The organism is Paenibacillus sp. BAC0078, from assembly GCF_054483875.1.
The window spans coordinates 1-230686 of sequence record NZ_JBTLRW010000009.1 but is presented as its reverse complement, the minus strand read 5'-3'; the positions used below and the strand labels follow the sequence as shown (position 1 = coordinate 230686).

Genomic DNA, 230686 nt, shown 5'->3' with positions numbered 1-230686 from the left:
GGCAAGGCCTTTTTCCGGGATCAGGTCCAGGAAGGTCTTGAGTACCCCTGTGTAAGATGCCTTGTATACCGGGCTGACCACAATTACTGCGTCGGCTTCGGCCACAAGGCCGTTAGCCTTAACGATGGCTTCGCTCTCGAAGCGGGTATGAATCAAGTCCTCCGCAGGCAGCTCCGCCACATTAATCCGATCTACCTCAAAACCATGCCCACGCAAATCGGCCTCCACATATTCAATAACCGCATTAACCCGGGAGACCAGGGATGGTGTTCCGTTGATGACAACTATTTTGGCCATTTTCTCCACCTCTTCCGTTCGTTATAATAAGGATCTGCCGCTATTCCGGGTGCAAACCCTTCAAATTTTAAGATAATCCTATCAGATTACAAGGAATATTGTCAAACCTTTAAAGCCTTGCGCAGGGCTCTTTCCTGAGCTATAATAAGCGGCAACACTACATCCCGATCAGGCCAATGACCGGCATCCAACCGTGAGGCGTCTGCGACCGGAGCAATTCACTTGTTCCCTAAGTTTACCGGGTTTCGCCCGTTACCGCGAAGACCAAAGAGGACCTTATCCTGCTGTGAAGCCAGGGGATTCGGTCAACCTGGGTGGCACCGCGAGCTGACGCTCCTCGTCCCATGGATGAGGGCGTTTTTTGTATTTTTTTAGACCAAAAGGAGCGAAGCGGCATGCTGGACATGAACTGGATCAGGGGAAATGAGGAAATCGTAAGAAATACGGCCAAGTGGAAAAGGGTAATCTTTCCGCTGGATGAGCTGCTGGAATGGGACGACAAACGGCGGGAGCTGCGGCGGGAGACCGAGCAGCAAAGAACGGAGAGAAACAGGCTGACCAAGGAGATCGAGCGTCTGCTGCGCCAGGGTGATGTCCCGGCTGGAGAAGCCGCCAAGGAGCAGGTGCGCGAGATTAACGGCAGGCTGACGAAGCTGGAGGCAGAGCTGGCTGAGGCGGAGCAGCACTGCGGCGAGCTGCTGCTTCTCGCGCCGAACCCGGTGTCGGCGGACACGCCCATCGGGGCCGATGACAGCGAGAACGTGGAGCTGCGGCGGACCGGCAGCCTGCCGGACTTTGGCTTCACACCGCGCGACCATGTGGAGCTCGGCGAGCTTCACGACATCATTGATATTCCGCGCGGGGTCAAAGCCGGAGGACCGCGCAGCTACGTGCTGAAGGGCGCGGGACTGTATCTGCACCTCGCCGTGCAGCGGCTGGCGCTAGATGTGCTGACAGAGCGCGGCTTCACCGTGATGGACGTGCCGGTTATTGTCCGCCCGGAGGCGCTGGAGCGGACCGGATTTTTCCCCGGCGGGATGGATCAGACCTATGAGCTGAACGGAGAAAAGCGCTGGCTGGCCGGAACCTCGGAGGTATCGCTCGTCTCCTTGTACAGCGACGAGATCGTTGATGCTGAAGCGCCGCTGCGGCTCGCCGGGATGTCGGCCTGCTTCCGCCGCGAGGTCGGCTCGGCGGGACGCGATGTGCGCGGCCTGTACCGGGTGCACCAGTTCTCGAAGATCGAACAGGTCGTGATCTGCAAGAATGATCCGGCAGAATCGGAGCAGATGCTGCAGGAGATTCTGGCGAATGCCGAGGATATCCTGCAGCTGCTGGAGCTGCCCTACCGCGTAGTGGCTGTGTGCAGCGGCGACATGTCGCTGAAGACGCACAAGCAATACGACATTGAGACCTGGATGCCGAGCAGAGGCGCATACGGCGAGACCCATTCGGCTTCGAATCTGCATGATTTCCAGGCCCGCCGCTCCGGCATCCGCTTCCGTGACGAGAACGGGCGCCTGCAATATTGCCACACCCTCAACAATACCGCAGTCGCCACACCGCGGATTCTGATTCCGCTGCTGGAGAACCATCAGCAGGAGGACGGTTCGATTTATATTCCAAAGGCGCTGCGCAAATATTTGGATGGGCAGGAGGTTCTTCCTGCAACGCTTCCGGTCAGGGATTAGAGAAGCTGACGTACATTGTACAATGCAAATAGACGGTTCCCGGAGCGCATATACGCGCTTTAGGAAACCGTCTTTTTTATGCAATCTGGCTATCTATTCCAGTGGCACTGTAACCTCAAACTCAGGAATAAACTCCTTGTCCACATAGCCCTCGGCATCAATACCGAGAATTTTGTAGGTCCGAATGGTCACTTGGTTGACCGGCTGTTGCAGTGGCTCGAATAAAGCATCCGTGGTTAGAACGTTTCCGCCTGTAGCGCTTAGCCCGACGCCTCCACTCAGCTCTTTCAATTGATTTCCTCGGTCGTCCACTATTTCAAACCCCATCGCAGGCAGCTTCTCATTGATTTTTTGCCCCTCCGGCAGCTCAATCCGTGTCGTGATACTGCTTGTAACGGGTGTGAGCTCCACCTTCTCAAGTGTAAAGAGCATTCCGCTATACTCACGGGTAATCGGCTCCGCGATAAGGTTGTTGACGGTTTTCTTTTCAACTGGAAGTGTAATGTGAAAAGGCTCCGAAATCCCGTCCACATGAACCGTCAGCAGCAGCTCGAACTTATCCGGCAAGGCCCGTCCCCCTTGACTGCGCATATCGGAGAATTGGACGATTCTTGAGCCTTCATCCTTTCCTTTTAAAGTAAATACTCCCGGGGCGCTTCCTCCGCCTGTCAGTCCATAAGCATGCAGGTCTTCACCATTAATTGAGACCTTAATGTCGCCCAAGAGGTCGCCGAGCTCTTGCATCAGGAACTTCTCCTCTGTGGTCTGGCGCTCAAGTCCAAGCGAGACCCGGACTCCGTCGAACAATACTTCAGGCACGGTCAGCGTCAATCCTTCGTGGCTATCGCTTTGATTCGGTGTCAGCGCCAGTCCCTTCTCATCCGCCGTCCGCAGCCCCAGATCCCCGGCAAGCTCAAAGATGGAGCCCAGCACGGGAATTCGCTCTATGGATGCCGCCAGTGTAGGCGAGATGAAGCCGACACTCAGAAAAGACAAGCATAGTATCAGTACGGAAGCCACGATTACAGCAGCCCATCGTCTTCTTCGTGGTGCCCTGTTGTTCCGCCCCTTTGCCTCAAACCGCTTCATAGTACGTTCCACCAGTTCCACTTCCACGGGAGTATCGCGGATCAATCTGCCAATGTGCTCTAGCCGTTCATCCCCTATTGTTGTACGGTTTTCCAATGAGCTTCCCTCCGTTCTCTTTCTGTCTGCCCAGCTTTTTGCGCAGCCGCTCGTATTTCTTGCGCACGGTAGCCGGGTTCATATCCATGGCAGCAGCGATATCGTCAAAGGTGTAATCCTCCAGCGCCCGCAGCAGCAAAATCTGCCGCTCCTCCATGCTGAGCTGCTCCAGCAGCCCATGCACCAGCTCGGTATATCCAAGGCCGGTTGCGGCAGGCTCTGAGTACTGCTGATGTCTTTTGTACAGTGCCAGGAGCCGGAAGCCCTTGCTCCTCTTTTTCATAAGGTCCAGGCAGTGGTTCCGCGCAATCCGGTACAGCCAGGCTGAAATAGACACCTTTTCCGTAAAACGGCCAATGTTCTCAAGCGCCTTAATAAAAATATCCTGCGCCGCGTCCTCCGCCTCCTCCTGACTGCCGAGCAGATAATAGCAGTACAGATAAACCGGTCTCTGAAAATGCCGGATCACCTGGGTGTAGGACTGCACATCGCCCCGCTGGACCTGCTCCACTATTAAGTTCAGTTCTGTTCCGGTGATTCCCCCGGAGGCTACCGCTTTATCCACAAGCCCCCTCCTTTCCCGCCTATATAACTGAAAAACACAGCGGTTTGTGACAGCAAGGCGCAAAATTATTTTCTTTTGAAGAAAATGTTCTATTTAATTGATATCTAAATTTAGTTCGTATATAATATAACAAAATATTAGTTCTATATTTATAGAACAAAAATTCGAGTTCAATACATAAAAATCACACTATATAAGTTGAACTTAAAAAAATCATAAAAAAGGTAGGAGTGCGGAGGGGAAGTTTGGAACTGGAGGAGCGGTAGCGACCGCCTGAGAGCTTTCCGTAGGAAAGCTGGCATCGTAAGCATAAGCTGTCTGCGGATTTCCACCGCGAAGAGCGGTATAAATCAAGAAATCTGCAGGCGGGCAGCGGCCGGAAGTCCAAACATTCCCCGCAGTTACGACCAGTACCCTAATATGAAAATCTAAAGTTCAACTTATATCGGAAATGAGGAGTTCGCATGAATTATAAGGTAGAAGTGGATTTTGCCCCGATGTATGAATGTTTTAGCAGCCTGGCCGCTTTTCTCGGGAAGCAGAATCACAATGCTCTGGAATCAGGAAAGCTCTGGGTCCGGGAGGTGCAGAAGAAGCTCACACCGGCTCATCTTCAGCAGATGCAGCAGTTCTCCAAGGATAACGGGGATTTCACACTCACGCCCTACATTTGGAGCTGCCCGGGGGAACGTTCCGTATCTGGCTTCCTGGATTGGTATGATGGCTTATCCCCGGGAGATCTGTATGAGATAAAAGCCCGTTTCGGGTCAACGGTGCCCTCCAATCTGGCCGAGCTGCGCAGCCGCGCTTCTGAAATTCTGCGGGAGTGGGATGAACGGTACTTCAGCGGAATAAATCCCGCTATCCTCGAAGGGCTGAAACAGGAAGCCGAGTTCCGGCGGACCACGCTGAACGGTGCCAATGGTATGGAGGTCTACGAGCAGGCGACGGAGGGGATGCGGTTTAGCCCCGGGGAACAAATGAAACAGATCATATTAATCCCGCAATATCATGCCCGTCCGCTGGTCACTTCCACTCTCTACGATGAATTTGTGTTCACCAGCTACTCCTGCGATGTGCTTCCACCGGAGGAAGGGCGTCCGGCTCCCGCACTGCTCCGGCTGACCCGGGCACTGTCGGATGAGACCCGGCTGTACATTCTCCGCCTGCTTGCGGACAAACAATTGAGCTTCACCGAAATTGTCCGGCAGGTCGGCCTGTCCAAAAGTACAATCCACTACCATCTCATCGCGCTGCGGGCGGCTGGGCTGGTTATTGTCCACAGCAACGGCAAAAGCGCGGCGTACAGCCTGCGTCTGGAAGCGCTGAATGGACTGCCGCAGCGAATGGCTGATTATTTAGAGAGCTGAACGGTCCACGAAAAGGAGTGAACACCCTATGCTGAAACGCAGCTATTATGGTCTGCTGTCAACGATTTCCCTAAGCGCCTTTGGAGATGCCTTCGGCCTGCTGGCAATGGAGTGGCTGGCCTATGAGCTGACCGGCTCCAAGCTGGTCATGGGGGCGCTGGCGCTCAGCTCCGGCATCCCGGAGCTGCTGCTGCGCCTGCTTGGCTCGCCGCTGTCCGACCGGCTGCCCCGCGTGCGGTTCATGGCCTGCCTGGCCGCTATCCGGCTGCTGGCCATCGCGCTCCCGCTGGGCATGGGCCTCGCCGGCCAGCTCCAGCTCTGGCATTTATTCGCCGCAGCGGGGCTTAGCGGCGCTTGCGCCGCGCTGTTCATGCCGACGGCGATGGCCGTTATCCCCGGTGTCGCCGACAGCCGGAAGCTGGTGCGCGCCTTCGCTGTCATCGACGGCTGCAAAGGTGCGGCGGCGCTGCTTGGGCCTGCGCTGGCCGGCGTATTGACCGCTGCCAGCGGGTCGCTTCCGGCCCTTGGCGTCAATATGCTCTGCTACATTGCCGCTATCGCCACGCTGCTGTGCCTGCCGAAGCAGCCCAAGCCGGCTGCCGCCACAAGCAGAAGCAGCTTCTCCATTTCCGGCTACATACGTGAAATTGCCGAAGGCTTCACCTTCTATAAGCAGTTTCCGGCTATGCTTATGATTATGCTTATGGCTTCGGTCAGCAACCTAAGCTCCATCGCCGTCTGGACGATGATGGTCCCTTATGTGCGCGAAGTGCTCCACCGGAATGCGGCGGCTATGGGTACGCTGACCACAGCTTCGGCACTCGGAACGCTGGTTGGGCTTGGGGTGATCTCTCTGCTGGGCGAGATTACACATAGACGTCTGGTAATGCTGGGCAGTCTGGGAACCATAGGTGTCATTACATCCATATGGGGACTGATCCCAAGCTTTCCCTTTGCTCTTGCTGCTGTATTTGTATCCGGCGCTCTGGGCCCTTTCTTCGGCTCGTTAAGCTCCTCCCTGCACGGCCGTCTGGTTCCTGCGAGCCTTCAGGGGCGGGTGAACTCCATCCGTTTTCTAATTGGCGGCAGCCTGCAGCCCTTTGGCGCTTTTATCGGAGGGGCGGTTGCCGAGGCCTATGGTGTGCCTGCATTGTTCCTTGCCGCCGGACTGCTCCCGGCGTTATGCGCCGCAGCGGCATTGCTGCTTCCCGGTCTCCGGATGCTCGATGGCGATCTTGCCGCGCTTGAAGCCAGACATCTGAAGAGCAGTAGGCCGGCATCTGCAGTGCAAAACATGCTAGCGAAATAGCAGCAAACCGCTGACCAGAGGGGATTTTGCAGCGAATATTGGTCAAGCCGCACAGCACAAAAACAGGCGATGCCGGTATTCCCGGAGCATCGCCTGCAGGCTGAAGTTATTCTTTTAGCTAATTCTCAAGATTCCATCCAAGCCTCGTCGTCCTCGTAATGGCTCGTATCCCCGTGGAGCAGAATCTCCACCTTGCCGTCGGTAAATTCGAGCTTGCACAGACAGGTAGGATAAATATAAGGCAGCTCCCACAGCTTGTTCATGACTCTCTCTTCGAAGTAGGCCATCAGCACTTTGATCACTACCGTATGCGTAACAATCAGGATATTCTGCCCCTCATGCTCCTCCACGATTTCCCCCAGCTTATCGAGCGCACGCTTCTGCACTCCGGTAAAGGTCTCGCTGCCCTCAACGCTGAATTTCTCCGGGTCCTGCCAGAAATAGCGGTGCTGCTCCGGGTCCTGTGTCTGAATCTCCGCCGAGTCGCGCCCTTCCCAATGCCCCATGCTGATCTCCTTGAACTCGTCACAGGGAATCAGCGGCACATTCCGCTCCCCGCGGACAAGCTCTGCCGTCCGCTGCGCCCGGGGACTAGAGCTTGTATAAATGACATCAAGATGTTCCTGCCGCAGCCCCTTGTTCAGCCACTTCGCCTGCAGCACACCAAGCGGCGTAAGCGCCGAATCGAGATGCCCCTGCATCCGGTTCTGCACATTCCACTCTGTCTGTCCATGCCGTGTCAAAAAAACCGTTGTTGTAGCCATATCCATCCACCCCTTTTTTATAACAAACACGATCCGATTCTCAAAGCTACAGCCGGTTCCGTCCCAGCCACTTCACAGCATAATCCACAATCTCACGCTGCGGGATGAGCTCAGCTGCGGCTGCGGCGATAGTTCCATATGTAATCCGTCCCGTCTCTTGTCCAAACTCTTCACCAATCCTGGCAAAATCGTCCGAGTTCCAGTTGCAGTCCTTGAACTCCACCCATTGTCTGACGCCACCCGCCAGCATCGGCGCTCCCGCGATGACCTCCTGCTTCCCGGCATACTCCGCCCGGTATTCAGCCAAATGCAGCGAAGTATTGTTGTAATTGTCTACCCCAAGCAGCAGCACGCTGCCATTCAGCTCATAGATTCGGGCCAAGGGAGACCGTTCACCCAGACCATACTCCAGCGCATGGCCGTCAATAATCACATCCCGGTGCTTGCCCCATGCTGCAAAAGAGTGAATCGGATGGCTGCTGCGCCTAACACCCTTTTGCTTGCGGAAGGTGTCGGGAATAATCCCCATTCCCCGCAGCAGCGTAAGGTCCGGGTCGTAGGCCGGCATCTGCTCCCGGATGCTCTGCCACCATGACTCCGGCACCGGCGGATTACTCCAGCCCGACGGATCGGTCAGATCGGAAGAGTGGGTCGGCATCACGAGCGTTCCCTCTTCCCCAAGCACCTGCTCCAGCGCAAGAATAACGGCAACCGGCCCGCCAGCCACCCACTGGCCCAGCGATTTAAAGGATGAATGCAGCAGTAGCGTCATGCCCTCCTGCACACCCAGGCTCCGAAAATCTGCCGCCAGCGTCTCTACAGTAATTAATTCTCCTTGTATCTCTTCCATTCAACACTCCACCTTCACATTTGCCTAGCCCAGCCCAGTCCAACTTTGCACGCCGAACCTTGCGTTTTCTTCGATTGTTTACTTAATTAGGTGGAATTTGGGCAACTAATTCTTCTTATAACAAAGGTAATCCGGGTTTAGGTGGAATGAATCCATTTACATTTTCAAGAATCGCTGAAATATAGCCAAAAGGCGCTTCTACCGGAATTTTAAGTGACCTTTTTCCACCTAATTCGTAAAATGGCCTGAAAGTTAATAAATTAGTTGTACTTTTTCCCACTAACTAAAAGTAAGTCCAGAGTCAGAGGCGACCCCGGGCAGCGGCGCTGCCTGTGAGCCAAAGAGCCAGGCGGTGGCACTATCTGCCGCATAGGCCAGATGCTAACGCTACTTGCCGAGCCATAGGCCGGGCGGCGGCGCTGCCTATTAACCATTGAGCCAGGCGGTAGCACTATCTGCCGCATAGGCCAGATGCTGACGCTGCTTGCCGAGCCACAGGCCGGGCGGCGGCGCTGCCTATTAACCATTGAGCCAGGCGGTAGCACTATCTGCCGCATAGGCCAGATGCTGACGCTGCTTGCCGAGCCACAGGCCAGGCCGCGTCTGGTCTAGCCACGGAACCAGACGGCAGCTCCATACGCAAAACCCACAGGCCAAACTGTGGCGCTGCCTACTAACCGCAAGCCAGTAGGCAGCGCCACAAGCCGGTCTGTCAAGCTTCCCCACCTCTCCTCGGATGCTTGAACGCTTCCCGCCGCATCGCCCTGCCCATCGTCACCTCAGCGACGCATACTCGCAGCCAGCAGCAGCGCCCTCCCACGCTCCGGCCTACGATTCCTTATCCCCCACATTCCCGGAATACCGCTCCAGCAGGAGCTTGGCGCGGTATTCGCCGGGCGCGATGCCCTCCAGCTCCTTGAACACACGGGTGAACTGCTTGCTAGTCTCGAAGCCGACTGCTTCGGAGACGCCGGCCAGCTTGATCCGGTTCTCGGAGAGCAGCGATTTGGCGTGGCGGATGCGGACTCTTTTGAGATACAGCACAAAGCTCTCTCCAGTGTAGGCCTTGAAGGCCTCACTGAAATAAGAATAATTCAGCGACACATGGTTGCTCACCATCGCCATATTCAGTTGGCGGGCATAGTTCGCCTCGATGTAAGCCAGCGCTTCCTCCATATCGGCATGCTCGGTGTGGGCCGATCTAATTCCTATAATATAATCGTTCACTGTGATGAGCAAATGCTCAAGTGTCCGGTAATAGTCGTGGAAATGGCGGAAATTATACAGATTGCCTACCGTCCGGTACAGCTTCAACACTTCTACAGAGGCCTCCCCGTGCAAGCGGAACACCTCATCCAGCACCCGTTCGTTCATGCTCCGGCCCACACTCTCCACATACGCCAGATCCAAATGCTGCAGCTGATCGAGCTGAAAAATCGTCCCGAGTAAGCTCTTAATCTCCTTCTCGCGGTCTGTGCCCAGCATGTTCAGCAGCTTGCGCAGCTCCTCCTCCGGCGCAGGGAACTGCAGCCGCCCTTCCCGCAGATCCGCGTAGTCCATGAAGCTGGCCTGCGGCGGAAGGAAGGTATACTGCAGCGCCCGGCAGGCTTCCCGGTACCCGGTGTGGAAGTCTGCCGGATTCCGGGCTTCGCAGCCGATGCCGATCAGCAGCCCCTCCAGCTCCCGCGAAGCAGCCAGCCCGGCCAGCTCCCTGAAATCGTCCCTGCTCCTTCCGACCAGCACCAGCTTCCCTTCCCAGTCCGTCAGAATCTCCGCGAACCGTTCCTTCAGCGGGCCGCTCAGCCGTTCCACCACCCCCTGCACTTCCGCAGGCTTCATTCGCGAGCCGTCGTTATAATAGAAATTCAGCACCCCTACTGTAAAAGGAACCGGCAGCCGCTTCAGCTCCTCCTGCTGCTCCGGGGAAGGCTGAACAGCCTCCTGCAGCAGCAATCCGCGCAGACGGGTAGTGCGCAGCTCCCTGCGGTAGCCTTCCGCCTCCTCCGCACGCTTGCGTGAGCTCGACTCCTGCTCCCGCCACTCCCGCCCAATCTGCTCCAGAATCCCGAACAGCTCCTCGCGGCGGATCGGCTTCAGCAGATAGTCCTTCACGCGGTAACGGATGGCGCTTTTCGCATATTCGAAATCATCGTAGCCGCTCAGGATTACAACGGCCGGCCCCTCACCGCCTGGCCCCGCTTCAGCGGACAGACGCTCCAGCAGCGTAATCCCATCCATGACCGGCATGCGGATATCGGTAATAATAATATCCCTGCGTTCCTGCCGGTAGAGCGCGAGCGCCTCCTCCCCGTTCCCCGCAAGCGCGATGCTGTATACGGACGGGTATTCCCGTTCAATCATGGCCCGCAGGCCATGGCGGATCATTTTTTCATCATCAATTATCAGCAGCTTCTTCATGTCTGTCGATCCCCTGTCAAAAGAACTTTAGGCAGCGTCATTAACACCGTCGTCCACTTCCCCACTTCACTCCGCACCTCCAGCCCGTAGGCCCCGCCGTAGAAGAGCTGCAGCCGCTGATGCACATTGCGCAGTCCGATGCCTCCTCCTCTGTAGCCGCCTGCTGCAAATCCGGAGGCATCCGCACCCGGCTCCTCTTTGGCATAGATAGATTCATGCAGCTCCGATAGCCGCTCTGGTGTTAGCCCGCAGCCATTATCGCGGATCGCGATTAAGATATCTCCCTCCGCCTCCGAAATCCGGATGGCAATGCTCCGCTCGGCAAGCTCTTCCGCTCCGGTGGACCAGGCGTGCTTCACACTGTTCTCCACAATCGGCTGCAGCGACATCTTCAGCACTTCAAGCTCCAGATAAGGGGCGTCAATTCCCAGCTCCAGCATAACCGGATGCTCAAACCGGATATTCATCACTTCAATGTAATTTTCGATATGGCGGATTTCATCCCGCAGCTTCACATACTCGCCGGACCATTTGAAGTTATAGCGCATCATGCCGCCAAGCGAGGTCAGTGCATCGGAGATAGCCCGCTGATTCTCAATTTCCGCCAGCATTTTAATATTCTCCAGCGTGTTATAAAGGAAATGGGCATCAATCTGGTTATGCAGTGTCCGAAGTTCAGCCTCCTTGGAGAGCGCCTGCTTATGTACCGCCTGGGCCACCAGTGTATTAATCGTATTCATCAGCTTGGAGAAATGATGCGCCAGCTCGCCAACCTCCCCGCCCCCGCGGATGCTGATGCTTGTGTACGCTTCTCCCCTGCGGGCTTTTTTCATCGTTTCCGTCAAGCGGCGCAGATTCTTCAGAATGAAGGCATTCAGCACATAGGCAATCGCCGTAACCAGAAAGATAAAGCCGATATTAAGTCCGATAATCAGATTGCGGGTATGCGAAATACGCTCCATGACACTGTCCATTGACACCACGTTCAGCAGCGATGCTCCGATCTGTTCCAGCGGGGTATGAATCAGCAGAAAGGATTTGCCGTTCTCCTTGTAGTGGACATCCCACTCCCCGGTCTCCGCGTACTTCTGCAGGCGCTTCGAAATCGCTCCGGTCAGCTTCGGATGGGCCTGCACGAAAGAGTTATCCGGGCGGGTAAATAACTGTACCCCATCACCCGTAATGAACATTTGCGACTGGTTGTCGCGCACATCGGTGTAGGTCTTCGGCGTGAAGCTGCTGAGCAGCATATCGACCTGAAGCATTCCGACATGATGCCCGGCAGGAATACTGATCTCCCGCAGCAAAGAGACCTTTGGCTGTCCCTCGGGGGGATTGCCGGAATACCGTTGCATAAGATCAGGATCATCACTCTGAAAGGACCACAGCTCCTGCCCCTTCAGCTCCAAGGCCTTTTGAAACCACGGCTCCATGGATACCCGGTCCTCCCGGAAAATAATCGGCCAGATCTCATGCACATTCCTGCTGCCCGAGTAGAGCCGCAAATGCTCAATATTCGGGTTGTTGATCTGAATGCGGTTCATGTTCACAAAGGTCGTTGTATTAAAATCTATCAATTCGCTAAGCGACGGGTCGCTCTCATTCACCAGATAATTCTGCACCGCCTTGTCGGAATACGCCATCTGCGCTGCCCGCTCCATAGCTTCGATTTGATTGAGGATATGCAGCTTCTCCATCTGCAGCACATAGCTGTTCTTGTCCACGGCATCCCGGACATACGTATTGTTGATCGCCCTGTAGGAATAGACGGACACCAGCAGACAGGGGCCCAGAATGATAAAAATATAAGCCGCCACCAGCCGGCTCTGCAGCGATCTCCGCCCCCACCAGTAACAGAATGAATTCCATAATGCGCTTGCCCGTTCGTGTATACTCACTTTTTGCACCCTGCACCTCACCTGAACGGCTAATTAAAAAAGACAATAACCCAAAAGCCCGCAGCTAGCGGGCAATTGGGTCCTTCGGCAAATTCACATGCCAAGCTTCTTCTTATTCTCTTCATATTTCTTCTGGCGGTAGTCGTCAAAGGTCTTCTGGCCTTCTTTTTCCTTCTTCGCCAGGTAGTCGCTCCAGAGCTTATCGAATTCGGCATCGGAGGATGCCATCAGCAGCTTCGGCATTGTTTTGCCGCGCAGATTCTTCAGCTTCGTGGCGATAATGCCCTCCGGCGAGTTGCCTGTAGGATCAATCTGCTGGAATTCCGAGGTATTGACGGCTTTACCGCGGGTCCAATCTTCGAGCTGTTTGAACGGCTCAACCGATTTGGGAGCCCACTGGTCGGTGATATTCGTATTTTGCAGCATCCAGAAGGTGAAGGACGAGCCGTATTTCTTGTCAAATGCCGAACGGTCCTTGTTCATCAGATCAAAGGCTTCAGGAAGAAACTGGTCTTTACCGTCAATTGTATCATAGCTGACTCCTTTTTCGCCGAGGAAAAGATCCTTGTTCCCTTCCTCACTGTTCAGGTAGCTGAGGAATTTAATGGCGCGCGCTTTATCCTTGACATCCTTGGAGATCAGCGTTACCGTCCAGCCGGAAATTCCGGGGCCGTTCAGGGCCGGAGGGTCCAGCTTGGTGTTGGCGGGTCCGTCAACCGCGATATAGGTCTGTTCAGGATTCTTTTGGAAGATCGTACCGAGCTGGGAAGCGAAGTCCGTCCGTTGATAGAGCATCGCGAAGTAGCGGCCCTGAGCGATCTTTTCTTCCATTTGAGCCCGTTTGTCGATAAAAATATCCTTGGCCAGCAGTCCATCCTGATTGGCCTGGCGGAGCGTCTTCATCCAGCGCACATACTCTGGGTCCGTTTCGCGGTCATAGACCTTGCCGTCCTTCTCCCACGGGATGTTCAAGAAGTTCTGAATATAGCCTTCAAGGGAGTCGTTGCCATTCTCGGTGAACTCATGCAGACCCAGCGGAATCAGCGGCTGGCCGTTAATCTCCGGGAATTTCTCTTTTGCCATTTTCAGCGCGTTCAGGAAGCCTTCCGGTGTGCGCATATCCGGGCTGCCAATGGCTTCATAGATATCCTTACGGACGACAAAGGTCTGGTTGGAGACGTAGTTCGCTCCGTATTTTTTATAGTCAGCAGGTGAAGAAGAAGAGTTCGGATAGCCGTACACATTACCGTCCGGCTGCGTGTACCAGCCCAGCTTGTCGGCATCGGACACCTTGAAGAAGTATGGATCATATTCTTCGGCCAGCTTGTTCAGCGGCAGCACCAGCTCGCCTTCGATCATTTTCTTAATGGCGTCTTCCCAGTAGCCCAGCGTAATGAAGTCGGGCAGCTTGCCGGAGGCGATCAGCGTGTTGAGCTTCTCATTCTCGTTCCCTGCCGGGACGATGAAGTTGATGTTTACGCCCGTTTTTTTCGTTACATATTGAGAGGTTGGATCTACGCCCCATTTATTCGGGAACCAGGCAAAGTTCAGATACCAGTCAAACGTAATCGGTGAGGTGTCGCTTTTCCAGCCCGGCTCATCCGCTGAAACTGCAGCTTTTGTCGGTTCTGCCGATGCTGTGGCAGTCTCCGCTGCGTTCGTTCCGCTCCCCGTATTATCCTTGGCATTGGTTCCGGCGTTATTGCCGCTTGAACAGCCCGCAACCGTGAATGCCAGTATCAGCCCCAAGAGCAGCACCATTGTTTTCGGCTTACGTTTCATGCCCATGCTTATTTACCCCTTTTCTAAGATTGTAGATTATAAGCTCAACTCCATAACCCATATGTAGGGCGCCGGAGGAGTTATTCTTGCTTCAGCCCTTGATCGAGCCGATCATCATGCCCTTCACGAAATAGCGCTGCAGGAACGGATAGACGAACACAATCGGCAGTGTGGTAACGACCATTGTTGCCAGCTTGATCGACTGCGAAGTTACGCTTTTGGTAACACTGCTGCCCTGCACGGCTACCATCATCTGGTTGGAGCTGGACTGCGCCACGACCCTGAACAGGTAAGTCTGAATCGGCTGCAGATCCGGATTATTGATATAGATGATGCCGGCAAAATAATCATTCCACTGATACACGCCATGAAAAAGAGCAATCGTAGCAATGACCGGCATAGATACCGGAAGCACAACCCGCAGGAAGATGGACCAGTCGTTCGCTCCGTCAATGCGCGCCGCCTCCTCCAGCCCCTCGGGAATCTCCCGGAAGAAGGTCATGAAGATAATCAGATCGAAAAAGCTGAACATCACCGGAATGATGTAGACCAGAAAATTATCCAAGAGGTGCAGGTCCCTGTTCAGCAGGAACGTCGGGATGAGTCCACCGTTGAAGAACAGCGTGATGGTACCGAGCAGGATATACAATTTACCGCCAATCAGCCCTTTGCGTGATAGTGCATAGGCCACCATCGCTGTGAAAAACACATGTACCGCCACACCCAGCACGGTTTTGGCTACCGTAATGCCCATAGCCTGCATAATGCCGGGACTCGCGAACACTGCGTCGAAATTCTTCAGGCTGAACACGCGCGGCCACCAGTAAATTCCGCCGAGCATCGCATCATTCCCGTCATTGAAGGCGTTGATCAGCACATACCAGATCGGGTACAGCGTCAGGAAGCAGACACACAGCATAATCAGATTGTTGGCGATATCGAACAGGGCTTCGCCTTTGGTTTTGCGTTTGAGAGCAAACATGAATCATTCCTCCTTGTCCTAGAACAGCGACGTATCGTTGATTTTTTTGGATACCTGATTGGCAATCAGCAGCAGAATCAGCGCAATGACCGCCTTGATCAGAGTGACCGCCGCAGAGTAGGAGAAGCGGTTCGAGACAATCCCTGTATAGTAGATGTAATAGTCAATTACGTTGCTGGCGCTGTCGTTAAGCGAATTGCGGAGCACCAGAATCTGGTCGAAGTTGGAGTTCAGCACACCGCTGACCGCCAGAATGAACAGGATGCTGATCGTCGATTTAATCGCCGGCAGGGTGACGAACCACATTTTCTGGAACCGTCCGGCCCCGTCTATCGTCGCGGCTTCATACATTTCGGGGGATACCCCGGAGATTGCCGCCAGGTAGATAATCGCTGACCAGCCAAGCTCCTTCCAAATATCCGAGGAAATGACAATCGTCCAGAAATAGCTCGGCTCTGCAAGATAAGTAATCGGCTGGTCAATCAGATGGAGCGACAGCAGAATGTTGTTGATGATCCCGACATCGGCCAGCCAGGTGGCGAGAATTCCGCCCAGCACGACCCAGGAGAGAAAATGCGGCAGATACGAAATGGTCTGGATCGCCTTCTTGTACCTGAGCGAACGGACCTCATTTAGAAAAAGCGCGAAAATAATCGGCAGCGGGAACCCGATCAGCAGCTTGATCAAGCTGATGCCCAGCGTATTCTTGATAACGTTGACCAGGTCCTCATCATCGAGGAACTCCCTGAAATGCTCAAGCCCCACCCAGGGCGCTTCGGCAATCGACTTCACGATGTTATATTCCTTGAAGGAAATGATCAGCCCGTACATCGGAATGTAGTTGAAAATAATCATCCAGACCACGCCGAGCAGCGCCATTATCTGCAGGTGACGCTGGGCCAGCAGTCTCCTCCACAGTGTGTTTTTCGGACCTGAACCGGTTTCGATTTGTGGCGGCAGCAGCGGCTTCATCGCCGGGCTTGCACCGGCGCTTCGTTTGTTCTCCATCTTATGGACCTCCAGGTTTTAAGTGAAGCGCTTACAGCTTCATGTATTTATTGTATAGGCTTTTGGGGGTGGGTGTAAGGGCTGGGATTTCGTATTTGGGGGCTGATTTTTCGGCTATATCGTTTGAAGCAAAGTGCAGCTGGATCGGTGAATACCGTGACTTCGGGGAATGTTTGGACTTCCGGCCGCTGTTATGTTTGGATTTCTCTGATTGGAACCGCTGATTGCGGTAGAAATCCAAACATAAAGGCGAACGCTGGCGCTCCTCCAGTTCCAAACTTCCCCTTCGCCACTCCCACCTTTCAGGGTGGACTTTAAATTCAAAAGATATAGAAAATCAGGCGGGAGCAGGAAAAAAGGGAGGCCTGTTCAGCCTCCCTTTCCGTGCCGCCTCTATCAGGAGTGACTTGGTCTCGGCATACCTCGCCCGACCTTGCTGCTCTCGTCACAAATTGTCTCGCGCCGAACCCGACTGACCGTTTGCCACCTAATTCCATGGCGTAAACTTACCTGCTCACCTAGGCCACAAGTTGTCTCACGCCAAACACGACTAACCACCTGCTGCCTAATTGTCTAGCGTAAATTTACCTGCTTGCCCAAGCAACAAATTGACTCGCGCCAAACTTGCCTCCTCTCCCTGCCACAAATAGATTCATGCTGAACTTCTTGCCCATGGAGAGGCAGCATTCTTTCGCACGCAGCATTTGGCATATCCAGTTTCAGCATGACCCAAGCTCTGAAGTGGAAAAAGTACCACTAATTCTGGGGTTGTTGCTACAATAACGCTTTTAGTTGGAAAAACTCCCACTAATCTGACCGAATGAAGCCGCAAACCCCGATTTCACTAAAAATAGGTGGACAAATTCCAATATAGCTCCATGCAAGCGGAGATTTCGGCAGAATAGTTGGAGAAATTCCACCAAAATCTCTGACCTTGCACATTGTATTCCATTGCGGGCAGCGGGTATAGAAGCGAACTGACTGCTCCTATTCCAGAGCCGCCCGGATTTCGGCGATATCTCCCCGGCGCAGCGCCTCGGCCTCTTCGCCGCGCAGTAGCGCTCCGGAAATCCGGCTTACGGTTCCGTCACGGTAGGCCAGCGTCATGCTCCGGATCACGGCCCTGTCTGGGCCATAGGTATTCAGGTGCCGGGGGTTGTAATATGTTACCTTGGTGTTTCCCAGTAAGGTGAACGTTACATTCCCCTGCTCGTCAAACAGCCAGCCCGGCAGCGCCGGGGCAAGCGACAATGCAAGCTCGCCGCCTGCTACCGAGAAGATGCGGCTTCCGGCCATCATCGTCCGCCACATACTCAGGAACTCAGCAGTGGAGCCGCTCAGTCTGGCTACGAACCCTCTGCCATGTGTCCCGGGGTCAGGATTGCCGCCGGTGGAGATGAAAGAGGAGTTCTCCAGCGTGCTGCGCCCGTATACCGCCGGATCGAGGAAGGGAATGAGCGAGGTCTTCATCTCACTGTAGAATTCATCGTATAGTCCGGCCTTCAGCAGCTCCAGCAAATATTTGTAGGACATGTGCAGGAAGTTCGACTCCCGCTCCTGCCAGCCCGGCGTGAACGCACGTATCCGTCCGATTTCATTGGACTCCTGCTCCAGCGAGACCGATGTGCGGTACATTGAGGTGACCGGATCATACAGCTCTGTTTGCTTGATCCGGTTATAGATTTGCCGGGCCATGACCGGACTGTCCAGCGTCTTCAGCCAGCGGGTCGGCCCCTCCAGGAAATAAGGCAGGGCATAGGCCTCGAATTCCTCCACTACCGCCTTAGGCAGACCGTAACCGCTTATCACCGGATTGCCCGCCTCATCTGTAACCGCCTGAAAACGCGTCGCCTCAAACCGGAAATAGGTTGGAACCAGACCGCCGCCCATCTCTACCGCCCGTTCGATGCCTGAGTCGATTTTGCGCAGGAATTTGCCAAGTGCCTCACGGATGAAGGCAAAAGTTACTGTACATTGCTCTCCGGTGATGCCAAAGCGGATGCTCTCCCGGTAAGCTTCACGCGCCGAGGCTACGGTATCCCAGTATCCGAACTGGGTCATCTCCCCTGCCAGCACAGCCGTTACAGCGGAATGCACCTGCTCAAGCAGCAGGGACATTTCTGCAGGGAGCTCTGCAGCGCTGGTGCTGTTCTCTTCACTCTCCAGTACCTTCAGCATAAAGACGATCATCCGCTTCAGTTCAAATGTCTCGCTCATCCCTGAACCGAATAATCCCGGCAGGCCGTTCATGGCGTCATTCCAGCCCGGCTTGTTGCCCTCCATCTCCACCCCCATGCCGTAAGGGTCCAGTGTGGCGAATTTGTTCAAGGCCAGGGACAGCAGCTTCACGAACAGGCTGGTGCGGTAAATCTCCCCATGTCCGCCTTCGGTGCGGAGCCAGCAAGTCTCCGAAGCCTTCCGCTTCAAGCGGTGCAGCTTCTCCTCATCCTCCAGAAGCGCGCCGTATTGCCGGACCTTGCCGCCGCTAAGCACGTATTTCTCGCTGCGCGGCAACACGTAGGCCGGGCTGTCGTAGAAGGCATAGGTTGCATCACCGAACAGCAGCTCCTGCCTGCGGTCAGGATACACATCCAGATAACCCTCCACCAGATCGAGGTTATAGGTCCAGTGGTCGGACCAGAAGCCTTCGCCGAAAGCAGCTTCAAAATTCTGCTGCGACAGCGCCAGCACACCGCCAAGGAATTCCTCCTCGCTCACCCTCAGGGAGACATTGTGATCGCCGATGTAATTAATCAGGCGTCCCGGTGTGAAGCGGGCGGTGCAAAGCTTGCCAAGCTCCTCCTGATGATCCGCCGCAGCTTCAGCGATCCACTCTGCAAGCCTCTGTTTCTGGTCCGGCAGAATCTCGAAGCTGGTGCCCTGCACACTCAGCGGATTATAGCCGTCCGCCTGAATCAAGCTGTAGAACATCTTGATATTGAAGCTGCCGACCCGGGGATGGAAAAACACATCATTCCGCCGGTTCTGATTCATATCGCGAAAATTCCCGTTGCCCTGCGAATAGTATTCCGGGGCCAGCGAGAAAAAGTTATAGTCCCGCTCCATGTCGCCATGCTTGCGCGAGAACAGATGCACAACAAATCCATCTCCCCCGTTGTCGAAGACAAAAGGATATCCGCCGCGCAGGAGGTTGTCGAGATAGGACTGCCGGCAGTAGGCATCGAACAGCGGTGAGGACGTCCGGGTGGCAATATCCGCTGTCAGCTCTTCCGTCAGCTTCGCTGCCTCCTGCATTTTGGCGGTAATATATTCATCGCGGCAGAGCTCCGCCGCCCTCCGGTTAATTCTGCCGATATCGCTGACATGCCCGATGATCGTGTTCAGGATCAGCCTGCCTCCCGGTGCAAGCGTCTGCTCTGTACCGCTGAAGCCGCAGGGAACCTTGTTGACCGGATACTGCGGCTGTGCGAGCAATTCTGCAAGCTCCAATTCAGCGAAACGCTCCGGGTAGGCCAGCGAAGTATTACCACCGAATACCGTCTCGAAATCCACAATCGGCGAAAGCCTATCCCCCTCTGCAGTGAAGGACAAATAGAAATGGCCGTTCATGATTTCACTAATCTGGGCATCATCATTCGTACTGGAGCGCAGCTTGTAGAACGGGATTCCGTTCTCCAGATTGTAGACCTCCATCCAGCTCCGCAGCAGGTTGCCCATCTCCTTGTATCCGCTGTTCGCTACGCCGTAAGGCAGAATCTCCGGCAGACCGTCCAGCAGTTCAAGCTCAAGCTCCCCGCCGCTGGTATTCTCCAGCTCCACCCGCCGGACCAATGCCGCATAATCGTCATTCGGAAGATTGAAATAATGCACGGTTGTCTTCAGTCCGATCCCCGTATGGGACTCCTCAATAGTCAGCCCGTTTGGCAGGATCGTCATCGTCCGCTTCACTGCGGAATCAGGCCGTGCCGACTGGAACGGCTCATAGATATCCGCCAGCCCTTTGATCTTCATGAAGGTGCGGAAGCCGGACGAGGCCACGTTTTTGTAAGAAATGTTCGCTGGTGCAAACTCCATGATTGGTGAGTTTTTGTCGCGTACCCCGAAGCTGCATACCCCCTGGCCCCGATTGACATAAAAGGTCCACATCGGAATGCCCTTCATTCCGGCAAGTCCGGGCAGAAAGCTGGCGAACGGCTTGCCCTCATGAAACTGCTCCATCACAAATGCACCTGAATTAAAATAATAATTGCCCATATAATAGCCTCCTCATAATTAAAATCGAAACCGGTTTCGATTTTATCAAAAAAAATTTGCGCCTCCCAGACGGACTCATGTATTCCCGCCCGGCGGCGCGCAGGATTCGCGCACGACCACTTCCACAGGAAGCGTCAGCTTCTCCTTTTTCTCCCGATTGCCGTCAATCGAAGCCAGCAGAATCTCCGCAGCCCGTGTGCCAAGCAGCTCCGTATCCTGCCGAACTGTTGTCAACGCCGGCGTAACGTACCCGGCAAGCTCAATGTCGTCATAGCCCATCACCGAAATATCGCCCGGTACGGAGAGCCCTTTGTCTTTGGCGGCCATTATCGCTCCCAGCGCCAGCAAGTCCCCCGCAGCGAATACGGCGGTTGGACGCTCCGGCAGCTCAAGCAGCTGCACCATCGCGCCATAACCTCCCTCGCGGGAATAAAAAGCGCCCTCGACGATGTAATCCTCCCGGACCTCAAGCCCCCGCTGCTTCATTGCCGCTGCATAGCCCAGCTCCCGCTGGCTTCCCGGATAGGTGTGCCCGCCCCCCGAAATATGGGCAATTCTATGGTGCCCCAAGGAGGCCAGATACTCTACCGCCTGCTGCGCTCCTCCCACGTTATCCGAGCAGACCGTATGCGACTCTGCCGTATCATAGTCCAGAATTACTGTGGGAATGTCACTCTCCAGCAGCTCCCGGAAATACGGGTCCTCATAATCCGACAAGAACACAACGACTCCATCCACACCGCGAATCCGGCAATTTTCCAAATATCCGCTTTGCTTGCCGCCGACATCCTTCGAAATAAACATCAGGGCGTAACCCTTGGCCACAGCAACCTGCTTGAAGCTCTCAATAACTGCGCTGAAAAAGGGATGGCGGATGCCCACTCCTGAGCCTTCGACAAACAGCACACCGATCGTCCATGATTTCTTGGTGGTCAATGTACGGGCATGCGCATTCGGCAAATATCCCATCTCTTGAGCTGTCCGCAGAATCTCCTGGCGTGTCTTCTCCCGGACGTCGGAGTAGTTATTGAACGCTTTGGATACCGTGGTTGGAGAGTAGCCGGTTTTTTTGGCAATATCATAAATCGTTGTCAATCCGGTTCCCTCCCGCTGGCCAAAATGTAAGCCCTTTATTGTTCACTGCCATTCTAACGCCTTTGCACTCGGCCGTCCAGCATAAAATATCTCTGCACCGAAGGCAGCAGCGTAACAATCTGTATCAGCATTCCAAGGCTCATATAGCAAATATGGATCAAAGAAACGGCGTTCAGCATATACGTCTGGACCATGATCCAAATGATCTGCCCGAAGCCGATGTACAGGGAGAGGGACCACGCGCTATGCAGGGTTTTGAACGGAGTCAGTGCAGACGCCCATGTCCACTGCGGTTTCTTGATCAGGCCATACAGCACCAGCAAGGGCAGCAAGCCAAAGATCACCAGCAGCAGCAAGCCCGGGATTGCAAAATTCACAAAAGGAGATCTTTCCAGTATAGAAGCTGGCATTCCGATCATTTCTCCGCTGGGATCAGCCAGCAGCGTCAGCCCTCCCCCTATCGCTCCAAGCCCCAAAAAAGCCTGAAGAATATACAAACAAATGACGGCCCCCGGCCTCTTCTTATGTTTCTCCATCCTGCTCCCCCATTTTCGAAAAAGATAGCTTGGAGCGTCCCATGATCCGCATCCGTAAGCCTCGTAAGTAAAGTTTACAGGTTTCCCCGCCTGCCTGCCAAGACAGATGTCACAAATTAGGAGACAAGCTGCTTATTCCGGCCGCTGTGTGAACCCCTGCGCTTTGCGCTATACTAAAGTTACCAATAAAAAGAAGGGAATGGACTGGCGTGCTGCATGCGTCCTTCCAAATATGCTTATGACCGATACCAATCTGCCATTATCCAAACAATGCGCTTACTGCAAGCAATATAAACCGCTCACCGAATTCCGCAGACGCACGGGCAAGCGCTCCAAGGGCCAGTCGCGCCGGGGCGCCTGCCGGGAATGCCGCAGGCTGCGCGAGGCCGGGAATGCCCAGATGCAGGTGCAAGTAAAAGGGGCCCCGGCCCTCAAGGAAGCCAAGACGCCCCATACCTCATCCGGGAGCAAGGGTAAGACGCGTCCGCGCGCAGCCGATCCCCGCCCGAAGGCTCCGCAGCTGCGGGGACCAAAGCCTGATCCCCAGGATGCCTCGGCCCTGGTTCCATCCGCCAAAGGTATGATTCTGATGCGCGGCCACAGCGACAAGGGCCGCCGCTGGCATCAGGAAATTGATCTTGAGCTTGCGGTGACGCTCGTCAAAGAGCATGCCGCCCTGGTGGTGAACCGCCGGACGATCCGCCGCATTTACAGCAACAAGGATTTCCGGGCCTACATTCTAACCAGGGACAATTACACCTGCCACTTCTGCGGCCTGTACGGCGATACCATCGACCATCTGCTGCCGCGCGCCAAAGGCGGCCACACCACGCCGGACAATTGCGTCTGCGCCTGCAGCCTGTGCAACCAGACCAAGGCTGATCAATATGTGGAGGAGTTTATGGGGCGGTAGCGCCAAGAAACGGAACATTAGTGATCAAACATATGGCTCAACCTAACAATAGTAGTTGACTGAGGGAGTGGAAAGTGCAATTTTCGTGCCAGTACCGGAACAAGTCGGGAAAAAGCAATGAATATCAAAATAGTGGGAAAATCGCCCTCTATTCTGCGAAGGAACAGGTCTCATAGGAAAATTGAGGGAAACCGTCCCCCTATATTTGGACGGTAGCCCTTCCCGTGATAAATTGGGCATTTATACAGGGAGGAATTCCCCTTAACTCGTGGGTAATGGGGATTTCATGCGGAGTAGCGGGTCTTATTCCTCTTATTTTTATCAGGCCTGCCACAGTGAGCCGGGAGTTATGTATTCCGGGCCCTACATCAGCAAAAGCGCTCCCGCCTCAGAGATACGCTGTTCAAATGAACAGCGGCCTGGGCTGGGAGCGCTTTGTAGAGCTCACGTAATATTCTTGACCCGGCCGACCTGGCCGTCTGTCAGCCGCACCTTGATTCCGTGCGGATGGCGGGGCGAGTTGGTCAGAATATCTTTGACTACGCCGTGTGTAAGTTTGCCTGTAGCCTGATCCTGCTTCAGCACAATATCCACCTCAAGTCCGGGGCGGATATCTGCTCTAATTTGGCCGTTCATGATGTTCTCCCCTTTCATGAGTTATAATAGAGCTACATTTACGGATAAGGATGGGACAGCAATGGCCTTCGGAATTAAGAGAGAAGAATTAACCCGCTGGAAGCAGGCGGTCTCCGCAGGCGAGATCGCTTTCCTGACACATTATTGGCTGGACCCGCGTTTCCCGGGGATGACCACAGTAACCAAAGTCGGCTGCAGCGATCTCTCCCGGCTGAGAAGCTGGTGCGAGCAGAACGGGCTGCCGGCCCAGTATATTCATAACCGCGAGCCTTTCCCGCACTTTGATCTTATGGGAACGAAGCAGCAGGAAATTCTCCGGCAGGAAGAGCAATGGGAGCAGCTCGAAAGGTTTCATATGCTCTGATCTAGCAGACACGGCTGCGCCGTCCTTAAAACGGTAATCGTGGGGGCCTCGGACTACTTGGTGTTCCGCAGCTCCTTCATAATCTTCCGCCCGGTAGGGGTCTGGGCCAAGCCGCCTCCTGCCGTCTCGCGGTGCTTCTCCGGCATAGCGGAGCCGACCTCCAGCATAACCTTGATCACCTCATCGGACGGGATTACACTGCGTACTCCGGCCATTGCCATATCTGCGGCGGCGAGCGCAGTAACAGCACCGAAGCCGTTGCGCACAATGCAGGGAATTTCCACAAGCCCGCCTACAGGATCACAGATCAGCCCAAGGGTATTTTTGAGCGCAAGCCCAACGGCATGAACCGCCTGCGCCGGTGTTCCGCCGCGCAGCTCGGTCAGTGCTCCCGCTGCCATCCCGATGGCCGAGCCCACCTCAGCCTGGCAGCCGCCCTCCGCCCCGGATACAAACGAATTATTGGCAATCACATAACCTATCGCACCGGCAGCGAACAGACCGGATACCATATAATCATCATCCCAGCCGAAACGCTCCTGGCAGCTTAGGAAGACACCGGGGATAATTCCGCAGGAGCCTGCCGTCGGCGTAGCAATGATGCGGCCCATTGAGGCGTTGACCTCCGAGACAGCCAGAGCATACGCCATGGCCTGGCCGGCAGGTCCGCCAAGACAAGGCTCATCCGCCGTGTTATAGGCAGCAACCCGCTGGGCGTCAAGACCTGTCAGACCGCTGCGCGAGGTGGTATTCTCCGTCATGCCGCGGTGTACCGCCTCTTTCATAACGCCATAATACTGGCTCATCGTAGCGAATTCCTGCTCCTTGGACCGCCCGGATTCTTCGCTCTGCTCCTCCAGCATAAGTTCGCCGATGGTAAGTCCCCGTTCTTCACATAATACAGCCAGCTGGCTTAACGTTTGAAAATTCATCTTGTGCTTTCCTTCCCTTTCTGTTCTCGCCCATTCTCATTCAAATCCACGATTTTTACCGATTTCACGGCCGGTAAGGCCATCAGGTCCCGAAGCAGCTCCGGCTTCGCCGGCTCGTCCAGCTCCAGCACCGTCAGGGCAGCGCCGCTGCGGTTCTTGCGGTCAAGCGACATATGCCCGATATTAAGCTCTCCTTTGCGCATCACATCCGTTACACTGGCAAGCACCCCAAGATAGTCCATGTGCTGAATCAGCACTGTCGGATACATGCCTGTGAGCTTCACCCCGAAGCCGTCAATATCAACGATTTCAATATTTCCGCCGCCGATGGATGTGCCTGTAAGCGTCAGCTCCGTGCCTGTCTCCGCGCCGACAAGACGCAGTCGGACCGTATTGGGATGGGGGAACAGGCCCGTTCCCTGCCCGAAGGAAATATTCATCCCGGCTTCGGCAGCAAGCTGGATGGAATCGGGCAGACGGCGATCATCCGTAGCGAAGTCCAGCAGTCCCCCGGCAATCGCCCGGTCCGTGCCATGCCCTTGATACGTAGCGGCAAAGGAGCCAAAGAAGGTCACCTCAGCTTCACGCGGCTGCTCACCCAGCACCTGCCGGGCCGCTCTGCCAATCCGCGCTGCGCCCGCTGTATGCGAACTTGAAGGCCCGACCATAGCCGGGCCAATAATTGAGAATACATCTTTAAACCGCATTGTTCAGGTCTCCCGCTATCAAAATTCAAAATTCTACAATATATTCTTCCTGTATATTATACAGCAGCAGCATAAAAGCTACACCGTGACATCAGTTGTTACCTACTACCAGGACTATCGCTTACGAAATGAACTAAAAACAGGGAAAACCGTAAGGAAGGCTGGTTCAATCAGAAATAACGGCAGGATATGCCGTTGTTGGAGCAAGATTGGACCGTTCAATCAGAATTAACGGCAGAAATGCTGTTGTTGGAGCGTGACGGGGTGAGTTAAGTAAGGAAGTTCCACCTCAGCTACCCGGCAAGTAGGGTGAACACGTCCAAAGCCATTTATTCCTGAAACTTTGAGTGCAGGGTTTAAAAAAATCCGTATGCGATTACCCTGTACCTAGTGCCTTCCAGCGTATTAGCAGGTATCCTGAGAAAACAGGACGATGCCATCCCGCTCCTGCCAGCCGGTGCCTGCCCAGAAGCTGCGGCCGAGACCGTTGTCCTCTATGACCATCAAATGGCATTTCATAATCCCGGACTCCCGCAGCTTCTGCAGACAAAGGGATACCAGTTTCCGTCCGACTCCCTTGCCGCGGCTGTCTTCACTGACGGCCACATGATACATGTACCCTCTGCGCCCATCATGGCCACACATCGCAGTGCCGGCAATTGTGCCGTCCTCATTCTCGCAAATCTGGCTCATCCCGGGATTGCGCTCCAGATAGCGGACAATCTCTTCCCGGGAATCTGCGGAGCTGAGGCCCATTCCCGCCGTATTCTCCCATAACCGATAAGCGGCTTCGTAATCATTGGCAATCATTGGTCTGTAGTTCATCTTCTACTCCTTTTCTATTATGTTCATATGTATGGATAAGCTCTTCTGCAGACGGCTTCCAGCTCTGCCGGGGGCAGCCCGGCCAAGAGCAGCAACGCTTCATAAGGATCACCCGCAAGTCCCAGTAGCTTGGCAAAAGCAGGCTCCGTCTTCATTCCTTTGCTCTTCAGCAAGATCACCTCTTGGCGGAAGCCCGGTCCCAGCAGATTCAATATCCGATCCTCCACCAAAAGGTGTACATATCCGTTCTGCTTTTCTGTGGCCAAAGGCTGACCAAACAGCTCTACCGGCCAGCCGCCCGCCACAAAATTGACTTTGGTGCGGAGGAATCCCCGAACCGTCCGGGTCACCGCGCTATAACCTTTCCAGTGTCCGAAGAATCGGCTGGCTTCTGCGCTAAACCGCCCGGAGTCATGGACCTCACAAATGATATCCAGATCGCTGCCCTCCACCTGAATTCCCAAGGGAACCGTTCCGACCAGCAGCGGGTGATATTCCTCCAGCAGCTCCATAATGCGCAGCTCCCGCAGCAGATGGCAGACCTCTCTTTGCACCTCCGTTCCCCGTTCCAAATAGTCCAGAGTCTGCAGCTTGTCCAAATTCAGCATGCCGGCCCCTCCTTCATCTAACTTAGTCCTTGGGCCATATGATGGCTTACGGACAACTGGCTGCGCACGCTTTTCTGGGCGGATGCATAAAAATATACCGAATGGCCGATGCACACAAGCAACATCGCCCAATGAGCCTTATATCCCTATATGTCACGGGAGCCTGTATTCAGGTCAACAATCCCTGAAAGGATGTAAAACCCATGAACAAACACAAAGAGTACGACCTTCCGTCCGTCAGGCTAAACGCAGGCATGTACGCATTAACCAAGCTGTCCGCCGCCGGACTGACCTTTATGCTGGTGTCCCTGCTGACGCTGGGAATCCCGCATACGGATGGCGTACCCGAGGGCTGGCCGACATCGGTGCCCTATGCCATTTATGCCTACGGCTTGCCGATGGCACTGGTGGCGGATGCGCTCCTGCGCATATTCCGCTCCTCTTCTCTCGTCCCGGCCCTGGTCGTGTACGCCGCCGCCGGTTATGGTGCTGGCCTGTGGCTGGCTTCGGAGCAAGGCGGCGATGCCCTGAGCTCTGGCATCGCCGGGATCTGTGTGCTGCTCCTTTTCCGGCTCGCGCAGTTGGCCGGTGAACGCCTGCCGCTCCTGCTTCCCGTGTTCGCTTTGTTCGTCCCGCTGCTCTGCCTGGTGCTGTTCTGAGCTGCGCTCAGAGCGCTTCAATAATGTCCCCGGCGATCACAGCCGATGGATCATGCCGCAAGCGGGCGGCGCGTTCCCCGGCCAGACCGTGCAGATATACACCAAAAGCCGCTGCCTGTGCAGCATTCAGCCCTTGCGCGAGCAGCCCGGCAATGATCCCGGTCAGCACATCGCCCGCGCCGCCGGTGCCCATGCCCGGATGGCCCGTGATGTTCACATAAGCCTCGCCTTCCGGCGTTGCAATCACGGTATGCGCTCCCTTCAGTACAAGGGTCACCCCGTGCTTGCAGGCATAATCCAGCGCCAGACCAATTCTGTCCCGCTGCACCTCAGCCGTGGAAATCCCCGCCAGACGGGACATTTCCCCCGGGTGAGGCGTCAGGATGACCGGATGGCGTCGGCTGGCCCAAGCGGTGTAGCCGCTGTCTGCCAGAATGTTCAGGGCATCGGCATCAATGACAAGCGGCGCTTCGATGCCTTCCCATAACATGCGCAGCCATTCCTGGTCGCCCTCGAACCGGCCAAGGCCGGGGCCGATTGCGGCAACGTCCCGGCTGGCACTCAGCCGCAGCACTTCTGCGGCAGTGCCGGCGCTCCATGTGCCGCTCTCTTCCCCAACTGCTGCCAGCATCAGCTCCGGGGCCGCGCCTATGACATAGGGCAGCAGCTTATCCGGCAGTGCCCAGGTCACAAGTCCGCAGCCGCCGCGCAGCGCGGCGCGGGAGGCGAGCAGGCCTGCTCCGCTCATGCTTAAGGTTCCTGCGGCCAGCAGGACATGCCCGTAGGTACCCTTGTGGCCCTCGGGCGAACGGCGGCGTGACACGTCTACCATAAGACGTGTCCGCAGCACTTCCGGCGTCAGCAGGCTGGCCGGGACGCCGCTCTCCCGCGCCAAAGCAGCCGGGATGCCGATGGAGCGGACCACCACACGCCCGGCACACGCCGCGCCGGGGTACTGCACCAGCCCGCGTTTGAGAAACGCGAGGCACACCGTCACCGCCGCATGAACGCAAGGCTCATGCGTCCGGCCCGTGTCCGCATCCAGCCCGCTCGGGATGTCTGCGGACACAATCGGTTTGCCGCTGCCGTTCGCGGCGGCAATCAGCTCCGCATAGGCACCGCGCGGGGCTCCCGCGCTGCCGGTGCCAAGCAGTGCATCCACGATGCCACTGCATGCGGCAAAGTCCACCCGGTCCCGCCCGTAGACCAGGGCGGGCAGGCCCATCGCTGCAGCGGCGTCCCGCTGCAGCGCAGCTTCGCCGGCCAGCGACTCCGGCGCGGCCGCGTACACCAGCGTGACGGCGATGCCCGCCTCACGCAGGTACCTGGCGGCGGCGAGGCCGTCGCCGCCGTTGTTGCCTTTGCCGGCGAGGACGAGCCAATGCTCGGCGCCGGCATGCTCCAGGGTCAGCGCGGCATCGCCGCTGACCGAGAACAGCGCACCGTGCTCCCCGGTGCGCCCATTCCCGGCGCGGTGCCAGCAATCCGCGCCCGCCTCCAGAGCATCTCCAGCTCTATCCGCACCAGCAGTGCTTCCTGCCCCCAGAGCTACTCCAGCTCTATCCACGCCCCCCACATACCAACCATCCGCACCAGCCAGGCTTCCTGCCCCCAGAGCTGCTCCGGCTCCACCAGCCCGGAAACCTCCCGCCGTATGCCCAAGGCCCGCGGAACCTCCCGCCACCCCACGCCCCCGCTCACGGCAAAAGCGGACGATCTCCTCAGCAATCGCCCGTCCGGCATTCTCCATCAGCGCAACCGCCGGGATGCCCAGCCGCCCGATTGTCTCGCGGTCCAGCTCCCGCATTTGCTCCGCAGTAACCAAATACATATAGACCCATCCCCTTTCCGCCGTTACAGACGATTATATCCGCCGGGCCGGCTCCGGAAATTTGGATACCTTCTTTTTCCATAGGACTGCGGCGTGTACAAGCTGTACCCGGCTCCACAACCAACGTATCCGCCCGTAAATTGTCATCGGCAATGCCGGTGGAGAGCAGAGCTTGACCCGGGTTCACTAAAACGGCAACACGATTAAATCACTCTTGGGTGCTCTCGTCAACACCCGGCTCTTCTCGGCTCCGACCAGAACATCATCCTCAATCCGCACTCCGCCAATGCCCGGCAAGTAAAGCCCCGGCTCAACCGTCATGATTGTATTCTCAACAAACGCATATTCCGCACGATAGCTGATATAAGGCGCTTCATGGATATCCAGCCCGATGCTGTGGCCGGCGCCGTGATTGAACAGGTCATTTACATTTTCCCTTATGAAGGGACTGCGGATAATCGAATCCAGCTCTTTGCTTATCATACCGTGACGAATGGCGTTTAAGCCCGCCAGCTCCGCTTCCAGCACCAAATAATATATTTCTTCAAGACGCGGATGGGGCTGGCCTACCGCAATTGTTCTGGTTATATCTGAAGCATACCCTTGGAAGGTTGCGCCATAATCCAGGATGACCATATCTCCCTGTTCGATGACTTTATCACTTGCCTCACCATGAGGATAAGAGGAACGGATACCCGATGCAACAATGGTTTCGAAGGAGGTCTTCTCCGATCCCTTCTGCTTCATGAAATACTCCATTTCGGCAGCCACCTGCTTCTCTGAAAGGCCCGGACGGATGAAATTTAGAATGTGTATTAACGTCTGATCAACGATTTTCACCGCCTCTATGGTCTTGCGGATTTCATCCTCGTCCTTTACAGCGCGGAACTCCTCTACCCAGCCATCTGCTGTTCTGGCCTTCACCTGAACCAGAGCTTTGAAATGCTCTCCATCGCTGTAGCTCAAATGTCCCCCTTCAAATCCAACCTCTTGAATGTTGTGTTTGCGGATAATTTCCGCCGCTTCATCCAATAGGGATTGTTTCCAGCATGCAATCTGAATCAGGTCGCTCAGCTCCTCGCGGGCCTGCTCCACATAACGGCTGTCCGTAATAAAATAGATTTCATTTTCTGTAAGCAGCAAAGCTGAATCTTCTCCTGTGAACTCGCATAAATAGCGGACATTTTTCGGATTACTCACATACAGGGCCGGAAGGTGCTCATCTGACATCTTTTTCAACAAACGTTCAATCCGCTTCATCTTGCATTACTCTCCTTTTCCATAACAGAAGGGAGGAATGTATTACTCCCTCCCAACGTCTTGTCATATAGAATTTATATAGTCTTTATATATAAATGATAGTGCTCATGGTTCAGTTCAGCAAGCGGAGCAAATTCAAGCTTCAGAGCTTTATAGACAAAGCGGTTGGAGTCTGCAACCCGCTCAAATTGCCCAGCAATATCTCCTTCATGGACCGGCAGTTCATAGTACTCCTTCTGAGGTGACACAGCAGCAAGGATATAAGGGCCGAAGGCTACCGAAGCAAGGTCGGCTTTATCCGGCGTATATTCCAAACGCAGCTCTGGGCTGAACTTGATGTTCACTTTATCGCCCTTGCTCCATTTCCGGGACAGCACGATATATCCGTTTTCTTCAGCAGCATGAACTTCTGTACCGTTCACATAAGCCAATACTTTTCCCTGATGCCAATAAGGCTTGCGGATTCTCAGGCTGGTTCTCGCCAGTGTCTCAATGTTAAGCTCCAGCTCACCGGTGAACACTTCAGGGACAGATTGCACCAACTGCAGCCCCTTCCCGGCATCCTCCAGAACAGACGAAACAAACAAATTGACATATAAGGAATCCGCGTCTTCGAAGAAAATCGCTTCACCATACTTGAAGTGGTTCTCCAGTCCCGTCCCATGACAGCAGGAGTTCTCCTCATCGAACCCTTTTTGCCCGCCTGGAAGGGTCGGCATAAAGTAGGTGCTGGCGCCCAGGCATTCATGATCCGTGGAAGAAAGAATATGGTTGAGCATGGTCCGCTCGTAATAATCCATATACTTTACATCCTTCTCATACATATATAGCTGCTTTGTCAGCTTCAGCATATTGTAAGAGGCACAGGTTTCAGCCGTATGATCTGTAAGATGTGCGCCTATTTTGTGCGGCTGCTTGAACATTTCCCCTTCGCCGGTTCCGCCAATCGAGTAGATATGCGCATTCACAACCGATTCCCAGAAGAACCTGGAGAGCTCATAATATTTATCTTCTCTTGTAGCTTCGAAGATTTTGAAGGCTCCGACGATTTGCGGGATGTGCTGATTGGCATGCATCGCGCCCAGAGCGTCCACCTGCTGCGTCATCGGAAAGAACAAGCGGTCATTATCGAACAGCTTTGCCGCAAGAATATGATGTTCCTTATGGGTATAAGTAAAGAGCTCGGCCAGGGATTCATTGATGCCGCCGTATTCTCCGGCAATATACATGCTCCACATTTTCTTCAATTGCCCCTGCGGCAGCGCGCTTAAGCGGTTGTAGACCCAGTCTCCCAGCTTGTCGGCGATGGTCAGCGCCAGTCCGATGCCCGCAATGTTATAGCCGTCCAATAGACCGGCCAAAATTTTGTGCAGGGTATAATACGGAGCCCAGATTTCCGGATAACGTGTATATACCTCCAGTAGATCAAACTGCTCTTCAGAATACGCGCTGATAAATCCGTAATGGTAACGTTCATCCGCCTCAAAGGCCAACTGCACCTTGTTCAGCTCTTCAATCATGTAGTTCAATTTTGTGTAGATCTGCACATTGCCGGTTGAGGCATAGCATAAAGCCAGGGCAGAGAGGTAGTGCCCGGTGGTATGCCCTTTCAGCAAGCTGTCCTCCGAGTCCCAGCCGATCATTGCTGGAGCATTCAACGTGTCCAGACCGGCGGCTTTCCTGAAATTGTAGAGCATTTGGTCATCGTCAACCGTAAGCAGAAACTCCAGTCTCCGGTCCTGGGCAGTTTTGAGCAAGGAAGAGCCTGCCAGATGCGCATTTTTCATCGGGACAGCATTCAACTGCTGCTTTTTATCGCTCAATTTCGGGGTGCTGTTCTCTACCAAGATAACGGCCTCAACCTCATAGATGGTATCCGTCAGATTGCCAAGCGCCCTTTGCTCCCCGATATCGGCATAATTTCGTGTGTCGCCCCCGCGCCATGTCACGGAATGGGCCAGCACATCCCCGCTTACGGTTTGAATGGAGACAACGGAAGGCAGATGAAATTCCTTGTTCACTTCCCGCCGGATGTATACCGGAAAAATCTTTTCAACCTGGATTTTATTTTTCTCCTCCAGTATCTTCACTTCAAAAATCTTTTTCAGACTCGCTTCTCCGTAGCTGAAGGTGGCGGTCACCGGAATGACCCGGTCCCCTTTTCCATACTCAGGCTGGTGCACCTTCCCGGAACCGTTAATCCAGCGGTCATCCTTCGAGACCCAGGTAATTTGCGAACCATTTTTGCCTTCGGTCGGCAAGGTGATATCAAACTCTACGGTTTTGAGATTTCCAAGATGCAAGGCCTCAATGTCCCTTTGGACAATTTCCAGATCAGTCAATGTATTCGACATTTGCTTTCCTCCTAGGCTTACTTTTTTAATCGCTTTCACATAATCCATGTTACAAGAAATAAAATTTACTGTCGGTAGTTGAAAAAAAGAATAGGTGGATTATAGTTACTATATGGCAATTTCGATTTATGGGAGGAGCTTAAGCTATGTACTTCGTTGATAAGGAATTTTCGGGGCAAGCAACCCTCATTTCTGCCGGAACTTTTCTTACAGATCGGCCTTGGATTCATAAAGAAAGGATCATCGACAGCTATGAAATCATCAGTCCTATAGACTCCACCCTGTACATTGATTGCAACAATATCCCCTACGCTATTGAATCCGGCGAGATTCTTGTCATTCCTCCACACACGCTTCACCGGGGGCTCAAATATTGTGAGGGCCGGATCAAATTTCACTGGCTGCACTTCGCAGCAAGCAATCTGCAGCTCAGGACTGAAGAGGATGTCCTCCAGGACATTAACGACAATAATCTGGATGAGATGATTGTTCTGCCTGTATACACCAACAAAATCGACTCCAAACGCTTCCACATCATGTTCAATCAGCTGCTCGATCTGTACCAGAAGAATAAAAGAAAAAACTACTTGAATGCTTATTTGACCTGTCTTCTACACGAATTGACCTCGGAAATCATGGACTATCTTATCCAGAAGGAATTTAACGGCAACCGGCTGCAGCCAATCCAGGACTGGATCAGAATCCACGCCTTTGAGGATATTACGCTTGAACACATTGCCGATCATTTCAAATACAACAAAAACTACTTGTCCAGAATTTATAAGAAAAATACGGGAATCGGCATTTCGGAGCAGATTATCAAATTCAGGCTGAAGCACGCGAAAGAGCTGTTGACCGAGACCGACCTAAGCATTAACGAAATCGCCTCGGAAGCCGGATATGAGGACTCGAAATATTTCATGCGTTTGTTCAAAAAATATGAGAGCGTCACGCCCACCGAGTATCGAAAAACCTTTTTTTACAAGCATTTTAATAAAAAATAATTGGATGCCGCATAGTCCACCTTAAGTTAGGTTTGCGCTACCGTTTTTCAAAGGAATTGATGCTATTCTAAAAGTAAGCGGTTTCCGCAAAACAACCTTACAGGGGGATTCTATGACAGAGCATGCCGAGCTAAAAATTTCAGCCGTCCGATTTATTGATCTCCAAAAAATCGAAATTTATTGGAATGCCGATGCAGAAGGGGCCAATGATCCGCGGTCTTTTTCAGTGGAGCTTAATGGAGTGAGCCAGCCGCTGTGCAATAACGATGATCCGGAGGCCTGGGATACCCGATGTGTGTACGAGAAGACTAAGCGCAGAACCACCCTAAGTCTGCAAAACCCTATACAGTTTAGCGATTTGGGTAAAGTTACGCTGTCGGTCGTTGGGCCTGTCCGCAGTGTGCAGGGGAACCAGCCATCGCTTCATCCCTTCTATCCTATTAAGAATCTGGAACACTTCTATACCCGGTTCACCCGTACTACATCAGGAATTCTGATTAAATCCTCGGCCCTTGTTGACTATGCTGTACATGAGAAGGCGTGTGCGATGATTGAAATCATGTTATGCAAAAGACCTGAGATCGCGGAGAAGATGGTGGAGCATCACGCCGCTCTGGCTATTTATGGATTGCAGGAAGATGCCTATGACATACCGGAGCATCGCGGCGGAACGGATTTCCTGCAATATCCCGTAGAGGGCTTCGGCGGAACGACAACCATCCCCGTGACTTCGGTATCGGAAAAGAATGTTATGCGTTATGTGGAAGGGCCCTCTCAGACCAAATATAAAAATGAATCCATTGTGGCCCATGAATTCGGGCATGCCGTCCATCTGATCGGGATTAATAATCTGGAGGACCAGACACTAGCCAAGCAGCTTGTTGCTGCCTATGAAAGCGCTGCCTCGAATAACCTTTGGCCCGGAACCTATGCCATCTCGAATTACGAGGAATACTTCGCAACGCTAACGGCCATCTGGTTTAACGTTATGGCTGAAAGCAGCGACGGTACCTGGGATGGCGTCCGTGGCCCGGTCAATACCCGTGAGGAATTGAAAGCGTATGATCCTGTAGGATATGCCTTTTTTGAGTCGATTTATCCTGACCGCACCTTCCCTGACCCCTGGAGCAGCACACCGAATAATTTCCCCGTTCCAGTGGCCTGAGCGATCTACACAAACAACCCCCGAACCTTCAGTTGGTGAAGGTCCGGGGGTTGTTTGGTTGGCACTGCTGTTATTCGGCTTCCAGTATGAATAATCTGGACAGGAAATCTCCCCGCGGGACTTTGGAATGATAGTCGCCGGAAGTGCTGTCATTCAGCAGGATTCCAATTTTCATCCATTCATCGCCATAGCCGGAACGCTCGTAATTATTTTCGGTTATGCGGTACTTCTTGCCTTGATCCAGCCCGGCGAGTCTCAATCGCGTATACCCGCCGTTTACTGCAGTAAGTGTCCGGTAATACCCCACAATTCCGCGGTTTTTATCCTTGGACAACACCATCCATGCAGTTATATTCCCGTCAAACGGACTAGCCAGCCGGTAGAATGTGCCCTGATGAATAAGCTCCCGGTTCGCTTTCATAAATTGGACTTGCTCCCGGACCATCTTCTCTTCAGCCTCCGAAAGCAGACTCAGGTCCAGCTCATAGCCAAAGGTTCCAAAATACGCTACATCCCCCCTTGTGGCAAGCGAGGTGCTGCGGTTGGTTTGATGGTTAGGGACCGCTGACACATGGGAGCCCATGCTGCCAAGCGGATAGATCATAGAAGTCCCGTATTGGATTTTTAGCCGCTCGACGGCGTCCGTATCATCTGAAATCCAGCCCTGCGGACAGAAATACAGCATGCCCGGATCAAACCTTCCTCCGCCGCTGGCGCAGGATTCAAACAGCACCTCCGGGAATTTTCCAGTCAGACGCCCGAACAGCTCATACAAGCCCAAGATATACTGATGATACACCTTCCCTTGATAATCGCTGTCTCTCCCGGCAGAAAACACCTCTGACATGGAGCGGTTCATATCCCATTTCACGTAGGAAATATCCGACTCGGACAGTATCTTGCTGATGGTAGCATCCAAATAATCAATAACTTCAGCTTTCGTCAAATCCAGCACGTATTGATTTCTGCCCGGGCTCATGGAACGGTAAGGAACCGACATAATCCAATCGCTGTGCTTCTGGTACAGCTCGCTTTCTTTACTGATCATCTCCGGTTCAAACCAAAGGCCGAATTTCAGGCCCATGTCCGTTATTTTGCGGGCCAGACCGGAAATTCCGTTCGGTAATTTATCCGTATTGGGATGCCAGTCCCCGAGCGAAGTCGTATCTGTATTGCGCTTGCCGAACCATCCGTCATCCAGAACAAATAATTCAATTCCCAGTTTGGCGGCTGAATGCGCAATTTCCACAATTTTCTCTTCATTAAAATTCATATAAGTGGCTTCCCAGTTATTAATCAGAATGGGACGGGGCCGGTCCCTCCAGAAGCCCCGCACCAATCGGGTCCGGTAGATCTCATGGAAGGTCTGGCTCATAGGGTTCAGCCCTTTATCCGAATACACCATGACCGCTTCAGGGGTCTGGAAACCCTCGCCCGGCAGCAAACTCCAATCGAAGCCATTCGGGTGAATCCCCATCATCACACGCGTAACATCATACGTATCCGCCTCCACTTGAGCCAGGAAATTGCCGCTGTAGATCAGACTGAGTCCGATAGCTTCTCCGAGAAACTCCGTCGTTTCCTTCCGCTTCAAGCCGATAAAAGGATTATAATTATGGCTGCTGTGTCCCCGCAGGCTATAGATGCTCTGGATGCCGCAATGCAGCGGATGGGTCTGAATATGCCGCTCCCTTCCCCATGCGCCGGTTAAATTGATCATTTCATAATCCTGATCCGGAAGGTCCAGATTCAGGCTCATGGCAGATTCAAGCCGGATCGTCTGCTGTCCCAGGTTGCTTATCTTTATATTTCTGGTCAGGACAGGCAAGCTGTTATAGAGGGTGTACTGCAATTCCACTTGGCAGCCCAGCCATTTATCCAGCAAAAAAACACGGAGGGTCTGTGCTTCATCCTCTTTCTCGACATAAGTCGCCGGCAGTCCTTCAAGATAAGGCTTGCCGGGGACAATCTCATGACTCACGTACTCCAGACAGGTTGTATGGCTGCCATCCTCCTGAAGAATATGCAGTCCGCAGGTTCGCAGATCGCCTGCTCCATATACAGAAATCTCTTGTTTGACCTGCTCAAGCGAAAATTTCGCGTTGCCCTCGAAAACACAGGGAGACATATCGCGGAAGCCCAGCTCCAGAAGATGCGAGAAGTCCTCGCGGTCGCGGATTCTTTTGCCATAATATAAATGTCCCGGCTGATGATTCGGCATGATGCAAAAAATATAACTGATCTCATCATTATACAAGTGGAATTGTCTCGTTGTTTCATGAAATATTATTGGCATGACCTTAAACTCCTTTTGTTCAAATATAAGAATTTATATGTTTCACACTATAAATTATCCTTATATTTCTCGCTGAAACGGATACCGTCCTTATAAGGACGGCTTAGCCGTTTCCACTTGTTATACCATATCCTTCTCGATATTTTTCGAAAACACAAAGATGAACAAGGCCGTAATCAGCAGAAGCGCGGTCATAATAGGGAACAGATTCACTTGCTCATCCGCCGTCTGATAGAAGTTGAACAGAATCAAGGCAATCCCGTTCCCGATCGTGCCCGCTTGCCCCCAAGCTGTCTGCATCTGGGTATCATAAGCGTCAGGCGACAATTTGGCTACAAGCGATGAACCGATTGGCCAGACCAGATTATCCGAGAACGTAAGAAACAGGTAGTAGAACACCATCCAGAGCAAGCTATACGGTGCCGAGTCCTTGAACATAATAATCGGAATGGTCAGCAGGCCGTAGCCAAGAGCGGAGAAGAGAATACCCCAGCCGTACTTATAGGTTGTTCGGATGTTCGTTGCACGGGTTTTGGTCCAGAGCCACACAAATACAGGTGCCAGCGCTAACCCTAGAACAGTATAGATGGTTCCCACCGATCCAGGGGCAAGTTCAAATCCAAAGATATTGCGGTTAATTTTCTGGTCTATAAAAATAGCCACCGTCGAGGTCAGCATGGTTCCGCACAGCGCCATTACGATTTGAGCCGAGAACAGCTTCAGGAAAGGCTTCATTCTTCGTCTGTCCGTTGTCGTCAAGTCTTTTTTGCTCATAAGATTGGTCAAGAAGACTATCGGAATAATAAAGGTCGCCGAAGTAATGATGTTTAGTACTCCCTGGAAGGACATTACTTTGGTCAGGACCAATGCTACAATTGTGCCGATAAAAACAACCATAATGGACACAAACCGGATGAATAATTTAGCGAATTCCCCCTCTTCAAGCGGCTTGACCGGCTTCTCACCCAGGGTGCCAAAATACTTGTGCTGCGTAACAAAAATAACGGCGCCATACAGAAAAGCGGCAATGGCAGCGATCAGAAAGCCGATATGGTAGTTTTTCATACCAATTTGTCCGACCAGCACCGGAGCCACAAGACCGGCAATATTATTCGCAATGCCATGAATGGTAAATGCAGCATCACGTCTGCCGTTATCGGATTTGCGGTACAATTGGCCTGTCAGTGAAGCGTTGCTCGCACCCATGATTGGAAGCGCCATCAAAAATAGGGCGATTAACGCAAAAATTCTTCCCTGGGTCAGCGAAAAAGCCGGAATAGCCAGAATCCCAAATGCCGTCCCTTTTACTATATTCCCTATAATCAAGGCTTTCCGCATCCCCAATACGCGGTCCGCCAGCCAGCTTCCTAGAATCCCAAAGATGGAATTGCACGCAGCCATCGCCGTAATCATGGAGGCAGCCTGACCTTCTGTGAAGCCTAATCCTTTCGTATACGGAGTATAGAGATAGAAAATTAAAATCGCATACAAAGCTCCCCATGCAAAGGAGTTGAAAAAATTACCTGCTGCCAGCGCCCCTACCCCTCTTGGATGCCCCAAAAATTTCTTGTCGTCAAGCACTTCCTCTGGATTCATAGCGATTCCTTCTTTCATCAGTATTTCTGTTCAAGTTTTCCCTTTAAAATATATCAGATAACCTTTTCTAAAACGGTAGCGAAAAGTTGGGATAGGTGGACATTTGTTACCTAGTACATTTTGGTTATATGAACAGAAAACAAAAAAGAGCCGACCCTAATTTAAAGGATCGGCTAAAATAATTTTTTTGCTTTATCTATGACCTCAGACAGCGGTGATCCAGAGCCATTTACATCGGGAAAAACCTTTGATATTTCCAAACAGTTCTCTTAGTTACTTTTTCAAATCCTAACTTTTCGATAAAACCATCGCACTCTTCACCACTTCAGCTAATTCATAAGATTTTAATTTTCCTCCTAATTCAAGTGTATTTTCCTTTTGTTTTATATATCCTTTCTCACCTCAGTTGTAGGTGTAACCATGTAGCCTCCATCATTTTTCCAATGAAGTCGCACAACTTTTTTGTCAGTCACTGCTTTAGCATAACCTTTAATATTTAAATGTTTTTCAATTACTGATACTTTAGGGTATTCACTATCAGTTTTCCGGGAATAACAAAGTTCAACCCCGTTTCTTAAAGCATCTTGAAGTTGTTGAATTGAATATAGACTTTTAAATAATCTCAGCAGTTACATTCTGCTCTTCCCATGTAACATGAGGTATTATAAGTATATCTTCTTGTTTATTTATATAGACTGTTACAATCTTGTAATCAAAGACCATCAGTTATTCCACTCCTATTCCACAATCTTTACAATTACTTGTACGCCTTGTTTGGACGCTTGGTCAATTGCCTTGTGAAGTTCTCGCTTGAGATTTAGTCAGTTGCACAGGAGGTAAGGCTAACTCTAGAATTCTTTTCGTGCTAGAACTAACATCGACCGAAATACCGTTCCAAAATGTGTCGGTAAAACCCTCTAATTTATCAATATATCCCATAACGTATCATCTGCCGAACTAATCATTTCAATGATAAGGTAGCGCAATGACTTATCGCTTCTAAGCGATTAAATCCATCTGGATCACCTTCTAAAGCGCACTCAAGCCGATGCACCGTAGAATCTTTAACGGTGCTTTGATCTAGTCGTTGTGGTGGGACATGAACGGATTCGCTCAGTTCACTTCATCCATGTACGTATTAGCGGCCTGATTGCTCTTAATAGGGTTAAGTTCGTTTAGGATATGCCACCCGATTCATTCAGCACTCGGTGGGGCTAAAAAAAGAAAAACCACATGGAGTATTAGCTCACATGTGGTTAAAATACACTCGATCAATATTGAGTTTAATATTTATGCTTTTGCACGCAGAGGATAGAACATTATTCAAGACGTTCAGCAACTTCTACTGCTTCGGCTATAAAATCACGAATTTCCTTGATTGATTTTGTTGTTTTGCAGAATATCGGATTTAACCAATCATCTATTTTCACAACAACCAGTTTAAAACAACCTTCTTCCAAATCGAATTCAGGATACCAACCCAAGTCTAGAACATTAACATTCTTATAACGAACTTGAAGAATATCCTCTTTGAACGACCAAATTTGTTCAGCATATGATATATTATCCACAAAATCGAAGTCGTTCAAAATTACCGTTCCTGTTTTGAAATCAAACTTTTCCAACAGTTCCCCCCCTAATCTTTTAGCAAGTTTTTATACTCTTGCTCCGTTATTGGATGGCCATGTATTTCCATAGAATCTGCTGACAGTTCTATTCGCATATAGACAGTATCCTTACCCTTAGTGGCCCCAATAACTTCATCAAATTTCATTACTTTCCATGTTTTACCATTAGTTGTAGGAGTACCATATTCCCATGCATACCTCTCCAGAGCTTCTATATCAATATCAGTTTTATACATAGCATTGCCATGCTTTGTTGTATCTCTTATATCACTCCAGCTCATTTTTTTATAACCTTTAATACTTTTAAAATCATGTTTTGCATAATTTATCCATTTTATTTCTGAACTAACAGCCGCTGAGATTACTTTTCCTTCCTTCATAATGTTGACAAACATTTTACCAGCAACGCTTTCAACTTTTCCTAAAGGAGTAATACCAATCAAGGCAAGGGCAATATCTAATCGGCTTGCGTTAGGATCGCGTAAAGTATTTATGTTATCAATTATAAGAAAATTCAATGCCAACCCTACAGGTCCACTCCAACCTTTCCACGGATCTGTTGCTGAGTTCGCGTCACCTGCAAAACCTGAAAATCCAGCTCCCCAAGCATGCTCATGCCCCGTCGGATCACTATAAATTAACGGATTATTAACAACATAAGTATATAGATTCTGACTCAGCGGATTATCAATCTTGCCTTCAACCGTATCCTAGTTTATAAAGCGGAGCTTTGAATAAAGAAGGTGGCAACGGAGAAAGCACTCCCAATTACCACCCATTCTATCATCCTGCTTGCCGTACAGGTGTATTTGGCATCACGTATGCTGACTTTTTCTTCATCATGGCGTAGATGATATTTACCAGCTTCCTCATTAAGCAAACAACCGCTTGTTGTTTTGTTTTACCCTCTGCAATCTTTTGCTCATAATAAGAATGAAAATAGGCATTCTTTGGTTCTCCCTTGGTACGTGTGACACCAATCTGACGAATCGCAAGGCTCTTGATAATATCATGTAATTCCCGATTACCTTGCTTACTCTTACAATTTCGAAACTTATTACCTGAACCTACGATGACTGGTGCAATGCCAGCAAATCGGGCAAGTTTGTCGGAGGATGGGAATCGGTGGATATCACCAATCTCTGCTACAAGCTGTGCTGCCGTGACCACATCTATCCCTGTCATGGATTCAAGCTGGAAACCAAGTTGCTTCATCAAATGTCCAATCTTATCCTCAACCCTAGCCAGTTCCTTCTGAAAAAAACGGGCAGATTTCACTTGACTCACGACTACTTCATCCCTTGAATCCTGAAAATCTCGATACGTATCTCCATCGCTGTCAATGAGAGTAAGAATTTGATTTGCCTTCTTATGGGATAATCCATTGTGGCTGTACTTTCGCAAGAATGCAGCAAGAGCTTCCTCCAAAACTTCTTTCAGCTTATACGGTGAAGGGTAGGCTTCCCAGAAGGCGAGTGCCGTTTTCCCCTCCACTTCAGAGAAGAATTTTTTATAACTGGGATAGGAATAGCTAATTTGCTGATGCAGCTTCTTTACCGTTTCCGTTAAACTCTTAGCCAACCATCTTCGCTGGGTCACAAGCTGACTAATCGCCCAATATAGATCAATGGGCTTGGCATCTGGTAGGCGCTCCAGCTCGTCTCTGAGTACCTTGGCAACGCATTCCGCATCCCAGCTATCCGACTTCTGAACGGTCACATGGCTCTGTCTTCTGGCGTTGGCGAGTTTTGCGTTCACTTCCTTCACCCAGCAATGATTGTCCTTGAGATAAACGGCGAGTCCTCTGCCATAACCTCCAACATCCTCCAGCCCATAGACCACGGACAAGCCCTTCTTGGTGTACTTCTTCAATTCCTTGAGCAGCAAAGGAAAGGCAGACGGCTTGTTATCGAATTTAATTTCTCCTAGCTTCTTACTCCAACAGTCAATAATGACGGCTGTATGATGTTGTTTATGCAGGTCAACCCCTACATAGATCAGATTCTGCTGTTCTATCATGCTTCTATTACTCCCTTTATATTTGAATTGTTACTAATGGATTCGATTCATTGCGGTCAAGAATCTTTGCTGCTGCCCTCATCGCTTGCTCTGTATGTATCCAGCCCATTAGTAACCACTCAAACGAGTGGCGAAAACATCGTGGATAAACAAGTTTGCATCCTCAGTTCGAGCGGTCAATGCCGCAAAGATACGTTAGCAATCTCTTATTTACCTCAATGCTTAGAAAGCTGTTTGTTTTAATAGTCCAGCAACGTGTGACTTCTCCAGACGTACATAAAGCAGGTCTAGCCGCAGTTCTTCCGTGTACTCGTGAATCTTGTCTATGATTTTCTCCGCTGTCGGCAAGTCAATCTCCGCAGCTTGTTCAAGTGTGAATTGGAAAATGGCATTCTCATAAGCCGTGGTCGTTCGGAGACTGCTAAGAAGCTGATCTTCTTGCTCTACCAGTAACTCGTACTTTTCTTGTAATATCGTCACAAGCACATTCCCCCATAATTTAGGATGGCTTGATGTTTACCGTCTGCTTCAATCTGTCCGTAGCGATATGTTCCTTGGTAAAATGCTTTACGGTCTAGGATTCGTTTCACCTGTACTTTAGTGAACTTCTTTCCTTGTTCCGTAGTGAATCCTTCTTCATTTAACTTCTCGGCTAAAGCCGACAATGACCATTCAGGGTATTGCTCTTTCAAGTCAAATAACCGCTGAACCGTAGATGCTTTCTGTTCGTCAATAAGGATTTGCTTTGATCCCCGTTTCCCTTTGTAACCAAAAGGAATACCCCCACCTGCAAACTTACCTTCGGAAGCTTTTTTGTTTCGTCCTCGTCCAAGCTTCATGGCAATTTCCAAGCGTTGGTAAGCGTCCAATAACTCCATCAAACCGTTAATCAGGAAGTCAGATGGGTCTTTCTTAAAAATGCTATAGGTCGGTTGTTCAATACTCCGAATGTCGATACTGCGCTTTTTCAGTTCCCGATGGACAAGGACTTTGACAATATCACTTCTCCATAATCTGCTTGTGTTCAGGACAACAACGTAGTCTACCTTCTGACTCGACACATAGGTCAGCATGTCTTGGAAGCCCTCTCGTTCGACTTCTAAGGCTTCCTCGTCCACTTTCGCCCCACTGATGCCCTCGTCTGTAAAGACGTGAACCAGATGCCATCCCTGCTGCTCACAGTACGACTGAATCTCGTCTTGCTGGTAGGACAAGCTGTAGCCATCCTTCACCTGACCTTGTGTACTGACCCGTACATAGCCTATGACATTCATGTTTAAACCTCCATCGTTACAGGAATTGTAATTAGTGTAACTCTTAACAGTTCCACACTATGATTATATAACCTTTAAGAGTTACATTCAATGATTTTCCAGACAAGTTCATGATATACTCTTTCTATATTTAGCTGCTGGAATGATGGAGGAAGACATGAAGATAAAAATCCGATTGAAAGATATATTAGATCAGCGTGGAATGTCACAAAGACAACTTGCCCGACAGATGAACTTACGTCCAAGTACAATCAATCATCTCTGTTCCGATTCAGTAGACAGAGTCTATATCCGAACGCTGGAAGTGATATGCGACGCACTAGACATCTCCATTCATGAATTGATTGTTGAAGATTCAGAATCATAAGGTGTCTAAATGCAAGTTGGGTCGGGCGCTGGATGTGCTACGGCCTATTCCTCAACAAGAATCTTGGTTTTTGATGTAAACCACCCCCGGGAATTTTCCTATCGTAATGATGAACATTTCCCGGAAGGTAGGGGTTGAAATCTCTTTATTTTCAAGTACAATAGAGACTATGTTATTTTTATTTCATCCAGCATGTTGGACTTTTTATCGTTATCGGCAAAATAACGTGTCCGTCGGTGAGGATGTGTCTTCTAGCTATTTATAGCAAGGCGACTTAAGCAGTCCCCTTTGGGGATTGCAATTTTTTTTGCCATGGTCTTGCGATTGGCATACGTAGATGATGTATAAAGCTGCCTTAATGCAGGCTCATCAAACATGCTTTGCAACATTTGGAAACCAAGAACAGTTTCTATCTTGGATATGTTCTCTCTGTTTTCCATTAGCCAAGACAACTCCATATCGCTGACTTCCTCTGGATACTCAATCAGTGCAAGCGTCTTCTCAATTGTATAGTCAAAGAATGGTTTTCGGAGTAATTCCACTGCTTTCCTCGTTGGCGAGAACTTTCTCAGATCATTGTCGCTAGGTCGGACTTCTAGTCGCAGTATACCTTTAGAACGTTCAATAATCTCGGTTGATTCTTCTTCCTTCCGGGTCTGCTTATGCTTATCATAAAACATAATTCTGCTGCTATTGTTCCGATATTCAACGGTCTGATCTTGGTTATAAGCAATAGTGTTCTTGTAGGCAAGTTTCTGCCTGCTGAACATCCGTACATACTCACTGACCTTCTTGCCCACTTGAAAATTACAACAGACATCACATCTACTTAAAGTCCAGTCAGAGTGTGGAATATAAACATCAAAGAGATGGAGTAGCCTTTCTTGCAGCCTATCAAAGAACAAGGGAATGTCTGCTTCTGTGAGAATAGTAACGTTGTCTCCGTATAGAAACTTTAGTATGGATACTTGTACTGTGAGTGTTTGGCTGCTCTCGATATACTTCATGAATGGCAGCTTGTCATCGTAAATCTTATAGCTTGTGTTCAATGCACCTGTTTCTTTACTATAGAACGTAGTCGAATTAGCGTTGTATTGAATCAATGTATCTGGTTCAATAGGAATAGGTCTTGCTTTCAGTATGATAGTGTCAAACATAAGGAACCTTCTTTCATTTCTTGTAGTCTAAAATATTGGATGTGATTGGAGATGTTATAAGAACGAGAACCCACAACGGAGTCGGGCTATTGTTCAACTCGTGTCTATCTTTTTCATTGTATTCACCACCTATTAAGGTTTAATTCCAGTTTCCTCGAACAGCTTGTCGAGCTTCTCAAAGAACTGTTTTTGTTCGTATTTCGCATAATCTGGATGTACTCCCCATTCGTTATCTCGGTGAACGAGATAATATAAGACCAATTCCAATGCTATCTTTTTATTACGATTCCGTTCTTGAACAACCGTAACGACGTCTTCCAAAAGGTTGAAATTTTTGCTTTCATTGATCTGATCAACATTCAGCAGGGAACTTACCCGTTCGATCAATCTTTCTCTTTTCTGTCCTGCTTGAACAAACTCAAGAAGGCTAAAATGCTGTGAATAGTGCTGTGTTGTAGTATATTCGTTTCCTTCATCATCAACATTTGTAACCTCAATTTCCTCATGCTCATCTGTTTTGGTTAAGTAAACCATCAGGATTTCCGACTTTTCTGATGGAAGCAACTCCTTCTGGAACAAGGTTTGATCCTCTATCCCGAATAAATCAGACAACTGCTCAAGACGTGGTTCAGGTATCTTACGTCTTTCTTTGATCCAATCTTGAAATGTTTGTTTGGAAACCCCAATTGCTTCTGCTACCGATTTGTACTCCATGTGAAACGTGTCTGCTATAAATTGTAATCCGATCATCTCACTCACCGCCATACTTAGTATGCCTTACTAGTTTGATTATATCTTGACATACCCAGAATGTCAAAACTTTTTTCCCAAAGAAAAAACCACATGGAGTTTTTAACTGCCATGTGGTTCTATCTGAATTAATCGGACACACATTTAATTTTCCATTTTAACCAATAAAAACAAATCCCCATCTTGGTCTAAAATAAGCTCTCCCTTATCAGTGTAATAAGTAATATTTCCATTGCCATAATAAAAGTTCTCATATTTTTCATCCTCATATAGGCTTATTTCTTTTAGGGTTTGAGGGTTTAAATCTGTACCCATAGTGCTTTCTTTTATCCAATCAATATCAGATAAAAAGCTTTCATCAGAACTTTTGCTCACTTTGTAGAAAATAGGCTTTTCTTCAGCTTCATTACCAAATTTAATAGAATCTGAAGTAAATACAATTTCTGTTCCAATTAACCCTTTAATATCTTGTTCATCATTTTTCGAACCACCAACTCCATATGCATAAATACTGTCAATCTTCCATTTTCCTATCAACGTTTCCATTAGTTCAGAGTTCGAATCACTAGGAACTACAGAAGTATTAGTTATATCTGTAGCTGGAGGTACAGTCTGTGCAATATTCCCATTTTCTGTTCCGCATGCTGTAATCAAAAGTACATTTAAAATTAAAATAACAACCATTGATGAATATCTCATTTTATCACCACTTAATTTAGTTTAAAAACCCTTGGGAAGCACTCTGTTGTAATTTCTAGTATAATCACCATTTACAAAAATTTCCCATTCGTCATATCTACGCATATATAATCCTGGCAGCTTCTTCCCACTGCCCTTTACCCATAAAAGCATTTCATTTTTAAATTCATTTTGAAATTTAGAAGATGAAAAATTCCCTTCTTTCAGCATTTTTCCTGGATCACGATTTAAAAAATCACCTCCATTAAATTTCCAACTAACAAGAGCATCAAACTGTTGCTGTGTAAAAACTATACCATTGCGGTCTGCCCAGTCATTTATATAATTCTCGGCTTTGTTCTGAATATCCGACTTCAATAAAGATAGTGCTTGCTCTTCGGTAATTCCTTTAAGTAATTTTTCCTCTCCAGGTTGAATTACATGCCCATAACCTATCGTCTTTATATTTCTCTCTTTTTCTTCCTTGGTTGCATAATACCATTGCCCAGAGAAAGTTTCATATGTTTTAAGAAACTCAACTAGTTTGTCACTCGCATGCATGTCTGTGCTAACTACGTAACCCTGAACTACTGCTGGCTGGCTTGGGTCATCTTTAAACGTATAATGTCCAGTGGGGTCTGTATAAATCAACGGATTATTATGCACATACGTATACAAATTCTGACTCAGCGGATTATCAATCTGCCCCTCATACGTATCCTCATTTAAAAACCGCCCGATACTTGGATCATAATACCGCGCTCGCAGATAGTAAAATCCAGTTTCGGTATCATACACTTCTCCCGTGTACTTGAAGGAGTTCGAGGTTCCTTCCACCTGACTAGTAATGTTCCCCCACTCATCATAGGTGTAATTGTTAATTACCTCTCCGCTGGTATCTACAATTTGCACCACATCTCCGTGACCATTATACAGGTAATAATAGTCCTTGGATGCCTTTTTGTCCTTCTTCACCAGCACCCGGTCTCCACGGACAAAGTTCGCTTGTTCGACGAACATGCCGCCCACGATCTTTTCTTCCGATAAGACTTGCCCATTCAAATTGTAGTTGACCTGTGTCTGTGTATTGCCATTCATTTTCATGTACCGCATACCATCGGCATAATATTGGAAGCTGGTCGTACTGCCTCCTTTAGTGACCGAGGTCAAGGTATTCTGCAAATCATAGGTGTAGCTTGTATCTACCCTGTCCAGAATCACATTACTTGTATCTGATAAAGTCTGCCGATTGCCTCGCACGTCGTAAGTATACGTTGTTTTCCCACCATCAGGACGCGTAATCAACACCAGGCGGTTTAGCGCATCGTAGCCATAGCTTGTTGTTTGTGCCGTGTTGCTGCCTTTGCGCAACTCGCTTACCGTAACTCGATTGCCATTGTTGTCATAACCATAGCTGTAGCTCGAAAGAACAGAAGTCCCCTTCGTATTACTCATACTCTCGATCCAGCCTAGCGCTTTGTTATAGGTGTATTCTGTCTTCAGTATACTGTTATCTGTGAGCGGCGGGTACGTTATCGACCTCACCAGATTGTTCGCCAAATAGCTGTACTGCACGTTGGCAGAAGTAGCGCCTGTGACCGTGGAACTCCCGTTGGTTTGTACTTTGTCCAGTCGTTGCTTATTATACTGGTAATTTGTATAGAAGCCCAAATAGCTGTCGTTGATTTGTGTCATCCGTCCCAGTACATCTCTCTGATTCCCGATGGACGCCGAGTGATTACCGGCGACTGAGTAGGTCGAGCGCACTTGGCCTAAGCTATCCATCACTTGCGTTTGGGTGGCGGTCACCTGGTTATTTGTGAGGGTTTGAATAACCTGGTTTCGCGGATTATCCTTGCCGAAAATCACATTCGTTTCCTGCGTTTGCGCCACATTGTTGATTGCCCCGCTGATCGTGCTCTTTTTCAGTTGGCCGCTTTCGTCATACGAATACCCGAATCTACTACCATTACGATCTGTTTTAGCTGCCAGTTGGCCTAAGTTGTTGTAGGTGTAGCTTTCATAATTCAAGGCACCGTCTTGCTTCGCAGTCAGAAGACCCCACTCGTTATATGTTTTGCTATTCAGCGTTTGCGGGGTGCCACCCTTAGCTTGAATGGTTACCTTCGTGATCTGCCCGTTGCCGTCATAGGTATAGTTGGTCGTCTGGTCCAACGCATCTTTTACCGCAGCTAACCGATTTAACCCATCGTATACAAATGAGGTAGTGACCCTATCTTCATTGAAGTTATTCTTCGGGTCCGTGTACCCGGTCACCTTGCCGGTGCTATTGTACCGGTACGACTCGCTAATCGGTTGATTCCGGTTCGGCCAATCCTTATAGGTTAGGCTCGAGATTCTGTTCCCCCAAGGATCATAACGATCTTCCACATAGTTCAGTTTCTCACCGGTGGTTCCGTCCTGAATATAGCTGGTATTCAAGCGCGCTTTCAGGGAATAATCACTGATGTAGAGGTCTCCATTGGCCGTGGTCGCCCGGTTCTGTCTACCCCAAGCATCATAGCCTATAGAAAGTGTATTCCCTGCCGGATCAATCGAGTACACCGGACGCCCTAACTCATCATAATGGTATTGCGTAAAGACCCATCCCACAGTATCATCAAAGTGCTCTTCCAACAGAGCGAGTCCCAGCCCGTTATACAGTACATTGGCATAGGTTTTAACTACACTGTTATTGGACAGGTTCGTGATGGTGCGAATGGAATCGACTTTTAAGACCTCTATTCCTGCATTGATGGAATCAAAGTTACCTGAGGACTGATTATAGTAGTTGTAATCGGTCACGTCACTATATCTTTCCCCGTTGGCATTGGTTCGGACAGGATGCGTTTCTTTTGTTAGACGGCCTATGGCATCATAGGCATAGGTTGTTGCATGATGATTCCCATCACTCTTTTCTATTACTCTCCCCGTACCCATATCATAGGCTGTCGATATTTTGACGGTCTGCTGATTGCCTTGCCCGATATTCGAATAGGCTTCTTCTATCGTTGGATAGGCATACAACGTTTCCTCTCCGTAGGTCACGACAGACTTGGCAACCGTTTTCCCGCCAGCTTGCTTCTCTGAGATGACTTTATACGGTCGATTAGTTCCATCTGGTGCATTCTGATACGTGAAGCTTGTCATTTCCCCCACCGCATTTGTAGCTGTCTGCACACGTCCTTGTGCGGTATAGGTGTAGCTCTCCGAAAGAGCTGATGAATCATTTTCGCTGGCATACCATGATTTCGAACTCAGCAAACGATAAATAGGCTCATAGGTAAAGGTCGTAGTGTTCCTCGCCTTCAGCGTGGGATTATTTCGCTGGCTGTCCGTAAGTGGACGAGTGACTGTCGTGACATTTCCCCATTCATCATAACTGGTTTCTGTGTACAACTTGTTCGCCGTGTTATCGGTGTCCCCAGGCCCATACTCCCAAGTCTCCGTTGCTGTGGGCAACTGAATAATCACGGAGTGGAATACCGTATTTTTTTCCACCTTCTTTTCACCGTTCGCTGCTTGGCTCACTGCCGACAGGAATTGCCCTTTGCCATTAAAGGTTCGAGTGACACTTAAATTGTCAGCAACGTTATGCATAACGCTGGAATAGGTGTGCGACGCCGGGACTAAATTGGGTCCATAATACGTTGTGTAGCCGTCATAGCTACCAGTGTAGCTGTAGGTTGTTTCGTTGAATCTTCCGCTATACACACCCGATTTAAGCACTTGGTCATATCTTGTTTTGACAATGGGAGTATCAATGCTTCCATAGGGACCCATGTTTCGTGCTTGATACCCCATCTCATAGACCGTACGGGAATGTGGATATTCAATCGAAGATAGCAATTCGTTTCCAGCTTCATCGCTGAAATTCTGTCTGATATCCAGCTTTTCCGGCTTGAATTTGGTGTTATATACATAATCTCCACGAACATAATTGAACTTAAGTTTTTCCCCGTTTTGTAATGTGATGTATTTGAGCTCCGGTGAGGTTCTTTCTTCCCAGGCTCCATAAAATTTATCCTCACCGTCAATGAATCCCAAATATTTTTTATACCAATACCCTACTCTAGCACGAGTATATACTACCTTCTGACTAACCGTTTTGTTCAGATCTTTTACTGTAATCGTCAAATTCTCATCTGGAAGGTCCTTATTGGCTTCAGCTTTCCTAGAATTAATCCAGTCATAATTAAAATCAATGACTCGCCCGACACTGTCAATAATCTGGGTTATCAAATGTTTGGATTGCCAATTATCCGTATGCCAATACAATCCATATTTAAAAGTAATGGTGTTTCCGAAACGATCCACTATACCTAATAGACCAGGCTCTCCAAAATATTCTCTTTTTCCATCCGCATATTCAACATATATTGTAGACAAATAATCTCCGTTGCTGAACGAACCATTATCTAGAAAAATACGTTTGTCCTTGCCTTTGTAATCATAAAATCCTCCCTCCAATCCATGGATCGCATCCGTGTAATATCTATATGTGCCGCCTTCCCCATCATGATAATAGTCGGAAGTAATAGAGGGGAACCGGAAACTCCACCCTGTACCCAAATCGTATTGAACGTTACGGTTTAGATTAGGGATATTAGAATCACTAATGAATTCGGAATCGTTGGAATTGTACATAACGCCAATGTTCAAATCAAGTCCATCTCTTCCGGGCAAACTGATCTGCGTATCCTTCCAAGTCAAAGTGCCGGAAGCGGGATCTACGCTTTCACTGCTTAGGCTCCGGTCAGAATATTGCGGTTTACCGACTTGGTTAATGGCTTCCATTTTAAAATCGTCAATCACACTGGTAATTGCCATGTCCAGCGTCGATACACTTTTCGTGGAAAGAGCAGCAAAGGAAGAAATTGGGTTGATAATAAGATCTTCCAGCTTCGAGTATACGTTATCCGTTACCCCGTAAGCTTCCTCCGTAACGCTGGTGGAGCCACCTTTCGCCTTCAGGTTCTGCCGAAGTTCATCCCAGCTTAATCCTCTTTTCGTATAGAGCGCTAGCAGTTCGAAGGGATCAAGACCGGTTTCAGCACTTAAATAAGCAATTTCGTAGATATCTTCGATTTTTGCGCCTCGGATCATCAGCTCACGAATATCCTTTTTACTAAGGAGCGGCTCAGCAACGGCTCTTTTCATTTTCAGGCTTGCTTTTGCATATTTAGCCTTGATCGCATTAATACGTGCTTGTTCGCTATCTTCAGTGGAAAGGCGTGTCGAATAAGCTGCGGCCTCTTCGGGGGTAAGTATCAGACCATCCGGCAACTGGCTCTTAGCTTCCGAATAAACGACTTTAGGAACCGAAGACATATTCGGTGTCGGTGTAGGCACTGGTTCCAACGCTTTCTGTACAGTGTTCGGATTCCACGGCGTAGGTGACGGTTGTACCACATCTTTTGGTTTAACATCTGTCTTTCCGGTCGTTAACGCTTTACTAGTATCCGTTGCAGCCAATACATTCACCGCGTAGTCCGGTGTAAGTAGACATAATATTAAGAGAATGAGGACGAGCTTATAGGCTGTTTGTTTCAGCTTCAAAAAAATCTCTCCTTAGGATTGGTTTGAAATTACGTCCATCAAAAAACATGAAGCCTGATAAACCGAATATGGACGGGCCTTTATTCTATAACGCTAACACCTAACAACATCCCAATAGTCCTGCTGTTCTCGTATGCATCATATGAATAAACATGAGTGTTGTAAGCACCGGTCTCATTGTTTGTTTGTAATATGGTATACAAATTCTCCAGCTTGTACTGGTTAGCCGTTCTCCCTCAATCCACGGGTTTTCCAGGTCATCCTGATCACTTCTAATACCATCAATCCACTCAATGTCATCATGATCTTTGCGCCTATATAATTTCGGAATCTCCGGATCAAGAGACCTCCCCTTTCCTTATATGCTCTAGTAGTTGATTATTCTTAATAGATTTCCATTTTTATCGTAAACATACTCGCTAATGATTTTATGGGACTCTTTGATTTGAATATATTTCAGTCTTCCGTTCGAATACACATATTCCAATGGAAGAACAAAGTTAACCACCAGCGCTTTGGAGGTGTAGTTCCCTTCTCCGGCAACTGGTTCAACCTCGACTCTAATAGTATGCTGCGAGGGAGGGGTTGCTTTTACATATAAATAATTTGTTTTCCCGTCAACAACTCCAAGCTGCTTATTCCCTTCCCAGATTATATATCGCTTCACATTGCCGCTGTCCAATGGCGCTTGCCAGTAAATATTGAATCCATCAGCATTAGCATAGGTCCACGTCAGATTTTCTGGAGTTAAGGAGTCCCTTGAGCTTGCTGCAATGAGACGGGTATGAAAGATGCCACGGGTTTGCAGCTTAAGGTAATAAGTTTTTCCTGCTACCAAATTGACCTTCAGCCTTGAGAAGGTGGTATTATTATAATTGTCATTCTCCGCTATCAGGCTAGTAGCTGCAGCATTACTGTACAATTGCAGGATTGTATCACTTTTTGCCGTATCGGTTCCATTGTAAGCTGAAGTCCAAAATACATAATTGTCAGTTTGTTTAGGGGTAAACGAAAAATTGCATATTGAGTAGGTTGGTTTTGAGAGGTCATACGGAGTGTTGGGTTCCAGTACTTGTTTATCTGCATCAAGAAGGGTAGCGGTGACTCTCGCATTTACAACATCTCCACCAAACCCCTTAATAATAATATAGTAGTTTTCTCCTCCATTCATTGTCATTGTAATCGTTGAATACCGTATGTCGTTAGGTGCATCATCATCATTTTCAGCGAGAAGCACATACCTCTCTGTGTAGACCTCCAACACCGTATCGGCTTCTGTTGGAGTCTTTACACCTTTATAATAGGTGGTAAATATTCTGTATGTGCCATTCGTTGGCGCGGTAAACTCAAGACCAGCCCCCCAAGAGTTATCTGTCGTCACATCTGAAGGAGCGTTTAGGATAAGGTCCGCCTCATGTCTGTTAATAATCTCAACTCTCATATGCAGGGGCTGATCAGGATATAGAGGCTCCAGCTTAATGTAGTAGGTTTTCCCGCTCTCCAATTCATAAGATAACTCGTCCTCCCATTGATCCAACGACTGTTTCAATGCTGCATCCTGATATAAGGTAATGCTGGCTCCTCCACCATAAGAAGTTAAACCACCGTATCCCAGGGTATTTATGGTGTATTCATACGTGCGGGCAGGGGTAAATTTAAAGACTTGAAATTGGTTTTTGTTCAAACTGATATCAATAGGCATATCAAGTGACACAATAGGAACTTTAGTCGCATTAGAAATAATTGGATAATCCACATTGAAATATATTGTGTATGTGACCCCTTGGGTCATGCTTACGGTTTCAATTGTTTTGTTGCCTTCATATGCACTATTGCCGTAAATGTATTGCTGACCATCCCATATATCCGCACCTACTGTATCGCCTATAACGGAGGAATATGTAAATTGATAGATACCCGTTTCTTCCGGAGTAAAAGTAATGTCCGAATAAGAAATGATCGTTTGATCAACCTTTAAAACAGTGGAAACAGGGTAGTCTCCATAATTTGTAAGATTGGCCACTGCAGTTTTCTTGTTTTGCACTTTATTTATGCTTACGGAATTGTCGAACTCTGATATGGCAGATTCATATTTCGAAAGCAATGTTGTAAACTTACTATCTTCTGATGTGAGTATACGGGCATTATCTGATTGTATTCTGGTCGAACCTTTTTCAGGGACTCCCGGCAGGCTGAATAACTTGATACTTTGTAGATACAAATCATAATATTTGGCATGAATCTTTTTTGATAGTTCGATGTTGCCTTCTCTATACGCTTTTTCGCTTAGATATTTTAATTTATCTCCCAAAATTAGCACCTGATCTGCTGCATTTTTGGCATCGCTTTCATCACCTGCGGACTGAACGGATCGGGGGAGTTCATCAGCTATTGCCTCCAATGGAGAAAGTAGCAATACTATAACGAACATAATAGTAGCTAAAAAAGCAGATTTTTTCATATTTTCTCCTTAATTACTTTCACAAATATGAGATGTAAGGATTTAAAACAACTAGTCCTCGATCTTACCTCCTAAAAAAATACTTTCCAAAATTCCGAGAAAACTATCGCCTCCTTAAACTCTATTTTTTTGATTAGTTGAACAACATTAATATTGGATTAAAATTATAAATAATGATTCATTTGTTTATATATTCCATGTAAACATATAAATTATTTTGTCTAAACACATTTTCAATGCTTCACTTCAATCGCTTCTTCTCGATCTTTCTAACGGCACAGAAAAAGAATACGATCTCGCCATTGCTGAAGTTAATACATTCCTAACCTGGTATGATGCCCGTGATGCTGGTGGAGGTCCAGGTATGTATGCAATTGATAAACACACGAACAATAAAGGCCCATTCAGCAAACGTAAAGAAGATTATGTTGTGTTCGACAAAATATTGACCTTCGAAATGTTTTAGCCTCCCGATAATTTAGAATATTCCTCTCCAATCTCTGGAAACAGAATTTGAACTGTACATTCCACAAGAGTTTCAAAAAGTGCCCATAGATAATAATCATTTGGTTTCCCTCTTAACAAATTACAACCCTTGCCCAGTTCACTGTTTCTACTAATCTCCAGTATTGACCATTGGAATATTATAGAATAATATTACATCTATACAACAAAATTATAATTATTGGAATTCAGTTAGGTGGTGTCTACATGGTCCCTACTACAGCCACGATTCGCGATTCATTAGCGATGTATCTTTCGCAGCAGGGGATGTCCATTCATCAATTTGCCGGACAGGTCGGTATTAATTCAGGAACGCTCAGCCGGATACTTAAGGGTCAGCAGCCGATTGCCATGAATCATCTGGAGCGGATTACCAAGGGGATGGGTTTGCCGGAGGACCATTTCTACAGCTTATACGTGGACGAATGCTTCTACTATTCGTCACCCACTTGGCGGCGTTTGCGGCCTTTTCTTTTGCGTTCAGCCGCATTAGGCCGTCTCGATTGCGTTGAACAGGTCGTTCAGAATCTGCTTGAGAATCTGACCTATGCCCCCATGCTGTTCGAAGTGGCGGAGGGACTGTTTCAGGACGGACTATGGCAGGCTGCAGGGTTACTATATAAGAATGTAAGCGCTAGTGAGAAGTATCAGAATTCGGAGCGGCTGGCAGTATGCCAATACCGCCTATTTAAAATTGCCTTGGGTGACGATCAGAGCATTAATTCGCGAGAGGCAATTCTCTTTGAGTGTTACATAGATCGGCTAGATGAGGCTGATCAATTAGATGGAATAATAGACCTGCTGAATGTCTATTATTCCTTGCAGCAGTGGCCTAAGGTGGATGAGCTGGCACAGAAGATGCTACGGCTCGCTAGACTCCGTTATAATTTCCAACGCCAGTCGAACCGTAAACAAGACAATGGAAAAGTGTCTCGAAGACCACTATATCACTATATTCTAAACGCCAATCTTTTCCTCTCAAGTATCTGTATGGAATACGGAGACTATAAATCTGCAATAGAGCGTGTGCCCCTTTATATGGACGGAAGCTGGATACAGGAAGACGATGAAGAAGCCCAACGGACATTATCCCAGTTTCGGGAGTGGGGTACGGCGAACATCTATTTGTATCGCGTACTCGATGGACAATTGGAAGCGCTGGCTGATTATGTGGAATATATCGCAACACAACCGGACGAGATATTTACGGCTGTGTACCATATTATCAAATCGGCTAACCGGTATGACTGGAATGTTGATCACATTCTGGAACGTTTCTCTGCCTACATCCCCTATCGGACCTATAGATCGGAATTTGGTGAATACAATCAGCAGATTATGGCAGACAAACACGCCAGATTTCTTGCTGAACTGGCCGCCTATTACTTACATAATAAACGAAATGAAGGAATTAGCTTCGTACTACAAAGTTTGGAATCATCTGCTATGATTAACAATGAGAGTATAGCGATCACTTGTGCTGATCTGTTTGAACAATATCGTTATGCAGCAACAGAGAAAGAAAAGGATAGATACAAACTTCTGATCAGAGAGGTGCGGAATTCGAATGCTAAGAAAAGTCATCAAGCTTTTAGTTTTATGTAGTTTGTTGTCTGTAATTGTTCTTCCTACAGGAAACATTGAAATCGTAGCAGATAATAACACTCAATCGTTAATCCAAACCATGTCACATGGTATCGGTGGTAGTTGAATCTCTTCTACCGTTCGGTAATGAATTCCAAGTGTGGCAAGGACGATCTGAGCTTCTCTTTTCACTTCCACACTATCCACCTTCGTCTTCACCGAAAATCCAATGACTAACCAATCGACGTTCTCGATTATTTTCGAGAGCGTTTTTCATTTCCTGTCATTTATGAACAGAACAAATTCGTCCTTCCGATAATAGAAATCAAATGAAACTTATCCCCAACTTTATGCACACCTTATCCACAATAGACGAAAATTATAATTTCCTAACCAGCAAAAAAGCAGCGAGTCTAAGATAAGACTCACTGCTTCTCCTTTAATAGATTTTTGAAGATCAATAACCCACTGTGAACCTAGCCCGGCTGAAGTTCCCTTCTTCCAGCTCATCAATGACAGCCACGGCAAAATCCTCGACGCTGATGCTGCTCTCCCCGTTCTCATCCACAACCAGCCGGTCCAGGCCGATGCGGAACTGCCCGGTCCGGCGGCCAGACCGGATAACGGCAGGCGGACTGATGTACGTGTAATCAAGATCAGAGCCCCGGTAAATTTCATAGGCATGTCCGTGCGCTGCGGCCAGCGGCCGGAATTTCTCGGGGAAATCCGGCGTATCCATCAGCCACTCGCCCGACTCCGTCTTCAAGCTGCCTGCTCCGCCAACAACGAGCAGCCGCGCAAGTCCTGCTTCCTGCAGTCCTTCCAGCAGACTCTCTGCCGCGCGGAGCAGGTCATCCTCCCTTCCGGCAGCCGGCCCGAACGCGCTGATTACCTCTTCATGCCCGCGCACAGCCGCCGCTACCTGCGCCGGGTCCAGAATATCGGCGGTTGCGACCTGCAGTCGCTCATGCTGGAGCTGCAGTGAAGCCGGATTGCGGACCACTGCGGTGACCTCATGTTTTCTTTTTAACGCTTCCTGTACAATAGCTCTGCCAATCGTTCCCGTAGCTCCAAACACTACAACATCCATATTTAATCCCTCACTTTTTATATGTACACATGGACTTCCTCAATTAACGCGGCAGGAACATTCCCTGCGAATTGGGCATTACCGGCTGGAAGCCATACTGCGCATAGAGTCTGGAGGCTTCGCCGTCAGCAATAAGACTGACATAAGCTCTCTCCGCCACCGTATCCAGGAAGCTCCTGATTTCCCGCATAATGATCTTCCCCAGCCCGCGCCCTTGGCAGGAAGGCTTAACGGCGATATCCGTCACCTGAAAGAAGCAGCCTCCATCCCCGATTACGCGTCCCATGCCTACAAGCAAGCCCTCTTCGTAAAGCGTCACCGCAAAAGATGACCTGGGCAGCCCGATTTCTGCTCCTTCGGCACTCATCGGACTCAGCCCGGCCTCCTCCCGCAGCGCCAAATACTGCTCTACCGTCGGCCGTTCATGGCGGATCTCCAGCTTATCTATCATTTCCTCATCCCTTCTCCCTCAGTATCTCCAGCCGTCTTGCTTGTATTAACTGTTACCAATATATATGACCACACCTTGCCAAGCAAGGATCGCCCCGGCATTGCCCGGCGTATATTGGAATTGGAACATTATCTGCTGCCAGACGTACAACAACTTAGAGATATCGACAATATTATACTGAAGGGTTGGGTGAAGTACACATGTCTCCAATAGGAAAGCTGTTCAAGTGGGGAACCTTTGCTTATGAGGCTTTTCTCGCAATCCCGTTTCTCGGGGGAGCCTTTGTTGTAGCCAATGCGTGGGTACCGCTGGGTGTGGCCTTCCTGCTGCACATCGTTGCGGTCGTAATATTGATAGGGGAACGCGGGCGTGTCATCGGTAATATTGTCGGGATCATCACCTCGGTAGTCGCTTTAATTCCAGTGGTCGGCTGGATTATGCATACTCTTACTGCGATCATATTGCTTGTAGAGGGATTGGCCGATTCGCGGCGCAGACCGCGCTACTAGAAGGGATGCATAGGCTGCATACCAGGTGGTACAAAAGAAAGAGACCTTCAAACGAAAACGAATGAAGGTCTTCTTTATGCAAAAAAGAACTATTTATATAAGCGGCAATACGCTTCATCCCCGTCCCGCAGAACGGACATCGGTCCGCCGGCTGCCGGCCTCTCCGCTATAGCGTGCATTTGCAGTGCTGTTCTCAAAGCGTTTGCGCTCCGTCCGCTCCATCTGTACAATTTGTCCTTCATGTACGACGATGTGGAGGGAACCAAATTCCATATTGTCCAGAAGCTCCGCAATCCGTGTAAGCCATACCTCATCCACCTTCAGTGGCTTAGCCATTCTCCAGCCTCCCTTTCCCCGGACAGGGGATGATCTACACCTGAATTCCGCAATCACCAACCTGTATACTATGATTTAAAATAGCACGGAAGTAAAAGGGCTGTCAATGCGCATTTTTGCGTGTTAGCCAGCTTTTCAAGAGCATCGTAACCAAAGCCAGCAGAAGCAGCAGTGAGGCCACAGCGAAGGAAGCGGAAAACTGATATTCGTTGTACAAAATCTCAACATGCAGCGGCAGCGTGTTCGTCTCTCCGCGAATGTGCCCGGAGACTACAGACACCGCGCCGAACTCTCCCATCGCCCGCGCATTGCACAGAATGATTCCGTACAGCAGGCCCCATTTGATATTAGGCAGCGTTACGCGCCAGAAAATCTGCCAGCCATGCGCACCGAGCGTTACCGCCGCTTCCTCCTCCTGCGTGCCCTGATCCTCCATCAGCGGAATCAACTCGCGGGCAACAAACGGGAAGGTCACGAACAAGGTGGCGAGCACAATGCCCGGAAGGGCAAAGACAATCTTGATGTCATGGTCGCTCAGCCAGGACCCGAACCAGCCGTTCGAGCCGAACACAAGCACGAAGATCAAGCCCCCGATGACCGGAGATACGGCAAAGGGCAAATCAATCAGCGTAATAAGAAACCCTTTCCCGCGAAAACGGAACTTGGTCACCGCCCAGGCCGCCATCACCCCGAACAGCGTATTCAGCGGTACGGTGACCGCTGCGACCAAAAGCGTCAGCCGGAGGGCGGAAGCAGCATCAGGGTCAGTCAATGCGGCCAAAAAAACATCCCAGCCCTTCTTCAGCGCCTCCGTCAGCACGACGAGCAGCGGCAGGGCAATCAGCCAGAACAGCACCAGCCCGGCGGCGGCGATCAGCACCCATTTAACGGCCTTCGATTCGGTCGTCGCGGGTGAAGCCTCACTCTTCTGCGGCCTGGGAGCAAACATCGGGACAGTACCCGCCATGATTTTCCCTCCTAAAAGTTGTGTAAGCATCTGCTCCCTTGATTTACTTCGAACAAAACTCGCTTCGGAAGCATTCGCTAAAATTTAAGGACTGACTTAGCTGTACTTCATACAACTAAAAGGATATCAATGGAAGCTAAAACAGTTTTAGATGTACTTCTTACATCTAAAAATCTATAATTCCGGTAAAAGTAAGCCATCCGCCATTTTTAAGTGTACACACTACAATTAGCGCGAAAAATACGGTCTGACGCATCCTTTTAATTGCAGCAAATACAACCATACTGTTCGAGCTACGCTACCCTTACCGGGAAGCCTTGCGGGCCCAGCGCTGCAGCGTGTTGATGACAAGCAGAAGCAGAAAAGAGATCAGCAGAAGCAGCAGCGCCACCGCAGTAGCCCCGGCATAGTCGAACTGCTCCAGCTTGGACATGATGAGCAGCGGAGCGATTTCTGTCCGCATCGGCATGTTGCCGGAGATGAACACAACGGAGCCATATTCCCCGATGCCCCGGGCGAACGCCAGCGCGAAGCCGGTAAGCAGCGGGGGAATCAGCTCGGGAAGCACAATGCTGCGGAAGGTCCTGAGCCTTCCCGCACCCAGCGTGGCCGCAGCTTCCTCCATGTTGCGGTCCAGCTCCTCCAGCACGGGCTGAACGGTGCGGACCACAAAGGGGATGCCAATGAACATCAGCGCAAGTGTTATGCCGAGCGGTGTGAAGGCAATCTTGAGCCCCAGCGGCTCCAGCAGGGAACCGATCCAGCCATTCTGGGAATAGAGCGCCGTCAGGGAGACACCCGCTACAGCCGTCGGCAGGGCAAACGGGAGGTCAATCAGAGCGTCAAATACCCTTTTACCCGGAAACTCATAACGCACCAGCACCCAGGCCAGCAGCAGCCCCAGAAATGCATCCGCCAAAGCAGCCGCTGCCGCTGTGCTCAGGCTGACACGGTAGGAGGCCAACACCCGCGTATCCGTAGCGATATCCCAGAATTTGGCCCAGCTAAGTCCTGTCGAATTGAACAGCAGCGCCGACAGCGGCAGCAGCACAACAAGACTCAGATACAACACACTGTAACCCATCGTAAGCCCAAAGCCCGGCAGCACCCTGCGCCGCCGCACCGCAGCCGTAGTGGTGACACTCATTGATCATTCATCCCTTTCCCGCCTTCGGCCTATAGGCCGATCAGCTTCCCTGCACGGTTCTGCTTGCCCTATTCCTTCCGTGTCCTCTTACGAGCTGGCATTATTTAGCCCCAGGCACATAAATCTTGTCGAAGATTCCGCCGTCGTTGAAATGCTTCTCCTGCGCTTCTTTCCAGGTTCCGAATTTATCTGCGAGTGTGAACAGCTTGATGTCCGGGAATTTATCCTTGTATTGCTGCTTCACACTGTCCAGCGTTGGACGGTAGTAGTTCTCCGCAGCGATTTTTTGTCCCTCTTCCGTGTACAGATATTTCAGATAAGCCTCCGCAACCTCGCGTGTTCCTCTTTTATCCACAACTTTATCGACCACAGCAACCGGCGGTTCGGCCAGAATGCTCTCGGATGGGTTGACGATCTCGAATTTGTCCGGTCCCAGCTCCTTGATGGACAGATAGGCCTCATTCTCCCAGGCGATCAGCACATCGCCGATTCCACGCTCCACAAAGGTCGTCGTTGCTCCGCGCGCCCCGGTATCCAGCACCGGCACATGCTTGAACAGCTCCTGCACAAATTCCTGCGCCTTGGCTTCATCATTGTTGTTGTGGTCAAGCGCATAACCCCAGGCTGCCAGGTAGTTCCAGCGGGCACCGCCGGAGGTTTTCGGATTTGGAGTGATGACCTCTACGCCCTCTTTTAACAGATCCGGCCAGTCCTTGATGCCTTTCGGGTTGCCTTTGCGCACAAGGAACACAATGGTCGATGTGTACGGCGAGCTGTTATGCTCAAATTTGCTTTCCCAGCCTTCATTGATCAGCCCCTTATTCTTCAAAGCATCAATGTCGTAACCAAGAGCAAGCGTCACAACGTCGGCCTCCAGCCCCTCTTGCACCGCACGGCTTTGTGCGCCGGAACCGCCGTGGGATTGCTTAATCGTTACCTTCTGGCCAGTTTCTTTCTCCCAATAGGCAGAGAACGCCTTGTTATAATTCTCGTACAGCTCGCGTGTGGGGTCATAGGATACGTTCAGCAGCTCTACCGGATCTTTAGCCGGGGCCTTCGTGGCTTCGGCGGTTGCCGCCGCATTGCTTGCTTTCGGTGCATCCGTGGCTGTTGCCGCTCCATTGCCTGCATTGCTGTTGTTTCCGCAAGCTGTAAGCCCTGCCGTCAGCATTAATGTGAACCCGGCGATAAGCCCCTTCTTGATCCCTTTTTTCATCACACACCACTCCCCTTGTTTTCTCTTATTTCATCCATGATTTCAAAAAAATGACGGAGGAATGCCCCCTATGGCAGGTCAAACCGGTCCTTGGACACGTGTCTGCGAGCCTGATGCGGGCGTTCCTCCGTCTGTACGGTAAGAACTTTTATTTAATTATTCCTACCCGTTTAGTAGGTTTATACAGACATAATACTGAAAGCTCTCCTCACTGTCAAATCTTTTTTTCAAAATAAAAGAAAGTCGCGGACGCCTAGCCCAAGGGCTATGGCAGACTGCGCTCCATCACCATCCATGGTTATCAGAAACTGCTCGTAAGAGGGTGAGAACATACGGACGCTTCGTGGAATATTTTAGGTAGATTTGTCCATTGAAAAATGGTACATTATTTTGGCGCGCAAGTCGGGATTTACGTTTAGGCTCATATTATTTTATTGGGAGATGGTACAGGCATGGACAAGAATTCTGCTTATAGAACAAACGTTATAGGTGCTGGCGAGGTTGGCAGCGCTATCACGGTCGACATGGACAAGAGCTCTATACATAAAACAAACAGCATCTTCTGGGATACAAAAGGAAATGACGTCTTAGGAGCAATCGCGCTTCCTTTATATGGAGCATTTGTCTCCGAAGAAAAATGTCAGCTTTTTGGCGATGTCTCTGGAAAAAAGGTGCTGGAAATCGGCTGTGGAAGCGGTCAATCCTTGCAATATCTGGGGGAACGCCAAGCATCTGAACTATGGGGTACAGATATATCAGAAAAACAAATCGAAAAGACCACACAGCTTCTGACATCGAACGGTCTTTCCGCACAATTGATCTGTTCTCCCATGGAAGAAGAATGCGGGATACCGGAGGATTATTTTGACTTCGTGTATTCGGTTTATGCCATAGGCTGGACCACCGACCTTGAAGGGACTTTTAGCCGGATCGCTTCTTACCTGAAAAAAGACGGCGCCTTTATTTTCAGTTGGTCTCACCCTATTCACAAATGTGTTGTTGCTGAAAATGATATACTTGCTTTTAAAAAATGTTATTTTGACGAATCCTGGTATTCAGTATCACTTGGTGACAGTACGCTAACCTTATCGGACCGTAAACTATCAACCTATGTAAATGCGCTCTCAAAAGCGGGATTTGTAATTGAGCAAATGATTGAGCAATCTGATGATGAAATTATGCAATCGTGGGACGATAACAGTGATTTTGCAAAAAAAGCAAAGATGCTTCCTGTAACTTTTGTAATCAAAGCAAGAAAACTATAGTATCCGTTAGCCCAATAGCTGCCAATAATAATTTTTCCTTTTGTTTTCTTTCCACAATAAAACCTCTCTTTAGAAGCTATCACATCTAGGTTTGCTTCTATAAAGAGAGGTTTTAATCTTTTAACCAGCTTATAGTTGTTTCGAGGGCTCTGTCCAGATCATGTGATGCTTCAATTATGGCTGGCTCCAAATTACTCAGCCATTCGGAATATTCTAGACTTGTTGCCCTGGATGGATCCTTCCTCAGCTTCTTACATCTCTTCAAATTCTCTTTCCATCCACCACTAAGATGTAAAAGCCCCCAATCTGCTGCTTGGCTTTTAGACAGGATAACACCTTCCTGCCACCAAGCTATAAATTTGGAAGCTAACAGAAGCCAGTCAACGGAATGTAGGCTATTCCCCTTGCCAAACTTCCGCATGCACTTGGCGTAATCCTTAAAAAAGCTAATAAACTCTTCCCTTGAGTATGATGGAATGTTGGCTAAATGGGACTCACCATACAATAAGATACTCTGCTCCTTGATCGTGTACAGGGTGAACAGGTCTAATTGATTTTCCGTCCAGACGGATTCGCGCTTTGTTCCCCACCACAAGCCACTGCCCGTTTCCCCACTCAGCATATTAATCGTAAGAAAGGCACCCTCAAGCATATCGGTGTGGAGGCTTGGGATCTGTCCATCGACGGATCTTCTAAGGAGGGATGATCTATAATTGGATCTTTGTTTGTTTAAAAGTTCGATTTCATTTTGGCTAAGGTCCTCTCCAATTACGACGAGAAAATCCAAATCCCCGTATCCCGGGGATAAATCATTGTGGATGGCCGAACCATAAAGGTAAATGCTTCGCAACTTTCTATTAAGAATGGCTCGGATATCATCAACAAATATGGACAAGGTTCGCTCAAGTGTTTCGTCTTCAAACGATTGGATCAACATTAAGATCACTCCATCTGCTGTATGAATCCGTGGCAGCCTGTTCTTGGAATTATGTAGGTATAGTTTCCCTTTAGCGTAAAGCGATGTGCTTTTTTTATAATACTCAATAATTGAAGCATGTGGAATTTCGCCTATCTCTCCTACCAAGGTACGAAAAGGGTAATCCTGCCCGCTAGCGCTACCGATTCATGCCGGCAGCCGGGCTATAACTTTAACAAGCTAGCTTTGATTCATGAACATAATTGTGGAAATGCCAAATTTCCGATGCGGATCAGGCACTTTTAACATGCCGATATCGACTAAATGTTTGATTACGAAGGCACGTATTGTTCCCGACGCCATGCAGTTCTGTGACCAGTAACGCACATATTTATGCGCATGATCTGGTTGTCCATCGAGTTTCACATGATAAACAGCTTGATCCAATTTCGAGGCAGCTTCTTTGATTCGTTCGGACGGTTGCGGAATCGCCGAATGCAGGCGTTCTCCTGTTTGCTTATCCTTGCAATAAACAATGTTAACTTCAAGCTCAGATTCCTTTCGCAGCAAATATTGTTTGTCGAAAAGACGGCGGTAAGTGTCAATGTTCACATCGTTTTGCGGTAAATCTCCATTGATCACATGCATCAGACTGATGAAATCCGAACTCAGATTGTCTCGCCAACTGCCCTGTCTGCCGCACCACCACGTATCGACCTGCCATGTCTTTAGTGCATGCACATCGGAATCCCGATTCATATCACCACAATAATAATATTGTTTAAGATCAAAACTGACGTCAAACTCTCTGTGGATCGTTGCATGAGCGGCGTAATGGCCGCCATCTTTGCGGCTGACGGAAACCTCTTCATGGCTAACCCTATTGAGCTCTTTGAAGCTCAACTGATTACCAGCATAAGGAATGAGGCTCCACAACAGTAGATTGACATCGCCACCTGGAATGTAGACACCCGTCTCTTGGAACACTTCACCCATTGAAAAAAACGCTTTGAAATAATGCTCTACAGCAATCTCCGCATATTCTTTGAACAATGGGTACAGTACCTCGCTTTTCATTGGAGACGGATCTTCAATGTACATATTGGTACGATACTTTCCACCCGGTAGTTTATCCATGAACCCGTATTCTTCCAGTGATTCAATTTCATCCTCGATATATACAGGTGAAATGCCCAGTTCTTCGGCGATTCCATTAACCGTGAGCGGCTTGTGGTAAGCTGAGAAAGCGATATTTTGTCTGATCGCCGTCGCTAAAAAATCAGCGGTGTCGCCTTTGCTTCCAGGGGATCCACTATGCCCGAAACCTGTCATGCGGATCGGATCGATGCCGAGATTACCCATTGATCGAATTCTGTTCATCTTTTGTTTCAGCTCCTTTTTCGCTTCGAATAAGTGCCATTTGACCGTGCCGCTAGAAAGACCCATCTCAGCCGCGATTTCGCTGATTTTCATTCCACCGTAATAGTACTTGACAACGATTTCCCGTTGCTGGTGAGACAAAAAAGCAATTTCCCGCCGCAATGCACCAGCCGTTTCTTGACGGATGATCTCGTCGAAGCCCTCGTCTCTGGACACCATCTCATTGCCATCAATCGGCATCTGGTTGGAAGCTTTCACTTTCTCGCCTATGAATTTCGCCCACACATAATGCGCAATCTTAAAGACGTAGCTGTTCAGATCCAGTAACTCTGTCTTTTTGAGAAGCGCTTGGTATACTTCCAGCGTAATTCTTCCCGCCAGCTCCTCGGCTTCGGCGATTTTTCCCGTTTTATTCAAAGCAAAGCCATATAGCGGTTTGATGTAATCCTTGATGACACGGTCAGCATATTGTTTATTCATATTCAAAAAGCTCCTTCTTATCGGACGGCACTCAAATATATACTGCAGCGAAAACGAAAAAGGTTGGGTAGTTCAGGAAATTTTTTTGTTGGACGCATCCTTGTAACGACTATGTATCTAATAACTTCCTGAATTATTGATGGAGTTACAACTCGTTATTTCTCCCAAAGCTCAACCAGTCGGCCTTCAGGATCTTCAATCCAAATAAACTTTCCAAATTCACTAATCTCTTTGTTCTTTGCAAGAGGTACACCAATCTGTTCAAGATGCTTAATAGTCTCGTCTAGATTATATACTTCGAAATTCAACATCACTTGTTGCTCCGTTGGAAAATAATTGTCATCCTCGGCAAAGAATGAAAGGATAGTCTCATTTCCTGCTTGGGGTTTTATCACAGTCCCATTCCAATTATCTATTTCAATCTCCAACACTTCACTGTACCATTTTTTTATAACTTCAAGGTTCTTAGTTCTCCAAAATATTCCTCCGAAACCTTTTATCATAGTCTCTAACTCCTGTCTGTCATTAAATTTGAGTTCCTTTTTCAAATATCCTGCCCATTAACCTAACAACACAACGTTAGTCTATTACTTAATTTACCCAGTCCACAACTTAATTTTTAGTCTAGCCAGCAAATGACGGCTGTTCCTGCAAGAACCACTTGTTATTAAGCCCGTAAAGTAATATTATTGCTTCATCTTATAGGTTAAGAAGAAATAACTGTAAATGTCAGGGGAACAACGATCATGGGAATGGAACTGGGGGAACTGGAGTACGCTCCCGCGCCGCAGCGTCGAAGGCTGCATAAGCGCATCCTGGGAGTGCTCGCAAGGCGCATCCGGGAAACGTACCGATATGACACACAGATATGGAGGACGGCGCTCTCCGGTCCTTGGATATTATGCTTTTTGGCTTTTACAGCAGTCGTTCTGGGCATCCCGACCGGATTCGGAACAGCCGCAGATATCCTCCTGGCTACCGTAGCCGCGACCATCGTGCTGGCGCTCGCCGGCAATATTCTGGCCGTATTACTGTCCTTAATAGGAATACGTATCCCGCGCCTGTATGCAGGCTCTTTATTGACCGCTCTCGGCATCATTCTATTTATCTTGTATTACGCCGATTTGGAGCTTGAAGCGGCAGCGGCTGTAGCCGTGCTCGCCGCCGTGCTTGGAGGGCTTGGCGGACTGGCGGTTGGACTTCTGCGCAGCCGCCGGGTTGCGTCAGGACTGCTGCTAGCGGCACTCGTCATTGCTTCTCCGCTTGCTTACTCAATCCAAGGCAATGGCGACTCAGCGCCGGAAGGGCTTGCAGACAGCGGAAAAACAACCTCCATACACGCCGCGAATCCCGGAGAACCGGGAGACTACGCCTATTACAGCTTTACTTACGGCAGCGGCCAGGATCTGCATCGTAAAGAGTACAGGTCTGGAGCAAGCCTTCTTTCTTCTGCGGTAGATGCTTCCGCCTACATTACAAGCTGGCCCAAGCTGCGAACCGTATTCTGGGGCTTCGATTATAGTGCGCTTCCTTTAAATGCCCGTGTCTGGATGCCGGAAGGAGATGGCCCCTATCCGCTTGTGCTAATGGTGCATGGCAATCATATGATGGAGGACTATTCAGAGGGCGGTTATGCCTACCTGGGCGAACAGCTCGCCAGCCGGGGATTTATTGCCGTCTCCCTGGATGAGAACTTTCTGAACTATTCGGCCTGGTCCGGCATCCCGGACAACGACTTCAAGGTGCGAACCTGGATGATTCTGAAGCATCTGCAGCAGATTAGCTTATTCGCGGAGCAATCCGGCAGCCCGTTCTACCAGAAGGTTGATTATGCCCGAACCGCCCTGCTGGGCCACAGCCGCGGCGGGCAAGCCGTCGCTATGGCCGCCGATGCCGGACGCTGGTTCAAGAACGACCCCGCGCTTGCCGTAACCAAGCAATTCCACATCACCTCAGTCATCGCCCTTGCCCCTACGGATAAGGCCATTGATGATCAGCAGGCCCGTCTGGTTGACGTCAATTACCTGACCCTGCAGGGTGCGCGCGATGGCGATGTGCATGACTTTTACGGCGACCGACAGTATATCCGTTCTACCTATACAAGCGGTACATCCGCGTTTAAAAGCTCTCTGTATATCGCAGACGCCAATCACAGCCAGTTCAACACCGATTGGGGACTGTATGACCAGACGTTTCCGGCAGGCTTTTTTTTGAGCCGCTCAGATATTATGGACGGAGATGAGCAGAGGCAAATCGCCAAGGTATATGTTTCCGCCTTTCTGGAGGCAACGCTGCAGGGTAAGGAAGAATACCGCGATCTATTCCGCGATTACCGCAGCGGATTGCAATGGCTGCCGGATACCGCCTACTATAGCCGGTTTCAGAGCGGTGAATATATCCCTGTGGCTACCTTCGACGAAGACCGTAACAGGAACACGGCGACGGGTGGCACTGCGGAAGCAGAAGGAGTCACCTGGGTTGAAGAGGTTGCCAAGGACCGGGAGTCCAAAAGCAAAGCTACCCACGGCATCCTGCTCAAGCGAACTGCCGAAGAGGGGAAGGAAGCCTTTTACCGCATCAAGCTGAAAGACAGCGTGCCCCGCGATCTTGCCCTTTCAGAAGCTGAAGGTCTAACGTTCTCAATGGCTAACCGAAACGCCGATGGCAATGAGGATACTGACGTTGACGATGAGGAATATCCCTCTGTATCTCCTGATGTAGAGGTTGAGCTTACAGATAGCAATGATGTTACGGCGCTTTTATCACTGGATGAGGTGATGGATATTCTGCCGCTGCCGCAGACCCGGTTCACCCTGATCCCTTGGCTGGAGGAGCGGGTAAGCGACGGTAAATACGGAGAACTTTCGGAAGCGGTATTCCAGACCTACGAGCTGCCTTTCGAGCGTTTTCTTGAAGAGGAGCCGGAGCTTGAAACGGATAAGCTGACGGAGGTCACCTTTTATTTGCAGCAAGCGGGCGACCAAATCATGCTGGATGATATCGGCTTCTACGGTAAAGCCATCGGAAGTGAAGATTTAGAGCTATATTAACGCAAACCGCCATTATACAGCATTATTATAAAAAGTGCCTCCCACTCCGCTGCGAATTGAGCGAATTGGGAGGCACTTCTTATTTCTTATATTTTCACACAGCCTTCAGACAGACCGGTGACGGAACCGCCAGCTCATTCCCTGTAGGAATCAGCCTGCCGTTCTCGCTGTCGATTCTAAAGGAAACAATGTTATCGCTGTTCTGGTTGGCGGCGAGCAGCATCCCGCCGATAATGGCGAAATTCCGCGGCGTGCGGCCCCCGGACATCACCCAATCGACCGGCTTCAGCAGGCCGGTCGATGCCTCAATATGGAACAGCGCAATACTGTCATGCCCGCGGTTGGAGGCATACAGAAACCGGCCGCATGGGGAAACATGGATATCGGCGGCGGTATCATCGCTTCCTGCCGCATATTGGCCAGGCAGTGAACTGAGGCTCTGCAGGATCTCCAGATTTCCAGCCTGTTCATCATTCGCGAACACAGTGATCGTGCTGTTCAGCTCATTTATCAGATAGAGCCATTGCCCCGACGGATGGCAGGCCAAATGACGCGGCCCTGATCCTGGCGGCAGCGGCACTTCGCGGTGAGGGATCAGCTTGCCGTCCTGAACACGGTAGAACACAATCTGATCCAGACCAAGATCGCAGACCACCACCCGTTCTCCGCTACTGTCCGGAATGACGGAATGGGGATGCGGCGCTTCCTGCCGGTCCTCGCGGATTCCCGAGCCTTCATGCTGCACCTGGGAGGACATCACCTTAAGTGAACCGTCGGCATTTACCGGGAACACATTGACATTGCCCCCCATATAATTGGCGACGAATATGTACTCCCCTTGCGGAGAGATCGAGACGTAACACGGGGCACCCCCATGTGTCTGTCTGCTGCCCAGCGAACGCAGAGCTTTGCTGCCTGGCTCAATGGCAAAAGCATGGATCTCACCTTCATCCTTCTCACTCACAGCATACAGCACACTTCCCGGGCTGTTCACAGCCAGATATGACGGATTCTCAATGCCCTTCGTGCTGTTCAGTACTCTCATTTCCCCTGTATCCTTGTTCAAAGCGGCGAGCAGAATCGAATTTTTATCTGCGGTATTGTAAGTCCCCACATAGAACAGTACTTCATTAGGCTGATGCATGGCAGCGGCTCCTTTAATTGTATATTAGCGGGTCGTCCTGCAGCACCCGTACATTTTTCACTATAACACACTGAAATTATGAATATCAGACTGCAGACAATATTGTACTCTGGTTGAAGCATCAGGCATAAGGTTAATAATAACCATCAGAGATAATAAACACAAAGGAGCTGAAGCGAATATGAGTTTATTATGGATGTTGATTGTAGGCGGCGTAATTGGCTGGCTGGCAGGCCTGATTATGGGCAGGGATATTCCGGGTGGAGTAATCGGCAACATTATCGCCGGTATTCTCGGATCATGGCTCGGCGGCATGCTGCTGGGAAACTGGGGGCCCAAGGTCAGTGATTTCTACGTCTTCCCTTCACTAATCGGGGCTATTGTTCTGATCTTTATCATCAGCCTGATTCTCCGTTCTGTCGGTGGACGCAGCCGTTCTTAGGTGACTCAGCCTATACAATATTCATCAACCCGCCAAGCTCCTTCACGGCGGGTTGATGTGCGTTTGCCAGCGTTATAAGAAGCCGGCTTGTTGAATTATGACGGAAACCGTTCAATGTTTTGCCTTTCTTTTTCTGTTATAATGGAAAAATAAGTGACGCAAATCACAGAAAGGAAAGTGAGTCATGGCTAATATCAACCCTTCATTTCTGCATATTGGTTCCACTATAGGGGCTATTTTCATGGCGCTGATGGTTATTTTTATCCGCCTGAAGGCAAGCTCACGTCCCGTGACGATCCGCAAAATATGGATTCCCCCGCTAGGCATGTCTACAGGCTTTGCCATGTTCGTTGTACCTGAAGTTAGATTTCCCTGGTGGTGGGCGGCTGCGGCTTTCCTGATCGGCTGGTTTATTTTTGCGTATCCGCTGATGCGCAGCACGAAATTTGAAGAACGGAACGGGCAAATTTATGCCCAGCGCTCTAAAAGCTTTGCCTTCATCCTGCTCGGGCTGCTGCTGATCCGCACCGTGCTGCATGAATTTATCAATCAGTATGTCACCATTCCGCAGTCAGGCGGCTTATTCTTCATTCTGGCCTTCGGCATGATTCTGCACTGGAGATTATTCATGTATAAGCGCTATACCCTTATGGCTCCACCGAAGGCGACCTTGTCCCAGCCCCGGGGGTAACTACGGACATGACCATTCATGTGCGCCATACAGAAAGAGCATTTGAGACCTTCGCAGGTGCCTGAATGCTCTTTTTTAGTCTCTCTGCATACAATATTAGAGAACCAGCCCAGCCATTTCTAACTCGCCATGTCATTTGTGACAGAATTCGAACAGAACAATAGCCTTTTTTCGCTCCTCATGTCAGGTAACTTACGATGAGATCAGTTAGAATATAAGCATACTTAACCACAGGCTTCCATATAGAGTTCTCTTGGAGGCACAGGCTGGGTATTACTTTTAGAGAGTGAGGACAAGGTAATTGAAAAGTAAATCAAGAAAAGTGGCGATCGTCGGCTCAGGTATGGTCGGCTCCAGTTGTGCCTATTCTATGGTCAATCAGGCCATATGCGACGAAATCATGATGATTGACCGCACCTATGACCGTGCTATGGCCCAAGCGCTTGATCTCTCGCACTGCATGGATTTCTCCGGAACACGCACCAAGGTATATGCCGGCACCGCGAGCGATTGCGCAGGAATGGATGTTGTCATTCTGACAGCGGGCGCCAATCCCAAGCCGGGACAGAGCAGACTGGATGTTCTGGATGCTGCTGCAGTTATAACCAAAGAGATCATTACAGAGATTATGGCCGGCGGATTCGACGGCATCTTCGTGGTTGCCGCCAACCCTGTTGATATTGTCACCTATATGGTATGGAAAATCTCCGGCTTGCCGCGCCACAGAGTCATCGGCACCGGAACCTCCATCGACTCTGCACGCCTGAAAACGCTGCTGTCGGAGGTATTCACGATAGATCCCCGCAGCGTCAACGGCTACGCGCTGGGTGAGCATGGCGAATCGCAATTTGTCGCCTGGTCCCATGTCACCATCGGCGGCAAGCCGATTCTGCAGATTATGGAGCAGCACCGCGAGCGGTTCAGCACGCTCGATCTGGAGGATATCGCCCGCAAGACCAAGGACGCCGGATGGGAAATCTTCACACGCAAAGGCTCAACCCATTTCGGCATTGGGAGCGCACTGGCCTTCATTACCCGCTCCATTCTGAATGATGAGCACAAGATTATTGCAGTCTCGTCCATCCTGGACGGCGAGTACGGGCAAAGGGGCGTATGTATCGGAGCTCCGGCCATCATCGGCAGCGGCGGCATTCAGGAGCTGCTGGAGCTGAACCTGAACGCCGAGGAAGCCGCCAAGCTGGATGCCTCCTGCAGCATTATCCGCCGGGGGATAGACAGCCTTCGCCTTGAGGAGAAGGTATAGCTTCAAGCAGAAACACCCCTCTATTCTTCGCGATGACGCGTGTGAAATAGAGGGGTGTTTTTTATGCCACTAAGTGAATTAACGGAATTTCTCGATCTCGCCTTTCAGGGTGGACATCATATCATTCAGAGATTGTGCCGAGGTTACAACCTTCTTCATCAGCTCCATCTGATCACCGGAAGCTTCGGATACCATGTTGGCATTGTCGGCCGAATCCTTGGCAATCGTCAGCATATCAGTTACTGAGGCTGTAATCTCTTCCGTTCCGGCAGACATCTCTTCGTTGATCGCGGAAACGTCCTGAATTTGCATGGAAACCTCGCGTATCGAAGTACGGATATGATCAAAGGAAACTCCGACCTTCTTCATTTTGTCCATTCCGTCGCTGATTTCAGCAATACTCTTTTCCATAGATACCGCCGCATTTGTTGTGGAGGCTTGAATTTCTTTGATCAGCTCCACAATATGCACAATGGACGTATTCGTCCGCTCCGCCAGCTTCTTCACTTCATTCGCCACGACTCCGAAGCCCCGGCCATGCTCGCCTGCTCTGGCAGCCTCAATGGAAGCGTTAAGCGACAGCAGCCCGGTCTGGTTGGAAATCTCCGAAATTACGTCGACAATCTGTCCGATTTGAGCCGATTGATGCGTAAGTGTGCCGATCAGCTCCGCGGTCTGGCCCGCAGTCGTGCTGATGACCGTCATTTGCTCCAGCGTTGATTGAATTTCGAGATAACCATTGTCGACCTCCGCGCTGACCGTCTCAGCCTGGTCGGACACATTCACAGAGGATTCCGCAATTCTCTGCAATCCTACGGCCATCTCTTCTGTTGCCCGCGCCGACTGCTCTGAGCTTTTGAATTGTTCACCCATGCCTTGCGCCACCTCTTCGATCACGGTTGCAATTTCCGCAGAGGTAGCGGAGGATTCATTGGCGTATTCCAGCAGGCCTTCAGCGGAGCTGGCTACCTGCAGCACGGTCTCGTCGATTGTGCCGACAATGCCGGATAAGGAGGTAATCATATCATTGATGCTCTCGCTCATTTGGCCGATTTCGTCTCCTGAGCGGACAACAACTCTCTCACTCAGATGGCCTGCGGCCACTCTTTTCATTACATTGGAAACCGCCACAAGCGGCTTAACCGCCAAGCGGGTAAGGTACAGGGAAATAATGATAACAAGCAGAATGATACCGATGATAAAGAAAGTTGCCAGGTTCTGAGCGGAATTCACCTTGGCGAAAATCTCGCTTTTCGGAACGGTAATCAGCAGCTTCCAATCCGTATCAGGGATCGTCTTGAAGTATGTAATGACTTCCTTTCCATCTTCGCCCTTGTAGGTCTCAGATCCGCTTTCCTTGCCCAGTATGGCTTTGACTGCCGCCTTCAATTCCGGCTCCTTGGCATAGTCGGCCATATTTTTGCCGATCCGGCTCTTATCCGAATAGGCGTAATAATCGCCTTTACCCGAGACCACATAGCCGTAGCCTGAGTCAGCGACATGGATGTTCTTCGCCATATCCATCAGAATATCCGGCGTAACCGAAAAGGCGATCCCCCCGGAAAATTGCTTCTGCTTATCCACGACAGGAACAAGAATCGGGATGATGTACTTTTTCAGCGGCTCCAGATAAGACATGTCGGCAACAGCCGGCTTCAGGGTTTCTTTGGCTTTCAGAAAATATGCAGATGACCCCATGTCAGCCGTCAGATCCATCGCATTGGTCAGCTTGCCATCATTATTGATTACGCTGTAGCCTTCGGATTGCTTATCGCTCTCCTCCAGTACCTTAACGACCGGAAAAATGCTCTTCGGCTGGGTAGTGTCAAACTCCGGATGCTGGGTGATAAGCTCCTGCACAGCCGAGGTTCTGGTCTGCAGCCACTCATCAATCCTTGTGGTGTTCATATCCAGGATTTTCTGCGCCAGTTCCTCACTGTCCGACCTTGTCACACCTCCGAAGTACTGCATAAAAAAGATCGTCGCCCCCAGCAATGGCACAATGGAAATGGCAAGGATTACAAGCGACCATTTGGTTTGCACGGATGCTGATTTTCTTCCTTTTGCTTTCATTTTCACAACTTCAGGCAATTCTGTCTTGTCCACCTTATTTCCTCCCAGCAAAGCTAAATATGAGCTTCCATATGCTGTAAATCTATAGTGTTATATCGGCAAGAACAGACAATGGACATTATATTATTCATATAATATTCAAAAAAAATAAGCCTCGAGACCCACTTTTTGGGAGCCGCAGGCTTATTTTTTCGTATATTTTGCGGATAAGTATTTGCAGTTTCCTTACTTTAGTCTACTTTTGGCACCTGCAAAGCCCGGACACTATTTAGTACCGCAAGCACGGTTACACCCACATCCGAGAAAACAGCTTCCCACATTGTGGCGATCCCGAAAGCGCCCAGCCCCAGGAAGATAGCCTTCACTGCCAGGGCGAAAATAATATTCTGCCAGACGATTACCCGCGTGCGCTTGGCAATCCCGATGGCTGTAGCAATTTTCGAAGGCTCGTCGGTCATAATTACAATATCCGCTGCTTCAATAGCCGCATCCGAGCCCAGTCCGCCCATGGCAATGCCGACATCCGCTCTGGCCAGCACTGGTGTATCATTAATGCCGTCGCCGACAAAAATGATTTTCTCCCGCTGTGATTTCTCGCGCTCCAGCTTCTCAACAGCCTCCACCTTGTGCTGGGGAAGCAGCTCAGCGTGAACCTCCGTAATGCCCAGCTCCTGTCCGACTGCTTCCGCAACTGCTTCCGCATCCCCGGTCAGCATCACTGTTTTATGAATGCCGAGCCGTCCAAGGGCCTGAACCGCCTGAAGTGAATCCTCTTTCACTTCATCGGCAATTACCAGATAACCGGCATACCGCTTATCTATAGCGACATGAACCACTGTTCCGCTCTGCTCCGGCGTCCGGCTGGCAATGCCCTCACGCTCCATCAGCCGCGCATTCCCGGCCAGTACAGATTTGCCTTCTACTGTAACCGCGATGCCGTGGCCGGAAATTTCGTTATAGTCCGAGACAGCTTCGGCGGAAATCTCTTCACCGTAGGCCGCCCGGATAGATTCGGCAATCGGATGGCTGGAATGACTCTCCGCATAGGCAGCCGTCCGCAGCAGCTCGCCCTCCTGAATTCCTTGGGAAGGATAGATGCCTGTTACTTTGAACTGGCCTTTGGTCAAGGTTCCTGTCTTATCGAATACAACAACCTTTACATCGTTGAGCGCTTCAAGGAAGTTGCTGCCTTTGACGAGAATACCGCTTTTGGAAGCTGCGCCAATCCCGCCGAAGAAGCCGAGCGGAATCGAAACGACAAGCGCACACGGACAGGAGATTACGAGAAATACCAGCGCACGGTAGATCCAGTCCGAGAAGGTCGCACCGCTGATCACGAGCGGCGGAATAACCGCCAGCAGCAGCGCGGTAATGACGACTACAGGTGTGTAGCCCCTGGCGAACTTGGTAATGAAGTTTTCAGTTTTCGCTTTATTGTTGGAAGCATTCTGCACCAGCTCCAGAATTTTGGAGACTGCCGATTCTCCGAAGGTCTGGGTAACCTCAATCGTAACTACCCCATTGCGGTTAATAAAACCGCTCAGCACCTTGCTGCCCGGTTCAGAGGAGCGCGGCACCGATTCACCGGTAAGCGCCGAGGTATCCATCATCGCGCTGCCCTCTACAATCGTTCCGTCAAGCGGAACCTTCTCGCCCGGTCTCACCACAATGTAATCGCCAATCTCCACTTCTTCCGGCGAGACCCGTCTCAGGTTCCCGCCTTCCTTCAGATAGGCGAATTCAGGGCGAATGTCCATCAGCGCCGTGATGGAGCGACGCGAACGGTTGACGGCCATCCCCTGGAACAGCTCACCGATCTGATAGAACAGCATAACAGCGACGCCTTCCGGGTACTCTCCAATGGCAAACGCCCCTATCGTCGCCAGCGCCATCAGGAAGTTCTCGTCAAAAACCTGCCCACGGACAATATTCCGTGCCGCCGACCAGACCACTTCACCGCCGACAACCAGGTAGGCGGCCAGGAAGATCAGCAGCTCCGTGATCCCGCTGACCGGCAGGAACATTCCGGCTGCGGCAAGGATCGCCCCACCGCCCAGACGCAGCAAAATACTTCGCGTCTCGCCTTCTCCATGCTCATGGCTATGGCCATGAGCGTCGCCGTGGCTGTGACTATGGGCTTCTCCATGACTGTGCGCGTGGGCTTCGTGGCTGTGATTATGGCTATGTGCGTGGCCGTGTGCTTCATGGCTATGTTCATGGCTGTGTGCGTGGCCATGGGCATCATGGCTGTCACCGGCCGTATGTTCATGTTCCATATGAAGGTGAACCTGATCTGCTCCTCCCTCAGTCTGCACACTTCTGCGCACACCTCTAGCCTTGGCTTTGACTTCCTTGAGCTTCACATGCGGCTCCAGCTTCGTAACGATCTGCTGCGCTTCTTCCGATACAGCTTCGGCATCCGCTGCCGCCGTCTCCAGCGTCATCATCTTCATGGCAAAATTCACGGAACAGGACGATACTCCCTCAATCTTCTTGACCTTATTTTCAATTTTCATGGCGCAATTGGCACAATCCAGCCCTTCGAGCACCCACTGGCGTTTGACATTCCCTTGAACCGCATTCAAATGACTCATCTCCCTTGGATAATCCTATATATGAGTATTTGTTCATATGTTTACTTACACACATTATATGCCCCTCATTCTCAGAGTGTCAATGCATAGATTGCATAGTTTTTCCCTTTTTTCTCAATTATAAAAATAAGAATGAGCACTTGTAATTTGTTCTCATCCCGGATAATATTAATATATGAGCAGTCATTCATATGTTTACTTGGGAAGGGGCCATTCAAATGAATAATCAAAAGCATCCAGGGCCAAAAAGCCTCGAACAGCATGATCATCAAGGTCATACACACGATCATAAAGATCATGATCACAAGCACGGAGATTTACATAATCATGGGCATGGGCACAGCCACTCCGGCCACTCGCACTCTCATTCGCACTCTCATTCACACTCTCACTCTCACGCGCCAAATAACAAAAAAGGCCTGCTGATCGCCTTAATCATTACCGGAGGCATCATGTTCCTTGAGTTCTTCGGAGGACTTATCACAGACAGTCTGGCCTTGCTATCCGACTCCGGGCATATGCTGAGCGACACAGCTTCGCTGGCCCTAAGTCTCGTCGCCATGATTTTTGCCGTCAGACCTCCATCCTCGAAGAATTCTTACGGCTTCCACCGGTTCGAAGTTATGGCTGCGCTATTTAACGGTGTGACCCTGTTTGTTATTGCCGGATTTATTATCTGGGAAGCGTATCAGCGCTTCTTCGCCCCGCCTGTAGTCGCCAGCGGCACAATGATGATCATAGCTTCCGTCGGATTGCTGGCTAATCTGATCAGCGCATGGTCTTTGATGCGAAAAAGCGATACTAAAGACAATCTCAACGTCCGCAGCGCCTACCTGCACATTATCGGGGACGCCTTGGGCTCAGTAGGAGCGCTGCTGGCTGGGCTGATCATGAACCTGTTCTCCTGGTATGTCGCCGATCCGATTATCAGTGTGCTTGTAGCTCTGCTTATCCTTAGAGGTGCGTGGGGCGTCTTGAAGCAAGCTTTTCATATTTTGATGGAGGGAACACCTTCCTCTGTGAACACCAATGAGGTTAAGGATGCGCTGATGAGCATCAACGGAGTGATTGATGTCCACGACCTGCATGCATGGACCATTACTTCAGGGCTGGACGCGCTCAGCGGACATGTGCTGATTGAGGATGATGCAGACCCTCATAGCATTCTCCAGCAGGCCGTCAATCTCGTAGAGGAAAAGTTCAACATTCAGCATGCCACGCTGCAGATTGAGAATTCCACTTTGCGGCACGGTGAGCTGCGGGTGTAATTTCGAGCCGGATGCGACTTATGTAAAAAAAGAGGCTGTCCCCTAAGCAGATTTTGAACTGCTAAGGGAACAGCCTCTTGCATTTAACGGCATTTCTGCCGTTATTTCCGCCACTCCCGGCCTCAGCGTGCCCAACAGCGGCACTTTTGCCGTTGTTTCTGCCACTCCCGGCCTCGGCGCGCTCAACAACGGCATTTCTGCCATTGTTTCTGCCACTCCCGGCCTCGGCGCGCTCAACAACGGCATTTCTGCCATTGTTTCTGCCACTCCCGGCATCGGCACGCCCAACAACGGCATTTCTGCCACTTCCGGCCTCGGTGTGCCCAACAACGGCATTTCTGCCGTTATTCCAACGCCCTTAGCCGCTCACGCTCTTCCCGGCACAGCTATTCGTGCCGGATATGCTCATGCGTCTGCAGAAAAATCTGCTCCACATGCGCATCGTTCAGCGAATAATACACCGTCTTGCCTTCCTTGCGGCGCTTGACGATCCGTAAATTACGCAGATAGCGGAGCTGGTGGGATACCGCCGACTGTCCCATGTCGAGAATGGTCGACAAATCGTGTACACACAGCTCTCTTTGCGATAAAGCATAAATCAGCCGCACCCTTGTCGGGTCGCCCAGCGCCTTGAACATCTCCGCCATTTTATCCGTTGTCCCGCGGTCCGGCAGGATCAACGCCATAGATTCCGGTTCCAGCTCCGAACCGTTGCATGTGTTGTCGCATTCTTCGAGTGCTGCTGGCTCCATGCTCTCGCCCTCCTCCATATACTCATCCGGTTTTACCGATAGTTAATAGTATCTTCTACGATTAATTATAGCAAAACTTCACCCGATGTCCATGAAGGGAACCGACGCTGGGAAGACTTGCAAGCAGCAAAAGGGGACGGGTCAGACTGCCTTGCGCAAAAAGGAGAACAGGCCTGCCGCCATAAAGATAATCAGACTGCCGGATACGACAAGCAGCAGACTTTCTATAGGCAAATTAAAGGCCCCGAATTTCTCTCCTCCAAATCCAGATGGAGACATCGCAAGCAAAGGCTGCACCCATGGATAATACGGTCCGTAAGTGGACGAATTGGCGATCAGCATATTGGGTATGGTCAGGCTCACATTCAGCGCCAGCGGAGCGCCAAAGCTGCTCCAGCTCAGCGATACTGCGAGCTGCAATGCAGCCAGCGGCAGGCAGGCGAACCAGCCGCCGAATACACTGGACAAGATCATCGGCCAAGGTACAGGCCCGTCCACCCCGCGCACCACGCCCATGCCGAGCAGTGCCGCAAGAAACAGCAGCTGCACAGCAGCCAGCAGCCCCATAACCATAGTATATTTTGCAAAATATACGGAAGAACGCGTCACAGGCAGCGAGAGCAGCATTTTCCAGCCGCCGTCAGCATGCTCGGCCCGGCAGATCAATGCCGCGAAAATGCCCGACAGTATCGGGAGAAAAAGAATAGCATGAACCATTGACATGACACTAAGCAGCACCTGCCAGGTGATACGCTCCCCAAACTCCTCCATATTGGCGAGTCCACCGATGAGCAGGGCGATCACAGGACTGCCTACGACCAACAGCCACACGAAGGATTTGGATATCTTCAGTCTTTCTGCAGACAGAACCTTCAAGAAGATTCTCATGATCAATTCACATCCTTTCGCGCGAAATGCAGGGCTCCCGGCAGCAACAGCAGCAGTCCCAGCAGCAGCCCCGCCCCGCTAAACAACCAGGGCCGGGAAGCGCTCCAGGCCAAAGTAGGCCAGGTCAAAGGAACCCATTCGGACAGAAATGCCGTGAAAAAACTCGCCAGCGATAAGGTAATGCCACACGAAACGGGCAGGGTCTGGTTACGGCTGGACAAGGAGAGCCATAGCTGCAAGGAGATCACAGGCAGCGCCGCAGCATAGGAAGCGAACCCGATTTGCATCACCTTTGCATAGGGAACCGGCTGATCACCGAAGCCGAGCAGATATCCTAGTCCTACCGTGCCAACTGACAGCAGCAGGCATGAGACCGCGACAAGCAGCAGACACAGCAGCAGCTTGGACATAAATACGGCGGTCCGGGAGATGGGCAGCGCCAGCAGCTGCTTCCATGAACTCGTCTGATGCTCCACATTCGCCATTAGCGAGCAGATCAGCGTGCCACCCAGATAGAGCGCCACCGGCACAAAATTGGCGATATTATCAAGCAGTCCTCCCCATAGATCAGACTGGTATTCCTTCGTCAAATAATCCAGACGGATTCCGAAGTTCAGCCCCTGCATGGCAATCAGTCCAATGGGGCCGAGGAAGACCAGGAACCATAGCCCTTTGCCGCGGATTTTCAGCCAATCCGCTGAGAACGACCGCCACATCATGATGACTGCCCTCCTTCAACCACCTGCAGGAAGAACTCTTCGAGGGATTGTCTGCGTTCCTCCACCCGGTAGATCGCATGTCCGTTCTCGACCAGCTCCTTGACTAACAGCGCCACCCGGGCATCGCTCATCCGGGGCAGCGTCAAGCGCCCTTCCTGCAGCGTACCTCCACAGCCCCGCCGGATAGCCAGAGTCAGCGCTTCTTCCGGCTCAGACACGGCAAGACGGAGATCACCGGCCGCCTGCTGCTGCAGGTGGGCAATCGTATCCTGATAGACCATCCGTCCCGAACGGATAATGCCGACGGTTCCCGCCATTTGCTCAATTTCGCTCAGCAGATGGCTGGATACAAGGACGGTAATCCCTTCTTCCTCAGGGAGCCGCTTAATCAGCGAGCGGATCTCCTGGATACCCGACGGGTCAAGGCCGTTGGTGGGCTCGTCGAGAATCAGCAGCTCCGGGCTGCCCAGCAGCGCGGCGGCGATGCCAAGCCGCTGCTTCATGCCAAGCGAGAAGCCCTTCACGGGCCGCTTTTCTTCCCCCGTCAAAGAAACGATGTCCAGCACTTCAGCTATACGTGACTTAGGTACGTCAAGAATGCGGCGGATGGCTTCCAGATTGTCCAGGGCGCTTAGATGGCCGTAATAAGACGGCGATTCCACAAGGGAGCCCACCTTGCGCAGAATTTGTAGCTTATTCCGCCGAAGCTCCTGCCCAAAAATTTCAATGCTTCCCGAGGTTGGCTTAATCAGCCCCAGCAGCATGCGGATTGTCGTAGTTTTGCCTGCACCGTTCGGCCCCAGAAAGCCGTAGATTTCCCCTTTGCTTATGTTCAGGTTCAAATGCTCTACCGCAGCCCGTCCGCGGTATTCCTTCAATAAATCTCTTGTTTCGATCACTGTTTCCTTCATTCTCTTCACCTCGGTAACCAGCATAACGTCCCGAGGTTAAAAGCACGGCGGCAGCAAGTTTAAGTTTTGTTTAAATTTTCTTGCGCCAGGCTTAGAATTACGATGCTGGTGCCTTGCCTGGTGCTGTCCACCTTCCAATCCAGCTTCATCCGCTTGAGCAGCAGATCGACGATGGACAAGCCCAGACCCGCTCCTTTAGAGTCGCTGGCACTGCCAATTCCGCTGCCGTGGTCGCTGATGACAATCACCCGCTCGCCGTCCCGGACCTCTGCTGCCACGCGGACATAGAGGCCGCTCCGTGCGTGGCGGACAATATTTTGAAACAGATTATCCAGAATGCGCCGGAACCAGCTCTCATCCACTATCCAATAGAGCGGTTCAGCTTCCAGGTCAATTTCAATCTGAAAACCTTCCTTCTCCCACAGCGGATACCAGGCTGCAGCACTCTCCCGCAGCAGTCTCAGCACATCCTTGCGCTCCAGATTCAGCTTCATTCGTCCGCTGCTTAGCAGGTTGTAGGACAGCAGATTTTCGATCAGCCCGCCAAGGCTCTCGATCCGTTCATCCATCAGCTTCAGCGATTCCTGTCCCCGGGGCGTCAGCGCCTCCTTGCCCAGTACATGAAGGTGACTGCGGATCACGGTAAGGGGAGTGCGCAGATCATGCGACAAATCGGATACGAGACGCTTGCGCAGCCCTTCCTCTTCCGCCTCTCGTGCACGGCTGGCGGCAAGCTCGGTGACCATCGTATTAAAGGCGGCCTCCAGACGGCCAATCTCATCAGGATTCCCCAGAGCAATGGACTCAGGCAAGCCTGCTTTTCCCGTGAAGACCATGGCCGTCTCCAGACGCAGCAGCCTTTTGCGGATTTGGACAAAGAACAGCAACGATACAATGATGAAGCCAATAAAAAATGTAGCCATAACTACCGTGTACCATGAATCAAGCCCTGCAAAAGAGGTCTGCTCCTTGATGACGGCAGGAATTTGCATCACCATGAAGCCTTCTCCGGCTTCCGCACGGTCTCCCATAAAAGCGACAATGGCGAGCGGCTGCCGATCCTGGCTCTTTTTCATGAAGGAAATCGCCTCTGCTGCGGTCCACTGTGAAGGGACGGAGTACCGTTCATTTTGTTTCCAAAGCTTCGGCTCGGCAGAATCCAGCGACAGCCGGGTACGCCCATCTCCGTCTACCCAGAACATCGCAGCCAGGTTGTAGGTTCCCTTTAACTCTCGCAGCCGCTCGTTAATCACCTCAGCAGGCTTGCCAAGAAGCCCCGCCGCTTCCTTATGCCAAATGTTTTCCAGCACTAAAATGTCTTCATACGGGGCATATTCCTCCGGAGGTTTCTCCCCGGCCATGTTATTGAAGAAGCCATACAATCCTATGGTCAACGGAAGTACAATGGGAATAAACAGAAGCGCAGCCATAATGATCAGCAGGTAACGTGAGAGAAGCGAGCTGTGGAGCTTGCGAAAACGTCCCATTCGCCTCATGCTCTTACCCTGTAGCCGATCCCCCGGACCGTCTCAATGATCTCCGGCGCGGCCGGATCAAGCTCCAGCTTCTCGCGCAGGTAACGGATATGCACCATGAGCGTCTTATCACCCTCTATATAACTTTCTCCCCAGACGGCCTCGTAAATCTGCTCCTTCGTCAAAATCTGGCCGAGGTGGCGCAGCAAATAGGAGAAAATCTGAAACTGCTTGCCGGTCAGCAAAATTTCCTTGCCGGTAGCCGCCTCTATAATCCGGTTGTCTCCTTCGTATACCATGAGGTGCTTCAGCGCCAGCGGCACAGTCGCGGCTGCTCCCGTCCGTCTTAGCAATACCTCAATCCGCGCAGCCAGCTCATCGGGGTGAAACGGCTTCGTTAAATAATCATCGGCGAACTCCAGGCCCTGAAGCTTATCATCAATCGAGGTCCGGGCGGAGAGCATCAAAATGGGCAGATTCGGGTAGGCCCGCTTCAGCCGCTGCCCGACGGTGAAGCCATCCAGACCCGGCAGCATCACATCGAGAATCGCAAGCTGGCAGCCTGCCGCAGCTTCCACCGCACCCTCTCCGCTCTCCAGCCAGCGGACGGCATATTCCCGCTCACGCAGATCCGCAGAGACAGCGCTGCCAATCTCCCGGTCGTCTTCAACATACAGCAATGTAACGCTCATCAGCCTCAATCCTTTCTGTGCAAAAGTATAGCATGATTTCCCATAAGCCAGCACCAGCCATTGCCGAACAGTAAGCAGGGCTGTATCATCCTGATTTCGTTAAAAAAAGCCATCTCAAACCCTAAGGTTCAAGATGGCCCTGTTCCGCCTTCAATGCTTATTTTCCGGAGAGTGCCGCCGAGCGCTGCCAAACCCCGTTTTCCTTGTTTTTGCCCAGATACTCTATCCGTGCCGGCATAAGCTCAAGAATCACATAATCGGGATCATCCGGCCCTTTGAACCACTTTTCCAGCTCTTTATTCCATACTTTAGAACGCAGGCCTTCATCCTTGGTAACGGCAGCAGTGGCTTCAATCTCCAGCACATCCTTACCGCCGCCTTGCTCATATCCTAGCAACAGAAATGCATGCGGGTTATCCTTCAGTTCCTCTACCTTATGCGTCTTGCGGCTCGTTGCCAAGTAGATCTGAAGCCCCTCGTGAAAAACCGCCATATAGCGCACCTTAGGTTTGTTGCCGGCTTCTATCGTTCCGAAGGAACCGAACTTGTTGTCATCCAGCGCTTTGATGATTGCCTGCTCCAGTTCTCTGTTGTCCATTGACGAAAAAGCTCCTTTCTAATACCAGTTTGATTTTTCGCTAAAATTTGCGTCAGGTTAGTGTACCCTTTCCGAGGGTATTAAATTCCGGTCCCTGCCATTTGGAGGTCCGTCACTGGACAATTCCGAAGGAGACAGTCTATAATACACCGTAAGAACACAGCAATGCCCATAACTTCATAGTACCAGGGGTGCTGGAATTGGCCGGCTGAGATTGTATCCCTCAAAGATACTGACCCTTATACCTGATCTGGATAATGCCAGCGTAGGAATCGTCACCTGCTTACAGCCGCTCGCGGCCTATAGCGAACCCACCTTACGTTACATTGGCGTCCCGGTCTCCGGGGCGCCTTTTTGGTATGAACATCATCAGAAATTGGAAGACTGAGGCTAGCTGGAAGGAGAGAAGAGAAGAAATGGGAGTCAAAAAAGCACTAATGCTCTGCATCAGCTGCATGCTGGTCATCGTCATGGCCGGCTGCGGCAGCAACAACGGTAATGCCGGCGGCAACGCCGCTGCGACCTCCGGGGGCAGCACCGCTTCCCCAGAAGCAACGGCTACAGGCACGGAAGCCCCCAAAGAGCTGACCAAAATCAAGGTCGCGCTCGACTGGACGCCGAATACGAACCATACCGGCCTCTATGCGGCTAAAGAGCTGGGATATTACAAGGAAGAAGGCCTCGATGTAGAAATCGTGCAGCCGGGATCGGCGGGAGCCGACACGATGGTGACGTCGGGCGAAGCCGCTTTTGGCATCAGCGCCCAGGAGGCGCTCACGCTGGCCCGTCTGCAGGGTGTGCCGCTTGTATCTATCGCCGCAATCATTCAGCATAATACCTCAGGCTTTGCCGCGCCGAAGGACCGCAATATCAAAACTCCGAAGGATTTCGAGGGCAAAACCTACGGCGGCTGGGGCTCACCTGCTGAGGAAGCGGCAATGAAGGCGATTATGGACCCCGAAGGCGGGGATGTCAAAAAGGTGAAGCTGGTCAATATCGGCGAAGCCGACTTCTTCACTGCCGTGAAGCGGGACATTGATTTCGCCTGGATTTTCTACGCATGGACCGGCATTGAAGCCGAGCTGCGCGGGGAACCGCTGGATATGCTGTATTTGAAGGATTATGCGCCGCAGTTGGATTACTACACCCCGGTACTTACCACAAGCGAGAAGGAAATTGCCGAGCACCCCGAAGTGGTGAAGGCTTTCCTTGCGGCTACGTCGAAAGGATATCAATACGCGATTGACAAGCCGGAAGAGGCTGCCGCTATTTTGTCCAAAGCCGTGCCTGATCTTGATCCCAAGCTGGTTCTGGCCAGCCAGAAATGGCTCAGCCCGAAATACAAGGACGATGCCGCCCGTTGGGGCGAGCAGAAAACCGAAATCTGGAAGAATTATGCCGACTGGATGTACGGCCTGAAGCTGCTGGATAAGCCGCTGGATGCCGCTTCGGCGTTTACGAATGATTTTTTACCGGAAGGCAAGTAGACTATATACCCTAATTCCAAAATCGAAAGGATCTGATCCGCATGGCCAACACACTGCTCAGCATTCAAGTCATCCCCAAAACTCTGAACAACGAGGACTCCATCCCTTATGTGGACAAAGCCATAGAAGTTATTCAGCGATCCGGCGTCAAACACCAGGTGAATCCGCTTGAGACAACAATGGAAGGTGAACTGGAAGAGCTGCTTGATGTGGTCCGCCAAATGCACCACGCACTCATTGAATCCGGCAGCCCCAGCGTCATCTCACAGATCAAGATCGCCCATAATCCCAGCGGAATCAGCATGGACAAGCTGACGGAAAAATACCGGCCGTGAGAGCCTATTGGAAGCAGATCTGGCCGCCCCTTGTGGCGGTCATCTTGTTTTTGGGTGCTTGGCAATTGGCGGTTTCGGTGCTGCATGTTCCTTCCTGGATGCTGCCGAGTCCCGGCGACATCGCCCGCGAATCCCGGGGCAACGCCTCCGGTATCTGGGCACATACGGCTGCTACGCTCCGGCTGACCCTGATCGGATTTCCGATTGGTACAGGCGTAGGTCTGATTATAGCTCTGCTGCTGCATCTGGTGCCTTGGCTGAAGCGGGCGCTGTATCCTCTGCTGATTCTCAGCCAGAACGTCCCTTCCATTGCGCTTGGACCGCTGCTGATTATCTGGTTCGGCTTCGGACTGCTGCCCAAAATTGTCCTGATTACCCTCGTCTGCTTTTTCCCGGTAGCCGTCGCTGCAATGGGCGGGCTGGCGCAGAGCGACCGGATCATGATGAACTATATGAAAATGGCCGGGGCAAGCAAGTGGCAGATTTTTGCCAAGCTTGAGTTTCCCGGTTCCTTGCCTTCCTTGTTCTCCGGCCTAAAAATCTCCGCGACTTACGCGGTAATGGGCGCGGTGGTCGCCGAATGGATCGGCGCTGACAAAGGGATCGGCTATTACATGCTGCTGCAGAAGGCCTCCTACCGGACAGACCGGATGTTCGTTGCCATCGCTATTATTGTGCTGCTGAGTCTGGTGCTGTTCGCCATGATCGCGCTGCTGGAGAAATGGCTGGTGCGCTGGAAGCCGCGGAAGACCTTATAATTTAACTAATTACTGAATGAGTTGCTAAATGACTGAACAAACGCCGCTAGTTGTGATAGCAGTTTAAGAGCTGAAGGCGTATGAGAAAGAAGGATGATGCGGATGCCTCATATCACAGATTCTGACCGGACGGGTTCGGGAAAAGGCACAGGGCTTGAAGCCCCGACTCTCGGGGATCAAGCGGCTGAAGCTGGGGATCAGACTCCAGGAGCACGCATTGCGGGAGGGATGGCTGCAGGCGCTCAGATCACTGGCAGTCACGCTGGGGAAGGGCTGGCTGCAGGCGCTCAGACTACTGGCAGTTACGCGGTGGAAGACCTGGCTGCGGGTCTCAGAACTGCCGGGAAGCCCACAGGGGAAGACCAAAGTGCGCCGCCAGCACTCGAAGTTAGCGGGGTCTCCGAAACCTTCTCCCACCGCCGCCGTGAGACGCGTGTGCTGGATAATGTATCCTTGACGGTTGCGCCGCAGGAATTTGTCTCCATTGTCGGGCCTTCCGGCTGCGGCAAAAGCACACTGTTCCATATTATCGGCGGCCTGGAGCTGCCCGATGCCGGAACAGTTAGCATGAACGGCAGGCCGGTAACCGGTCAGCGCGGCGAGATCAGCTATATGCCGCAGCAGCCCGCGCTCTTCCCGTGGCGGACGATTGAGGACAACGTCCTGCTCGCAGGCGAGCTAAAAGGCGCGCCGCGAGCCGAGGCGCGGGAGGCCGCCCGCCACTGGCTGGCCAAGGTCGGCCTAAGCGGGTTCGAGCGGGCTTACCCGCATATGCTGTCAGGCGGCATGCAGCAGCGGGTCGCCTTCCTGCGGGCGCTGCTCGCACCGCAGGAGCTGATGCTGCTGGATGAGCCGTTCAGCGCGCTGGATGCGCTGACGCGCAGCGAAATGCAGCGCTGGCTGCTGGAGCTGTGGGAAGAGAACCGCCGTTCCGTGCTGTTCATTACCCACAGCATCGAGGAGGCGCTGCTCCTCTCCAGCCGCATCTACGTCTTCTCCGGACGTCCAGGCTCCGTCCTGCACACCGTCGATGTCCCTTTCCCGCGTCCGCGCCGCGAGGACATTACCGACTCGCCCGAGTTCCTGCAGCTCAAGCGCCAGCTGTCGCAGTGGATGCGCGAGGAGCAGGCGAAGGCTGCCAAGTAATCTTACAGGGTCAGCTTGCGGCTGACCCTGTAAGAAGCGCAGCCAGCTACAATAATAGCCCGTCTACCCAATGAATTAGGGTGACGGGCTTATTTTGCATGCTCCGTAGGAGCTTAGTGGGAAATAATCCGCTTCATGCTGCGGATAACAGGCATTTTGAGCAAGTAGTGGGAATTAGTCCATCTATTTCGACCTTCCAGCCCAATCTAAGGCTCAATAGACTGAATTAAGTGGATGAATTCCCACTAAAGCCCAAAAACTCTCGAATTCCATCATATTAGGTGGAGAAATTCCCGCAAACTCCGCCGTACTCAGCTATCTCCTAACTCCTATCCTTTTACGCCTCCAGACGTCTACACTTCCACACTTCTATCCTTTCCGTCTTTCCTTCCCCCCCTCTTTTCGCCCTTCCTTCTCCTGTTGCCAACTCAACTGATTGTGCAATTCCACTTGTTCCTCCCCCTGCCACTCCCCCTAAATCCAGCCTTTCTCCTCCGCCAGCCGCACGGCTTCGATGCGGCTCTTCACTTCCAGCTTGTTCAGGATTTCCGATATGTAATTGCGGACGGTGCCATAGGAGAGATGCAGAGTGCCGGCGATCTCCCCCGCACTCTGGCCTGCGCCGGCCAGCTTCAGAATCTCCTGCTCCCGGGCAGATAGCGGATTCTCTTCGCGCAAGCTGCCAAAAACCAGCTCAGGCGACACCTCCCGGTGGCCGTCCATGACCCGGCGGATCGCATCCGCCAGCTTGTCTACCGGCTCGTCCTTCAACAGATAGCCCTGAATCCCCGCCTGGACTCCGCGTTCGAAATAACCCGGGCGGGCAAAGGTGGTCAGGATAATGATTTTGGTGGCGTAGCCTTTGGCCTTCAGGATCTCCGCCACCTCCAGCCCGCTTTTATACGGCATCTCTATGTCCATCAGGCATACATCCGGCTTCAGCCGTTCAATAACAGCAAGTGCCTCCGCTCCGTCTCCGGCTTCCCCGGCAACCTCTATATCATCCTCCAGTTCCAGCAGCGAAGCCATAGCTCCGCGCAGCAGCCGCTGATCCTCGGCGATCACGATGCGTATCATAGAGCCTCACCCTCCTTTCTTTCCTTTACTACCCGGGGAATCATTACGTTCAGAACCGTTCCCCGCTCTTCCCCTGAGTCCAGCGTTAGAGAGCCGTCGATCAACGACAGCCGCTCGGCCATGCCCTTCATCCCGTTGCCTTCACTTCGTCCGTGGTTTTCCTTGTCACGGTGATGCAGACCGACTCCGTTATCCCTGATGCACAGCCGCACCTCGCCCTCCGTCATGACAATTCCGATGAAGCATCTGTCAGCTTCGCTGTGCTTCACAATATTCGTCACGGCCTCTTTGATGCAGAGGCTCAGAATATTTTGCGTCAGGTCGGATACTCCCTCCAGCGTAGCATCACCCTCGACCTCCAGCGCAATCTCCGCCGTTCGCAGCATCTCCCTGGCCTCGGCCAGCTCCTCCGCCACGGTCACGGCGCGCATTTCCGACACCAGCTCCCGCATCTGGCGCAGCGCAGCGCGCGATGTCCGCTGGATCTCCCTGGCTTCAGCCTGTGCGCGCCCGGCATCCTTGGCTGCAAGCCTTTCAACCAGCTGGCTCTTGAGCGTAATCAACGACAGCGTATGCCCCAGCGTATCGTGCAGATCCCGGGCAATCCGCATCCGCTCATCGCGTTTGACCAGCTCCTTAATGACCTCATTGGCCTGATCCAGCTCCTTTTCCAGCATTTTATTGCGGTTCAAAGAGCGCATGCCAAACGGAAAGACCAGCATAAATAACAGGAAAGGGAGCAAGAACCCCAGATCGGTAAACCCCATACGATGAATTCCCGGGAGCAGCGGGATGAACACCATAGCTACGAAAGCGGCGTACACCTTTTTAAAATGCTTTTTCTCGGTATAGCTGACGAAATTGGAAGTGTAGAAGCCGAGATAGACATCAAAGGGACTATAAAATAAACTCAGAACTATAATAATCAGCATCTGCACAGCCAGCCACACAAAGAAAGCTTTCCCGCTCACCCAGTACAACTGGCGGTACGTCACGGCGAACAAGGCCAGCAGGGCTGCACCGAGCAGCAGCTTGATCCCTTTTTCCCCTTGCAGATTGAGAATCGGCATCACTAAATAGATCAGCCACACATAAGGAAAGAAGCCAAGTCTTTGCGGAAACAACCGAAACTGCCTGCGTGCCATACTTTATTACACCGCTCTCTGTTTTTTTCGGATATAGACCGATAGTATCACAAACACCGCCAAATATCCGAGCAAAATCAAGACGCTGCTCCACTGCGGGTAGCCCCCGCTCACAATCTCCCAGGCTCCGTCCCCGTAGTTGTAGGAAGGCAGCCAGCGGCCGATCCGCTGCATCAATTTCGGCAAAATCTCCAGCGGCATCCACATGCCTCCGGCAACCGCCAGCCCCATATAAAGTATATTGCTGACACCGCTCGCCGTATCGACCCGTTTCATGAAGCCGACCAGCGTACCGAGGGCCAGAAAAGGCAGAGATCCCGCCAGAATCCACAGTCCGCTAAGCGTCCATTGTCCGAACGTCAGCGACACCCCGTTTATCAAGTAGCCTGCAACAAAAATGCAAATTACCGAAAAGAGATGCATGATGCTCTGTCCGAACATTTTCCCCGCAAAATATACTGACGAAGGTAGAGGAGTGATACGGATGAACGTGTTCCAGCCCTGGGTTCTCTCCTGGACCAGCCGGATGCCGAGGGTCATAATGGCGGAGCCCATCACACTGAAAGTAGCCATGGACATGAGATAATGCGCCTGCCAATTCGAAGGATTATCCGCCCCCGTATTCACTACTTTTGTGAAAATGAAATAGAACATGATCGGCATCAATAGAGACCATAATACATAATAAGGGTTGCGAATAACCCTCAGCATTTCCGCTTTGCACTGCATGGCAATAAGTCTCATCGGGTCAGCGCCTCCTCTGGGTTCACGGTTAACTGCTCGAAGGCCTCATCCAGGCTTCCGTGGTCAATACGGACATCCTTCACGGCAAGTCCAAGTTCACCTGTAAAAATAGCCCGAAGCGCCTCGTCTGTACTGTCTGTCGTCACATGAATGCGTCCGTCCCTGGCATAGCAGCTCTCGACAGGAGCCAGCTTCAGCAGCTTTCCGTGCAGCACCGCAGCATCTCCTACTGGCAAAAAGGACAACGACTGCTTAACCATCCTCGCCTTGATTTCACCCGGACTGCCATCCGCCACCAGCCTCCCTTGGCTGAACAGTAGAACCCGGTCGGCAATATCTTCAGCCTCCTGCAGGTAATGGGTTGTGAACAGGACGGTTTTGCCCTGTTGCGCCAGCCCGCGTACCGTATCCCAGAAGCGTCTCCGGGCAATCGTATCCAGACCCACCGTCGGCTCATCCAGGAATAACAGCTGCGGATTTCCCGCCAGCGCCAGTGCAAACGCAAGACTGCGCTTCTGGCCGCCGGAGAGCTTCTCCGCATACCGGTTCAGATCCGCCGGAGCAAGCCCCGTTATATTCAGCAGATCATCCATATGCATTTGCTGCGGGTAATAGCTGCGGATCAGCGCGATGATCTCCCGGACCTTAAGCCGGTCCATTACACTTACCTCCTGCAGCATGGCCCCGATACGCTCCCGGACCTTGGCGTCCTGGGGCGGAAGCCCAAATACCTTCACTGTTCCTTCAGAGGGTTCAAGCAGCCCCAGCAGCATTGACAGCATGGTTGTTTTGCCTGCCCCGTTCGGCCCCAAAATCGCTGTTATAGAACCTTCTCCGAGGGTGAAGCTAATGCCGTCGACCGCCTTTTTATGATGAAAGCTTTTACTGACCCCATTCATTTCTACCACATGGTTCATGTCTGATTCCCCCTGGCTCCGTGTGTCTTTGCTATACCTTTATGGTATAGGAGAAGGGGGAATGACATCAGTATGGACTGTCATTTTTTTCGGGTGACAACTGTCACCCGTTCATTCATTTTTGCATGAACCCTTTTTGCAGCAAAAATTCCTTCATATGCAACCGGTCCGGCTTGGCAAGCCGTCCCGCCATCATCTCCGACCAAGGCGTATCCTTCTGCCCGCCGGTCCGCTCGCGCATGTAGTCCCGCGTGACCTCATCATAGACTTTTACTTGTTCCACAGTAGTCTCTGCCTGATAACTGTTATGATGCAGCACAGCCTCTAGTGGCAAACGCGGACGCAAACCGGACGCCCCGGCGGGATAGCCAAGGCACATGCCAAATACCGGATAGACCAGCTCCGGCAATCCTAACAGTTCGGACACTTCGGCAATATGATTGCGGATGCCGCCGATATAGACGATGCCAAGACCGAGCGATTCCGCTGCAACCGCCGCATTCTGCGCGGCAAGCGCCACATCGACGGTAGCTACGATCAGGTTCTCGGTGGTGTCCTCGTAAGATTTCGCGCCTTGCAGGTGCGGACCGCTGATCTCGCGCAAACGGTACAGGTCGGCACACCAGACCAGAAATACCGGGCACTGCACAATATAGGCCTGATTGCCGGACAGTGCAGACAGCTGTGCCTTGAGCGCCGGATCAGTAACGGCAATAACTGTATAGGCCTGGACAGTGCTTGAGGTGGAGGCCATCTGCCCCGCTTCTATAATGGCGGCAAGCTGCCCGTCACTTACTGGCTTGTCCAGATACTGGCGGACGGAGACATGCCGGTTCAATAGCTCTAGTGTTTCGTTAGTTGGTTTCATGATTTTCGCCTCTCTTTTTTTAGTTTATGTTCGTTACTTTCTCCATTTTACCATCCGCTCCCACGCTTCACTTCCTCGACAATAGCCTGGACGCCTTCGTCGATCTGATCCAGCCGGGCACGAGAAATGCTGATCCGCAGAAACTTCTCCCGGTTCAGATAACCGGACATATAGAACCCCTTGCCTGATACGACGCTGATCTTTCTCTCCGCAAGCCGCTTGACCACACGCTCCAGATTCACGGTCTCCGGCAGCTTATACTGCATGTAGATACCGGAGCTGTCCTTAGACACTTCAATCAGGCCTTCCGTATTGTGCCGCCCGAGTGCTTCATACATGGCGCGGATTCTCTCGGCGTACAGTTCTTTAATCTTGTGCTTGTGATGCTCGTACATGCCATTCTTGATATACACCTCAAGGGCTGCTTGGGACAATAACGAATTGTCCGTGTATCCGTTATACGCGCGGAATGTCTCAAACAGATGCTCCGGCACCACAGCCGCACCCAGCCTGAGACCGGGAAAAATGATTTTGGAAAAGCTTTTCAAATAAATAACATGTGAAGTCTGGTCATACGCATAAATAGGATCAAAGCGCCGCTCGGAACCGAGATCTGCCATATAATCATCCTCAACAACATACACATCGTATTTGCCGGCCAGCCGGGCAATGGCTTTTCGCTCATCGGCACTCAAGGTGGTTCCGAGCGGATTATGATACCTGGGCATGGTATACAAGAATTTGATCCCGCCGCCCCTGAACCTCATCTCCAGCTCCCGCAGATCAATGCCGGCCGTGGAACGAACAATCCCGCTCACCGGCACTCCCTCCATCTCCAAGTACCGCAGATACAGATCATATCCGGGCTGTTCGACGAGAATCTCCGTCCCGCCATTCGGAAACGGCATCTTAGCCAGAACCTCCAGCGCCTTCGAGATGCCCGAAGTGATAATGATCTGCTCCACCTTGGCAAAAACCTGATATTCGGCCAGATGGGACACCAGCGCGTGGCGCAGCGAACCCAGTCCCAGCGCATCTCCATAGGTAAACAGGTGGTACTTGTGTTTATCAATCGCTTTGTTGAGGCAATGCTGGAAATCCAAATACGGGAACACGTTCAGATCGGGCGAGGCCGAGGCAAAATCAATCGTCTCACTGCCCCCGTCAGGCCCGGCATCCCCTGATCTTTCGACCACGTAATACCCGCTCTGCGGAATGGAATATATCACATGCTGACGCTCCAGCTCCCCGTATGCCCGCAAAATGGTGCTGACGCTGCACCCGTAGAGTTCTGCGGCGCTGCGCACGGAAGGAAGCTTTTGCCCCGGGCTGTACTGCCCCTCCCTGATCTGGCTTTCCATGTTGGCCAAGACCGAATGATACTTTTTCATGACGCTCCTCCTGAATGACCTTCATACACGAACTGTAAGCTTATGTTATCACTATTCTGCATCATTCATTATATAGGAATGGGCCAACTGTATCGGTACAGTAGCAGAAAAACAGTATTGTTCATGTCCGTATTTCCCTTTAATTTTAAATAACAGGCAAGACGTTTACACGATCTGTCATGTTCACGAAAGGGAGATGCACTATGCAGCAAAAAGGACTCAAGCTGGCCTATACATTTGCCGTGCTTAATGCGGTCATTATCGGATTCTCATTCTTATTTACCAAAGTAGCGCTCGGTCATGCCGGGCCGCTCGATACGTTAACTTACCGCTTCGTCGCCTCGTTTGTGGCGATGTCGATTCCCGTCGCTTTCGGCTGGGTCAAAATATCCTACCGCGGCAAGCCGATTGGCAAAGCGCTGCTCCTTGCAACCATGTATCCGCTCGGCTTCTTCACGCTCCAGGTCTTCGGACTCCAGCACGCTACCTCTGCCGAGGGAGGGATTCTTTATTCTTTTACCCCGGTGGTAACGATGATTATCGCCTCTATATTCTTGAAGGAAACTACGACTCTCCTGCAGAAGCTGTGTATCTTCCTGTCCGTATTCGGCGTTGTGTTCATCTTCATCATGAAAGGCAGCAGCATTAACCTGTCCAATATGACAGGGATCATCCTGTTGTTCCTGACCTGTGTGGCCTTTGCCGGATACAGTGTGCTGGCCCGTTCGCTCTCCAAGCATTTCAGCCCCGCTGAGCTCAGCTATTTGCTGATGGGGATTGGCTTAGTCACCTTCCTGATCATTTCGCTCACCGGACATGCTACCAGCGGAACACTCGAATACTTCTTCAAACCGCTCAGCAGCGGCACCTTTATTTTGTCTACCCTATACTTGGGTGTAGCTGCGTCGCTCATCACCACTTTAACGTCAACCTATATTTTGTCCAAAATAGAAGCTTCCCTCACGAGTGTGTTCACCAATCTTTCGACCATTGTCTCCATTGCGGCCGGAGCGATTTTTCTCGGGGAAAAGATTACAGTGTACCACTGGATCGGGTCGTTCCTGATTATAGCAGGCGTTATTGGCACGAACCGTCTGGGGCGTAAGAAGGCCGCAGCCCTGTCCAATGCCAAGATTCCGGTGTCCAAGGCGGGTAACTTATGAATTAGCCCGGAGTGTGATGAGCGGTGGGGCTTCAACAACGGCATTTCTGCCGTTGTTGCGGGGCAAATCGACCTCCGGCACTTCAACAACGGCATTTCTGCCGTTGTTTCGGGGCGAACCGGCCTCGGAGGCTTCAACAACGGTATTTCTGCCGTTGTTTCGGGGCGAACCGGCCTCCGGCGCTTCAACAACGGCATTTTTGCCGTTGTTGCGGGGCAAACCGGCCTTGGAGGCTTCAACAACGGCATTTCTGCCGTTGTTGCGGGGCAAACCGGCCTTGGAGGCTTCAACAACGGCATTTCTGCCGTTGTTTCGGGGCGAACCGGCCTCGGTGGCTCATACAACAGCCACCGAAAGAAACCTGCTTCCCTTCACCAAAGAAAGGCCGCCGATGCTTAACGACTCGGCGGCCTTCTTGGCGTTCAGCCACAGGATGGAGCGCTACTTCTGGAGCGCTCCTCCTGTGGCCGAATAATATTTTTACAGCTTCACCCGCTGCAATCGCAGCGCGTTCAGGACAACCGACACGGAGCTGAACGCCATCGCTGCACCGGCAAGCCACGGCGCCAGGAAGCCCAGTGCCGCAATCGGGATGCCGATGGTATTGTAAGCAAGCGCCCAGAACATGTTCTGCTTGATATTGACCATTGTTCTGCGGCTCATCATGATCGCATCCGGGATGCTCATCAAGTCGCCGCGCATGAGCGTAATATCCGCCGCTTCCATCGCTACATCGGTACCGGTGCCAATCGCCATGCCGGTATCAGCCGTTGCCAGTGCGGGCGCGTCGTTGATGCCGTCGCCGACCATAGCCACCTTGACTCCGCCGCTCTGCAGCCTGCGGATTTCGGCAGCCTTGCCTTCCGGAAGCACCTCAGCGAGCACCGTACGGATGCCGGCCTGCTCGGCAATCGCCTGGGCCGTAATCTTGTTGTCACCGGTAATCATAACCACTTCAATGCCCATATTGTGCAGTCTTGCCACCGCTGCGCGCGAGGTTTCCTTAATCGTATCGGCCACCGCCACAATCCCGGCGATAACACCGTCTACGGACACCAGCATCGCAGTTTTTCCCTCTTGCTCCAGCTTTGTCATGAGCGGAGCCCACTGCCCCGGCTCCGTGCCGCTTTCCTCCATCATCCGCCGGGTGCCCACACTTACGGCCACGCCGTCAACAACGGCGGAAATCCCGCGTCCCGGCACAGCCTGGAACTGTTCGGCCGCAGGCAGCACCAGGCTTCTGGCCTCGGCACCGGCCACAATGGCATCCGCAAGCGGATGCTCCGAGAGCTTCTCCGCGGCTGCGGTGATAGCCAGCAAACGGTTCTCCGCGCTTTCTTTGCCTTGCGCGGCGATTCCGGTGGTGGTGACAATATCCGTCAGCACCGGCTTGCCGCTTGTAACGGTACCAGTCTTATCCAGTACCACCACCTTGATTCCCTGAGCGGCTTCCAGATGCTCACCGCCCTTGAACAAAATGCCGAACTCGGCGGCACGGCCTGATCCGGCCATAATGGATGTCGGTGTAGCCAAGCCCAGTGCACAAGGGCAGGCAATGACCAGTACGGCAATGGCCTTCTCCAGTGCATCAGAGAACTGGCCGGGTGCTGCCCAGAAGTACCATACAACAAAGGTTAACACCGCAATCCCGACGACAATCGGCACAAAGATGCCGGAAATCACGTCAGCGATCCGTTGAATCGGCGCTTTCGAGCCCTGCGCTTCTTCAACGACTCTTATAATCTGGGCAAGCGCAGTATCGCGGCCTACCTTACGGGCCTTGATCCGCAGCATGCCGTTCTTGTTCAGCGTCGCCCCGATAACGGAGTCTCCCGGCTTCTTCTCCACCGGAATGCTCTCGCCGGTCAGCATGGATTCATCCACCGAGGACAGTCCCTCAATAACCTCGCCGTCTACAGGCACTTTTGTTCCCGGCTTCACCAGCACGATATCTCCCGGAATCACTTCCTCAACCGGAATGCTGAGTTCAGCACCGTCACGTACGACCAGCGCAGTCTTGGCCTGAAGGCCCATCAGGCTGCGGATAGCATCAGAGGAACGGCCTTTAGCCAGAGCCTCGAACCATTTGCCGACCAGTATCAAGGTAATCAGAATCGCACTGGTCTCGTAATACATATCTACGGTATGGTTCATCCCCATCCGCAAAGAATCAATCGTCAGGTACAGACTGTAGAAATAAGCCGCTGATGTGCCCAGCGCCACCAGCACATCCATATTGGCGCTGCCGTTCTTCAGTGCCTTATAGGCACTGACATAGAATTTCCAGCCGATAATGAACTGCACCGGGGTTGCCAGCACAAGCTGGAACCAGGGATTCATGAACAGCTCCGGCGTCCAGATCCAGTCAGTGAAGGAGAAATGGCCCGCCATTGCCCAGAGCAGGGGGAACGAGAGAATCGCGGACGCGATCCATTTATTCCGCTTGCGCACAATCTCTTGCCCGCGCTGGTCCCCCTGTTCCTTACGGTCCTGCTTCAACGTTGCCTTGTAGCCAATGCTGCTTACCTTATCCATGATCTCGGTTACGCTAACGTTGCCCGGGGCGTATTCCACATGCGCCGTCTCCAGCGCCAGGTTGACATTAACTGCCGCAATGCCCGGCATGCGCCCCAGCACCTTCTCGATCCGCGCCGAGCAGGCCGCACAGGTCATGCCGGATATATCAAAATCAGCCGATTCCTTGAGCGTATCATAACCAAGCGAGCGGATCTTCTCCTCAATTTGCGCTACTCCCGCCACTGCAGGATCAAAGCCGACCGTCGCCTGCTCCAGAGCCAGGTTAACGTTGGCCCGCGATACCCCATCCATCCGGGACAGCCCCTTCTCGATCCGCGACGCACATGCAGAGCAGGTCATGCCCGTAATCTGCAGCGTGGCCTGCTGCAAGGCTGGTTCTGCTGTCTTTTCCACGTTATTTGCACCTCCCATACCCCCAAGGGGTATAATCTTTAGTAAAAGAAAAGGCATTGGCGCCTCTGGAATCCACAGGATTCCCCGCTCCAAGCCTTAATATGCCGCAGTCCCAGCTTAGACTACGTCGTAGCCCTGATCCTCAATTGCTTCTTTAATCGCGTTCAAGCTTACTTTGCTCTCGTCATACTCAACCGCCACTGTCTTCGCTGACAGATCTACCTTCGCAGCAGCACCTACACCGCTCACTGCTTTCTCCACAGCACTTACACAGTGGCCGCAAGACATTCCTTCGACATTCAATGTTACGTTAGACATTCGAATAACCTCCTAAATTTTTAATGGTATAGACTCCCTATATAAATTAAACTTATGATTTTGACAGATTCAGGTCTGGCCGTGACTGCAGGGAATGTTTGGACTTCCGGCCGCTGTTGTCTGCAGATTTCTTGATTTATACCGCTGTTCGCGGTTGAAATCCGCAGACAAAGGCGGACGCTAACGCTCCTCCAGTTCCAAACTTCCCTTCCGCCACTTTCCCCTTTTGTTAGTTTTCAAGTTCAATTTATATAGATTCGATTTGGTAAAACTGGCTTCGGAAGCATACGCCTAGCCTTATAAGCATTCCCAACCTTATTTCATCAGCTTGTTGACTGTGACCAGCAGCTCGTCGATAACCTCATGCTCTCCGGCTTCGATCCGCTCAATAATGCAGCTCTTCATGTGCCCTTCAAGCAGCAGCTTGCCGACACCGTTCAACGCCGCCTGGACCGCCGCGAGCTGGTTGAGCACATCATCGCAGTAGGTATCGCGTTCGATCATGCCTTTGATGCCGCGAATCTGCCCTTCGATCCGGTTGAGCCGGGTAGTCAGTCCGCCCTTGAATTCCGCTGAATGATGACTTTTGCGTACGCCGGGAGCGGAAGAATGACAAGCTTCGCCGCAGGAATGCTCTGCATGCTCCTTCTCATTAATAGACACAGGAATCAGCCTCCTTGATCTCAATATAATATACCCCCCATGGGTATGTCAAGCCTTTTTCCAATTCAGCTTTCTCTGCTGAGGAAGCTCTTAATTTGTCATGAATTAGCAGGAATTCTCCTCCATAAAGCGAATTTATAGCCTTTAGTCCCCTTTTACATAATAACTTCCTGAAAGGAGGGGCAACGGTGCTCAATTGGATGGCCCGCAGCTTGCAACGAAACAGGAGCCATTTGTACTCCTTTATCATATGCCTGATTGGCCTGGGCTTGTTTGTTTTTTATGATGCAAAACCCCTGTTACACTTCCCATTCTCCGCTTGGGGCTGGATAACCGCTATGTCGGGAGCGGCAGTGATTCTGACGATCTTCACCTTCCAGCTTCCTCCGCAGGGCAACGGACTGTCACTGGACTCCGCTGTCTATTTGGCCTGTATTTTTATATTTGGCCTGCCGTTTACGCTTACAGTCCTGCTGCTGTGTTCCCTCATCCTTCTGTTTGTTGAATGGAGAGCGACAGCCTGGTGGAAGCAAGTCACTAACTTTTCCATGTATTGTATTATGATCATTTCCGCCTCGTATATCTTTACAGCGCTTGGTGGAGTGCAGGGACCGCTTCTAAGCAGCCATTTATCTTCTTATGTGGGCGCAATGGCGGTCTATTTTATCCTGAATACACTGCTCATTGGCTTCTACTATTACCTTGTTTACCATCAAAATCTGTACGACACGCTAAAGGGCATGCTGACCGACACCATTCTGGCCTACTTGTGCACCCTGGTGTTATCCCTGGTACTGACGATTCTGCTCTACCACAACCGGCTGCTCGGGCTCGGAATGTTTCTCTGCCTCAGCATTATGATCTCCTATTCCTTCAAAAGATTGTTCAGCATGTACCGCGATATCGAGGAACGGGCGAACCGGGACCAGCGTACGGGCTTGTTCAATCACAGCTATTTCGAGGCCAGGCTGGAGGAGGCGATGCGCAATTCAAGGGCCTGCGGTACCGCGCTCTCTCTGGCTATGATTGATATTGATGATTTCAAAAAATACAATGATCATTTCGGCCATCTCAAGGGGGACGGATTGATCGTTTTTTTGGCGGAGCTGCTGAAGAAGGCCACGGAAGGCACAGATATCATTGTTTCCCGTTATGGCGGGGAAGAATTCACGCTGCTGATGCCGGGCTATGACCCTGCTGCATCCAAGCAATTTGTCGAGCGCCTGCGCAAAACACTTAACAATTCCCCTTTTGAAGGCACGGAAATTTTCCCTCAGGGCTGTCTGGCGTTCTCTGCGGGCATTGCGGGGTATCAGCCGGATGTCCATTTCAAGTCAGAGCTTGTCGATCATGCCGATCAGGCGCTGTACTATGCCAAAAAACAGGGCAAAAACCTGGTCCATATCTACGGCAATCAATCGCTTCTGGAGCAGGACATTGATTTCAGCCAGGATGTGCGCGATATTGAACAGCAGCTTAACCTGTTTATGTACAAGGATCTGGAGACCTTCAAGCATTCCAAACGCGTCTTCCGCTACGCCCTGGATATCAGCGAGCTGCTGAAGCTGGACACGCTCTCCAAACGGCAGTTCACACTGGGCGCGCTGATCCATGATATCGGCAAGCTGGAGATTCCCTGGGGTATTCTGAACAAAAAAGACAAGCTTGCCCCGGAGGAATGGGAAATGGTCAAATGGCATGTCACCTGGGGCAAGGAAATGGCGCTGACCAACGACAAGTTCAAGGATCTGGCCCCTTACATCGAGCTGCATCATGAGCGTTATGACGGCAAAGGATACCCCTACGGCTTCAAGGGGGAAGAGATTCCCAGGCTGTGCCGGATGCTGACCATTATCGATTCCTTCGACGCCATGACGACTGAGAGGCCGTACCAGCGCACCAAATCCTTCGAAGAGGCCATTATTGAGCTCCGCTCCTGCGCCGGAAGCCAGTTCGACCCCGGGCTGACTGAGCTGTTCATCCAGTATATTGAGGCCAGAGAGGTCTGCAAAAGCGAAGCCGCCGCAGAAAACAATGCATCGTCCTGAACATCTGCCGTTCTTGTTGCAAGAGCGGCAGATGTTTTTTGTGTTCTTCCGGATTTTGGAGCACGGGCGGAGGAAATTTTTTCAGAAATTTTACAAAGATGACCTTGACCCCCTATTCAAATTTGAATATAATGAGGCTCACGAAACTTTTCACAGGAGGAGTCTGGGAGCATGCATAGTAAAGAAAGCAATCTAAAGCTCGTAGTTGTCGGCCTGCTGCTCGGTATACTCATGTCCGCTATGGACAATACCATTGTAGCCGCGGCTATGGGCACCATCGTGTCCGACCTTGGCGGACTCGATAAAATCGTCTGGGTGACCTCGGCCTACATGGTCATGGTCATGGCGGGAACGCCAATCTTCGGCAAGCTGTCCGATATGTACGGACGGAAACGGTTTTTCATCTTTGGCCTGATCGTATTCTTAGCCGGCTCCGCCCTCTGCGGAACCTCGACCACTATTACCCAGCTCGCCATTTACCGGGCGATTCAAGGGATTGGCGGCGGCGCGCTTATGCCAATTGCCTTCACCATTGTGTTCGATATTTATCCGCCGGAAAAAAGAGGCAAGCTGACCGGACTGTTCGGCGCGGTCTTCGGCATTTCCAGCGTGCTGGGCCCTCTGCTCGGCGCTTATATTACGGATTATGCCGGCTGGCAATGGGTGTTCTATATCAACCTGCCGATTGGCGTGGTCGCTTTTATCCTCATCATGATGTTCTACAAGGAATCCGTTACCCATTCCAAGCAGCGTATTGACTGGGGCGGCGCTTTTACCCTCGTGGGAGCGATAATCTGCCTGATGTTCGCACTGGAGCTGGGAGGCAACCAATATGCTTGGGATTCGGCGACGATTCTCGGCTTGTTCGGCGGCTTTGCCGTATTGCTAGTGGCCTTTCTCTTGATTGAACGGGTTGCACCGGAGGCGGTCATCTCCTTCGACATGTTCCGCAAAAGACTGTTTGCCACAAGCAGTCTGCTCGCTTTCTTCTATGGCTCGGCCTTTATCGTAGCAACGGTGTATATCCCGATCTATGTACAGGGGGTATACGGCGGCTCGGCCACCAACTCGGGGCTGATCCTGATGCCGATGATGATCGGCTCGGTTATCGGCAGCCAGACCGGGGGACTGCTGACCACCAAAACCAGCTTCCGCAATATCATGCTCTTGTCCGCGGTCTTTTTTGTAGCAGGCGTGTTCGCATTAAGCACATTATCTCCAGATACCTCCCGGCTGATGCTTAATGTCTTTATGGCGCTGACCGGGTTTGGCGTAGGCTTCTCTTTCTCGGTGCTTAGCATGTCTTCGATTCATAATTTCGAGATGCGCCAGCGCGGCTCGGCCACTTCGACCAGCACCTTCATGCGCTCACTCGGCATGACGCTGGGCATTACCATCTTCGGGATTATTCAGCGCAACAGCTTCACGAATCAGCTCAGCGATGCCTTCGGAAGCAATGCGGACACCTCGGCGTTCGGAAATCCGCGCGCAGCCCTTACCCCGGAAGCCAGGGCGCAGATTCCGGCTCCGGTGCTGGAAAAGATCACAAACGCCTTGTCCGGCTCTGTTGCCCATACCTTTTTGTGGGCGCTTGTTCCGGCCGTGCTGGCTTTTGTTTTTGTCCTGCTGATGCCGGGTGACCGCTTGACGGTTCACCGCAAAGCGCCTCAACAGGCTGGCACGCAGGAGTAATCCGGCCATGTCGATGAAGCTGTTAATTCTCGGCCTGCTGTTGGAACGGGACATGCATCCCTATGAGATCAGCCTTGTCATGAAGGAACGGATGATGGACCAGATCATGAAGCTGCAGACAGGCTCGCTCTATTATGCGGTGGATAAGCTTGCTCTGGACGGTCATATTGAGGCGGTCGAGGTCATCCGGAGCAGCGACCGCCCGGACAAAACCATCTACCGCATTACGGATAAAGGCAAGGCGCTGTTCGAGCAGCTAATCATGCAGCAGATTAAAAAAACTGATCTTATCTATCAGCCGCTCTACACAGCGCTTTCGTTCTCCCGCCATATTGATCAGAGCAAGGTAGAGAGGCTGCTGGAGGAGCGGATACGTGAAACCGAGCATCAGGTGAACTACGCTTATCAGGTGTACGAGGAGCATATTTCCATCGTCCCCCGCTCTGCGCTGCATCTGATGTACGGCAGATACGAGCATACTCTTACGGAGCTGAAGTGGCTGAAACGGCTCTACGAGGATGTAGCCGCACGGAAGCTGAATGATGTCGGCACTCCGCTTGATCTGTAGCGGACACGTGGAAGTGGCTGCACTTTCTTGAATGGGGTTCCTGGGCATTCGCTTACGACAGGATAAGTGGAAAAAGGCAACCTAATTTGTGAATGATACTGATTTTTTTGTTGATTAGATGGAAAATATTCACTTAATGCCCTTCGTTTCCATCCATTCAGTGATTTTAAAAGAAAATAAATGGAGTTTTTCCACTAACCATCCTCGGAGAGGCCACTCCAGCAGAATGAAGTGGAGGAATTCCATTTCATTCACACAAGTTCAGGTGAGAGTAAGTCCATGTTCTTCCGGCGACAAAAAAACACCATACCGGATGCGAAAGTTGTACAATATTCTCTGAGCCGTAATTACTCTGTCATGGAGGGATATTAGTGCTGAAAACGCTGCCGCTGAACAAAAGAGGAATTCCCGCCAGCCGGATTGCCCTGGGATGCATGGGCCTTGGGGGAGGCTGGGACCACGAACCGATTACTGCCGAAAATGTGAAGCAGGGACACAAGGCGGTGGAAGCCGCGCTTGAGATCGGGATTAACTTTTTTGACCACGCCGATATTTATACCCGCGGGAAGGCGGAGAAGGTGTTCGGACAAATTTTCAAAGACCGTCCGGGCCTGCGCGAAGAAGTCATTCTTCAATCCAAATGCGGAATCCGGCTGATGGAGCCGGGCGACCTCTCCAATGTATTTGATTTCTCCAAGGAGCATATCCTGAGCAGCGTCGACGGAACCCTCTCGCGGCTAGGTACAGAGTACATTGATATTCTTCTGCTCCACCGCCCCGATCCGCTCATGGACCCCGAGGAAGTAGCCGAAGCGCTACACCAGCTCAAGTCCGCTGGCAAGGTGCGCCATTTCGGGGTCTCCAATATGAGTGCGGCCCAGATCAAGCTGCTGCAGGCTTACTGCGATGAACCGTTCATCGTCAATCAATTGCACATGAGCCTGGCCAAAATCAGTTGGCTCGATGCTGTAATCAGCGTCAACCGCGAGCCTTGGAAGGACATCACCTTTCCGGAGGGCACCATTGAGCACTGCCGCACAGAGAATATCCAGCTTCAGGCCTGGGGCCCGCTGGCCCAGGGAATATTCAGCGGACGCTCCCTAGAAGGGCAGCCGGACAATATCGTGAACACAGCAGCCATGGTCAAAACGCTGGCCGAGGAGAAAAACACCACCCCTGAGGCGATTGTGCTCGCCTGGCTAATGACTCACCCGGCTGCGATCCAGCCGGTTATCGGTACGGTCAACCCGCAGCGGATCGCCGCCTGCCGGGATGCGGACAAGCTGGAGCTGTCCCGCAAGGAATGGTACGACCTATACGTCAGCTCGCGCGGCGGGAAGCTGCCTTGAGCTAGCCTTTTGTGGAGGCCGCCCCATTTGCGTATGGGGCGGCCTCGTTTGTGTCGGCAACGGCATTTCTGCCGTTGCTGGCCGGCCTGTGGCCACTTACGGCGGAAATAACGGCGTTTCTGCCGTTATCCACCCGTCCACGGCTGTTCACGCCCCATTTAACGGCATTTCTGCCGTTGTTTCACCGCCCTCAGCCGCTTACGTCTAATTTAACGGCATTTCTGCCGTTGTTCACCCACTCCCAGCCGCTTACGCCTAATTTAACGGCATTTCTGCCGTTGTTCACCCACCTTCGGCCCCGCACGCCCAATTTAACGGCATTTCTGCCGTTATTCACCCGCCTTCGTCCGCCTTCTTTGCCGTTATACCATAAGTCTCACACACTCCACCTCCTCTCCCCCCACTGCTCCACGTTACAATACATCTACCTATTTACCACCAACCACACAAGATGTTCTTTATAAAGAACATTTCACGAAAATCAGCGATATCGCCAGATAATGGCCGATAACCATCCATTTTTGTGCTTTATTGCGAACATTCAGACGAAATCAACATTTTCTTTTTGCCCGGCAGGCAGTGTATGATTTGCTTACGATCTCGTTCTTAATTAAGAACGATAATAACGAACCACTAAAAGAAGGTCATGAGAGGGGGGCTCGCCTCTGTACCCCAGATCCGCCAAACGGCGTAAAAGAAAACATAGTAAAATCGGTCTGCGCATGCTGCAATCCGGTATGGCTGCATCCGTTCTTCTGCTCTATACCTCCGGCCAGGTCGGCAGCACCTACGGAGAGTACACCGGGGCTCAGCAGCAGGATAGCACCATTGAGCTGTGCTCTGTTTTCCCGGATCAGATTGAGCAGCTGCTGTCGGCATTCGCCGGGCATATCCAGAAAATCATCGAACTTAAAGCTTCTCTTCGCAGCTACAGCACCACCGGAGATTACAGCGCTCCTTCGGGCACCAGTGAGATGTCAGCGGATGAGCTTGATCAGGCTGCAGCCCGCATTAACGAACGGATTTCCGCCGCAAATTCCGAAATGTCCCTATTAGACAATCAACTCAGCTTGAATAGCGGAGTCTGGCAGCAGATTCTGCAGGAAGTAAGCAGCGCAGCGGCAATCCTGAACCAGCTCGGTGGTTACATGGTTAATCTAGAACCGAACTGTCTGGAAATCCGTGATGCACAGGCTTTTGAGCAGCTTCAACTGAGCGCCAGTCACAGTGGGATTTTGTCCGAATCACTGACGGGTGCTTTAAACGGAATCGTGAAATATCTCAGCTCCATTCGCCAAATCGGCAGTACACTGCCGGAGGGCAATCCCGACCGGATGCTGCTGCGCCAGGAGAGCTTCGGGTTTCCCGCTGAAGAGCCGATTATTTCCTTCATAGCCAAGGCATATGATGCGGATTCCAATGTATCTACCGTGCTGCAGGCCACTTATGAGCAACTGAATACGGGTCTAACCGCCACCAAGAGCAGCCTGTCCTCCGTAGTGGGCAGTTTGCAGAATCATCTGACACAAATCGCAGACGCAAAAGCCAAGCTGCAGGAAAAAGCCCTGGCCGAAGAAAAGAAACGTCTCGAACTGGAAAAGAAAAAGCAGGAAGAAGCCGCTGAAGCGCTCAAGCAGAAGGAAGAAGGCGCGAAGGATGGCGGAGACAAAGCTGTGGGAGCTCCTGAAGACAAGCAACCAGCGAAGGACGGAGGCAGGGAGGAGCCGCTTCCTACAGAAAAGGCAGCTTCACCAGACCAGGGAGACGGCAAGCCTTCCGCTGAGACTCCGGGCCATGAACCGATCCCGACAGCAACTCCCGGGAATAGCACTCCAGAAGCCTCACCGACACCGACAGCAACTTCCGATCAAGATCAAGCTGTTATTAAAGATGACCATACGGTACAGGATGCCCCTACAGCTACTCCTACAACTACTCCTACTGTTGCTCCTGCGCCTACCCCAGATCCCGAATCCAGTAAAGGCGGCGAATAAACATGTCTATCAAAAAAATACTCAGCACCACATTATCCACGCTGATGTTCCTGATCTTTCTGCTCCTGGTGGTTGCCGTCGTGATCTCCAAAGCCTCCGGCGGCGAGCCAGCCTTCTTCGGCTATCAGATCAAGACCGTTCTCTCCGGCTCCATGGAGCCGGGCATTCACACCGGTTCCATTGTAGCCATCAAGCCGGGCGGCGATACGGCCCGTTTCCAGAAGGGAGACGTCATAACGTTCATTAATCAGGAGAACCTCCTGATCACCCACCGCATTGTGGATGCCACTGTTAACAGCGCCACAGGCGAAGCTACTTATACTACCAAAGGCGATAATAACGACGCTGCGGATTCAGCAACCGTAAGTTCGACCAATGTCGTCGGGCAATACACCGGAGTAACCGTTCCTTATGTGGGATACGCGATGAACTTCGCGGTCTCCAAGGCAGGCAGCGTGATGCTGATGATCATACCGGGATTGCTGCTGCTCCTCTACGCGCTTTTCACCTCCTGGAAGGCTGTTGCCGCACTGGAAAAGAAAAACGCCGGGCCCGCTGGTTCCGCAGGTTCAGAAACTTTGCCCAAAGCGCTGCAATGACAGGTTGTCCTCTCCCGTTTACGAAACGCGGAGCACAATAGATAACGTTTCTGCCTATTACAAAAAAGAACTTTGAGAGAGGGATGAACAAATGAACATCAAAAAAACACTGGGCCTCGGCGTTGTCTCGGCAGCGCTTGGCCTGACCCTGGTCGGCGGGGGAACCTTCGCTTACTTTAGCGACACTGCAACAAGTTCAGCTTCTTTTAACAACGGAACACTGAGCCTGACTTCTGATCCCGCTGTCATCGTTGATCTCAGCAATCTGAAGCCGGGAGATTTGATCACCAGAGATTTCAAGCTGAAAAATGACGGCTCGCTGGATATTCCCAAGGTATTGCTGAAGACCACCTCCGTAGTGACGGATACGAACAACAACAACGGAAACCACAATCTCAAGGATGATATTATCGTTACCTTCCTGAATAACAACGACAAAAGACAGCCGGAAATCCTGGTGATCTCACTCGCCGATCTGGAGAGCGAAACCCCCGATCTAGTCGCCAGAAAGATACTCGGCACTATCCTGGGCGGTGAGAAATCAGGAATTAAAGCAGGCACCGAGGATAAGCTGACTGTGCAATTCGCCTTCAAGGAAACCTTCCAGCCGCAGAACTACTACCAGGGCGACAAGCTGAAGCTCACCTGGAACTTCGAAGCCAGCCAAGGGGCCGGCGAGTTTAAATAAGCACACACACATAAAATAATCGAGGAGGATTCACATTATGGGTATTAAAAAAACACTGGGCTTCGGTATTGCGTCGGCGGCTTTGGGATTATCTTTGATCGGGGGAGGCACCTTCGCTTACTTCAGCGACACTGCGCAGAGCACAGCAACCTTTGCTGCCGGCACGCTGGACCTGAACACCATTCCAACAGAGATCGTTAATCTCAGCAACCTCAAGCCAGGCGATATTGCGGTGCGCAACTTCACACTGCAGAACAGCGGAACACTGGATATCAAAGAGCTGAAGCTCGCCAGTGCATACACAGTAACCGATGCAGGAACGAATAACGGTGCGCAGGATCTCGGGGATCATTTTAAAGTGAAGCTCCTCAAAGACACCTATGTCAGCGGCGATATTACCAATTATGTTCTCGGGGAGATTTCGCTCAAGGATTTGAAAAATACGTCAAACTATGATTTGATCAGCACAGGCGCAATCCCTGGCGGCATCAGTGCCGGACAATCCAAGGTGTTCAAGGTAGCCTTCGTATTTGTCGACAACGGTCAGGATCAGAACGTGTTCCAGGGGGATAAATTGTCCCTCACCTGGACATTCAACGCCAAACAAGGCCCCGGTGAATTGAAATAAGCCTCATCTCGCGCAAAAACGGCGTATCCTCCCTCATCCGGGCGGGGTATGCCGTTTTTCTTCCTGCTCACCGCTTTGCTGAAGCATTGATTTTTGTCCGTTATGCGAAAATTTGTTATACTGTTAACAAAAAATGCGGAGGGGCGTTTAATCGTGCCGGATAATATGGGTAGCCGCATCCATCAACTCCGTCTGGAAAAAGGCTTGTCCTTATCCGAGCTGGCTGACAAGGCTGATGTGGCGAAATCATACTTAAGCAATGTTGAAAGAAATATTCAATCCAACCCCTCAATTCAATTCATTGAAAAAATCGCCGATGCGCTTCAGGTTTCCATCCATAATCTCCTCTATGGCGAGCCCGCAGATACGGAAGAGCCGCCCCTGGACGGCGAATGGTTCCGGCTCGTTCAGGAAGCTATGGCCTCAGGCATAAGCAAACGGGAATTCAAAGAGTTTCTGGATTATCAAAAATGGCGGCTGGAGCAGAAGGATGGGTAGTTCGAGAAATATAAGGATACAGTATAGTGTGATACTTATACTTTCTCATAATTGCAGAAAAGGACACAGCGCATTCCGCTGTGCCCTTTTCCGTATATATCCCTGCATCGAAAACGCCCTACATGACCTGCAATGCCTTCTCGCCCAATGCCTTCTCACTGAAAAACCGGCGGATTTCCTCCGCCCCGATGCCCGCCTTCCTGGCCGACATCAGCAAATGCACCCATTCTAAATCCAGATCAACTGCCTGCAGTTCCCCATTATTCCCCTGGTTGGACTTTTCCAAGATATCTCCTCCTAGAATATTTGCGTCCCCAGGCAGTCCGGCCGTCGTAGTATTTCTACATTAGACCCGAGACTTTGTGCCCCTGCCTTTCAGCAGGTTTACCCTTTACTGGACCCTTTACATGAAAGGATCTGGCTAGAAACCAATGTAACCGTTACCCGCAATAACATTATACAGAATCTCACATAAGAAGTGTGTCGATTTTCGGATTTTTTTTTGCTAAGTCGTGCAAAAGATTAGCTTTTTTTGCAAGGCTTTGTCCGGGTAATAAAGCTTGCGGGACTGACCATGAATTGCATCATAGCAAACGATATCCGTTCTTCATCATTTATGGGCTGAATCATGCCGTTTTGCGAACGGATTGCACGAAAGTATGAATTGATTACGCGGCTTGAAAGTAGCACAATAGGAGAGAAATGAAACCGCAAACATTGCAGCTCCACCGGGCGCTGACGCCTAGTGCCACAAGTGGGGTTCATCCGTTGGGAGGATGCATTCATGGCAGTCAAAGAGCCCTATAACGAAACCATTTGGAGTAAATATCACGGACCCAATCTGGGCTACATTCAGGAAAAATATGAACAGTTTGTTAAGGACCCCGCTTCAGTAGAGCATCATTACCGCGAGCTTTTTACGGTTTACGGACCTCCTCCGCTTACCCCGGATGCTTTGCCGGCTCCGAAGCCTGCGCTTTCGGGAGATACGGAGTGGCTCAGAAAAGCCGTAAGAGCTTCCAAGCTGATTGCCAATATCCGTATATATGGCCATATGGCCGCTAATATTGACCCGCTTGTCCGGGGGAACAATCCGATGGCGAAATGGCTCGAATACGAAACCTATGACCTCACCCGCGAAGACCTGACTGCGCTGCCCGCATCGCTGATCTGGGAGAATGCACCGGATGATGTCAAGACCGCCTGGGATGCCGTTCACCGGATGCGCCAGGCCTATACCCGGACCATAGCCTATGAATTCGGGCATGTGCACGAAGAGCAGGAGCTGCGCTGGCTGAACAGCCAGGCAGAGTCCACCAGCTCGCCCGCACCCTTGACGAGCAGCGAGCGCAAGGATCTGCTGAACCGCCTGATTCAGGTGGAGCAGTTCGAAACCTTCCTGCACAAAACCTTTGTCGGCCAGAAGCGCTTCAGCCTGGAAGGCAATGACGCTCTGGTGCCGATGCTTGATGAGATTGTCCGCGCTGCCGCGCATGATGGTGCAGAGCATATCCTGATGGGCATGGCCCACCGTGGACGGCTGAATGTGCTGGCGCATATCCTGGGCAAGCCTTATGAGATTATTTTCTCGGAATTCCACCATTCTCCGAACAAGGAGCTGTTCCCGTCCGAGGGCTCCATGGGGATCAACTATGGCTGGACCGGAGATGTCAAATACCATCTGGGCGCCGACCGCGCCGTTCATGAAGGGGAGACGGTGCGCACCCGGATCACGCTGGCCAACAACCCAAGCCATCTGGAGTTCGTCAACCCTGTCGTTGAAGGCTTTACGCGCGCAGCCCAGGAGGACCGGAATACGGCGGGATTGCCAAGTCTTGATACCAACAAGGCTATGGCTGTACTGATGCACGGAGATGCCGCTTTTCCGGGTGAAGGCATTGTTGCAGAGACGTTGAATATCGGCAAGCTGAGTGGATACACCAACGGCGGCACGGTGCATATTATCGTCAATAACCGGATTGGCTTTACGACCGAAAGTGAAGATTCCCGGTCCACCCATTATGCCAGCGACCTTGCCAAAGGCTACGAAATTCCGGTTGTCCATGTCAATGCGGATGATCCCGAAGCCTGCATTGCTGCCGTCCGGCTGGCCTGCGCTTACCGCAATCAGTTCAAGAAGGATTTCCTGATCGACTTGATCGGCTACCGCCGTCATGGCCATAATGAGATGGATGATCCGGAAACGACACAGCCGCTCGTATACGGCAAAGTGCGCAACCATCCTACAGTCTATCGTATATATGCAGAGCGCCTGCAGCGTGAGAAGATCGTTACAGCAGACGAAGTGAAGCAAATGAACAGCGCAGCAGAGAACGTGCTGCAGCAAGCCTTCGATCACATGAAGGAAGGCAAGCACAAGAGCGGAGAGGCCAAAACCTCCGTGCAACTGCTGACGGATACCCCTCAACCGCAGACCACAGCGGTTCCGCTCAGCAGTCTGCAGCAGATAAACCGCGAGCTGCTGACAGTACCAGACGGCTTCAAGGTCTATCCGAAGCTGGAACGGATTCTGCAGCGCCGCAAGGATGCGCTGAATGACGGGGAACGGGTAGACTGGGCGCTGGCGGAAGCCCTGGCTTTCGCCAGTATCCTGAAAGACGGCACACCGATTCGTCTGAGCGGCCAGGATTCCCAGCGCGGCACCTTCGCTCATCGCCATCTCGTTCTGCATGACAGTGACACAGGCGCCCTGTTCTCTCCGCTGCATCAGCTAAGCGATGCCAAGGCCTCCTTCGGCGTGTACAACAGCCCGCTGTCGGAAGCATCAGTGCTGGGTTACGAGTACGGCTACAACGTGTTCGCCCCGGAAACCTTCGTGCTCTGGGAAGCGCAGTACGGTGATTTTGCCAACGCCGCGCAGGTGATTATCGACCAGTTCATTTCCGCCGGACGTGCCAAATGGACACAGCGCAGCAATCTGACCATCCTGCTGCCGCACGGCTACGAAGGACAGGGACCGGAGCATTCCAGCGCTAGGCTGGAACGGTATTTGCAGCTCTCCGCCGAGGAGAACTGGACTGTGGCGAACCTGAGCTCTGCCGCACAGTATTTCCACCTGCTGCGCCGCCAGGCGGCTCTTTGCGGCAGCGCAGATGCCCGGCCGCTCGTGATCATGGCACCGAAGAGCCTGATCCGCAACCCGCGCAGCACCTCCCCGGGCGCCGCGCTGGCCTCGGGCGGCTTCCAGCCCGTACTGCCGGAGCCGCTGCTCGGAGCGAATCCCGGCGAGGTGAAACGGCTGGTCGTCTGCAGCGGCAAGTTGACACTTGACCTGCAGGCCGAGCTTGAGGCCGCCAAAGATCAGGATTGGTCCTGGCTGCATATCCTCCGCCTGGAGCAGCTCTACCCGTTCCCGGAACGCGAGCTGGCTGCTCACCTCAGCACCTTCCGGTCGCTTGAGGAAATCGTGTGGGTACAGGAGGAGCCGAAGAATATGGGCGGCTGGAGCTATGCTGAGCCCCGGCTGCACGCCATCGCCCCGCAGAAGGCTGGCGTGCAATATATCGGCCGTCCGGAGCGTTCCAGTCCGGCCAGCGGATACGCTGACGTGCATGCTTTTGAGCAGCGGCGTATAGTTACAGAAGCCCTGAAATTAAATACGCAAGTACAAGCGGCTGTACCGTCCTCTTAAACAGAGGATGGTGTTACGATAACGTTAACTAATATGTTTGGGGAGGTAACGGCCTGTGTCCGAAATTAAAGTACCCGATTTGGGCGAATCCATTTCCGAAGGAACCATTTACAAATGGCTGGTGAAAGAGGGCGACACCGTCGGCCAGGGGGATGTGCTGGCAGAGCTTGAGACCGACAAGGTCAATCTGGAGATCAGCGCGGAGGAGGACGGCGTCATCTCCTCCATCCTGCGCCAGGCCGGCGAGAACGTAGCCGTCGGCGAAGCGATTGGCATCATCGGCAGCGGCGCCGGCACGGCAAGCGCCGCTGCGCCGCAGGCGGCTGACAGCGGCAAGCCGGAAGCCGCAGCGGTGGCGGCAGCGGTGCCAGCGCCCGCTGCTGAAGCGGCCGCTGCACCCGAAGGAGCAGCGGCGGGCACTGCGGCCCTGGCTTCGCCGGGGGCGCGCAAGCTTGCGCGGGAGCGGGGCATCGACCTCGGCGAGGTCAGCGCCCGCGACCCCATCGGCCGGATCGCCCAGGCCGATGTGCTGGGACACGGCGCAGCCGGGCCGGGGGCCGCTGCGCCAAGCGCTCCGGCGGCGGCGGCCCGGCCGGAGCCGGTGAAGCCTCCTGCGGCGCTGGGCAAAGCGCCGCAGGAGGACGGCAAAGCCGTCGAGCGCAAGCGCATGTCGCGCAGACGGCTGACGATTGCCAGCCGCCTGGTCGAAGCGCAGCAGACGGCGGCCATGCTGACCACCTTCAACGAGGTGGATATGACCGCGATCCTCGACATCCGCAAGCGGCGCAAGGATGCCTTCAAAGAGAAGCATGATGTCGGACTCGGCTTCATGTCCTTCTTCACCAAGGCCGTGATCGGCGCGCTCAAGGCCTATCCGCTGCTGAACGCCGAGATTGACGGCGAGGACCTGCTGATCAAGAAATACTACGACATCGGCATTGCCGTTGCCGCCAAGGAAGGCCTCGTCGTGCCGGTTGTCCGCGACGCCGACCGGCTAAGCTTCCCGGAAATTGAGCGGCAAATCGGCGAGCTGGCCTCCAAGGCCCGCGCCAACACGCTCAGCCTGACAGAGCTGCAAGGCGGAACTTTCACCATCACTAACGGCGGGGTATTCGGCTCGCTGTTGTCGACACCGATCCTCAACACGCCGCAGGTCGGCATTCTCGGCATGCACAAGATCCAGCTTCGTCCAATCGCCCTGGATGAAGAAAGAAGCGTCAACCGCCCGATGATGTACATCGCCCTCTCCTACGATCACCGGATCGTAGACGGTTCAGAGGCGGTAAGCTTCCTCGTCAAAGTCAAGGAACTGCTCGAAGACCCTGAAGCGCTGCTGCTGGAAGGGTAATCTTATTACATTGCAAGAGGCACACAAGGACAGTTACGGAGTCCTCGTGTGCCTCTATTTTCTATCCCTCCTACACAGGTTATTTGTCTGATCCCTTTTGCAGCGCCGCCTCTACCTCCAATCTTGCCTCATGTGCAGCCTCGTGCATATCCAGACTTCATTCCTGTGCTTCATACAAACCGAGTTGGAATTACTCCACCTAAATCCACTGATTTTCGCCTTATAGCAACGCTTAATGGATTTTCTCCACCTAATTCAAGCAAATCCGCCACATCCCAGCCTTTTTCTTTGATTTAGGTCTACTTTTTCCAACTAACTCTTTTGCAGGAATTGCACAGCTCTGATTAGTGGGAGAATATCCAACTAACAGGGTTTATTAAACTAAACATGGGGTTTATGCGGCGCCATCAGAAGAATAAAAATGGTGACAGACATTTTCCCCCAAAAGCCATCCCCGTCCCCCATCATGCATCACCTGCTTGCTATACGCATGCTTCTACCCTCCCGCCTACAGCCCGCCCTTGATCAACTCGCCAGCCAGCTTCAGCAACTGCTCCTTGGTCAATATCCGGTCCCCATAAGTGGTAAGCGTATAATACGCATCCTGATCTTCGTCGTACCAGTCCAAATAATGGTAGCCCAAGCCTGGCTTGATATCCGGCCTAAGCACATGATTGTAGACTATATCCCGGCCTTCTACCTTAAGCCTCTTCGGCGTGTTCCCCGGCTCCTGATATACCATTACCTCGCCACCATTCAGCAGGGTAGCCCCAAAGTCGATTCTGGCCCCTTGCTTGGTATAGGTTGCGTTCACACTTCCCGTTTCGGTCCAAGGCACCGCCTTCATGAACAGATTCCGCTTCTTATCCTGTTTCGCCTCGCCAATCAGCTCATTTAGCGTCTGACGGTAAAACGGGCTGCTGTTCCGCTCTGCCGTTTTAGGATACAGGGGATGCACTACACCACGATAAAACGTATAGCCTCCGGCTGTCTTGGGAAGTATCACTGGCGAGTTCTTTCGGTTCATTTCTTCGAGAAAAGCGGAATAATCTGTCAGACGCTGCTCCTTGTAGGCAAATTGCAGCATGCTACCCGTTCCCTCAGAGATCGGCTCTCCTCTGACATAATAGGCGATTACCTCACCCGGCTTGGCAAAATTCATCAGCTTCTGCTCATACTTATAATATGAGGATATTCCCTGCGGCTTCAGTTCCGGTGCAAAATGCTGCACCTTGACCTCGCCAGCCTTATTGCGGATCTGGATATACTCCGAGGTCGCGTAAGCTGTGACTGCGATCAGCAGCAGCATAACTAGCATTCCTGAGGCGGCTGCCGGTTTGCGTACAGTCCTTATCCCGTTGAGACCCATGCCCCAGCTCCGCCCGGTTCCCCTTATACGCTCCATTACCCGCCCTGTTACCTCAATGCCCGGCAACTGCTCATCGCGGACAGCGGCAGCCCTTATATCTTTGTACTCATAGCCGATTCCTTCTCGTTCCAATGGATCTCCTCCTCCGCTTTCATGGCTTCCCGCACTTTCTGCTTAATGCGCTCCATTCTTTTGTGCAGGCTATTGGCGCTGCTGTTCAGAATCTCGCTCATTTCCTGAAAGGTCAGCTCTTCGAATACCCGCAGCACCAGAATGTTCCGTTCCTCCAGCGACAGTTGCATAAGCGCCGCTGATAATTCCGGACTGTACAGCCGCTCTTCCACTAACTGCTCCGGGCCTGCAGCCACGGTCTCAGGACGAAAGATGCGCATTACCCGCGCCTGTAACTGCTGCCTGCGCAGCAGATTCAGACAATGATTCCAGGCGATACGATATAGCCAGGCCGAGAAGCTTACAGTAGGCTTGTACCTCCGCAAGGACTGGTAGGCTTTGACCAGAATATCCTGCACCGCATCCTCGGCATCCTGCCGATTCCCCAAAAGACGGCAGCAATATCGGTAAATAGGCTGCTGATACATATCAACGATCCAGCTATACTGCTCTGTCTCGCCATTCTGGACCCTGACGATTACAGCTTCGACTTGCTTCATATCCGGCAAATGCTCCTGTGACGTTGCCAGCACCTCCTTTGCTTGTATATTTCTATAACAAATGACCGCTGCAAAAAGTGCCTTCGCCGCCAAAATGATATGTACATATGAATCGTTCTCTTGTTCTACGTAACCCTAGGATATAGCATGATGCCCAGCTTGTGGCCTGTATCTGCACAAAAAAGAGATGCCCGCCATCCGTTTGTACGGAGAGCTGGACATCTCTTTTCTCGTATCATATTCTCTTTGTCTACAATCTTTCAGCCGACATGAATCTATATAGATTGAACTTTAGGTTTTCATATTAGGGTTTGGCCGTACTGCGGGGACTGTTTGGACTTTCGGCCGCTGTTATGTTTGGATTTCGCTTCGCTCCTACAGTTCCAAACGTCCTCTCCGTACTTTTACCCTTTTATGTTATTAAAGTTCAACTTATATCTTATATATGGCTCAAGCCGTATGCCGTGAAGGCTTCAGGCTTATTCCCTTTTCTCTGGCCTGTTTCTGCACTGGTGGCTTCAGGGAAACCGCAACAATGCAGGCCAGGATGCACAGAAGTCCGATAACAACGAAGGTAGGCTTGAATCCGCCGAGGTAAGCGGCAATGAATGAGCCGGACAATGCGCCGATGCCGAAGCCCTGGTATACGATACCATAATTCTTGCTGTGATTCGCAAGGCCGAAGAAGTCGCTGACAATCGCCGGGAACACCGTAATGTTGCCTCCGAAGCAGAAGGCTATCGCAGCCACACAGGCAAAGAACAGGCCGTAGTTCAATTCTGCGAAGCTGAGGGTCAGCATAGCTGCAGCAGTAACCGCCAGCGTAACGCTGATCAGCTTGAGCCGGCTCATCCGGTCGGACAAGGCTCCAAGAATCAAACGTCCCGCCGTATTGAAGATCGCAATCATAGCCACGGCATTAGCCGCTGTCGCTACATCCAGTCCAGCCAGCTTCACGCCGATATCCTTAACGATGCCGATCAGGTACAGGCCGCTCATGCAGGCGGTGAAGAAAATAATGAACAGCAGATACGCTTCCTTCGTGCGAAGCATCTCTTTGACTGTGTAGTCTTTCGGCGCACTTTGTGTACTTTTTGCATTAGCAGCCCCTGTCTTAGTGGCCGCTGCCACAGGAGCTTCCCGAACCAGCAATGAGCCGGTCACGATCATAATCATGACGATAAGGCCCCAGTACAGAAAGGCATTCGACACACCTGCCGAGTCAATCAGACTGCCGTTGATATATTTGAAGATCAGGCTGCCTGTGCCGTAAGCGCCGACGGACACGCCGGAGATCAAGCCTTTGTTCTTGGGGAACCATTTAATCAGATTGGACAACGAAGTAATGTAAGCCGTTCCGTCCGCATACCCGACAACAACTCCGGCCAGCAGATAGAACATCGGAAGGGAGCTGATCTGCGAGCTTAGGATCAGACCCAGCCCCAGCATAATCCCTGCGGCAGCGGTCAGTCTGCGGAGTCCGAACCGCTCCTGCAGTGTCCCCGCGAACAGTGTCGCGAAGGCCAGGGCAAAGCTGGTGATGGAAAAAGTTATCGAAACAGAGCTAAGCTCCCACCCGAATTTATTGACAAGCTGTGCATTGAACAGGCTCCAGGTATAAATCGTACCCAGTCCCATCTGCATAATCACTGTACCGAGCACGATGAGCCACCGCTTGCTGCTGGCCGTAGTCGTTGTCATGGCATTTTCCTTCTTTCTCTCAATTGTCGCTCCAAGGCCTTCTTTGCCTCTTCATTGTAGCGAAAATGCGCTTTTTTGAGAGAAATCCGGAATGAGATGACGAATCCAGGGAATGAACTGCCGCTAAATGCGCATGATCTGCCTGAACTCCTTCACCTTGCTGCGGCTGACCGGCACTTCAAAGTCCAGATCACTCAGCCGGAGCAGGTAGGTATTGTTGAACCAAGGGATAATTTCCTTGATCTTGGACAGGTTCACGATATACGAACGGTGACAGCGGAAGAAGCGGTCCTGCGGAAGCCGGCTGTGGAATTCGCTGATGCTGAGGGCCATGCTGTATTCCTCGCCTTTGGTGATTACACTTGTCGTCTTCTCCTGCGCAGAAGCATAGTAGATTTCATCGGCATCGACGACGATGATTTTCTCATTTTTCCACAGATTGACCTTGTCGCTGACCTTCACATGCTCCTCTTCCCCCTGACGGCCGCGCGCCGCAAAAGCTCCTTCAAGCTTGCCCAGCATCGCCTTGATCCGCGTCTCACTGTAGGGCTTCAGAATATAGTCAAAAGCTTCGATCTCGAAGGCCTCGGCGGCATGCTCCTTGTAGGCAGTGATGAACACAATATAGGGCTTGACCGAGAATCGGCTAATATTCTGGGCCAGCAGCACACCGTCAATGGAAGGGATGTTGATATCCAGAAAAATAACATCGACCTCCTCGGTCTGGAGATACTTCAGCGCATCCAGCCCGTCCTCGAACTCGGCAGCAATCCTTATGGAGCTGTGCGCTCCGATCAGAAAGGCAAGCTCCTGCCTTGCCAGCACTTCATCCTCAACAATTATCGCTCTCATCGCGGCTCCTTTATAACGTCAAAATAGATTTCCGTCCCCTTCTCCAGCCGGTGGATCGTCAGGCCCGTGCCGTAAATCAGCTTCACCCGCTGATGCACGTTGTACAGTCCGATTTTGTTATCAGGCATATCACCGCTGTAGACCTTCTCAATCGTCTCCTCACTGATCCCGATACCGGTATCGGTGATACCAATCCGCACTGTGTTTCCCAGATCTTTTACCGAAATGGTCACTGTGCCTTGGCCCTTCACCTTCAGAATACCATGCACAATCGCATTCTCCACCAGCGGCTGAATGATCAGGCTGGGAATGCGCACCTCCACCTCGTCGATATCATACTCCACGGCCAGGCGGCTGCCGAAGCGCGCTTTTTCAATCTCCACATACTGCTGCACTTGCTGCAGCTCGCGCCGGATATCAATAAATTCGTCGGTCAGCTCCAGATTGTACCTCATATAGCCCGACAGGTTGACGATCAGCTCCCGCGCCTTGTCCGGGTCGATGCGGATGGAGGAAATAATCGCGTTCAGCGCATTGAACAGAAAATGGGGGTTAATGCTCGTCTGCAGCGCCTTCAGCTCCGCCTTATTCGCCATCTCCTTGATGCCCTCTACCCGCGACACCTCCATTAGCGTAGAGATGATCTGCGACAATCCGACCGCCATAGCCTGCAGCGAATAGGTGATTTTGTGAGCTTTGGTGTAATAAATCTTGAGCGCGCCCGTGACCTCGCCCTTCTCCTTGAGGGGGATAATAATCAGAGACCGGATAGCCCGGTTCATATACTCTGTATCGTCATCGCGGATTGTAATCTCGCCGCTTCGGATCGTCTGCTTCGTTTCCTCGCTGATAATCTCATTCGTTTCGGTATAATACTCTTCCCCCACACCAACATACGCACGGATATAGCGGGTGTCGGTAATCGCTACCGCATCAGCCCCGATGTCCTCCTTGATAATCCCGCAAATGATCCGCAGTGACTCGGGATTGATATTGCGGAAATAAGGCAGCGTCTTATTGGCAATATCCAGCGCCAGCTTGGACTGCTTCGCAGCAATCCGTTCCTTCTCTCCCTCCACGCTCTGAATGAGCATAACAATAAGCCCCACACTGATCTGGCCGACAATCATCGGAAAAGCAATCTTCGAGACAATGTCCGCACCAAGTGACGCCGGATTCGCCATCACCAGAATCAGCACCATCGTCAAGGCTTCGCAGGCCATCCCGGCCAGGATACCCGCAATCCAGCGGCGTTCCGCCGAAGTGCGGCGGTAAATGACGCCCGAGACAATCCCCGCGGTTATGCTCGTAATCAGGCAGGGCACCGAAGTAACGCCTCCGATATCAATCAGAAATCGGTGAACCCCGGAGATCAGGCCGGTAATCAGCCCCACCCACGGACCGAACAGAATCCCCCCGGACATGATCGCGATGATCCGCACATTCATTAGGGAGCCCTCAACATTAATCCCTGTGTAAGTGCCCAAGATCGCGAACAGGCTGAAAACAACCGTCACCATCGCCAGCTCCTGGGGAGCATAAGCCTCTTTCACAAAAATCTCCTTAAACCGCGGCACCCGGGTCAGCACGAACAGGCACATCAGCAGTAGCGCCGCTCTTTCGAACAATTGCAGCAATATCGTCAGATTATGTAGCACAGCCACGCCTCCATAGGTCAATCTACCGGTCCATTATAAGACTTGCTGCTCTGGATTAGCAATTCGACCACCCCTAGTCTTATATAGAAAAAGCCGCCTCACCGCAGATAAATCCGCATTTGAGACAGCTCATTTTATAATAACTTCAAGTTCAGGCTTCCGCCCGCTCCAGCATACTGCGCGCAATCCATACCCCGGCAGCTCCCGCTTGGGCCAGGCCACGGGTGATGCCCGCTCCGTCACCACCGCAGTAGAGGCCGGAGATTTCCGTCTCCAGGTTCTCCGTAAGCTTCGGCCGGGCGGAGTAGAACTTCGCTTCCACTCCATAGAACAGCGTATGCTCGGAGGCAATACCCGGGGTGACCTTTTCCAGCGCCTCTACCATTTCAATCAGGCTTTTCATGGTGATATAAGGCAGCACCAGCCCGAGATCGCCAGGTACGGCTTCCTTCAGGGTCGGCTCCAGAAAACCTTCCTTAATCCGCTTGTCCGTGGAACGCCGTCCGCGTAGAATATCGCCATATTTCTGTACAATGACACCACCGCTGGACAAATCATTGGCCCGCTTGCAGATTTCCCGGGCATATTCGTTCGGCTTGTCAAAAGGCTCCGTAAAGGTGTGAGAGACCAGCAGCGCAAAGTTGGTATTCATTGAACCAAGTGCAGGGTCCTTGTAGGAATGCCCGTTGGCCGCCATCACGCCGCTGTGATTTTCCACGACTACATGCCCGGATGGATTGCTGCAAAAGGTGCGGACACGCGTGCCTACGGATGTATTGAAGACGAACTTGCCCTCGTACAGATGCTCGTTAATCTCACGCATAACCACATCCGAGGTTTCCACTCTGACGCCCACATCGACCTGATTGTTGTACATTTTGAGCCGGCGCTTCTTCAGCACCTCGGTCAGCCAGGCCGAGCCGTCACGTCCCGGAGCGATCATTACTTTATCCGCTTCATAGCTTTCGCCGTTCTTCAGCGTAATCCCCGTAATGCGGTGTGAGCCGTTCTCCTTGACCGTAACGATATCCTGTACCTCAGTCTTGAACAGCATATCAATGCGTGTCCGCAAATATTCATATATGGATTTCAGAATTTCTAAATTTTGTTCGGTTCCGAGGTGGCGTACCTGCGCCCGCAGCAGCTTAAGTCCGGCAGCGTACCCCCGTTGCTCAATGCTACGGATGCTCTCGGTTGTCGGGTCAGTAACGACCGGTGTCGCTCCATGCTCCAGATTGATGGCATCCACGTACTGGATCAGCTCCAGCACCTTCGATGGCGCGAGATAATCGGTCATCCAGCCGCCGAACTCGGTGGTGATGTTGAACTTGCCGTCACTGTAGGCTCCCGCTCCCCCGAACCCGGCAGTAATGGAGCAGGCAGGCAGACAGCCGGCGAATTCCTTGCGGCCTGAGGCCGGCGGGCAGAGCTTGATTTTCTCCTCCAGAATCGGGCAATTCCGGCGGTAAATATCATGACCCTTGTCCACAAGCAGCACCTTCAGCCCAGGCGCTTTAAGCGTCAATTCATAGCAGGCGAATATTCCGGCCGGACCTGCACCCACGACAATCACATCATATTTACTCATCTGTTCTCTGTTCCTCCCAATGTAGAGCTTCTTACGCAGGCACAAAAAATCCCGGCTTCGTATAGGTATGCAAAATGCATCCTATTCGTAGCCAGGAATTTACGGTTCCCTGTAGAAACCCCCAAACCTTATCTTTGGGGATATACGAACAGCTTATCAATGGATTATGAGCCACTTGAAATTCTACAGAATATATGCGAATGTGTCAAGAAGGTTGAGCGCAAATAATTCGTGTTTTGTGTAAAATTTATAGGTCAAATCTATAATCATCACAAAATCACGCTTGAAACACGAACATTATTCCATGGGAGCATTATGGGAGGAAAAACGTATTTTTTGTCGAATATATAGAGATATTGCCACTGGAAAAGAGGAACATCCCATGCACATCCCACCGCCAACTCCTCGACAAATGTATTGGAACCGTGTGATCCTCAATGCTTTCTGGATGGTACTGCTTGTGTATCTGGCCAGCCAGTTATTTGTTTCCTTATCCATGTGGGGGCATCGCCCTGAGCTGTCGAGCGGACAATACTATATTTTCAATGTGCTGATTCCAGACTTTATTATATTGGCCTTAATTCTTGTTCTGGAGGCTATTAGCAAGTGGCGGCCTCTGCTGTCCGAGTTCTCTATTATTGTCGTAAGCCATTTGTTCGCAATTGTGATCATCATGAATCTCAGCTCAGAATTCCATGTGAAACCGCTTATTATGCTTCTTCCTTTATTAGTATCCATACTGTATCTGAGAAAAGGCTACCTAAAAGCCTCATCCATCATCTGCCTGCTGTATATCATTCTGTTGTTTCTGAATACATCGGCCTATGATTATACCCTGCGCATTCAGAATATTATTATCGCACTTGTCTTTACGGGAACCTCGCTGGCCGGGTTTGGAATCATCGCCCGGGGCCGCGAGCTTGTAGAGTCGCTGGAGAATTCGCTGAAATCGGAGCAGGAGCTGCGCATCCAGAATATCATCATGGACCGCCTGTCCAAGATCGACCCTTTGACTGATTTATATAACCATAAGACCTTTCACGAATACCTGGGTTGGCTGATTGAGCAGCAGCAGAGCACTCCTTTTCCCATGCAGCTCGCGGTGCTGGACATTGATAACTTCAAAAAGGTAAATGATCAGTATGGACACTGGGTAGGCGATATTGTACTCAAGCAGGTCGCAGCAATGGTGCGGAAGCACATCGGCTCGGATGACTTCGCTGCCCGTTATGGGGGAGAAGAGTTCGTGGTTATTCTGACCGCCAAAAGGCTGGAGGATTCCCGCGAGATCATGACACGGATTCTGAACGGCATTGCCGCCATGCGAATCAGTGAAATGGAAGATCAATCGGTGACGGTAAGCATCGGCATGCATGTTTATAAGAACGAGGATACCAAAAGCTCCACCTTTCAGCAGGCGGATGATGCTTTGTACGAAGCGAAAAAAACCGGAAAGAACAAGATCATCATTGTGTGAATAAGCTTTATCAGAAAAAAGCGGGTCCAGAGCGCTGAAGCTCCGGAGCCGCTTTTTGATTAGATACTTTTACTGCAGGTAGTCGGGTCCATGTTGTCTCTGAGGCTCCAGCAGCCCTAACACTCCGTGCTGCGGCACCGGACGGCTGATCAGATAGCCCTGCACCTTATCACAGCCCGATTCCTTGAGGAAAGCCCACTGGCTGGCATCCTCCACTCCTTCAGCTACAACATCCAGCCCCATTTTTTGACCCAGAATAATGATAGTCTGGACGAAGGATTGGCTGTAGGCCTTATCCGCCAGGGAGTCGATGAAGATTTTATCCATTTTGATTGTGGAGATCGGCAACTGCTGTAAATAGCTCAAGGAGGAATAACCTGTCCCGAAATCATCCAGAGCCACGCCGATTCCGCGCGCCTTCAGAAATTCAAGCTTGCTGACCGTGCTTTCAAAAGACTCCATAAAGATCGACTCTGTGATCTCAAGCTCAAGGCAGTCCGCCGCAAGACCGCTCTCCTTCAGACTATCCAGCACGATGTCCACAAAGTCGTCCTGCAGGAGCTGGATGATCGAAATATTGACCGAGATTTTGTACGGAATTCCGGTGCGGTCATTTATGCTTTTCATGAAGCTGCAGGCCTCTCTGAGCACCCATTCCCCGATGTAGATAATCAGCCTGGAATCTTCGGCAATCTTAATAAAGGAGAGCGGAGACACAAAGCCCAGCACCGGACTATTCCAGCGGATCAGCGCTTCAAAGCCGGAGATCAGCCCGGTCTGAATGTCCACCTGAGGCTGGTAATGCAGCTCGAACTCGTTGTTATTCATCGCACTGCGCAGATGCTTCTCAATGTTCATCCGTTCATTAAACACGGTATGCATGGATTTGTCATAGACCACATAAGTGCTCTTGCCTTCCTCTTTGGCTCTGTACATTGCCACATCGGCATTCTTCAGAATCTCTTCCGTAGTTCCGCCGTCTTGCGGATAGAAGGAGATCCCGATACTTACAGAAACGTACAGATTGCTCTCTCCGATCAGGAAGGACTTGCGGAAGGCGCGCAGAATATCCTCCGCCAAACCGAGCACGGCAGCACGATCCTCCGCGTCTTTGATAAACACTACAAATTCATCTCCGCCAAGCCGGGACAGCATGTCGCCCTCACGCACAACCGACTGCAGCCGCTCGCTGGCCTGACGGATCAGAATATCTCCCGATTTATGGCCTAACGTATCATTGATGTATTTAAAATTATCCGTATCCACGAATAGCAGTGCTGCCTTGCCTCCGGGCCGGCGGAAATAGCTCTCCATCGTCTCCAGCAGCCAGATGCGGTTAGGCAGATTGCTGAGCGAATCCATATAAGCCAGGCGGTGCATATTTTTCTGATTCTCCAGCAGCAGGTCGTATTGGCCTACAAGCTCCTCCTGGGTGGCTGTAAGCTGCTCATAGGTGGCTTCCAGCTCCTGATAGCTGTTGTTCAGCTTGAACTCTGTCTGCTTGCGCTTGCTGATATCGATCAGTGAGCCCAGGAACAGCACAATCTTGTCTTTGGGATCAACAATCGCCTTGCCGCGCGCTTCGAACCAGATATAGTTATTGTCCTTGGTGCGCATACGGTACTCGATTTCATAAATTGGGGTCAATCCGCTTAAATGCTCTTGCCGGGCCTTGTGCGCAGCCTCCTGATCGTCCGGATGGATAATGCTCAGAACGCCGCCCTCGAACGAGTTGATTTCCTCCTCCGTGTAGCCCATAACCTCATACCAGCGTTCTGACAGCTTGTAGACGCCGGTCTCCCAATCCAGCTCCCACATATAAGCGCCGGAGCCTTCAGAAGCCAGGCGGAAGCGGCGTTCACTGACTCCAAGCTTGTCGAACTGGTCCTGCAGCTCCACCTCTGTCGCCGCCAGCTCTTCATAAGCAGACTCCAGTTCCTCATAGCTGAGCTGCAGCTTAACTTCGTTCTGTTTGCATTCGTCGATATCAAGTCCCACCAGCACAAAAATATCCTCTGCCTGCTGATCCATTCCCCGAATGAGAGTGGTCCGGATCGAGAAATACCGCGCCTCGGGCGAATGGCCCGGGATCTTCAATTCCACATTGCTGACGTAATCCTTGTAAACCGCTCTGATGAGAAGCTCTTTAAGCATTGAGGCATCGCCTTCAAGGTCCGGGATGTCATCCAGGCTCATCCCCAGCACCTGCTTCTCTGCGAGTCCGGTAATCGCTGCGGCATAACGGTTGAAGCGCACAACCCGTTTATCCGCCTGGACCGCCCAGACAATCATGCCGGTATGCTCAATGACGTCCTCGAAGAATTCCTGTTCAGAATGGATGGCCCGCCGGAGATGCCTGATATAGATCCTGACCACAACTATGCCAAATACCAGCAGACATACACCGATAGCGATTCCCGAAATAATTCTGTTCTGGATCATGGATCTGTAAGAATCGGAATGAGCGAAAAAATATTGCTGATACAGCTCTTCAAAAGCTCCCGAGCGCTGCAATTGCTCAATCCGGGCATTAATATAGGAAACCAGCTCAGGCTTTGACCTGCTGATGCCATAAGCCACATCCTGGGGGTATAAATCACTCATTTTATGAATAATATTGCCTGTTAAGCCCTGCTCAACGATTAAATAGTCGACAACTCCCTGATTCTCAAACAACAGGTCAATTTCGCCTTTTTGCAGAGCCTCAAGAGCATCCGGTACTGTTGCATATTCTATGTATTGTGAGACTCCCGCTTCGCTGCGCAGCACAGCCTCAGAGTACTGCCCCTTGCCTACGCCGATTTTGTAATGTTTCAGGGTGCTTAGCTTTACTTCTTCCTGAAGCGCCTGCCGCGCATACACGGAGATATAGCTTTTGAGTACAGGGCGGGAGAAAAGGGCATCCTTTTTCCGTTCCTCGGTTACAGCCATAAGTCCCGTTGTATCAATCTCGCCCGCGGTCAGCCGCTTGTATGTATCTTCCCATTCGCCGGTGCTGTAATGAATCAGATAGTCCTGCTTCTCAAAAATCATACTCGTCAGGTCAATATCAAAACCGGTGAGATACCCGTTCTGAATATATTTATAAGGCGGATAATCCAGTTCAGCCTGGTACCTTATATCCTGTCTTTCGGCATGAGCGGCAGCAGGGGATGCAAGCATGAGCATAATGCTAATCAGAAGCAAGAATTTACACCGCTTCATCGCAATTCTCCTTTTCCCGAAAATCGGCTAACAGCTTTTATACCAAAATCTCTATTCGACAAAAAATGGTAGGGTTCCTGCTTATCCCCCTGAAGTCGAGATAAAATGTGTGCAAATCCTCTAAATTTTTTTCTATTTTCTTATTGCATTTCAGAAGTAAAATGTGGATAATAGCAATAACAGTTGATAATGATTATCATTCTTGAGTAGCTTGATTTACTCATTTCACTATATTGTTAAAGGAGACTGAACACCTATGAGCGCAGCCACTACCCGGACAGCACTGACGGTTGACGATTACCTGGATCTGCTTAATCTTGCTGTTAAAGTTGGAGATCTGAAATGGCAAAAGGAGATCAAATCCAGATTGCAATATATACTCTGTCTGCAAGCGAGATAACAGTCCCGCAGCTATGCCGCACTCCCGGATTATGGGAAGGCGGCTTTTTTTGTTATTCAGATGTATTGCAAGCGCCAAGGAGCCGTAAGATGCTCACGGATATAGTATAATGATTAGCATAATATGCCGAACCAAAGTTCATCTATAGATCGGAGCGTGCCAGCTTGAAAAAATGCTTTGTTTTGTTTCTGATGCTCAGCCTTCTATGGCTCCCGAATGTGTATGCTGCGGAAATTCCCGCACAGCAAGGGATAGTCACCGACGAAGCCGGACTGCTCTCGCAGCAGGAAGCGGCGGACATCATGCGGATCGCCGCAGGGGACCGTTATACAGTCCATGTGCTGACCGTGGATTCACTGAATGGGGCCGAGGCCTCGGCCTATGCAACCAGTGTATACGATTCCTGGGGGCTATCTATGCGGGATATTCTTCTGCTGATCTCTGCCGGGGATCAGCAGATTGAGCTAAATTTTAATAACCCGGGGCTGCAGGGTTACATTAATTCCTGGTCGCAGAGCCAGGGCGGGGCCATAGGAAGCCCGGCAATCACGGGATTGCTGGATGCTTATTTTATTCCTTATGCCAAGGCCGGCGATTTCGCCGGGGGCATCACCTCCATGATCAAGGAGGTGCACTCCCTTGGCAGCACCGGGAGCGGCGCGGGAAGCGGAACGGCTTCTGGCAGCGGTGTTACGGTAGGCCAGGACAGTGGGGCTTCGGGCAGCCCGGGTAGATCAGGGGGCTCAGTCAGCGGCACAGCCGGTAGCTATGAAGTCTCCCGTTCAGGGCCGTCGCTGCTGACGATTGTCGCTATTGGGGCAGGAATCGTGCTGCTCTTCCTCATCCTGTTCGTGCTGATCACCGGTCTGCGCCGCCGAGGGCAGCTAGACAGACAGCAGGAGCAATTGGCTGACCTGCTCGTGCGGGCCAACCATGCCTTGGAAGCACTGCAGCCGTTCCAGGGCATCGTTCAAGGCAAAACCGGCGAGATGGTCGAAGGCATCTCGAAACGGCTGTCGGCAATGCTTGTGGAAATCTCTGCATTGCAGAGCTCCGGCCAAGGCTCCCAGCCGCCATTCTACCGGCTGGGGGCACTTAAAGCGGCTCTTGCGCAGCTACAGCAGACCGAAGGCTCTTACCGCTCGGCGCTGGAGAAAGAGGAGCAGGACATCGCCAGGATCAGCGATGCCGACCGCAACGTCAAGCAGCAGATTACAGAGCTCAAGAAGGATGCACCTGAGCTGGATGTCCAGCTGCAAAGCACAGTTAAGGAAACCGGGTACGAGCTAAAGGAAATTGCCGAGGATCTGAAGGAATTGGCTGAGGAAACGGCCAAGGCGGACGAATTGGAGCTCTTTGACCCGATCGCCGCGCAGGAGATGACGGAAGAAGCGCAGGAACGGCAGGATCAGATTGAGCAGGATTTGCGCGATGTCGATGCCTACGACGACAAATTGAATGAATTTCCAGGGGTGCTGGCAGCAGCGCGCAGCAAAATCGCCGCACTGATTGAACAGAACTCCCTGCATAATATGAAAGTGAAGCCTTATGACAGTCTGGACCAGGCTTCTGCCGCCGCGCAGACACTTGAAGCCCCGCTGCGCAGCGGCGACATGGATGAGGTGCGCAAAATCGGCGCCCAAATGGATGCTCATCTGGACGAAGCTGTCGCCATGACTGAGCGCCAAGCGCTCATCCGCCAGAACAACCGCAGGGATCTGGAGACGGTCCGCAGCCGCTGGAGCGAGCTGACCCAGCAGCGCAATGAGCTGCAGAGCCGGATCGCCGAAGCCCGCAGCCGGTTCTCGGAGTTTCATCTAGGCAGTCTTGAGGACACGCTGGAGGAAGCGGGAACTGAGCTGCGGCAAGGTGCCGGTGAAGTGCCGCAGATTGAAACGTGGACCAGTGATGCGCGCGGGGAATACGACAACGCCCGCAACGGCCTCGACCGGCTGCTCAAGCTGCAGGACGAGACCGTACAGAAATTCAGCAATGTCCGCGAGAGTCTTGGCACGCTGAACAAGCGCCTGTCGGACGTCACCCGGCTCCTGTCCGAAGGGCAGGAACGGGCGGACGCGGCAGCGCGGCGGCTGCAGAGCAAGGGAATCGCCTCAAGGAGCCGCTTCCAGCTCTCATCGCTGCCCGAATATATTGAACTGGAGCAGCGGCTGTCTGACCGGCCTTACAACCTGGATGAGCTGGAGGCGGTTGGCCGCGCTTATGATGCAGGGATTTCTTCCTTCGTAGAGGAAGCGAACCGGCTTGTCCGCCAGAAAGAGGAAGAGGAGCGCCAGGCGCAGCTAGCGATGCTACGTGAACAGCAGCGTAGGGAGCAGGAGCGAAACCGCATGAACTCCTCGAACTCATTCGGCGACGGAAACTCCTCCGGCGGCTCTTCCTGGGGCGGCGGAGGCAACTCAGGCGGAAATTCCTCCGGCGGCTCCAAATGGTAGATGGAATTCGGACCAAAGCAAGACCGTTCGCGCCTCAACAACGGTATTTCTGCCGTTGTTGAGGCCACTTCCGGTCTCGGCGCACCTAACAACGGCATTTCTGCCGTTGTTTCTGAACTTATCGGCCGTCTGCTCCTTAACAACGATATTTTTACCGTTGTTGGGGCCACTTCCGGCCGCGACGCGCCCAATAACGGCATTTCTGCAGTTATTTCACTTATGACTCCCTGTGAAGAACCTGTAAAGCCATTCAACTAAGGCTAACCAACGTGAGCCTCATTTCATTATTGCTGCATCGCCTCAATAAAATGTTCAAATGCCGGGGATAGCCGTAGTCCCTTACGGTAGACCAGTTGTATATAGAATTTCTCCTGTTCCCCAGTTAGTGGGGCTGCGGTCAAAACACCTGTCCGCAGTTCTTCCTCAATCGCGTAACGCGGCAGAAAGGCCGTTCCCCATTGATGCCGTACCGCCTGCTTGATACCCTCAAGATTTCCGAACTCCATGTCTATGCGCGGGGTAATTCCTGACTCTCTCAGCACATGCAGCAGTTGCTTCCGATAGGTGCAGGACTCCTCCGTCAGTACAAGCGGCTCACCCCCCAGTAGAGCAGGGGCTACCTCTTCTACTGCGGCCAAAGGATGTTGCGGATGAGTGACGACATACAATGGCTCCTGCCGCAGCGGCAGCGAGACCAGCTCCTCTGAAACATGCGGCACATCAAAGATCAGCCCGAAATCAGCCGACTTGTCTTTGACCGCCGCAATAATCCCTTCCTCTGAGCCGGGCTGGACCCGAAGCTGCACCTCGGGATATTGCGCTCTATACTGGTGCAGACGGTGAGGCAGATAATAGGCCGCAAGAGTCTCAATTGCGCTGATGTTCACTACGCCTCTGTCCCCTCCGGCAATGATCGCCTTCGCTTCTTCGCTGAGCGCCAGCATCTGCCGGGCGTACGGCAGCAGATTGTTCCCGGCAAAGGTCGGGATCATTCCTCTGCCGGAGCGTTCCAGCAAAATAGCCCCATACATCTCCTCAAGCTTGGCAATCTGCGCGGTTACGCTAGACTGGGCATATCCCAGTTGCTCCGCTGCTCTTGTATAACTCCCGCTGGACACCACTTCACAAAAGGTTCGCAAATAGGTTAATTCCATCTCAGCTTCTCCTGAATTATCGAAAATTTTGATATTTATTATTGATTACTATAGATAACTGCAATTTTAAATTCATTATACAATATAGCCAGCCCAATATCCGAGAGGAGGAAGAGATATGAACTATAAGCCAAAATCACAGGTGCTTGCGGCCCCAGCGGCGTCTCCCGCAGCAGCCCTGACCTATTTCTCAGCCAAAGGAGGCTGCGAAACCGATGTTGCCGATGTGGCGTTTGATCTGCGTGAGGGAATAACCGGCTTTACGCTGGTTGATGTCCGCGATACCACCTCCTACGAGGAAGCGCATTTGCCGGGAGCCGTCTCCCTGCCTTCCGGACGGATAAGCAGCGCCACCCCGCAGTTCCCCGCCGATGAGGCGCTGGTGCTCTACTGCTGGGGCCCTGCCTGCAATGGAGCAAGTAAAGCGGCAGCCCGCCTGGCAGCGCAGGGCTATCAGGTGAAGGAGATGCTGGGCGGCATCGAATACTGGCGCAAGGAAGGCGGTCCCCTGGAAGGCACGCTCCGCGAGGAAGCGCCGCTGTACTGGAAGATGCCGCCTATGTAAGCTCCCGCGTTAGCTATAAGCCACCACATCTCTGAGCTGGCAGGACAACATGTCGTCTGCCCCAGCAGGTTTTCACCGCCCTTAACAAAGGACGGCATCCGTCGCAGCGAAATCAGAACCACCCGTTATACGGGTGGTTCTAATTTTGAATTTTTTCCTCTTTTCATTCATCTTTTCAGAAATATCCAGAAATAACCAGAAAAACAAAGAAAATGATAGAACGACTTCATAATGTTAGTGCAAAAGGACCTACACATATTCATATGTAAATTTATGTATTTTTTTGAACATTGAGTAAAATGAACATTAGACTTACGATAAATATGTTAATTAATTCCAAATTAATAAGGGCGGAAGAAGGTGATCAAACTGTAAGGCCCACTCTCTTATGCACCGTGATATATACCCGCATGTAAGTAAGGTTTCATAAACAAAGTGAAAGGAATGTGAGGTTTTGTGAAAAAAGTTGCATTGGTAAGCCCATTAAGAACAGCTGTGGGTTCTTTTAACAACGGACTTTCATCATTAAGCGCTACTGAATTGGGAGCAAACGTGATGACAGCCTGCCTTCAGCAAAGTCAATTAGAGCCTGCATTGATCGATCAAATTTATTTGGGAAATGTCCTTCAGGCGGGTACTGGCCAAAATCCCGCCAGACAGGCGGCACTCAAAGCCGGCATCCCTATTGATGTACCTGCCTCAACAATAAACACGGTTTGCGGTTCAGGGCTTCATGCCGTCGCTTTAGCTTACAACTCTATCTTGGCAGAGCAAGGCAGCGTCCTCTTGGCTGGAGGTATGGAGAGCATGTCGAACGCCCCTTATGTGCTAAGGAATGCACGAAATGGTTACAAGCTTGGTAACAGTGAATTGATAGACACCGTGGTAGCCGATGGCCTTACATGTCCTATCAATAAATATCATATGGGAATTACCGCAGAAAACATTGCCGGAAAATATAACATTTCCAGACTTGAGCAGGATGAATTTGCCTATGGAAGCCAGATCAAGGCTATAGAGGCAAAAAACAAGCAGGTTTTTGCAGGGCAGATAGTTCCCGTTATGACCAAAACCAAAAAAGAAAATATTTGGTTCTCGGAGGACGAGCATGTAAGAGGAGATGTAAGTAAAGAAAAACTTTCTAATCTAAAACCTGCATTTAAGGAAAACGGATCGGTTACTGCCGGAAATGCCTCGGGGATCAATGATGGAGCGGCGGCTGTACTGGTTATGTCGGAAGACAAATGCAAGGAACATGCGGTGCAGCCGTTGGCTTATATCAAGGGGTATTCACTTGTTGGCGTTGACCCTGCATATATGGGGATGGGTCCAGTGAGAGCCATTTCGTCACTTCTTAAGGACCAGGGAATCCCACTGGATGCCATCGATCTGTTCGAGATTAATGAAGCCTTCGCTGCACAAGCATTAGCGGTATTGAAAGAGCTAGGAATCAACTCGGAGAAGGTGAATGTCAATGGCGGCGCAATCGCGATTGGACATCCTGTCGGTGCAAGTGGAGCCAGGGTATTGGTTACGCTCGTGCATGAAATGGTACGAACCTCTTCCCGCTATGGCATAGCCTCGTTATGCATCGGAACAGGGATGGGAATCGCGATGCTGGTTGAGAATGCACTCATCTAACACTCATCAACAGAAAGGGAGATCAAGAACGATATGAATCCACAAGAGGTTCTTTCACTGCAATCCATGCCTGCGGCCAGCGCCAGTTACGGGCGTCCCCCCTACAGCTTCATCGACCGGGAATTTTTTATAGTTACTTATGAATCCGACCCCGCTGCGATCAGACAGGCGGTCCCGGAACCTCTTCAGCCGGATGGGAGCAATACCGTCTCATATGAATGGATCAAGATGCCTGATTCATCCGGTTTAGGAAGCTATGAGGAGAGCGGTATTGTTATCCCATGTACCTTTCAAGGAGAACCCTGCAATTTTGTTGCCCAAATGTATTTGGATAACGCGCCTGCAATTCTTGGAGGACGTGAAATTTGGGGGTTCCCCAAAAAATGGGCAAATCCCCGCCTGAGTGTTGAAGGCACAGAGACACTGACCGGTACATTGCATTATAACCATGTCCTGGTGGCCATGGGAACCATGCCTTTCAAACATAACATTCTCGATGAAGAGGACACGGCTAGAGCCATCGCAAAAACCCAAGTGAATTTAAAATTAATTCCCGATGTTGACGGTACCCCTAAAATTGCGCAGCTAGTTGCGTATACTCTTGAAAATATTAACGTAAAAGGCGCTTGGTCAGGACCGGCCCGGTTAAGCCTGATCCCCCATGTCAATGCTCCTGTGGCAGATTTTCCAGTTAAGACGTATATTGGCGGCAAACATTTTATTGCCGATTTAACGCTGCCATATGCAAGAGTCATTCATGACTATCTCCAGTAAACTTTGCTTTCTCAAAAAAAATGTACAAGGAGTCAGAAACCATGAATAACAAATTAATCTCCGCAGAAGACGCCGTTAAGAAGGTCAAAGACGGAGACACGGTGATGGTCGGCGGTTTTCTGGCCGGAGGCCACCCGGAACAGTTGGTGCGTGCGCTTGTCGAGACCCATTCCGCTGATAATCTCTCCATTATTTCCAATGATACTGGCACCACGGAATTATCTATATATAAGCTTGTAAAAAGCGGCAGAGTCAAGCGGATTTATGCATCCTATATCGGTTCCAATCCTGAAACAGGAAGACTCCTTATGGCCAAAGAAGCTGAGGTGAGCCTCTTCCCGCAAGGCACCTTAGCAGAAAAAATACGAGCAGGAGGAGCGGGCTTGGGCGGTGTTTTAACACCTGTAGGTGTAGGGACCATTGTAGAGGAAGGCAAAAGGAAAATAGATATTGACGGAAGGGAATATCTGCTCGAACTGCCTCTCAAAGCAGACGTGGCGCTGATCAGAGCCCATAAGGCAGATGAAGCAGGGAATCTTGTGATCAACGGCTCCTCACGCAACTTCAATTTCGTTATGGCTATGGCGGCAGATTATGTAGTCGCCGAGACAGATGAATATGTAAAGCTCGGGGAGATTGATCCCAATCATGTCAACGTACCCGGAATATTTATTGATGCCATTGTAAAGGTAGGGGATAAGCATGAATAACCGAGAATTCATTGTGAGAAGAATCGCCCAGGAATTCAAAGACGGCGATGTGGTCAACCTGGGTGTAGGCATGCCCACCATGGCGGTAGACTATATTCCTGATAATGTTCATATTATGCTGCAGGCTGAGAACGGAATCCTTGGTGTTGGCCCCAAAGCCACAAAGGAACAAGAAAATATCGATTGTATCGATTCTGGCGGAAGTTACGTTACAGCCATGACAGGAGCTTGCTATTTTGACAGTGCCCTTTCATTCTCTATCATCCGTGGAGGGCATGTGGACATTACAGTTTTGGGTGCCCTGGAGGTTGATGAGAACGGCAACCTTGCAAGCTGGATGATTCCAGGAAAAAAAGTGCCGGGCATGGGGGGAGCTATGGATTTGGTGGTCGGGGCCAAGCGTGTCATTATAGCCATGGAACATGTAAACAAAGATGGGGAACCGAAAATATTAAAAAATTGCAAGCTGCCTCTGACTGCTGTAAATGTTGTGAAAACCATTGTAACTGAAATGGCTGTCATCAATGTGATTCCAGGCAAAGGGCTGATGCTGAATGAAATTGCGCCGGGTCTGTCAGTGGAAGATGTTCAAAAGGCAACCGGGGCCGAGCTAATGGTCTCGCCTAACTTGAAGGCCATTGCCGTCTAAGCCAAACACAACAGTAGTATGAAGCCTCCGCTGGTATCAGCAATTCTCAATGTGTAGCTTCTCCAGCCTATACTTCTGGCGCAAGGAAGGCGGAGCGCTGGAAGGCACGCTTCGCGGGAAGCTCCGCTGTACTGGAAGATGCCGCAGGCCAAGCTGCCGTCTCCGGCACGGCTGATTCCTCTCTCACAACAAGCAAGCCCGTCCTCCACGAGCAATGGAGGCGGACTTGCTTGTTCTTTTAATCAAGGATGGACCAGCGCTGATCCCGATCCCCTTACACCCTGTTACTAACAGATCACAGCAGACGATACCGCAGTTGCACTGTCTTTTTAATGCGTATCCTTAGGCTTGTCATGCTCTTCATCCAGAAACGGCTTATTCACATAATAATACATTACGCCCATCAGCACCCCGCCGCCGATCAGATTGCCGATGGTAACCGGTACCAGATTATGCAGGACGCCGCCCCAGGAGATCGTGCCGGGATGATCCAGCACAAGTGCAATCGCGAATGTACACATATTAGCGATGCTGTGCTCATAGCCGGAAATAAAGAAGCAGAAGACGAACAGCATCATGGCGAACATTTTGGCCCCGTCGCTTTTCATCGACATAGGCACGAAAAAGGCCAAACACACCAGCCAGTTACATAGAATCGCCCGGAAGAACAGTTGAAGTGTCGGCGCCTCCATCTTATGGGCGACCACACTCAGCAGAAACCCGTTCACGCTGGAGTCATAGAACAATCCCGTCAAAAAAATCAGCAGCGCAAATGCCGTAGCCCCGAGGATGTTGCCAATGTAGCTGATGACCCACATCCGCACAACCTCGGTCCACTGCAGCTTGCGTCTTAAGGCCGCATACGTGTAATAAAAGGTGTCTCCGGTGAACAAATCCCCTCCACCATAGGAGATCAGAATGATGGCCGCACCGAACGTAACTGCAGCCATCGGATACGTCATCGGCGAGTGCTCCATGTAGAAGAAGTTGCCGGTCTTGAACGCTACGATTACGCCAAATCCGATGAACATACTGGCCAGCATGGCCCTGGCGATATAGCGGACAATACTTTGATGATAGATCTTCTGTTTCTTGAGTGCCAATTTCTCAACCTGCAGCAGTGCCTCGTTCTCCATATGACCTCCGCATTAGCTTCTTAATTTTCAGCGATCGAGACTGATGTACAGCCTATTATACCCAATAAACCGCTGGAAATTGCTTGAACCACGGATAGTTAAAATTTGTGGAGATTCATCCAGGAATCCTCCGCCGCTGCGCTAGCTGTCTTTGCTCCGATCATTCAGCCTGGAAATAGATTCCGCCTTCTCACTGCTGGCTACGACGATAAGCACCAGTATTAAGCACCCCAGAATCATCCGCTTATCCTCTCTTCCTCATATGTCGCCTCAGTGACAACTTATGTGGAGGAGCAGGGGATTATGAGTGCGGATTATGCCCCTTGCTTAATTGGTGAGCGGTCTGAGCCGGAATATCGTAATGGATTGCTTCGGAAATTCATAAGCGAAATTGCAGCTCCCTGCTTGGAAGAACTTCATCTTCGGTGAGACATGCTCCGGCGCTTCGAAGCTATTCTCATCGGCAGGCAAATACCCCGCCATCTCAAATACCTCTCCCGTCACACCACCCTTGCAGAAATCCTCCAGCGTAACCTCGGCGGCTACACTCTCATCCTGACCGTTCACAATTTTCAAAATCGTATCCCCTGTTGCGTGCTCTACGGTAGATGAATAGTAGACCGGTTCGATCACGGGCAGCTTGTCTTCCGTTTCATTAAATAGCACACCATCAATAAAAGAGCGTACTTCTCTTCCAGATACCTGCAGCTCCAAATGATACTCTTTGTCCGTCTCCACCGAAAACATGCTATGAGTCAGGCAGGAGCCTCTGTCCGCCACTTTGGAACTAATAATCGAATCCTGATTTTGCCACCCGCTGATTTCCCAGAAAAGGTGATTCGCATCATCTATTTTGCCGAAGTGAATCACAAAACCTTTGTCACCCCTGGTACGGACCGCTTTACAGCTTAAGGTGTAGCTGCTCCAGGCCGTTTCGCCCAAATCCAAAAAGTCCGGCACTTCCGGCTGCCCTTCCTTGAAGCCAGGAGCTGCTACCTCTCCCGCCAAGCTCTCATAATCTCTAACTTCACCCGTCACATTGTTGACCAGCTTAATTTCCGAGAAACGGGCCGAGCTGCCGTCTGCGTAAAGGACGATACGGCCTACGATTGGTTGATACGGAGCCCTTTGCGCTTCTCCAAATCCAGTTGCTTCTACGTGAAGCAATTGATCCCCCTGATGATTCATAAACAGCTTCTGCACGTAATAATTCGGTGTACCGAACACCTTATGGTTATTGAACCAGATCATATCAGTCTTCCAGTTCACATAATCGACATTGCACAGCATAGGGGCATAGCAGGCCAAGCCAACCGCATGTGCATTCTTCTCCAGGCCGGTCATAAACGCCGCTTCAACCAGCGCATTATAGTAGGTGTTGCCCCAAGAAGCATATTCCCCCAGGAACACCTTAGGCTCGTCAGCTTTAAAATGATCATACCGGTGATAGTTAGCCAAGAACCATTCCGGCGACTGGTAATAATGCTCATCCACGAGGTCGGAACCATGCTCTCTGGCCGAATTCCAGCCCCGGTCATATTCACCGCCTGCGGCAAACGGACCACTGGAGTTGATGACTTTGATATCCGGATACTTGGCCTTTATAGCCCGGTGGAAATAAGGGTACCGTTCAAAGAAGGGTTCCCCCACCTCCTCATTGCCGATGCCAATATACTCCAGCCCGAAGGGTTCTGGATGCCCAAGCTCCGCCCGGATGGCTCCCCATTCCGTAGAGATATTCCCATTCGCGAATTCAATCAAATCCAAGGCATCATCAATCCATGGTCCCAATTCCTCCAAAGGAACGATCCGCTTATCATGAGGGTCATAGCCTCCCGGCAGCACCGGTATGGGCTTCGCTCCGATATCCTCGCAGAATTGAAAATATTCATAATACCCTAATCCCAAGGTCTGGTGGTAGCTCCAATTGTTCCGTCTTGGAGGTCTCCCTGCGGGATCGCCAAGCGTATTCTTCCAACGGTACATGGAATTTCGGTCTTCAGGATTTAAGGAGCCACCGTGTACAAGACATCCTCCCGGAAAACGCATGAATTTCGGCTTCATATCTGCAAGCAGCTCGGCGATATCCGGGCGCAGCCCATTAGATCGGTTCAGGAAGGTCTTCTCTGGAAACAGGGACACCATATCCAGATAAAGCTTACCTTTGCCTTTCGTGAGAATGAGCAGCCGGCTGCTGTGATCCGTTGCCCGCGCGGTAATCTTCGCTTCGTATTTCGTCCACTCCGAAGAGTTCACGGCAATGGACGTTTCCGCGTACACTATACCTTCCGTGCTTTCAATAGAAATAACTACTGGCTCCTCATTTCCCTCATTCCGTCTTGCATACATGGAGAATAGATAGCTTTCGCCCTCCCGGACGGAAATGCCGCTGTTAAAGCCCAGGTTCTTAATGCCCACGCCTGAGCCTTCCGTCAAGACATGAATAGCAGCGTAATGCTCGTTGCGGGGATTGATCGGCTCGCTGTCCTCCACCGTTATTTCGACTTGTCCGCCACCCCGCTCTACCTTCTCCCAGGCGGTCAGCGCATGGTAGTCCCGGTTATCAATTGGATCAAACTCGAAGGAGCGGTTGCGGACAAGCTCGGCATACAGCCCTCCGTCAGCGGCATGATTCAGATCCTCGAAGAAGATGCCGAACAGGTCTCCGGTAAGCGGGCCTCTCTTTTGAGTATGCACCCGTAGTGTTCCTTTTGCTTTTGACATGATTGCAGGTCACCTTTCAAATGGATATCTATTTATATGGTTAGAGTATAGATATCCCGGACTTGATCTTCAATGAGCTATCGGAGCGAAAAACTAACCTATTGTGCTTAATATCAATGCCAGCATGCTAAAATTCCCGTTTGTGATTGTCTATATTTCAGGATTGATTTACAATCAAGAAAAACTGACTTATTGTCTTCCGGAGATAAAACATGATAAGGCTAATTTCTTGCGGATATAACTATGTTCATGAAGATGGAATCGTTATCAACCGGCCAACAGGAGCCGGGAATTACGCATTTGTTTTTTTCAAGAGCAAAGCTGAGCTTGTGCTGGACGGCAACCCGTACATCGTGGAGAAGAATTCCTATGTCCTGATGAGTCCTCATACCCCGCACGTGTACCGGCACCTGGACAAGCCCTTTATTAATGATTGGTTTCACTGCTCCGGCAGCGAAGTGGAGTCCTTCCTGACCGAGATCGGCTTTCCCTTGGACAGCCCGATGCTTGCGGAGGACCCCTTCTTGATCTCGAAATGTATAATGGACCTGAACAACCTCACCAGACAAAACAGCCCCTATAAGGACCGGATAGCGGACTGTGATCTGCAATCTCTTTTTATGAAAATGAGCGATTTGCGGAACCGATCGGCTGCCCTTGATAAGTCGAGCCGGTATTTGCTGCCTTTTTCCAAACTGCGCAATGAGCTGTACAGCTCGCCCAACACAGCCTATACGGTAGAAATGCTTGCTTCAAGCGTGAATATGAGCAAATCCTATTTCCACCATATCTATAAGGAATTATTCGGATGCTCCGTCATTACTGATCTCATTAACGCAAGGCTGGATTACGCCAAATATCTTCTGAACAACAGTACCTTCTCCATAACGATGATCGCCAAAATGTGCGGATATGAAAACAGCACCCACTTCATGAGACAGTTTAAGAAATTCGTCGGCGGTACGCCCAGCCAATATAAAGCAGGACTGCGGGCCGGCGCAAATAAAACATGATAGGTCAGTTTTCCGCTGCAATAATCTATTGATCGGCCCTGAGCGGGCACCTATACTTTTTATTGAATAGCTGATTTAAGCTCCAGCCCTCTCGCTTCTTACAGGGAAGCCGGAAGGGCATTATTTGTGAAGGAGGCCCTTATCTTGACACAATATGATACTCAAAGCTCAGGTTATCTTTTGGTGCATTTCATCGGGGAGCAGCCTGACGGCGAACAGGTCTATTTCTCTTATAGTGAAGACGGTCTGCATTGGAAGGACCTGAACGCGGGCCTGCCGGTTCTGCGTTCGGAGCTCGGGGAAAAGGGAGTGAGAGACCCTTTCGTCGTACGCTCTCCCAAAGACAATAAGTTCTATTTGATTGCCACGGATCTCCGCATTGCTGGCGGAAAGGGCTGGGATACTGCGGTGAACGCCGGGAGCCGTGACGTGATCATCTGGGAATCCGCCGACCTGGTGAACTGGTCCTCCCCCTGGTCCGTGACGCTTGGCATACCGGGTGCGGGCTGCGTCTGGGCTCCGGAAGCGATTTATGACGAAGCTGCAGATGAGTTCCTGGTGTTCTGGGCCTCTGCCACTCAGGAGCCCCAGGAGCATGAGCGGAAACATAAGATTTATAGCGCGCGTACCAAGGATTTTCGTAATTTTACAACACCTGAGAAGTATATCGAACGGGAAAATCACATCATTGATACGACGATTATTGCCCAGGGCGGCGCTTACTACAGATTCTCCAAGGATGAAACGACCAAGAATATCCGGGTTGAACAGGGCTCCTCGCTGGATAAAGACGCCTTCACCCCTTTGAGCGCCCCGGTTCTGGAGGAATTGTTAGGTGTTGAAGGCCCGCAGATTTTCAAGCTGGGCGACCGCGAGGAATGGTGCCTGATTGTGGACCGCTTTGCGGAAGGAAAGGGATATCTCCCGCTGCTGATCTCCGACCTTGAGAGCGGTGAATTCCGGATTCTGCCGGATGGAGCGTTCGATTTGGGCAAAAACAAAAAACGCCACGGCGGAGTCCTCCCAATCACTGAAGCGGAATGCAGCCGCCTTCTGGCGGCATTTGGGGATGGTCATCAAGTGCTGCCCGGGCAATTTGCCGACCCTGATCTGGTGAAGTTCGGCGGCCGCTATTACCTGTATCCGACAACAGATGGCTTTACGGGCTGGTCAGGTACGCAGTTTCATGTATTCTCATCGGCTGATTTGCGTATATGGCGAGACGAAGGCATGATCCTGGATCTTGCAAGTGACGATGTCCCTTGGGCTGTCGGCAATGCCTGGGCTCTGGCCATCGCCAGCAAAGAGGGTAAATATTTCTATTATTTCTGCGGCAAAATGAAAAACGGCGAGAGCGCCATAGGCGTTGCTGTTGCCGACGCTCCCGCAGGCCCGTTCCGCGCGCAGCCGGAGCCGCTGATTACTCTGGATTTGGCGAAGCGACTTAGGATCGCCATGGGGCAGGCCATTGACCCCTCCATTTATACGGAGGATGACGGCACAGCTTATCTGCTGTTTGGAAATGGACACCCCGCCATCGTACAGCTCGGCGAAGATATGATAACCGTCATCGAGAATACGATGAGAAATCTTGAAGGCCTGTACGACTTCCGGGAGGCAGTTACCGTTCTCAAGCGGGACGGACTGTATCATTTCACTTGGTCCTGTGACGACACCGGCAGCGAGGATTACCATGTAAACTATGGTACATCGGAGCAGCTATACGGCCCGGTAACTTACCGCTACCCGGTTCTTGCCAAGAATAAGGACAAGGATATGCTCGGCACCGCCCACCATTCGATTCTGCATGAGCCTGACACCGGTCAATATTGGATCGCCTATCACCGGTTTGTTACGCCGTTATCCCGTTTCACGGAAGGAAAAGGCTATCACCGCGAAGTCTGCATTGACCCGATCAGCTTCGGTGAAGATGGGCTGATGAAGCAGGTTCAACTGTAGAAAACTAATTCCGGCATAAAAGGCCCACGCAAATCGCGTGGGCCTTACACATGCTCTTAAAGTATGGTTACTCTGGCTTTTGCCGTGTGACCGGACGGATCAAGCGCCCAGCCTGGCTTGCCGAAGTATGGAGTGCCGTCCGTGTTCCAAATGAAACGTTGCACCCGGGCGTGGCGGTTAGGATCATACAGCGGATCTCCGGTAATTTCCTTATAGGAACGGGCATGATAGATCAGAAGATCGGCGGAGCCATCCTCCGATACTGTGAAGCTGTTATGCCCTGGTCCGTACTCGGAAGCCTCCTCGTTGCTGACGAATACCGGCTCCTTCGATTTGGTCCATGAGGCCGGATCGAGCAGATCGCTTGTGTCCGGTGCCGATAACAGCCCCATACAATAACGATCGTCTGTGCCGCTGGCGGAGTAGGCGATAAACACACGTCCATTCCGTTTCAGTACGGCTGCCCCTTCATTCACGCGAAACCGCTGGATTTCCCAGTCGTATTCCGGGGCTGATAGCTTCACCGGCTCGCTTGCTATCGACCACGGCTTATCCATCCGGGCGATGTAGAGACAGGAATCCTCGATGATCTGCGCCCATACCAAATATCTGTGTCCATTATGCTCAAAGGTGGTCGCATCCAGTGAGAAGCTCTCGACCGGGAGCTCGATTCTCCCCCTCTCTACCCACGTTCCGGTAAGAGGGTTGTCATCTGCACACTCCAGCACATACGGACGGATGGCCCATTTGTCTTCCACAGAACCGGCAGCGAAGTATAGGTACCATTTTCCTTCGATGCTATGAAGCTCGGGTGCCCAGATATGATTGCCCATCTCTCCCTGTTCGTGCTTGGTCCAGATAACCGTCTCTTCAGCGGTCGCTAGACCCGCTATCGTGCGGGAGCGCCGAAGCACCAGCCGGTCATACTCCGGTACGGACCCAGTGAAATAATAATATCCGTCCGTATGCTTCACCACATAGGGATCGGCGCGATTCGGAACGAGCGGGCTCGGATAATCGTCCCCGATCACGGTTCCCTCCACCAGGAAGGTCCCCGGCTGTTCCAGGAGCGACGGGGCGACAGGATTCCATTTGACTGGAAAACGCCCGTCTCTCCCTTCCGTAAGCTCGACCTCAACCCAGCGGGGAAGCTCCAATGGCTCACCAGCTGTAACGCTAATAGCTATTTCCTTAATTCCCGTAATTCTCATGATTTATTGTCACCTTTTTTAATCGAATAGGATATGTTGATCATGAAAAGTATAGGCCGTTCTTGTAGCGCAATCAATTGAATATCATCGCTAAAAACTGACTTATCGCGCTTTGTTGGATTCTGTTCCCCGCTTAATCGTTGAGCGTGCCGATGTAGTAATGAATGGCTTTGAAATTTTTATCATAGAAAATAATAATATAATCTTCAGACTTTCCATTCAAAGCTTGATTGCCTTCAAATAACATCGGGTAGTACGTATCGCTGAAATTGGTCGAATGATATGGATTAATCTGTTGTACCGCTTGCTCCGCAGTGAAGCTTCCAGCGGCAGCCAGATCAGATCCAGTCGTGATTGAAAAATAGACCGCTTCTGGGTGTGCCTTCAGATAATCTTTAAACGTAACATAATCCATTCGCACGCCGTTTCCATATTCCCGCAGCAAAGATACGCCTTCCTTGAGCTGAACGGCTGTGCCATCCCATACAGGCGTATTAGGAGACAAGGTGATTCGCTGAGTAGCATAACGTGCGGGCTGAAGATTCTTATCGTAGAACACTACAGTTACGTAGTAATCGCCTTTTTTGTCCAGCTTCGGAAGATAGGCCAAATTCGAAAAAGGCTGGATGCCGATTCCTTTTGAGCCTTTGATATCCGCCAAGGTAATTGGATTTTCCGTGAGATAGAAAGAAAGGTATGAAGTTTCACTTCTCAAGGTATAAGGATAATCCAGGTTAAACACACTTATAGTTGTCCCATTGAGTTCTGAATTGCTTGTCCCAATGTCGGAATAAATCTGCGAAAGACTGCTGCCCAGCGGACCTGCATGCCGCATCGTCTCCAGATCGCCCAGCGCCTTTTCCAGCTTGTCCTTGTTATTCTGGCTAATCTGCGCCTTCTGTGCATCACTCAGTGCGGAATACGCATTCGAAGCCTTCAGGATGGAGTTCTCTGCCCGCAGCGCGTCCGAGTAGCCCTGAATATCATTAATTCCTCTCTCGGCGGCTTCGACGGCCAGTTGCTCACTGAGATGAACCTTTCCTTCATAATAGCTGATAGCCTGCAAGGTCTTGTCGTAAAAGATAATAGTGTACTCCTGGTCAATGTTATTTTTCAGATCCTTTAGCATCTCAACAGCCAACGGGATATCATCTACAGGCTGGGGATAATTATAAGCCTCTGTTACCCGGATGCGCTTTTGGTTATACAGTCTGAGCGAAAAAGAGAGCAGATCGCTCAATTTATGATTGGCTGCAGCAGTGTCCACGTATTTTGGAGAAATAGTGTAATAAGCTGCCTCTTCATTCTGAGCAAAAACATTCGAAACATCTATAATGTCGGAATATTCTGCGCTTCGGTCAATTATTTGCTTATCCCGCTCAATTGTTACGCCGCTTGCAAGCTTTGTAATATTGGCCGCTGAGCTGGTAAGTGACGGGTGCAAATTCACCTTTTGGGTGCTGTAGCCGACTGTCCCATCCTTGCCCCTGAACACAACCGTCACATATTTGTCTCCGCCTGTTCCAATATAGTCGCTGATTACTGTCATTTTATATATCGGGTTGAATTGGTACGGAAGGGTAGTCATAGTTAAGAAAGCTCTTTTATTGTAAAATTCCCAACGCAGATCTCTGTCATTAATGGGTGTGGAAGTAATATAGTAAGAAGCGGTGCCTGCGCTTTTAAGAATAGACTCAGGAATCGAACTAAAATCAAACTGCAAGTACACGGCATTCGTTACTGTAGCATCTGGAGAAGCAATAATATAGGTTTGAAGCAGCGGAATCTCTTTAACCGGCGATGTTGGCACTGGTGTGGCCGTTGATGTCGGAACCGGTGTCGCTGTTGATCCCGGGGTTGCCGTTGGCGTTGGAGTTACGGTTGGTATGGGCGTAGCTACGCTTCCTCCTCCACCGCCGCCTCCGCCAATGATCACTGCTGGTGTTGGCGTGGCAGAAGCCGTCGTAATAACCAAAGAATCCTTTTGCGGACCTTCTATGGTGAGCGGTTTGGTGTTAAACGAAGAACCTTTTGCCCCGTCATTAAGCACCGCTGTCTCCACTTGGCCGGCTCCAGTCACTTTGGTGAACGCATCCAGCACTGCTTTTGTTACCTTGGTTCCACTAGTCATATCTACAGAGGAATTGCCTGCACCTGTGCCGATGCTGAGTGCCGCCACTGAACCTTTAGCCAACTGCATAACGGCTTTGGCGTTAAGATTTACAGTATCAAATACCCCAGACAAAACAAGAGGGCCGCTGGAAGTAAAGTCCTGATCAACCGAAACATTAGTGAAACCTGCACCTGTAGCCCCGCTTTCCTCCAGTTTTACCGGAGTCTGTGCCTTCACCTGCTTCACAGTGGTCGTGCCCTCAGCCACCAACCGGACTGCTCCGCCGGCTTTGTTCACAACCACATCCCCCAGTTGGGTATTAATAAAGTGAACCGAGTCTCCCCCTCCGCCCATGATGGTTGTACTGCCGCGTACAATAACATTCTTCAAGGTTACGTCTCCATTGCCAATTCCAGAATCCAGCAGGAGATCACCTACAATCGTCATGTTCTGGAGTGTAACTCCATCAGCAGAGATAACCACAGTCTCGGCGGTCTCACGATGCTGTTCGTCAGAACCTCCATAAACGCCTGAATGATCATAAATCTCTTCATCGCCGCTCACTTGAAGCATCGGCTCAATCAGAGTTACCGCTTCGGCCCGGGTCAATGACCGTTTGGGTTTAAAGCTTCCGTCCGGGTAGCCTTTCATATAACCGGCATTTATAGCAGCAGTGACACTGCCTGCACTCCATGCCGCAACCTCTCCACGGTCACTGAAGCCCGCCAGAGCCTCTGTTGTATTTTGCGTTAATTCAAACTTCATCAACCTGCTTATAATGACTGCCGCCTCTTGGCGGGTAATCTGTGCATTCGGACGCGCTTCGTTATTATAGCCCTGAATATAACCTGCCCCAACGGCCATAGCCACCTCTTTGTAGGCCCAACTGGTGGAACTGACATCAGAGAATGTTATGTTAGGGACTTCTTTCTTGTCAAATAAACTAGCAATCTCAAAAGAACGGTTTACAATCGTCATAAACTCCGCTCTGGTTATGGATTGATCAGGTTTTACCGATCCATTTTCAAACCCTTTCAGCAGGCCCTTGTCCAGCCATTTCTCAATCGTATTCTGGGCCCAGTGGCCTTCATAATCCTTCACCGTTGCAGCCGCCACTGCACCTGCACCCATCGAACCAAACAGCATGCCAATTCCCAGCGCACCCGTCAACAATCCGTGAAATATCCTGCCCATTTTCTGTCCCTCCCTGTTTTGTGTGTTCGTTATGTAGCCTTCATCAAACACAAATGGAAACATTACCATATTATCCTACACAAATATATCAACCTATTGCAAATTACACAATTAATAGAAATAGAGATTACAGCCAAACGCCAAAAAAGCCTGCCAAAAGCAAGCAGGCTTGTCCAGTTTATGTTTGATCCGCAAATCCAAAATCCTCAGTTCAAAAAGCTGCTTAGCCCGCTGTCGGCTTCAGCCTGCTTCAAAGCCTGCGGCTGTGAGGCTTCATTCAAGCCAAGGCGGTTGTTGAGCTGCGTGTTGATGGCAGTCATCTTGGATGTATAATCCTGGCAGCTCTCAATGATGCGGCGGTTGGACTGCTCGGAGGTATCCAGCGCACTCAGCAGATCGCCAATGGCCTGATTGACCGCTTCGAGCGACATGGACGGCTTGGAGAGCAGCTCCGTCGTTTTCTCCGTAGTCGTACGCAGCAGGCGCGCATTTTCCTTGAACTGATCCTCAATGGTCTTATTCGTTGCTTCCACCGCAGAAATAACATTCTCCTGATCGGCTAGAGACATGGCAATCATCGCGGATACGGTGATCAGGTTGGACGTCTTATCAATAGCGTTGTTAACGGAATCAATCAGCTTGTCGTTGTTGTCGTTGATAATATCCGTAGCGGCAATCGCCTGGTTGTAGAGCAGAATCATTTCCGTCATGGACTGAATACGCACCATAACCTTGCGCAGTCCGCGCTCGAGATACGCCTTGCGGAACTCATTCTCCGGCTTCGCGATTTCAACCTCGAACAGCTCCTTCAGCTTGTTGCCGAAGGCGATTTTGGTCTGGAGATTATAAATCTCCTCCATCGAGGTGCGCTTGAGCTGCCGCATGTTGACAATGCTCTCTTCGAGCGTATCGCGGCCATCCCGCAGGCCGGTTACAATGGCGTCAATGTTGGTGCGGACCGACTGATATTTGTAAACGTAATTTTTGAGCGGGCTCTTGCGCAGCATTTTACCGAAAAAGCTGACATTCTTGCTCTGCTGCAAAGTCTCGCACTCATTGCGCAGCTTCATAATCATATTCGGCACTTCCACACGCTTGCCGGACATCAGATCATTCACCGGACGGTCCAGCAGCTTCAGCGTTTGTCCCGCCTTTTCCTGCGTCTTCACCCCAAGCTTGCCGATATCATCCATCAGGGAATCCAGGGCAACAGTATCCGTCTTGGCGACCTTCTCGATCAGCTGCGAGGCTTCCTGAACTACCTTCTGTTCATCTTCTTTTTTAAGCTCAATCAACTGCGTGGACATGGGTTTCCCTCCTCCTATAATTCGGAACTGCTATAGCGCTGATGAATCAGTTCCGCCTTGGTCTGAAGTTCCATCAGGTCTTTATGTTCGATTGTTGAGGCGATTTCCGATATTTTGGAGTCAACATCGCGCAGACCGTTCAGCAGCATTCTCCGGTTTCTTGTTTTGGCTTCTCCTCCCAAGCGCAGGAACGGGTTGATTACTCCATTCAGATCCTTCAGCACCAGTCTGCGGACCGTATGGTTAATCTCCGCATTGCCCAGCTCCTGCAGCAGCGGAATTACACGCTGGAGCCTGGCGAAGAGCGCCAGTGACTTCTCGACAATCTCATTGTCCAGTGTATCCTTCTGCCCCTCAGAGATAATCATATCCTCCAAAATGCTCAGATACTCCACCACCGGGGCGAATTCCGCTCCAAGCTTAATCTCGGAGCCACCTCTGCCGGCCAGAGCATGTCCACCTGCGGCGGCGCCTGCATTAGCGGCACGATCCTGTACAGGACTGCCCGCTGCCGGAGCAATGGCCGCAGGCGCCTGACCGGCGGGGAGAACCTCCTCCGAAATATTGATATTGGTTCGATTGCTGCCCACAATTGCAGCACCGGCTCCGGCAACCGGCAGCAGCAGAGAGATCACCTCAGGCACAAAAGCACTTGTCACCAGGGCAACAGCATAGCCGGCACCGGCGTACAGCAATACTTTCCATTTCGCTTGCATTGTTCTCACCTCTTGTGAGCGGACTTAGGGACTGTCGCTCGGGTTCACGGCATCCGTGATCACGGACTCGCCGTTTATTCTCATAATAAGCGGCTGCTCCACATGGCTGGCCAGTACATTGCCCGCGAATTCGGCAGGCTGAACCTCGCCGCCGAGCGCGCTTTTGACCGCCAGATAAGGGAAGTTGATCCCGGAGAGACAGGAGATATGCAGTCCGCCGGACATCCGGGGATTGATCTCCAGCAGCTTCGGAACCCCGCCGCTGTATTTCATTTGGATATTGAAATTGAAGGGGATGCGGTAAGTCTCGGCCACCCGGGAAGCAATCTCCTCAAGCTCCGGGATGTGCTCCATCAGCCGCAGGCGGCCGCCGGCTTTACGGCGCGGCACAGCCGCGAGCAGCGCTCCCTCCGCATCCGCCAGGCAATCAATACTGTACTCATAGCCCTCCAGCAGCTCCATCACCATCAGGTTCGGAAAGGACTCCACGCTGGCAAGCGTCCGGTAGGCCTCCTCGAAGGAGATCTGCGCCGTAACATGCCCGAACAGCTCCTGTAAGGGACTGCGGCTGTTATTAATAATGCGGAAGCCAAGCCCGCCTTCGGTTTCGGTTGGCTTGAAGCAGACCTGATGGCCTTTGGCAACAAGCTCCTCATAGGCTGCCCGGAACTGCTCCGCTGTACTGACCACATGATAGTCAGGAATCGTCATGATCCCCGTCTGTCTGACATTTTCATAAAATTTGCCCTTATCCATAATCGTCTCCAGCAGGTCTACGTCGCGGCAGACAAGTACCTTCGTGCCGATGGCATCGAACATAGACGCATGCAGGGCAATATCCAGCATATGCAGTCTCGGAATGAAGATATCAATCTCGTTGCGGCGGCAAAAATCAACGCAGAACTGCACATACTCGATCCCTTCGAGCTCCGGCTCCGTTCCCGCAACATCCGCGCCTTGCAGTGACATGTGCCGGATATCGGGGTGGGTGGCGAAGATTTGCACCGGGATACCGTCCTCATTATTGCGGATGAGATTCATATAATGAAAAGCCACGGAAAACCAGCGGTTAAAATATATGTTTACCTTTTTCATTGCGGCCAACTCCCAGTGCCGTTAAATTGTTATAAATCTTCTGCACATATTGCATAATCTCATCCCCGGCAAAAACACCCGACTGCTTCGTAAAGGGATATTCTAATTTTACTAGACCTGCCTGCTGCTCGGCAAATATTTCTCCGTGGCAAGGGGCTATGGCGAAATCAGCACTTGCAAGCAGGCTCTTGTCCAGCAAGGAATCCCCTGAAGCAACCATTGGCTCGGAATGAACCGTACGGCGCACATGAATAATCGCATCGCTTTTGTTCACAGCCTCCGGCACCACATATAGCTTGCGCCCCTGCAAGGACACCCGCCAGCCCAGCCCATGCAAATGCTCAGCCAGACGCGTAATCTCATCCATTGGCAATAAATCACGATAAACCACGAAGGTATAAAATAGACCGTCGCAATAACGCTCGCTGATGATCCATTCCTCCCGAACGACTGACCGCACCAGACTGACCGCTTCTTCCGCCGTTGCAGAACCCCGCTCTACCAGCCTGCCGATGGCTGCCCGCCATTCCTCGTCTATTATCCCATTCACAAGTATGTTTCCACCATTGCTGGTAATCGCATAATCAGGAATAATTGTCTCCTGAAAAAGATTAATTCGTCTATACTGCGCTATAGTGCGTGTAGTTACCGGCATAAAAACAATCTTGGCTGCAAGCTCCTTGAGCAGATCCAGCGCATACTGCGAAATATAAGAGACCGTCTTGCCGTCCACAATCTCGGCCGGGAGGAGACCCGGTGAATCCTCTTGTACGCCAATCGCACCTGGAGAATAGATCAAAGTGCGATCCAGATCGCTGGCATAGATCATTCACTTTCTCCCTTCAGCGGCTTAATGATTCCGCAGCAGGAATAAGTCAGTCCGGGATACACCTCCACCGGAACGCCCCGGTCCTCCGCCAGCAGCAGAATATGGCGTAGATTCGGATTATCTATAGTATCGACGAGAATTTTCCAGGGCACTCTGCGCAGCAGCACACGGGTGGTTTCACCGACTCCGGGCTTGACCAGATTAATATCCTTAATGCCAAACATTTGCTGGATGCTCTCGATATCGCGCAGCCCTTGCCAGGTGATCTCTGGAGGAGCTTCCAGCATTCCTGCCGCGATAGCCTGCGCCTCTTCGATCACTGAAGGATAGTATGGAGTTACCGCATCAATAAACACATTGGAGAGGTCGCTATCCAGCCATTCCTTATAGAATTTTGCCCCGTGGAACTCCTCTGGCCCAATAAGATCATCCCGCAATACGGTGCGGCTCATCAGACCCGATACGGTAGAGTTCAGGCAGGCGCTCGGTATCAAATAATCTTCCCTGGTCCCGAAGGTGCCCGAGCAGTTGCCCGGGTCGGCAAGAACCGCCAGATCATCATTCAGGGAAATGCCGTATTTTCGATAAAAGCTGCTGCAAGCTTCAATTAATACCCGGCGGATGGCTCCCTTGCCCGTCCAACCGTCGATAAATTGCAGCTCCGCAGCCGCGCCATGCTTCTGGAGCATATAGAGAATCGCGTTCTCGTCAATGCCTTTGCCACGGATAATGGAAATGCTGTAATGCGGAAGATCCGCTCCATACCGCTCGGCAATATAGCGTTTGATCAACACGCCAATCGGCGTACCGGCTCTGGCCAGAGATACCAGCACTGTATGATCCAGACCCCGCTTGGCTACGATCATCTCGGAGACAACCGCAACCGCCAGCGCCACCTTTCCGGCAGATTGCCGAAGTGTCTCGTGAAACAGCTCAATATACTGCTCTGTCGGCTGATACTCAACGGGAAGCATTTCCGAATAGTGCACACCGGACTGGATCGCTTCCTCCCGCTCAGCGGTCGCCCGCTCCAGTTGTACATTACTGAGATCCTTAAGCAGGAATGTGACATCGGAAGAGGGATAGCTGCCCAGCGGAACCGGGGGGGGAATTTTTCTGCTCATCATCTCTTCATATCCTGTTCCCTTCATCCGCTCAAGCCTCCATTTCCAGATTCAGCAGCCAGTACAATAAGATGTACCTTGTTCTCTGCCAGCCTTTTCAAAATATCCGTCATCGGCTTAATCCGCTCACGGGGTACATCGCGCTCAAGCAGCACGAAAATATCATCATACTGTCCGGGGTCTACGTTATAGATATAGTTCGTAATTCCGGGATCGCCCGCTGAAGGATAGGCAGCCGCGCTGTGTACACCATAATCCGGACGGCGCTCCGGATGAATCGGGCTGCGGGTGGAAGACTGATAGGACACCCCTTCACCCATTTCCGCCGCAATCCGCATCGGCAGGTACATGAATTCACCCACCCCCAGCACGAGAGTACGGGTTCCTTCACGCAGTTCGCGCAGCTTCGCCGCCACCTGTGTCACTGCCTGATCTATCATCTCGTTATCCTTGGACTCCAGACCGAAGCGTCCGCTGAATTTCACATAAGGCGATGGGTTAATTTCTCCATAAGAATCTGAAGAACTCACCGATAGACGCTCCAGACCATCCTGCACATAAGTCGTGACAACGGGAGCCTCGGCAGCCGAATCCTCATATCCTTTAGCTTCAACCGGATTCAAGTGAGGGGTACCCTTCACTTCAATATTGCCCTGCAGCAAGGATAACGCTCTGATCCGAATACCCAGCTCCTGCTCCAAATCACGATAGGCCTGAATGTTGCCGCTGCTCCGCCAATCGAGAAGGGAGGCCACAACATATTCCTTGCGTGGGAACTTGGACTGGATATCGCGAATCGTATTGATCGCTGTATTGCCGGTCGTAATCTCATCATCCACCAGCACAATCGGTTCATCCCCGGACAACAGCTCAGTCTTCAGCGCATAGCATAAATGATCAACCGCATGGGAATGCTCTTCCTCAAAGCTCACCACCGAAGCAAGCTCGGGTATATCCTCACGGGTAGTATGAATATAGGATGTGCCAGCGGCAAACATGTTGTACATACTGTGGCCCAGGGCAGTCGCGGTCTCAGCAAAGCCGATAAACAGAACAGGCTGCGGAAGCACAAGCTGCGCACTGAGCAAATCATGATACGCCTCCTCCGCATGCTCCGGGTGAATCAGACCGTGAACCGCTTGGTCCAAAAGCTTGTCCAGCAGTTCACCGTCTGCTCCCGCTCCATCCAACTCCTGATAGAGCAGCAGCCCCAGAGCGGCTCCACTGAGCAGCGGGGTGTACGGATTGACGGGGATGTGCTTGCCGAGCACCTTGCTTACGAAGAGGAAGGAGCGTTTTTTATTAATCCGGGCCGCCATAGCGAATAACGCTTCCACCGGCATATGAAAAGGGTTTGCGGTTTCAGTTACCGTCACCCGCAGATTCTCTACAATATTAAACGTGTGAATATTCGTTCTCGGGAAGTAATCCGACAAAATGCTGTTGTTCATGTAGCACCCCGTATATTTGAGATCGTAGTAAAATACGTTTCGCCCAGTTCAAATGCGGCTTTATTTCATTCATCTTGTTAAAATAATCACTTTTGAACACACCGCGGCTGCCATCGTTGCTCTCCACAATCCCCAACGCATCCACATATTCCTCATGCATTACCGTATACATAGCTTGCACGGGTCTGAGGTGGGAAGGATGAATAATCGTTTTACCTACAATTCCATTTTCCTTATCCAAAAGCACCTCACGGAACAATCCGTCCATAGAGCTGGAGATATATTGGTTGCGTATTTCGATGCCATGCTTGCCGTAAGTATCCTCAAAGGGGGTCTGCCGCAGTTGCGGGCGCAATACCCGGTGTCCTTTGTTCGCGAAATATTCCCACACCGGCCCTGATATCACATACCCTTCTTCCACCCGTCCGAACACGTTGATGATATCGGAGATACAGTCGCGGATTGGCGTCAGATCATAAATGCTGATATCCGGACTGCGGCGCAGCCCGAACAGGCTGGAGAAATCCGTCGCTCCGATCCGCACATTCAGCACATAGTCACGGTACTCGGCAAGCAGATCGCGGATAGCAAGCAACGTGTCCAGCCGGCTCTCCCGGTAAATGATCGGGGCGCTCTCCAGAATAGGCATGCCGTACAATACAGGGGCGGAATAGCTGCGGGAGCTGTTGTAATCGGCGATAGCTTCGAAATAGTCCGCGCCGTTCTCCATAGAAAACTTGGGAAAAACAAAGCCGGTCAGCATTGTAATAAAGGTCCCCAGCCGGAAAATAAGCTGCTGCAGCTGCTCCGGATGGCGCACACGTATGAACAGCAGCGGAAGACTGCTTTCCTTATCAGGCTCATTCTCGGTATAAGCGGACAGGAAAGCAAGATGTCTTACAATAGACTCTTCAGCATAGTCAACCTCACCGTCGCCAATCGCATCCTCCAGATCCATAATTACCGTTACGAGTCCCGATCCTCTAAGCTTAATAATATCTTCAGCCACACTGCTGCGGGTAGCCGGCATATACAGGGCGGCTCCGACAGCGTAAGCCAGCAGTTCCTTGGGCGTAGAAGGGTCAAACGAAACAGGCGGAGAGTAGAATAAGGACGTTTCTTGTTCTTTGGTCAGGTAATTAAAGTATCTCAAAGCCTTCCCCCCTTGTCGATTTGCAAAGCACACAAAAAGAATAGCCCCTCCTTATAGAGAGCTGTAGAACCGGCTACGCCGTCCTCTCGGGGACGGCAACCGGCTTTCTCAAATACAAGCAAGGGCCATGCTATAGACCTATACGATTACATCTTGTGCTTCCGCTTCAGTTATACCTTGCGGTTAGCCTCTCTTCTCTTCTTGCCGTTGCTGTACAGAATCGTTCCCACGAAGACCGCAATCAGGATGGTGAAGAATACCACATGCGGCATTTCATAGCCGAAGGCTCCTGCCAGCATCTTACCGGCAATAATGGCGATCAGCAGAAACGCTGTTTGCTCGAGTTCAGGGAATCTGCCAATAAGCTTAAGGAACAGCTGTGCCACACCGCGCATCATCAGCACGCCGAGGATACCGCCCATGAAGAGCACCCAGACCTTATCGCTAAGTCCGAAGGCCGCTACAACACTGTCAATACTGAACGCAATATCCATTAGCTCTACCATCAGCACCGTTCGCCAAAAAGAGGTGCCTTTGTTCTCCGTGTGATCTTCCTCTCCGCCCTTAAACAACCCTTTATAGGCGATATAGAAGAGGTAGAGCGCACCGAGAACCTTGACGAGCGTAAATTTAATCAGGAACGTTCCGAGGCCAATTGCCAGGAATCTGAATAAATACGCACCAAGAATCCCGTAGAACAACGCCTTTTTCTGCTGCTCCTTCGGCAGATGCTTAACCATGACCGCAAGTACGAGCGCATTATCCGCCGAGAGCAGGCCTTCCAACAGAACCAGACTCCCGATGATTCCCCAGCTTACCGGGTCAGAGAGCGTGCCGACAATGTCGCTCCATGAGAAGAAATGCCCGTAATTCTCACTGATACTCCTAAAAAAATCGCTGAACCAGTTCATTCCAATATGCCTCCGGTAAAATAAATTATTTGCTGCCTGCTACCCACTGCAGTCCCCATCCAAAAGCCTGATCCATTTCCCGGTGACCGCTGAAATATTGCACAAGCCGTTCAATGCTGAACGTTTCATTCCCCACATTCCGGATCATGGCAATCGCGCACATGCCCTTGCGGTTGTTATGCTCGTCCAAATTCACGACAATATCAGGCCCGCCTTCCTGAGTGATGGTAACCACGCCATCCGCTTCGGACCAATGGGTAACGCCCTTATAGATAAAAGCAAAAATCAGAACCCGTTCGATTTCGGCAACCTTACTTCCGTTTATACGCAAGTTCTCTCCGGAGGTTACAGAACCGGTCCGGTCATCGCCATCCAGCATCACATAAGGCGGCTGCTCCAAAAGGCCAAAAGCATTGCCAAGCGCCTGAACAACGCCCTTGCGGCCATCCTTCAGCTCATACAGGCAAGCAAGATCCAGATCCACACCGCTCTTACGGCTGAACAGCCCGCCCTGCTTCTGATTCCAGTTAAGGTTAATCCGCACTTCACCAATCCCGGAGGCCGATTTCTTCAGATTGATTGAATCGCCTTTTTTCTTCAATTCAATCTTCTTCAGATTAAGATTCAGCGCTGGAGCGGGTGGTGCTTCCTGCACCTGTGGAGGAGGTGAGGCAGGTATAGACGGCGGCCGGACAACAGGGGGCTCCGGTGCTGGCGGTATCGGGGCTGCTGCCTTCTCCTGCTTCTGCCCCGCAGCCGGCTCGTCAGCCACTTCAATTCCGAAGTTGCCGCAGAGCGCCTTCAGCCCGCCGTCAAAGCCGGCCATAACAGCACTGTACTTCCAATCTCCGCCGTATCTATATAATTCTCCTACTACAACAGCCGTTTCCGCAGAGAAATGATTTCCGAGTTTACACCGCATGATTTCCGAGCCTGTTGCCTGGTCCAGAATCCGGCAATGCGCTTCACTCATTTGCCCGAACATTTGCTTACGGTTTTCGCCGTCATAGAGTGTAAGCGTAAATGCGATTTTCATAACGTCAGAGGGGATTTTATCCAGTTGCACTTCGAAATGCTTGAGGCCCCCGAGGCCATGCCCCGGAACATCCTTATACCGGATGTAGGGTGTAGAAGGATTATTGTAAAAGATCAGATCCTCATCCTTGCTTACTTTGCCTTGAGCTCCTAACAGAAAAGCCGAGGCATCAATTTCCATAGAGGAAGGCGCTTGCCAGGCGATCTCCACAATAAGAGATTTAAGTCCGGGGTTGCCCTTCGTCAGGTCAGTCTTCTGCCCTTTTACTACTTCTGTGCTCATGTTTATGCCACCTTTTTCAAGGGATAAAGGTATAAAAAGGGCAGGATCGGTAAGGATCCCGCCTTTGAAGCTTCTATTGCGCGTCCAGTCCGTAGTTCCTGCACAAGGCACTAAGTCCGCCGGCAAAGCCGCTTCCAATCGCCTGGAATTTCCAATCCGCACCGTTGCGGTAGAATTCACAGAAGACAACAGCAGTTTCTGTCGAGAAATCCTCTCCCAGATCAAAGCGGAGAATTTCACGGTCACTTGATGCATCTACGACACGCACAAATGCGTTGGAGACTTGTCCAAAGTTCTGGATTCGGGCTTCGTAATCATAAATAGTTACCGTAATGCCAATACGCTGGATATGAGCGGGAACCTTGCTGAAATCAACCAGGATCTGCTCATCATCCCCTTCTCCTTCACCAGTACGGTTATCCCCCGTATGGGTTACAGAGCCGGCGCCGCCATTAGGATTATTGTAGAAAACAAAATCATCCTCGCCTTTGGCTTTGCCATCCTCATGGAGCAGGAATGCCGAGGCATCAAGGTCGAAATCCTTGCCGCCGCTATATTTGTTCGTATCCCAGCCGAGTCCCACAACTACCTTCGTCAGACCCGGATTGGTCTTGGTAAGATCAATCCGCTGTCCTTTGGAAAGACTGATCGTCACTGGCAATAACCTTCTTTCATGATTAGTTTCATTTACATCTATTGCAATGCTTATTGCAGGCCGTAATCGCGGGTCAAGCCGGCAAGACCATCCTTGTAGCCGCTGCCGATTGCATTAAATTTCCACTCAGCACCGTTGCGGTACAATTCGCCGACAACTACGCCGGTTTCAATAGAGAAGTCTTCGCCCAGGTCGAAACGGATCAATTCCTCGCTGTTGGCATCATTTACGATACGCACATAAGAGCGGGAGACTTGTCCGAAATTCTGGCTTCTGGCTTCTGCTTCATAGATGGTAATGGTGAATGCCACTTTATCCACATCTGCCGGAATGCTGAGCAGGTCCACCTGAATTTGCTCGTCGTCTCCGTCGCCTTCGCCTGTGCGGTTGTCACCGGTGTGTACAACGGAACCGTTCTCGTTCTGCTTGTTGTTGAAGAAAATGAAGTTGCTCTCTTTATCAACTTTGCCGCTCGCATTGACCAAAAAGACGGAAACGTCCAAGTCAAAATCTTTACCGCCATCATATTTGTTGGTGTCCCAGCCAAGACCTACTGTAATTTTGGACAGGCCTGGATTCGTTTTCGTCAAGTCAATCTTTTGACCTTTGGAAAGATTAATCGCCATGAATAGAAACCTCTTTTCTTATATTGGAATTAGATGTAGCGTTCAGCCAATTGGTTGATATGTGCTGCGTGTGCGCCTTCACCGATGGCGGCGAATTTCCATTCCTCACCATGCCGGTACAGCTCTCCGCAGATTAGCGCCGTAAAGCCTGTGTAGTTATCCGTCAAATTGAACTTGACCAGCTCGCTGTTGCCGGATGCATTAATCACCCGGATGTACGCCGATTTAATCATCCCGAAATCCTGCTTCCGGTTCACGGCATCGTAAATATTGACTACAATAAGAACCTTATGCACATCCCCGGGAATTGCCTTCAGATTCACTTGAATCTGCTCGTCGTCCCCTTCGCCCTCACCCGTCAGGTTGTCCCCCGAGTGAACAACGGAGCTGTTCGCATTCTGCTTGTTGTGAAAGCACACCAGGTTCAGCTTATTGGTCAGTTTGCCATTCTCACCCAGCAGCAATGCCGAGGCATCACAGTCCACGTTGGCCTGCTTCTTGACCCCGAAGAATCCGCGCGCCGGCTCAGCAGGGTCCCAGCCGAGTCCTACAATGACGCTGGACAGTCCGGCATTCCCTTTGGTTAAATCAATTTTTTGACCTTTTACCAGATTAATACCAGCCAAATTCTTGTACCTCCGTTTCCGAAAAGAATCACAGTCTCTTAGTCATACGACACAAAAACAGATACGTTTCATCTTTCATCCGTTTCAGGGAGAAATTCCTTTTTTGCAATTACAGACTGAACTCGCTTGGGCTGAGTCCCAGCACACTGCAGATATTCCGCACAACCGCTTTTTCGTGCTCGTCGAAATCACCGTCAGCCGCACCGATTGCGGAGCATACGCCTACAATCACGCGTCCAATTTCCGGCTTGCCGCTAAATTTGGCGATAGCCTTCAGCGCCTCCTGCTTGCCGATCTCTGGTGAGAACTCGAAATTACTGACATAGAAATTGAACTGGGTAATAACATCTCTCATGTCAAATACCTTCAGCTCATTGCTGAGGTTCATATATCCGGCCATCTTATTCTTTTCGGCTTCCTCAATTTTCCCATCGGCAGCAGCAACCAGGGCGCAGCCCGCTACTACAGCGTGCATGAAATCTTTATTTTTAAATTTCTTCACCTGGTCTGTCAGTCCGTTTTTTGTCGTGTTCAACCAATTTTTAAATGTGCTCATCGTATTCTCCTTCTATCACTATAAATTATGATAAACAAAAGATATCCCCGAGCCTCCTCTCCGTCAATTCGACAGATATTTACTTAATGTTCCATATTCAAACACTTACCCTTCTAATATAACCCATTAAAGCACAAGATTCTACTTTGCCACAATTTCACAGAACTTTGGATAAAAAAGCTTGCGTGCGTTCATGCGACGAATTCCCGAACAGCTGCTCAGGACTACCCTCCTCAACCACCACGCCCTGTTCCATGAACAGTACACGGTCTCCCACCTCGCGGGCGAAACCCATCTCGTGCGTGACCACAACCATAGTCATGCCTTCGCGGGCCAGCTCCTTCATGACTGCCAGCACCTCGCCAACCATTTCGGGATCAAGCGCGGAGGTAGGCTCATCAAACAGCATGATCTTCGGCTCCATCGCCAGCGCCCGGGCGATCGCTACCCGCTGGGCCTGCCCTCCGGACAGCGAGGCCGGATACATCTCCGCCTTGTCCAGCAAGCCGACCTTCTGCAGCAGCTCCAGCGCTTTCTCCCGCGCTCTGTCCTCCGGCCACTTCCGCACCTGGACCGGGGCCAGCATGATGTTCTCGATCACTTTTTTGTGCGGAAACAGGTTGAACTGCTGAAATACCATGCCAAGCTCGGTACGGATATCATTAATCCTTGTGCTTTTGGCCATCAAGGAAGTGCCGTCAATGATTATGTCACCCTCTTGCGGCTGCTCCAGCAAATTCAGGCAGCGCAGAAAGGTCGATTTGCCTGAACCCGAAGGTCCGATCACCACCACAACCTCCCTGCTGCGAATATCAACGTTAATGTCGGTCAGCACCTTATGGGCTCCGAATGATTTATGCAGGTGTCTAACTGAGATAATTGGCTCCATATGAGGCTACACCTTCCGTTCGATATAATTCAGCAGCTTGCTGAGGGAATAGGTAAGAATGAAATAGATAAATGCAGCCGTCAAATACGGCTCCCAAATCCGCAAATACTGCCCTTTCATCGTGTTGCTCCAGTACATAATCTCCGGTGCGGCAATCAGCGCCAGCAGCGAGGAGTCTTTTACCAGGACGATAAATTCATTCCCAAACGCGGGGATCATCCGCTTGATGGCCTGCGGCAGAATAATAAAACGCATCGCCTGAAATTTCGTCATTCCAAGCGATACTGCGGCTTCCCGCTGACCCGGATCAATCGACTGAATCCCGGCGCGGAAAATCTCGGCGGAGTAAGCGGCTGAGTTCAGCGACAGAGCTACAAATGAAGTCAAGAACACATTGGTAGTGCCGTAAAAGGCCGGAATTACCCCGAAGTGCACGATCAGGATTTGCACATAAAGCGGCGTCCCCCGGAAGAAATTGATATACGAATGAAACGGCCAGCGGAAATACGCCTTCGGAGCCATTTTGCCAAAGCCGATGCCTAGCCCCAGTATGGAGCCGAAGATAATTGAGACAATAGATACACCAATCGTAAATGCCGTTCCCTTTAGCAGCACCGGTAAATAATGAGCGATGATGTCAAATCTGAAATCCATAGAATTCTTCCCTTCTCTTCTGTCTCAATAAAAAAAGAAGCACGCGCAATAGCAATCATTACGCATGCTTAGTTGTTCGTCCGCTTACTTCGCGTTCAAGAGGGCCCCGGTATCCGGCTCTTCACCGAACCAGTTTTTGTAGATTTCAGCATATTTGCCGTTCTGAATAATCTTCTTGATCGCCGGGTCCAGCTTGGCTTTCCATTTACTGCCCTTAGGATACAGAATGCCGTAATATTCGGAACCAAAGTTCTCTTTGTCGATGATCCCGGTCAGCTTCTCTTTCGGATTGTTCTTGATATATTCGTTGATGATGGCGATATCGGCCACTACCGCATCCGCCCCGCCCTTGTTCAGCTCCAGCAGAGCTACCGCATTGCTGTCAAAACGTTTCAGGTTCGCGTTATCGACACCCATAATCCCGCTCATCAATTCATCCGCCGTAGTCGCCGCCTGCACTGCAACCTTCTTGCCCTTCAGATCAAGCGCACTCTTAATATCGCTGCCTTCTTTAACCATAATCATATTGGTGGATTCAAAATAAGGGATGGAGAAATCATAGGTTTCCTTGCGTTCGTCCGTAATGGATACCGAGGATAATCCGGCTTGGTATTCCGTGCCTTGCTTGACACTTGTCAGCATCGTATCCCAGCCTGTGTTGGTCACAGTGTAATCAATCCCGGCTTCTTCCATAACCGCCTTGATGAAATCAATGTCAAAGCCCTTGATGGTGTCCGTATCCATGTACTCCATTGGTGCATAACTCGCGTCACTGGCGAACTTGATGGTCTCACCGCCGGCATTCTTGTCAGAGCCACAGCCAGCCATTGCCAAGACTACAAATGACATCAAAGCTAACACTGACAACTTCTTCCCGATCCCCATTTTCCCCTCCCCCTACTTATTTGTAAAATAACTTAAGGAGATTTTATCAGAATAAAGTAGTGGTGACAATTAACTTTTCTCATTAATGTAATATTACGTAACATAATATCGTTGTATTGTAACATTTCCTGCTCTTTATTCGCACAAAAAAAGCACTGCCGGGAAAAACTCTTCCCTGACAGTGCCTTTTGGCTGTGTTCCTGCTGTATTATTGTTCCTTAAAACGTCAGATCTCCGTCATAGGAGGCAATCATCCGGTACAGCTCCGGCCGCCGGTCGCGGAAAATCCCCCACTCGATCCGTCCCACTTCAAGCGCGTCCAGATCAAATTCGCTGACCAGCACCGTCTGCTCATCCCGTCCGGCTTCGACAATCTTGTTGCCCTGCGGGCCGGCAATAAACGAGGAGCCGTAGAAGTTAATGCTGGAGTCCTCGTCGATTTCCTCGCCGATCCGGTTAGAGGCCACGACAGGAATAAGATTCGCCGCCGCATGTCCAAGCATGCAGGTCTGCCAGTGGTCCTTAGAGTCAATCGAGCCGTCCTGCGGCTCCGAGCCGATGGCGGTCGGGTAGAACAAAATCTCTGCGCCCATCAGGCTCATTACGCGGGCAGCCTCAGGATACCATTGATCCCAGCAGACGCCGACGCCGATTTTGGCATAGCAGGTGTTCCATACCTTGAAGCCGGTATCTCCCGGGTTGAAGTAGAATTTCTCCTCATAGCCCGGACCGTCGGGAATATGGCTTTTGCGGTATTTGCCCAGCACCGTTCCATCGGCATCAATCACGGCCAGCGAGTTGTAACGGGCATAGTTTTTTTTCTCATAAAAGCTGATCGGCAGCACTACCTGCAGCTCCTTGGCTACCGCTTTGAAATGATTCACCGCTTTGTTGTGCTCAAGCTCGGTGGCATAGACGTAATAATCGGATTTCTCCTTCTGGCAGAAATACGGAGTCTCGAACAGCTCCTGCAGCAGAATAATCTGCGCGCCCTGGGCTGCAGCCTCTCTCACCAGCGTGTCGGCCTTGCGGATATTCTCATCAATGTCGCCGGAGCAGCTCATTTGCGTCGCGGCTACTTTTACTTTTCTCAAGATTCTGTCCTCCTTCAAGAATTAGCTGACTTCCCCCGCAGGCATCTGCTGGGTGGTGCAATGCACGTTTCCGCCTTCGCCGATGACGGCCATCCCGTTCACCGTGCGGATTCTGCGGTCCGGGAACAGCTCAGCAAGCTTCTGCTCGGCAAGCCGGTCCGTCTCTGCGGCCGTACCGCCGAACACCGGCAGAATAATGCCGCCGTTCACGAAATAAAAGTTCAAATAACTGAGCGTCAGACGGCTGTCCTCCACATCCCTGCGCGGGGGCTGCTGAATTCGGACAATCTCCAGCTTCCGTCCTTTGGCATCCACGGCTTTCTCCAGAATCTGCAGATTCTCTTGGGTAATTCCGTAGTTCTCATCCTGCGGGTCGTCGCAGACCTGAATGATCACCTTGCCCGGTGCGGCGAAGCAGGCGATATTGTCCACATGGCCATCGGTTTCATCTCCGCTGAGGCCGCGCTTCAGCCAAATGATAGCTTCTGTACCTGTATATTTACGCACGTATTCTTCAATTTCTTCCCGTCCCAGCTCCGGGTTGCGGTTCTTGTTCAGCAGACATTCCTCTGTGGTCAGGAGCGTGCCTTCCCCATCGGTATGAATCGAGCCGCCTTCCATGACAAGGGGGGCATCGAAGCGCTTGATCTGCACCTGCTCCAGAATCTGCGGAGCCACCTCATCGTCGAGATCCCACGGCGAGTATTTGCCGCCCCAGGCATTGAACTTCCAGTTCACGCCCGCAAGTGTTCCATCCTGGCCCTTAACAAAGGTAGGACCGTTATCGCGCAGCCAGGCATCATTATGCCGGATTGGCAGCAGCGTAACATTATCCCCGAGAGCGAGTGCCTCCACTTGCTCCAGTTCGTCGGGATTCACCACTACGCTTACAGGCTCAAACTCGGCAATAGCCCGGATAATCTCGGCATAGCCTGCGCTTACAGCTTCATAATTCTCCGGGAAAACCATGGAAGCCTGGACCGGCCAGGAAATAAAAGTGCGCTCATGCGCGTTCCACTCCGCCGGCATTGTATAGTTCAAATCTTTAGGATACATTCGTTAGCTACCTCTACTCGTATATTTTGGAGCCTGCCACAACCCTCCAAGCCCCTTACCCATCATACAATAATATAGGGATGCGCTCAATTGCCGTATGCTGAAAATCCCCCTGGGAAAATCCAGGGGGATCGGGGCAGGATTGTATTTTACAGCTTGATCTGTTTCACTACATTTCCGGCGAAATCCTTAATGATGAACTCGCCGTTGTCTAGGATTCCATAGGAATTGGGATTGTTCTCTTTCGGTAGCGAGATCGAGCCGGGATTCAGCACGGTAATGCCGTCTTTGACCTCAGCCACCGGAAGATGCGTATGTCCCTGGATAAAGACATTCCCCGGCGCGAGCGGTGGCAGATTGTCGATGCTGAAGCCATGCCCGTGAGTGGCATAAATCTTCCGGCCTTCATGAAGAATCAGCACATAATCGCCCATCATTGGAAACTGCAGCAGCATCTGGTCTACCTCGGCATCGCAATTTCCGCGCACTGCCACTAGCGATTTGCCATAGGCATTCAGCCTGTCGGCGACTCCCTGCGGGTTGTAACCGTCAGGCAGCGGATTTCTGGGCCCGTGGTACAAAAAGTCTCCCAGCACAACAAGCGTATGCGGCTGCTCCTCCTCCGCTTTTATCAAAGCCTGCTCCAGCCAATGCAGTGATCCGTGAATATCAGAAATGAACATCAGTTTCATATCTCATTCTCCTTTTCTCTTGATATAAGCTGAACTAAGTAACATCATTCCAGGTTTTATTCGTAACTGCGGTGAATGTTTGGACTTCCGGCCGCTGTTGTCTACAGATTTCTTGATTTATACCGCTTCGGCGGATGAAATCCGTAGACAAAGGCGGACGCTACCGCTCCTACAGTTCCAAACTTCACCTCCGTTACTCTGACCTTTCTATGGTTATTTAGTTCAACCCATACATTCTTCTGTCTGTCCTATGTATCTATTTATCTTAACTCGCCGGGGGCTGGAAACGCAAAGTGGACGCCCTGAGGGGCGTCCGTGCTATGCGCTTATATCGGCATGACTTACGGCAGATTCGATGAACCCATCAGGAAGCGGTCCACTTCGCGGGCTGCCTGCCGGCCTTCGTTGATCGCCCATACTACAAGGCTCTGTCCGCGCCGCATATCTCCAGCGGCGAATACGCCTTCGACATTGGTAGCCTGTGCTCCGAATTCTGCCTTGGCGTTGGAGCGCTCGTCACGCTCTACTCCAAGCTGGTTCAGCACCGTTTCTTCCGGTCCGGTGAAGCCCAGAGCCAGCAGCACAAGCTGCGCCTTGATCACTTCTTCACTTCCTGGAACTTCAACCGGAACCATGCGGCCCTGCTCATTCCGGGTCCATTCAATGCGCACAGTGTGCAGCTCCTGCACATGTCCGCCATCGTCCCCGACAAAGCGCTTCGTATTCACAAGGTAACGGCGCGGATCTTCCTTATATAACGCTGCCGCTTCCTGCTGGCCGTAATCGACCTTCAGCACCTTCGGCCATTCCGGCCAAGGGTTGCCCGCCTGGCGGGTAAGCGGGGACTGCGGCATAATCTCCAATTGGATTACGCTGCGGCAGCCGTGGCGGATGGAGGTCGCTACACAGTCGGTGCCTGTGTCCCCGCCGCCGATTACGACAACATCCTTGCCGGCCGCAGAGAGGTATTCCCCGTCCGCAAGGCCGGAATCCAGCAGGCTCTTAGTATTCAGCGTCAGGAATTCCATCGCCTGATGAATGCCACGCAGCTCGCGCCCTTCAATCGCAAGATCGCGCGCCTGCGTAGAGCCGCCGCAGAGCACTACTGCATCATGGTCATCCTTCAGTTGCGACGCAGTAATATCCGTGCCGATCTCGGTCCGGGTAACAAAGCTGACCCCTTCCGCCGCCAGCAGATCCACACGGCGCTGTACGGTCTTTTTGTCCAGCTTCATGTTCGGAATTCCATAAGTCAGCAGACCGCCGATCCGGTCGGCCCGTTCATAGACAGTTACACTGTGTCCGGCTTTGTTAAGCTGGGCGGCACAGGCAAGTCCCGCAGGACCGGAGCCGACTACGGCAACCTTCTTGCCCGTACGGCTCAGCGGCGGCTCGGGAACAATCCAGCCCTCGGCAAATCCTCTGTCTACAATAGCCTTCTCAATAGACTTGATTGTTACCGGCTTGCCGTTCATTCCCACCGTACAAGAGCCTTCGCACGGCGCAGGGCAGACCCGTCCGGTAAACTCCGGAAAATTATTAGTTTTGTGGAGCCGCTTCAGAGCAACCTCCCAGTTGCCGCGGTATACCATATCGTTCCATTCAGGAATTAGATTGTGCAGCGGACAGCCCGAGGCCATCCCGGAGAGCAGACGTCCTACGTGGCAGAATGGCGTTCCGCAATCCATGCAGCGCGCCCCTTGCTCCCGCAGCTTCTCCTCATCCATTGGCTGTGAAAATTCATTCCAGTTCTTGATCCGTTCTAGCGGCTCACATTCTGTAGGAGTCTGCCGCTGATACTCCAGAAATCCTGTTGCTTTACCCATACCTGTCATCCTCCGAGTCTCTCTGATTGGCCGCCGAAAAAGATCAAGGGCGGCATTCTTGCCCCATTCGGCTCCAAAAAGACAGTTACTCTCTGTCACCGACTGATTATTTGTCACTGTAAAGCAGCAAAGCAAAAGGCTATAAAGAGGCGGATTTCCGCCTGAAATGATTTTATATTATCATCTATACTCTATAGCCTAAATGAGTAATGTCACATTTTTTAAATAAAATTTCGGGGATGGGCAGAGCCGGTCTGAAGCATTATTTCGCCTTATTTCTTTTCCTTAGAGAACTCGCCTTCCCCAAGCAAGAAGCTGTAGCTTTCTTTGACGCTCCCGTAGTAGATGAACAGGAAGACTGCCAAAGCAACTAACGCAAGCAAGATAACTACACCATAAGCAGTATTGTTGTCATTGAACACAGACCATGCAATAACTGGAACCGGGCTTAACACACATAAGCATACGCCCATCACCAGAGACAGGTTGTACGTAGAGGCATATGCGCCGCTGCGCTGCTGGATCTCGGTCTGCAACTCATACGGCAGGTCGAAGCCTTTACGCAAATATTTATATTTCTCCAGCATCGTGCCGCTGAAAATAAACATTCCAACCGCCAAAGCCACCAGTATAAGCAATATAACCACACCAAGGATTGAAGCAGTATCTTCAATAATGATCCCTCTGAGAAAACCGAACTCTGCCAGAGAGTGCAGCAAGATCAGCAATGCGGCACCGCCAATGCACAGCATCACACCAAGCCCCACCAAGAAGCCTGATTTCTTTTTGGCAGCCATATAGCCCCAGGTATCCTCAGGAGCAAGCAGGGGAAGTGGAGGATACGGAGGAAGCGGGCTTTCTGCGCCTTCGACCTGAATATCCAGCTCAGCAATCAATTCATCAATATTGCCGAACTCGGAGATCACGATGCCTATGGCTTCATTTTCGGTTTTGCCCTCCTGCTTCAGTTCATAATATTTCTCTTCCATGCTCGCCAGCAGATCCTGCTTAAGTCCCTGCATTTGTGCAGTCTTAGGCAGAACGGCAAACATATTGTTTAAATACCCGATGATTGTATCCATCTTATCACAGCTCCTTGATAAATTTGTTTACAACTTCTTGCGTAATAAGCCACTCCGCACATTTCTCTTGGTAGTAGGCCAGCCCCTCCAGAGTAATACGGTAGTATGTACGGCGTTTCCCCTGAGTCTCATCTTTATAAAAAGAGCAGATATACCCATTCTTCTCCAGCCGGGCGAACGCGGAGTAGAGGGTGGTCTCTTTCATAATATATTTCTCATCCGACAGCCTTCTGATATTCTTCGATATTTCGTAGCCGTAGGACTCGCCGTTCAGGAGCATATATAGAATAAAAGTATCGTTGTATCCGCGAATCACATCACTGCTGATCAATAATATCCCTCCTTACTTCATCTGTCGTACTACTTCTGTCGTAGTAAATTGTATTGTAGCATGATTACTACGATAGGTGAAGTATTTTTTTAGAAAAAAGTTCCTTTTTTTCGCGCAAAAAAAGACCGTCCTTCAGGCAGAAGGCTCTACCCGCAAGACAGTCCAATTATTGACTTACCCTCATCTTTTCTGCGTTAATCCGGCTAAGCTTGAATCGCCAGCACCACCATACCGATGCCCTGAACCGTCAGCCGTCCATCTGCTTCCATTAACGCCAGCTCTTCACCCAGCAGCGGCTTCCATGCTCCTAGCGGAGGCAGCTTAAGCGTTGATCCAGACAGATTAGAGTTGTATACCACGTACAGATGCTCGGCTGAATCGCCTCCGGCATGGCCGCGCAGGGTATATGCGAGCGCGCCGGCCGGAGCCTTCTCGAAGATCAGGTTCGCACGGATTTCCTCCGCGCTGTGCATGCGGAAGGCCGGATGCGCCCGGCGGAGGGCGATCAGCCTTTTCATGTAAGCTACATCATCCGCATGCCCGGCACAGCGCTCCCAATCGAGCCAATTGATCTCAGTCTTTGATTTGAAGCTGTTCTCCACACCGTTCTTAGTACGCATAAACTCTTGTCCTGCATGAAGGAAAGGAATTCCCTGGCTCGTCAGCACCATCGCCGAAGCCAAGCGGTGCATCGCTCTTCGCTGTTTGTCGCTTTGTCCCGGGGAGGACAGGACGATTTTATCCCATAAGGTATGGTTATCATGGCATTCCACATAGTTCACGCACTGCTGCGGCTCATCGGCGAATTGGCCGCTGGTCTGTCCGTACACCACTCCCCCGGTAATGCCTGTCTTGACCCACGGCTCCAGGCCTGATCCTCCGCCAACAAACCCCGGCTCCTCAAAGCGGAAAATATTGCCCTTCACCGCATCGCGGAAGCCGTCGTTGAACTGCCCGATCCCCGGCAGCACATCTGCGTTGCTCTGATTGGCAAGCCTTTCCGGTGCAAGCTCCGTCTCCATAATCCAGCCCTCGCCGATGGTTATTATCGAGGAGTCAAGCTCATCCAGACGGCGGCGGATTTCCGCCATCGTATCCACATCCATAAGCCCCATTAAGTCAAAACGGAAGCCGTCGAGATGATATTCCTTGGCCCAGTAAAGCACCGAATCCACAATGAAGCGGGACATCATCAGACGCTCGGTGGCAGTGTCATTGCCGCAGCCGGAGCCGTTGGACAGGCTGCCGTCCCGCTTATAGCGGAGATAATAGCCGGGAACCAGCTTGGTGAAATTAACGCGGTAACCGTCATACACATGATTGTAGACAACATCCATGATCACGCGCAGGCCGCGGTCATGCAGCGCTTGAATCATTGTCTTCAGCTCTGTGATACGTACTCCCGGGATGAATGGATCAGTAGCATAAGAACCCTCCGGCGCATTGTAATTCTTCGGATCGTAACCCCAGTTATACTGGGGCTGGTCCAGCCTGGTCTCATCCACACTCTCAGTCGCATAGTCGTAAACAGGCATCAGTTGAACATGCGTCACCCTAAGATCAGCAATATGATCGAGTCCGGTCAGAATTCCTCCCGGACCGCGCGTTCCTTCTTCAGCCAGGCCGAGGAACTGGCCTTTGTGGGCAATTCCGCTGGCTGGATGCATGGACAAATCACGCAGATGAAGCTCATAGATAACTGCATCCACAGGATTGCCGAAAGGCGGCTTATCCCCGGTCCACCGCTCGGGATCGGTCTTGCGCAGATCAATAATTGCGGCCCTGTCCCCATTCACTCCAACAGCCCGCGCATATGGATCAGCCGCCTCATTCCACTGATCCTCAATTCGCACACGGTACGTGTAGAGTTTTCCTTCCAAATCACCCGGAATCGTCAGTCTCCAGGTCCCCCGGACATCACGGACCATCGGCAAGCGGCGTCCTTCAGCCTGCTGCCACGAATCATAGAGCACAACCTCCGCCTCCAGAGCGGTCGGCGCCCATAGACAAAATGCAGAAGAAGCAGGTGTATAAATAATGCCCAGATCATCGCCGTCATAGCTGAACAGCTCATCAAAATCCTGCTCGAATACAGAGATGCCATTTGTAGCCGCAGGATCGCCATAATAAATGGGTTCTTCCATTTCCCTTTGTACAGACAACGCAATCGGTCTCCTTTACCCTTTAATAATTGGATATTATAACCTTATTCCCGGGTTTGTGCAAACGTTTGAATTGTACTAGACTCGTGGTATTTCAGGTACTTCAGCTATATTCAGCGCTACCATCGTGATAATTTCCTGATTGAGCTGATAAGGGATACGGCGTTCTCTCCCGGGGGTGAAGCCTCCGTTGTTATGGCGTATTCCATTGTCTTGGACAATAAGCACCGGCCCGGTCTCTTTATCTGTCTCATCATAACCGATGCCCAGCACCCAATGATAATCATAGGCATACCTTTCCCGCCACCGGAAGCTGAACCATTTGTCGAATTTGACTGCTACGGGACGTGCCGCATCAATTTCGGCCTTATACCTCTCCATCCCGTTAAAAGCGGATACCTGAACCGGCTTATGCCTGCGTTCTTCATACGGAAGAGCTGCCTTGAGGTAAGCCTCCACTCCCCGGGTAAAGCTGCGTACACTCATGCCCCAAGGAGCTCCGCCATGATGGCTGTATATATAATTAATATGCGCTGCCTTGGAGTCAAAATGACCCGTGCCCGGGATAAGCCCCCGGCCTTTATGCGTATGCCAATACTCCATTAATGCTGCCATAGTTGCCGGTCCGCAAGCGGAGCCTGGAGAGGATACGCCCGGTTCCCACTGCGTGTACGGCTCCACCTTCAACTGATGCTTAGACTGTATCGTTCTCATGAGGGTATTAACCAAGCCTCCTTCAGCGTGATCCGGCACTGCTCCAGACTCTTCTGTGTCCTGTGATCACAGTATACGACAAGAGACGGAGGGAAAGAAAATGAACAAGCCTTTTCCAACAAAAAAATTAAAATGAAAATATTGACTTATATAGGAAGGATCATCTATAGTTTAAATAAATATTTTATTCGTGACCTGTTACGACGGAAGCACCCGTAATAAAGGCTTATTTGCCTTTACTGCGGGTGCTTTTTTTGTTGTCTTCAGCGCTGCGGATAACAGAAGGAGGAGAATAATGAATATACTTAAGACCGCTGCGCTGACACTGCTGTCGCTGCTGTTCATACTGCCGCTGTCGGCCGTTCCTGCAGGAGCTTCCGGGACGGAGCTGACCCCTTCTATTCAGGCCGCTTTTGAGCTGACCGCCGCAGTCGCGGATTCTTCCGCAAGAGCAAACCTGAAGAGCCAGTACAGTGATCTAGCGGCCTTGTCAGCGCAATACGACAGCAGAGAAGAGCAGCTCCGCAAGCTTCATGACAGCAACGCACAGTCACTCCTTGTGGTGAAGGAACAGATCAAGACCATCGATCAGGCCACCGTGACCAAGCTTACCGCTGTCGTTGCCAGCACCAAGAGCCGCTATCAGCCGCTTTTTGATCAATACAGTGCGCTTAATAACCGCATCTCCCTGCTTAAAGGCATGAAGGACAAGACACTGAATTCCGTACTGCGGACCCAGGCAGATGCAATGAAAATTCTCGTCCAGCTCGCACGGCAGGATATCCGCGACAAAGAGGCGCAGCTTAAGGCCGCCAGGGATGCCCGGACTAAGAAGATGGCTGCAGTACGCAAGACATTGGCCGGGATTGAAAGTCCGCAGGCGGCAATCAAATCCCAGAAAAGTGTGGTCTCTGCCCTGAACAAGCGATTGTCTGCAGATTGGAGCGGCTTCAAAACCGCCATCCGCAAGAAGAATCCTGTCCTGGCCGGACCGTCCTTGTCTGCACTTGTCTCCGGCCACCGGCAAATTGCGGCCAGCAAGCAAAAGCTCATTGAGCTTGAACAAAAGGTTGCCGGGATCATCGCTGCCTCCGCAAAGCAAATCGCCGCCTGATTCCACTAGCGGCTGTGTCTTCCGCCTGCCGGCTGGCATATGGTAGGTAAAGAGCAGATCAAGCGGACGGAGGAGGCTTATGCCATGCATATCTGTATTGTTGCGCCGGAGAAGTTCCCGGTGCCGGGAGACGGCTCAGTGGAAATCTGCATTTGGGCAATTGCCCGAAAGCTGGCCCGCCAGCATAAGGTCACTGTATTGAGCAGAAAGTCACCCGGACTGCCTGAATCCGCAGAAGTAGAGCAGGTACGTATCATCCGTCTGTCTTCAGGCAGTCCTGCGCGTTATCTCGCCTCCGTTCTGGGCTTTCTGGAAGAAGAGCGCTTCGATGTGATTCAGGTGGATAACCGCCCGCTGCTGATGGCCGCCCTAAAGCGGCGGCATCCGCACACGCCCGTGCTCCTGTTCCTCCACTCCCTGACCTTTGTCCCGGCGGACTCCAGAATCGCCCGCAGCTTGACCAAAGCGGATCTTATTGCCGCCAACAGCCGCTCTTTGCAGCAACGGCTCTCCCGGCGGTTCTCCGGCCTGAGCAAGCGCATTCGCATTGTGCCGCTGGGCGCCGACCTGACCCGCTTCTCCCCCCTGGAGACTTCGGAGAAGCTGCATATCCGCAGCTTGTGCCAGCTTCCTCCTGTGTTCACCGTACTTTTCGTCGGCAGGGTGATTCCCCGCAAGGGGGTCCCCGTGCTGATTAGAGCTGTGCGCCTGTTGAACACAAAATTACCGGCCCAGTTGGTAATTGCAGGCGACGGCAAACCGCCGTATATCCGGCGGCTTAAGCTATTGGCGCGCCGGCTGGGGGTTTCCGTGTTTTTTACGGGAAACATTGCCCACGAAGAGATTCACCGCCTGTATCAGGCCGCCGACTGCTTCGTCTGCCCGTCCCAAAGACATGAATCCTTCGGGCTGGTGAACGTGGAGGCGATGGCCTCCGGTCTGCCGGTCATCGCCTCTAATATTGGCGGCATCCGGGAGATCATTGTATCCGGCCACAACGGATATTTGGTGGATCGTTACCGTGAGGCGGCACTCTTCGCCAGACGTCTGTTGCAGCTTGGCCGCGAACCGCAGCGCGCAGCCGGGATCGGACTGCAGGGGCGCAGCGATGCGCTGCAGACCTTCGGGTGGGAGCATACGGCGGCGGCGCTGGAGGAGCTGTACCGTTCTCTTTTGCCGCAATCGCAATAGCAGGTAGTTGTTCCTCCTTCAGCCGCCTCCCTGCTATGCGACAATCTGTAACAAGGAATTTGTGATTCTTATCGCTGGATACAGCCACAGTTAAGCTTATACTCGAAATGTAAGCGTTGCCATAAACAAATGTATTGCTGTAATGCCACCAAGACCTTGGCAACCCCCTACACACATAATTCGCTGTAGAAAGGGTGCATCATTATGTTAATGATCAAAGCTATAGTCAGACCCGAGAAAGCGGATGAAGTCATGGCTGAGTTGCTCCTCGCCGGCTTCCCCTCCATCAGCAAAATGGATCTGCTCGGCCGCGGGAAGCAAAGAGGGATTCAGGTGGGAACCAATCACTACAACCAAATTTCCAAGAAGCTGCTGATGATTGTCATCAACGATGATGAGAAGGATGATGTGATCAGCATTATTATGAGAACGGCAAGAACCGGTGAGCAGGGGTCGTTCGGCGACGGTAAAATATTCGTGCTGCCTGTACAGGAAGCCCACACAATCAGCAACGGCAAAAATCAATTATAAGCTCGCACTGCAAATAATAATAAAGAGGCAGCAAGTTGCCTGCCCGGATACAGGATTCCTGTCCAGCGGTGCAGCTTGCTGCCTCTTCATGTTCTAATCAATCTTCAAAACATCTGAATAACGGTAAGCACAAGCCCCACGACAAAGCCGCATACCGCACCGTTGACCCGAATCCACTGCAGATCCTTGCCCACCTTCTCCTCCAGCATCTTCACGAGACTGGCATCATCCATCTGATCCAGATTCTCCTTAACCAGAAGTCCCAGCCGGTAGTGGTTAGCCTCTACGAAGGCGATTAAGGACGCGCGAATCCGCTCCTCCCAGCCCTGAATCCATTGCTGCTCCTTGGCGACACGGCGGGTCAGCTTGGCATATAACCCAAACAGCTTGCGTCCGCCAGCAGCCCGCTCCTCTTCCAGCAGACTAGCGGCCTTGCCGCGCAAATGCTCAAGCTGCTCCTGCAGAATTGCTGTGACGGCCTCGCCCTGCAGCTCGTTCAGCGCCCACTCTTTAATTTTGGCAATCCGTGCCTCGTCATTCACCAGCTGGAAGATGGCGACGCGGATTTCCCGGATAATCTCATCGCGGTACGGGCTGTCCTCTTCGCGGAAATCGCGGATGCCGGACTGCAGCATGCCCTGCAGCATTTCCCCCAGCATATCGGCATCCACAAATCCGACAAAAGCTTGAAAAGCCATACCCTTGAGTCCACCGAGCTTCACCTCGGACAGCTTCTCGCTGGCGATCTTGCCGAGCATGGCACGTGTGGCGGGACGGGCGGCCCAGCCGGAGATCCCTTCGAGCGCATAATCCAGAGCGGCGAGATCCTTGCCGTCGTTCATAAGCCTGGTGGTAATTTTATCAGCGGTAACCCCTAGCTCAGCTTCGCGGATATAGTCGGCCACAGCCGACTGAAGATACGGAACAGCCTGATCTACCGGAAGCTTCCGTACGAAGCCGCTAAGCTGCTCCAGCAGCTCGGCCCGCACTTTTTTTCTGGCGAACAGCCGGGTCAGCATCTTGCCGCCCAGTGATACAATGCGGACTTTGCGCAGCTTGTTCTCGATACTCGCCTTGTTCAGCAGCTCATTTTCCATCGCGGAAATCAATGACTGAATAATTTTATCCCGATTCTTCAGCAGCAGAGAGGTATGAGGAATCGGCAGACCGAGCGGGTGGCGGAACAGCGCAGTAACCGCGAACCAGTCGGCAATCCCCCCTACAAGCCCGGCTTCAAAGCCGCCCCTAAGCAGCACAACCGCCAAATTTTCCGGCAAAAACAGTGTAATCAGAAAACCGCAGGCCATCACAGCCAGCGAGATTGTGGCTAAATTCCTGGATTTCATTCGTTGTTCCCCCTTGCTTAATAACGTGAGACCATAATCCAATATAATCAGTACTTCAAGCCTACCTCTCATTGTACCACGACTGAACTCCTTTCTGAAAATCGCCCGCACCTTTGTCCCGCCGGGGCAAAAGTCCCTTTCATGAAAATGGATTTTTAACTTTCAGAGATAAAATGATAAAATACAGACAACTCTAGTACAGGAAAAGGAGAACAACAACATGCTGATCGCACTGGATATGGACGGAACGCTGCTGAATGAGGAAGGCATCATTAGCCCGGAGAACCGCGAGGCCATCGTGCACGCCCAAAGCCTGGGCCACATTGTTATGATCGCTACCGGACGCTCGTATATGGACGCTGAACGGCAGCTGCGGCTCGCGGATCTGGAATGCCCGGTGGTCAGTCTGAACGGCGCGGCTGTTATACTGCCGGACCGTACACTGGCGGGAAGCACACCGCTGGACAAGGAGGACATTATTCCCGCCATGCGCTGGATGAATGAAATTCCTGAATTGTATTATGAAGTATACACACAAGATACCGTGTATGTTGAGCTCGACAAACGGGTATATCTGGAGAAGCTTGCGACGCTTAAGGATGAGGAGGTCCCGGAAGATCTGCGCTGGCTGCTAAAGGCAATAGTGGGCAAACAGTTCCGGCAGGCTGCGGTAACCTATGTAGATAAGATGGAGGAGGTCTGGAGCAAGGAGGAGAACGTGATCTATAAAACGTTGGCTTTTTCTCTGAATCTGGATCTGCTGAAGGAAGCCTCTACGCGATTTGCAGCGATTCCCGGGCTGATCATTACCGCTTCACATGAGAATAATATTGAAATTAACCATAAGGATGCCAATAAAGGTGCTGGTGTCGGTATGCTGGCGGCGTATTACGGCATCCCTGCGGAGCAAGTGGCGGTCATGGGCGACAGCTACAATGATCTGCCGATGTTCGAGATGGCCGGCTACAGAATTGCCATGGAGAATGCCGCACCGATTCTCAAGGAAACGGCCGACTTTGTTACGCGGAGCAATGCGGAGAATGGTGTGGCTGTGGGGATAAGACATCTTTTGGAGAGGAAATAGTTCAAGCAGTTCAGCGGCGTCCGGTGCGGCGGCGGCCGATGTAATAGATTCCGCCTAAATTTACTGCCAAGCAAACAAGGACAGCTACTTTTTCAGCCGCTGTCAGAGCATCAAGTATGGGAATAAACACGTGATCCCTCCAAATCTCTTTACGATGGGTAACCTGCCGCAATCAGCAGATATTTATTTTTATACAAATTAATGCTTTGTGTAATATTTTAGAACAAACTGTCAAAAAAATGAATATGAAATATATCGCGCGCAGCTTGAAATGCTGACAAACTATTGAAATTCCGCTTGTCTTATTTAAGTTTGAATGTTTTTACGATTTTGGGGACATCGTCATTTACCATACTTGAGAGTATGCGAATGGGTCTGCCGTATTTTTTATAATCGTAGTCATACCCCGTTTTATCGAGAAACTCTTCAGGAAGCTCTTCAGGAACCGTATAGGCAAAAATCCGCCCATTGCGCGCAGCCAGCCGAATGATGGGAGATTCATCGTACCCCTGATCACGCCACTGCTTCAGAGTCATGTGGTACACAAGAAAAGTGAGCGCCGATTCGTACACCTTGCCTTTATACTTAAAGAGGAAAAAAACGCCGTATTCCGCATCGCTCAGCCGTGTTCTTTTTTTGATGACAGTGTAGCATTTCCACCTGCGGGGCAGCCTGATGCTGAATCCGTACTTCGGATCGCTGTACAAAAAAGATTTCTGCGGACCTGCAAGCGGGACAGAACGGTTCATTTTTGCTGCCGGTTTCCTGTTCCTGACGATATTGCCCATCACGATCGCACCTTTCCGAATGTTGGATTTCGGAGCATAAGGATAATAGTTAGACTATTCAATGAACCCAGGGTGTGACACCACATCTTATTTGAGAAAATGCAGACCAGCCGCAAGCTTCGGGGTGCATACATAAACGAAGGTGAATAGAATGAACAAGCTTTTATTTCATAATATACCGCTGGGCGCTACCGGCGAGCGGATTCCGCAGGCGAAAATCGCCTCCGCCCGGACAAGTCGGGAGATGGTGAAGCCGGGGGATAGCGATGCCGCTTACTTCCGCAGGCTGGAGGAGGGCGGAATTCTGCTCAACCTCCCGCAGATCGCTGCCGTGCGGCATCATCAGGGGCCGCTGCTGACGCTGGCCGGAGCAGGCTCAGGCAAAACCTCGGTGCTGATCTGCCGTGCCGGATACTTGATGTCAGTGCGGGGGATTTCCCCGAGCCAACTGCTGCTGCTGACCTTCTCCAACAAAGCGGCTGCGGAAATGCGCGAACGGATTGCCCTGCTGCCGGGAGTCAGCGAGAGCGATGCCACCCGCCTGCAGACCCGCACGTTCCACTCTTTTTGCCTCTATTTCCTGCGCCGCCAGGGTGTCCAGCAGGAGATCTTCAATGAAACGCGCCGCCAGCATATTCTGCTGAAGCAGATCATGCGCGAGCTGGGGCTGCCGAAGGATGCTTATCCGCCGGAAACACTCCTCGCCCTGCTCTCCTCCTGCAAGATGAATCTGAGCGAGCCGGATGCTCTCCCGGAAACGTCAACAGCCGAGAAGGAGATGAAAGCTGTATTACTGCTCTACGAGCAGTGGAAGACCGACAATTTCAAAATCGACTTCGACGACGTGCTGCTGATCGCCTACCGGATGCTGCGGGAGAAGCCGGCGCTGCTGCAGGAGCTGCAGATGAGATTTCTGTATGTGATGGTCGATGAGTTCCAGGATACCAATGCGCTGCAATATGAGCTTGTCAAAATGATTGCCTATCCGCAGCATAATCTGATGGTTGTCGGCGACGATGACCAGACGATCTACTCCTTCAACGGGGCACGCAGCGAGTTCATTCTTGAGTTCGAGAAGCTGTACCCGAGTGCCAAGGTGATTACACTCGATATCAATTACCGCTCCGGCCCCGCGATTGTCGGCCTAGGCAACGGAATTATCCGGCACAATTCGCGCCGGAGATCCAAAACGCTGCAAGCCGCTAAAGGCAGCGGCAGCCAGCCCCGCTATCTGCGCCCGCAGACGGCGGACGAGGAGGCTGAGCAAATCGTGGACCATATTGTGAGCGAGGTCGGGAGCGGGGCAAGGGAATACAGCGATTTCGCCTTGCTGTACCGCGCTTCAAGCAGCAACCGGGCTTTGCTGGAGCTGCTGCTCCTGCGGGATATTCCCTACGTTGATTACGGTGAAGGCCAGCTGCTCTATGAGCATTGGCTGATCTCTCCGGTGCTGGACCATCTGCGTCTATCGGTCAACCGGCGCAATTTCGCCGCGATGGAGAATATCCTGCCAACCCTCTATTTGAACCGGGAAAAGGGTATGAACCATATCCGCCGACTGGAAGCCATTCAGCCGAAGCAGGGGCCGCTGATTCATCTCTTGTCGCTGCCGGGCATGGAGGATTTCAAGGCCGTTAAGCTGCGGGAACGGCTGGAGCTGATCCGCGGCCTCATTCAGTTGACCCCCGTCCAGGCCATCCGTCAGATCCGTACGGTCTTCTATGACTACTTCATTGAAGCCAACGAACGGCATCAGGCCACTCTGCACAGAGAGATGCTGAAAGAAATGCTCGATGAGCTTGAAGCCTCGGCGGAACGGTTCGACAGTGTCCCGGTGTTTCTTGAGTTCATTGATAATGTTGCCGAGCGCAATGAGCAGAGCCGCCAGCCCGGTCTTAAGGAGCAGGGCAACCGGATTGCGCTGATGACCATCCACAAGTCGAAGGGGCTGGAATTCCCGGTGGTTTTCCTGATCGGCGCATCGGAGGGCATTCTTCCCCACAGCTCCGCCCTGGAGGGCGACCGCCTGAAGGACCGGAAGACAGCCAGGACACCTAGCAGCGGAAGCAGCACGGTAATCGTAGGCAATGCAGCCGGTCATGCCGCGCTTGAAGAGGAGCGGAGACTGGCCTATGTGGCCGTGACCAGAGCCCGCGAGGAGCTGTTCATCAGCTCGCCCGCAAAACACCGGGGCAAGAAAGCTGAGGTCTCCCGCTTCATGCTGTCCGCCTTCCGCTCTGCCGTCTCCGCTTCTCCGGCCCCGGCCTCAGCCGCCATAAGCAGAACACCGGCGGCAAGATTCCAATCCTCCGGCGCAGCGGCAGGAGGAAGGACACACACTGTCCCCGTCTGGAATTGCACCGGCAGCAGCTGTCCGGGCTGGACGCGGATGAAGGCTGGCGGCTTGGAGGATCATTTGTCCTCCAAGCCCTGCCCGCTCTGCAGCTCCCCTATGGAAAAAAGCAGCCGTGTAATTCCGGTGTAACAGGAACTACACGGCTGCTAGTTGGGGTATTGAGAAACGGATCGACTGCTCGGGGACCAGCACCCTGCGGCGGCTCCAGCAACGGCACGCCCTAGCAAGAACAAAACGGCTACGCCGACCTTCATGGACAACGTAGCCGCTTTAGATTTCAGTTTTGCGTTGCCTGGAGGACCCTTTATAAATCCTTTGGCAATTCCAAGTGGAAAAAGGATCACTAATTTGCTCGAGCACCCTATTCTCCGCAGGTGAAGTGGAAAAAGGTTAACTAATTCAGCTCATTTCGCTCTTGGCAAAGCAATATAACCCAATTAAGTTTCCTTTTTCCACTTAAAACTCACAATGGTTGATTTTAGAGAGAAATAAGTTCCCTTTTTCCAACTATTTAACTTGAACTTAAGAAAGTAGGTAGCTCTGTATTCCGAAAGTCTATTGCACGAAATACAGCAGAAGGCGATTCGACGTAAAATAATAAGTACTCTATTGCAAGAAGTGCAGTCATGCAAAAAATCCACTATGGTTATCCAACATGAAGATTACAGATTTCAAGTTCAATCTACATAGCACTGCTCACCTGCTTCTTCACCAGCGCTAGTTGGAAAAAGGAGATCGAATCCGAATGATTTCCTCTCATTTGTGTGAATTTGCTAAATTCACATCTATTTATCCCTAATTTTATACACATGTTACCCACAAGAAAGAGGAATCATAATTTTCTAAACAACAAAAAAAGTGACCGCCAGCTATCACAGCAGCGGTCACTTTTAATAAGCACATTTATGCATTCGGAGTCACTAATAGTCACCTGGGCTGACCCAGGAGCCCAAGCAGCGCAGGGGAATCTCAGGTCCAGGCCCACAGGAAGCCGTCGCGGTCCCAGGCTATTCTTCCCGCGTGCAGCTTGCGGAAAGCCTTTTTCACATCCTTGGACAAAGAGGCATTCCCGTTCTCATTCACAAATACAAATTGCTCGCCGAAGTTGGCCTTCACGTATTCAATCGCAGCGGTCTGGTACAGGGTTCCCGTAAAGCGGATTTCCTTGACCATCCACTCCGCTACCTCTTGTGCAGTTGCTTCCATCCGGGTACTGCTCCTTCCAGCAAAATCTTCTAAAATGCCTTCCCATTATAACATGAATATAACCCGATTCGGGAAACAACCGAATCGGGTTATAAGTTGAGCAGGTCCGGGCTATTACCGCTCCTTAACCTTGGTATGTATTAAAATGGTCTGTCTGGCGTGGCTTCTGTGCTGCAGTTACCATAAGCAGAACGCCTGTGATCAGATGCAGGACCCAGCCCAAAAATGGAATCCATGCGAGCACCGAGGTTATGATTCCGAGCACTGAACCGTAGAACGGTTCCCTATTCTTCGATGATAACACCAGCGTTATGATGTGAAGAATGAAGGTTAACCCGAGTACAGTGTACCCGCTTCCGATTACAATCGCAGCACCAAGAAGCGGAATTGCCAAAATAATTTCAAACGAACCCGTAATCCATTTCAAAGCTCTCGAACTACTCACAAACAAGCCCTCCTATACGTTAATGTACTAAAAATTATACAAAATCATCCTGTAAATAGATATGCATTTTCTTGTATTCTCCTATTAAAAATAGCAGTTATTCCAAACTATTTAATTTTATAATTTCCGCAGCCTCCCCTTCTTCTTGCTGCGGTTCCGCCGGCAAGAAAGGCGGTAGCCCTTCTGTGGTCATCGCCGCAGATGGCTGAACTCCGAGGCAGTGGCACATAAGCGGAGCGAGCCGTAGCTGTGGGAGCGCCTGGACCTCTTTTTCCGGGGATAACACCTCTTCTCCAAAGGTATAAAGCGGCACATACCGCTCCGCCGGAGTGACCCCGCCATGACAGCCGTTCGCGTTCATTCCGTGGTCGGCTGTAACCAGCACCCTGTAGCCTTGCTCCATCCAATGCGGCAGCACGGTAGCGAGCAATCCGTCCACTCTGCGGACCGCAAGCTCGTATTCCTTGCTTTCGCCGCCGAAGCGGTGTCCGGCATCATCAATATTCATCGTATGAATATACAGAAAATGCGGGTCATAGGCCACCCGCAAATATTCGGCGTCTGCGAATACATGGCTGTCCGGGTAATGATCCTCGAAGTAGAAGCTCCCGTGCTGAATCGGCTTCAGGACATTATGCTGGTGCCGGTCCGACACAGGATCAAAAGGCGCTGACCCAGTGGTACGCAGCTGCGGCTGTACGCAGGTTAGCGGCGACGGCCAGATGGAACACACTCATCTCACGGCTCAGCCGGACGATATGATTTGCGGTAATTCCGTTCCTCGATACCGGTGTGCCTGTCAGAAGCACCTCATACAGCGGACGCGACAGGCTGGGCAGCTCCGACTGTACCTTGTAGCACGACAACTGCCCCTGCTCCACCAGATGCTCCATATAGCCCATATACTTGCGGGCCGCATCATACCGCAGTCCGTCGAGCACAACCACGATAAGCTTGTTAGAAGATTCCGTCATAAGTCTCCCGCCTCCCATGAACAACCAGCCAGCGCAATGTACTCCTGCACAAGAACAGGCATGGTTGAATCTACAGATCAGATTATTCTCCCCTCTTGACCTCTCCTGCCGCACAAGCCGCGCTCCTTATGCCCCTTCCTGCTCCAGATGCAGCAGTTGGGAGGGATCAAGCAGCAGAGTGACGTTATCGCCTTCCCTTACCCGCAGCCAGCGGCCGTCGTTGAGCAGATCTACCGTAAGCTGGATTCCTTCCGCCAAAACAACCGTACGGATAATATTGCCCAGCACAGATACGGATTGGACCCTTCCCCTCACATCCATCATACCGTCCGCATCATCCTGGATGATTTCACCTTCTGCCAGCAGTGTCACCGCTTCGGGGCGGATGGCGAAGCTGTCAGCCCTGCTGTCAATTCTGCGGAACAGCGCCAGCGCCTCGCTGCGGCTCAAAACATTGTAGCTGCCCATGAACCGGGCAGCAAATTCTGTACGCGGCGCGGTGTAGAGCTGCTCCGGGGAGCCTTCCTGAACAATCCGCCCCTTGTTCATGATGCAGATCCGGTCCGACAGAATCAGTGCTTCCTCCTGGTCGTGGGTGACGAACAGCGTCGTCATGCCCAGCCGCCGCTGAATGTCGCGGATTTCCGCGCGCAGATTCTTGCGGATTTTGGCGTCTAGCGCGCTGAGCGGTTCGTCCAGCAGCAGCAGCTTGGGCTGGACGGCCAGCGAGCGGGCCAGCGCCACCCGCTGCTGCTGTCCGCCGGACAGCGACTGCGGGTAGACATCGCGCTTGTCCTCAAGATCGACCATCGCGAGCAGCTCCCCGCAGCGGCTGCGCCGCGCTGCCGGGGCAATCCCGCGCATGCGCATCCCGTATTCCACATTCTGGCTTACGGTCAGATTGGGGAACAGCGCATAGGATTGGAACACCATGCCCACATCCCTGCTGCGCGGCGGCAGCTTTGTCAGCTCCTTGTCCGCAAGCAGGATGCTGCCGCTGTCCAGCTCGGTGAGCCCTGCGATGCAGCGCAGGAGCGTGCTTTTGCCGCATCCCGACGGACCCAGCAGGGTGACAAGCTCCCCTTCGGCGATGCTCAGATCCACTCCGGCCAGCACAGGGGCATCATCAAAAACTTTGCGGACCCCCTGCAGCCTCAAATAATCCTTCTTCATTCCGTGTCCCTCCCAGTCATTACTTCACTTGGCCGCCAATCTTTTTGCCCAGCTTCATCAGCACCGCCGACAGCAGCAGGATAAACACAAAATAAGAGATCGCAATCGCACTGGCCAAATGCCCGCTTTCGCCGACCCGCTGATACAAATAGACCTGAATCGTCTGGATATGCCCTCCAACGAGCATGTTCGTCAGCACGAATTCCCCGAACAGCACGGAGAACGACAGCAGCGCGGAGACAATCACCCCAGGCCAAATATTCGGCAGAATGACGTTTACAAAAGCGGTCCGTCTTCGTGCCCCAAGCAGCTCGGCGGCATTCAGCAGCTCCACGGCAGATACGCTGAGCAGACTGTTGCGGATGCCCTGGTACATATAAGGCAGGATGACCACAAAATAAGCCCCGACCAGCAAATAAGCGGTCCCCGAAATGTCGAACGGGCCAGAGGAATAGGCGCGGAGCAAGCCGACGGCGGCGACCACACCCGGCACAGCGTAAGGCAGAACAACGATCCCTTTCATAAAGCTCTCCCAGCGCGGAAAATAGACCGTAATGACAAACACAGCCGGCAGCATCACGGCAAGACTGAGCAGAACGCTGATCACACACAGATACAGTGAGGTCCACAGCGCATTCAAAAAGCGTAAATCCTTGAACATGTCACTGAACCAGCTCAATGTCCAGGTGCGGGGCAGCAGTGTATTCTGCCAATCCTGGGCAAAAGCATACAGCCCCGTAGCCAGCAGCGGCAGCAGCAGATATACCATGAGCAGGAGCATAAAAGTGCGCGGGGCAAAGCCCGCCTTGCGTATATTCATTGGCCTGCCTCCTCCCGCACGGCTGCCCAGCGGCGTCTGAACAGGCCGCTGCTCTGCTCCCGTGTAGCTGACCTCTTGCTGCTGAAGCCCTCCATGCGGCGCACCATCCGCTGATTGAGAAATACCGCAAGCAGTGTGCTAAGCGCGAGCAGAACCGCTAAGGTGCTGCCCATTTGCGGCTGAGTCACCACATCGCCGGCGACCAGCGAGCCGATGCGGACGGCGAGCAGATTGTAGTTCCCGCCAACCAGCGCATAGGCAGTGGCATACGCCCCCATCGCATTGGCGAAGAGAATGCCAAGTGTGCCGAAGATCGCCGGGGACAGCACCGGCAGACCGACGGTCTTCCAGAACTGCCAAGGCCCTGCCCCAAGCAGAGCCGCCGCCTCTCTCCACTGCTCCCTGATGCCGTAGAACGCCGGATACAGCAGCAATAAGGCCAGCGGAATCTGGAAATACACATAGACCAGAATCAGGCCGGACCAACTGTACAGGTTGAAGCCGTCGAACACGCTCCAGCCCCACTGCTTGAACAGCAGTGTGAACACCCCATTGTTCCCCAGCAGAATAATGTAGGCAAAGGCCAGCGGGACCCCGGCGAAATTCGAGGTCATGTTGGACAACATCAGCAGCCGGTCGCGTACGGCTGGTGCAAAACGCGTGATACAATACGCGCATACAAGTCCCACACCCAGCCCAAGCAGGCTGGAGAAGACTGAGATCAGCAGGCTGTTCTTGATCGCCTGCATATAATAGGCGCTGGTCAGCGCATGCTGATAGTTGCCCAGGGTGAAGCCTTTTCCGTCCGCGTCCCGGAAGCTGCCCGACAGCATCGACACTACGGGCACCACCTGAAACGCCAGCACCATCAGCACAAACGGAGCCAGGGCCAGAATCACACCGCGCTTCCTATGTTTCATCTCGGGTGCTCCTCTCTGATAGAATACAAAGCGGGCGCCTCAGGCATACAGCAAAGGCGCCCTTACTCTCTTATATGAAGCCGGCCCGCATGGGCCCGACTAGTTCAAGTGCACAAGCACACGTTCCTGCCATAGCTGCGGAAGGCCCTTTGCAGTCTCTTCCCATACTTTATAGTCGCCGACCGGCTTAGCATTGACATATTCCTCTTTCGGAAGCAGCTTGGCAGCCACATCCTCCGGCAGCTTCACGCTGTCGCGGATCGGACGGGCATAGCCTTTTGCCAGATTAATCTGGCCTTCGTCGCTGAGAATATACTCACGCGTCAGCTTGGCAGCATTCGGGTGCGGAGCCCATTTGTTGATGACCGTCGCATAACCGCTCACCACACTGCCTTCCTTCGGAATCGCCACATCGAAGCCGCTCTTGTCGATCTGATCTTTATAGTTCAACGCGTTGAAATCCCACAGCAGCGTGACTTCCACTTCGCCCTTCTCAATGTTCGCGAGCGAAGCCTCGGCATTGGAGAGACGGCCCTTTTTCGCAAGATCCTCAAAGAATGCAATCCCCGGCTCAATATTCGACTCATCTCCGCCAAAGGCAATCGCTGCAGCCAGCACTGCCATCTGCGCCTGCGCCGCCTTAGTGACATCGCCAACGATGATTTTATAGTTGCCGTTCTTCAGATCCTCCCAGCTTTTTGGCGGGTTAGCCACAAGCTTCGTATTGGTCAGGAAGGAGATACTGCCCTGATAGCCTACAATCCAGTTGCCGTCCTTATCCTTGGCCCAATCCGGGATCTCATCCCAATAAGAGGTTTTATAGGGCTGAGTTACACCCTTATCTACCGCAACCGGACCGAAAGCGATGCCCACGTCGCCAATATCTGCCGTCGGCTTATCCTTCTCCGCTTCGAACTTGGCGATTTCCTCCGCGCTCGACATATCGGTATCTGTATGCTTAATTTCATACTTGCTGGTAATATCATTCCAGGTATCCTTCCAGTTCGCCCAGGTATCCGGCATACCCACACTAACCACAGAGCCTTCTTTGGTAGCTTCTGCTTCAATTTCGGACAGGCTCAGCTCTTTCACTCCGGCATTTCCATTTCCTTCATCAGCTTTGGCTTCCGAGTTGGCACAACCGGCAAGCAACAGGACGAGCAAGGACAACAGCAGACCCATGGACATGATTTGCGTAAATCTTTTTTTCATGATTTCCCTATCACTCCTATTTCTGATTTGCGGGCGTTCTCTCTGATCCAAGCTGTACGCTGCCCAACTGAAGTATAGGGGGTCATTATTCGCCTGGCATTAAGTGAAATGACAGCATTTGTAAACAAAAAAAAGCCCCGCATAGCGGAGCCTTGCTTCGAAGCTTATTCCAAGAGCTTCTTCATCTGCATTCTTAATTGTTTCGCTTCCTCTTTAATATTGGAGTGGGAGACATCCACATTGGCATCGTAAAAGTGCATAATTTCAGTAAACAGCTCATAAAAGCTATTTTTGATTTCAAAATTTCTGCTCAGCGGAATCTTCGACCGGTAATTGTCCAGCAGCCCGAAATATTTGCCGTTGGCATTACTGAGCTGGTACAGGTCCAATTCCGCATCCGCCCAGCAGCAGTTAAACGGATCAATGACCGCTGCGGCGGCTGACCGGTCTTGTTCGAGCATAACATTCCACATATTATAATCACCGTGGATCAACCGCGCATGCTCTACCTTCTCCCCAAAGATTTTCCCATAATTCTCATAGGCGGATTTTACAGTCTCATAGACCTCATTATCCAACTGCTTATTCTTATGCATTTTCGTTGCTTTTTCAAATATGAGGTCAACCTTTGGCTTGTAGTACTCGTTCCAATCTTTCGTGTAGGTGCCCGAATTCAATTCACCGAAGCCCTCCGGATGGATCACACTGTGATAGGCAATGAGGTTGTCGATAATTTGATCAGCAATTCTTTTTCTATTTTCCTCAGGCATATCATAAATCTCACCCGCATTGATGCCTTCTATGTATTCCATACCCAAGACATCGAGAGGGACTTTATCACTCTTGTGATGCACAAAATACACCCGGGGCATAGGGAGCGTCGAATACTCACCAAGTGTGGTTAATTGGGCTTGCTCACGGGTGTTAAGTCCAGTCCGGTTGTATACTTTTATAACCAGCCGGTATGGCGGCGCATCCATCTCAACCAAAAACACCCTGCCGTAAAATCCGCCTCCGATGTCCTTGATTGAACCTAATGCTGCATGAAATTCAGCCTTGACTAACTCATTGATATTCGTATTGAACTGCTGATCCATCGCTCTGCCTCCTCTTAGGATTTGAGCTTATTTTAGGATACCTGCATTGAAAAATATATATAATATCCTTTCGCTATATAAGAATAAAGAACTGCCCGGTTATCCAGCCAGCTCTTTACCTTGTCTATATGGTATGGCTCGGGGCAGAGCTACATGCGCAGCTGCTTCTTGAACCAGTCCAGAATTTCCGGGAAGACTTCATCCAGATAATTCATCGTGCAGTGCTCGGCATCCTCCATGTATCTCAGCGTGGTTTCCCCTTTGGCCCAGTTCACCATTTTATCTGCATGGGTCTTGGGCGCAGGCATCACCTCATCACGGCCCGCATGGAAAAAAAGCAGCGGTGAGCGCAGAGCGGGTGCATCAGCAATATCATAATTGAACCGGGAAAGTGCCTCCTCCAGCGTCTTAACTCCCGTCATATACGTAACCCCGCGCTGCCAGATCGGATTCAATTTCCCCAGCCCCTGAATTCCACCGATATAGACCAGCCCGCTATTGCCGGCCGTACATTTCACCCGGGGATCACGGGCTGCGGCCTCAGGCGCCAAATAACCGCCCAGGCTGAAGCCGACGAGGCCGATTCTCTCCAGATCAATCCCGCAGGGCGGCTGCTGTTCAAACCAGTCTATCACTGCTGAAACTGCTGAATGGTAATCATGGGCATCAAATTTCATTGTACGCCACATCTCGCCCTGGCCCGGTCCGTCAAATGTGAAGAAATTAAAGCCCTGCCGGTTAAACACCTCGCTGAAATGATGTCCCTCCGCCTCCTTAATATTGTCCATGCCATTCACAAAAATTATCAGAGGTCTGCCTTCAGTGTCCGCTTTCCTTAAATAGCCCGGGATGTTGACCCCACGATACGGGATATCCACTCTTACAGGCTTCTCTGCTTCGCTGTATAAGGAGAGCGCCCGGACATAGCTTTTTCTTGCCTTGTCCTGTGTAGCCTCCTTCTGCCCGCTGTCGATAAAAAAGATATGCTGTCCCGCATGGTAGCAGGCCACAGCTTGATGGAATAAGGCCTTGGCTGTGCCCAGGCTGCCTTCAGCCAGCGCCCGCTCCGCTTTGCGGTACACCTCATCGCCCTCCTTGGTCCAGACCTGACACCACTGACGCCAATCACCAACTCTCGCCACCACTCTCCGGAGTCTTCCATAATCCAGCCCGAACATTAAAAACCGGCCATACCAGCGCTGATACACTCTCTTTTCATTAAAAACAAACCGGAATGCAAAACGCTCCTTCACCGTTAACTCTATCATGATTGCCATCTCCTTCACTAATAGTAGTTATATATATAATAGCTATAGCAACTATATGGGTAAAAAAATTTATTGTGCGTTCCGGCAAATTTTCTCTAAAGTATGAATGAATTGCGCCAATTCCTCATCCGGGACATCCTTCTTAAATTGTTCATTTAACCGCTTCACATGTGGAATAAGATCAGCGAACATTTTCTCTCCCACTGCCGTCAGATAAATCTGATAGCTCCGGCGGTCCTTGCCATGCGCTTCGCGGGCCACGTAGCCCTTCTTAGCGAGCACATCCAGAATACGCGTAACATTCGTCTTGTCCTTGAAGGTTCTGACGGCAATCTCGCTCTGATTGATTCCAGGCTCCGCATAAAGCACATTCAGCACAGTCCATTGCTCAAAGGTAAGATCATAGCCCCTCTCCATAAAAACACTCAGCATCTTGCGCTTGATCAGCACCTCGCCCTTGATAATCTGATATCCAAGCAGTTCTGTATAATCGTAGCCGCTATCCAAAGTTCCACCTGCCCCAACAAGTTGTTATAACTATAGTAGTTCCAACAACTTGTGTTGTCAAGGGCTTTTGCCGGCATACTGTAAGAAGCTCTTCCTACTACCAGCTTTATCTTCTCCGCGCCGCCACACTGACCACGCCGTAGCGGAAGAGCACTTTGCGGCCAAACCAGCCGAACAGCCGGTCCGTGGCAAAGCCCATGAACCCCAGGCAGAATAGCCCGACAAAAATCCAGTCCGTGCGGAAGAACAACCGCGAATTCCAGATGAGATAGCCAACCCCTTCGTTTGAGGCAATCATTTCTGCACCGATGATGGCCATGTAGGAGGTTCCCATCGCCAGCCGCACCCCCGTGAAGATATACGGAATCGTAGCCGGTACAATGACATGCAGCAGAATCTGCCACTCGCTTGCCCCCATGCTGCGGGCGGAACGGATTTTATCCTCCTCCACTGACATTACACCCGTTAAGGTATTCAGCACCACAATGAAAAAGGTCGCATACATAATCAGCGCAATCTTCGACTGCTCCCCGATGCCGAACCAGACCAGGAACAGCGTGATGAAGGCAATCGGCGGAATAAAGCGGATGAAATTCAGGAACGGCTCGGCAAAAATGCGGATGATATTTACTTTTCCAATAATCAGCCCCACAGGAATAGCCAGCAAACTGCCGAGCACCCAGCCAACCAGCACCCGGTAAAAGCTGATGCCGATATACTGCAGCAAGGTACCGTCTGCAATCAGCTCCTGCCCACCCTTAAGGGTGCTCCAGGGACCGGGGATCACATCAGGACCATACACCCAAGCGCCCAACTGCCAGATGCACAGTGCCGCAATCCACAGCAGGGAGACGGACACCCATTTTTTCTCCACCCATTTCATCATGTATCACACCCTATCCTATTCTTCGAAGTGGCTCTGAATTTGATGGTACAGCGAGTAGAATTCCGGCGAAGCCACATCCCGCGGGAAGGGCAGCGAATTATCGTAAATGTCGGTGATATTAGAAGAGGGACCAACAGACATAATACCGATCCGCTCGCCCAGCAGCAGGGCCTCCTGAATATCATGCGTCACAAAAATAACGGTTTTATGCGTCTCGCGCCAGATGTGGACCAGTTCCTTCTGCATCGTCCGCCGGGTCATCGCATCAAGCGCGCCAAAGGGTTCATCCATCAGCAGAATGGCCGGATCATTTGCCAGCACCCGGGCGAGCTGCACCCGCTGCTTCATGCCGCCTGACAGCTCCTTCGGAAACTTCTCCTCATGCCCGTTCAGCCCAACTAGCCCGATATAGCGGTCAGAGATGGACCGGCGCTCCAATTTGGGCATCTTCTTCATCCGCAGTCCGAATTCCACATTCTCCCGGACGGTCAACCAAGGGAACAGGGACGAGTCCGCCTGCTGGAACACAACCGCCCGGTCTCTACCCGGCTTATTCACCTCTATATTGTCCACTCTCAGATTGCCGCCGGATTTGGAGACAAACCCGGCAATCATATTCAGGAGTGTCGATTTCCCGCAGCCGCTCGGCCCAAGCAGCACGAAGAATTCACCGCCTTTGATCACCAGATTCACATCTTTGATAATGTAATGCACGTCACCGGCGGCAGGCTCACTGTAGCTTTTGCGGAGCTGCTCGATATAAATGGCATGCTGTTTGGCAGATAAGGACATGGGGCACCTCCTGAAAATTTAGTTATTTCGAATATGTCACCTTATCCGGCAGCGCCTTTTTAAGCGGCTCCAGATTCAGCTTGCTGTTCAGGTCAAAGTCCTGCTTAATGATACCCGTATCGACCATATATTTCTTTTGTCCCGTGAGACTGTCATACGCAGCCTGTGTAAATCCAACCTTCCAAGGGCTCTTCGGCAGGTCCTTCAGCGTAGCTTCCTTCGGCTGCTTCACATCCTTGAACATCAGGTCAGCCACTTCTTCAGGATGCTCCTGGGCATAGGCCGAAGCTTCATCCACCGCTGCCAGGAATTCCCCGATTCCACCCGGATTGGCCTGCACGAACGCATTCCCGGCTACCAGCCCCATCCCCAGCCGAACCGGGGTCTTGGACATGTCGGTCAGCTCATGCACGCCTTCAAGCACGGCAAGCTTGTCGGTCAGCGCTGAGCCGCTGAACCAGGCGGCATCTACATCACCTTGCTTCAGTGCAATGAAGGCTTCGTCAAAAGCGCCTTGTCCCGTCAACGTCACATCACTTAACGCGAGGCCCTGTTCCTTCAAATATTCATCCCACAGGTACGGCAGAAAAGTGCCGCGCATGAAGCTTAGTTTTTTACCCTTCAAATCAGCCGCCGACTTGATATCATCCTTTACGAACAGCTTCCATACCGCCGCAGCCTGATCTGTGGCCTGACCGGCGGAAGCAATAATCGAATACTCCCCTTTGGCAACGGCATTAAGCACCGGGAAGTCGGCGCCGAAAGCTACGTCCACCTGCTTGATGAAGAGCGCATTCACACCCTCCGCCGGAGTCCCGAAGTTGACGATTTCCGCCTCAATGCCGTGTTTGGCAAAGATTCCTTTATCCACGGCCACCCGGAAGGTCGGGTTCGTATTGATGTCGGCAATTTTAATCTTCAAGGTGGATGCCGCCGCATCCCCCTTGGAGCTGCAACCGGACAGCACCAGCACTATAGACAAAGATAAGAGCAGAACTGCTGAGTGATACCATGATTTTTTCAAAATTATGCACCTCTTCGTTTATGAATTTCGCTAGCTGTTTCTCCGGCCGCCGCCCTCATCCGCAGTAGCCACACAAGCAGCTCCCTCCATGAACGGCAGCGTTGTTGCTACATTAACCACAGAATCTGAGCCTTTCGGCGCGGCTCCCGGCACTCTGAAGGTGGATACTTCTATCGGCTCAATGGCATTTTCCTGCGGCTTCGCCAGTTGCGGTACCCAGGCATAAGGCACGCGGTAGGAACGGTAGACCATATTCGTATTTCTGCGGTCGGTGTAAGGGGAGATATACTCCCACACCAGCTCATGCTCTGCCGTCACTTCGAACAAGCGGCCATTCGAGCCTTCGGTAATCAGCGTATTGCCGTTCGGAAGCCGCTGGGCTGAACTGATATATGGACTGTAGAATTTATAGGAATCGGTCGGAACAGAGAACCCCGCCTCTGCCGAGGTATACTGCCATTCAATATCCAGCGTTACCGGATTGATTTCCAGCACCCGGGAGTGGTCGCGCAACGCATTCTTTTGCCCAAAAGGTGAAGAAGGATTCGGCAGGCCATACCCGCCCCAGCCGCCGTTGTCGAACACCAGCAGATTGCCTTCGCCCGGCAGCCCCTTCGGAATAATGTGCGCGTGATGCTGGCCGATAATCCAGTCGATATGCTTCACTTCAGGCAGCGAGTAGTCCGGTCCCAGCCGCCAGACAATAGCCCCGGTCTGCTTGTCAGTGATGGCGATAATATTCGCCTCCCGGGCGTCCCAGATAATGTTGTCGGGATGGAAACGCTCATCTCCGTTATCATAGAATTTGTTCGGTCCCACATACGAAGCCGAATTAATATGCAGCCAGTCGCCTACGCCGCCGCCCAGATCACCGAAGGAGCGGGTGTTCGGATCGCGGAACAGGACATTGCGCGCCGCCTCGTCAAAACCCAGCTCATCAAAATGGTCACTGGCCGCCCACTCCCAGACAATGTTGCCCTCCCAGTCCACTTCAATGATCGTGTCATCCAGCAGTTGCTTGTCGGAAATCTGGTGATTATGCAAATTCTTATGGGCTAGAATCAATGTTTTACCACTGTTAGCTGAAGGTTCAAGGCCGGGAGCATAGTAACCGACCGGATTGCCCTCCCGCTGGTAATCATGATGCTGGCGCGCATACCATAGCGGTTCATAGCCGGGGTCCTCGATATGCTCGTAGCTGTTATATTTCCAGACCACATTGCCTTCCCAATCAACCTGCACCAGATCGACATTATCCTGAATCCCAAACTTCGGATCTCTTCGTCCCGTGCTACCGAGCACATAGCCGCCAGGAAGGATTTTGGCCGGAAACCCGATCAGCCCCTGCCACAAATGCACCTCCTTGCCGCTCATATCAATCAGCACAACCCCCTCGTCGCCCGCCTGGAATACGGTGTAGCCGCTCCACGCTTTGCCGGGATTGTATACCGTTGCTCCTGTTGGATATACGGTTGAATGTCCCATGATTCATCCTCCTCAAAGTTTTGTAAGCATAGGCTTCCTTGATTTCACTTCGTACAAAACTCGCTTCGGAAGCTACGCATAAGTTTTGTAAGCATAGGCTTCCATTTCAGTAGCTGAGATAGTTCTTCTTCACACTTGCGCGTGGCTTCTGTTCAAGGGTCTGCAGAAGGGGCGGCTCGGCATTTTGCTCCGCCAGCTTGAGCAGCGTCTCCGAGAATCCTTCCAGATTGCCGATAATCCGCTCATAGAAGCGAGCCTGCTGCTCCAGTTCCTCTGCCGTAAATCCCTCGAACAGAAGCGTAATACATCGGGCCCCGATGTTGCCGTTGCGCGCAACCATCTCCCGTCCTTTCGCCGTAATATCGAGCAGCACCGTGCGCCGGTCATTCTCCTTGCGTCTGCGCACCGTGTATCCACCCGACTCCAGCTTATCGCTCAGCGCTGTTATGGCGCCTGAGGTGAAATCCAGCTGCTCCGCGAGATCGCCGAGACGCTGTTCCCCGTCACGGATAATTTTTTGCAGAATCAGCATGCCCGGTAGAGCAATACCCTCCACGCTTACCCGGTCACGCTCCTTCACGAATCTCCGCACCATTCTGCGGAACAGATCATCCGCTTCCTCCAATCGCTCCCACTGCTTATCATCCATTCGTTTCCCCTGCTTTCCAGTAATCAGATACTCTATACAACAAGGCGTAACACCTTTGAACCACAAAAAGACCCCCGGAACATCCCCTTATGCGGGATATACACGGGAGCCTTTGGCGGTCCAATCAGCTCAGTCATTATTTTCACGGTTATTATTTCACTGTTCATTTAATTAGCAGTGAAGGATTGCAGTAATCATATATCCTTTTATTCCTACCTGTCAAGTAAGTATTTATAATTTAGAGGCCGTCCCTCAGCATTTTCGCTCAGGAACAGCCTCACTCACTTCTCACATCGCTTTTTCCGTCAAATCGCTAACTAAATTTCGCATCCACTTGCGGGAATAAATCCGGGCGTAGCCGAAGCCAAAGCGGACAACCTCCTCAAGCGATATGACGAGATATACAAGGTACACAGGCTGCTTCCAAACGTACGACAGCAGCAGTCCGGATGGGACACCTATCAGCCATGTTGCGGTCGATTCCATAACGAACACGAACTTGCTGTCTCCCCCGCTGTTCAGAATGCCGCCGGCTATAATCATATTGGATACTTTGACCCACAGAAATCCAGCGAACACGATCACAATATAGACACCCATTTGTTTCGCATCCTCGGAGATGTTGAATGCAGAGACATACAGCTTCGAGCCTGCCGCAATAATGCCCCCGACGATCAGAGAGATCACGATGCCAAGGCGGATGAATTTCTTCGCGTGATCGAGTGCGATGTCGGTTTCGTTCGCGCCTAAACGGTTGCCAACCAGTACTCCGGCTGCACTGGACAAACCTGACAACAAACCGATGCACAGCCCTTGCAGCGGGAATGTAATGGTCATCGCAGTCATCTCCATCGTTCCCATGCGGCTGTAGATGATCGCATATGCTGTTTCGCCGAGTACCCAGATCAATTCAGTCAACAGCAGCGGATAGGTCGTTCCAAAAAACTTGCGGATGAGCGGTTTAGGAATAATAAACAAGTTCTTTAGCCCGACAGCCCCCGGTAAACGATACCGGTACACAGCGCCGATGATCAACAAACATTCAAAAACCCTGGAAATAAGAGTAGCTATGGCCGAGCCCTTCAGACCAAGCTCAGGAGAGCCGAAGTGGCCGAAAATAAGCACGTAGTTCAGGATAATATTCAAACCAACTGTAATTAAGCTTACATACATCGGCCATTTGGCATGTCCGGTACTGCGTAAAATCGCGGAATACATCATCGTAAACATGACAGGCACGAAGCCAAGTGACATGAATCTCAAGAAAATATGCCCATCGTCTATTACATTCGCATCTGTGGTGAACATACTCAGAAAAAGCGGTGAGTCGATGAAGACAGCCGCTGAGAACAGGAACGAAAACACAAAGCCGACGAGCAGGCCGAGACCCAGCACCTGGGATACACTTTTGGTATCCTTGTTCCCCCAAAACTGGGCAGCATAAATGGATACCCCCGTTGATAGACCGGCCAGCACAACTGCGATGATCCCGTATATTTTCGTAGACATCCCGACCGAGGCAATCGCCACGTCTCCAAGCTGTCCGACCATCATTTGATCCGTCAAATTGAGGAGTGCCATCAGCAAGCTTTGAAGCGTAACCGGTACAGCGATTTTATACACACTTTTATAGAAATTATCCTTCTCAAGCATGAATTTTTCATAACCCCCATATTCTTGATTTCACAATGAATGTCATATCACTTTTTTATAGCGCATGAGTGTGTAGTTATCCTTGGGCTGGATCTCTACAACCTTGAACTTTTTGGTAAAGCACAATTGCTGATACCCGTCTCCATCCACTAAAGTAATGTTCGAAGCGCCTCCGATGATGATTGGGAGCTGCATCAGAATAATTTCATCAACGATATCCTGATTAAAAATATGCCAGTTCAAAAAGCCGCCGCCTTCTACCATGATGCTGGTAATCCCATAGTTGTCCTCCAATTGCCGCTCAAGCTCCACGAAATCTACTTTATCCTCGCCGCAGATAAGGCACTCCTTCCCTCTTTCCCGGATCTGCTTGATTTTGCCCTCGTCCCGCCCTTTCTCGGTCGTGACGATAATCGTCTTCCCCTCATCCGAGAGCACATTGCTATCCAGCGGAATGTCAAGGGTCGTCGTCGGAATGATGCGGATTGGATTTTTGTTCTCCTCATACCGGTTAGTAAGAAACGGATTGTCTGTCAGGATCGTATTTTTACCAACCATAATGCCCTGCACATTTCCCCGGAATAGATGGATGAACTCGATATCTTCACTGGAAAACAAAGAAAAAAGCTCTTTACTCGAATTACCGGCCCCCATAGTTAGCTTTCCGTCAATCGAAATTTGGCTGAATATCGTTGTTTTCATTTCTCTTCCTCCGTCTCTTATTAGCTTTGAAATGCGCGTGAAGCTTCATGGATGGTCTGTTCCATTTTTGTTAACGCTTGTTCAGGATTACTCAAGGGCAGCTCAGTCAGGCCCGCATTCATCGCTTCCCATACATGGATCATGAAAGGATTAGTTGGCATTGGGCGTGCATGATCTAAAAGCGACAAAATCGTTTTTTTGTTAGGCGCAGCAGAGACAGCCAGACGGTTCAGCACCTCTTCCTGAGCCGGAATCCGCTGCACATCGAGCGTCCACATGGTTTGGCATTCATCACTCAGCATAAAACGCGTGAACGACAGGATATCCTCCCGCTCCCCGGACGTTAACGAATGGTTCGGGTAAATCAGGCCGATGGAAGATGACATCGACAGCGATTGCCGGCCTTCTATGACCGGAAGCTGGCAAACGGCAAGCTTGTTACCCATATGCTTGTCCAGGTGGTTATAAATCCACTCGCCGCAAATAATGGCGCCGATCTTACCGTCAATGAACTGCTCTAGCAAATCTGTGGAGCCGTCGAGACTGACGAGCACGCCTTGATCCATCTTGTCGCGGATGAACTGAAGCGCCTCCTTCATTTCAGGGGTGATGATATCCGGCTTTCCGTTCTTTACAGGCCAACCGCCGAAAGCCGTGAGGAACGGAATAAACCAATAGCCCTGCTGCAAATCTGCCCCGAGAGGCACAATGCCTTGAGCGGACAGCTTCTCTGCTGCCTCCTCGAACATATCCCAGGTCGTCGGCGCACTGGCATAAATCTCCTGATTGTAATACACAACCAGATGGTTGCCCCGAAGTACCGGGGTACCATACTGAACGCCATCCATTTGCATCGTTGAAAGGGCGCCTTCACTCAGCACATCGTCTAACAACCCTACCGGCACTTCGGAGTAAAGGCCATTCTGGACGTAGGAGGACATATCGGCGGGAACCATCGCCAGGTGGGGACCTTTATGGGTATCCTTAATTCGGTTCAACCCCGCAGTCAGCTCCGAAATGTTCATCACTTGTGGTGTAATTTGTACGCCAAATCGTTCCGTATACAGCTTGCAAATTCCCTCCAGCACTTCAATAGAGGTATCTCCCGGACCGTCAAACTCATGCCATAACACGATTTCTTTTTTGTTCTTTTCCATCGCAGCTTCTCTCCCTTAACTGATAAGTTGAACTTTAGATGTTCATATTAGGTACTGGTCGTAACTGCGGGGAATGTTTGGACTTCCGGCCGCTGTTGTCTGCAGATTTCTTGATTATTACCGCTCCTCCAGTTCCAAACTTCCCCTCCGTCACTTCGGCCCTTTTTATATTTTCTTTCGTTCAACTTATATGGCTTGTCTAATATCATTTACGAGCACTAGAGCTTGATTCGGCGCAAGCAGCAGGCTGTCGAGGGTCTGCCCCACACTGCCGCCCGTTAAGGAACTATCCAGTGTCACGGTCATTGGGCATCGTCCGGGTACGGCAGCTCTCAAATCGACGTGGCAAGCATCAGAACTCAAGTTAAAGCAGCACAGCAGCGTCTGATCTCCATGCAGATACCCATATAGCACAGTACCTTCCGGGGATTGAGCCACAAAGAAGTTTTCCGGCTTGACCAGCTGGGGCCAATCCTTCTTGAATTCACTTAACTCAGCCAGCAGCGGCAGCATTGGTGCAGGATTGGTCCAATTAATTTGCATGACATTAAAAAAAGCGCGCGCGATATCCTCTCCGTTCGTATTGTCTCCAAGACCGCAGTTGAGGGGCTGCTCCTCATTCATTTCATAGCCGGTTGTCACGTATGGAATCGCGTTCGGAAGAAATTGATTAAATACCGCGATCATACGGGCAACCTCGACACCGCCTCGGCTCGTGATCCGGGGAGTATCGGCCGTTTCTGCGCAGGCAAACACATGAATACACAGCTCAGGCAGCTCCTCTAGGAATGAAACGAGATTCTCCTTCGTAATTTGCGTCATGACGTTCCATCCGCTGCCAAGCATAATGTTATAGCCGGTGCTCGCCGCCTTCTTGTGGTTGCGGTTGAACAAGTCTTCGCTGATCAAGATCGCATTCGGATTGATCTCTTTAATCGTGTCAAAAATTCGGGTCAAGAGCGGCGTAGGCAGCACATGTCCGATGTCGATGCGGAAGCCGTCAATCCCGTACCTTTCGAGATTGAACCGTACAACCTGCTCCAGAACGTCCCACAGCTCAAGATTCGGCTCATCTCCCGGATAATAGTTACATTTGATCGTATCAAAAAGGACATAGGGCGCTTGATCTGGACTTATAAGATGTCTCACTTGAGGAGAAACATCCTTGTAGAGGCGCAAGAACGTAATATCTGTCCAAACCGGCTGCACATCATTAATCCAATCCGAATGCGCCGGAGCAGTCGTTATCCCCATTTCTTGCTCCACCAAGGTTAATAGTTCCTCCCCGGTTTTAGCAGCCTTTTCCTTTAATTGCTGCCAAAGGACCGGATGAAGTTCATTTGGCGGCAGTGAAAACTTCCGAAGGAACGCTGCGGTTTCTTGGCTGCGGTAGACCGTCTCCAGCTTGTCAGGCGTACACTCCTCAAAAAATCCAAGCTCAGGAACCGGAGGCGGCGCAAAGCCCTCCAATGCCTCAGTTTTGATCCAGTACACCCAATCCGGGTGTTCGGTAATGAACTCACTGTTTTTCGCCGTTACCCGGGGAATGAAATCAAGGACTGTCTTTATATCAAGCAAATGGCAGGCTTCGACCAAGGCGCTGAGCTCATCGTGAATCGTGAACTGCTTCATGCCGTCCAATAGGCTGTCGTGCAGGTTCTGGTCTAAGTGGAATAACGATTGCACCGCGTAAGGTGATCCGATATCCCCCTTCAGGTTCAATTTGCTGTACTGGTTAACCGGAAGCATGTACAGAATATTGATCCCCATCTTTTTCAGCAGCGGCAGAAGAATGCAGAACCTTAAAAAAGTACCTGATTCGATTGTTCCGTCATGGTTATAGTCCCAAGCAGTCGAATAGCGAATTAGCGTGGAATAGATCGCGCTGTCGTCCAGATCCGTACGTTCCTTGAGCGAATACCTCCATGAAAGCTTGTCCAAGTAATTGAAGTGCTCCGTCATAAAATCATACGGATGTACACAAATCTCACCGTCTTTTTCGGAAAGAACACGCTCATATTGGCACTCGTTCCACACAGCAGGTATCCAGATCGGCTCTATATCCTTATCTTTGTGTGCAGACAGGTAATCCTGAACAAGTCTAAAATTGCTGTCTTTACTCATTGGCAGGTGCCACCTCTCGTTGATTGTAGTTCTATGTTTAGGCAAGTGGAAACGGCTACGCCGTCCTTAAAAGGACGGTATCCGTTTCAGCGAGAAATATAAGGATAATTTATAGTGTGAAACATATAAATTCTTATATTTGAACAAAAACCGTCTTGACGGTTTCACTCCTAACCACCTTCAAAGAGTTCAATTCATAGCCGATTAGCTCGTTAATTGCTGTTTCATATTGATTGAGCTTAACTTTTCTGGTTACCAGCTTCTCCAGCTCCGGGGTCTCAGCGGCAAACCGCAAAGCCTCCTCGAACATGTAGCGGTATTCGCCTGCTCCGATAATTTTGATGGCATTCTGTACGAATTTGGTAGGAGAAAAGGTATACTGGTACTTCGCATTAATTCCAAAAGGAATGATGCGGCCCCCACGCTCAATCCATCTCTCTGCCACTTCGAGCTGAGTACCCACCGTGTCGATAATCAGATCAAACTTATGACCTGAGCAGATCTCGTCTACGACAGCTTGATCTAATTGGGACGGTGTTAGTGCATAATCTGAAAATCCTCTGGCAAAGGCCAGCCGATATGGATTGATTTCCGTCGCAACGGTGAGCGCCGCTTTTGATTTGCTAACAATTTGACTGAGCAGTCCCATCGGACCCGACCCGATAACGAGTACCTTATCATCTGCTGATACGTTAGCTTCTTTGAAATTGTGCAGCACACAGGCTAGCGGCTCAATCAAAACCCCTGCTTCCCAGCTCATATGATCCGGGAGAAGGTGTGCAAACGTTTGTGCAGTAGAGTAAAAAAAAGTGAACGTCCCATTTCGGTTCAAACCCGCAATAGGCATCCCCTTGCCGTCGGTACCCGTACACAGGTGCGGCTGTTTCTTCAGGCAAAAATAACATTCGCCGCAGCTTAGATTCGGATCAATAACTACGCGGTCCCCCACCTTAAGGCGGTCAACCTTACTGCCGATTTCGATTACAGTCCCTACAGCCTCATGACCGCGAATGATCCCTGGAACTCCCTCCTCTTTACCGGTTATGACCGCCAGATCCGTTCCGCAAACCCCTGTCATCTCAATCCGAATCTTGACCTCATCTGGAGCTGTAATCAGCGGCTCTTCACATTCGCACAGCTCCAGCCGGTGGTTGGATGTCCACACCAGTGCTTCCACATACGTTCTTCCCTTCTATTTTTTTATAGATTCGAGAAAAAGTGCTTAATATTCACCCAGAATATACCACACCGCATAAGTCGAAGTAAGGTGAATGTTGTCGATGAATGTTAATGATTTGTAATTTTCACCGGCATACCATATATTTACAGGAAATTAGGCAAACAACAACAAAAACCCAATCAACACTTTCATACGTTGATCGGGTTAAATTTTTTAGATAAATGCCGGTTTGATAAATTCCAGAGCACATTTACAGTTATAGTCAGCGATATCCTTGGCAAGCTGTTGATCCGGATACCCGCGATGAATCAGCTTCAAACCGCCTGAAATCAAGGAAAGATGGTGATGGAATTTATAAAATAACATCCTGTTCGGATCGAGGTTATCCTGCTTCAAATACCGGTAGAAATCCCCAAAGCGAAACTCCAGAAAGCTGTGTTCATGCTCAATATCAAAGAACTCGGCTCCGTCTATATCAATTAAGATGGGCTCCAAATGATCTGTGACCAAAACATGATCAGGACCCAGCTCCCCATGTATAAATCCATAACGGCTTCTAGGCTCAATTCCCGATTCAAGCTCGTGCAGTTTATCAAGCAGCTTGCTATGATTTTCTCTGATGCTGTCAATATGCCGGGAAGCATAGAATAACTGCAATTTTGCATTTTCCAATTGGGCAAGATGGCATTGCCCCGTGTTGTTCCCGCTATGATTGGCCTTCCCGTAAGTACTTCTTTCGCCCGCGTGCATGCCGGCAATCATATCCCCCAACTGCTGAAAAACCTCATCTTTAACCCGCAGATCGGAATGGTGGAAATAATCTTCAGCCTTCTGGCCCGCTACATACTCAACAAGAGCGTAGTCGAAAGTGTAGCGATTTCTTTCCTTATTCAAATCATAAAGAACAGGGGTTTGAATGGAATGTTCAATTAAATACCTGTTGTTTATCTCAAATAATTCACTACCGAAGGATTGGGCATTTATATGATTATTAGCTATTTCCTCTTGAAAATAATTCATCGTAAGATCCCACACATACATAACGCAGGAAAATCCATTAGTGCAGTCTATCTTGTAGACCACCTTTTGTGCACCACCATGCATTTTCACAACATTTGCGATTGAGTAGCCCGCACCAAACACCTTAACTATATACTCCTGCAGACTGGCAGGATCGAGGTGACAACAAGATTCCAAGGAATAACACTCCATTTCTTCTTTTATTGCCGGCTACCTCACTGTATTATAATCCCAGGCAAAAATATAGACTGTTTCTTCGGTCTCTGTTATGATGTTGAATAAGGTCTTGAAAAAAATAGCCATACAAAACAGCCTTTGGAATCATTCCAAAGGCTGTTTTTTTATGATTGTATTCTGATTACTTGATAATAACGTATTCCAGATTAACCAGCTTGGCATAGGTAACAATTTGGTCTGTCGTCAAGTTCAAGGAAACAACGGTATGATGGCCGCCGCCGTTCTCGATCCAGGCCTTAACTCCATCCTGGAAGTTAGGCTTAACTTTCCACAATACGCGGGCCACTGGAAGCTTAGGAGCTGGAACCGTAGGTTCAAATGCCGTAACTTCGTTGATCAGCAGCTTGTAATGAGTGCCGAAGTCAGCCATGGATACAACTACGCCTTCTCCTGCTTTGCCGTCAAACACCAGGCGGGCCGGATCTTCACGGTCGCCAATACCCAGCGGAGATACGATGACTTTTGGTTTGTTGCTTGCAAGGCTTGGATCTACCTCAAGCATATGGGATTGCAGAATGGCTTCCTGACCTGCAGCCATTTCATAAGTGTAGTCTTCCATGAAGCCTGTATTCAGGTTATGGCTCATCACTTTCATCAAGCGGTCGAGTGCAGCGGTCTTCCAGTCGCCTTCACCGGCGAAGCCATATCCCTGTGCCATCAAACGTTGCACCGCAAGGCCCGGAAGCTGCTTCATGCCGTGCAGGTCCTCAAAGTTTGAAGTGAAGGCATTGTAGCCGCCGTTATCCAGGAAGCGTTTCAGGGCGATTTCATAACTTGCCTGAACCTTGACGCTAGCTTCCCAAGCTTCCTTGCTGTAAGTGCCGTAGTCAAATTCATAAAGCTTTGCATATTCCGCAAACAAAGCATTAATTTCTTCTTCCGTAACCGCGTTCACGTACTGAACAAGGTCTCCAATGCCGAAATAGTCAACGGTCCAGCCGAATTGAATTTGGGCTTCAACCTTATCCCCTTCAGTAACGCCGACGTTGCGCATGTTGTCGCCGAAGCGGGCAACCTTAATGTTAAAGCTTTCGTTATAAGCAACTGCTACGTCCATCCAATCCGCAATTTGCTTCTGTACTTCAGCACGTTCCCAGTAGCCTACTACCACTTTATTTTGTTTCTGCAGACGGGCATTGATGAAACCATATTCCCGGTCGCCATGAGCTGCCTGGTTAAGGTTCATGAAGTCCATATCAATCGTTGCCCAAGGGATGCTCTCATTGTATTGGGTTGCCAGATGCAGCAAAGGCTTCTGCAATAATTTCGTTCCGCGAATCCACATTTTTGCCGGGGAGAAGGTATGCATCCAGGTGATGACACCGGCAACCTCGTCACGATAGTTAACTTCTTTCATGATGGAGGTGATTTTATCTGCGCTGACAGCCAAGTCCTGCAGTACAAGCGGGTAAGGCAGAACACCGCTATTATTGAGTGCATCGGTCATAGCCTGAGCATGGGCCTTAACTTCTCCCAGTGCTTCTTCTCCATAAAGATGCTGCGATCCTACGACAAACCAGAATTGTTTGGCACTTACTGTTGACATGATGCTCATCCTCTTCTCTTTTGATAGTTTGTATTATTTCTGCCCGTAGTAGGCGTCTTTCCCATGTTTCCGCAAATAGTGTTTATCCAAGATCCGCTGCGGCAATTCTTCGGCAAAATGATTTAATTCCCGTGCGAACAAATTCATTTTCGAAACTTCTTCCAACACGACGCTGTTCATTACTGCAGATTTGGCATCTTTGCCCCAGGTGAATGGAGCATGACCCTTGAGCAGGACACCGGGAACTGCCATAACATCCAAGCCCCGCTGCTCAAAAGTTTCGATGATGACACGTCCGGTCTCTGCTTCATAACCGCGGTCAATCTCCTCCTGGGTCAAGAACCGGGCACATGGTACAGAGCCATAGAAGGTGTCGGCATGAGTAGTCCCCATTACAGGAACATCAAGTCCGGCCTGAGCCCAGACAGTCGCCCAAGTCGAATGCGTGTGCACGATGCCGCCGATCTGGGAATAATGCTTGTATAGCACAGCATGGGTCGGTGTATCGGAGGAAGGTCTCATTTCTCCCTCAACCACATTGCCGTCAAAATCGACAACTACCATGTCGCTCGGCTTCATCTTCTCATAATCCACGCCGCTAGGCTTGATTACGAACAAGCTGCTCTCACGGTCAACCGCGCTCACATTGCCCCATGTATATTTGACGAGTCCATGCTTTGGCAGGTCCAGATTGGCCTGGTATACTTCTTCTTTCAACCGCTCTAACACATTAATCCCTCCAGTTCTCCACTAGATTATCTACAGCAGCCTGCTCAATCGCCAAACCTTTGGTGTACCGTTCCATAAAGGTTTCAAAGCCTTTAACGTCAGAACCATCCGGGTATATTTCTTGGCCCTCAACATTGCTGAAAACTTTGGCGTCGAGGAAGTCGTCCAGACGTTCCTGTCCATCTTTGTTCATCATGTAAGAAGCGAGAATAGCCATTCCCCATGCCCCGCCTTCTCCGGCTGTTGCCATAACGGAAACAGGGACATTGAGCGCTGCTGCAACAATTTTTTGTCCAACGATAGGGGTTTTAAACAAACCGCCGTGAGCCAGAATGCTGTCAATTGCGACGTTTTCTTTCTTTGTCAAAATATCCATTCCGATTTTCAAAGCAGCAAAAGCCGTGAAAAGATGAGTCCGCATGAAATTGGCCAAATTGAAGTTACTCTCAGGTGAGCGGACAAACAGCGGCCGGCCTTTTTCGATTCCGGTGATATTTTCGCCTGAGAAATACCCGTAGCTAAGCAAGCCGCCGCCATCCGGGTCTGCTTCCAAAGCCTTGTTGAACATAACACTGTATAAATGAGCCGTATCCACCTTTTGTCCCGCTGCTTCAGAAAATTCACGGAACAAGCCCAGCCAGGCGTTGATATCGCTTGAGCAGTTGTTGGCATGAACCATGCCGACCGGGCTGCCGTTTGGAGTGGTTACCATGTCGATTTCAGGATATACGGTTGAAAGTTCGTTCTCTAATACAATCATGGCAAAAACCGAAGTTCCTACGGAGATATTGCCGGTCCGTTTTCTCACGCTATTCGTGGCAACCATCCCTGTTCCGGCATCGCCTTCCGGAGGACAAAGCGGAATGCCTGGCTGCAGGTTTTCAGATTGATCCAGAATTTTTGCTCCGGTTGCGGTTAATACCCCTGCCTGCTCGCCGGCGGTATAGACCTTAGGGAGAATATCCTTCAGCTTCAAGGAGTAGCCTTTAGCCGCAATGAGTTCCTCAAACTGCTTAACCATCGCTTCATTGTAATCTTGTGTGGCTTCATCTATCGGGAACATACCCGAAGCATCTCCGACACCGATGGCCTTATTGCCAGTCAGCAGCCAGTGAATGAAACCGGCTAAAGTCGTAACAAATTCAATACGAGGCACATGCTGCTCTTTGTTTAGTATGGCTTGATACAGATGGGCAATACTCCACCGTTCAGGGATGTTGAATTGGAATTTATCCGTTAATTCTTTAGCGGCAGCGCCGGTTGTTGCATTACGCCACGTCCGAAACGGAACAAGCAGCTCGCCCGTGCTGTCAAACGCCATATACCCGTGCATCATTGCAGAAAATCCGATCGAACCAATGGTTCGGATGGTGACTCCATATTTCCGTTCAACCTCTTGCTTCATTTCACTATAGGCCTCTTGCAGACCCTTGATAATCTCCGCTAAGTTGTACGTCCAATACCCGTCTACCAAAAGATTTTCCCACTCATAGCTTCCAGATGCGATCGTCTCAAAACGCTGATCAATCAGTACTGCCTTGATACGTGTGGATCCAAATTCGATACCAAGTGAGGTTTCTCCCTTAGTAATCGCTTGCTTAATGTTCTGATCCATAATCACGTTACTCCCCTCTATGACAACTGTTTTAACACCTATAATCGAAAGAAGGCGCTTTCCCTTATTGACAGCCTTAGTATATTTTTTGTTCGTACATTTGTCAATACAGAATAGCAGATATGCCTACAAATTTTACAATAGACAATTCTATGCTTTCCTTATACTGTTTATACATATATAAGTTGAACTAAAGAAAACATAAAAAGGGCAGAAGTGACGGAGGGGAAGTTTGGAACTGGAGGAGCGAACGCGTCCGCCTTTGTCTGCGGATTTCCACCGCGAAGAGCGGTATAAATCAAGAAATCTGCAGGCGGGCAGCGGCCGGAAGTCCAAACATTCCCCGCAGTTACGACCAGACCCCCATATGAAAATCTATGGTTCAATTTACATAGAAAACAAAGGATTATAATAAGTTCATAAGCATGTTATGATATGTACATACAAATATTGTGGGTGAGTCAATTAGTATTAGAACAACTTTGGAGGAAGTGAGTACAATGAAACCAAAATATCAGGTTATCCTTGAAGATATAAAAAGCAATATTCTTTCAGGAACGTATAGCGTAGGTGAACAAATCCCTACAGAATCCGCTTTGCAGGAGATGTATCAAGTAAGCCGGCAGACAGTGCGGAAGGCCATTTTAGAGCTGTCGAACGAGGGCTTTCTAAGAAGTGAAAAAGGATCAGGCACTTATGTCAGCAACCAGTTCCGATCCAAATCCGGCGGGAATCCCAATAATCGGACCATCGGTGTGATCACGACCTACATTTCGGATTACATCTTTCCCTCCATTATCCGCGGGATTGAAGGCCGATTGAATGAGGATAACTATTCGTTGCTATTAGCCAGCACCAATAATGATGTTGCGCAAGAAAAGAAAGCCTTGGAAATGATGCTGTCCTTTGGCGTGGATGGTCTAATTATTGAACCTACGAAAAGCAATCTATATAATCCGAATATCGCTTACTACCTGTCATTCAAGGAGCAGGAGGTCCCTTTCATCATGATCAATGCTTATTATGAAGAGTTGGAGGTTCCTTTCTTTTGTCTGGATGATGTACAGTCCAGCTATCTGGCGACCAAAGAATTGATTTCGAAAGGACATACCCAAATTGGGATTATTGCCAAAATGGATGATTTACAAGGGAAATATCGAATGAAGGGGTATATCAAAGCTCTTGGAGAAGCCAAATTACGGTTTCATCCCGAGCAGGTGCTCTCCTTCGATACCGAGACGAAGCAGGACCTGTCCACCAACCTAAAGAAATTTCTGACCGAAAATAGAGACACGTTAACCGGAATTGTCTGCTATAACGACGAGGTAGGGCTTGAGGTCGTAAATGTGTGCAGACAACTTGAGCTATCCGTTCCAGAAGACTTATCTATTATTGGTCAGGATAATTCTTATATTGCCAAAAATGCGAACATCAAGCTAACGACCTTGACCCACCCCCAGGAGCAAATGGGACGCGACGCCGCCGATTGGGTCATTAAGAAACTGCAGGGAAAGAAGGATTTACGAAACAGCACCTATTATCAACCTGTTTTGGTTGAAGGGGAGACTGTGAAAGCGAGATAGGGAGAAAGCCCCTGCAGAGCTTCGGCTGCTGCAGGGGCTTTCCCGTTAATTAGATAAAGAATCTGCCCACGCATCGACAGTTACCACCTCTGCCTGACGGGGGAACACTTTCTCGGTTAGAACGCGATGAACCTCGGGGTCGGCATCAATACAGGCATCGGAAAGCACCGTAAGGGCAAAATCTTTATCTGCCGCTTCACGCAAGGTCGATAGAACGACCCCGCTTGTGGAGATGCCGCTAAGAATGAGCGTGTCGATCTGGCGGGACCGGAGGATCACCTCAAGATCACTTCCGGCGAACGCGCTCACCCGAACCTTGGTCACAATGGGTTCGTCCGGCCGGGGCTGAACGGATTCGCTTATTTGCATCGCCGCTTCCGGGGCCGCCGCTGTTCCCGCCCGGCTGGCAATTTCCGCGAACATTTTGTTTCTGGAGCTAATCTCAGGATAACCGGCACGGAACGCGACCCGTACATAAATCACGGCAATAGCGTGACTGCGTGCAGCTTCAATAGCCTTTTGGAACGGAAGCAATGCCTTCTCATTGTCTACGAACCGCGATACGACGCTGTTTTGCATATCCATGATCAATAGTGCGCTTTTGCCCGGCGAATTGTGCATGTGTTATTTAACTCCTTTTCCTCGAAGTGGACACGCTTGAATCACTTGAATCAATTGCAAATTTCAATCTCATCATAAACGGAGGTATACCTCCGTTTAAAATTATACGGAGAATCCTCTCCGTTTGTCAATCAACCGCTGGTGATGTACTATTTACAATGAGGTGTTATCCCAAGATGTCCAAAAAGAAAATTTCAGTTGGAAGCAGTGACACTACAGAATCCGTCGTCACGCCTCCCGTGAAGGCATTGCGTGCAGATGCCATAAGAAATCGAGATAAGCTTCTCCAGGTTGCCCATAAGGTGTTTACGACCGAAGGCGTCTCCGTTTCGATGGATGAAATCGCCCGGCGTGCCGGTGTAGGCGTAGGTACTGTTTACCGGCATTTCCCGACCAAGGAGGATTTGTTCGGAGCCGTCATTGTCAGCCACAAATCGCGTCTTATCGAAGAAGCAAATCAATTGCTGTACCACGACGATCCGGGTGAGGCGTTCTTTCATTATTTTGCAAAAATTATACGTGAGGGGATTGCAAACAAGGTGATAACCGATGCCCTTGTTAGCAGACTGAATAACGGTGGGCGTTCGGAGGTTGCGAGGGACTTTTGGCGGGGAATTGACAATCTTCTCGGCCGCGCCCAACAAAGCGGCTCCGTCCGGGCTGATGCGAGCATTGAGGATATCAAAATCCTGCTTACCGGCATCTTGCAGGCAGCCGGAGACGGCGAAACTTTCCCGGACCGCGCCGTGTCGATTCTATGCGACGGCCTTCGCGGGAATGCCAAATAACCGCTTGCTGCTCCCGGGATCGCAAGCGGTTAAGGCGAAGTTCCGTATAGAAAATTACGTGGAGATTTCACATTCAATCCATAGAACTTCGAATACAGAATCGATCATTGGTGAAGATGTCGACTCAGAATAATATCGATGCCCATTCACGTCCTATCTGCGTCAAATTTATACGAGTGGATGTGGTATATACAGCTCTTCTAAACTGGTAATTTCTTCAGACGTCAATTTAACCGATAACGCCGAAATTGCATCTTCGAGATGGCTGATTTTGGTCGAACCGATAATCGGTGCCGTGACCTCCTCCTTTTGCAGCAGCCATGCAAGTGCAATTTGTGCGCGCGGAATTCCTCGGTTAGCGGCAACCTCAGCAGCTCTTTTCGCGACTATGCGATCAGCCTCTTCCGTTTTAATAAACAACGCCTTTGCTACTTGGTCATTCTCGGATCGCGAGGTCTGCTCATTCCAATCCCGGGTTAACCGTCCTGCAGCCAAAGGAAGGTAAGGAGTGATGCCAACACCCTCATCTTTACAAAGGGGGATCATTTCTCTTTCTTCTTCCCGATAGAGCAAGTTAAGTCTATTTTCCATAGAAACAAATCGTGTCCAGTCGTTGCGCTCTGCGACATGCTGAGCTTTCGCAAATTGCCATGCCAACATGGAGGATGCTCCGATATATCTGACCTTGCCCCCCTTAACTAAATCGTGAAGAGCCTCCATTGTCTCCTCAATAGGCGTATTAGGATCCCAACGATGGATCTGGTACAGATCAACATAGTCTGTCCCAAGCCGTTTTAGGCTATTATCAATTTCGGTCATGATGGCTTTGCGGGAAAGCCCCGTTGCATTTGTGCCTTTGCGCATTGGAACAAATACCTTTGTACTGATGACGACTTCGTCACGACGAGCAAAATCCTTTAAAGCACGCCCGAGAATTTCTTCACTCGTTCCGTCAGAATACATATTAGCACTACTGAAAAAGTTGATGCCCAATTCGAGTGCCTTTTTAATAATGGGTCTGCTTTTCTCCTCATCCAGCGACCATGGGGTATTGCCGCGTTCAGGTACTCCAAAGCTCATGGTTCCAAGGCTTAACTTTGAAACCTCTAATCCGCTGCGTCCAAGTTTTACATACTTCATTTGATAACACGCTCCTTAAGTATATTTGGAAGGTTTCCACGCCTTCAGGTTGTCTTATATCTCGACACCGATCCCGTGTTCGAAGCTGCTTCAACAACGGAACTGAAGTCTCGCATTTGAAAACGTGCCCGTCAGTCCGTAGCGAGATCCTGCGAAAATTTGAAGAACAATTCCTTGATTGACTCCGGTGACCAAGGCAACGGGTTTATCATGCATAGGCATGAACTCCTTTCTTGTGTACTTGATGGTCGATCATGTACCTCAAATATTAGGTTGACATATCAACCTTGTATTTATCAGATCTCGCTCCGGTTGACACATCAACCTGTATGCACTTTAGCACCTTGTGGTTGATATGTCAACCGCGGTATTATATTTGCATGAATATGAGCGAACTAAACGAAGACGAAATGCACATATGGAATATGTGGAAAGGCTCCTTTAAACGAATCTTCGGTCGTGTTGTAAAGGAGATGTCTGACCACACGGGACTATCAGAGGGTGATTTTGGAGTACTAGACCGTTTAGTCCAATTTGGGAATGGTAAGCTCCGCCAACATGAATTAGCTGACTCAATGGACTGGGATAAGAGCCGGCTATCACACCATCTAACGCGGATGGAAAAACGCGGTCTCGTTCTGAGGAAACCACTAGACACAGATCGCGGTGTTCAAGTCATCATTACTTCGGCCGGAAAGTCAGCCTTGGATGAGGCCCTTCCCATAGTCTCAAAGTCAATACGCAAGCATTTTCTAGATCTATTAACCGATCAAGACATTGAGTCGATTACTAAACTGTCGGAGAGAACAAAAAAGCGATCGTAGCCCCAGGTATTCCCTGTTGCCTTGATCGCTTTTTTGGTGGTGTACATGCTTTCACTAAACAGGTATAAGCGATGGAAACAAAGGCCAATATAAAGCTATCTGTTATGCAAGGAGCCTCGGCACATGACGTATGGAGAAATTCTATTTCGTACGGCAACGTCTTTCGTTGCTCTACTCGTTTTGACGCGTCTGCTCGGTAAAAAACAAGTCGGACATCTAACGTTTTTCAATTATGTTACAGGGATCACCTTCGGCTCCACGACTGCCGAGATTATCGTCAACAGACACATCACGCTGCTGCAAGGAATATCTAGCCTGGTCTTATGGTCGCTCTTGGCGTTCATTATTGCACTCATCGGATTGCGCTCCGTCAAAGCGCGTGAGATTCTCGACGGCCAGCCTACGATTCTCGTCAAACAAGGAAAGATTCTGGAAAAGGCATTGGCTAAGCAGCACCTCAACATCGACGATTTAAGCATGCTGCTTCGGAACAAGGATGTCTTCTCACCCGAAGAAGTTGAAATTGCAATTCTGGAGCCTGACGGTCAGCTCAGCGTGTTGAAAAAAGAAGAGCTGCTGCCTGCAACAAAAAAAGATATAAAAGCAACCATTTCGCCTATTCGCAGAATCCCGACTGAGCTTATTGTTGATGGTAAAATCGTAGAAAAAAACCTCAGAAAAATAGATGTCTCCGTGGTCTGGCTCAACCAGCAATTAAAGAAAGCCAACATTCATTCTATAGATCAAGTATTTTACGCAGAGCTCCAATTGGACGGGACGCTGTATATCGACAAATATCAGGATTCGATCCCGGAAATAGACCCGGTAGCGACTACTTGAGTATTTTCTTTGTAGACTGCTAAATGAAATCTAACCTATGCGGCTTTAACCGAGTGTGTATCCCTCCGCTTGCGCCGAAAGAACGGCTTGCCTTTCGACCAATTGATGAACGGCTGCTCTATGACATAATAAGAGATCACCGCCGCCGCATACGAGATTACGACGACGGATACACTGATGCCGAGCCATCGCCACACGTCATCAATCCCGGATTGGTGATAATCCTTTATGCCGTACTTTTCGATTAACGTAATGAACAAATAGTGCCAAATATACAGGCCGAACGAAATTTTTGCGGTAAACCGGAAAAAGCGGTTATCAAGCCAGCGCCCTAATATCACGCTGAACGGTGCCGACAACAACACGACTCCGAACAAAATGGCATAAGCCGGGAAGTAGTACGGTTGCTGCTGAAAGCTGAAGTCAAATTCGCCCCGGTGGCGCATTCGCCAGAGCAGCAAGCCGGCAAGCCCCAAAGCGACTGCCCCGATTGCATCGAACAACCCAAATTTGCGCAACCGCTCGATCGCTGTGCCGCACCGCATGATTGCTGTCGTTACGCCCGCCGCCAGGATGCCGATGGTGAAGTGGCCGAAGAACCCGACCGGATTGTAATTCGGCATCCAGTATTTTGCACCGCCAAGCTGACCAAATCTCCAACCCCGGCCCGTCTCGCTAGGCGTAAACCACTGATGTACGAGCGAGTTGGCGACAAGCACCAATCCAAACGCTACAACCCAGAACAAGATCGCTTTTCCGAACGAACGCCGCTTGCTGAGCATAAACAATAAAGCCATAAACAAAGGCATAAGCATGTAGCAAAACACCTCGAAGCTAATCGACCAGAATGGCCCATTCAAGTCGGACGGAAAAAACGTTGTATAGTGGAAGCCCGCCGTAAACGTGAAACCCGTTAGGATTCGCCGCCACAAGAACTGCGTAGGAATGTCCAGCCTCCATACGAGCAATAGACAAACCAGGAATGAAACATAGAAGCCAGGCATAATTCTCGCAGCACGACGCACTGCATACGTTCGGATACTTGGATACGGCTCATTTTCCAAGTAAGCGCTCCAAAAGGGAAACGACAACAAAAATCCGCTTAACACGAAAAACAAGCTCACCCCGCTGTTCCCAAGCAAGAAAACCGACTGCACTTCTTGAAGCCAAGGCTTTTGTGCGGGCATCGCCAGCCGTTGTGACAAATGATGCAGGATGACGGACAGGCAAGCAATAGCACGAACGCCATCTGCTCCTGTTAATCGGGTACTGCCTAACCGAAGCGTTGACATCAGCTCAATTCCCTCTTTTCCCAAATGATTTCCCGAACGGATGAGCATCCGCGTAGACAACGAAAGGGCCGTCGAACTGAACAGGGGAACTGATGCCTGGAACACCGCAGCCGTATGTACACTACTCCCATTCGCAATGGCGCTGTACATTGATTTCAGGTACTATATCTTTCAATAAATCACAGAAAAATCCTTCAACGCTCATATTATTCAATACAAAAAAATTCAAAGACCGAAATCCAAAATTGTATCATTCAACTATTGACTCGATATATAAATCAAAGTAAAGCTAATTGAACCAGACGCTATTAATACGGACTTTGGTGGAAGATCAATGGAATTCTTTTTGCGTTTCAGGGAAAATTGGCTGAGATGGAAAAACACCCGGCGCTCATTCATATGAAAGAACCGCAATTAATTGAAATGGGCAGCTACATTCTGGATAGTTTAGTACAGTAGAATTGATACACCGCCGCCTCTAAAAGCAAAAAGGTACGGAAAAGCCGGTTCATTACCGGGTTTTCCGTACCTTCGCTGTCTGTTCTAAATCAACGCGTCGAAATGGCCCTCCGAGTTCACCGTCGCCGTCCGGGGATCGGTAAGACCGATGCCTTTAAGGCCTCCCTTTCCTTCAGTCCGCCAGAGCGGGAGATGGTCTTGAAGCGGAGAAGCCGGTACAAAATTGACTGGGGTGCTGCTCCCGCTTTTCTGCACCAATTGGGTCTCCAGCAGCCGGATTTTCCGCTGCAGCTGCTCCCGGAGATAAGGAGTCTGCATCTCGCTACCCTGCGCCGCATTCACCTTGTCCAGCTCAATCATCAGCCGGTTTCGCTGCTCCTCCAGGGAACTGACATCGCTCTCTGTGCCGCCGTAAGCTGCAGTGGCTTGTACTGGGCTGATTCCTGATACTGTCTGTGCCGCCATGATTTGTCCCTCCGTTTCCTTGGCTCCCAAGCCGAATCCAGCCAATCGAAAGTTCTAATCATCTCTATTACCCGGCAGTCCCCGCCATGACAACATTCCAGGCCGCATATTCGCAATAATCGTCGTATAGTCTCAGCCGGCCGCTTTTTCGACCATACGAAAGACCCACCGGAGACCGGCAAAAGTCCCTTAAAGGTAATCATCATTTTGTAGCATAATGCTTATTGCTTCAAACAGAAGACGGAAACTTGCCGCTACTTATGATACGGTTCACGCGCTGTCTGTAACGGCAAGTTTTAGGGCCATCCTTTCCGGCTTTACCGAGATGACTGGAGTAGGCGTACTTACGTTCATTTTCATAATAGATGTTCCTTTCTTGATCTTCTCAATATCAGCTTAGGTTGACACGTCAACATAAAGCAAATCTAGCATATTGAAGTTGACACGTCAACCATGCTATTATATTCCCATGGATAAGAGCAAACTGAACGAAGAAGAAATTCAATTATGGTATAAGTGGAAAGGCTCCTTTCACAGCATCTTCGGTCGCGTAATTAAAGAGATGTCCGAGCACACCGGACTATCCGAGGGCGATTATGGGGTATTGGATCGGTTAGACCTTCTGGGGGACGGCAGCCTTCGCCAACAGGAGCTGGCCGAATCCATGGACTGGGATAAGAGCCGATTGTCACATCATCTGACGCGGATGGAAAAACGCAGGCTTGTGATGAGGAAGCCAATAGACGCAGATCGCGGTGTTCAAGTCAGCATCACTCCCATTGGAAAATCAGCATTAGATGATGCCCGTCCCATCGTCTCCATGGCCATACGTACACATTTTCTGGATCAATTAACCGATCTGGACATTGAGTCGATTACGAAGCTGGCGGAAAGAACAAAAAAAGGGCCTGCAGCGTCTTGTAATGCCCCGACGCCATGACCGCATTTTTTGAAGCAGATAAGTTGAACGTTAATTGAACTGGCCCCTTCCGCCAAATCCTTGCCGCGGAGAAAGAGGCAACGCCCGCTCAAGTCGCTTGGCTTGGGTGCTTGCTCAGAAACCATGGATTGTTCCGATTCCCGGCACAAGTAAATCGGAGCGGCTGGAAGAGAATCTTGGAGCGGCCGAAGTTAAGCTTAACCCTGAAGAGCTAAGCCAATTGGACATCGCGCTGTCAAAAATCAAGATATCCGGTGATCGCTATCCGGCTGAGATAGCAAACAAAATGAGCAAATAAAACTTAAGTATGACTCGACGTCCGGCCGTTTTTGAACCAGCCCCTTTCACAGCAAAAACGCTGTAGGGGCTTTTTGATTTTCGGCAAGCCCTGCTATGAATACTCTTCGTTAATTTCGACCTGCTCCAAAATATTCAGCCATTCCTGAGGATTTGCATAAGTCAAAATCGGGTGATGTTTTGAGAGCACCAAATCCCCTATTACGGCAATTTTGTCTCCCGATCAAAGAACTTTCGATTATTTTACTAAAGACGAAGAAGCTGTTTTTGCTCTCAATTTAGCAAGGTTCTCCCCATGAAATCCCTTCACAATTAACCAGGCTGCAAAGCTCATCTCGTAAACGCCCACAGGAAGCGCCATCAATCCTTTTACCGCCGAATAGGGTCCGATGATCCCAAACATTTGCAGCAAACCAGCCAAAAATACCATAACCGCTGTAATCATTCCGAAAATCGCTAACGGTTTAGGCACATAGCCTGTTCGATAAAGCAAATAACTATACAGACTAGTATTTAGGCCCAACATGAAATTTGGACCCAACATCGCCGTCCAGCCATAAATCGCCTGCAGCAGCAGCCCTATAGGATCAAAATTGGTATTACTTGCTAAGTTAGTTGTATCATAATACGAACTAAGTTGTAACAAACCCAATATGCTTACGAGACCTATCGCAATAAAAACAGCTTCCATAAATCGAAAACAAAGATACCCTAATGCAAGATGCTCATTCCAATGCCGAACGTAGGGAAACAGCATGACTGCCGTACCAACAGCCGTTACCACAAGCAAGAGGTCATTCAATACACCGATTAACACCTTCGTTTCCGATCCATTTGCCACGGCCATCTGCCATTGTTCTGACAAAACCGGCCCATAAAAAACAACCGCTATGATTGACGTCACTGCAGCAAGGATATAAAAAATCCCCAGTATCCTTGCATTCCTTCGGTCTCGCGTCATCTTTTTTGCCTCCTAAGACAATAAATTTATTTGCTGATGGACGTATGGTATACTTGCCTACAAAAACTTGATATAAGGAGTTATTATGGACCATAACGAAGTCATCGAACGCGCTTTGATCCATATCGAGGGCCATTTGCAACAATCCTTAACCGTGGAATCCGTTGCCAATACCTTCAACATGTCTAAATACTATTTTCATCGGCTGTTTTCTGCTATGATGGGCTGTTCGTTAAACCAATACATCCTATCCAGAAGATTGAATGCATCTTTAACCTTTATTCAGGACAAGAACAGGTCGCTAACCGATATTGCTTATCAGCTCAACTTCGGTACGCAAGCCTCTTTCACTCGTGCTTTCAAACGACAATACGGTGTAGCTCCAAGTTCTTTAAGAACAGGAGTCACAACTATCCCTCCGGTCCCCATACCTACAGTAGTGAAAAGACCCATAAAAAACATTAACGGTGATATCGTCACGGATTTCACCCTGACCGAATTCAAGGAGACCCGAATCAGCGGGATCGCCTTTGAAGTGAATTTAGCCAATAATGATTACAAGGAGAAGATTCGCGCACATTCAGAAATGCTGTTGAGTCACATTGATGAAACTATAAATGGTCCCTGTTATGTCATTTATTCAAACTGTCAACCCGATTCAACTCGGTTTAAGGTTCTGTTTGGGATCCCAAGCAGCATTGAAATCGATAAACCTTATTATTTCACGGTAGATGTGCCGCAAATTTTTTGTGCCAGGTTCAACTATTGCGGTGAACTACTTGACATTGGGGATGTACTGAAAAGCGACTATGCCCGATTTTTAAAGATCTCCAGGCAGGAAACGGCAGAAACCGATATTGAACTCATTCAAGCTTTTGATGACGTCCACCATCTGGATTCAACCTACCATATCTATGCACCTATCAAAAAACTCCCTGCCGATTCTGACTTGTAATATCGCGGCTCGCCTGTCATTCTGTCTGCTCCTTTCTTTGCTTGACTTTGATCATTCCTTCTCTGCAAATAAAATAACATAACGGGTTTTGCTCGGCTTTCCACATCTTGCTGTAATCAGGGTGCATCTCTCTCGAGATGCACCCTGATTGACTTCTTGTTTACCGCCCATCAGTGATTTAATGGTACGGTTCAACCTCATCACATCGTTGGTAAAGTATCCATAGAAGAATCAATGTTCGCGATCCTAGTCCTCAATAAAGGCTTGTGCCAATTTCACGCGGCGAACACTGGTGACGATTGATACAATTTCCTTGCCCTTCGACCAATTGATGAACGGCTGCTCTATTACATAATGCTGGCGTGAACTTTTGATAACTAAGTCCGAATACCTGCTTTATGTCGCGACAATGTGGTAATTCCTGACCATTGATTTTGGAAACGATCATTGTCACAATAGGATAAACAGCCAGATATTACGGAGTTGTTACTTTTTGAGGCAGGCAAAGACCTGAGAAGAGTCATGTTCGGCCCATTCTTGAATTGAAGGGACGATGCTTGATTCTATAAAGGTCTATTTCCCGCGCGAAATGATAGCCGCTACATGCACCACGGTTGGGAGGAGCTGCAATGCCCCGGGAAAATATTGCCCCGAAACAGAATGAACAGACCGAAAGGGAGGACCGCGGGTCAGCAAAAGCATCGGCTGTACGTCTGATTGTGCTGGCGGGTGGCGCCAGCAATATATCAGAAGCTACTCACTGCACAACCCGGCTTCGCCTTAGACTCCGGGACATCTCCCTAGTGGATGAAGCCAGCCTGTCTGGCTTGCCGGAGGTTCAGGATATATTCTTCCAGTCCGAACAGCTGCAAATCATACTCGGACCGGCCTACGTCTTCAAGGTACACCGGCAGGTTGTCCGTATCCTTCAAGACGGTAGGCCTGTCCAGCAGCAGGAAGCGGAGCTCCCGCCGATGCCGTCATTGGAACAACCAAACCAAAAGTACACTGCCGGTTCCGTTAGGACACCTTTTTCTTTGTTGAGAAAGGCCGTCAATACGGTCAGCTTCTTCTCCGATATTGTGGTGCCCATGATTCCGCTTTTTGTCGGGGTCGGCCTCCTGCTCGGTTTGCTCGGTATGATAGAGGTCTTTGGGTGGGCAGCGCACGATAGTATCTGGTTCAGGACCTTGTCACTATTGACCCGATCGGCATTTCAGCTAATGGCCGTGATGTTTGGCTACCACACCGCCAAGCGGTTTGGAGGGACCCCACCGCTCGGTGCTGCAATCGGCATTATCATGACCCAACCCGATCTGGTGCGGGTTACCGGATTCGGAGGAATACAGGTAAGCTCGGCTGATCTATTGCTCGCACCACAGTTCGGGTATCAAGGTGTAGTGATTCCTACTATTCTTGCCGTATTGCTGATGACTCTAATCGAGAAGGGGCTTCGCCGGATTCTCCCGTCGTCGACTTCAATGATGCTAATTCCCTTCCTAAGCCTTGCCACTGGAGGCACCTTTGCTATCCTGGTCATTGGACCGCTCACTTCTCAGCTTGGCGGCGCTCTAAGCAGCATGCTGGAAATTGCGTTCAGACAAGGCGGTACCGTTTTCGGGCTGCTGCTTGGCGGAATCTACAGCGCAATCGTCGTAAGCGGGCTGCACCATGGGATTCAGGCTGTTGAAATCGGACTGATTACCAATCCGGATATCAGCGTCAATTTCCTGCTCCCTATCTGGTCTATGGCCAATATCGCACAAGGTGCAGCCGGACTGGCCGTGTACGCCAGAACCCGGGACAAGGCATTGAGGAAAATAGCGCTGCCCGCCTCGATCACTGCCTTTTTCGGGATCACCGAACCGGTTACCTTTGGAGTTAACCTGAAGCTTGGCCGCCCTTTCTTGGGCGCTGCGGCAGGAGGCGCTGCAGGAGGCGCTTATGTAGCTTTTCATCAGGTGGCAGCTGATTCATTCGGTTTGACCGGGATTCCAATGATCGCGTTTGTCGTCCAGCTTGGACAGATGAATCTTATCCATTACATGATCGGATTTCTGCTGGCAGCAGTAACAGCTTTTATGGTTACCTGGATTCTTAGTGTTGACGAGCCGTCTGGCTTAAGGAACGAAAGAGCATAGGAGAACAACATGAAAATCAAAAAAATTCTGAACAACAACGCGGTTGTGGTGAACGACCTCGGAGAGGAAAAGATTGTCATGGGCTCCGGGATTGCTTTTCAAAAACGGAAAAACGATATTATTGATCCATCCCTGATCGAGAAAGTGTTCATTATGGACGACCCGGAGCAATACGGCCATTTGCAGGAAATGCTGCGGACATTACCTGAAGAGGAGATTGCAGCATCAGAGCTAATTATTTCATACGCGGAGCATGAGCTGGAAGTGACGTTTAATGAACGCGTGCATATTGCACTGACGGATCATCTCTCCTTTGCTTTGGATCGAATCCGCAAGGGGACGATGATCCAGAACACGCTGCTGGATGAAATCCGCATTTTATATCCGAGAGAGTTCAAGATTGGACTTCATGCCAAGAGCATCATTCGCGAAGCATTGCAGGCTGATATCCCTGAAGATGAGGTGGGATACATCGCCATGCATATCCATACCGCCTGGAAAAACGCTGGTGCTCGCGGGATTGCCGCCGAAATGGCGGCAATGCTGCGGGATATTGCCGAAGCCGTGGAGCAGGCCGCCGACATTATTCTGGAACGAGGTTCTGCTAACTATGAGCGTCTGGTGACCCAGCTTGATAATATTCTGCAGTCCGACGAAACCGGCAAGCTGCTTAGCGAACTGAACCCGGAAATTGTACGAATTGCAAAGGAGCGCTATTCCCAGGAATACGCCCAAGCCAAAGAGGTTGGGGAGCAGGTAGAAGAAGATTATGACTATGTGCTCATCGACAGCCAGCTGGTATTTATCGCCATGGAAATCAACCGGATCAGCATCCGGTCGAAGGATGGTAATATATTGTAACTGGACATTCCGGGTCCATAGACCCTTGATAATGCTATGAACTAACGGAAAACACCTCTTTCATCCTAAAAAAAACAGGAATTTCAGTCTATAGCGATTATCCGTCATTAAATAATAGAATTAACGTGACAGCAAAATATTGTCGGGATTGTTACTGTTAAGCAGGCAAGACCTAAAAATCCATTTGGGAATCGATACTTTTTTAAGTATCCCCCAATGGTATTTTTAGGTCTTTTTTCTGTTTTAAGAGGACATAGCCGAAACAGAAAAGGAGACAGGGAATATGAAGATCAAAAAGATTGTAAGACAAACAGCAGCAGTAACCTTTGCAACAGCATTACTTGCAGGTGGCGGGGCTTCAGCTTTTGCAAAAGGTGGAGACAGTAAAGACTTCAAAGAAAGCTACGGCTTTTCCCACATCACCCGTTCTGACATGCTAAAAATACCAGAGCAACAAATGAGCGAGCAATTCCAAGTGCCCCCATTCAATGCTTCCACAATCAAAAATATCTCTTCTGCACAGGGTGCAGACCAGTGGGGTAACCCCATCGACCTTGATGTCTGGGACAGCTGGCCGCTCCAAAACGCGGATGGAACGGTTGCTGAGTACAACGGGTACCATATCGTTTTTGCTTTGGCGGGAGATCCGAAAAGAGGATGGGACACATTCATTTACATGTTCTATCAAAAGGTGGGCGACACCTCGCTGGATAGCTGGAAAAATGCCGGAAGAGTATTTAAGGATAGTGATAAATACGTTTCAAACGATCCGATTCTTAATAATCAAGCAGAAGAATGGTCCGGTTCTGCAACCTTGACGAAGGATGGCAAAGTCCGCTTGTTCTATACCAACCGCCAAGGCTGGGATCCGGCGAACGGATTTTTTGGCAAGCAAACCTTGACGACCGCTCAGGTGAATGTATCGAAGCCGGATGCGGATACACTGAAGGTGGATGGTGTGGAAGATCTCAAATCAATCTTTGACGGAGACGGAAAGACCTATCAGAATGTGGATCAAGCCTTCGGTGGAGGCGATTATGCGGATAACCATACATTAAGAGATCCTCACTACGTTGAAGACAACGGTCATAAATACCTTGTTTTCGAATCCAATACCGGAACGGAAACGGGTTACCAGGGAGAAGAATCGCTAAATAACAGAGCTTACTACGAAGGAAACAAACCCTTCTTCGAAGCTGAAAAAAATAAATTGTTGTTTGGTCCCAAGAAATCTCTGGCGACATTAGCGAACGGATCACTGGGTATTATCGAGTTGAATGATGACTACACGCTGAAAACCGTTATGAAGCCGCTCATCGCCTCCAATACCGTAACAGATGAAATCGAACGCGCGAACGTCTTTGAAATGAATGGCAAATGGTATTTGTTCACGGATTCCCGGGGCTCCAAAATGACTATTGATGGAATTGGCGCCAATGATGTATACATGCTGGGTTATGTATCAAATTCATTGACCGGTCCTTACAAACCACTGAACGGCAGCGGACTTGTTCTGCACATGGATCTTGATCCGAATGATCTTACCTGGACTTACTCTCACTTCGCAATCCCGCAAGCGAAAGGAGACAATGTGGTCATCACTAGTTATATGACTAACCGGGGCTTGTTCGCTGGCCAGCATTCCACCTTCGCGCCAAGCTTCCTCGTGAACATTAAAGGCTCGAAAACCTCGGTTATCCAAGACAGCATTCTTGAACAAGGACAATTGACGGCGAACTGATCCCTTGAACAAAGATAAGCGTGCTTTTAAGCGCCACTCTCTGATCTGTCACATTTGCTTGGCCTTTATACTCACTATTGGAATAGCGGTTTATTATTCCGGACGGAACACGACACCGGAGGAATCCCCTGCTACCCAACCACATCAGACCTATCGGGCCAATTATCATTTCACAACACCCGACAAATGGAAAAATGATCCGCAAAGGCCGGTTTATCTCGATGGAGTGTACCACTACTATTATCTGTATAATCGAGACTATCCCACCGGGAACGGTACCGAATGGCGGCATGCGACCTCCACAGATCTGGTGCACTGGAAAGACGAGGGGATCGCGATCCCCAAGTATACCAATCCAAATGGCGATCCCTGGTCAGGGTCGGTCGTTGTAGATGAGGCAGATACGGCCGGGTTTGGAAAAGGAGCTCTGATCGCGATTGTAACGGAGCCCTCCGCCGATGGCGGGCGGCAGGAGCAATATTTATGGTACAGTACCGACCATGGATACACATTTAGTGCTTACGGTAATGCTCCCGTTCTGCAGAACCCGGGGACAACCGATTTTAGAGATCCCAAAATCATCCGGGATAACTTATCCGGCAAATGGGTCATGGTCTTGGCTGAAGGCACAAAAGTAGGCTTTTATGAGTCTTGGGACTTAAAAACCTGGCACTATGTCAGCGGCTTCGCAACGGAGAACCTCGGAATTGTAGAATGTCCTGATCTTTACCTGATGCAGGCGGACGACGGGACCTATAAATGGGTGCTTGGCGTTAGCGCCAATGGCACCTCATCCGGTAAACCTAACACCTATGCTTACTGGACAGGAGACTTTGACGGCAAGACATTTTTCTCCGATCAGAAGGAACCGCAGTGGCTGGATTACGGTTTTGACTGGTACGGCGCTGTAACCTTTGAAGATGGTACAAGCAGCGACAAATCACATCACCGTTATGCTTTAGCCTGGATGAATAATTGGGAGTATCCCCATAATACACCCACGCTGCGGGAAGGGTTCAACGGAATGGACTCGATTGTTCGCCGAATTGAGCTGAAACAGGCAGGCGAGGGCAGCTATCAACTTGTTTCGGAACCCCTGGAGGCCTTAAGTCAAGCATCAGATGCAGCAGCCGCCTATGGGCCAATCGATGTGAATGGTTCTGAAACGCTGCCTTTCACAGGTAATGCATACGAGCTTACCGCCGATATCACTTGGTCAGCGCTCAGGAATGTTGGGCTCAGGCTTCGGGAATCAGCCGATGCAAGCCATCATGTGGACATCGGAGTTTCTGTAGAGGGCGGGTACAGCTATGTCAATCGGGCTTACACAGGGAGCCCTGACAAGAGCGGCAAATATCTGGAGAGCAGGGCCCTCTTCGATGTAAGCAACAAGAAGGTTCACCTGAGAGTTTTTGTCGATAAGACGAGCGTGGAGGTCTTTATAGATGAGGGGGCCATTGTTTTTTCCAATGTCGTTTTCCCCGAATTAGACGATCAGGGAATTACCCTGTTTTCGGACGGCGGCACAGCAGTTTTTAGTAATATTATGATCAAGCCGTTCAAATAAATATCCTTGCCATTCACCCGATTCCGTATCAATTTGGAATCGGGTGTTTTCTGCGGCTCATCTTTACTTCTATACTATTCATTCCGAACCATCCTCGCATCACCATACAAATCAAGATAACCTGACAACATACGTTATGAACTGGTACACATTATCCTTCAGAGCCGAGACGGAAGCCAGCAGCTTTTTGCCGGAAGGGCTCCAGCGCAGTTGGTCAGCAACCTCAATATCGTTCAGCACGGGCGTCTGTTCCCCTGTCTCCACCTCTGTAATGAACAGACCGTCCTGGTTATCGGCGGCGCTTGCGGCAGTCGTCACATAGGCTAGCTTGCTGCCGTCCGGCGACCAGCTTGTGCCGAAAATCTGCTGGCCCGATGCCACCCGGGATTGCTCGTTGCCTTCGCTGTCGCAGAGCAGCAGCACCATTTCTCCTGGCCCCTTCCGCTCCACAATCGCCAGCCTGCTTCCATCCGGTGAGGGAACGACCCACATTACATTTTTTTTCAGCGCCTTGGACTGCTTCGTTGCGGTATCATAGGCGGTAAGCTGGCTGCCTTCCCCGGTCACATAGAACACCCTGCTGCCGGACTGAACAACCTCATGCACATAAGGGATTCCGGTCTTGAGTACTGTGTCTTGCTTGCCGTTTATATCGGCTGAAATGATGTTTCCTTCCATATCCGGGAAAATAACATGCTCATTATCCGCCCATTTTCCTTCCTCATTTCTAAATTCCGCATCGCTTACTTTCACCGAAGTCCCGGCAGCCAGGTTCATGATATAGCCGATCCCGGTCGCGTCATACAGTTCTTTGTAAAAGAGCTGTTTCTTGTCCGGGGACAATTGCGCCGCGCCATAATTTTTGTCTCCCTCCTGAAGCGGCGTGTCATTCCCCGAGGAGAGCGTGCGGAGATAGAGATTATGCGGATACCGTTCCTGGCCCTCGATTGTCTGCGGGGGAAGGCTGCGGTTCTCTTTGTCCACCACAATCGTATCCTCACTGGCAAAATCCAGCCCGCGCACACCCTCCACCTTGTCGATGCCCGCAAGCTTCAGCTTGGTGTAGACCGATTCGCTGGTGTTGTCGAGGACGGTGATTTTTTGCCCGCCTTTTTCCACGACCTGCCGTGTCTCCGTATTTCCTGTACTGCAGGCTGTGACCCAGAGCAGAACTGTTGTGCTCATGAGAATCAGCGCCACCTTGCCCGCTCTGCCGCTCATTGTAATGTTCATAAATGTATCCCCCTAGAGGTTGTGTTGCTCCAAGCATACTGAAGGCATATTTCCAAAGCATCGCAAAATGTTTCCAAGTTGTAAAACTTCAGCCCTTAATCCACCGCCGGAAAAGAAAGCTCAAACGCTGATCCGGCTCCGCCTGTATCCAGCAAAGTAATGGTCCCGTTCTGCTTCTCCACCAGATTTCGAACGAGGGAGAGGCCAAGCCCCGTACCCCCGGACTGTCTGGAGCGGTCGCGGTTGACCGTGTAAAAGGGCTCGAAAATTTTGTCCCTGGACCCATCCGGAATGCCGATCCCGGAATCCTTCACCGTAATCCAGACCCGGTTGTCCCTGACCTCGCTGTGAAGGTGGATCATTCCTTGAGGAACATTGTATTTGATCGCATTGTCGAGGAGGTTGATGAAGATATGCATGAAGCTCTCCCGGTCGATCCAAATATGGGCTGGCTGGACATCCAGCGTAATCGTCAGGCCATACCGCTCCGCCTTGCCGTTCATGCGCCCGCAGATATCGCGCAGTTCCTCAGCTACCTCCAGCCGCTCGGCCTGGGACTCGAAATCATATTTCTCAAGCGCCGTCAGTTGCAGCACCTTCTCTACCATTTCGTACAGCCGCTGTGTTTCTTTGGCGATGTTGAGCTTGGCGTCATGCAGCAGCTTGGGATCATCCTCGTACATGTTCAGCAGATCCACATAAGCCTTGATCGAGGTCAGCGGTGTCTTGAACTCATGGCTGATGTTGCCGATATACTGCTTCTGCTGCTGCTCCAGCGCCTGCAGCTTCTGGACGGCGAGTTGCAGCTTATGCTGCTCTGCATCCTTCGCGGCAATGCTGCTCTCAATCTCCCGGCTCATAAAATAAATGCCCTCGGCCAGCTCGCCCAGCTCATCCTTGCGCTTCACCGGCGGTGCGGTGATATAGTCGGCCCGCTGTATGGACTCCGCCGCCTTCTTCAATCGCCCGATGGCCACCGCAGCCCGGTTAAAATAGAGGTAACCTCCAATGAAGCTGAGTAGCAGAACCGCGCCCCCTGTGGTTAGGAACAGGTTGAGCAGCGTCCGCTGAAAGCTCTGGGGGCTTGCCAGCGAATACTCCAATTGCATGGCCCCCATCTGGCTGTCTGGACCCTGCAAAGGTGCCAGATAGAGCAGGGTATCGCCTGCGCTCTGGTAGGCGATTTTGTTCTGTAGCGCATAGGCCAGCGCATTTGCAGGCTTCGGTCCCGCTGATGCAGCTTCCCCTTGCCGGGAGCTGCCGACCTGCTGGCCCTGCGCATCATAGAGCGTAACCGCAAGGCCGGTAAATCCGGCCAGCTCAGCGGCCAGCGCCTTGCCCCGCTGCTGCATGAATGCCTGCGGCTCCAGCCGCGCACCGGTATAGTAGGTCTGCTTGACCCGCAGATTCACCGTTTTGGCATGCTGGGCCAGAGTGCTCTCCATCTGTGCCTGCTGATTCAGCCCCACTCCGCGCAGCACGAAAAAGCTCAGAATGCTTATCGCCAGAATAAGCAGTACGGCCAGGAACAGGCTGAACTTCAGCTTGATGCTGATTTTCATGCGAAGCTCCCTGCCGGGACAGCCTTATAGCCGACGCCATAGACGGTCTGCAGAATATTCTGGTATGGCTCGCCCAGCTTTTTGCGCAGCCGCTGGATATGGATATCCACCGTGCGTGTGCCGCCGGCGTAGTCCATCTCCCAGACCTGCTCCAGCAGCTCTTCGCGCATATAGACACGCTGCGGATGGGACAGCAGCAGGAGCAGAAGATCGAATTCCTTCGGCGTCAGTTCCAGCGACTCGCTGCCCAGCAGGACCGAACGCCGGTCCGCATGGACCTGCAAAGCGCCGTACTCAATGACCTCGCTTTTGGCCTCGGCGGTGTTCTTCTCCAGCCTGCGGAGCAGCGCCTTCACCCTCGCCAGCAGCTCGCGGATTTCGAACGGCTTGGTCATATAATCGTCCGCACCCAGCTCCAGACCGACTATTTTATCGACGATATCATTTTTGACGGTTAAAAGAATAATTCCGATATCATCCCTGTCCTCCAGCTTGCGGCATACATCATATCCGCTCAGCTTCGGCATCATCACATCAAGCACCATCACGTTCGGACGGAACACAAGCGCCTTGCCGAGCGCCTCTTCACCGTCACCGGCGGTATCCACCTCATAACCTTCACGCCGCAGCGCGTAGGCAATCGCACTTACAATGCCCGGTTCATCATCCACTACCAGCACTTTTTTCGCCACCCTGCGTTTCACCTCTTTCGCTTGCATTTATTTTCTCCTCTGACTTCTACAATTACTCTTCCGGTATACTTCCAGACGGGCTTAAACCCGAAAGGTTCCCCATAGGTAAAAAAGAAATGCACCCAAACCGCCATCCAAACGTAGTATCCGGAAGAGGCTCATTCTTTAGGTTATCTTAAAGAAGAGTTAAGCTTAATCTCAGCTTTGCCGGGTACAATGATATTAGTTGAAGAACCTAGCTAACGTAACCAATGACTATGCACCGATATAAGAACACATGAAAAGAGGATAACTTATGAATATAAAACGAGTAATGATTGTGGGGTCGATGATTGTAGCCATCTCCTTCGGAGGAACCGCCTGGGGCAAGCCCCTGGCAAGTGCCAGCCCGGTCGCTAAATGGTCTGCTACCAGTGTAGCTGAAAAGGATGACTTATTGGAAGCATTGAACCAGTCCTCTGATGAAGAGCTGTACGATGCGCTTTATGACGGCAAATCTCTGAAGGACATCGCTGCAGATAATGGCGGAAGCATTGACAGCGTCATCAATTTGCAAGTCGCCCAGCTTACACAGCAGCTCGATGCAAGGCTCGCCAGCGGCAGCATCACCCAGCAGCAGTATACCGCCCAAAAAGCTGAATTGAAAGAGATCGTGGCGCAGAGCGTCCTGACTTCATTCGGCTAACCAAGGAGTACATAGTACTCAACCAGCCGCAGGCCGTGTTAACGGTCTGCAAACAGGCCATCTCATCCGCAGGAAATCTGCTTGAGATGGCCTGTTTTTTTGCGTGGAGCGGTGGCTCCATTTGTTATCAAAATAAAAAAAGTGGCATTCAAGCTGCGTTCAGCAGGAATGTCACTTTTATAGTATACCAAATGTTGGGTGTCACAGCACCGCACTAAGATCCCGCTTTATCCCGCTTAATCTCCAAAATATCGAGGAAAAAGACAAAGATCGGAATGCCGAGAATGAGTCCCCATATGCCAATATAATGCTCAGAGAACAGCAGCACGATAAAGGTGTAGAACATCGGCAGATTCATTTTGGAGGACATCAGCTTCGGATTGAGGAAGTACCCTTCCATCACATGCAGCACGGCAATCAGCGCCAGTACGTAAATGATCATCGTCAGCCCGCCAATGTTGTACCCTATGATGCACAGGGGAATAAGTGAGATCACAAAGCCCACAACCGGAATTAGACTGAGCAGGAAAATCATGATGGATAACGCGAAAAGGTAAGGGAAAGGCGAAAAAAACATGCCAAGTATCCACAAGCCGCACACCGTAAACAACGTATTGAACAGCGCAATAAGAATTTGTGCTTCAATGACTTTGCCGAAGGAGGCGATGAATTTTTTACCGAAGTACTCCAGCTCCACGTAAAACCAGGAAATCTTGCTCTCTCTCAGGCGGGAGGTAAAGCTGACAATCCGGTTTTTTTCCAGGATGAAGACCAAGCTTAGAATGGTTGATAATACGAAGGTTGTGCCCCAATCGCTGATCCTCAGCACATATTCAATACCATGGGTCATATAGGACTGATAGTTCAAATCCTTGAGTTTTTCGAATATATACTGTGCAATCTGGTTTTGCGGGATATCATCAGGAGTTAAATGCGTCAAGAAATCGGCCAATTGCTTAACCTGAATAAATACCCTGGGCAGATACTTGACGAGCGCCATTACAATCATGGTGATTAGAGCGACGTATAGGAGGATGATGATCACCTTGCTGTTCACCTTGACAAATTTGCCGATCTGCTTGGACAGCAGCACCTGAAAGCTGTTCATCACATAAGCCATCAGAAACGTGAGCAGCACCAGATTCAGCATATCCCTAATGCTGTACAGCAACAGTGCAATCAGCCCCAGAATCAAAAAGCGCCGGACTGTTAAATTCGCATAATAACGTTTAATTACATCCATTGTTCTTCCGTTCCTCTCCATTCGCTTGCGATTAGGACTTTTGTATATAGTGTATAGTCTACAGTAACGAAAACACATATAGCAACTGAGTGCCCCGCTAAATACGCGAAAATACAAATTTATTGTCGAAATACCGGAGGTTTGCCGGGTCATGCTGCCGTTGTGCTATAATGTGCAGGTGAAAAGGGATACGCCGTCCTTAAAAGGAGTATACGCTTTCTAATAAATTTTTAAAAAAACTGGAGGTTCACCTGTATGGGCAAAATCATCTGCATCACCGGCGCTTCAACCGGAATCGGCCTGTCAACGGCCCTGAAATTCGCCAAGGAAGGCTGGACCGTCTATGCCGGAACCCGCAACCTGGACCGCGATCAGGAGCTATACCGCGAAGTGGACAATCTTAAGTTTGTCGAGCTGGAAGTTACGAAGCCGGAGAGCATCGGGCGGGTTATAGATCAGATTGAACAGGAGCAGGGAACGCTCGATGTACTGTTCTGCAACGCCGGCTTCGGCTACCTCAGAGCACTGGGACAAGCCCCGATGGAGGACATTCACCGTGTCTTCGACACCAATGTCTATGGGGTCATGCATACGATCCGGGCCGCACTGCCACTGCTGCGCAAGACAGGCTACGGGCATATTGTGGCCACCTCCAGCGTAGGCGGACTGGTTGGCCAGCCTATGAACGAAATCTACTGCGCCAGCAAATTCGCACTGGAGGGCCTGCTGGAAAGTATGGCTACCTATTACAAGCCGCAGTTCAATATCGACATCTCCTTGCTTGAACCTGGCGCTATCGCCACTGAATTCAACAAAACTGTGCTTGGGCACATAGCCGATACCGGCGGAATTCTGGAAGACGAATATAAACCGGTCCTCGATGCCTACAGAGCCACGTTCCTGCAGCGCAATACAGAGCCCCAGACGGCGGATTCTGTTGCCGAAGTGATGTGGGACCTGGTGCATATGGAGACCAAGCCGCTCCGTATCCGCACTTCAGAGCAGGCCGAACAATTCGTCTCCCGCAAAGTAAGCACAGACCCTACCGGTCTTGAAGGTGTCCTCAGCACCCGCAAAATCCAGCTGAACTTGTAAGAGATCAGCCTGTAAACACCGGATCCTGCTCATCGGTATCTACAACCGTCTTCAGGCTGCGGATTTAATCCGGTCCCGCTCCCCTGTGCCGACCTCAAGTAGACTGTCCGCTGCCTTCCCATATCCAGGGATTGGTAGCGGTGCGGGATGCCGGGCTGCTATCTGCTGCCCGGGGCTGCCAACCTATTGTGGAAAAAGGACAACTAATTCGTGTAATTTGTTCCCGCCAAGGACAATAGCTGGAAAAAAGGAACCTAATTCGCTCGAATGGGCTGATACAGGCAAAAATCCCCTGAAATAAGTGGAGAAAATCCAACTTAGGCCTGCTGCGTAGACAAATCCAGCAGATTAGTTCTACTAATTCAGACTGTTGGTAAAGTCCATTTTAAGCCGCAAAAATCATGTTGAAATCCAAACGGCGGTCGAAGTAGCGAAAGTTAACGTTTTTCATACACAAATAAAGAGCACGGGTCTCCTTCTG

199 protein-coding genes, 1 pseudogene and 3 riboswitches (1 of these 203 cut by a window edge) are annotated in these 230686 nt (G+C 50.9%); of the genes and pseudogenes, 64 read left to right on the top strand and 136 right to left on the bottom strand.

Annotation, left to right across the window (positions count from 1 at the left end; genetic code table 11):
* Positions 1–297, bottom strand: the 5' portion of a protein-coding gene (ssuE, locus tag ACX1DY_RS18495) for an NADPH-dependent FMN reductase (RefSeq protein WP_458965667.1). It extends 258 nt beyond the left edge of the window; only the first 297 of its 555 coding nucleotides appear in the window; the start codon lies at positions 295–297; the stop codon falls past the left edge of the window.
* 395 nt (positions 298–692) lie between these two features.
* On the opposite strand from ssuE, the gene serS reads away from it, so the two are divergent.
* Positions 693–1988, top strand: coding sequence for a serine--tRNA ligase (gene serS, locus ACX1DY_RS18490; RefSeq protein ID WP_458965666.1), 1296 nt, complete (start codon positions 693–695; stop codon positions 1986–1988).
* A 93-nt stretch (positions 1989–2081) separates the two neighbouring features.
* Here serS and ACX1DY_RS18485 read toward each other — a convergent pair whose 3' ends face one another.
* Together ACX1DY_RS18485 and ACX1DY_RS18480 are read right to left on the bottom strand one after the other, a co-directional pair.
* Positions 2082–3173, bottom strand: a complete 1092-nt coding sequence (locus ACX1DY_RS18485) for a DUF4179 domain-containing protein (protein WP_458965665.1) — start codon at positions 3171–3173, stop codon at positions 2082–2084.
* Complete coding sequence (locus ACX1DY_RS18480; protein ID WP_458965664.1) at positions 3145–3738, bottom strand: RNA polymerase sigma factor; 594 nt, start codon at positions 3736–3738, stop codon at positions 3145–3147. The genes ACX1DY_RS18485 and ACX1DY_RS18480 overlap by 29 nt, the downstream gene beginning before the upstream one ends.
* A gap of 464 nt (positions 3739–4202) precedes the next feature.
* Here ACX1DY_RS18480 and ACX1DY_RS18475 point away from each other — a divergent pair, with 464 nt between their 5' ends.
* Positions 4203–5108, top strand: coding sequence for an ArsR/SmtB family transcription factor (locus ACX1DY_RS18475; protein WP_458965663.1), 906 nt, complete (start codon positions 4203–4205; stop codon positions 5106–5108).
* 28 nt (positions 5109–5136) lie between these two features.
* The gene (locus tag ACX1DY_RS18470; RefSeq protein ID WP_458965662.1) at positions 5137–6417 is read left to right on the top strand and encodes an MFS transporter; all 1281 of its coding nucleotides are present in this window, start codon (positions 5137–5139) and stop codon (positions 6415–6417) included.
* A gap of 125 nt (positions 6418–6542) precedes the next feature.
* On the opposite strand, the gene ACX1DY_RS18465 is transcribed toward ACX1DY_RS18470, so the two are convergent.
* The 10 genes from ACX1DY_RS18465 to ACX1DY_RS18420 all read right to left on the bottom strand — a co-directional run bounded on the left by ACX1DY_RS18465 (position 6543) and on the right by ACX1DY_RS18420 (position 21965).
* Positions 6543–7181 (bottom strand): histidine phosphatase family protein, encoded by a 639-nt coding sequence (locus ACX1DY_RS18465; RefSeq protein WP_458965661.1) that lies wholly within the window; start codon positions 7179–7181, stop codon positions 6543–6545.
* A 46-nt stretch (positions 7182–7227) separates the two neighbouring features.
* Positions 7228–8031, bottom strand: a complete 804-nt coding sequence (locus ACX1DY_RS18460; protein WP_458965660.1) for an AAC(3) family N-acetyltransferase — start codon at positions 8029–8031, stop codon at positions 7228–7230.
* Positions 8032–8859: 828 nt separating this feature from the next.
* Positions 8860–10449: a response regulator gene (locus ACX1DY_RS18455; protein WP_458965659.1), complete on the bottom strand. Its 1590-nt coding sequence runs from the start codon at positions 10447–10449 to the stop codon at positions 8860–8862.
* On the bottom strand, positions 10446–12347 hold the full coding sequence (locus tag ACX1DY_RS18450) for a cache domain-containing sensor histidine kinase (protein ID WP_458965658.1): 1902 nt from the start codon (positions 12345–12347) through the stop codon (positions 10446–10448). The genes ACX1DY_RS18455 and ACX1DY_RS18450 overlap by 4 nt, the downstream gene beginning before the upstream one ends.
* A 93-nt stretch (positions 12348–12440) precedes the next feature.
* Positions 12441–14135 carry a type 2 periplasmic-binding domain-containing protein gene (locus ACX1DY_RS18445; RefSeq protein ID WP_458965657.1) on the bottom strand — a complete coding sequence of 565 codons (1695 nt, stop codon included), beginning with the start codon at positions 14133–14135 and terminating at the stop codon, positions 12441–12443.
* Positions 14136–14220: 85 nt separating this feature from the next.
* On the bottom strand, positions 14221–15111 hold the full coding sequence (locus ACX1DY_RS18440) for a carbohydrate ABC transporter permease (RefSeq protein WP_458965656.1): 891 nt from the start codon (positions 15109–15111) through the stop codon (positions 14221–14223).
* Positions 15112–15129: 18 nt separating this feature from the next.
* Entirely contained in the window at positions 15130–16083 is a 954-nt protein-coding gene (locus ACX1DY_RS18435) for an ABC transporter permease (protein WP_458965708.1), read from the bottom strand.
* Positions 16084–17106: 1023 nt separating this feature from the next.
* Positions 17107–20334 (bottom strand): cellobiose phosphorylase, encoded by a 3228-nt coding sequence (locus ACX1DY_RS18430; protein WP_458965655.1) that lies wholly within the window; start codon positions 20332–20334, stop codon positions 17107–17109.
* A gap of 75 nt (positions 20335–20409) precedes the next feature.
* A complete protein-coding gene (locus ACX1DY_RS18425; protein ID WP_458965654.1) occupies positions 20410–21429 on the bottom strand; it encodes a LacI family DNA-binding transcriptional regulator in 1020 nt (339 codons plus the stop codon).
* A gap of 53 nt (positions 21430–21482) precedes the next feature.
* On the bottom strand, positions 21483–21965 hold the full coding sequence (locus ACX1DY_RS18420; RefSeq protein WP_458965653.1) for a hypothetical protein: 483 nt from the start codon (positions 21963–21965) through the stop codon (positions 21483–21485).
* Between the two features lie 199 nt (positions 21966–22164).
* Between ACX1DY_RS18420 and ACX1DY_RS18415 the strand changes: the two genes are divergently transcribed.
* Complete coding sequence (locus ACX1DY_RS18415) at positions 22165–22878, top strand: HNH endonuclease (RefSeq protein ID WP_458965652.1); 714 nt, start codon at positions 22165–22167, stop codon at positions 22876–22878.
* Between the two features lie 444 nt (positions 22879–23322).
* Here ACX1DY_RS18415 and ACX1DY_RS18410 read toward each other — a convergent pair whose 3' ends face one another.
* On the bottom strand, positions 23323–23514 hold the full coding sequence (locus ACX1DY_RS18410; RefSeq protein WP_458965651.1) for a YwbE family protein: 192 nt from the start codon (positions 23512–23514) through the stop codon (positions 23323–23325).
* A 61-nt stretch (positions 23515–23575) separates the two neighbouring features.
* Here ACX1DY_RS18410 and ACX1DY_RS18405 point away from each other — a divergent pair, with 61 nt between their 5' ends.
* Positions 23576–23878: a hypothetical protein gene (locus ACX1DY_RS18405; RefSeq protein WP_458965650.1), complete on the top strand. Its 303-nt coding sequence runs from the start codon at positions 23576–23578 to the stop codon at positions 23876–23878.
* A gap of 53 nt (positions 23879–23931) precedes the next feature.
* On the opposite strand, the gene sdaAA is transcribed toward ACX1DY_RS18405, so the two are convergent.
* The 4 genes from sdaAA to ACX1DY_RS18385 all read right to left on the bottom strand — a co-directional run bounded on the left by sdaAA (position 23932) and on the right by ACX1DY_RS18385 (position 26950).
* On the bottom strand, positions 23932–24810 hold the full coding sequence (sdaAA, locus tag ACX1DY_RS18400; protein ID WP_458965649.1) for an L-serine ammonia-lyase, iron-sulfur-dependent, subunit alpha: 879 nt from the start codon (positions 24808–24810) through the stop codon (positions 23932–23934).
* Positions 24807–25517: an L-serine ammonia-lyase, iron-sulfur-dependent subunit beta gene (gene sdaAB, locus ACX1DY_RS18395; RefSeq protein WP_458965648.1), complete on the bottom strand. Its 711-nt coding sequence runs from the start codon at positions 25515–25517 to the stop codon at positions 24807–24809. Before sdaAB ends, sdaAA begins: the two co-directional genes overlap by 4 nt.
* Before the next feature lie 405 nt (positions 25518–25922).
* On the bottom strand, positions 25923–26342 hold the full coding sequence (locus tag ACX1DY_RS18390) for a GNAT family N-acetyltransferase (protein ID WP_458965647.1): 420 nt from the start codon (positions 26340–26342) through the stop codon (positions 25923–25925).
* Between the two features lie 23 nt (positions 26343–26365).
* On the bottom strand, positions 26366–26950 hold the full coding sequence (locus tag ACX1DY_RS18385) for a DUF4269 domain-containing protein (RefSeq protein ID WP_458965646.1): 585 nt from the start codon (positions 26948–26950) through the stop codon (positions 26366–26368).
* Between the two features lie 203 nt (positions 26951–27153).
* Between ACX1DY_RS18385 and ACX1DY_RS18380 the strand changes: the two genes are divergently transcribed.
* Positions 27154–27609, top strand: a complete 456-nt coding sequence (locus ACX1DY_RS18380) for a hypothetical protein (RefSeq protein ID WP_458965645.1) — start codon at positions 27154–27156, stop codon at positions 27607–27609.
* A gap of 7 nt (positions 27610–27616) precedes the next feature.
* On the opposite strand, the gene ACX1DY_RS18375 is transcribed toward ACX1DY_RS18380, so the two are convergent.
* The 3 genes from ACX1DY_RS18375 to ACX1DY_RS18365 all read right to left on the bottom strand — a co-directional run bounded on the left by ACX1DY_RS18375 (position 27617) and on the right by ACX1DY_RS18365 (position 33054).
* Entirely contained in the window at positions 27617–29440 is a 1824-nt protein-coding gene (locus tag ACX1DY_RS18375; protein ID WP_458965644.1) for an NAD(P)H-hydrate dehydratase, read from the bottom strand.
* Between the two features lie 186 nt (positions 29441–29626).
* A complete protein-coding gene (locus ACX1DY_RS18370) occupies positions 29627–30700 on the bottom strand; it encodes a M24 family metallopeptidase (protein ID WP_458965643.1) in 1074 nt (357 codons plus the stop codon).
* A gap of 74 nt (positions 30701–30774) precedes the next feature.
* The gene (locus ACX1DY_RS18365; protein ID WP_458965642.1) at positions 30775–33054 is read right to left on the bottom strand and encodes a beta-L-arabinofuranosidase domain-containing protein; all 2280 of its coding nucleotides are present in this window, start codon (positions 33052–33054) and stop codon (positions 30775–30777) included.
* Between the two features lie 146 nt (positions 33055–33200).
* Between ACX1DY_RS18365 and ACX1DY_RS18360 the strand changes: the two genes are divergently transcribed.
* Both ACX1DY_RS18360 and ACX1DY_RS18355 read left to right on the top strand, forming a co-directional pair.
* Complete coding sequence (locus ACX1DY_RS18360) at positions 33201–34058, top strand: helix-turn-helix domain-containing protein (protein WP_458965641.1); 858 nt, start codon at positions 33201–33203, stop codon at positions 34056–34058.
* Between the two features lie 112 nt (positions 34059–34170).
* The gene (locus tag ACX1DY_RS18355) at positions 34171–35223 is read left to right on the top strand and encodes a hypothetical protein (RefSeq protein WP_458965640.1); all 1053 of its coding nucleotides are present in this window, start codon (positions 34171–34173) and stop codon (positions 35221–35223) included.
* 70 nt (positions 35224–35293) lie between these two features.
* Here ACX1DY_RS18355 and ACX1DY_RS18350 read toward each other — a convergent pair whose 3' ends face one another.
* The 7 genes from ACX1DY_RS18350 to ACX1DY_RS18320 form a co-directional block, all read right to left on the bottom strand.
* On the bottom strand, positions 35294–37519 hold the full coding sequence (locus ACX1DY_RS18350; protein ID WP_458965639.1) for an alpha-galactosidase: 2226 nt from the start codon (positions 37517–37519) through the stop codon (positions 35294–35296).
* Between the two features lie 120 nt (positions 37520–37639).
* A complete protein-coding gene (locus ACX1DY_RS18345) occupies positions 37640–39115 on the bottom strand; it encodes a peptide MFS transporter (RefSeq protein WP_458965638.1) in 1476 nt (491 codons plus the stop codon).
* A gap of 1319 nt (positions 39116–40434) precedes the next feature.
* Entirely contained in the window at positions 40435–40740 is a 306-nt protein-coding gene (locus ACX1DY_RS18340) for a hypothetical protein (protein ID WP_458965637.1), read from the bottom strand.
* A gap of 11 nt (positions 40741–40751) precedes the next feature.
* On the bottom strand, positions 40752–41267 hold the full coding sequence (locus tag ACX1DY_RS18335) for a hypothetical protein (RefSeq protein ID WP_458965636.1): 516 nt from the start codon (positions 41265–41267) through the stop codon (positions 40752–40754).
* Positions 41268–41526: 259 nt separating this feature from the next.
* Entirely contained in the window at positions 41527–42762 is a 1236-nt protein-coding gene (locus tag ACX1DY_RS18330; protein ID WP_458965635.1) for an IS110 family RNA-guided transposase, read from the bottom strand.
* Positions 42763–42984: 222 nt separating this feature from the next.
* Positions 42985–43242, bottom strand: a complete 258-nt coding sequence (locus tag ACX1DY_RS18325) for a hypothetical protein (protein WP_458965634.1) — start codon at positions 43240–43242, stop codon at positions 42985–42987.
* Positions 43239–44036, bottom strand: coding sequence for a recombinase family protein (locus ACX1DY_RS18320; RefSeq protein WP_458965633.1), 798 nt, complete (start codon positions 44034–44036; stop codon positions 43239–43241). The genes ACX1DY_RS18325 and ACX1DY_RS18320 overlap by 4 nt, the downstream gene beginning before the upstream one ends.
* A gap of 157 nt (positions 44037–44193) precedes the next feature.
* Between ACX1DY_RS18320 and ACX1DY_RS18315 the strand changes: the two genes are divergently transcribed.
* Positions 44194–44403 (top strand): helix-turn-helix domain-containing protein, encoded by a 210-nt coding sequence (locus ACX1DY_RS18315; protein ID WP_458965632.1) that lies wholly within the window; start codon positions 44194–44196, stop codon positions 44401–44403.
* 251 nt (positions 44404–44654) lie between these two features.
* Here the strand turns inward: ACX1DY_RS18315 and ACX1DY_RS18310 are convergent, their stop codons facing one another.
* The 5 genes from ACX1DY_RS18310 to ACX1DY_RS18290 form a co-directional block, all read right to left on the bottom strand.
* Positions 44655–45560 (bottom strand): hypothetical protein, encoded by a 906-nt coding sequence (locus ACX1DY_RS18310; RefSeq protein ID WP_458965631.1) that lies wholly within the window; start codon positions 45558–45560, stop codon positions 44655–44657.
* A gap of 132 nt (positions 45561–45692) precedes the next feature.
* On the bottom strand, positions 45693–46310 hold the full coding sequence (locus ACX1DY_RS18305) for a helix-turn-helix domain-containing protein (protein WP_458965630.1): 618 nt from the start codon (positions 46308–46310) through the stop codon (positions 45693–45695).
* Between the two features lie 144 nt (positions 46311–46454).
* Entirely contained in the window at positions 46455–47009 is a 555-nt protein-coding gene (locus ACX1DY_RS18300; protein WP_458965629.1) for a hypothetical protein, read from the bottom strand.
* A gap of 21 nt (positions 47010–47030) precedes the next feature.
* Positions 47031–52547, bottom strand: coding sequence for an RHS repeat-associated core domain-containing protein (locus ACX1DY_RS18295; protein WP_458965628.1), 5517 nt, complete (start codon positions 52545–52547; stop codon positions 47031–47033).
* Positions 52548–52914: 367 nt separating this feature from the next.
* Positions 52915–55008, bottom strand: coding sequence for a hypothetical protein (locus ACX1DY_RS18290; protein WP_458965627.1), 2094 nt, complete (start codon positions 55006–55008; stop codon positions 52915–52917).
* 217 nt (positions 55009–55225) lie between these two features.
* Here ACX1DY_RS18290 and ACX1DY_RS18285 point away from each other — a divergent pair, with 217 nt between their 5' ends.
* Positions 55226–55474 (top strand): galactose oxidase, encoded by a 249-nt coding sequence (locus ACX1DY_RS18285; RefSeq protein ID WP_458965626.1) that lies wholly within the window; start codon positions 55226–55228, stop codon positions 55472–55474.
* A 245-nt stretch (positions 55475–55719) separates the two neighbouring features.
* Positions 55720–57117, top strand: coding sequence for a helix-turn-helix domain-containing protein (locus ACX1DY_RS18280; protein ID WP_458965625.1), 1398 nt, complete (start codon positions 55720–55722; stop codon positions 57115–57117).
* A gap of 436 nt (positions 57118–57553) precedes the next feature.
* Here ACX1DY_RS18280 and ACX1DY_RS18275 read toward each other — a convergent pair whose 3' ends face one another.
* Both ACX1DY_RS18275 and ACX1DY_RS18270 read right to left on the bottom strand, forming a co-directional pair.
* A complete protein-coding gene (locus ACX1DY_RS18275; protein ID WP_458965624.1) occupies positions 57554–58186 on the bottom strand; it encodes an NAD(P)-dependent oxidoreductase in 633 nt (210 codons plus the stop codon).
* A 43-nt stretch (positions 58187–58229) separates the two neighbouring features.
* On the bottom strand, positions 58230–58637 hold the full coding sequence (locus ACX1DY_RS18270) for a GNAT family N-acetyltransferase (protein ID WP_458965623.1): 408 nt from the start codon (positions 58635–58637) through the stop codon (positions 58230–58232).
* A gap of 200 nt (positions 58638–58837) precedes the next feature.
* Between ACX1DY_RS18270 and ACX1DY_RS18265 the strand changes: the two genes are divergently transcribed.
* On the top strand, positions 58838–59146 hold the full coding sequence (locus ACX1DY_RS18265) for a hypothetical protein (RefSeq protein ID WP_458965622.1): 309 nt from the start codon (positions 58838–58840) through the stop codon (positions 59144–59146).
* A 114-nt stretch (positions 59147–59260) separates the two neighbouring features.
* Here ACX1DY_RS18265 and ACX1DY_RS18260 read toward each other — a convergent pair whose 3' ends face one another.
* The 4 genes from ACX1DY_RS18260 to ACX1DY_RS18245 all read right to left on the bottom strand — a co-directional run bounded on the left by ACX1DY_RS18260 (position 59261) and on the right by ACX1DY_RS18245 (position 62812).
* Positions 59261–59482: a YezD family protein gene (locus ACX1DY_RS18260; RefSeq protein ID WP_458965621.1), complete on the bottom strand. Its 222-nt coding sequence runs from the start codon at positions 59480–59482 to the stop codon at positions 59261–59263.
* 103 nt (positions 59483–59585) lie between these two features.
* Entirely contained in the window at positions 59586–60449 is an 864-nt protein-coding gene (gene cysW / locus ACX1DY_RS18255) for a sulfate ABC transporter permease subunit CysW (protein WP_458965620.1), read from the bottom strand.
* Between the two features lie 304 nt (positions 60450–60753).
* The gene (gene cysT / locus ACX1DY_RS18250; RefSeq protein WP_458965619.1) at positions 60754–61596 is read right to left on the bottom strand and encodes a sulfate ABC transporter permease subunit CysT; all 843 of its coding nucleotides are present in this window, start codon (positions 61594–61596) and stop codon (positions 60754–60756) included.
* Between the two features lie 100 nt (positions 61597–61696).
* The gene (locus tag ACX1DY_RS18245; RefSeq protein ID WP_458965618.1) at positions 61697–62812 is read right to left on the bottom strand and encodes a sulfate ABC transporter substrate-binding protein; all 1116 of its coding nucleotides are present in this window, start codon (positions 62810–62812) and stop codon (positions 61697–61699) included.
* Between the two features lie 452 nt (positions 62813–63264).
* Between ACX1DY_RS18245 and ACX1DY_RS18240 the strand changes: the two genes are divergently transcribed.
* The gene (locus ACX1DY_RS18240) at positions 63265–64077 is read left to right on the top strand and encodes a class I SAM-dependent methyltransferase (RefSeq protein ID WP_458965617.1); all 813 of its coding nucleotides are present in this window, start codon (positions 63265–63267) and stop codon (positions 64075–64077) included.
* Positions 64078–64189: 112 nt separating this feature from the next.
* On the opposite strand, the gene ACX1DY_RS18235 is transcribed toward ACX1DY_RS18240, so the two are convergent.
* The 3 genes from ACX1DY_RS18235 to ACX1DY_RS18225 form a co-directional block, all read right to left on the bottom strand.
* On the bottom strand, positions 64190–65014 hold the full coding sequence (locus ACX1DY_RS18235) for a nucleotidyltransferase domain-containing protein (RefSeq protein ID WP_458965616.1): 825 nt from the start codon (positions 65012–65014) through the stop codon (positions 64190–64192).
* A 219-nt stretch (positions 65015–65233) separates the two neighbouring features.
* On the bottom strand, positions 65234–66853 hold the full coding sequence (locus tag ACX1DY_RS18230; RefSeq protein ID WP_458965615.1) for an RNA polymerase sigma factor: 1620 nt from the start codon (positions 66851–66853) through the stop codon (positions 65234–65236).
* A 155-nt stretch (positions 66854–67008) separates the two neighbouring features.
* On the bottom strand, positions 67009–67356 hold the full coding sequence (locus ACX1DY_RS18225; protein ID WP_458965614.1) for a VOC family protein: 348 nt from the start codon (positions 67354–67356) through the stop codon (positions 67009–67011).
* Positions 67357–67599: 243 nt separating this feature from the next.
* Here ACX1DY_RS18225 and ACX1DY_RS18220 point away from each other — a divergent pair, with 243 nt between their 5' ends.
* Entirely contained in the window at positions 67600–69903 is a 2304-nt protein-coding gene (locus ACX1DY_RS18220) for an alpha/beta hydrolase family protein (protein WP_458965613.1), read from the top strand.
* Between the two features lie 94 nt (positions 69904–69997).
* Here the strand turns inward: ACX1DY_RS18220 and ACX1DY_RS18215 are convergent, their stop codons facing one another.
* Complete coding sequence (locus ACX1DY_RS18215) at positions 69998–71047, bottom strand: lactonase family protein (protein ID WP_458965612.1); 1050 nt, start codon at positions 71045–71047, stop codon at positions 69998–70000.
* A gap of 181 nt (positions 71048–71228) precedes the next feature.
* Here ACX1DY_RS18215 and ACX1DY_RS18210 point away from each other — a divergent pair, with 181 nt between their 5' ends.
* The 3 genes from ACX1DY_RS18210 to ACX1DY_RS18200 all read left to right on the top strand — a co-directional run bounded on the left by ACX1DY_RS18210 (position 71229) and on the right by ACX1DY_RS18200 (position 73444).
* The gene (locus ACX1DY_RS18210; protein WP_458965611.1) at positions 71229–71489 is read left to right on the top strand and encodes a GlsB/YeaQ/YmgE family stress response membrane protein; all 261 of its coding nucleotides are present in this window, start codon (positions 71229–71231) and stop codon (positions 71487–71489) included.
* A 184-nt stretch (positions 71490–71673) separates the two neighbouring features.
* Positions 71674–72180: a CcdC family protein gene (locus ACX1DY_RS18205; RefSeq protein ID WP_458965610.1), complete on the top strand. Its 507-nt coding sequence runs from the start codon at positions 71674–71676 to the stop codon at positions 72178–72180.
* Positions 72181–72481: 301 nt separating this feature from the next.
* Positions 72482–73444, top strand: a complete 963-nt coding sequence (locus ACX1DY_RS18200; protein ID WP_458965609.1) for an L-lactate dehydrogenase — start codon at positions 72482–72484, stop codon at positions 73442–73444.
* A 78-nt stretch (positions 73445–73522) separates the two neighbouring features.
* Here the strand turns inward: ACX1DY_RS18200 and ACX1DY_RS18195 are convergent, their stop codons facing one another.
* Complete coding sequence (locus ACX1DY_RS18195) at positions 73523–75550, bottom strand: methyl-accepting chemotaxis protein (protein ID WP_458965608.1); 2028 nt, start codon at positions 75548–75550, stop codon at positions 73523–73525.
* Between the two features lie 197 nt (positions 75551–75747).
* Entirely contained in the window at positions 75748–78102 is a 2355-nt protein-coding gene (locus ACX1DY_RS18190; RefSeq protein ID WP_458965607.1) for a heavy metal translocating P-type ATPase, read from the bottom strand.
* 227 nt (positions 78103–78329) lie between these two features.
* On the opposite strand from ACX1DY_RS18190, the gene ACX1DY_RS18185 reads away from it, so the two are divergent.
* Positions 78330–79379: a cation diffusion facilitator family transporter gene (locus ACX1DY_RS18185; RefSeq protein ID WP_458965606.1), complete on the top strand. Its 1050-nt coding sequence runs from the start codon at positions 78330–78332 to the stop codon at positions 79377–79379.
* A gap of 42 nt (positions 79380–79421) precedes the next feature.
* Here the strand turns inward: ACX1DY_RS18185 and ACX1DY_RS18180 are convergent, their stop codons facing one another.
* The 8 genes from ACX1DY_RS18180 to ACX1DY_RS18145 all read right to left on the bottom strand — a co-directional run bounded on the left by ACX1DY_RS18180 (position 79422) and on the right by ACX1DY_RS18145 (position 85414).
* Positions 79422–79676, bottom strand: a complete 255-nt coding sequence (locus ACX1DY_RS18180; RefSeq protein ID WP_458965605.1) for a hypothetical protein — start codon at positions 79674–79676, stop codon at positions 79422–79424.
* A gap of 89 nt (positions 79677–79765) precedes the next feature.
* On the bottom strand, positions 79766–80131 hold the full coding sequence (locus ACX1DY_RS18175; protein WP_019913970.1) for an ArsR/SmtB family transcription factor: 366 nt from the start codon (positions 80129–80131) through the stop codon (positions 79766–79768).
* 141 nt (positions 80132–80272) lie between these two features.
* A complete protein-coding gene (locus ACX1DY_RS18170; protein WP_458965604.1) occupies positions 80273–81019 on the bottom strand; it encodes an ABC transporter permease in 747 nt (248 codons plus the stop codon).
* A 2-nt stretch (positions 81020–81021) separates the two neighbouring features.
* On the bottom strand, positions 81022–81738 hold the full coding sequence (locus ACX1DY_RS18165) for an ABC transporter permease (RefSeq protein ID WP_458965603.1): 717 nt from the start codon (positions 81736–81738) through the stop codon (positions 81022–81024).
* Positions 81735–82649, bottom strand: a complete 915-nt coding sequence (locus ACX1DY_RS18160; protein WP_458965602.1) for an ABC transporter ATP-binding protein — start codon at positions 82647–82649, stop codon at positions 81735–81737. Before ACX1DY_RS18160 ends, ACX1DY_RS18165 begins: the two co-directional genes overlap by 4 nt.
* A gap of 59 nt (positions 82650–82708) precedes the next feature.
* Positions 82709–84136, bottom strand: coding sequence for a sensor histidine kinase (locus ACX1DY_RS18155; RefSeq protein ID WP_458965601.1), 1428 nt, complete (start codon positions 84134–84136; stop codon positions 82709–82711).
* 5 nt (positions 84137–84141) lie between these two features.
* A complete protein-coding gene (locus ACX1DY_RS18150) occupies positions 84142–84816 on the bottom strand; it encodes a response regulator transcription factor (protein ID WP_458965600.1) in 675 nt (224 codons plus the stop codon).
* A gap of 157 nt (positions 84817–84973) precedes the next feature.
* Positions 84974–85414 carry a pyridoxamine 5'-phosphate oxidase family protein gene (locus ACX1DY_RS18145; protein ID WP_458965599.1) on the bottom strand — a complete coding sequence of 147 codons (441 nt, stop codon included), beginning with the start codon at positions 85412–85414 and terminating at the stop codon, positions 84974–84976.
* A gap of 177 nt (positions 85415–85591) precedes the next feature.
* A riboswitch (TPP riboswitch) is annotated at positions 85592–85704 on the top strand.
* 126 nt (positions 85705–85830) lie between these two features.
* Here ACX1DY_RS18145 and ACX1DY_RS18140 point away from each other — a divergent pair.
* The 4 genes from ACX1DY_RS18140 to ACX1DY_RS18125 all read left to right on the top strand — a co-directional run bounded on the left by ACX1DY_RS18140 (position 85831) and on the right by ACX1DY_RS18125 (position 89140).
* Positions 85831–86901, top strand: a complete 1071-nt coding sequence (locus ACX1DY_RS18140) for an ABC transporter substrate-binding protein (RefSeq protein ID WP_458965598.1) — start codon at positions 85831–85833, stop codon at positions 86899–86901.
* Positions 86902–86942: 41 nt separating this feature from the next.
* A complete protein-coding gene (locus ACX1DY_RS18135) occupies positions 86943–87236 on the top strand; it encodes a thiamine-binding protein (RefSeq protein ID WP_458965597.1) in 294 nt (97 codons plus the stop codon).
* Positions 87233–87994, top strand: coding sequence for an ABC transporter permease (locus tag ACX1DY_RS18130; protein WP_458965596.1), 762 nt, complete (start codon positions 87233–87235; stop codon positions 87992–87994). The genes ACX1DY_RS18135 and ACX1DY_RS18130 overlap by 4 nt, the downstream gene beginning before the upstream one ends.
* 102 nt (positions 87995–88096) lie before the next feature.
* A complete protein-coding gene (locus tag ACX1DY_RS18125) occupies positions 88097–89140 on the top strand; it encodes an ABC transporter ATP-binding protein (RefSeq protein WP_458965595.1) in 1044 nt (347 codons plus the stop codon).
* 474 nt (positions 89141–89614) lie between these two features.
* Here ACX1DY_RS18125 and ACX1DY_RS18120 read toward each other — a convergent pair whose 3' ends face one another.
* The 6 genes from ACX1DY_RS18120 to ACX1DY_RS18095 all read right to left on the bottom strand — a co-directional run bounded on the left by ACX1DY_RS18120 (position 89615) and on the right by ACX1DY_RS18095 (position 95282).
* Positions 89615–90217 (bottom strand): response regulator, encoded by a 603-nt coding sequence (locus ACX1DY_RS18120; RefSeq protein WP_458965594.1) that lies wholly within the window; start codon positions 90215–90217, stop codon positions 89615–89617.
* Positions 90214–91362 carry a sensor histidine kinase gene (locus ACX1DY_RS18115; RefSeq protein WP_458965593.1) on the bottom strand — a complete coding sequence of 383 codons (1149 nt, stop codon included), beginning with the start codon at positions 91360–91362 and terminating at the stop codon, positions 90214–90216. The genes ACX1DY_RS18120 and ACX1DY_RS18115 overlap by 4 nt, the downstream gene beginning before the upstream one ends.
* 6 nt (positions 91363–91368) lie before the next feature.
* Positions 91369–92106, bottom strand: coding sequence for an ABC transporter permease (locus tag ACX1DY_RS18110; protein WP_458965592.1), 738 nt, complete (start codon positions 92104–92106; stop codon positions 91369–91371).
* Positions 92103–93023: an ABC transporter ATP-binding protein gene (locus ACX1DY_RS18105; RefSeq protein WP_458965591.1), complete on the bottom strand. Its 921-nt coding sequence runs from the start codon at positions 93021–93023 to the stop codon at positions 92103–92105. The genes ACX1DY_RS18110 and ACX1DY_RS18105 overlap by 4 nt, the downstream gene beginning before the upstream one ends.
* 115 nt (positions 93024–93138) lie before the next feature.
* Positions 93139–93891 carry an oxygen-insensitive NADPH nitroreductase gene (gene nfsA, locus ACX1DY_RS18100; protein ID WP_458965590.1) on the bottom strand — a complete coding sequence of 251 codons (753 nt, stop codon included), beginning with the start codon at positions 93889–93891 and terminating at the stop codon, positions 93139–93141.
* A 47-nt stretch (positions 93892–93938) separates the two neighbouring features.
* Positions 93939–95282 (bottom strand): aminotransferase-like domain-containing protein, encoded by a 1344-nt coding sequence (locus ACX1DY_RS18095; RefSeq protein WP_458965589.1) that lies wholly within the window; start codon positions 95280–95282, stop codon positions 93939–93941.
* A gap of 203 nt (positions 95283–95485) precedes the next feature.
* On the opposite strand from ACX1DY_RS18095, the gene ACX1DY_RS18090 reads away from it, so the two are divergent.
* Together ACX1DY_RS18090 and ACX1DY_RS18085 are read left to right on the top strand one after the other, a co-directional pair.
* Positions 95486–96445: a DMT family transporter gene (locus tag ACX1DY_RS18090; RefSeq protein ID WP_458965588.1), complete on the top strand. Its 960-nt coding sequence runs from the start codon at positions 95486–95488 to the stop codon at positions 96443–96445.
* Positions 96408–96920 (top strand): hypothetical protein, encoded by a 513-nt coding sequence (locus tag ACX1DY_RS18085; RefSeq protein WP_458965587.1) that lies wholly within the window; start codon positions 96408–96410, stop codon positions 96918–96920. The genes ACX1DY_RS18090 and ACX1DY_RS18085 overlap by 38 nt, the downstream gene beginning before the upstream one ends.
* Positions 96921–96925: 5 nt before the next feature.
* On the opposite strand, the gene ACX1DY_RS18080 is transcribed toward ACX1DY_RS18085, so the two are convergent.
* The 3 genes from ACX1DY_RS18080 to ACX1DY_RS18070 form a co-directional block, all read right to left on the bottom strand.
* Positions 96926–99394, bottom strand: coding sequence for a heavy metal translocating P-type ATPase (locus ACX1DY_RS18080; RefSeq protein ID WP_458965586.1), 2469 nt, complete (start codon positions 99392–99394; stop codon positions 96926–96928).
* A 99-nt stretch (positions 99395–99493) separates the two neighbouring features.
* Positions 99494–99694, bottom strand: a complete 201-nt coding sequence (gene copZ / locus ACX1DY_RS18075) for a copper chaperone CopZ (protein WP_458965585.1) — start codon at positions 99692–99694, stop codon at positions 99494–99496.
* 315 nt (positions 99695–100009) lie between these two features.
* Positions 100010–100357, bottom strand: coding sequence for a metal-sensitive transcriptional regulator (locus ACX1DY_RS18070; RefSeq protein ID WP_458965584.1), 348 nt, complete (start codon positions 100355–100357; stop codon positions 100010–100012).
* Between the two features lie 200 nt (positions 100358–100557).
* Between ACX1DY_RS18070 and ACX1DY_RS18065 the strand changes: the two genes are divergently transcribed.
* The 4 genes from ACX1DY_RS18065 (at position 100558) to ACX1DY_RS18050 (ending at position 106014) form a co-directional block, all read left to right on the top strand.
* Positions 100558–102405 (top strand): bifunctional diguanylate cyclase/phosphohydrolase, encoded by a 1848-nt coding sequence (locus ACX1DY_RS18065; protein WP_458965707.1) that lies wholly within the window; start codon positions 100558–100560, stop codon positions 102403–102405.
* A gap of 171 nt (positions 102406–102576) precedes the next feature.
* Complete coding sequence (locus tag ACX1DY_RS18060) at positions 102577–104097, top strand: MDR family MFS transporter (RefSeq protein ID WP_458965583.1); 1521 nt, start codon at positions 102577–102579, stop codon at positions 104095–104097.
* 7 nt (positions 104098–104104) lie between these two features.
* The gene (locus ACX1DY_RS18055) at positions 104105–104665 is read left to right on the top strand and encodes a PadR family transcriptional regulator (protein WP_458965582.1); all 561 of its coding nucleotides are present in this window, start codon (positions 104105–104107) and stop codon (positions 104663–104665) included.
* Between the two features lie 371 nt (positions 104666–105036).
* A complete protein-coding gene (locus tag ACX1DY_RS18050) occupies positions 105037–106014 on the top strand; it encodes an aldo/keto reductase (RefSeq protein ID WP_458965581.1) in 978 nt (325 codons plus the stop codon).
* Between the two features lie 190 nt (positions 106015–106204).
* On the opposite strand, the gene ACX1DY_RS18045 is transcribed toward ACX1DY_RS18050, so the two are convergent.
* Positions 106205–106351: a hypothetical protein gene (locus ACX1DY_RS18045; protein WP_458965580.1), complete on the bottom strand. Its 147-nt coding sequence runs from the start codon at positions 106349–106351 to the stop codon at positions 106205–106207.
* A gap of 400 nt (positions 106352–106751) precedes the next feature.
* Here ACX1DY_RS18045 and ACX1DY_RS18040 point away from each other — a divergent pair, with 400 nt between their 5' ends.
* The 5 genes from ACX1DY_RS18040 to ACX1DY_RS18020 all read left to right on the top strand — a co-directional run bounded on the left by ACX1DY_RS18040 (position 106752) and on the right by ACX1DY_RS18020 (position 110421).
* Complete coding sequence (locus ACX1DY_RS18040; RefSeq protein ID WP_458965579.1) at positions 106752–108008, top strand: hypothetical protein; 1257 nt, start codon at positions 106752–106754, stop codon at positions 108006–108008.
* Positions 108009–108010: 2 nt separating this feature from the next.
* Positions 108011–108607, top strand: a complete 597-nt coding sequence (gene sipW / locus ACX1DY_RS18035; RefSeq protein WP_458965578.1) for a signal peptidase I SipW — start codon at positions 108011–108013, stop codon at positions 108605–108607.
* A gap of 91 nt (positions 108608–108698) precedes the next feature.
* A complete protein-coding gene (locus ACX1DY_RS18030; protein ID WP_458965577.1) occupies positions 108699–109295 on the top strand; it encodes a TasA family protein in 597 nt (198 codons plus the stop codon).
* A 37-nt stretch (positions 109296–109332) separates the two neighbouring features.
* Positions 109333–109923, top strand: coding sequence for a TasA family protein (locus tag ACX1DY_RS18025; RefSeq protein WP_458965576.1), 591 nt, complete (start codon positions 109333–109335; stop codon positions 109921–109923).
* A gap of 165 nt (positions 109924–110088) precedes the next feature.
* Positions 110089–110421 carry a helix-turn-helix domain-containing protein gene (locus ACX1DY_RS18020; protein WP_458965706.1) on the top strand — a complete coding sequence of 111 codons (333 nt, stop codon included), beginning with the start codon at positions 110089–110091 and terminating at the stop codon, positions 110419–110421.
* A gap of 118 nt (positions 110422–110539) precedes the next feature.
* Here the strand turns inward: ACX1DY_RS18020 and ACX1DY_RS18015 are convergent, their stop codons facing one another.
* Complete coding sequence (locus ACX1DY_RS18015; protein WP_458965575.1) at positions 110540–110707, bottom strand: anti-repressor SinI family protein; 168 nt, start codon at positions 110705–110707, stop codon at positions 110540–110542.
* Positions 110708–110735: 28 nt separating this feature from the next.
* Positions 110736–110820, bottom strand: a riboswitch (cyclic di-GMP riboswitch).
* A gap of 385 nt (positions 110821–111205) precedes the next feature.
* On the opposite strand from ACX1DY_RS18015, the gene ACX1DY_RS18010 reads away from it, so the two are divergent.
* Positions 111206–114073, top strand: coding sequence for a 2-oxoglutarate dehydrogenase E1 component (locus ACX1DY_RS18010; protein ID WP_458965574.1), 2868 nt, complete (start codon positions 111206–111208; stop codon positions 114071–114073).
* Positions 114074–114128: 55 nt separating this feature from the next.
* Entirely contained in the window at positions 114129–115421 is a 1293-nt protein-coding gene (gene odhB, locus ACX1DY_RS18005; protein ID WP_458965573.1) for a 2-oxoglutarate dehydrogenase complex dihydrolipoyllysine-residue succinyltransferase, read from the top strand.
* 508 nt (positions 115422–115929) lie between these two features.
* Here the strand turns inward: odhB and ACX1DY_RS18000 are convergent.
* From ACX1DY_RS18000 to ACX1DY_RS17975, 6 genes are all read right to left on the bottom strand, one after another.
* Entirely contained in the window at positions 115930–116922 is a 993-nt protein-coding gene (locus ACX1DY_RS18000) for a hypothetical protein (protein WP_458965572.1), read from the bottom strand.
* A complete protein-coding gene (locus ACX1DY_RS17995; protein ID WP_458965571.1) occupies positions 116883–117461 on the bottom strand; it encodes an RNA polymerase sigma factor in 579 nt (192 codons plus the stop codon). The genes ACX1DY_RS18000 and ACX1DY_RS17995 overlap by 40 nt, the downstream gene beginning before the upstream one ends.
* Before the next feature lie 450 nt (positions 117462–117911).
* The gene (locus tag ACX1DY_RS17990) at positions 117912–119162 is read right to left on the bottom strand and encodes an L-lactate MFS transporter (protein ID WP_458965570.1); all 1251 of its coding nucleotides are present in this window, start codon (positions 119160–119162) and stop codon (positions 117912–117914) included.
* A gap of 123 nt (positions 119163–119285) precedes the next feature.
* On the bottom strand, positions 119286–120014 hold the full coding sequence (locus ACX1DY_RS17985) for a LytR/AlgR family response regulator transcription factor (protein WP_458965569.1): 729 nt from the start codon (positions 120012–120014) through the stop codon (positions 119286–119288).
* A complete protein-coding gene (locus ACX1DY_RS17980; RefSeq protein ID WP_458965705.1) occupies positions 120011–121615 on the bottom strand; it encodes a LytS/YhcK type 5TM receptor domain-containing protein in 1605 nt (534 codons plus the stop codon). The genes ACX1DY_RS17985 and ACX1DY_RS17980 overlap by 4 nt, the downstream gene beginning before the upstream one ends.
* A 208-nt stretch (positions 121616–121823) precedes the next feature.
* Complete coding sequence (locus tag ACX1DY_RS17975; protein ID WP_458965568.1) at positions 121824–123260, bottom strand: NAD(P)/FAD-dependent oxidoreductase; 1437 nt, start codon at positions 123258–123260, stop codon at positions 121824–121826.
* A 68-nt stretch (positions 123261–123328) separates the two neighbouring features.
* Positions 123329–123428, bottom strand: a riboswitch (purine riboswitch).
* Between the two features lie 214 nt (positions 123429–123642).
* Here ACX1DY_RS17975 and ACX1DY_RS17970 point away from each other — a divergent pair.
* Entirely contained in the window at positions 123643–124737 is a 1095-nt protein-coding gene (locus tag ACX1DY_RS17970; protein ID WP_458965567.1) for a GGDEF domain-containing protein, read from the top strand.
* Between the two features lie 69 nt (positions 124738–124806).
* Here ACX1DY_RS17970 and ACX1DY_RS17965 read toward each other — a convergent pair whose 3' ends face one another.
* Positions 124807–127941: an EAL domain-containing protein gene (locus tag ACX1DY_RS17965; protein WP_458965566.1), complete on the bottom strand. Its 3135-nt coding sequence runs from the start codon at positions 127939–127941 to the stop codon at positions 124807–124809.
* 256 nt (positions 127942–128197) lie between these two features.
* On the opposite strand from ACX1DY_RS17965, the gene ACX1DY_RS17960 reads away from it, so the two are divergent.
* The 3 genes from ACX1DY_RS17960 (at position 128198) to ACX1DY_RS17950 (ending at position 131052) form a co-directional block, all read left to right on the top strand.
* Positions 128198–128341 (top strand): hypothetical protein, encoded by a 144-nt coding sequence (locus ACX1DY_RS17960; protein WP_458965565.1) that lies wholly within the window; start codon positions 128198–128200, stop codon positions 128339–128341.
* Positions 128342–128505: 164 nt separating this feature from the next.
* Positions 128506–130794 (top strand): TPM domain-containing protein, encoded by a 2289-nt coding sequence (locus ACX1DY_RS17955; protein WP_458965564.1) that lies wholly within the window; start codon positions 128506–128508, stop codon positions 130792–130794.
* A complete protein-coding gene (locus ACX1DY_RS17950) occupies positions 130795–131052 on the top strand; it encodes a hypothetical protein (protein WP_458965563.1) in 258 nt (85 codons plus the stop codon). It abuts the gene before it with no gap.
* Positions 131053–131078: 26 nt separating this feature from the next.
* On the opposite strand, the gene ACX1DY_RS17945 is transcribed toward ACX1DY_RS17950, so the two are convergent.
* A complete protein-coding gene (locus ACX1DY_RS17945) occupies positions 131079–131948 on the bottom strand; it encodes a LysR family transcriptional regulator (RefSeq protein ID WP_458965562.1) in 870 nt (289 codons plus the stop codon).
* A gap of 118 nt (positions 131949–132066) precedes the next feature.
* Here ACX1DY_RS17945 and ACX1DY_RS17940 point away from each other — a divergent pair, with 118 nt between their 5' ends.
* From ACX1DY_RS17940 to ACX1DY_RS17920, 5 genes are all read left to right on the top strand, one after another.
* Positions 132067–132513 (top strand): rhodanese-like domain-containing protein, encoded by a 447-nt coding sequence (locus tag ACX1DY_RS17940; protein ID WP_458965561.1) that lies wholly within the window; start codon positions 132067–132069, stop codon positions 132511–132513.
* A gap of 456 nt (positions 132514–132969) precedes the next feature.
* Positions 132970–134154: an acetyl-CoA C-acetyltransferase gene (locus ACX1DY_RS17935; protein ID WP_458965560.1), complete on the top strand. Its 1185-nt coding sequence runs from the start codon at positions 132970–132972 to the stop codon at positions 134152–134154.
* A gap of 33 nt (positions 134155–134187) precedes the next feature.
* The gene (locus ACX1DY_RS17930) at positions 134188–134928 is read left to right on the top strand and encodes an acetoacetate decarboxylase (protein WP_458965559.1); all 741 of its coding nucleotides are present in this window, start codon (positions 134188–134190) and stop codon (positions 134926–134928) included.
* 41 nt (positions 134929–134969) lie between these two features.
* On the top strand, positions 134970–135638 hold the full coding sequence (locus ACX1DY_RS17925) for a CoA transferase subunit A (protein ID WP_458965558.1): 669 nt from the start codon (positions 134970–134972) through the stop codon (positions 135636–135638).
* Positions 135631–136287 carry a 3-oxoacid CoA-transferase subunit B gene (locus tag ACX1DY_RS17920; protein WP_458965557.1) on the top strand — a complete coding sequence of 219 codons (657 nt, stop codon included), beginning with the start codon at positions 135631–135633 and terminating at the stop codon, positions 136285–136287. Before ACX1DY_RS17925 ends, ACX1DY_RS17920 begins: the two co-directional genes overlap by 8 nt.
* Before the next feature lie 67 nt (positions 136288–136354).
* Here the strand turns inward: ACX1DY_RS17920 and ACX1DY_RS17915 are convergent, their stop codons facing one another.
* The 3 genes from ACX1DY_RS17915 to ACX1DY_RS17905 all read right to left on the bottom strand — a co-directional run bounded on the left by ACX1DY_RS17915 (position 136355) and on the right by ACX1DY_RS17905 (position 140147).
* Positions 136355–136483: a hypothetical protein gene (locus tag ACX1DY_RS17915; protein ID WP_458965556.1), complete on the bottom strand. Its 129-nt coding sequence runs from the start codon at positions 136481–136483 to the stop codon at positions 136355–136357.
* A 133-nt stretch (positions 136484–136616) separates the two neighbouring features.
* The gene (locus tag ACX1DY_RS17910) at positions 136617–137423 is read right to left on the bottom strand and encodes a formate/nitrite transporter family protein (protein WP_458965555.1); all 807 of its coding nucleotides are present in this window, start codon (positions 137421–137423) and stop codon (positions 136617–136619) included.
* A gap of 327 nt (positions 137424–137750) precedes the next feature.
* On the bottom strand, positions 137751–140147 hold the full coding sequence (locus ACX1DY_RS17905; RefSeq protein ID WP_458965554.1) for an alpha-L-arabinofuranosidase C-terminal domain-containing protein: 2397 nt from the start codon (positions 140145–140147) through the stop codon (positions 137751–137753).
* Between the two features lie 212 nt (positions 140148–140359).
* On the opposite strand from ACX1DY_RS17905, the gene ACX1DY_RS17900 reads away from it, so the two are divergent.
* A complete protein-coding gene (locus tag ACX1DY_RS17900; protein ID WP_458965553.1) occupies positions 140360–141160 on the top strand; it encodes a helix-turn-helix domain-containing protein in 801 nt (266 codons plus the stop codon).
* Positions 141161–141304: 144 nt separating this feature from the next.
* Positions 141305–143119: a family 43 glycosylhydrolase gene (locus tag ACX1DY_RS17895; RefSeq protein WP_458965552.1), complete on the top strand. Its 1815-nt coding sequence runs from the start codon at positions 141305–141307 to the stop codon at positions 143117–143119.
* A 56-nt stretch (positions 143120–143175) separates the two neighbouring features.
* Here ACX1DY_RS17895 and ACX1DY_RS17890 read toward each other — a convergent pair whose 3' ends face one another.
* From ACX1DY_RS17890 to ACX1DY_RS17765, 26 genes are all read right to left on the bottom strand, one after another.
* On the bottom strand, positions 143176–144330 hold the full coding sequence (locus ACX1DY_RS17890; protein ID WP_458965551.1) for a family 43 glycosylhydrolase: 1155 nt from the start codon (positions 144328–144330) through the stop codon (positions 143176–143178).
* A 133-nt stretch (positions 144331–144463) separates the two neighbouring features.
* A complete protein-coding gene (locus ACX1DY_RS17885) occupies positions 144464–147637 on the bottom strand; it encodes an S-layer homology domain-containing protein (RefSeq protein ID WP_458965550.1) in 3174 nt (1057 codons plus the stop codon).
* Between the two features lie 206 nt (positions 147638–147843).
* Entirely contained in the window at positions 147844–148944 is a 1101-nt protein-coding gene (locus ACX1DY_RS17880; protein WP_458965549.1) for a toxic anion resistance protein, read from the bottom strand.
* A 14-nt stretch (positions 148945–148958) separates the two neighbouring features.
* Positions 148959–149660, bottom strand: a complete 702-nt coding sequence (locus ACX1DY_RS17875) for a hypothetical protein (RefSeq protein WP_458965548.1) — start codon at positions 149658–149660, stop codon at positions 148959–148961.
* Between the two features lie 24 nt (positions 149661–149684).
* On the bottom strand, positions 149685–150755 hold the full coding sequence (locus ACX1DY_RS17870; protein WP_458965547.1) for an ATP-grasp domain-containing protein: 1071 nt from the start codon (positions 150753–150755) through the stop codon (positions 149685–149687).
* Positions 150730–151584, bottom strand: a complete 855-nt coding sequence (locus ACX1DY_RS17865; protein WP_458965546.1) for an HAD family hydrolase — start codon at positions 151582–151584, stop codon at positions 150730–150732. Before ACX1DY_RS17865 ends, ACX1DY_RS17870 begins: the two co-directional genes overlap by 26 nt.
* Positions 151581–152735 (bottom strand): cysteine protease StiP family protein, encoded by a 1155-nt coding sequence (locus ACX1DY_RS17860; protein ID WP_458965545.1) that lies wholly within the window; start codon positions 152733–152735, stop codon positions 151581–151583. Before ACX1DY_RS17860 ends, ACX1DY_RS17865 begins: the two co-directional genes overlap by 4 nt.
* Entirely contained in the window at positions 152732–154027 is a 1296-nt protein-coding gene (locus ACX1DY_RS17855) for a phosphoribosyltransferase family protein (protein ID WP_458965704.1), read from the bottom strand. The genes ACX1DY_RS17860 and ACX1DY_RS17855 overlap by 4 nt, the downstream gene beginning before the upstream one ends.
* Before the next feature lie 76 nt (positions 154028–154103).
* On the bottom strand, positions 154104–155312 hold the full coding sequence (locus ACX1DY_RS17850; RefSeq protein ID WP_458965544.1) for an HpcH/HpaI aldolase/citrate lyase family protein: 1209 nt from the start codon (positions 155310–155312) through the stop codon (positions 154104–154106).
* A 170-nt stretch (positions 155313–155482) separates the two neighbouring features.
* Complete coding sequence (locus ACX1DY_RS17845) at positions 155483–156223, bottom strand: TerC family protein (RefSeq protein ID WP_458965543.1); 741 nt, start codon at positions 156221–156223, stop codon at positions 155483–155485.
* Between the two features lie 25 nt (positions 156224–156248).
* Positions 156249–157541, bottom strand: a complete 1293-nt coding sequence (locus ACX1DY_RS17840) for a TerD family protein (RefSeq protein ID WP_458965542.1) — start codon at positions 157539–157541, stop codon at positions 156249–156251.
* A gap of 73 nt (positions 157542–157614) precedes the next feature.
* Complete coding sequence (locus tag ACX1DY_RS17835) at positions 157615–158196, bottom strand: TerD family protein (RefSeq protein WP_458965541.1); 582 nt, start codon at positions 158194–158196, stop codon at positions 157615–157617.
* Between the two features lie 50 nt (positions 158197–158246).
* Positions 158247–158822: a TerD family protein gene (locus tag ACX1DY_RS17830; protein ID WP_458965540.1), complete on the bottom strand. Its 576-nt coding sequence runs from the start codon at positions 158820–158822 to the stop codon at positions 158247–158249.
* A 29-nt stretch (positions 158823–158851) separates the two neighbouring features.
* Complete coding sequence (locus tag ACX1DY_RS17825; protein WP_458965539.1) at positions 158852–159448, bottom strand: TerD family protein; 597 nt, start codon at positions 159446–159448, stop codon at positions 158852–158854.
* A 109-nt stretch (positions 159449–159557) separates the two neighbouring features.
* Positions 159558–160004 carry a tellurite resistance TerB family protein gene (locus tag ACX1DY_RS17820; protein ID WP_458965538.1) on the bottom strand — a complete coding sequence of 149 codons (447 nt, stop codon included), beginning with the start codon at positions 160002–160004 and terminating at the stop codon, positions 159558–159560.
* 157 nt (positions 160005–160161) lie between these two features.
* Positions 160162–160884: an amino acid ABC transporter ATP-binding protein gene (locus ACX1DY_RS17815; protein WP_458965703.1), complete on the bottom strand. Its 723-nt coding sequence runs from the start codon at positions 160882–160884 to the stop codon at positions 160162–160164.
* 15 nt (positions 160885–160899) lie between these two features.
* Positions 160900–161547 carry an amino acid ABC transporter permease gene (locus ACX1DY_RS17810; protein WP_458965537.1) on the bottom strand — a complete coding sequence of 216 codons (648 nt, stop codon included), beginning with the start codon at positions 161545–161547 and terminating at the stop codon, positions 160900–160902.
* 84 nt (positions 161548–161631) lie between these two features.
* Entirely contained in the window at positions 161632–162432 is an 801-nt protein-coding gene (locus ACX1DY_RS17805; RefSeq protein ID WP_458965536.1) for a transporter substrate-binding domain-containing protein, read from the bottom strand.
* Positions 162433–162650: 218 nt separating this feature from the next.
* The gene (aguB, locus tag ACX1DY_RS17800) at positions 162651–163526 is read right to left on the bottom strand and encodes an N-carbamoylputrescine amidase (RefSeq protein WP_458965535.1); all 876 of its coding nucleotides are present in this window, start codon (positions 163524–163526) and stop codon (positions 162651–162653) included.
* Between the two features lie 21 nt (positions 163527–163547).
* Positions 163548–164582: an agmatine deiminase family protein gene (locus tag ACX1DY_RS17795; RefSeq protein ID WP_458965534.1), complete on the bottom strand. Its 1035-nt coding sequence runs from the start codon at positions 164580–164582 to the stop codon at positions 163548–163550.
* Between the two features lie 149 nt (positions 164583–164731).
* The gene (gene yfcE / locus ACX1DY_RS17790; RefSeq protein ID WP_458965533.1) at positions 164732–165274 is read right to left on the bottom strand and encodes a phosphodiesterase; all 543 of its coding nucleotides are present in this window, start codon (positions 165272–165274) and stop codon (positions 164732–164734) included.
* Between the two features lie 341 nt (positions 165275–165615).
* The gene (locus ACX1DY_RS17785; RefSeq protein ID WP_458965532.1) at positions 165616–167100 is read right to left on the bottom strand and encodes a glutamate synthase subunit beta; all 1485 of its coding nucleotides are present in this window, start codon (positions 167098–167100) and stop codon (positions 165616–165618) included.
* A gap of 272 nt (positions 167101–167372) precedes the next feature.
* Positions 167373–168182, bottom strand: a complete 810-nt coding sequence (locus ACX1DY_RS17780; protein ID WP_458965531.1) for a permease prefix domain 1-containing protein — start codon at positions 168180–168182, stop codon at positions 167373–167375.
* 4 nt (positions 168183–168186) lie between these two features.
* On the bottom strand, positions 168187–168513 hold the full coding sequence (locus ACX1DY_RS17775) for a PadR family transcriptional regulator (RefSeq protein ID WP_458965530.1): 327 nt from the start codon (positions 168511–168513) through the stop codon (positions 168187–168189).
* A 203-nt stretch (positions 168514–168716) separates the two neighbouring features.
* Positions 168717–170675, bottom strand: coding sequence for a type I pullulanase (pulA, locus tag ACX1DY_RS17770; RefSeq protein ID WP_458965529.1), 1959 nt, complete (start codon positions 170673–170675; stop codon positions 168717–168719).
* 78 nt (positions 170676–170753) lie between these two features.
* Entirely contained in the window at positions 170754–171389 is a 636-nt protein-coding gene (locus ACX1DY_RS17765; RefSeq protein WP_458965528.1) for a C39 family peptidase, read from the bottom strand.
* Positions 171390–171684: 295 nt separating this feature from the next.
* Between ACX1DY_RS17765 and ACX1DY_RS17760 the strand changes: the two genes are divergently transcribed.
* The 3 genes from ACX1DY_RS17760 (at position 171685) to ACX1DY_RS17750 (ending at position 174225) form a co-directional block, all read left to right on the top strand.
* Positions 171685–172503, top strand: a complete 819-nt coding sequence (locus ACX1DY_RS17760; protein ID WP_458965527.1) for a hypothetical protein — start codon at positions 171685–171687, stop codon at positions 172501–172503.
* A gap of 84 nt (positions 172504–172587) precedes the next feature.
* Positions 172588–173694 (top strand): glycosyltransferase family 4 protein, encoded by a 1107-nt coding sequence (locus tag ACX1DY_RS17755; RefSeq protein WP_458965526.1) that lies wholly within the window; start codon positions 172588–172590, stop codon positions 173692–173694.
* Positions 173695–173898: 204 nt separating this feature from the next.
* Positions 173899–174225 (top strand): P-II family nitrogen regulator, encoded by a 327-nt coding sequence (locus ACX1DY_RS17750; RefSeq protein WP_458965525.1) that lies wholly within the window; start codon positions 173899–173901, stop codon positions 174223–174225.
* Positions 174226–174329: 104 nt separating this feature from the next.
* On the opposite strand, the gene ACX1DY_RS17745 is transcribed toward ACX1DY_RS17750, so the two are convergent.
* Positions 174330–175571, bottom strand: coding sequence for a DUF445 domain-containing protein (locus ACX1DY_RS17745; RefSeq protein ID WP_458965524.1), 1242 nt, complete (start codon positions 175569–175571; stop codon positions 174330–174332).
* A gap of 220 nt (positions 175572–175791) precedes the next feature.
* Here ACX1DY_RS17745 and ACX1DY_RS17740 point away from each other — a divergent pair, with 220 nt between their 5' ends.
* Complete coding sequence (locus ACX1DY_RS17740; RefSeq protein ID WP_458965523.1) at positions 175792–176655, top strand: Cof-type HAD-IIB family hydrolase; 864 nt, start codon at positions 175792–175794, stop codon at positions 176653–176655.
* Positions 176656–176957: 302 nt separating this feature from the next.
* On the opposite strand, the gene ACX1DY_RS17735 is transcribed toward ACX1DY_RS17740, so the two are convergent.
* Positions 176958–177443, bottom strand: coding sequence for a hypothetical protein (locus tag ACX1DY_RS17735; RefSeq protein ID WP_458965522.1), 486 nt, complete (start codon positions 177441–177443; stop codon positions 176958–176960).
* A 151-nt stretch (positions 177444–177594) separates the two neighbouring features.
* Between ACX1DY_RS17735 and ACX1DY_RS17730 the strand changes: the two genes are divergently transcribed.
* A complete protein-coding gene (locus ACX1DY_RS17730; RefSeq protein ID WP_458965521.1) occupies positions 177595–179928 on the top strand; it encodes a UvrD-helicase domain-containing protein in 2334 nt (777 codons plus the stop codon).
* An 840-nt stretch (positions 179929–180768) separates the two neighbouring features.
* On the opposite strand, the gene ACX1DY_RS17725 is transcribed toward ACX1DY_RS17730, so the two are convergent.
* The 24 genes and pseudogenes from ACX1DY_RS17725 to ACX1DY_RS17610 all read right to left on the bottom strand — a co-directional run bounded on the left by ACX1DY_RS17725 (position 180769) and on the right by ACX1DY_RS17610 (position 206220).
* Positions 180769–181005: a DUF6953 family protein gene (locus ACX1DY_RS17725; RefSeq protein ID WP_019914084.1), complete on the bottom strand. Its 237-nt coding sequence runs from the start codon at positions 181003–181005 to the stop codon at positions 180769–180771.
* 124 nt (positions 181006–181129) lie between these two features.
* Positions 181130–181450 carry a hypothetical protein gene (locus tag ACX1DY_RS17720; RefSeq protein WP_458965520.1) on the bottom strand — a complete coding sequence of 107 codons (321 nt, stop codon included), beginning with the start codon at positions 181448–181450 and terminating at the stop codon, positions 181130–181132.
* 97 nt (positions 181451–181547) lie between these two features.
* A pseudogene (locus tag ACX1DY_RS17715) lies at positions 181548–182424 on the bottom strand (alkaline phosphatase family protein).
* 126 nt (positions 182425–182550) lie between these two features.
* Complete coding sequence (locus tag ACX1DY_RS17710; protein WP_458965519.1) at positions 182551–183597, bottom strand: ABC transporter ATP-binding protein; 1047 nt, start codon at positions 183595–183597, stop codon at positions 182551–182553.
* A 19-nt stretch (positions 183598–183616) separates the two neighbouring features.
* Entirely contained in the window at positions 183617–184417 is an 801-nt protein-coding gene (locus tag ACX1DY_RS17705) for an ABC transporter permease (RefSeq protein WP_458965518.1), read from the bottom strand.
* Positions 184414–185337, bottom strand: a complete 924-nt coding sequence (locus ACX1DY_RS17700) for an ABC transporter permease (RefSeq protein ID WP_458965517.1) — start codon at positions 185335–185337, stop codon at positions 184414–184416. The genes ACX1DY_RS17705 and ACX1DY_RS17700 overlap by 4 nt, the downstream gene beginning before the upstream one ends.
* 99 nt (positions 185338–185436) lie before the next feature.
* Positions 185437–186549, bottom strand: a complete 1113-nt coding sequence (locus ACX1DY_RS17695) for an ABC transporter substrate-binding protein (protein ID WP_458965516.1) — start codon at positions 186547–186549, stop codon at positions 185437–185439.
* 164 nt (positions 186550–186713) lie between these two features.
* On the bottom strand, positions 186714–187646 hold the full coding sequence (locus ACX1DY_RS17690) for a phosphotransferase (RefSeq protein ID WP_458965515.1): 933 nt from the start codon (positions 187644–187646) through the stop codon (positions 186714–186716).
* A gap of 149 nt (positions 187647–187795) precedes the next feature.
* Entirely contained in the window at positions 187796–188914 is a 1119-nt protein-coding gene (locus ACX1DY_RS17685; protein ID WP_458965514.1) for an alpha/beta hydrolase family protein, read from the bottom strand.
* A 69-nt stretch (positions 188915–188983) separates the two neighbouring features.
* Positions 188984–189421 (bottom strand): MarR family winged helix-turn-helix transcriptional regulator, encoded by a 438-nt coding sequence (locus ACX1DY_RS17680; protein WP_458965513.1) that lies wholly within the window; start codon positions 189419–189421, stop codon positions 188984–188986.
* 106 nt (positions 189422–189527) lie between these two features.
* On the bottom strand, positions 189528–190304 hold the full coding sequence (locus tag ACX1DY_RS17675; RefSeq protein WP_458965702.1) for an ABC transporter permease: 777 nt from the start codon (positions 190302–190304) through the stop codon (positions 189528–189530).
* 18 nt (positions 190305–190322) lie between these two features.
* Positions 190323–191099: an ABC transporter ATP-binding protein gene (locus ACX1DY_RS17670; protein ID WP_458965512.1), complete on the bottom strand. Its 777-nt coding sequence runs from the start codon at positions 191097–191099 to the stop codon at positions 190323–190325.
* 22 nt (positions 191100–191121) lie between these two features.
* On the bottom strand, positions 191122–192123 hold the full coding sequence (locus ACX1DY_RS17665; protein ID WP_458965511.1) for an ABC transporter substrate-binding protein: 1002 nt from the start codon (positions 192121–192123) through the stop codon (positions 191122–191124).
* A 30-nt stretch (positions 192124–192153) separates the two neighbouring features.
* Positions 192154–193608 (bottom strand): aryl-sulfate sulfotransferase, encoded by a 1455-nt coding sequence (locus tag ACX1DY_RS17660; RefSeq protein ID WP_458965510.1) that lies wholly within the window; start codon positions 193606–193608, stop codon positions 192154–192156.
* 106 nt (positions 193609–193714) lie between these two features.
* Positions 193715–194257 (bottom strand): MarR family winged helix-turn-helix transcriptional regulator, encoded by a 543-nt coding sequence (locus ACX1DY_RS17655; protein WP_458965509.1) that lies wholly within the window; start codon positions 194255–194257, stop codon positions 193715–193717.
* Between the two features lie 288 nt (positions 194258–194545).
* On the bottom strand, positions 194546–195910 hold the full coding sequence (locus tag ACX1DY_RS17650; protein ID WP_458965508.1) for an MATE family efflux transporter: 1365 nt from the start codon (positions 195908–195910) through the stop codon (positions 194546–194548).
* A 42-nt stretch (positions 195911–195952) separates the two neighbouring features.
* Entirely contained in the window at positions 195953–196612 is a 660-nt protein-coding gene (locus ACX1DY_RS17645) for a dihydrofolate reductase family protein (protein ID WP_458965507.1), read from the bottom strand.
* 20 nt (positions 196613–196632) lie between these two features.
* The gene (locus ACX1DY_RS17640) at positions 196633–197769 is read right to left on the bottom strand and encodes a sugar ABC transporter substrate-binding protein (RefSeq protein WP_458965506.1); all 1137 of its coding nucleotides are present in this window, start codon (positions 197767–197769) and stop codon (positions 196633–196635) included.
* 186 nt (positions 197770–197955) lie between these two features.
* Positions 197956–199893, bottom strand: coding sequence for an alpha-amylase family protein (locus ACX1DY_RS17635; RefSeq protein ID WP_458965505.1), 1938 nt, complete (start codon positions 199891–199893; stop codon positions 197956–197958).
* A gap of 133 nt (positions 199894–200026) precedes the next feature.
* Positions 200027–201070, bottom strand: coding sequence for a zinc-dependent alcohol dehydrogenase (locus tag ACX1DY_RS17630; protein ID WP_458965504.1), 1044 nt, complete (start codon positions 201068–201070; stop codon positions 200027–200029).
* A gap of 216 nt (positions 201071–201286) precedes the next feature.
* Positions 201287–202225 (bottom strand): phosphotransferase, encoded by a 939-nt coding sequence (locus tag ACX1DY_RS17625; protein WP_458965701.1) that lies wholly within the window; start codon positions 202223–202225, stop codon positions 201287–201289.
* A gap of 226 nt (positions 202226–202451) precedes the next feature.
* Complete coding sequence (gene araA, locus ACX1DY_RS17620; protein WP_458965503.1) at positions 202452–203876, bottom strand: L-arabinose isomerase; 1425 nt, start codon at positions 203874–203876, stop codon at positions 202452–202454.
* 33 nt (positions 203877–203909) lie between these two features.
* Positions 203910–204605, bottom strand: coding sequence for an L-ribulose-5-phosphate 4-epimerase (locus ACX1DY_RS17615; RefSeq protein ID WP_458965502.1), 696 nt, complete (start codon positions 204603–204605; stop codon positions 203910–203912).
* A gap of 1 nt (position 204606) precedes the next feature.
* Positions 204607–206220 (bottom strand): xylulokinase, encoded by a 1614-nt coding sequence (locus ACX1DY_RS17610; protein ID WP_458965501.1) that lies wholly within the window; start codon positions 206218–206220, stop codon positions 204607–204609.
* Between the two features lie 500 nt (positions 206221–206720).
* Between ACX1DY_RS17610 and ACX1DY_RS17605 the strand changes: the two genes are divergently transcribed.
* Positions 206721–207803 (top strand): substrate-binding domain-containing protein, encoded by a 1083-nt coding sequence (locus ACX1DY_RS17605; RefSeq protein ID WP_458965500.1) that lies wholly within the window; start codon positions 206721–206723, stop codon positions 207801–207803.
* A 45-nt stretch (positions 207804–207848) separates the two neighbouring features.
* Here ACX1DY_RS17605 and ACX1DY_RS17600 read toward each other — a convergent pair whose 3' ends face one another.
* Positions 207849–208424 (bottom strand): cysteine hydrolase family protein, encoded by a 576-nt coding sequence (locus ACX1DY_RS17600; protein WP_458965499.1) that lies wholly within the window; start codon positions 208422–208424, stop codon positions 207849–207851.
* A 176-nt stretch (positions 208425–208600) separates the two neighbouring features.
* On the opposite strand from ACX1DY_RS17600, the gene ACX1DY_RS17595 reads away from it, so the two are divergent.
* Positions 208601–209212 carry a TetR/AcrR family transcriptional regulator gene (locus ACX1DY_RS17595; RefSeq protein WP_458965498.1) on the top strand — a complete coding sequence of 204 codons (612 nt, stop codon included), beginning with the start codon at positions 208601–208603 and terminating at the stop codon, positions 209210–209212.
* A 168-nt stretch (positions 209213–209380) separates the two neighbouring features.
* Here the strand turns inward: ACX1DY_RS17595 and ACX1DY_RS17590 are convergent, their stop codons facing one another.
* Positions 209381–210352, bottom strand: a complete 972-nt coding sequence (locus ACX1DY_RS17590) for an aldo/keto reductase (protein WP_458965497.1) — start codon at positions 210350–210352, stop codon at positions 209381–209383.
* Between the two features lie 329 nt (positions 210353–210681).
* Here ACX1DY_RS17590 and ACX1DY_RS17585 point away from each other — a divergent pair, with 329 nt between their 5' ends.
* Both ACX1DY_RS17585 and ACX1DY_RS17580 read left to right on the top strand, forming a co-directional pair.
* A complete protein-coding gene (locus tag ACX1DY_RS17585; RefSeq protein WP_458965700.1) occupies positions 210682–211176 on the top strand; it encodes a MarR family winged helix-turn-helix transcriptional regulator in 495 nt (164 codons plus the stop codon).
* 123 nt (positions 211177–211299) lie between these two features.
* Positions 211300–212016 carry a YetF domain-containing protein gene (locus ACX1DY_RS17580; RefSeq protein ID WP_458965496.1) on the top strand — a complete coding sequence of 239 codons (717 nt, stop codon included), beginning with the start codon at positions 211300–211302 and terminating at the stop codon, positions 212014–212016.
* Between the two features lie 35 nt (positions 212017–212051).
* On the opposite strand, the gene ACX1DY_RS17575 is transcribed toward ACX1DY_RS17580, so the two are convergent.
* Both ACX1DY_RS17575 and ACX1DY_RS17570 read right to left on the bottom strand, forming a co-directional pair.
* Positions 212052–213308, bottom strand: a complete 1257-nt coding sequence (locus ACX1DY_RS17575; protein ID WP_458965495.1) for an acyltransferase family protein — start codon at positions 213306–213308, stop codon at positions 212052–212054.
* A 543-nt stretch (positions 213309–213851) separates the two neighbouring features.
* Positions 213852–214232, bottom strand: coding sequence for a hypothetical protein (locus tag ACX1DY_RS17570; RefSeq protein ID WP_458965494.1), 381 nt, complete (start codon positions 214230–214232; stop codon positions 213852–213854).
* 469 nt (positions 214233–214701) lie between these two features.
* Between ACX1DY_RS17570 and ACX1DY_RS17565 the strand changes: the two genes are divergently transcribed.
* Together ACX1DY_RS17565 and ACX1DY_RS17560 are read left to right on the top strand one after the other, a co-directional pair.
* Complete coding sequence (locus ACX1DY_RS17565; protein ID WP_458965699.1) at positions 214702–215172, top strand: MarR family winged helix-turn-helix transcriptional regulator; 471 nt, start codon at positions 214702–214704, stop codon at positions 215170–215172.
* 106 nt (positions 215173–215278) lie between these two features.
* A complete protein-coding gene (locus tag ACX1DY_RS17560) occupies positions 215279–215470 on the top strand; it encodes an aldo/keto reductase (RefSeq protein WP_458965493.1) in 192 nt (63 codons plus the stop codon).
* Positions 215471–215707: 237 nt separating this feature from the next.
* Here ACX1DY_RS17560 and ACX1DY_RS17555 read toward each other — a convergent pair whose 3' ends face one another.
* Positions 215708–216430 (bottom strand): DUF4386 domain-containing protein, encoded by a 723-nt coding sequence (locus ACX1DY_RS17555; protein ID WP_458965492.1) that lies wholly within the window; start codon positions 216428–216430, stop codon positions 215708–215710.
* An 85-nt stretch (positions 216431–216515) separates the two neighbouring features.
* On the opposite strand from ACX1DY_RS17555, the gene ACX1DY_RS17550 reads away from it, so the two are divergent.
* The 5 genes from ACX1DY_RS17550 to ACX1DY_RS17530 all read left to right on the top strand — a co-directional run bounded on the left by ACX1DY_RS17550 (position 216516) and on the right by ACX1DY_RS17530 (position 223695).
* Positions 216516–217385 (top strand): helix-turn-helix transcriptional regulator, encoded by an 870-nt coding sequence (locus tag ACX1DY_RS17550; protein ID WP_458965491.1) that lies wholly within the window; start codon positions 216516–216518, stop codon positions 217383–217385.
* A 629-nt stretch (positions 217386–218014) separates the two neighbouring features.
* Positions 218015–219526 (top strand): PTS transporter subunit EIIC, encoded by a 1512-nt coding sequence (locus ACX1DY_RS17545; protein ID WP_458965490.1) that lies wholly within the window; start codon positions 218015–218017, stop codon positions 219524–219526.
* 9 nt (positions 219527–219535) lie between these two features.
* Positions 219536–220387, top strand: coding sequence for a PRD domain-containing protein (locus ACX1DY_RS17540; protein WP_458965489.1), 852 nt, complete (start codon positions 219536–219538; stop codon positions 220385–220387).
* A gap of 283 nt (positions 220388–220670) precedes the next feature.
* Positions 220671–222128 carry a glycoside hydrolase family 68 protein gene (locus tag ACX1DY_RS17535; RefSeq protein WP_458965488.1) on the top strand — a complete coding sequence of 486 codons (1458 nt, stop codon included), beginning with the start codon at positions 220671–220673 and terminating at the stop codon, positions 222126–222128.
* Positions 222129–222204: 76 nt separating this feature from the next.
* A complete protein-coding gene (locus tag ACX1DY_RS17530; RefSeq protein WP_458965698.1) occupies positions 222205–223695 on the top strand; it encodes a glycoside hydrolase family 32 protein in 1491 nt (496 codons plus the stop codon).
* Positions 223696–223806: 111 nt separating this feature from the next.
* On the opposite strand, the gene ACX1DY_RS17525 is transcribed toward ACX1DY_RS17530, so the two are convergent.
* The 3 genes from ACX1DY_RS17525 to ACX1DY_RS17515 form a co-directional block, all read right to left on the bottom strand.
* Positions 223807–224928: a hypothetical protein gene (locus ACX1DY_RS17525; RefSeq protein ID WP_458965487.1), complete on the bottom strand. Its 1122-nt coding sequence runs from the start codon at positions 224926–224928 to the stop codon at positions 223807–223809.
* 95 nt (positions 224929–225023) lie between these two features.
* Entirely contained in the window at positions 225024–226490 is a 1467-nt protein-coding gene (locus tag ACX1DY_RS17520; protein WP_458965486.1) for a sensor histidine kinase, read from the bottom strand.
* Positions 226487–227182 carry a response regulator transcription factor gene (locus tag ACX1DY_RS17515; protein WP_458965697.1) on the bottom strand — a complete coding sequence of 232 codons (696 nt, stop codon included), beginning with the start codon at positions 227180–227182 and terminating at the stop codon, positions 226487–226489. The genes ACX1DY_RS17520 and ACX1DY_RS17515 overlap by 4 nt, the downstream gene beginning before the upstream one ends.
* A gap of 295 nt (positions 227183–227477) precedes the next feature.
* Between ACX1DY_RS17515 and ACX1DY_RS17510 the strand changes: the two genes are divergently transcribed.
* Entirely contained in the window at positions 227478–227867 is a 390-nt protein-coding gene (locus tag ACX1DY_RS17510; protein ID WP_458965485.1) for an SHOCT domain-containing protein, read from the top strand.
* A gap of 214 nt (positions 227868–228081) precedes the next feature.
* Here ACX1DY_RS17510 and ACX1DY_RS17505 read toward each other — a convergent pair whose 3' ends face one another.
* On the bottom strand, positions 228082–229110 hold the full coding sequence (locus ACX1DY_RS17505) for an AI-2E family transporter (RefSeq protein WP_458965484.1): 1029 nt from the start codon (positions 229108–229110) through the stop codon (positions 228082–228084).
* 255 nt (positions 229111–229365) lie between these two features.
* Here ACX1DY_RS17505 and ACX1DY_RS17500 point away from each other — a divergent pair, with 255 nt between their 5' ends.
* Positions 229366–230205: an SDR family oxidoreductase gene (locus ACX1DY_RS17500; RefSeq protein WP_458965483.1), complete on the top strand. Its 840-nt coding sequence runs from the start codon at positions 229366–229368 to the stop codon at positions 230203–230205.
* Positions 230206–230686 lie beyond the last annotated feature (481 nt).

Bases quoted from the DNA above. Each gene is read 5' to 3' on its own strand.
- serS (WP_458965666.1), top strand. From the start codon at position 693: ATGCTGGACATGAACTGGATCAGGGGAAATGAGGAAATCGTAAGAAAT.
- ACX1DY_RS18475 (WP_458965663.1), top strand. From the start codon at position 4,203: ATGAATTATAAGGTAGAAGTGGATTTTGCCCCGATGTATGAATGTTTT.
- ACX1DY_RS18470 (WP_458965662.1), top strand. From the start codon at position 5,137: ATGCTGAAACGCAGCTATTATGGTCTGCTGTCAACGATTTCCCTAAGC.
- ACX1DY_RS18465 (WP_458965661.1), bottom strand. From the start codon at position 7,181: ATGGCTACAACAACGGTTTTTTTGACACGGCATGGACAGACAGAGTGG.
- ACX1DY_RS18460 (WP_458965660.1), bottom strand. From the start codon at position 8,031: ATGGAAGAGATACAAGGAGAATTAATTACTGTAGAGACGCTGGCGGCA.
- ACX1DY_RS18455 (WP_458965659.1), bottom strand. From the start codon at position 10,449: ATGAAGAAGCTGCTGATAATTGATGATGAAAAAATGATCCGCCATGGC.
- ACX1DY_RS18445 (WP_458965657.1), bottom strand. From the start codon at position 14,135: ATGGGCATGAAACGTAAGCCGAAAACAATGGTGCTGCTCTTGGGGCTG.
- ACX1DY_RS18440 (WP_458965656.1), bottom strand. From the start codon at position 15,111: ATGTTTGCTCTCAAACGCAAAACCAAAGGCGAAGCCCTGTTCGATATC.
- ACX1DY_RS18435 (WP_458965708.1), bottom strand. From the start codon at position 16,083: ATGAAGCCGCTGCTGCCGCCACAAATCGAAACCGGTTCAGGTCCGAAA.
- ACX1DY_RS18430 (WP_458965655.1), bottom strand. From the start codon at position 20,334: ATGGGCAATTATTATTTTAATTCAGGTGCATTTGTGATGGAGCAGTTT.
- ACX1DY_RS18420 (WP_458965653.1), bottom strand. From the start codon at position 21,965: ATGGAGAAACATAAGAAGAGGCCGGGGGCCGTCATTTGTTTGTATATT.
- ACX1DY_RS18415 (WP_458965652.1), top strand. From the start codon at position 22,165: ATGGACTGGCGTGCTGCATGCGTCCTTCCAAATATGCTTATGACCGAT.
- ACX1DY_RS18410 (WP_458965651.1), bottom strand. From the start codon at position 23,514: ATGAACGGCCAAATTAGAGCAGATATCCGCCCCGGACTTGAGGTGGAT.
- ACX1DY_RS18405 (WP_458965650.1), top strand. From the start codon at position 23,576: ATGGCCTTCGGAATTAAGAGAGAAGAATTAACCCGCTGGAAGCAGGCG.
- sdaAA (WP_458965649.1), bottom strand. From the start codon at position 24,810: ATGAATTTTCAAACGTTAAGCCAGCTGGCTGTATTATGTGAAGAACGG.
- sdaAB (WP_458965648.1), bottom strand. From the start codon at position 25,517: ATGCGGTTTAAAGATGTATTCTCAATTATTGGCCCGGCTATGGTCGGG.
- ACX1DY_RS18390 (WP_458965647.1), bottom strand. From the start codon at position 26,342: ATGAACTACAGACCAATGATTGCCAATGATTACGAAGCCGCTTATCGG.
- ACX1DY_RS18385 (WP_458965646.1), bottom strand. From the start codon at position 26,950: ATGCTGAATTTGGACAAGCTGCAGACTCTGGACTATTTGGAACGGGGA.
- ACX1DY_RS18380 (WP_458965645.1), top strand. From the start codon at position 27,154: ATGAACAAACACAAAGAGTACGACCTTCCGTCCGTCAGGCTAAACGCA.
- ACX1DY_RS18375 (WP_458965644.1), bottom strand. From the start codon at position 29,440: ATGTATTTGGTTACTGCGGAGCAAATGCGGGAGCTGGACCGCGAGACA.
- ACX1DY_RS18370 (WP_458965643.1), bottom strand. From the start codon at position 30,700: ATGAAGCGGATTGAACGTTTGTTGAAAAAGATGTCAGATGAGCACCTT.
- ACX1DY_RS18365 (WP_458965642.1), bottom strand. From the start codon at position 33,054: ATGTCGAATACATTGACTGATCTGGAAATTGTCCAAAGGGACATTGAG.
- ACX1DY_RS18360 (WP_458965641.1), top strand. From the start codon at position 33,201: ATGTACTTCGTTGATAAGGAATTTTCGGGGCAAGCAACCCTCATTTCT.
- ACX1DY_RS18355 (WP_458965640.1), top strand. From the start codon at position 34,171: ATGACAGAGCATGCCGAGCTAAAAATTTCAGCCGTCCGATTTATTGAT.
- ACX1DY_RS18350 (WP_458965639.1), bottom strand. From the start codon at position 37,519: ATGCCAATAATATTTCATGAAACAACGAGACAATTCCACTTGTATAAT.
- ACX1DY_RS18345 (WP_458965638.1), bottom strand. From the start codon at position 39,115: ATGAATCCAGAGGAAGTGCTTGACGACAAGAAATTTTTGGGGCATCCA.
- ACX1DY_RS18330 (WP_458965635.1), bottom strand. From the start codon at position 42,762: ATGATAGAACAGCAGAATCTGATCTATGTAGGGGTTGACCTGCATAAA.
- ACX1DY_RS18320 (WP_458965633.1), bottom strand. From the start codon at position 44,036: ATGAATGTCATAGGCTATGTACGGGTCAGTACACAAGGTCAGGTGAAG.
- ACX1DY_RS18315 (WP_458965632.1), top strand. From the start codon at position 44,194: ATGAAGATAAAAATCCGATTGAAAGATATATTAGATCAGCGTGGAATG.
- ACX1DY_RS18310 (WP_458965631.1), bottom strand. From the start codon at position 45,560: ATGTTTGACACTATCATACTGAAAGCAAGACCTATTCCTATTGAACCA.
- ACX1DY_RS18305 (WP_458965630.1), bottom strand. From the start codon at position 46,310: ATGATCGGATTACAATTTATAGCAGACACGTTTCACATGGAGTACAAA.
- ACX1DY_RS18300 (WP_458965629.1), bottom strand. From the start codon at position 47,009: ATGAGATATTCATCAATGGTTGTTATTTTAATTTTAAATGTACTTTTG.
- ACX1DY_RS18290 (WP_458965627.1), bottom strand. From the start codon at position 55,008: ATGAAAAAATCTGCTTTTTTAGCTACTATTATGTTCGTTATAGTATTG.
- ACX1DY_RS18280 (WP_458965625.1), top strand. From the start codon at position 55,720: ATGGTCCCTACTACAGCCACGATTCGCGATTCATTAGCGATGTATCTT.
- ACX1DY_RS18275 (WP_458965624.1), bottom strand. From the start codon at position 58,186: ATGGATGTTGTAGTGTTTGGAGCTACGGGAACGATTGGCAGAGCTATT.
- ACX1DY_RS18270 (WP_458965623.1), bottom strand. From the start codon at position 58,637: ATGATAGATAAGCTGGAGATCCGCCATGAACGGCCGACGGTAGAGCAG.
- ACX1DY_RS18265 (WP_458965622.1), top strand. From the start codon at position 58,838: ATGTCTCCAATAGGAAAGCTGTTCAAGTGGGGAACCTTTGCTTATGAG.
- ACX1DY_RS18260 (WP_458965621.1), bottom strand. From the start codon at position 59,482: ATGGCTAAGCCACTGAAGGTGGATGAGGTATGGCTTACACGGATTGCG.
- cysW (WP_458965620.1), bottom strand. From the start codon at position 60,449: ATGGCGGGTACTGTCCCGATGTTTGCTCCCAGGCCGCAGAAGAGTGAG.
- cysT (WP_458965619.1), bottom strand. From the start codon at position 61,596: ATGAGTGTCACCACTACGGCTGCGGTGCGGCGGCGCAGGGTGCTGCCG.
- ACX1DY_RS18245 (WP_458965618.1), bottom strand. From the start codon at position 62,812: ATGAAAAAAGGGATCAAGAAGGGGCTTATCGCCGGGTTCACATTAATG.
- ACX1DY_RS18240 (WP_458965617.1), top strand. From the start codon at position 63,265: ATGGACAAGAATTCTGCTTATAGAACAAACGTTATAGGTGCTGGCGAG.
- ACX1DY_RS18235 (WP_458965616.1), bottom strand. From the start codon at position 65,014: ATGTTGATCCAATCGTTTGAAGACGAAACACTTGAGCGAACCTTGTCC.
- ACX1DY_RS18230 (WP_458965615.1), bottom strand. From the start codon at position 66,853: ATGAATAAACAATATGCTGACCGTGTCATCAAGGATTACATCAAACCG.
- ACX1DY_RS18225 (WP_458965614.1), bottom strand. From the start codon at position 67,356: ATGATAAAAGGTTTCGGAGGAATATTTTGGAGAACTAAGAACCTTGAA.
- ACX1DY_RS18220 (WP_458965613.1), top strand. From the start codon at position 67,600: ATGGGAATGGAACTGGGGGAACTGGAGTACGCTCCCGCGCCGCAGCGT.
- ACX1DY_RS18215 (WP_458965612.1), bottom strand. From the start codon at position 71,047: ATGCATCAGCCTAATGAAGTACTGTTCTATGTGGGGACTTACAATACC.
- ACX1DY_RS18210 (WP_458965611.1), top strand. From the start codon at position 71,229: ATGAGTTTATTATGGATGTTGATTGTAGGCGGCGTAATTGGCTGGCTG.
- ACX1DY_RS18205 (WP_458965610.1), top strand. From the start codon at position 71,674: ATGGCTAATATCAACCCTTCATTTCTGCATATTGGTTCCACTATAGGG.
- ACX1DY_RS18185 (WP_458965606.1), top strand. From the start codon at position 78,330: ATGAATAATCAAAAGCATCCAGGGCCAAAAAGCCTCGAACAGCATGAT.
- ACX1DY_RS18180 (WP_458965605.1), bottom strand. From the start codon at position 79,676: ATGCCGTTGTTGGGCGTGCCGATGCCGGGAGTGGCAGAAACAATGGCA.
- ACX1DY_RS18175 (WP_019913970.1), bottom strand. From the start codon at position 80,131: ATGGAGCCAGCAGCACTCGAAGAATGCGACAACACATGCAACGGTTCG.
- ACX1DY_RS18170 (WP_458965604.1), bottom strand. From the start codon at position 81,019: ATGAGAATCTTCTTGAAGGTTCTGTCTGCAGAAAGACTGAAGATATCC.
- ACX1DY_RS18165 (WP_458965603.1), bottom strand. From the start codon at position 81,738: ATGATGTGGCGGTCGTTCTCAGCGGATTGGCTGAAAATCCGCGGCAAA.
- ACX1DY_RS18160 (WP_458965602.1), bottom strand. From the start codon at position 82,649: ATGAAGGAAACAGTGATCGAAACAAGAGATTTATTGAAGGAATACCGC.
- ACX1DY_RS18155 (WP_458965601.1), bottom strand. From the start codon at position 84,136: ATGGGACGTTTTCGCAAGCTCCACAGCTCGCTTCTCTCACGTTACCTG.
- ACX1DY_RS18150 (WP_458965600.1), bottom strand. From the start codon at position 84,816: ATGAGCGTTACATTGCTGTATGTTGAAGACGACCGGGAGATTGGCAGC.
- ACX1DY_RS18145 (WP_458965599.1), bottom strand. From the start codon at position 85,414: ATGGACAACAGAGAACTGGAGCAGGCAATCATCAAAGCGCTGGATGAC.
- ACX1DY_RS18140 (WP_458965598.1), top strand. From the start codon at position 85,831: ATGGGAGTCAAAAAAGCACTAATGCTCTGCATCAGCTGCATGCTGGTC.
- ACX1DY_RS18135 (WP_458965597.1), top strand. From the start codon at position 86,943: ATGGCCAACACACTGCTCAGCATTCAAGTCATCCCCAAAACTCTGAAC.
- ACX1DY_RS18125 (WP_458965595.1), top strand. From the start codon at position 88,097: ATGCCTCATATCACAGATTCTGACCGGACGGGTTCGGGAAAAGGCACA.
- ACX1DY_RS18120 (WP_458965594.1), bottom strand. From the start codon at position 90,217: ATGATACGCATCGTGATCGCCGAGGATCAGCGGCTGCTGCGCGGAGCT.
- ACX1DY_RS18115 (WP_458965593.1), bottom strand. From the start codon at position 91,362: ATGGCACGCAGGCAGTTTCGGTTGTTTCCGCAAAGACTTGGCTTCTTT.
- ACX1DY_RS18110 (WP_458965592.1), bottom strand. From the start codon at position 92,106: ATGAGACTTATTGCCATGCAGTGCAAAGCGGAAATGCTGAGGGTTATT.
- ACX1DY_RS18105 (WP_458965591.1), bottom strand. From the start codon at position 93,023: ATGAACCATGTGGTAGAAATGAATGGGGTCAGTAAAAGCTTTCATCAT.
- nfsA (WP_458965590.1), bottom strand. From the start codon at position 93,891: ATGAAACCAACTAACGAAACACTAGAGCTATTGAACCGGCATGTCTCC.
- ACX1DY_RS18095 (WP_458965589.1), bottom strand. From the start codon at position 95,282: ATGAAAAAGTATCATTCGGTCTTGGCCAACATGGAAAGCCAGATCAGG.
- ACX1DY_RS18090 (WP_458965588.1), top strand. From the start codon at position 95,486: ATGCAGCAAAAAGGACTCAAGCTGGCCTATACATTTGCCGTGCTTAAT.
- ACX1DY_RS18085 (WP_458965587.1), top strand. From the start codon at position 96,408: ATGCCAAGATTCCGGTGTCCAAGGCGGGTAACTTATGAATTAGCCCGG.
- ACX1DY_RS18080 (WP_458965586.1), bottom strand. From the start codon at position 99,394: ATGGGAGGTGCAAATAACGTGGAAAAGACAGCAGAACCAGCCTTGCAG.
- copZ (WP_458965585.1), bottom strand. From the start codon at position 99,694: ATGTCTAACGTAACATTGAATGTCGAAGGAATGTCTTGCGGCCACTGT.
- ACX1DY_RS18065 (WP_458965707.1), top strand. From the start codon at position 100,558: ATGGCCCGCAGCTTGCAACGAAACAGGAGCCATTTGTACTCCTTTATC.
- ACX1DY_RS18060 (WP_458965583.1), top strand. From the start codon at position 102,577: ATGCATAGTAAAGAAAGCAATCTAAAGCTCGTAGTTGTCGGCCTGCTG.
- ACX1DY_RS18055 (WP_458965582.1), top strand. From the start codon at position 104,105: ATGTCGATGAAGCTGTTAATTCTCGGCCTGCTGTTGGAACGGGACATG.
- ACX1DY_RS18040 (WP_458965579.1), top strand. From the start codon at position 106,752: ATGGCTGCATCCGTTCTTCTGCTCTATACCTCCGGCCAGGTCGGCAGC.
- sipW (WP_458965578.1), top strand. From the start codon at position 108,011: ATGTCTATCAAAAAAATACTCAGCACCACATTATCCACGCTGATGTTC.
- ACX1DY_RS18030 (WP_458965577.1), top strand. From the start codon at position 108,699: ATGAACATCAAAAAAACACTGGGCCTCGGCGTTGTCTCGGCAGCGCTT.
- ACX1DY_RS18025 (WP_458965576.1), top strand. From the start codon at position 109,333: ATGGGTATTAAAAAAACACTGGGCTTCGGTATTGCGTCGGCGGCTTTG.
- ACX1DY_RS18020 (WP_458965706.1), top strand. From the start codon at position 110,089: ATGGGTAGCCGCATCCATCAACTCCGTCTGGAAAAAGGCTTGTCCTTA.
- ACX1DY_RS18010 (WP_458965574.1), top strand. From the start codon at position 111,206: ATGGCAGTCAAAGAGCCCTATAACGAAACCATTTGGAGTAAATATCAC.
- ACX1DY_RS17995 (WP_458965571.1), bottom strand. From the start codon at position 117,461: ATGAAGCAAGTCGAAGCTGTAATCGTCAGGGTCCAGAATGGCGAGACA.
- ACX1DY_RS17990 (WP_458965570.1), bottom strand. From the start codon at position 119,162: ATGACAACGACTACGGCCAGCAGCAAGCGGTGGCTCATCGTGCTCGGT.
- ACX1DY_RS17985 (WP_458965569.1), bottom strand. From the start codon at position 120,014: ATGAGAGCGATAATTGTTGAGGATGAAGTGCTGGCAAGGCAGGAGCTT.
- ACX1DY_RS17980 (WP_458965705.1), bottom strand. From the start codon at position 121,615: ATGTGCCTGTTCGTGCTGACCCGGGTGCCGCGGTTTAAGGAGATTTTT.
- ACX1DY_RS17975 (WP_458965568.1), bottom strand. From the start codon at position 123,260: ATGAGTAAATATGATGTGATTGTCGTGGGTGCAGGTCCGGCCGGAATA.
- ACX1DY_RS17970 (WP_458965567.1), top strand. From the start codon at position 123,643: ATGCACATCCCACCGCCAACTCCTCGACAAATGTATTGGAACCGTGTG.
- ACX1DY_RS17965 (WP_458965566.1), bottom strand. From the start codon at position 127,941: ATGAAGCGGTGTAAATTCTTGCTTCTGATTAGCATTATGCTCATGCTT.
- ACX1DY_RS17960 (WP_458965565.1), top strand. From the start codon at position 128,198: ATGAGCGCAGCCACTACCCGGACAGCACTGACGGTTGACGATTACCTG.
- ACX1DY_RS17950 (WP_458965563.1), top strand. From the start codon at position 130,795: ATGGAATTCGGACCAAAGCAAGACCGTTCGCGCCTCAACAACGGTATT.
- ACX1DY_RS17945 (WP_458965562.1), bottom strand. From the start codon at position 131,948: ATGGAATTAACCTATTTGCGAACCTTTTGTGAAGTGGTGTCCAGCGGG.
- ACX1DY_RS17940 (WP_458965561.1), top strand. From the start codon at position 132,067: ATGAACTATAAGCCAAAATCACAGGTGCTTGCGGCCCCAGCGGCGTCT.
- ACX1DY_RS17930 (WP_458965559.1), top strand. From the start codon at position 134,188: ATGAATCCACAAGAGGTTCTTTCACTGCAATCCATGCCTGCGGCCAGC.
- ACX1DY_RS17925 (WP_458965558.1), top strand. From the start codon at position 134,970: ATGAATAACAAATTAATCTCCGCAGAAGACGCCGTTAAGAAGGTCAAA.
- ACX1DY_RS17920 (WP_458965557.1), top strand. From the start codon at position 135,631: ATGAATAACCGAGAATTCATTGTGAGAAGAATCGCCCAGGAATTCAAA.
- ACX1DY_RS17910 (WP_458965555.1), bottom strand. From the start codon at position 137,423: ATGGAGAACGAGGCACTGCTGCAGGTTGAGAAATTGGCACTCAAGAAA.
- ACX1DY_RS17905 (WP_458965554.1), bottom strand. From the start codon at position 140,147: ATGTCAAAAGCAAAAGGAACACTACGGGTGCATACTCAAAAGAGAGGC.
- ACX1DY_RS17900 (WP_458965553.1), top strand. From the start codon at position 140,360: ATGATAAGGCTAATTTCTTGCGGATATAACTATGTTCATGAAGATGGA.
- ACX1DY_RS17890 (WP_458965551.1), bottom strand. From the start codon at position 144,330: ATGAGAATTACGGGAATTAAGGAAATAGCTATTAGCGTTACAGCTGGT.
- ACX1DY_RS17885 (WP_458965550.1), bottom strand. From the start codon at position 147,637: ATGGGCAGGATATTTCACGGATTGTTGACGGGTGCGCTGGGAATTGGC.
- ACX1DY_RS17880 (WP_458965549.1), bottom strand. From the start codon at position 148,944: ATGTCCACGCAGTTGATTGAGCTTAAAAAAGAAGATGAACAGAAGGTA.
- ACX1DY_RS17875 (WP_458965548.1), bottom strand. From the start codon at position 149,660: ATGCAAGCGAAATGGAAAGTATTGCTGTACGCCGGTGCCGGCTATGCT.
- ACX1DY_RS17870 (WP_458965547.1), bottom strand. From the start codon at position 150,755: ATGAAAAAGGTAAACATATATTTTAACCGCTGGTTTTCCGTGGCTTTT.
- ACX1DY_RS17865 (WP_458965546.1), bottom strand. From the start codon at position 151,584: ATGATCTATGCCAGCGATCTGGATCGCACTTTGATCTATTCTCCAGGT.
- ACX1DY_RS17860 (WP_458965545.1), bottom strand. From the start codon at position 152,735: ATGAAGGGAACAGGATATGAAGAGATGATGAGCAGAAAAATTCCCCCC.
- ACX1DY_RS17855 (WP_458965704.1), bottom strand. From the start codon at position 154,027: ATGGCGGCCCGGATTAATAAAAAACGCTCCTTCCTCTTCGTAAGCAAG.
- ACX1DY_RS17845 (WP_458965543.1), bottom strand. From the start codon at position 156,223: ATGAACTGGTTCAGCGATTTTTTTAGGAGTATCAGTGAGAATTACGGG.
- ACX1DY_RS17840 (WP_458965542.1), bottom strand. From the start codon at position 157,541: ATGAGCACAGAAGTAGTAAAAGGGCAGAAGACTGACCTGACGAAGGGC.
- ACX1DY_RS17830 (WP_458965540.1), bottom strand. From the start codon at position 158,822: ATGGCGATTAATCTTTCCAAAGGTCAAAAGATTGACTTGACGAAAACG.
- ACX1DY_RS17820 (WP_458965538.1), bottom strand. From the start codon at position 160,004: ATGAGCACATTTAAAAATTGGTTGAACACGACAAAAAACGGACTGACA.
- ACX1DY_RS17810 (WP_458965537.1), bottom strand. From the start codon at position 161,547: ATGGATTTCAGATTTGACATCATCGCTCATTATTTACCGGTGCTGCTA.
- ACX1DY_RS17805 (WP_458965536.1), bottom strand. From the start codon at position 162,432: ATGGGGATCGGGAAGAAGTTGTCAGTGTTAGCTTTGATGTCATTTGTA.
- ACX1DY_RS17795 (WP_458965534.1), bottom strand. From the start codon at position 164,582: ATGTATCCTAAAGATTTGAACTATACAATGCCGGCGGAGTGGAACGCG.
- yfcE (WP_458965533.1), bottom strand. From the start codon at position 165,274: ATGAAACTGATGTTCATTTCTGATATTCACGGATCACTGCATTGGCTG.
- ACX1DY_RS17785 (WP_458965532.1), bottom strand. From the start codon at position 167,100: ATGGGTAAAGCAACAGGATTTCTGGAGTATCAGCGGCAGACTCCTACA.
- ACX1DY_RS17780 (WP_458965531.1), bottom strand. From the start codon at position 168,182: ATGGATACAATCATCGGGTATTTAAACAATATGTTTGCCGTTCTGCCT.
- ACX1DY_RS17765 (WP_458965528.1), bottom strand. From the start codon at position 171,389: ATGAGAACGATACAGTCTAAGCATCAGTTGAAGGTGGAGCCGTACACG.
- ACX1DY_RS17760 (WP_458965527.1), top strand. From the start codon at position 171,685: ATGAATATACTTAAGACCGCTGCGCTGACACTGCTGTCGCTGCTGTTC.
- ACX1DY_RS17755 (WP_458965526.1), top strand. From the start codon at position 172,588: ATGCATATCTGTATTGTTGCGCCGGAGAAGTTCCCGGTGCCGGGAGAC.
- ACX1DY_RS17750 (WP_458965525.1), top strand. From the start codon at position 173,899: ATGTTAATGATCAAAGCTATAGTCAGACCCGAGAAAGCGGATGAAGTC.
- ACX1DY_RS17745 (WP_458965524.1), bottom strand. From the start codon at position 175,571: ATGAAATCCAGGAATTTAGCCACAATCTCGCTGGCTGTGATGGCCTGC.
- ACX1DY_RS17740 (WP_458965523.1), top strand. From the start codon at position 175,792: ATGCTGATCGCACTGGATATGGACGGAACGCTGCTGAATGAGGAAGGC.
- ACX1DY_RS17735 (WP_458965522.1), bottom strand. From the start codon at position 177,443: ATGGGCAATATCGTCAGGAACAGGAAACCGGCAGCAAAAATGAACCGT.
- ACX1DY_RS17730 (WP_458965521.1), top strand. From the start codon at position 177,595: ATGAACAAGCTTTTATTTCATAATATACCGCTGGGCGCTACCGGCGAG.
- ACX1DY_RS17725 (WP_019914084.1), bottom strand. From the start codon at position 181,005: ATGGAAGCAACTGCACAAGAGGTAGCGGAGTGGATGGTCAAGGAAATC.
- ACX1DY_RS17710 (WP_458965519.1), bottom strand. From the start codon at position 183,597: ATGAAGAAGGATTATTTGAGGCTGCAGGGGGTCCGCAAAGTTTTTGAT.
- ACX1DY_RS17705 (WP_458965518.1), bottom strand. From the start codon at position 184,417: ATGAATATACGCAAGGCGGGCTTTGCCCCGCGCACTTTTATGCTCCTG.
- ACX1DY_RS17700 (WP_458965517.1), bottom strand. From the start codon at position 185,337: ATGAAACATAGGAAGCGCGGTGTGATTCTGGCCCTGGCTCCGTTTGTG.
- ACX1DY_RS17695 (WP_458965516.1), bottom strand. From the start codon at position 186,549: ATGAAAAAAAGATTTACGCAAATCATGTCCATGGGTCTGCTGTTGTCC.
- ACX1DY_RS17690 (WP_458965515.1), bottom strand. From the start codon at position 187,646: ATGGATCAGCAGTTCAATACGAATATCAATGAGTTAGTCAAGGCTGAA.
- ACX1DY_RS17685 (WP_458965514.1), bottom strand. From the start codon at position 188,914: ATGATAGAGTTAACGGTGAAGGAGCGTTTTGCATTCCGGTTTGTTTTT.
- ACX1DY_RS17675 (WP_458965702.1), bottom strand. From the start codon at position 190,304: ATGAAATGGGTGGAGAAAAAATGGGTGTCCGTCTCCCTGCTGTGGATT.
- ACX1DY_RS17670 (WP_458965512.1), bottom strand. From the start codon at position 191,099: ATGTCCTTATCTGCCAAACAGCATGCCATTTATATCGAGCAGCTCCGC.
- ACX1DY_RS17660 (WP_458965510.1), bottom strand. From the start codon at position 193,608: ATGGGACATTCAACCGTATATCCAACAGGAGCAACGGTATACAATCCC.
- ACX1DY_RS17655 (WP_458965509.1), bottom strand. From the start codon at position 194,257: ATGGATGATAAGCAGTGGGAGCGATTGGAGGAAGCGGATGATCTGTTC.
- ACX1DY_RS17650 (WP_458965508.1), bottom strand. From the start codon at position 195,910: ATGCTTGAGAAGGATAATTTCTATAAAAGTGTGTATAAAATCGCTGTA.
- ACX1DY_RS17645 (WP_458965507.1), bottom strand. From the start codon at position 196,612: ATGAAAACAACGATATTCAGCCAAATTTCGATTGACGGAAAGCTAACT.
- ACX1DY_RS17640 (WP_458965506.1), bottom strand. From the start codon at position 197,769: ATGGAAAAGAACAAAAAAGAAATCGTGTTATGGCATGAGTTTGACGGT.
- ACX1DY_RS17635 (WP_458965505.1), bottom strand. From the start codon at position 199,893: ATGAGTAAAGACAGCAATTTTAGACTTGTTCAGGATTACCTGTCTGCA.
- araA (WP_458965503.1), bottom strand. From the start codon at position 203,876: ATGTCAACAGTAAGTGCCAAACAATTCTGGTTTGTCGTAGGATCGCAG.
- ACX1DY_RS17610 (WP_458965501.1), bottom strand. From the start codon at position 206,220: ATGGATCAGAACATTAAGCAAGCGATTACTAAGGGAGAAACCTCACTT.
- ACX1DY_RS17605 (WP_458965500.1), top strand. From the start codon at position 206,721: ATGAAACCAAAATATCAGGTTATCCTTGAAGATATAAAAAGCAATATT.
- ACX1DY_RS17600 (WP_458965499.1), bottom strand. From the start codon at position 208,424: ATGCACAATTCGCCGGGCAAAAGCGCACTATTGATCATGGATATGCAA.
- ACX1DY_RS17595 (WP_458965498.1), top strand. From the start codon at position 208,601: ATGTCCAAAAAGAAAATTTCAGTTGGAAGCAGTGACACTACAGAATCC.
- ACX1DY_RS17590 (WP_458965497.1), bottom strand. From the start codon at position 210,352: ATGAAGTATGTAAAACTTGGACGCAGCGGATTAGAGGTTTCAAAGTTA.
- ACX1DY_RS17585 (WP_458965700.1), top strand. From the start codon at position 210,682: ATGCACTTTAGCACCTTGTGGTTGATATGTCAACCGCGGTATTATATT.
- ACX1DY_RS17580 (WP_458965496.1), top strand. From the start codon at position 211,300: ATGACGTATGGAGAAATTCTATTTCGTACGGCAACGTCTTTCGTTGCT.
- ACX1DY_RS17575 (WP_458965495.1), bottom strand. From the start codon at position 213,308: ATGTCAACGCTTCGGTTAGGCAGTACCCGATTAACAGGAGCAGATGGC.
- ACX1DY_RS17570 (WP_458965494.1), bottom strand. From the start codon at position 214,232: ATGGCGGCACAGACAGTATCAGGAATCAGCCCAGTACAAGCCACTGCA.
- ACX1DY_RS17565 (WP_458965699.1), top strand. From the start codon at position 214,702: ATGGATAAGAGCAAACTGAACGAAGAAGAAATTCAATTATGGTATAAG.
- ACX1DY_RS17555 (WP_458965492.1), bottom strand. From the start codon at position 216,430: ATGACGCGAGACCGAAGGAATGCAAGGATACTGGGGATTTTTTATATC.
- ACX1DY_RS17550 (WP_458965491.1), top strand. From the start codon at position 216,516: ATGGACCATAACGAAGTCATCGAACGCGCTTTGATCCATATCGAGGGC.
- ACX1DY_RS17545 (WP_458965490.1), top strand. From the start codon at position 218,015: ATGCCCCGGGAAAATATTGCCCCGAAACAGAATGAACAGACCGAAAGG.
- ACX1DY_RS17540 (WP_458965489.1), top strand. From the start codon at position 219,536: ATGAAAATCAAAAAAATTCTGAACAACAACGCGGTTGTGGTGAACGAC.
- ACX1DY_RS17535 (WP_458965488.1), top strand. From the start codon at position 220,671: ATGAAGATCAAAAAGATTGTAAGACAAACAGCAGCAGTAACCTTTGCA.
- ACX1DY_RS17525 (WP_458965487.1), bottom strand. From the start codon at position 224,928: ATGAACATTACAATGAGCGGCAGAGCGGGCAAGGTGGCGCTGATTCTC.
- ACX1DY_RS17520 (WP_458965486.1), bottom strand. From the start codon at position 226,490: ATGAAAATCAGCATCAAGCTGAAGTTCAGCCTGTTCCTGGCCGTACTG.
- ACX1DY_RS17510 (WP_458965485.1), top strand. From the start codon at position 227,478: ATGAATATAAAACGAGTAATGATTGTGGGGTCGATGATTGTAGCCATC.
- ACX1DY_RS17505 (WP_458965484.1), bottom strand. From the start codon at position 229,110: ATGGATGTAATTAAACGTTATTATGCGAATTTAACAGTCCGGCGCTTT.
- ACX1DY_RS17500 (WP_458965483.1), top strand. From the start codon at position 229,366: ATGGGCAAAATCATCTGCATCACCGGCGCTTCAACCGGAATCGGCCTG.